We start from the raw sequence: 229,274 nt of genomic DNA, 5'->3' as shown, positions 1-229,274 counted from the left end.
GCGGTCATGCAGCGCGGCGAGATCCTCGCCCGCCGCGGCCGTGACGATCGCGACCGTGTCGAGCTCCTCGCCGTTCGGCCCGGCCCAGGTCTCGAACAATGCGGCAAAGCCGAGCGGCGCACCGTCGGCGCGGTGGATGAAGAAGGGCTGCTTGCGGCCGTCCTCCACCTTCCATTCGTAATAGCCATCGGCCGGGATCAGGCCGCGGCGCCGGCGAATTGCGCGTTTGAAGGCGGGCTTCTCCAGCACCGTCTCGGAGCGGGCATTGATCAGGAGCGTAAAGCCCTTGGGGTCCTTGACCCAGCCCGGCAGCAATCCCCAGCGCATCAGGCGGAAATGGCGCGCGCCATTCTCCATCAACACGACCGGAATCGGTTGTGTCGGGGCGACATTGTACCGGGGCGGGAAGTTGGGCTGCTCGACATAGCCGAACAGTTGCCGCAAAGCCGCGGGGGCCGAAGTTATGACAAAGCGTCCACACATCCCAGGGTGTCTATATAGGGTCCGTTCAGGTCCTTTTAACCCCGAACGTTAACACTGCGGCAGATGAGCTCAACGGCCTCCCAACCCGCGCGGACGCATGCACAGACGGGCCCCGAGGCCGCCGACTGGGCCGAACGGCTGCGCGTGGCCAATATCAACCCGCGGACCGGGCTTGCCACCGACTATCTCAACCATTTCAATGAAGCCGTGATGCTGCTGGAAATGGTTCCGGACATGCCGGAATGCGCGGAAGATTTCTTGACCTGGTCGCCGCTGTCCTATGCCGAGCATTTCACGGCGTCAAACTTCAAGGCGCGGGATCTGGCTATCGAGGCCTATGAGAAAGCCAACCCCAACGTGCGCGCCCAGTTCGACCACATCACCGATACCATGACCTCGATCCTGACCGCGGTCGGCTCGGCCATGCGCGAGGTCGAGAAGGACACGACCCGCGTCCGCCTCGCCGAGCAGGCCACGCTCTGGGTCAAGCCGCTGATCGCCGCCTGCGGCGGCATCATCAATGGCGGGGCGGAAGCCGACGTCGACACCATCATGGCGAACTGAGCCAGGTCCTTTAGAATTAGGCCTTCAAGAACCAGGTCCTTCAAGAAAATGGCTTCGGTCGTCCAGCCCACCCATCCCCAGCTCGCCGTCAGCGCCGCGATTTTCCGCGACGGCAAGGTGCTGCTGACCCGCCGCGCCCGCTCGCCCGCCAAGGGCTTCTATTCGCTCCCGGGCGGCCGGGTCGAATTCGGCGAATCGCTGCATCAGGCCCTGAGCCGCGAGGTCGACGAGGAGACCGGGCTCGACATCGCGATCGTCGGCCTCGCCGGCTGGCGCGAGGTGCTGCCCGCCGCGCCCGGTGCCGGCCATTATCTGATCATGTCGTTTGCCGCCCGCTGGGTGGCGCGGGAGCCGATCCTGAACGACGAGCTCGACGACTACCGCTGGATGGCCCCGGATGCCCTGGCGGGCCTCGGCGACCTCAAGCTGACCGGGGGGCTGGACGAGGTCATCCAGTCCGCCGCGCGGCTGGTAATAACCTGAAGCCAGCTCCGGGCTCCGCTGCACCTCTCCCGCTTGCGGGGGAGGTCGACGCGCTCGCAAGAGCGCGGCGGGTGGGGGCTTTCTCCTCTTGGGGGGTTCTCGCCCGCGGAGACACCCCCTCCCCAGCAAGCGGGAGAGGGAGCGTACCGCCCTCGCGTCGCCTTGCGTCAACAGCCTCGAAGAGGCATACACCCCGCCGATGTCCACGCGATTTCTGGCCATTTTTGCCCTGATTCTCGCCTGCGCCTCCGGACCCGCGAGGGCCCAGGACGGGGCGGCGCCGTTTGACGGCGATTTGCAGCGGCTGGCCGAGATCCTCGGCGGGCTGCACTATCTGCGCGGCATCTGCGGGTCCAACGAAGGCAACAAATGGCGCAACGAGATGCAGGCGCTGATCGATGCCGAAACCCCCTCCGGGGAGCGCCGCACCCGCATGATCGCCGGCTTCAACCGCGGCTATAACGGCTTTCAGCAGACCTATCGGAGCTGCACGCCGGCGGCGACGGTGGCGATCCGCCGCTATATCGAAGAAGGCTCGAAGATCTCGCGCGATCTGACGGCGCGCTACGCAAACTGAGCTCTCACCAACCGCACTCTCAGCCGTAACTCCTCATCCTGAGGAGCGCGGAACGCGCGTCTCGAAGGATGGAAGGCCCAGCTGCGGCAGCGGGACCTTCCATGGTTCGAGACGGCGCTGACGCGCCTCCTCACCATGAGGGTTGGGCAGCCGGTGGAACCCTGTCATCGACTTTGTTCACAGCCGTTAACCGTTCTTAAAGATGTGGCCTAGCGGTCGTTAATGCGCGTGCTACACCTTCTCGCACAGCGCATCGCCGTGGATCGCGCCCCAGCCCCGATCGAGTTTCATGAGCCAGCCGATTTCCTACGCCCCCGACCGCGCGCCGCTGCCCGATCACGAGCAGAAGCAGGCCGCACTGAGCTATCTCAACGAGGCCTGGGCCGAAGCGCGCCATGAGGGCGTCGACGGCGACTGCCTGGCGCAGGCGAGCCTGTTTGCGGCCTTCGCCGAGCTCGTCGGGACCTATGGCGAGGACGCGGTCGCCAAGTTCGTCGAGGGTTTTCCGGGTCGCATCCGCAACGGCGAGTTCTCGGTCACGCTCGCGAGGCAGTGAGCTTTCCGCGAAAATGACCCCGCCACGCGGGCGGGGCCAGTCAACGGATGAATGACTTTGCGAACGGATTTGGCGAAAGCCTTCGCGAAGTCTGCCGCGTTTATCGCACGGAAGCCGCTTGCCGCGGACAAGCATTAGTCTCGCGGCGGCCGGGAGATGTTCCCGCGGCGATCAGGAACCTGCTCCCTCCCCTCACGGCTCGACCTTGAGCGTCGCTTTCATGTTGGGATGATAGCGGCAGTAATAGTCGATCACTCCCGCCTTCTTCAGAACCGATGTCGCCGACTTGTTCGGCGGCAGCGTCACGTCAAAGTCGCCGTTCTTCGCCGTGGCGGTGTGGGCGAAGACGTCCTTGTTGATCCAGGTAATGGTATCGCCGATCTTCGCCGATACCTCGGCCGGAGCAATCACGAGATTGTCCATCGTGATCTCGATCGTCGCGGCGTGTGCCGGGGCGACCGTCGCCGCAAGGACAAGTGCTATGGCGCTCGAAGCCAGTCGCTCCGGCATCATTGCCACTCCCCTATTTCAGCTCTGCCGCGACGTGCTCGGCGTGCTGCTGGTGTCCCTGGAATATCTTCAGGCCCGTCTGTAGCAGGCTCTTCAGCTCGGCATTGTTCGCGGACGGGATCAGCTGGGTCTCCAGCGCGCCGTTGACCGCCTTGTGGTAGGCAACCTCGTTGGCGACGTAGGCCTTGTCGAAGGCGGCACCGTCCAGCTTGTCGAGCTCGGCCAGCTTGTCGCTCGCCTGCTTCGACAGCGCCTTGCTGGTGTCGTTGTCCTCCGGCGTGACGTTCAGCTTCTTGACCAGCGCGAACGCCTGCTTGTTGACGGCCTCGTGGTCGCGCAGCATGTCCTCGGCAAACGCCTTGACGTCCTTGCTCTTCGCCTTCTTCTGCGCCTGCTTGGCGGCGTTGATGTCGATCACGCCCGCGGTGTAGGCGATATGGGCGATCTGGGGATCGGTGGGCTTGTCGGATGCGCCGGCGCTTTGCAGCAGCGCGGGACTCGACAACAGAATGGCCGCGGCGATCGCCGCGCTCCGTCGGGTGAACATGGCTCGATGCTCCTGTGGTGCCGGACGTTGGCCGGCGCGTTGCTTCACAGGGATTGGATGGGTGTTTTACGCGAACGTTCCCGAAAAATCATGAGCCGATGCCAAGGCGCCTGAGCACCGCCTCCGTCAGGCACTCGCAGCGCTGTCCGGCGAACGGAAACGCGTCCATCACGACGGGGCCGATCTTCTTCTCGACGTTCTCGCGCAGCAGGGTGCGCGCACGGTGCAACCGCGTCTTGACGGTCTCGGGCCTGATGCCGAGCAGCTCGGCCGTCTCCTCCATGCTCATGGCCTCCATCACCCGCGCGATGAAGACCATGCGGAAGGCATCGGGCAATTCATCGACCGCGTGTTCGACGACGCGCTGGATCTCGCGTTGGGCCATGGATTTTTCCGGATCGGTTGCGGCGGACGAAAGGGGAAACTGGATGATCTGTGCTTCCAGCGTTGCCTCCGGCACCGATCCCAGCTCGACCTGCGGCTTCCGACTGCGCAAGCGCCCGAGCGCCTCGTTGATCGCAATGCGCGACAACCAGGTCGACAGCGGGGCTTCACCCAAAAAGCCATCGAGATGCGTGAAGGCGCGGACATAGGTTTCCTGCACCACATCCTCGGCCTCGCTGTCGCTGCGCAATATCCCGCGCGCGAGGCGATAGAGCCTGCGATTGTTGGCCTGCATGATCTCGCGGAGCGCAGCCTCGTCGCGGCGCCGCGCGCGCTCGATCAGCTCGACTTCCGACGTCCTGAGGCCGGCGGACAGGCCGGCTGCGGTCCCTGGCATGGCGGGCACCTTATCTCCATTGGTTCCGGACATTGGATGCAAACCAAGGAAAAAGGTTCCTGACTTTCTTACCCTCCCCTGGAGGGGGAGGGTCGATCGCGCGCAGCGCGAGCGGGGTGGGGTGACAGTCTCTCCTCAGAGCCGGTGCACGAGTGGAGAGATCACCCCACCCCGCTTCACCTCTCGCTTCGCTCGACGTGAAGCGACCCTCCCCCTCCAGGGGAGGGTAAGAGCCGCCCACCTAATCCGTCTCGATCGGGAGCGAAGGGTCCCGTGCCCATTCGCCCATCGAGCCGTCGTAGAGCGTCAGCTTGTCGTAGCCGAGCTGCGTCAGCAGCAAGAGGTTGATTGTCGCCGAGATGCCGCCGCCGCAATAACAGATCACGGTCTTGTCGCGCGTGACGCCTTGGGCGACGAACTTTGCTTCCGCATCCGCAAGACTCGTCAGCGTCTTGTCGGCATTGACGAGCGATGGGGCGGGAACGTTGATACTGCTCGGCACGCGACCCGGCCGGCCGTAGCGGCTCGGCTCCAGGCCTTGGTGAAATTGCGGCAAGAGAGCGTTGACGATTACCGTCGAGGGATCACCGATCCGTGCCTTCACGACATTCTTGTCGACGAAGAAGCCCGCGCGCGGCGTGGCCTTGAAGGTCGTGGCCGGATAGCCTTTCGGTGCGCCCGTCTCGACCGGACGTCCCTCCTCTTTCCATTTGTCGAAGCCGCCGTCGAGCACGAGCGCATCGACGCCGAGTGAACGCAGCATCCACCAGAACCGCGTCGACCACATCATCGTGCCGATGCTGTAGAGCACGATGGTCTTGCTCGCATCGAGGCCATGGCGGCCGAAGGCGGCCTCCAACTGGCCGACATCAGGCATCATGAAGAGGGGGCGCGCGGAGGTGTCGGCGAACTCGCCTTGCAGGTCGAGGAAATCGGCGCCCGGAATATGGCCGGCGGCGAAGGACTTGTCGCCGGGGACTGCGCGATACGGTACGTCACTGCCCGGCGGCACCGGCTCGTTGTAGGTCGTGCAATCGTAGAGGCGCAGGTTGGGATCGCCGAGGATGGCGGCAAGTTGTTCGGTGGCGATGAGGGCACTTTGGCTCATTGGATAGTCTCCCATCATACGCATACTATCCCCGTCACCCCGAGGTGCCGGAGCGTAGCGGAGGCCTCGAAGGGCACGGCCACTAGCGGGGCCGCTCATCCTTCGAGGCTTGCCATGCAATGCGAGAGCATTGCATGGCGCGCACCTCAGGATGACGGATCACAACGAGCGCGGCAAGCTACTGCTTCAGCGTCTCCAGAAACCGGACCGGCTCGCCCTGCGCGGGCGTGACCAGCTCGCCCTGCCACATCACGCGGCGGCCGCGGACGAAGGTGCCGACGGGCCAACCGGTGACGCGCAACCCGTCATAGGGGGTCCAGCCAGCTTTCGACGCCACCCATTTGTTGGTGATGGTCTCGCTGCGCTTCAGATCGACGACCGTGAAATCGGCGTCATAGCCCGCCGCAATGCGGCCCTTGCAGGCCATGTTGTAGAGACGCGCGGGACCGGCGCTGGTGAGATCGACGAAGCGCGCCAGAGAAAGCCGGCCCGCATTGACGTGATCCAGCATCAGGGGGACCAGCGTCTGCACGCCGGTCATGCCGGAGGGCGAAGCCGGGTAGGTCTTCTGCTTCTCCTCCAGCGTATGCGGGGCATGGTCGGAGCCGAGCACGTCGATGATGCCCTGCTCGATGCCGCGCCAGATGCCGGCACGGTGGTCGGCGCCGCGCACCGGCGGGTTCATCTGCGCGAGCGTGCCGAGCCGCTCGTAACATTCGGGCGCAGTCAGCGTGAGGTGGTGCGGCGTCGCCTCGCAGGAGGCGACGTCCTTGTGGTCGCGCAAGAACTCGATCTCTTCCTTGGTCGAGATATGCAGCACGTGGATGCGCTTTCCGGTCTCGTGCGCGAGCTTGACGAGGCGCTGCGTTGCCATCAGCGCCGCGGTCTCATCGCGCCACACCGGATGCGAGCGCGGGTCGCCCTCGATGCGCAGCGATTTGCGGTCGTTGAGGCGGTATTCGTCCTCGGCATGGAAGGCCGCGCGGCGGCGGATCACCTGGAAGATGCGGCGCAGGCTTTCGTCGTCCTCCACCAGCAGCGCGCCGGTCGAGGAGCCGATGAACACCTTGACGCCGGCACAGCCAGGCGCACGTTCGAGCACCGGCAGGTCCTGCACGTTCTCACGCGTGCCGCCGATGAAAAAAGCGAAATCGCAATGCATGCGGTGATGGGCGCGCTTCACCTTGTCGGTGAAGGTGGCTTCAGTCACGGTGAGCGGCGAGGTGTTCGGCATCTCGAATACGGCGGTGACGCCGCCCATCACGGCACTGCGCGAACCGGTCTCGAGGTCTTCCTTCTGCTCCAGGCCGGGCTCGCGGAAATGCACCTGCGTGTCCATCACGCCGGGCAGGATGTGCAGGCCCTTGCAGTCGATGACCTCCGCGGCCGAGGCCTGCGACAATGGCCCCAGCTCGGCGATGCGGCCGCCGGTGATGCCGATATCGCGAACATCCTCGCCGTCCTGGTTGACGACGGTGCCGCCTTTGAGGATCACATCGAAACGCTGGGTCATGGCTGAAGGCCCTTCTCATCCCCAAGCGCAGGGCTCGAGGTCTTGTCGTTTATGCCTCGCGGGCTTACGTTCCGGAGCAACATGTCGCAAGAGATTTTCGCATGAAATCAGCGTTTCTTCCCGACCGGGGCGTGGTCAAGGTCGCGGGCGAGGATGCGCGCAACTTCCTCAACGGCCTGGTCACGACCGACCTCGACAGGCTGAAACCGGGGCTGGGGCGATTCGGCGCGCTGCTGACGCCGCAGGGCAAGATCATCGTGGATTTCCTGATCACGGAAGTCCCCGCGGGTCACGGCGGCGGGTTCCTGATCGACTGCCCCAAAGCGCTGGCCGAGAGCTTCGCCACCAAGCTGAAATTCTACAAGCTGCGCGCCAAGGTCACGGTGGAAAACCTTGATCTCGGCGTGCTCGCCGCCTGGGACGGCCAGCCTGCGGCGCAGCCGGACCTCGCCTTCGCTGATCCTCGCAACGAAGCGCTCGGCACCCGCATCCTGATCCCTGAGGATCTCAAACAGAAACTCTCCGACCTCATCGGGGCCGAGCTGGTCGACGCCGCCGAATACGAGGCGCACCGCATCGCGCTCGGCGTGCCGCGCGGCGGGCTTGATTTCATGTACAGCGATGCGTTTCCGCACGAGACCAACATGGACCGTCTTGCCGGCGTCGACTTCGACAAGGGCTGCTATGTCGGCCAGGAGGTCGTCTCGCGCATGCAGCATCGCGGCACCGCGCGTACCCGCAGCGTGAAGGTGCTGCTCGATGGTCCCTCGCCCGAGGCCGGCGCGACCATTCTTGCCGGCGACAAGCCGGTCGGCACCATCGGCTCGACATCCGGCGGCAAGGGCATTGCGCTGGTGCGCATCGACCGTGTCGCAGACGCGCTCGATGCCGGCCAGCCCCTCACCGCAGGCGGCCTCGTCTTGAAGCTTGCGGAACCGGACGTCGTTCGCATTCCAGCCAAGCAACCCATCGCATGAGCCGCGCTCCCCGCCTGCATCCCGACGGAAAGACCCGCTGCCCCTGGCCGGGCGATGACCCGTTCTATGTTGCCTATCACGACACCGAATGGGGCGTGCCGGAGTATGACGACCGCGCACTGTACGAAAAGCTGATCCTCGACGGCTTCCAGGCCGGCCTGTCCTGGATCACGATCCTGCGCAAGCGCGACAATTTCCGCAAGGCCTTCGACGATTTCCAGCCGGAGAAGATCGCGCGCTACAATGCCAAGAAGGTGCACGCGCTGATGAACGATGCCGGCATCGTGCGCAACCGCGCCAAGATCGACGGCACGATCGCGAGCGCGAGATCGTATCTCGACATCATGGAGAAGGGTCCCGGCTTCTCGAAACTGCTGTGGGACTTCATGGACGGACGGCCCAAGGTCAATCATTTCAAGACCACCGCGAGCGTGCCGGCCTCGACGCCGCTGTCGGTGCAAATCTCGAAGGATCTATCCTCGCGCGGCTTCAAATTCGTCGGCCCGACCATCGTCTATGCCTTCATGCAGGCGACCGGCATGGTCAACGACCACCTCGTCGACTGCCACTGTCACGCCAGCTGCAGCAAGACGCAGCGCAAGCCGCGCCTCAAGGTCAAATGACGGCGAAGAAGACTGCACGCGACGTGGCGTCTCGCGCCTGGCAGCGCATGCTGTCGGGACGGCGGCTCGATCTGCTCGATCCCTCCCCGCTCGACGTCGAGATCGCCGACATCGCGCATGGGCTGGCGCGCGTCGCGCGCTGGAACGGGCAGACCGTTGGCACGCACATTTTCTCGGTCGCGCAGCACACGCTGCTGGTGGAGACCGTGATGCGGCACGAGATGCCGCGGGTCGACCAGCGCATGCGGCTCGCAGCGCTGCTGCATGATGCGCCCGAATATGTCATCGGCGACATGATCTCGCCGTTCAAGGCGGTGCTCGACGGCCATTACAAGGCGGTGGAGAAACGCCTGCTCGGCGCCATCCATGTCCGCTTCGGACTGCCGCCGGTGCTGCCCGAGGAGGTCACGCTGGCGATCAAGGCCGCCGATCGCGGGGCGGCCTATCTGGAAGCGACCGAGCTTGCCGGCTTCAGCGAAAGCGAGGCGCGGCGCCTGTTCGGCAAGGATCCCGGCCTCTCCGACAGCGTCCGGCGCGACTATCTGACGCCGTGGACTGCGGCCCGGGCCGAGAAGCAGTTTCTGGAGCGGTTTGGCGCGGTGTTCGCGTAGGTGCCGTAGGGTGGGCAAAGGTGCACTTGCGCCGTGCCCACGTCCTTTCGCTTTTGCGACAAAGGTGGTGGGCACGCTCCGCTTTGCCCACCCTACGGCACCGGCTATACTCGGCGGCAAAAAGGTCCCCCATGATCCACGTCTGTTCCCTCGCCGCGCTTCCCGAAACCGTCCGCCTTACCAGGGCCAGCCACGTGCTGACCGTGATGGCCAATGTCGAGCAGGTGGCACGGCCGGTGTCCGTGCTGCCCGCCAACCATCTCAAGGTCTCGATGGACGACATCACCGAGGAGATGGACGGTTTCGTCGCACCGTCCGAGACCCATATCGATCAGGTGCTGAACTTCGTCCGCGGCTGGGACCGCAGTGCGCCGCTGGTGGTGCATTGCTATGCCGGCATCAGCCGCTCCACCGCGAGCGCGTTTGCGGCGGTGTGCGCGCTCAATCCGAACCGCGACGAGCTCGAGATCGCCAGGAAGATCCGCTCGGCTTCGCCGATCGCCTCGCCGAACCGGCGCATCGTCGGCCTTGCCGATCGTGCGCTGGGACGCGACGGCCGCATGCTGCGCGCGCTCGACGAGATCGGCCCCGGCGCGATGATGGTCGAGGGCCGCCCCTTCGTGATCGAGCTCGAATGACAGCTGCGCGCGACACCGCAGGTGCGCTCCCTCTCCCGCTTGCGGGGGAGGGTTGGGGAGAGGGTATCTCCGCAAGCGAGGACCCCCGTGGGGAGAGAGCCCCCACCCGCCGCGCTCTTCGAGCGCGTCGACCTCCCCCGCAAGCGGGAGAGGTGCAGCGAGTTCGTAGAGAGGCCGGCTCAATCAATCGGCATATTTTTCTCTCACCGCCCGCGATATCAGCCGCATGAGCGAGACGCTGCTGACGCCGATCGAGATCGGCCTGACCGCGGCAATCGTCGCGATCGAGGGGCATGAGCCGCTGATCCTCACCGCGCGCGGCAATGACGGGCTTGCCGGCCTGCCGTTCGGCCCGTTCGACGCGCTCGCGCATCGCACCTTCGACATCGGCCTGCGCGCCTGGGTCGAGGAACAGGCGGGCTTGCGGCTCGGCTATGTCGAGCAGCTCTACACCTTCGGCGATCGCGGCCGCCATGCCGAGGCCGGCGATACCGGCGCGCATATGGTGTCGATCGGCTATCTCGCATTGACGCGCGCGGTGGACGGCGAGCTTGCAGCCAATGCGGCGAGCTTCGCGCCATGGTATCGCTTCTTCCCGTGGGAAGACCGGCGCGAGGAGCCCCCGGCGATCATCGCCCGCGACATCATTCCCGCGCTGACCGAATGGGCCGCGGAGGAGACGCCGGAGACGACGCGCGCGCTGCCGCGCAAGGATCGCGTGCGGTTCTATTTCGGCCTCGACGGGGCGGCCTGGGACGAGGAGCGGGTGCTCGACCGCTACGAGCTCTTGTACGAGGCCGGACTGGTCGAGGAAGCACGGCGCGACGGCCGCCCTGCGGCATTAGCGCGCAAGACGCTTCCCCCGCTCGGGACGTCGATGCAGTTCGATCACCGCCGGATTCTCGCCACGGCGATCGCGCGGCTGCGTGCAAAACTGAAGTATCGTCCTGTCGTCTTTGAACTTTTGCCGCCCGAATTCACACTTACCGAACTGCAGCATACGGTCGAGGCAATCTCAGGCCGGCACCTGCACAAGCAGAATTTCCGCCGCCTGGTCGAAATGGAAGCCCTGGTCGAACCGACCGGGGTGATGTCGACACAGACGGGCGGACGGCCGGCGGCGCTCTATCGCTTCCGGCGCGACGTGCTCCAGGAGCGGCCCGCGCCGGGCTTGCGCGTGCGCTCCCGGCGTTGACCCGACATACTATGTGACCGGCCCCTGCCCGCCGGTCGCCTGGAGGCTTTATGTTCGACGGCCCGTTTGACGTCTTTGCGTGGATCATTGCGATCGCCGCCTTCCTGATCGCGATCAAGGCCTCCAGCCAGGCGGCCGAGCTGCGCCGGCGACTGAATTCGCTCGAAGAGATGTTCTACGCGCAACGGCAGGTGCAGCCGCCGCCGCTCATGCCCGCGCAGGAGCAGGAGCAGGCGCCTGCGCCCGCGACGACGGCCGCCGAGCCGCCGCCGCTTGCGCCCGAAGCCGAACCGGCGCCGCCGCCACTCGTCACCGAAGAGCTTTCACCGCCGCCGCTCGAAGCGAGCTCCGCGGCTGCCGCACCACCTCCAGTGCCGGCTGCTGCGCCCGGCTTCGAGGAGCAGCTCGGCACCCGCTGGGTGGTTTGGATCGGCGGCCTGGCACTGGCGCTCGGCGGCTTCTTCATGGTGCGCTATTCGATCGAGGCCGGTCTGCTCGGCCCCGGCGTGCGCGTGTTCCTGGGCGGCCTGTTCGCAGCTGCGCTGCTCGGGGCCGGCGAGTGGTCGCGGCGCAAGGAGAGCATTTCCAACATCCAGGCGCTGCCGATCGCCAATATCCCGGCGATCCTCACCGCCGCAGGTACCGCGGTGGCGTTTGCGACCATCTATGCCGCCTATGCGCTCTACGGCTTCCTCGTGCCCGCCACCGCCTTCGTGCTGCTCGGCATCGTGGCCATGTGCACGCTTGCCGCGGCGCTGCTGCACGGGCCGGCGCTGGCCGGCCTCGGCGTGGTCGGCGCCTTCGTGACGCCGCTGCTCGTCTCCAGCGGCAAGCCGGATTATTGGGCCCTCTACATCTATCTCGCCATCGTCACCGCCGCGAGCTTCGGCCTCGCGCGCATCCGGCTGTGGCGCTGGCTGGCGGTCACGACGATCGCCTTTGCCGTGCTCTGGATCTTCCCGGGTCTGGATAGCGAAGAGTTGCAGGTCGCGCCGCACGCCTTCCATGTCATCGCAGGCTTCGTGCTCGCCGCGCTGCTCGTGGTCTGCGGCTTCATGTTCGGCCCCAGCATCGAGGATGGCGAGATCGAGCCGGTCTCATCCAGCTCGCTCGGCGCCTACCTGTTCGGCGCCATGCTGATCGTGCTGTCGAGCGCACATGCGGATCTGGCGCTGATCGCGTTCACGCTTCTCGTCGGCGCGACGCTTCTCGTCGCCTGGCGTGCGCCGGCGGCGACCGGCGCGCTCGGTGCGGCCGCAGCGACCATCTTCATCGTGTTCGCCGAATGGGCGGTGCGCGCCAATCCCGACATGCTGGTGCTGCCGGGCGGCCCCATCGCAGGTGTTGGACCGGCCGCGATCGACAGCTCGGTGACGCTGCATCTGGTGATGGCCGCGATCTTCGCCGTCGGCTTCGGCATTGCGGGCTTCCTCGCGCAGGGCCGCTCCAACTCTGCAATCATTCCCGTGGTGTGGTCGGCCGCAGCCGTCGCCACGCCGATCGCGATCCTCATCGCGCTCTACGCCCGCATCGCCCATCTCGACCGCTCGATCCCGTTTGCGATCCTCGCGGTGCTGCTTGCCGCCGCCTTTGGTGCTGCGACCGAAGCGCTTACACGGCGCGAAACCCGGCCGGGCGTCGCCGTCTCCACCGCCCTGTTCGCGACCGGCACGCTCGGCGCGCTGGCGCTGGCGCTGACCTTCGCGCTGGAGAAGGGCTGGCTCACCATCGCGCTGGCGCTGATGTCGCTCGGCACCGCCTGGATCTCGATGCAGCGGCCAATCCCGTTCCTGCGCTGGCTCGCCGCCATCTTCGCCGGCATCGTCACCGCGCGCATCGGCTACGATCCGCGCATCGTCGGCGATGCCGTCGGCACCACGCCGATCTTCAACTGGCTGCTCTGGGGCTATGGCCTGCCGGCGGCCTCGTTCTGGGCCGCGAGCATCTTCCTGCGCCGCCGCGCCGACGATGCGCCGCTGCGCATGGTCGAGACCGCGGCGATCCTGTTCACCGCGCTGCTCGCCTTCATGGAGATCCGGCACTTTGCCACCAATGGCCGGATGACCTCGCCGCCGTCGCTGCTCGAATTCGCGCTACAGGTCTGCGTCACGCTGGCGATGGCGATCGGGCTGGAGCGCTTGCGGCTGCGCAGCCGCAGCATCGTGCACAATGTCGGCGCGGTGGTGCTGACGGCGATCGGCGGGCTCATCAGCGTGTTCGGCCTCCTGATCCTGGAGAACCCGCTGATCTGGCGCATCGACGTCGGCGGCGCCGTGTTCAACCTGCTGCTGCTCGGCTATGCGCTGCCGGCCGTGCTGATGCTGCTGCTGTCCTACGCAGTGGTCGGGATGCGCGGCAAGGTCTACGCCAACACGATTGCGGGCGGCGCGCTGGTGTTCGCGCTCGCCTATGTCACGCTGGAGATCCGCCGCTTCTATCACGGCCCGATCCTCTCCACCGGCGCGACCACGGGCGCCGAACAATACACCTACTCGATCGGCTGGCTCGCCTTCGGCGTGGCGTTGCTGGGGATCGGCATTCTCGTCAACTCGGAGCGCGCACGGCTGGCCTCGGCTGCCGTCATCGCGCTGACGATCCTGAAGGCCTTCGTCATCGACATGTCGACGCTGACAGGCGTCTACCGTGCGCTCTCGTTCATGTGCCTCGGCGTCGTGCTGGTCGCGATCGGCTGGCTCTACCAGCGCATTCTGTTCCGGCGGCAGGTCGCACCGCCGCCGGCTCCGCAGACGAGCGCGTAAAGATCAGGCCGCGCGGACCGATTCCAGGAACTGCGCGACCTCGACCTTCAGGCGGGTGCTGTCGGTCGCCAGCGATTTCGCCGCCGAGAGCACTTCGCCCGAGGCCGAGCCGGTGTCGATCGCGCCGCGCTGCACGTCGGTGATGTTGGACGAGACTTCCTGCGTGCCGAGCGAGGCCTGTTGGACGTTGCGGGAAATCTCCTGCGTCGCAGCGCCCTGCTCCTCGACGGCGGCGGCGATGGCCGAGGACACTTCGGACAATCGCTCGATGGTGCCGCCGATCTCCTGGATGGCGCTGACGGATTCCTGCGTTGCAGACTGAATGCCTGCAACCTGCGCCCCGATCTCGCCGGTCGCTTTCGCGGTCTGCTCGGCCAATGCCTTGACCTCGGAGGCGACGACGGCAAAGCCGCGACCGGCTTCGCCGGCGCGCGCCGCTTCGATGGTCGCATTCAGCGCCAGCAGGTTGGTCTGGCCGGCGATGGTGTTGATGAGCTCGACGACGTCGCCGATGCGGGAGGCTGCCTGCGACAGCGCGTTGACGCGATCGTTGGTCCGCGCCGCCTGCTCGACGGCTTCCGCGGCCATCCGCGCCGAATCCTGCACGCGGCGGCTGATCTCGGTGATCGAGGACGACAGCTCCTCCGAGGCGGACGCCACCGCCTGGACGTTGGTGGAAGCCTCCTCGGACGCTGCCGCAACGACGGTTGCGAGTTGCTGGCCGCGCTGCGCCGTGCCGCTCAGCGTGGCCGCGGAGGCCTCGAGCTCGGTCGAGGCCGAAGACACGGTCTCGACGACCTCGCCGATCATGGCCTCGAAATTGCGCGTGATGGCATCGACGCGGCGACCACGTTCGATCTTGGCTTCGGCGTCGCGTGCGGCCGCCTCATCGGCGGCTTTCTTGGCAACCAGCGCTTCCTTGAAGATCTGGAGCGCATCCGCCATCGAGCCGATCTCGGTCTTCACGCCGCGATGCGGCACTTCGGCCGAGAGGTCTCCTTCGCCGAGCGACTGCATCGGACGAATGATCGAGGCGATGCCGCGAGAGACGTCGCGCACGAGATAATAGGCGGCGCCGATCGCGATCACGACCGACAGCACGATGATGCCGACCAGGACGCGGAAGATGGTGGCGTAGCTGTCGGCCGCCTGCCTGGTCTCCAGCTCGGCGCCCTGGTTATTGAGCTCGATCCCCTTCTGAAGCAGGGGATCGGCGGCCTGGGCCATCTTGGCGACCTTGGTCTGCAACATCTCGTTGGCGTCGGTCGGGAAGCGGCCGACGCTCTTGCGCGACAGCGCCATCGTCTCCTGCACGCCGTTCAGATATTCGCCCCACGCCTTGCTCCATTGCTCATAGAGCGCGCGCTCTTCGGCGACCGTGATCAGCGGCTCGTAGACCTTGCGCGTCTTCTCGATGCGCTCACGCAAGCCGGCCAGCCGCTTCTCGGCGGCTTCCTTGCCTTCGGCGGTGTCCTGCATCAGGTGCAAACGGAGCGCGACGCGCAGCTCGTTGATGTCGGCGCGCATGGACCCGAGCGCTCGCACGCTCGGCAGCCAGCTCTGTGCAATCTCGACCGTGTGAGCGTTGATATTCTGCATGGTGCCGATCGCCGTCACGCCGACACCGGCGAGCGACAGAACGAGGACCGACAGCACGGTCAGAAGCTTGAAAACGATCGACAACTTCGACATCACACAAATCCCGATGATACCCTGGCAGCGCGCACGTCACCCGCGCCACAGGCGTCAGGACGGACGGCCGGGCGAAGGTCAGTTCAACAATGCTGGCTGGTTCTTATCCCGTAAGATTGCGCCCCATAATTGCAAGCAGGCGTTAACAGGAGCCTACGTAAAACTACGGGTCGGTCTCGTCGGGCGTTATTTTCTCCGCAACCGTCTCGTGCTGCTGCACGGACACCTCGTGCTGCGACGCGAAACACGACGCACCACCACATGCACCGGACGACCGCCTCAGGCCGCCCGTACCGAGTCCAGAAAGCGCGCGACCTCGCTCTTGAGCCGGTTGCTCTCCTGCGACAGCGACTGCGCGGCCGAATGCACCTGCGCCGAGGCAGCCCCGGTCTCGCCGGAGCCGCGCTGGACGTCGGCGATGTTCGACGACACTGAGGAAGTGCCTTGCGCGGCGTGCTGGATGTTGCGGGAGATCTCCTGCGTGGCGGCGCCCTGTTCCTCCACCGCAGCGGCAATGGTCGACGAGATCTCCGACATCTTCGCGATGGTGTCACCGATCTCCTTGATCGCGCCGACGGATTCGTCTGTCGCAGTCTGGATCGCACCGATGTGCTGACCGATCTCGCCGGTGGCTTTCGCGGTCTGCTCGGCAAGCGCCTTCACTTCGGTCGCGACCACCGCAAAACCCTTGCCGGCTTCGCCCGCCCGCGCCGCTTCGATCGTCGCGTTGAGTGCCAGGAGGTTGGTCTGCGCGGCGATGGTGTTGATCAGCTCGACCACGTCGCCGATGCGGGAAGCGGCCTTGGTCAGCTCGGCGACGCGCGCATTGGTGCGCTGGGCCTGCCCGACGGCGACGTCGGCGACACGCGCCGATTCCTGCACCTGGCGGCTGATCTCGGAGACCGAGGAGGTCAATTCCTCGCTCGCGGACGACACCGACCGCACGTTGGCGGACGCCTCCTCCGAGGCCGCCGCTACGGCGGTGGCAAGCCCGTTGCCGCGCTCGGCGGCGTGGGTCAGCGTGTTCGACGACGCTTCGAGCTCGGTTGCCGCCGACGACACCGTCTCGATGATCTCTCCGACGGCGCCTTCGAACGTATCGGCGAGCCGTTGCATGTCGAGCTTGCGCTGCTCTCGCCCACGCGCGTCCGCTTCGGCCTGCTCGGCGCGCAGTCGCTCGGCTTCCGCCATGTTGGTCTTGAAGACCGCGACCGCGCCGGCCATCTCGCCGATCTCGTCGTTGCGGCCGACGCCGGGGATCACGACGGAGGTGTCACCGTTTGCCAGACCGGTCATCGACCGCACCATGGCGATCAGCGCGGTCGAGATCGAGCGGCCAGTGAAGAAGGACACGCTCCCCACCAGCAGGATGGAGCATCCGAGTGCGACCCACATCAACAGCTTGATCGAGGACCGCATCGACTCTTCGGAGGCCTTCGCCGCGTCATATCGCTGACTGACGGTCTTTTCGATCTCGTCGAGGACGGGCTCGATGGTGCGGAATTCCTTGGACATCGCCGAGCCGTGCGCGGCCAGATCCTGCGCGCCGGCTACCCACGCCACGAAGTCGTCCTGGTATTTGGAGAGCTTCTTGCCGATATCGGCCTTGACGGCCGGCGGGATCGCCGAAGCCTCGACTTGCCCGGAGAATTCCGTCGCCGTCTTCTTCAAGGCGTCGAGGTATTTCGGGTCGCGGCGCAACATGAAATCTTTCTCGTGACGACGCATCGTCAGCATGCCGCTGGTGAGCCTGGGATCGTCGACGTCCTTGAGCTTGGTCTCGATGTCGTGCACCGCCGTACGCAACGAGCCTGACAACCCCAGGGTTTCGTTCAATCCAAGCTTGACCTCGGCCCGTTCGACGGCCGCGAATTCGCTCACATATCTCTCGAACCCGGTGCGGACCAGTGACGCCTTTTCCCCGACTGCCGCGTACCCTGCCGCACGCGCCGCGATGCCGAGGCGATCAAGGTTGCGGGCAATGTCGGAAGCAAGTTCGGCGTGACGCTTCGCATAGGACTGATCGCGGCGAAGCTGGAAATCCTTCTCGGCCCGGCGCGCTTCGAGCAATTGATGGGTGATCCGCTGGTTCAGATCGGACAGCCTGCGCGCCTCTTCGGCGGCGTTGCGAGACGTGTCCTGGGAGAGGCTGCCAATCTGGTAGATCGTGCCGAAGGCGACGAGCCCGATGAGGCCGAACAGTCCGATCGCCATGACCTTGTGAGTGAGGCGAATGGAAATGCCACTCATGAATGTGCTCCAACGATTGAGACGCAATACGCGAAGGACGACTCAGCATCCGGGAAATTGCGGCAATCATGACTGCGTCGCTTTTCCGGAAAGTTAACCCCGCGCGCCGAGGGTCGCGGCGTCGAATTGCGAACGCGCGCAACCGCCGCGCAGTCACGCGGCGGTTGCAAGCAGATCTGCCGAGGAATGTCGCGGTTCAGGCGGCGCGCACGGTGCCGAGAAACTTGCCGACCTCGAGCTTGAGGCGGTTGCTGTCGCCGGACAGCGATTGCGCCGCCGCCAGTACCTGCGAGGATGCCGAGCCGGTTTCGCTCGCGCCGTGCTGCACGTCGGTGATGTTGGAGGAGACCTGGTGAGTGCCTTCTGCCGCTTGCTGCACGTTGCGGGAGATCTCCTGCGTCGCCGCGCCCTGCTCTTCGACGGCAGCCGCGATGGTCGAGGAAATCTCCGACAGCTTCTCGATGGTGTTGCTGATGTCCCTGATGGCGCCGACCGAATGCTCGGTCGCGGTCTGGATGCTGGCGATCTGCTGGCCGATCTCGCCGGTCGCCTTCGCAGTCTGCTCGGCGAGCGCCTTGACCTCGGAGGCGACGACGGCAAAGCCGCGGCCCGCCTCGCCGGCGCGCGCGGCCTCGATGGTCGCATTGAGCGCCAGGAGATTGGTCTGGCCGGCGATGGTGTTGATCAATTCAACCACGTCGCCGATCCGCGCCGCCGCCTTCGACAATTCGCCGACGCGGTCGGTCGTGGTGCGAGCCTGGCTGACCGCTTCGGTGGCGACGCGCGCAGATTCCTGCACCTGGCGGCTGATCTCCGTGATCGACGACGACAGCTCCTCGGTCGCCGACGCCACCGACTGCACGTTGGCGGACGCCTCTTCGGAGGCGGCAGCAACCATGGTGGTGAGCTCCTGTCCGCGCGCCGCAGTCGACGTGAGCGTCGACGCAGACGCTTCCAGTTCAGTCGCGGCCGATGACACGGTATCGACGATCTCGCCGATCGCCGCCTCGAAGCCATCGGCCAGCCTGGACATCTCGGCCTTGCGTTGCGCGGCTGCAGCCTGATCCTGCCTGATCTTGGCCTCGGCCTCCTCGCGTGCCTTCTGTTCGGACACGATCTTGAACTTCTCGACAGCCGCCGCGACACCGCCGACCTCGTCCTTGCGGCCGAGACCGGGCAGCACCACGGAAAAGTCGCCGCCGGCGAGCTTGTCCATGGCCACCGTGAGCGCGCGGATCGGCCGTGCGATGGTCAGGAACGACGTGAGCCAGGAGCCGAGGAGGACGAGCGCCGTGAAAGCGCCGACGACCATTGCGATATGCTCGCTGGACGCCATCTCCCGCGCGGAGGCCGCAATCTCCTCTTCGCTTCTGTGCCTGGCGACGTCGGCAATCTGATTGGCAGCCTGGTCTATCTCGCCTGCGATCGGCAACGTGACCTCGCGGGCGAGACGCGTCCCCTCATCGACGAGCTTGGCGAGGCGAGTAGCGGCATCCTCGCCCGTGAGAGCCACGGCGGCACCGCGCACGGATGCGAGCTGCTGAGCTCCCTTGAGGTAGTTCGCCGTGAGGACCTTGAGCTTCTCTATCCTCGCGCGGTTTTCCGGCACGTGCGAGAGCGTGAGCATTGCGTCGGCAAGCTTCACCAAATGACCGGCGCGTTCGACCAGCGCGTCGCGCGCCTTCTGCAGTTCATCTGAATTATTGGCGAGGCGGATGTCGCGTGCGGCGAGCTGCATGGCGCGCGCCGCGAGCTTGGATTCGACTGCCTCGCGTGCGAGCTCCTGCTGCTCGGACGCCGTCTGGCTGGACCGGCGCACGTTGCCGTTTCCGATCACCTGACCTGCTATCATCGCGAGGACCAGGAGGATGCCGACCGCCGATGAGATCGCCAGCTTGGTCCCAATCCGCAAATTCTGAACGAGGCTCAACATGGGCTGCTTCCCTAGGGAATGCGCGGCCGAGTCATTGCCAGCCGCCCTCGGCGTTGATCGCCCTTGTCCAAAAAGTATGCGTTCACCATTCCAATTTGGTTAACGCGGCCTCCCGGCAAATACGGGATCGATAGGAAAACCCCTTGAATTTCAGCACGGTATGCGCGCTTAACAGGTTAATCACACGCAGTGATAGGACCCGTTACGCTCTCACCGACGAGACTGATGCGGAAGACCGGCTTCTTGTCCTCGTCGAGCAGCTCCATGCACCATTCGGCGTTCGGCTTCAGGCTGCGCGCGATGCCGCCGAGCAGATTGGCGCAGACCTCGGTCATCTCGGTCCAGGCGGCTGTGCGATCGTCGAACTCGTACGGCTGGTCGGCGGCGCCGGAATAGCGACCGGTGCTGATGCGGAAAAAGTACAGCGACATCGTTGAACCCTTTTATCGGGCCGCGCCCCCCGGCCGTCCGCAAACTGGCGCGCGAACAGCTACCAACGCATGAAAGCCGCCGTCCGTATGACTACGGCGCGGCGGCTTGGCGTTCGATGAACGTCTTCAACGACAAAGTGCGCGGGCTATCCCGTGCAGCCGACTCACTGGGTGGAACGGCGCAGCTCCAGCGGGCCCTCGTTCCTGGCGGGCTCCGACTTCACCGGCTCGAGCCGGCTGCTCTCGACACGCGGCGTCTCGACGCGCGCGGCAACTTCGGTGTTGGACGCGCCGACGGAACCGGTGTGCTCTGTCCTGTGCAGCGAGCGCGGGCGCGCCGCAGCGCGCGCCATCAGCATCTGGTTGCCGCCCTGGTGATGGAAGTCGCAATAGGCGAAGCCCATCCCCGACACCGAGCCGCGGAAGCTGCGATCGTCGGTCTTTTCCAGGTTGAAACAAGGCTCGAATGGAATGCCCTTGATCGAGGCGCAGACATTCTGGCCACGGATCTGGAGCGTATTGCCGGGCAGGCGGAGATGCTTGACCGGGCCCGCGCCGGAGAACTGCACCGCACCGGCGGCGCCGAGATCGTCCAGGATGCGGCCCGCGCCGCGGGTGCCGTCGAAACAGGTGAAGGCAAACACTTTGCCTGCCACGAAGCGACGCGCCTCGTCGGCGTTCATGCTTCCGGCAAGGGCCGGCGCAAACGTTGCTGCCGCCGTGACAGCCCCCAACACAATACGCGCAAGCATGCTCAACTCCGAACTAACCCCCGCGGCGGGCGATGCCTTATCTCTTTACCCGCTGCTTACCATACTAACCATGGCGACATTGAAGCAGCTTGGTTGGTAAAGTCTGAACGCCGTTAGACAATTTTTACCACGATGCGGCCGCGGACTTGGCCGGCCAGGATTTTTGCGCCCCACTCCGAAACCTGATCAAGAGGAATTTCGTGAGTGATTTCAGACAGTTTCGTTCGGTCCAGATCTGACGCCAGGCGCTGCCAGGCGGCTTTCCGCGGCTCGATCGGGCACATCACGGAATCGATGCCGAGAAGGCACACCCCGCGCAAAATGAAAGGCGCGACGGATGACGGCAGGTCCATGCCGGCGGCCAGGCCGCAGGCCGCGATGGCCCCGCCGTATTTCGTCATCGAGAGCAGATTCGCCAGCGTGGTCGAGCCGACGCTGTCGACGCCACCCGCCCAGCGCTCCTTTGCGATCGGCTTAGCCGGCGCCGACAATTCGTTGCGGTCGATGATTTCGGCTGCTCCGAGATGCTTCAGATAGTCGGCCTCCGAGGCGCGGCCGGTCGAGGCGATGACGTGGTAGCCGAGCTTGGAGAGCACGGCGGTGGCGACCGAGCCGACGCCACCGGCAGCACCCGTCACCACCACAGGGCCGCTCTTCGGCGAGAGACCGTGCTTCTCCAGTGCCAGCACCGAGAGCATCGCAGTGAAGCCGGCGGTGCCGATTGCCATGGCATCGCGTGCCGACAGGCCTTGCGGCAAGGCGACCAGCCAGTCGCCCTTCACCCGTGCCATCTCGGCATAGGCGCCGAGATGGGTCTCGCCCATGCCCCAGCCGGTGCAGACGACCTTGTCGCCCGCTTTCCATTGCGGATGCGAGGATTGCTCGACCGTGCCGGCGAAGTCGATGCCGGCGATCATCGGGAAGCGGCGCACCACCGGCGCCTTGCCGGTGAGCGCGAGGCCGTCCTTGTAGTTCAGCGTCGACCATTCCACGCGGACGGTGACGTCGCCGTCCATCAGCTCGGCTTCATCGAACTGCGTCAGCGCGGCAGTGGTGCCCTTGTCCGCCTTGTCGATCCGGATCGCCTTGAATGTGGCCACAGCTGAACTCCCTGACTGGTTTGACCGGGATGTTTAGCCGATCAGGCAGGCTGCGCAACCGCCCGAACGACAGGTTTCTCCACGATCGGAAGATTGATCAGCGCGGAAAGCACGCCGAACAGGATCGAGAGCCACCAGATCGGCGTATAGGAACCGAAGCGTTCGAAGACGATGCCCCCTAACAAGACGCCGAGGAAGCCGCCGACCTGATGGCTGACGAAGGCAAAGCCGTACAGCGTCGCAAGCCAGCGCGTGCCGAACATCAGCGCCACCAGCGCCGAGGTCGGGGGCACCGTGGACAGCCAGGTCAGGCCGGAGACCGCACCGAACGCGATCGCCGAGAACGGCGTGATCGGGAACGAAATGAAGGCGAGGGTTGCGAGCGCACGCGTGAAGTAGATGGCCGAGAGGATGTAGCGCTTGGGCAGCGAGTTCTGAAGATAGCCGACGCTGAGCGAGCCGATGATGTTGAACAGGCCGATCGCCGCGATCACCCAGCCTCCGGTTTGCGTCGAGATGCCGCGATCGACCAGGAAGGCCGGCAGATGCACGGTGATGAAGGCGAGCTGGAATCCGCAGGTGAAGAAGCCGAGCACCAGCAGCACATAGGAGCGGTGACCGAAGGCTTCGGCGAGCGCCCTGGTGATGGTCTGCTCATCCGCCGGCGTCGCACTGGCCGTAGTTGCAGCCGGCGGCGTCGAGAGTGCCAGTGACAGCGGGATGATCAGCAGCATCAGGAAGCCGAACACGGAGAGTGCCTGCTGCCAGCCGAAATTGTCGATCAGCGCGACGCCGATCGGTGCGAACAGGAACTGCCCGAATGATCCCGCGGCCGTGCCGGCACCGAGCGCGAGGCCGCGCTTTTCGGCCGGCAGCAGCTTGGTGAATGCCGACAGCACCAGATTGAACGAGCAGCCGGCGAGTCCGAAGCCGACCATGACGCCGGCGCCGATGTTGAGCGACAGCGGCGTCGAGGAATAGCGCATCAGCAGGAGGCCGCCGGCATAGAGCAGCGCGCCGACGCACATCACTCGGAACAGGCCGAAGCGATCGGCGACCGCGCCGGCGATGGGCTGACCCAGTCCCCACAGCAAATTCTGAAAGGCGATGGCGAGGCCAAACACGTCGCGGCCCCAGGAGAATTCATGGCTCATCGGCTGCACGAAGAAGCCGAGCGCCGAGCGCGGGCCAAAGCCGAGCATGCCGATCGCGCAGCCGCACAAAATGATGACGGCGGGGGTACGCCAGCTGGAGGAACGTGAGGCCGGAGCGAGTTCGCCCACTGATGTCGACATGGTATTCCCCGTCTGTCATTGGCGGATTCGCAAAGAGGCGGCCGCGAATGCGTCATTTAATGCATTTGCATGAAAATCCCAAATCAAAAACGGTTGCATTCCACGAGGGGCTGCCGCGGGAGCATTGCGTTTCAATCTGGCCTCGCCAGACGCGTCGGACGACGACCTGACGAGATTGTGTGCGGCAGGACCTAGCCGTCCTCGGCAGAGCGTGCTATTTCTGATTTACTCATATTGAGCATATATGAGGATCGATGAAACCCGCTCCGGCCCCTCGGCCGGATTACTCAGGCCCTACATATACTCATATTGAGTATAAATGACATGCGAGGGAGGCTTTAATGCCGATCACTGAAATCTACGGTCCAGACGATTTTGCCAACCGGCCGCAGGGCCATCTCGCCTCCTCTCCCCGCCCCGCACCGGCTCCCACAGCGCGCGCGCTGCCGACGCCTTCGCTGGGATGGACGGCGGAGGTCGAACGCGCCACCGCCCCGCTCTATGAGCGCGTGAAGCACGTCATCCCCCCGGTCGAGTGGCCGCTGATGGCGCCGACGATCAAGGCGATCAACGACCTGAAGAAAGCGCGGGGCGCGGTGATCCTCGCCCACAACTACCAGGCGCCGGAGATCTTCCACTGCGTCGCCGACATCGGCGGCGACTCGCTGCAGCTCGCGGTCGAGGCCACCAAGGCGGAGGCCAATGTCATCGTCCAGTGCGGCGTGCACTTCATGGCGGAGACCTCAAAACTGCTCAACCCGGACAAGACGGTGCTGATCTCGGATTCGCGCGCCGGCTGCTCGCTGGCCGCCAGCATCACCGGCGCCGACGTGCGCCTGCTCCGCGAAAAATTTCCGGGCGTGCCTGTCGTCGCCTACGTCAACACCTCGGCGGAGGTGAAAGCCGAGGTCGACATCTGCTGCACCTCCTCGAACGCGGTGCAGGTGGTCGAGAGCCTGAACGCGCCAAGCGTGATCTTCCTGCCCGATCGCTATCTCGCCACTTACGTGGCCTCGAAGACCGACGTGAAGATCATCGCCTGGAAAGGCGCCTGCGAGGTGCACGAGCGCTTCAAGGGCGAAGAGCTGCGCGCCTTTCGCGAGGCCGATCCGTCCGTGCAGATCATCGCACATCCCGAATGTCCGCCGGACGTGCTGGCAGAGGCCGACTTCACCGGCTCGACCGCGCACATGATCAACTGGGTGCGCGAAAAGCGGCCACGGCGGCTGGTGATGATCACGGAATGCTCGATGGCCGACAATGTGCGCGCCGAGCTGCCTGACGTCGAGATGCTGCGCCCCTGCAATCTCTGCCCGCACATGAAGCGCATCACGCTCGCCAACATTTTGGACAGCCTGCTGACGCTCCGCGAAGAGGTGACGATCGATCCCGCGCTAGCGGATCGCGCAAGGCGCTCGGTCGAGCGGATGATCAATCTGAAGAATTAACAACACATGCAGCGTCACACACAGCTGTCGTCCCGGACAAGCGTAGCGCAGATCCGGGATCCCCGCGCGAGCGCTCGCGCTCGTCGCGCTGACCACAGGAAGATGTTTGGCGAAGAAAGGCAACGCGCAGCTTCGCACAACAACTTCCGCCGCGGCGTATGGGTCCCTGCGTTCGCAGGGACGACGGCAGAGTGAATGGAGAGAACAATGACCAACAACATCCACAACCTCACCCGCACCGACGATATCGTCATCGTCGGCGGCGGCCTTGCCGGACTGTTCTGCGCGCTGAAGCTCGCGACGCGGCCGGTGACGTTGATCTCGGCCGCGCCGCTCGGACAGGGCGCATCATCCGCATGGGCGCAAGGCGGCATCGCCGCGGCGGTGGCCGAGGGTGACACGCCCGAAGCCCACGCCGCCGACACCATCGCGGTCGGCGGCGGCCTCGTCGACGAGGCGGTTGCACTTGGGATCGCGCGCGAGGCCGCGCCGCGCATCCACGATCTCCTGACCTATGGCGTCCCCTTCGATCGCGATCTCGAAGGCAGGCTCGCCGTGGGACGCGAAGCGGCACATTCGGCCCGGCGCATCGTGCATGTGCGAGGCGACGGTGCCGGTGCCGCGATCATCGCGGCCTTGAGCGACGCGGTGCGCCGCACGCCGTCGATCCGTGTCATCGAAGGGCTCGTCGCCGAAGCCCTCTTGGCCGAGAACGGTGCCGTCGCCGGCCTTCAACTGCGCGAAGCCGGCAATCCCACGGCTCGACCGTTCCTGCTCGCTGCGCGCGCGGTAGTGCTTGCCACAGGCGGCATCGGACATCTCTACGCCGTCACGACCAATCCAATGGAAGCCCGCGGCTCCGGCCTCGCCATCGCCGCGCGTGCCGGTGCCGTGATCGCCGATCCGGAATTCGTGCAGTTCCACCCGACCGCCATCATGGTCGGCCGCGATCCCGCACCACTCGCGACCGAAGCACTGCGTGGTGAAGGGGCGACGCTGATCAACGGCAATGGCGAGCGCTTCATGGCGGCGCGTCACCCGCTCGCGGAGCTGGCGCCGCGCGACATCGTGGCCCGCGGCGTATTCGCCGAGATCGCGGCCGGTCGCGGCGCCTTCCTCGATGCGCGGCAGGCGCTGGGCGCGCGCTTCGCTGACAAATTTCCAACCGTGCATGCGAGCTGCATTGCCGCCGGTATCGATCCGGCCACGCAAGCCATCCCGATTGCGCCCGCCGCGCACTACCACATGGGCGGCATCGCCGTGGATGCGCGCGGCCGCAGCTCGATCGACGGACTCTGGGCCGGCGGCGAGGTGTCGTCGACCGGCGCGCACGGCGCCAACCGGCTCGCCTCGAACTCGCTGCTGGAGGCGGTGGTCTACGCCGCGCGCATCGCCGACGACATCGCCGGCCGCTCGATCCCCGCGCCCGCCCGCCTCCCCGACGCATTGGTGACACCGCGCGGCGGCACGCCGGATGCTCTGGCCGGGAAGCGGCTGCGCGCGATGATGAGCGCCCATGTCGGCGTGATCCGCGAGGGCGACGGCCTCACCGAGGCCGTGCACCACTTCGCCGCGCTCGAACGCGAGGCAACCAGCATCGCGCTCCGCAACGTGGCGATTTCGGCCCTGCTCGTTGCCGCCTCGGCGTGGAGCCGGCGCGAGAGCCGCGGCGCGCATTTCCGCTCCGACCATCCCGCTGACGTCCCTGCGCAGGCGCGGCGAACGATGACGACCCTCGCCGCGGTGCGCGAGATCGCGGAAAGCTTGAGATCCCTGCCGCGCGTCGCCCAACCCATGATCGCCTGACGGAGTTTTCCATGATTACCCCCACCTCCCTGCTCTATGCCGACGCCTTCCTCTCGCCGCTTGCGATCGGCGAAGCGGTGCAGCGCGCGCTCGACGAGGACCTCGGCCGCGCCGGCGACATCACCTCGCTGACGACGATCCCGGAAGCGACCAGGGCGCAAGCCATTCTGGTCGCGCGCCAGTCGGGCGTGATCGCAGGCCTGCCGCTGGCGCTGGCGACGTTGCAGAAGCTCTCGCCCGACATCGACGTGCGCGCGCACGTCCGTGACGCCGCACGCGTTGTCCGCGGACAGCAGGTGCTGACGATCTCGGGGCCGGCGCGTGCCATTCTTACGGCGGAGCGGACCGCGCTGAATTTCGTCGGCCGCCTGTCGGGCGTCGCGACGCTCACGGCCGACTATGTCGCCCGCACCGAAGGCACGAAAATGCGCATCTGCTGCACGCGCAAGACCACGCCGGGGCTGCGCGCGCTGGAGAAGTACGCGGTGCGCTGCGGCGGCGGCTTCAACCACCGCTTCGGCCTCGACGATGCGATCCTGATCAAGGACAACCACATCGCGGTCGCCGGCGGCATCGGTGCGGTGCTGGAGCGCGCCCGCGCCCACGCCGGCCATCTCGTCAAGATCGAGATCGAGGTCGATACGCTGGCGCAATTGCGCGAGGTGCTCGATACCGGGATGGCCGACGCCGTGCTGCTCGACAACATGGACCTTGCGACGCTGCGCGAGGCCGTGCGGATCAACGAGGGTCGTCTCAAGCTGGAAGCGTCCGGTGGCGTCACGCTGGACTCGATCGCGAGCATCGCGGCGACCGGTGTCGACTACGCTTCGGCAGGCGCTCTGACGCATTCAGCGCCGAACTTTGATTGCGCGCTGGATATTGAGATGTGAGATCACCGCTCTGAGCCCGGGGTTGGCTGCACCTCTCCCGCTTGCGGGGGGGCGGCGCGAAGCGCCGGGTGGGGGCTCTCTCCACACTGGGGTTCTCGCCTGTGGAAACACCCCTCCCCGACCCTCCCCCGCGAGCGGGAGAGGGAGCGCACCTTCACTGCCGCGACGATTGATTGCCTCAGCGCCGCTCGCTCGCACCCATTTCCGCAGAACTCTTCGCTTCCTGCGCGAGCTCGGCCGACAGCGCGGCGGTCTGGGCTGGCGTGCCCCAACTCGGTTCCTCGCTGCCGTCACCCCAGGCGCGCGGGCGATAGAAGGTGTGGACGCCGGTCTTGTACATCTTCTTCATCTCGGCGACCCAGGACGGGCGCACCCAGTAGGCATGATAGTGCGTGGACTTGCCCACCTCGGGCAGCCAGATCTGGCCGTCGAGCATCGCCTTCGCGATCTTCTTGGCGCGCTCCCACATCTCGGGCTCGCGGATCACGTCGGCATTGTTGTCGCAGGCGAAGGTGAATTGGCAGGCGAGATGGCGGTGCTTGTTCTGATAGACTGCTCCGCACACGGTGTCGGGATATTTGCCGGAGAACACGCGGTTCATCACGACTTGCGCGACGGCCATCTGGCCGCGAACGGCCTCGCCGCGCGACTCGAAATAGACCGCTTCCGCAAGGCACTTCTCGGATTTTGCCCGCGACTTGTCGTCGAGCGCGAGACGCTCCGCCGGCGATCTGGCGCGCTGGTTGTCGGCGTTGACCTCGCCTTTCGGCGCGACGCTCTCGCCGCTCTCGATATCCTTGGCGATGTCCACTGTGGGCGGCGATAGCGAGGCCGTCACCTTCATGTCGGGATCGGGCATCACGATCAGCGGCTCGGCGCCGGGTTGCCAGCTCTCGATGCTTTCGAGATTGCCGCCGAGCGAGGAACTGCCAAAGAAGAGATTGGAGGTCTTGACGCTGAAGGGATCCCGCACCGGCGTCGTCGGCGCAGTGGTCCGCTTCAGCGCCTCGAGCGGCTGCACCGCGAAAGCGCGCGCGGCGTCGCTGGCCCGCGGGGCATTAGTATATTGCGGCAGCGGTGGCGCGCGGAGCGCCTCCTGCAGCTCGGGATCGAGCGCGGCCGCGGATTCCGGCGACATCGCCTGCGGCAGCGCGGCAGTCTTGGCGCCGAACACCGAGCTGTTGGACGTCGCGGGATCTTGCTGCGCCGGCGCCGCAGCGGGCGCTTCGGGGGTCTCGGTCGGGGTCACGGTTGCGAGGCGATCACCCTTCATGGAGCGATCGACCTTGGGAAAGTCGGAAGCCTGGTAGCGCGGCGCAGCCTGCAGCGCCGGATTGCGGCCGATCGCGCCGGTGACGTCGCGGCCATCGAGGCTCGCCAGGCGAACCATCGCGCTCTGCGGAACCGAGGTGCCGATGGGGCGGGAAAAGCTGTAGGTGGCGAGCTGGATCGAGGACGCCGCGGAGAACACCTGCTTCTGCCAACGCTCGGCGACGCCGGGTTGGCGCGCCAGCAGAGAGGCAATATCCTGATAGCCGGTCTCTCTCGGCATCAATGCGAAGATGCAGAGACCGATGCCGAAGGACGCGAACCGCGCGCCCTTCGGATGGTTACGCAACACAGACATCGATACGCTCACGCTACGCTTACGCCAGAAAAATCGAAACGCAGTACATCCGTGCAATTCGATCTTTATCGTAAGTATCCAATTTAGGTTGCCGGGGCGTTAATCGGCGTTGCGCGTACAGCACACTCAAGCGATCGCAGGTGTTTTCACGGGGTGATCGCGCACGGTGGTAAATGCGTCGTCACGCGAAGCGGTAAACAAGAGGTCAACGCGAATGGTGAAGGAACTCTTGCTGGCGCGTATCATTACGGGACGCGCGCGTGGTTCCTAGTTGTCCGAGCTTCCACCTCGTCATTGCGAGGAGCTCTTGCGACGAAGCTTCCAGGCTGCCGCCGTGGAGAATTTTTGGGTTGCTTCGCAGCGCTCGCAACGACGGGTTGGCGAGAGCATCGCGAAAACAAAAAAGAGGCGGGGTTTTGGCCCCGCCTCTCTCATTCCAGCATTCTAGTTCTGCTTACGCCTGGCTGGCGATTGCCTTGCCGAGTGCGGCTTGCGCCGCTGCGAGACGGGCGATCGGCACGCGGTAGGGCGAGCAGGAGACGTAGTCGAGACCGATGTTGTGGCAGAAGGCGACGGAGGCGGGATCGCCGCCGTGCTCGCCGCAGATGCCGACCTTGAGCTTCGCCCGCGTCTTGCGGCCGCGCGCGACGCCGATCTTGACGAGCTCGCCGACGCCTTCCTGGTCCAGCGCGACGAAGGGATCGACTGACAGGATGCCCTTTGCGACATAGGGACCGAGGAAGCTCGCCGCGTCGTCGCGGCTGATGCCGTAGGTGGTCTGCGTGAGGTCGTTGGTGCCGAACGAGAAGAACTCGGCCGACTCTGCGATCTCGGCCGCGAGCAGACAGGCGCGCGGCAGCTCGATCATGGTGCCGACCTGATAGGTCAGCTTGGTGTTGGTGTCGCGCATCACCGCCTGCGCGGTCGCATCGATCCGCGCCTTGACGAGGTCGAGCTCCATCTTGGTCGCGATCAGCGGCACCATCACCTCGAGGCCGACGGCCTTGCCGGTGCGCTTCTCGGCTTCGACCGCCGCCTCGAAGATCGCACGCGCCTGCATCTCGGCGATCTCCGGATAGGCGATCGCGATGCGGCAGCCGCGGAAGCCGAGCATCGGATTGAACTCCGAGAGCTCGCGCGCGCGGTCAGCCAGGCGCCGCGGGTCGGTATTCATGGCGCGTGCCACTTCCTCGACCTCGGCGTGGGTGTGCGGCAGGAACTCGTGCAGCGGCGGATCGAGCAGACGGATCGTGACGGGCAGGCCCTTCATGATCTCGAACAGCTCGACGAAGTCGGCGCGCTGCATCGGCAGCAATTTTGCCAGCGCCGCGCGGCGGGACTGCTCGTCCTCGGAGAGGATCATCTCGCGCACCGTGCGGATGCGGGTCTCCTCGAAGAACATGTGCTCGGTGCGGCACAGGCCGATGCCTTCGGCGCCGAACTTGATCGCGGTGCGCGCGTCATCGGGGGTGTCGCCGTTGACGCGGACGCCGATCTTGCGGACCTGGTCGGCCCAGGCCATCAGCGTGCCGAACTCGCCAGACAGCTCCGGCTCGATCATCGGCATGCGGCCGGCCAGCACCTGGCCGAGCGAACCATCGATGGTGATGACGTCCCCGGTCTTGAAGGTGCGCGAGCCGATGCTCATGGTGCCGCGGCCGTAATCGACGCGGATGGTGCCGCACCCGGAGACGCAGGGCTTGCCCATGCCGCGCGCGACCACCGCCGCGTGCGAGGTCATGCCGCCGCGCGTGGTCAAAATGCCTTCGGCGGCGTGCATGCCGTGGATGTCTTCCGGGCTGGTCTCGATGCGGACCAGAATGACCTTGCGCCCGTCGCCCTGAAGCTTGGCCGCTTCGTCCGAGGAGAACACGATCTCGCCGGAGGCCGCACCCGGGGATGCCGGCAGGCCGGTCGCGATCACGTCGCGCTTGGCGTTGGGATCGATGGTCGGATGCAGCAGCTGATCGAGCGAAGCCGGATCGATGCGGGTCACCGCTTCCTTCTTCGAGATCAGGCCTTCATTGGCGAGCTCGACCGCGATGCGCAGCGCTGCCTTGGCGGTGCGCTTGCCGCCGCGGGTCTGCAGCATCCAGAGCTTGCCGCGCTCGACGGTGAACTCCATGTCCTGCATGTCGCGGTAGTGCTTCTCGAGCTGCGTGTAGATCCGCGTCAGCTCCTTGAAGGCCTCCGGCATCGCCGCTTCCATCGACGCCTTGTCGGAGCCCGATTCCTGGCGCGCCTCCTCGGTGATGTCCTGCGGCGTGCGGATGCCCGCCACCACGTCCTCACCTTGCGCGTTGATCAGGAACTCGCCGTAGAGCTTGCTCTCGCCGGTCGAGGGGTTGCGGGTGAACGCAACGCCGGTCGCCGAGGTCTCGCCCATGTTGCCGAACACCATGGCCTGCACGTTGACCGCGGTGCCCCAGGATTCCGGAATGTCGTGCAGCTTGCGGTAGGTCACCGCGCGCGCGTTCATCCAGGATGAGAACACGGCGCCGATCGCGCCCCAGAGCTGATCGTGCGGGTCTTGCGGGAAGTCCTTGCCGGTCTCGCGTGCGACGGCGTCCTTGTACTTGCCGACCAGCTCGACCCAATCCTCGGCGGCGAGGTCGGTGTCGAGCGTATAGCCCTGGCCGTCCTTGAAGGTGTCGAGGATTTCCTCGAAGTGATGGTGCTCGAAGCCGAGCACCACGTCCGAATACATGGTGATGAAGCGACGATAGCTGTCATAGGCGAAGCGGCGGTCGCCCGACAATTCCGACAGCGCTTCCACGGTCTGGTCGTTGAGGCCGAGGTTGAGCACTGTGTCCATCATGCCCGGCATCGAGGCGCGCGCGCCGGAGCGCACGGAGACGAGCAGCGGGTTCTTGGCATCGCCGAAGACCTTGCCGGTCAACTTGCCGACATAGTCGAGCGCCTTCTCAACCTGCGACTGCAACTCCTTCGGATAGGATTTGTCGTGCGCGTAGAAGTAGGTGCAGACCGAGGTCGGGATGGTGAAGCCCGGAGGCACCGGCAGGCCGAGATTGGCCATCTCGGCAAGGTTCGCGCCCTTGCCGCCGAGCAGGTCGCGCATCTCCGTGCGGCCTTCGGCCTTGCCGTCACCGAACGTGTACACCCATTTGCCGGCCTTGCCCGCGGCTGGCGCGGCCTTGGCCGGTACAGTCTTCTTCGGTGCAGGCTTCGCGGCGACCTTCGGCAGAGCCGCCTTGGTCACAGCCTTCGCCGCCGGCTTGACAGCAGCCTTTGCGGCCGTTTTGGCGACCGGCTTTGCGGCAGCTTTGGCGACCGGCTTGGGCGCGCTCTTGGCAAGCGTCTTGCGGGCTGCCGGCGCGGCTTTCGCCTTGGCGGAAGACTTTGATTTCGCTGGAGTTTTATTGGGCTTCGAGGCGGCTTTGGCCATAGCTTGCACACAACCTGCGAGAGGAATGGGAATTCGCGGGCCTTACACCATTTTGGGCGGGCCCGCGCAAGTCGGACAGTTCCGGAAAATGAACGCCTAGAAGCGGAGCCATTTCAGGAGCCCGAGCCCGATCGCACCGTTCACAATGAGGAAGATCGCGACGATCAGGTTGAGGAGTCGCGGCATGATCAGGATGAGCACGCCCGCAATCAACGACAGGATCGGCGAAATGTGGGCGACGGTGATGTGCATGAACTATCTTTCTGTGGAGGTGGGGCGAATCGCGGGCGGATCATAGCCCTCCCGGTTCCGCGAGTAGAGACGCGCAAGACGCGATGCGAGTTCCGGCACCCACGAAAACTGCCTGAAATTGCCGCGAATGCGGCAGGCCTTTTCCCGGAACATTGCGAAGGGTGCATGCATTGGCCAACCGGTCGCGCCAATGACGCGCCCGAAAATAAAATCACGTCGAAGGAGTTGTCCATGCGGAACAGGATTCTCGCTCTTGCAGCGCTCGCGGCCGCGATCGGCTCGCCCGTTGCGGCGCAGGCGCAAAGCGGTGTCACCATCGGACGCGCGCCCGCCGTGGTCGACAGCGCTCCGACCATTGCGGCCGACCAGCGGCCCGCCTTCCGCGACTATGTCGTCGAGCAACGTGTGCCAGCCTTCCGCATTCCGGATCGCATCGTGGTCGGCGCCACCCTACCCGAAAGCGGCGTCACTTATTATGACGTGCCGCAACGCTTCGGTGCCACCACCTATCGCTACACCGTCGTGAACGGCGAAACCGTGCTGGTCGAGCCGCGCTCGCGCCGCATCGTCGAGGTGCTGGACTGACATCGACTGGCTGACATCGACTAGATGTCCGGCGCGTCACATCAGGCTGGCGCGAGCAGTGTTAAATCGGACATCAGGCCCCGCCCGGTCTTCCCCCCGCCGGGCGGGGCTTTTTCTTCTCTGGGGCGGTCCGGAGGACCGAACCCGGAACCTCGAGATTCTCAGGTGCGCAATTGCGCACCATAGCTCGCGCTACGCGCGCCCCGGAATGACAGCGGTGTTTGCCGCGCGACCGCGGCCTCAATCCTGGATCTTCGAGAAATCCGCCACCGCACGCGTGGCGCTGCGGATCTCGTTCAGCAGCTTGAGGCGGTTCTCGCGCACCTTCGCATCGTCGTCGTTGACGCGAACCTTGTCGAAGAACGCATCGACCGGCGGACGCAGCTTTGCCATCGCGCTCATCGCGGCGGCAAAATCCTCCTTGGCAACGGCGGCGCTGGCCTCCGCCTGCACTTCGCCGATCGCCTTTGCCAGCGCCTTCTCCTCGGCCAGACCATAAAGCGCAGCATCGGGCGCACCGTCGAAGCTGCGCTTGTCCTTCTTCTCCTCGATCGAGAGGATGTTGCTGGCGCGCTTGGTGCCGGCGAGCAGGTTCTTGCCGTCGTCGCTCTCCAGGAATTTTCCCAGCGCCTCGACCCGGCGGACGATCATCAGGAGATCGTCCTGACCGCCGAGCGCGAACACGGCGTCGACAAGATCATGCCGCGCGCCCTGCTCGCGGAGCTGGACCTTGAGGCGGTCGGCGAAGAAGGCGAGCAGATCGCTCGGAAGCCTCGTGGCATCGGCAGGCTTCACCAACAAGCCAGCAAGTGCGGAAGCCGCAACCTTCGTGAGCGAGAGCCGCAGGCCGTTTTCGGCGATCAGCCTGATCACGCCCAGCGCTGCACGACGCAGCGCATACGGGTCCTTGCTCCCCGTCGGCTTTTCGTCGATCGCCCAGAAGCCAACGAGCGTATCGATCTTGTCCGCCAAAGCCACCGCGACGCTCACCGGATCGGTCGGCACGCGATCGGTGGGCCCTTGCGGCTTGTAGTGCTCCTCGCACGCCGCGGCGACGGAGGCATCCTCGCCCTGCGCCAGCGCGTAGTACTTGCCCATCAGCCCCTGCACTTCAGGGAATTCGCCGACGACTTCGGTCAGCAGATCCGCCTTGGCCAGATGCGCGGCGCGCGTCGCCTTCGCCACGTCGGCACCGACCAGCGGCGCGATCTCGGCGGCGAGCCTCTCGATGCGACCGATGCGCGCGGCCTGGGTGCCGAGCTTCTCATGGAACACGATCTGCTCGAACTTCGGCAGCCGATCCTCGAGCTTCGTCTTCAGGTCGGTCTCGTAGAAAAACTTCGCATCCGACAGGCGCGGACGGATCACGCGCTCGTTGCCTGATACGATGACCTTGCCGCCATCGGTCGCCTCGATATTGGCGGTGAGGACGAACTTGTTGGTCAGCTTCCCGGTCTTGGGATCCTTGACCACAAAGCACTTCTGGTTGTTGCGGATGGTGGCGCGGATCACCTCGTCCGGGATGGCGAGATATTCCGCTTCGAACGATCCCATCATGACAACGGGCCATTCGACGAGGCCCGAGACCTCGTCGAGCAGCACCTGATCCTCAACCAGCTCGAAGCCTTGTGCGAAGGTCAGCTCCTTGGCGTCGGCGAAGATGATGTCCTTGCGCGCCTGCGGATCGAGGATGACCTTTGCGGCTTTCAACTTCGCTTCGTAGTCTTCAAAACGGCGCACGGAAATCGCATCCGGCGCCATGAAGCGATGGCCGTAGGTGGTCTGGCCGGTCGCGATGCCGTCCACCTCGAACTTCACGACATCAGGCTCTTCCGTCTCAAGCCCGAAGGTTGCAGTGATCGCGTGCAGCGGGCGCACCCAGCTCAGCGATCCCGGCTTGCCCGATCGCGCGCCCCAGCGCATCGATTTCGGCCAGGGGAAGGTGCGGATGATGACGGGCAGGATTTCCGCGAGCACGTCGATCGCGTCGCGGCCGGGCTTCTCGATCAATCCGATGTAGAAATCACCCTTGGGGTCGCGCTGGATTTTTGCTTCATCCAGCGACTTCAATCCCGTCGCCTTCAGAAAACCCTGCACGGCCGCCTCGGGCGCGCCGACTTTGGGCCCGCGGCGTTCGGTCTTGAGGTCAGGCTGGCGCGCGGGGATTCCGTGCACGGTGAGCGCAAGGCGGCGCGGCGTCGCGAACGCTTTCGCGCCCTCGTACACCAAGCCTTCGGCAACGAGCTTGTCGGTGACCAGGCGACGCAGATCGTCGGCCGCCTTAGCCTGCATGCGCGCGGGAATCTCTTCCGAGAACAGTTCAAGCAAAAGTTCGGGCATCAGGCCGCTCCGCCCGCTTCAGTATGGATCCAGGCCTCGCCGCAGGCTTTTGCCAATTCGCGCACGCGCAGAATGTAGCTCTGCCGCTCCGTCACCGAAATCACGCCGCGCGCGTCCAGGAGGTTGAAGACGTGGCTCGCCTTGATGCACTGGTCATAGGCTGGCAGCGCCATCAGATGCGCCTCGCGCTTGTCGTCCTTCCAGCCGGCGTCGAGATATTTCCGGCAGGCCGCTTCCGCCATCTTGAACTGCTCGAACAGCATCGCAGTGTCGGCAACTTCGAAGTTGTGCTTCGAATATTCGCGCTCGGCCTGCAGAAAGACGTCGCCATAGGTAACCTTGGCATCGCCCTCGCGGCCGTTGAAGTTGAGGTCGTAGACGCGGTCGACGCCCTGCACATACATCGCAAGACGCTCGAGCCCGTAGGTGAGCTCGCCCGCGACCGGGGCGCACTCAAAACCTGCGACCTGCTGGAAGTAAGTGAACTGGCTGACTTCCATGCCGTCGCACCAGCACTCCCAGCCAAGGCCCCAGGCGCCCAGCGTCGGGCTCTCCCAATCGTCCTCGACGAAGCGGATGTCGTGCACGGCGGAATCGATGCCGATTGCGGCGAGCGACTTCAGGTACAGCTCCTGAAGGTTCGGCGGCGACGGCTTCATGATCACCTGGAACTGGTAATAGTGCTGCATCCGGTTCGGGTTCTCGCCGTAGCGGCCGTCCTTGGGACGGCGCGAGGGCTGCACATAGGCCGCGTTCCAGGGCTTTGGCCCGAGCGCGCGCAGCGTGGTCGCCGGATGGAAGGTACCCGCGCCCATCTCCATGTCGTAGGGCTGCAGGATCACGCAGCCCTGCTCGGCCCAGAACCGCTGGAGCGCGAGGATGAAGCCCTGGAACGAGCGTTCCGGGCGCATATGGGCGGGCAATGAGGCGTCCATCGTCAGATCAGGCTCTCGCGGGGGGTTTTGAATCGCGCGGGACCGTATCGACGGCGGGGGTGGGAATCAAGGCAAAGGGGGCGGATTCGGGCCAATCAGGCCTCATCCCCGGGAGGTGCCGTAGGGTGGGCAAAGGCGCGCTTGCGCCGTGCCCACCATCTTTCCAGGATTGAGGTGCTGTCGTGGGCACGCTTCGCTTTGCCCACCCTACGGCACCTTACGTGTTGAGAGCGCTACCCCGGCCGGTAAGCTCCGGTCACCGGGTCACGTTTCAGCGTCTGGATGTTCCCCATATGGGCGGCCTCGGCGACACGCGACAGGCGCATCTCCTCCAGCTCCTGATTGATCCGGACAGCGGTCTTGTAGGCCCAGCGGACCACGGCAAGCCCACCCAGGACGCCCGCGAAAGCGACGAACGGCGGCATCTGTCGATCCTCGTCTAGTGCTCAGCCCCCACGCATATTGTTGCGCAGACAGGGCTGCGCCGCAATCGGCACGCCAAGAGGCCAAATGGCGCGGGAGGGCTGCGCCTAGAACCCGAATTTCGCCCAGATCGCCCGCGTCTCAAGCGCCGAGATCAGATCGTCCGGCAGGCCGGCCATTGATTCCATGGCCGAAAGCTGCCCCGCGCCGGGCGATTTGCGGCCCAGAATGCCGGAGAGCAGCCCGGTCGGCTGCGCGATCACGGGGGTGAGAACCTTCTCGCCGTAGCGGGCACGAAGAGTTGAGCGGAGATCGCCGATGCTGTCGGCGAGCCCTAGCGCGATCGAACTCTCGCCGGCCCAGTATTCGCCCGTGAACAGGGCGTCGTCCGCGCCCTTGAGGCGCGCGCCGCGGCTCTCCTTCACCAGGGAAATGAAGATCTGATGGATCTCGCGCTGGAGCGCCTTCAGCTTGGCGACATCGTCGGGGTTCTCGGGGAGGAAAGGATCGAGCATCGCCTTGTGCGCGCCGGCCGTATAGAGGCGCCGCTCGATGCCGAGCCGCTTGATCGCCTCCTGGAAACCGAAGCTGCCGCCGACCACGCCGATCGAGCCGAGGATCGACGAGGGATCGCAGATGATCTCGTCGCCGGCGCAGGCGATCATGTAGCCGCCGGAGGCCGCAACGTCCTCGACGAACACGAGCACCGGCAGCTTCTTCTCCGCCGCGAGCTGCTTGATGCGCAGATAGATCTGGCGCGACTGCACCGGTGAGCCGCCGGGCGAGTTGATCACCAGCGCCACCGCCTTGGCGTGCCGATATGAGAACGCACGCTCCAGCACCCGCGCGACGCCTGCGAGCGTCATGCCCGGGCGCAGCGGCGTCACCGCGCCGATCACGCCGGACAGCCGCACCACCGGCACGACAGCCGTGCCCGGGCGGAAACGCGCCGGCAGACATTGCATGAGCTTGTCGGCCAGGCCGGAACTCTCACGATCTTTCAATTGTTCGGCCATGCCGTTACCTCTGATTAACCATTTCTTATCACGCGACTGTCATTGGAAGTGCCTGGAACGTGTTTTGCAGATTTCCCGTCGGGAGGCTGCAATGGGGCAGCGGAGAACACCATGAAAATCTATCTGCTGATGCTGCTGGTCGGTGCGCTGTTCATGGCGATCCGCTTGACGTCCCCGCAAGAGCAGCAGCCGGAATCGCTTCCGCAGTAAGCCGTCACGGTTCCACCAGCGGCAAGGCCGCTCTCCCCTCCAGAATCTCCGTCACCTCTTTTTTGGACGCGCCCGACTCGTCGTTGAGCATGAGGCCCGGCAGCAATCGCGTCGGAGCCCGGCCGCCTTTGACCGCACGCACCAGCACGCGGATCGCAGGCCGCCCCGCCTCCCCGTGAACCGGCAGGATCGAAAGGCTGCCGAAGCCGCGTGACAGCGCCGCCAGGACATCGGCGATGCCATCTGCGCGCCAGATCAATGTCAGCACACCATTCGATCGGAGGATGCGCCGCGCTGCATGCACCCAGGCATGCAGGGTCTCCTCGGTCGCCACATGCGCGGTGTGACGCGCCTGGTCCGGCGAGCCACGATGCCGGGCCGGATGGTTGAAGGGCGGATTCATCAGCACCGCGTCGACGCTGTCGGGCGACAGCCCGTTTGCCGCAAAGGCCGTGGCGTCGGCGGTGACATCGAGCACGACGGTCTCGGCGGCAAGCGCATTCGCGGCTGCATTGGCGCGCGCGAGCTCGGCCAGCTCCGGATCGATCTCGACCAGGCTCAGCCCGATACCAGCGACGCGCCGGGCCAGCGCCAGCCCGGCCGTGCCGATCCCGGCGCCGAAATCGACCACGCGGTCCCCGGGACGGGCCTCCGTCGCCGCCGCAAGCAGAATGGCGTCGTGCCCGGCTCTGTGGCCGCTCCGCTTCTGCCTCAGGCGCAACTGCCCGCCGAGAAAAGCGTCCTCGGTAATATCTGCGGCCTCACTCATCGCCGCGCAGTTCGTGGCTGAGGCCGGCTTCGGTGAGGAGCTCCCTCGCCTCCTGGGCGTCGTCCTCATGAACCAGGATCCGCCGCGGCAAAATGCCGAGCGAGCCCTCGATGATGCTCATGTTCTGGTCCAGCACCAGATGATGGATGTTGGCGCCGTCGAGCAGCGCGCCGATCGCCGACACCAGCACCATATCGTTGGTCCGAACCAGTTCACGCAAAACGCAAGTTTCCTTGCCTGAAAGGGGGCTAAAGCGGCAAATGTCAATGGTTCCGCGGGCCTTGCCGCATCCGCCGCCAGTTTCTATTGTCTTTCCGTCAGAATAGCCCCTCCGGGGCAAATATTGGAGACCGGCGTGGCCGTCATCGTACCTTTCGAAACTCCCGGCGCGTCGATCGAAGAGCTGGTTGCCCTTGTCGCCCCTGATATGGAGCGCGTCAACGCCACGATCCTGTCGCGGACCGGTTCGGACGTGACCATGATCCCGGAGGTCGCCAACCATCTGATCTCCTCCGGCGGCAAGCGGCTGCGGCCGATGCTGACGCTCGCCATGGCCAACCTCGCCGGCTACACCGGCGACGGCCATATCAAGCTCGCCGCCTCGGTCGAGTTCATGCATACCGCCACGCTGCTGCACGACGACGTCGTCGACGAGAGCGAGATGCGCCGCGGCAAGCTGTCGGCCCGCATGCTCTGGGGCAACGAGGCGAGCGTGCTGGTCGGCGACTTCCTGCTCGGCCAGGCCTTCCGCATGATGGTCGAGGTCGGCTCGCTCCGCGCGCTCGACATCCTCTCTGCGGCCGCCGCCACCATCGCCGAGGGCGAGGTGATGCAGCTGGCCGCCGCCAAGAACACAGCGACTACCGAGGACGAATATCTCGCCGTGATCCGCGGCAAGACCGCCGAGCTGTTCGCGGCGGCCTGCGAGGTCGGCCCCGTCATCGCCAACCGTCCCAAGGCCGAGCAGACCGCCTGCCGCTCGGTCGGCATGAATCTCGGCATCGCCTTCCAGCTCGTCGACGACGTGCTCGACTATGGCGGCAAGAGCGCAAAGCTCGGCAAGAACACCGGCGACGATTTCCGCGAGGGCAAGATCACCCTGCCCGTCGTGCTCGCCTTCCGCCGCGGCAACGACACCGAGCGCGCCTTCTGGATTCGCGCGCTGGAGCGCGGCGAGATTGGCGACAGCGATCTCGATCACGCCATCGGGCTGATGAACAAGCACCGCGCGCTGGAAGATACGCTCAGCCGCGCCCAGCACTACGGCGCCATGGCCGTGGACGCGCTGGCGCTGTTCCCGTCCTCCCCGATGAAGAGCGCGCTGGAGCAGGTGGTGGCGTTCTGTCTGGCGCGGTCGCATTAGGCTTTTTGAGTTTCGGCGCACCGCTAGCGAAACACTCGGTGTCGTCCCGGCGAACGCCGGGACCCACCGCGTGATCTATCGACACAGTGTCGGTGCGAGTACCCATAATAACCAATCTTCGCCAAACCACCCCCTGTGGTTATGGGTCCCGGCGTTCGCCGGGACGACACCGGTGAGATAGGTCCCAGCTGCGCCAACACCGTCATTGCGAGCGCAGCGAAACAATCCAGAAGCCCTCCGCGAAGACAGCCTGGATTGCTTCGCTGCGCTCGCAATGACGGAGTATGGTGCGAAGCCGGCATTCGCCAATTCGCATTTCAAATTACAGTGACAGCTTTTTGCGGATGTGCGGCCCGCCTCCGTCAGCGCTCATGTGGTCCACCCCAGTCACTTGCTTTTTGCAAGTGACTCTCCTACTTTCCCGCCATGCAGCCCAAATCCCCCTCGATCCTGGAATGCCCGGTCGGCCGTGCCGTGGAGACGGTCGGTGAATGGTGGAGCATCCTGATCCTGCGAGATGCGTTTCAGGGTGCGACGAAATTCGACGAGTTCTCGCAAAGCCTCGGCATTGCGCCGAACATCCTGTCGCGGCGGCTTGCCCATCTCACCGCATCAGGCATGTTCGTGCGCCGCCGTTATCAGGAGCGGCCGCCGCGTTACGAATACGTTCTGACTGACAAGGCGCGGGATTTCTTCCCGGTGATCGCTACGCTGCTCGCCTTCGGCAACAAGCATCTCGCGCCCAAAGGCGAATCCATCGTGCTGGCGAACCGAAGCGACGCTCGCCCGTTCAATCCGGTCGTGGTCGACGCTGCCGACATGCAGCCGATCACACTCGCCAATACGATCGTCGTCGCCGGTCCCCGCGCCAGCCGCGGCATGCGCAAGCGGATCGCTTCACTCAAGGCCATGAACCCGGCCGTCGCGCCGGCTGGAGAGTAATATGCGTCGGATCGTCGTGACGGGAATGGGCGCGGTATCGCCGCTCGGCTGCGGTGTCGAAACCTTATGGCGCCGGCTGCTCGCCGGCCACAGCGGACTGCGCCCTCTGCCCGAATGGGCGCAGGCGCTGCCGGCGCGCATTGCCGGACTCGTGCCCGACAAGGCCGACGATGCCGAGGGCGGCTTCGATCCCGCGCAGGCCGCCGCGCCAAAAGACCAGCGCAAGATGGATCGGTTCATCCTGTTCGCGCTGCTCGCGGCCGCCGAGGCGATCGCGCAGGCGAAATGGACGCCGCAGGACGCTGCCGCGCTGGAGCGCACCGCGACGATCATCGCCTCCGGCGTCGGCGGTTTCCCTGCGATGGCGGAGGCGGTGCGCATCACCGAGCAGCGCGGCGTGCGCCGGCTGTCGCCGTTCACGATCCCCTCCTTCCTGGCCAATCTCGCCGCCGGCCACGTCTCGATCAAATACGGCTACAAGGGCGCGCTGGGCACACCGGTCACCGCGTGCGCCGCCGGCGTGCAGGCGATCGGCGATGCCGCGCGCATGATTCGATCAGGCGAAGTCGACATCGCGATCTGCGGCGGCGCGGAGGCCTGCATCGACATCGTCAGCCTCGGCGGCTTTGCGGCAGCCCGCGCGCTGTCGAGCGGGTTCAACGAGGAGCCGGCGCGCGCCTCACGCCCGTTCGATCGCGACCGCGACGGCTTTGTCATGGGCGAAGGCGCCGGCATTCTTGTGATCGAGGATCTGGAACATGCGCTCGCGCGCGGCGCCACGCCGATCGCAGAGTTGATCGGATACGGCACGACGGCGGACGCCTACCACATGACATCAGGCCCGCCCGACGGCGACGGCGCGCGGCGCGCCATGGAGATCGCGCTCCGGCAGGCGAGCCTTGCGCCGGCGGATCTGCAGCACCTCAACGCCCACGCGACATCGACGCCCGCCGGCGATGAGAGCGAGCTTGGCGCGATCGCGGCGCTGTTCGGCCGCAACCGCGGCATCGCCGTCAGCGCGACCAAATCGGCCACCGGCCATCTGCTCGGCGCCGCCGGCGGCCTCGAGGCGATCTTCACCGTGCTCGCTTTGCGCGACCAAATCGCGCCGCCGACGCTCAATCTCGAAAACCCCGATGCGGGCGCTGATGGCATCGACATCGTCGCCGGCAGCGCGCGGCCGATGCCGATGCAACACGCGATCTCCAATGGCTTCGGCTTCGGCGGGGTCAATGCCAGCGTGATCTTCCGCCGCACGGGCTAAACGAGAGCCCCCCGCGCCCAGAAGACTTGCAATCGCGGCCCGCTCCGTTACCAAAACAGGATGATCGAAACGAATTTCTGGCTGTTCCTGGCCGCAGCCTGTCTCATTGCCGCCGTTCCCGGCCCCGGCATCTTCTACGTCGCGGCACGGACCTTGTCGGAGGGACGCGCCAGCGGCTTCGCATCGACCGCAGGCACGGCGCTGGGCGGGCTGGTTCATGTCGTCGCGGGCAGCCTTGGCATCTCCGCAATCATTCTCGCCAGCGCCGAATTGTTCGCCGCCGTCAAATTCGTCGGCGCGCTCTACCTGGTCTGGCTCGGCATCAAGACTTTCCGCAGCGCCGGCCGCACACTGTCGCTCGAGGGAGAAGCCTTCGGCGACAAGCGCGCGTTCCGCGACGGCGTGCTGGTCGAGGCGCTGAACCCGAAGACCGCCGCGTTTTTCCTCGCCTTCATTCCGCAATTCCTCGATCCCGCGGCATCGAGCCCCACGCTGCAATTCATCCTGCTCGGCGCGATCTCGGTGGCGTTGAACACCCTCGCCGACGTCATCGTGGTGCTGATGGCCTCCGCGACACGCAACCAGCTGATTGGACGACCGCATCTGATGCGGCGTCTCACGCAGGGCTCCGGCGTCTTCATTGCAGGCCTCGGCCTGTCGCTGGCATTGGTGCGGCGGCCTGTGAATGGATAGCGCCCCGATGCTCACCCCGCAAAGCCGCTTCTACGAGTCCCATGGCCTGCGGCTGCATTACGCCGATTGGGGCAATGAGGGCGCGCCGCCTCTGATCCTGGTCCATGGCGGCCGCGATCACTGCCGGAGTTGGGACGTCATCGCCCGATCGCTGCAGCCGCATTTTCACGTGGTGGCGCCCGACCTGCGCGGCCATGGCGATTCCGACTGGACCCGCGGCGGCAGCTACGCGCTGACCGAGTATGTCTACGATCTCACCCAGCTCATCCGCACCATCGCAGCGCCTCAGGTGACCCTCGTCGGACATTCGATGGGCGGCATGGTGAGCCTGATCTTTACAGGGTCGTTTCCCGAGCAGGTCTCGAAGCTGGTCGTGCTCGACGGCGTGACCATGCTGCCTGACTCGCCGAAGCCGCCGGCACATGAGCGCATCGGCAAATGGGTGACCCAGCTCGACAGGCTGCATGACCGCACGCCGCGCCGCTATGCGACCCTCGAAGACGCGGCCGCACAGATGGTGCTTCACAACAAGCGCCTGTCCCGTGACCTCGCGCTGCATCTCGCCACCCACGGCGCACGGCAGAACGAGGACGGCACCTATAGCTGGAAGTTCGATCCCCATCAGCGCGCTAGCGCGCCGCACCGGCTCTGGCCGGACGATCACGTCGCGCTGTGGTCGCGCATCGCCTGCCCGACGCTGCTGCTCAATGCCGGCGAAAGTTTTCTTACCGGCGCCAGGGCCGCAGGCCTGGAGCGTTACTTCCCGCAAGCGCGCGTCGAGACCATTGCCGGCGCGGGACACTGGCTGCAGCACGACAAGCCGGACGAGGTGCTGAGCGAGATCCGGTGGTTTCTTGGGCTCGGCGAGAGCAGCGGCTAGCTCGAGTGCCGTAGGGTGGGCAAAGCGAAGCGTGCCCACGCATCCGTCTCCGTATCGGAAAGATGGTGGGCACGGCGCAAAAGCGCCTTTGCCCACCCTACGGCACCGTCCCCGGAGAGAGACTCAGCTCAATGTCCCCGCATGCACCCACCAGCCGGGATGATCGCGCCGGATCTTTTCGGCCGCGGCATGGGTGTCGGTGGGCGAGCCGTAGATCGCAAAGCATGTCGCGCCCGAGCCGGACATGCGGGCGAGCTTGACGCCGGCGGAGCCGCGTAAAGCCTCCAGCACGTTACCGATGACAGGTTCGATCCGCAGCGCAGGCGCTTCGAGATCGTTGGCGACGGTTTCGAGAACGTCGACCCAATCGGCGATCGACCCGCCCTCCTCCGGCCACGCCGGAGCTCCCAGAACCGAGGTGGCGCCGACCAGGAGCTCGCCGTTGCGCAGGCCCAGCTGCTGGAAAACATCCTTGGTGGCCACAGGCACGCGCGGGTTGACCATCACGCAGGGCATGCTCGGCAGTGCGAGCGGCAGCAGCTGCTCGCCGACGCCGGTCATGTCGCAGGCGCGCGAGAGCAGGCACACCGGCACATCCGCGCCGGTCGCGAGCGCGACCTTCTGCAGGCGCGGATCGTCGAGCGACAGATTGTTGAGGCGCGCCAGGAGCCTCAGCGCGGCTGCAGCATCCGCCGAACCGCCGCCGATGCCGGCGGCAACCGGCAGCACCTTGTCGAGCGCGAAGGCGCCGAGCTTCAGGTTCGGCACCGCCTCGGCCAGCAGCTTGGCCGCCTTGAAGACGAGATTGTCCGCGGTATCGCCGCAGGCTGCGGCAAGCGGTCCGGTGGTGGCGAGCTTCAGCTCGCCGCCCGGCTCCAACGTCAGCCGATCGGCGCAGTCGGCAAACGCGACCACACTTTCGAGATCATGATAGCCGTCGGCACGACGGCCCACGACACGAAGGCTGAGATTGACCTTCGCCCGTCCTTCTTCAATCAACGCCGGCATCGGCGACACGCCCCCAACTTCAGTTCCTTGTCGCGCATGATCTTGTCGGAAAACCGCTACACGATTTGCGCTAGCGCGGCCCTTCGGGTCCGGATCATGCGCAAGCCTAGCCGCCCTTGCCGTCGTCCTTCTTCTTTTCCGCCTGCGCGGCCGAAGAGTTCGAATTGTCGTCGGCGAGGCCATTGGCGATCTTGGCCTCGATCTTCGGCAGCTCTTCCGGCTCGGGCTTGAGATCGCGCGCGTGCGACCACTGGAATTTGGCTTCCAGCGTGCGGCCGACCCGCCAATAGGCATCGCCGAGATGGTCGTTGATGGTGGGATCCTCGGGCTTGAGGTCGATCGCGCGCTCGAGGTTCTTCACCGCTTCCTCATAATTGCCGATGCGGTAATAGGCCCAGCCGAGGGAGTCGACGATGTAGCCGTCGTCGGGACGCTGCTCGACGGCGCGCTTGATCATCTTCATGCCTTCGTCGAGGTTCACGCCCTGGTCGATCCAGGAATAGCCGAGATAGTTGAGAACATGCGGCTGGTCGGGCTGGAGCTCGAGCGCCTTCTTCATGTCGGCCTCGGCCTTGGCCCACTGCTTGGAGCGCTCCTCGCAGATACCACGATAATAGTACCAGACGCTGTTGGCCTTGTCGTTGCCGGGCGGCAGCACGTCGACGCCTAGCGAATAGGTCGCGCCGCAGTCGCCGAACCTCTTGCGGCCGCGCTCGATGTTGCCGAGCGCCATGATCGCTTCGAGGTCCTTGGCATCCTCCGATGTAACGCCCTTGAGGATCTTGATCGCCTCGTCGGTGCGGTCGGCGGAATCCAGATCGATGGCAAGCTGGATCTGCGCATTGCGCTTGAGCGGCGAGGTCGACGGCACGCGCTCATAGACCTTGATCGCCATCTGCGGCCGCTTCACGGACTCGTAGAGATCGGCCAGCGAGAGCAGCGCCAGCGGATGGGTCGGCTGGAGGTAGAGCGAGAGCTGGAGATAGACCAGCGCCAGATCCTCGCCGCCGCGGCGGGTCAGCGTGGCGCCGATGCCGTAGAGCGCTTCGGCGGCGCCGGCCTGGGCGGAATCGACCAGCGGCGGCATTTTCTTGCCGGCCTTGGTCTCGCGCAGGCCTTCCTGGATCAGCGGATGGCGCGCGAGCTTCTTGTCGAAGGCCTGGTAAACGGTGGTCGCGGCGGCGGAATCCTTGTTGCGCGACAGCCAGCGCGCATAGGCCTCGGTCACGCGCAGCATGGAATCGTCGAGCTTGTAGGCGCGCTCGAAGCGGGTGCCGGCGTCTTTCTCCTTGCCGGAGAGCTCGAGGATCATGCCGGCGTGAAGGTCCTTGAACAGCGGGTACCATTCGGGACCTGCCAGCTTGTCGATGGTGGCGACACCGCCCTTGGCATCACCCGCGCCATAGGCAGCCCACCCCGACAGCAACGTGGCGACGAGATCGGTGATCGGACCGCGGATCGACTGGTTGATGTTGGTCTGCGCGGCCGCGTACTTCTTCACCTTGAGATCATGCACGCCGACGACGAGACGCGCGACGCGGTTGGTCTTGTCGATGGTGAGGATGCGCTCGGCGAGCTTGACGGCTTCGTCGATGTCGCCGTCGGCGACCGACGAGATGAAGGCGCGGTCGAGCAGCTCGTTGTTCTTGGGATCGGTGCGCAGCGCCGAGCGGTAGAAGGCGGCGGCGGAGGCGGCGTCGCGCTCGACGCTGGCGTGGCGGGCAGCGAGATAGCTGCCGGCGGTGGTGAGCGACTTCAGATCGTTTCGGGTCGGAAACTGTGCCGCCGTGTCGGACGGATGATCCGGCGTCTGCGCCAGGACCCTGCCGGGGACGGTCGCGATCGCTGTGCCCATGAGGGCGATGGCGGCAACAGTCCAGCGGTTGAAACGATTTGAGAACATCAGGGCTCGCCTTGAGTTGGTAGTGCCTGGGTTTGCAGCAGAGGGCCGTATCGCATGCGAACGCGGCCGGTGGCATCGGGACCCGGAACCGTCCGGCGGACAATGCCGCTTTTGGCGCTTCGCCGCAAGGATTCGGGCCGGGCGATCCCCTCCGCACGCCTTAAATCGGCCAAGAGCGGTCCCAAGACGCTGCCAGTATGGCCTTATCGTGGCCGCGACCGGTGGCCGCAGCGGTGTCCTCACGCGAACGTGCGCCGGATCACCCTCGTGATCAGGTCCTTGTGCTCGGCCGGCTCTTACATCGCCTCATAGTTCGGACCGCCGCCGCCCTCGGGGGGAACCCAGGTGATGTTACCGTTGGGGTCCTTCACGTCGCAGGTTTTGCAGTGAACGCAGTTCTGGGCGTTGATCTGGAAGCGCGGGCTCGTGCCTTCCTCGACCCATTCATAGACGCCGGCCGGGCAATAACGATTCGAGGGACCGGCGAACACGTCGTGCTCGGAGGTCTTCTGCAGGTTCATGTCGGTAACCTTGAGATGGACCGGCTGGTCCTCCTCATGGTTGGTGTTGGACAGGAACACCGAGGACAGCTTGTCGAAGGAGATCTTGCCGTCCGGCTTCGGGTAGTTCTTGGGCGCGTGGCTCTTGGCCGGATCGAGCGTGGCGCGATCGGGCTTGGCGTGCGCCTGGGTGCCGAACAGCGAAACGCCGAACAGCGTGTTGCACCACATGTCGAAGCCGCCCAGCGCGACGCCGAGCACGGTGCCGAACTTCGACCACAGCGGCTTGACGTTGCGGACCAGGAACAGATCCTTGCCGACCGACGACGAGCGCCACGCATTCTCGTATTCGACGAGCTCGTCATTGGCGCGATCGGCGGCCAGCGCCGCCGCGACATGCTCGGCCGCGAGCATGCCGGTGCCCATCGCATTGTGCACGCCCTTGATGCGCGGCACGTTGACGAAGCCGGCCGCGCAGCCAATCAGCGCGCCGCCGGGGAAGCTGAGTTTCGGCACCGACTGGTAACCGCCCTCGGTAATGGCGCGCGCGCCATAGGCGAGACGCTTGCCGCCTTCAAAGGTGCCGCGGATCGAAGGATGGGTCTTGAAGCGCTGGAATTCGTCGAACGGCGACAGGTACGGATCGTCGTAGTTGAGATGCACGACGAAGCCGACGGCGACGAGGTTGTCGTCGTAATGATAGAGGAACGAGCCGCCGCCGGTCTTCAGATCGAGCGGCCAGCCGAAGGAATGCTGGATCATGCCCTTCTGGTGCTTGGCGGGATCGATCTGCCAGACTTCCTTGAGGCCGATGCCGAACTTCGCCGGCTCGCTCTTGGCATCGAGCGCGAACTTGGCGATGAGCTGCTTGGTCAGGCTGCCGCGGGCGCCTTCGGCGAACAGCGTGTACTTGCCGAGCAACTCCATGCCACGGGTGAAGGAGTCCTTCGGCTTGCCGTCCCGGCCGATGCCCATGTCGCCGGTGGCAATGCCCTTGACGTTGCCGGCGTCGTCATAGAGCACCTCGGCCGCAGCAAAGCCCGGATAGATCTCGACGCCCAGCGCTTCAGCCTTGCGCGCCAGCCAGCGGCAGACATTGCCGAGCGAGCCGATGTAGCAGTGATGATTGTCCATCAGCGGCGGCATCATGAAGTTCGGCAGCTTGATCGCGCCGCCGCCCGTCATCCAGTAGAAGCGGTCGTCCTTCACCTGGGTCTTCAGCGGGCAGTCGGAATCCTCGCGCCAGTCCGGGATCAGCTTGTCGAGCCCTGCGGGGTCGATCACGGCGCCGGAGAGAATGTGCGCGCCGACCTCGGAGCCCTTCTCCACCACGACGACGTTGAGATCGGCATTGAGCTGCTTCAGCCGGATCGCGGCCGACAGGCCCGAGGGGCCGGCGCCGACGATGACGACGTCGAATTCCATGGATTCGCGCGGGGGAAGTTCTTCGGTGCTCATCTGATCTCAGCCCTTGAGACGGTCCTTGGTCATTTGCGCCCTCTTGTTTCCGATTTTTCCGGGTAGGACAACCTCGGAAATGCGTTTCGCCGGGGTGCAAGGGGGTGCAAGGCGCCCTAAACTGAACTAATAAGTCAGACTTTCCCATGATACCCGAACCCGCACCCACCGTCCGCGAGCTTCTCGCCTTCTATCTGGAGGCCGGTGTCGATTGCGCGCTCGCGGAGGAACCGATCGACCGCCTGGCGGAATTGGATGCGCCGCCGCCGGCCCCGCGCGTGGCGCCTCCGGTCGAGGCACCTCGTCCTGTCGCCGCCCCCGCGGCCATGCGCGGCGAGGCCGCACCGGCGCCGGACATCGCAATTGCCTCCGCACGCGAGGCCGCGCGCACTGCGCCGACGCTGGAAGCGCTGCGCGAGCTGATGCAGAGCTTCGAGGGCTGCGCGCTGAAACACACTGCGACGCGGCTGGTATTTGCCGACGGCAATCCGCAGGCGCGTATCATGTTCGTCGGCGAGGCGCCGGGCCGCGACGAGGACATCGAGGGGCTACCCTTCGTCGGGCGCAGCGGCAAGCTGCTCGATCTCATGATCGGCGCGATCGGGCTCAACCGCAGCACGGCCTACATCGCCAACGTGATTCCGTGGCGGCCGCCCGGCAACCGCACGCCGACGCCGCAGGAGACGCAGATCTGCCTGCCCTTCATCCAGCGCCAGATCGAGCTGGTGAATCCCGACGTGCTGGTGACGCTCGGCAATCCCTCGACGCAGACGCTGCTCGGAACGCGCGAAGGCATCATGCGCACCCGCGGGCGCTGGTTCGACTACGACGCCGGCGGGCGCCCCATCCGCGCGCTGCCGACGTTCCATCCGGCCTATCTGCTCCGCTCGCCGTCCTACAAGCGGCTGGCCTGGCAGGATCTGCGCGCGATCGCCAAGGTGCTGGCGGGCTAGCGAGCTCGCGTGTCCCGGACGCGGTGCGGCACGCAGCTCTCGTAGGGTGGGCAAAGCGAAGCGTGCCCACCGCCTTTAACGTGGGCACGGCGCTTTGCGCCTTTGCCCACCCAACGATTTCAGCGTCCGTAACAACGCGTGCGGCTCACGTCCCCTTCGGCCGCACGATGGCCCAGCCGACGCGCAGGAGCTGCTGACGACCGGTCACCAGCCATTCGAAGGCGCGCGGCACCTCCGGGACGATGCCGGGAAAGCGCTTGAGGATGTCCGGCGGCGGCGTGCCGGCGGTATCGGAGGCGCGCCAGACCACGACGCCGCCGGTCTCGCTGAATTTTGCCTGGTTGATCCACGGTGTGCGCGCAGGGTCGGCATCGATGAATAGATGCGGCCGGCCGGAATGCAGCGTGATCAGGCTCGCAAGCTGCGTCTCGCCGGCCACCGCACGCAGGCGATGGTTGGTGCGGCGGGCAAAGCTCTCGTCGAAGAAGTCCGAGATCGCGCGCGCCGGCATCGAGGTCGCGATCTCGTTCGTGCCGGTCCAGGGCAGCAGCAGGACGGCGAGCACGACGCCGACGGCCGGCGCCACGACGGCGGCGGCCCAGACCGTCCGCAGCATCCGCGCACGGCGCATCGCGATGAGATCGCCGGCTGCGACCACCACGGCAAGCCCGGACACAACCAGCACGACGCCGGCGCCGCCGACGACGGATTCGAGCCCGAGCAGGCCGGAGATCAGCACCGCGCCCAGCGCGGGCGCCAGCGCGAAGAAATAGACGAAGTTGCGCCCCAACGGCTCGACCGGCGGCCGATAGATGATCGGCGGCTCCTCGCCCTTGCCGGCGAACAGGCCGGCGTTGAGGAAGGTCAGCGCCGGGATCGCGGCGGCCCCGAGCACAAGGCCGCCGAACAGCCAGGCCGCATGCAGGGCGCGGGCATTCAGCTCCGCAACTGGCGGCAAGGCCGGCATCACCAGCGTCTCGGCACGCATCAGCCAGACCGCATAGGGCAGCGCCAGCACCGCGACGACAACAAGCGCGAACAGCGGATCGAGCGCGCGCAGCGTCCGGCGGCCGCCGGTGGTCGAGACTGCGAAGACGACAAGCAGCAGCAGCAGGAAGATGGCCGCGGGCGTCGTCAGCAGCAGGAGACCGGCCTCGATCGACCAGGCGAACCAGGCATTGCCGCGGCGCTGGCCGATGATCTGCCAGGAGTGCAGCAGCAGCAGCGCCCACAGCGGCCGGGCCAGGACAAGCGGGCCGAAGTCGAGCGCCGACGAGGAGAAGGCGAGCACCGTCATGGTCAAGAGCACCGCGAGCACTGCCTGCTGCGAGCCGACCACGGCGCGGGAGAGATGATAGAGCGCAATGAACGTCGCGATCTCGCAGAGCTCGGCCAGCACATAGACGCCGAACATGTGGCCGCCGGCGGCGCGATAGGCGATGTCGGCGAGCCAGACCGGCAAGGGCGGACCGAGATCGGTGCCGACCTGGTATTCACGTCCGAAAGCCAGGAGCGTCGCGAGGCTGCCGGGCGGGCTGCGGTAGAACACCAGCGCCACGAACAGCCACATCGCGGCCTGCAGCAGCACGGCGATCCAGACGATCAGCCGCGGCCGGGCGCGAATGAGCTCGATGACCAGGGAGGTAAACCGCATGCAACGTCCGAAAGATGCAGCCAACCCGTCCAGCCGGCCCTATTCGCTCACAAACACTTTGATAAGGGGCGTCACGCGTCGTGGCAACGACGGTGTGCTCCCTCTCCCCGTTCTTACGGGGCGCGACGAGCTTCGCTCGCGCTGGGAGGGTCGGGGTGAGGGGCTGCGTCGGTAATCACTGTGACAGATGGACTCGCGGAGGCTGCCCCTCACCCGCATCCCATCTCGGATGGAAGCGGCCTCTCCCCGCACGCGGGAGAGGCGAAGAGGGCAGCGGAGAGAGCCGTTAGAGACCCGCCGACGCGTCGATCTCCACGCTGGCTTCCACCGGCACCTCGACCTCCGTCACCGTAAACAGATCCTGCACCGGCTCGACGGTCCACGGCATGTGCTTGGCACGCGCCGCCGCAACCGGGGCGAAGAAGCGGCGGTGATGGACCGAGGGGCCGAGACGGTCGAGCGCGTCGAGGTGCTCGGGGACGGCGTAGCCCTTGTGCTGCTCGAAGCCGTAGCCTGGGCAGTCCTGCGCCAGCGCGCACATCAGGCGGTCGCGCGTCACCTTGGCGATGATGGAGGCCGCCGCGATCGACAGCACGATGCCATCGCCGCCGATCACGGCTTCGCAATCGCAAGGAGTGTCGAGCCGGTCGCGGCCGTCGACGAAGACGTGCCTCGGCGCCTCCGGCAGTGCCACCACGGCGCGCTTCAGCGCCCACAATGAGGCGCGCAATATATTGTCGCGGTCGATTCGCGAGGGCGAGGCGACGGCGACCGAGACCTGGGCGGTGGCGCAGATCTTGTCGAACAGTTTTTCGCGTTCCTCGGCGGTCAGGCGCTTGGAATCGTCAATGCCGCGCGGAATCCGGTCGGGGTCGAGAATCACGGCCGCGGCTACCACGGGGCCGGCGAGCGGTCCGCGGCCGGCTTCGTCGCAGCCGGCGACCGGCCAGACGCCGCGCTTGATCAGCGCGCGCTCGCGCCGGAAGCTCGGCGGTGCGACCGCGATGATGCCTTTCTTGCCTGCGGGAACGGTCGTTGTTTTGGTCGCAGGCGCTTTGCCGGCCTTGGCGGGCGCTGCCTTCTTCGCAGCGTCCTTCTTTGGCGCGTCTTTGGCCGGTGTCTTGGCGGACTTGTCCCGAATCATGGCGGGGATCGTGCGCAAGCGGCCCGGCCGGCGCAACCGGGAACCCCGCGCAATTCCCGTTATTCAGGCCGCCCTATTCCGCCAGATGCACCCGCCGGTCCTCGCCGACCTCGATGCCGGGTGCGACCACGACCTCCCAGGGATGGCCGTCGGGATCGGCAAAATAACCGGAATAGCCGCCATAATGGGTCTCGTGCGCGGCCTTCACCAGCTTTGCCCCCCTGCCGAGGGCAAAGGCCAGCACCGCATCGACCTCCTCTCGGGTCCGACAGTTCCAGGCGATGGTGATGCCGCGGAAGGTCGATGGCCTCGGCCGGTCCGGCAACGTCGCGTCGGCCGAGAGCTGATCCCAGGGATACAGCGCGAGCACCGGGCCACCGGTATCGTAGAAAGCGACGGCCTCGCCGGTCGCCTTTAGCCGGCGCGCAAAACCGAGCGCGTCGTAAAAAGCGATGCTGGCACGGATATCGCTGACGCCAAGCGTGATGACAGTGAGCCGCGGCACCGGCGGGTGAAGTTCCTTGACCATGCGACGCCTCTTCCACTTCCCCGATCAGAACAGGCTGAGCTGATCGCCGTTCCGCTTCGGCCGCGCAAAGTGATCGGTCGTCAGCTTGGAGCGCCGTTTGTTGAGGCCGAGCCTGTCGCAGGCGATCTCGAAGCGGCGGCCGATGGTCCAGGCCATTGGTCCGGTGCCCTTCATCCGTTCGCCCCATTTCGCATCGTAGTCGCGGCCGCCGCGCATGTCGCGGATCAGCGTGAAGACGTGGCGATAGCGGTCGGGATAGTTCGCCATTAGCCATTCGCGGAAGAGATCGCGCACCTCCAGCGGCAGCCGCAGCAGCACATAGGAGGCTTCCTTGACGCCGGCATGGGCGGCAGCATCGAGGATGCGCTCGATCTCGGAATCGTTCAGCGCGGGGATCACGGGCGCAACCATCACCGTGGTGGGAATGCCGGCGTCCGAGAGCTGCTTCAGCGCCTCCAGCCGCTTCGGCGGCGTCGAGGCGCGCGGCTCCATGGTGCGCGCGAGCTTCGGATCGAGCGAGGTGACGGAGATCGCGACCTTGGCGAGGTTGCGCTTGGCCATCCGCGCGAGAATATCGATGTCGCGCACCACCAGCGCCGACTTGGTGACGATGCCGACGGGATGGCCGGCACCCTCGAGAACCTCGAGGATGCCGCGCATGATTTTGCGCTCGCGCTCGATCGGCTGATAGGGATCGGTGTTGGTGCCGATCGCGATCATCCGGGGCTCATAGCCAGTCGCGGCGAGCTCTTTCTCCAGCAGCGCCGGCGCCTCGGGCTTGACGAACAGCTTTGACTCGAAGTCGAGCCCGGGCGACAGGCCGAGATAGGCATGGGTCGGCCGCGCGAAGCAGTAGACGCAGCCATGCTCGCAGCCGCGATAGGGATTGATCGAGCGGTCGAAGCCGATATCGGGGGAATCGTTGCGGGTGATCACCTTGCGCGAGGTGTCGACCCCGACAATGGTCTTGAACGGCGGCAGCTCTTCCAGGCTCTGCCAGCCGTCGTCGAAGGCGACGCGCGCCTCGGCCTCATAGCGGCCGCTGGCATTCGACTGTGCCCCCCGCCCTCGCCTGCGTGCGCGGTCGATGGCGACGCCAAGCTCTGGAAAGTCAGAGTCCACACTCGCCGGCTCGGAGGGCGCCTTGACCGGCGGGTGTTTGAGAGCATGACAGGATGCTGCTGGACTCATGAAGCCAAGATAGCACGACAACGGAACAAATCAAGAACACAAACAAAAAATGGGAAAACAACCCCATGCAAAGTAGCCGCCCAAATTTCGGGCGCGGTCCTTTGACCTCACGCAACACACCCGTCGCAACGATTTCGTTTGATGCCGGCCAGGGATCAATCGTCGCGGAACAATGTTGGTGACGATCGCCGGGTGAAGGTCAGCAGGAACATGACAAATCAACAACAATCGGCCGCAGCAAGCAGCAACCTCGACCTCCTCGATCGCTACTGGCGCGCCGCGAACTACCTCTCCGTCGGGCAAATCTACCTGCTCGACAATCCGCTGCTGCGCGAGCCGTTGCGGGCCGAGCACATCAAGCCGCGTCTGCTCGGCCATTGGGGCACGACGCCCGGCCTGAACTTCATCTACGCCCATCTCAACCGCGTCATCCGCGCGCTGGATGTCAGCGTGCTCTATGTCTGCGGTCCCGGCCATGGCGGGCCGGGCATGGTCGCCAACACCTATCTGGAAGGCAGCTACAGCGAGATCTATCCCGACATCGCGCGCGACACGGACGGATTGCGCAAGCTGTTCAGGCAGTTCTCCTTTCCCGGCGGCATTCCGAGCCACGCGGCGCCGGAAACGCCGGGCTCGATCCACGAAGGCGGCGAGCTCGGCTACGCGCTGGTGCACGCCTACGGTGCGGCGCTGGACAATCCGGACTTGATCGTGGCTTGCGTGGTCGGTGACGGCGAAGCGGAAACCGGCCCGCTCGCGGCCTCCTGGCACTCCAACAAGTTCCTGAACCCCGCGCATGACGGCGCGGTGCTGCCGATCCTGCATCTGAACGGCTACAAGATCGCCAACCCGACCGTGCTCGGGCGGATGCGGGACAGCGAGATCCGCGACCTGTTCCGCGGGTTCGGCCACGAGCCGCTGTTCGTCGCGGGCGACGATCCCAAATTGATGCATCAGGCCATGGCGGATGCGCTCGACGTTGCGCTCGCCAGCATCCGCTCGATCCAGCAGCACGCCCGCGACGGCCGCAAGGCAGTCGAGCGGCCGCGCTGGCCGATGATCGTGCTGCGCAGCCCGAAAGGCTGGACCGGCCCAAAAGAGGTCGACGGCAAGAAGGTCGAGGGTTTTTGGCGCGCGCATCAGGTGCCGGTGGCGGGCTGTCGCGACAACCCGGCGCACCTCAAAGTGCTCGAAGACTGGATGCGCAGCTACGAGCCGGAAAAGCTGTTCGACAAGAGCGGCGCGCTCATTCCAGAACTTCAGGCGCTCGCGCCCGAAGGCATTCGCCGCATGGGCGCCAATCCGCATGCCAATGGCGGCCTGCTCAAGAAGGAGCTGAAGCTGCCAGACTTCCGCAGCTTCGCCATCGAGGTGCCGCAGCCCGGCGGCGTGGCAGCCGAAGCGACGCGCGAGCTCGGCAAATTCCTGCGCGATGTCATCCGCCTCAACGCGAAGGAGCGCAATTTCCGCATCATGGGCCCGGACGAGACCGCGTCAAACCGGCTGGATGCGGTGTTCGAGGAGACCGAGCGGGTCTGGATGGAGCCGATCGAGCCTTACGACGTGCACCTCGCGCAGGACGGCCGCGTCATGGAAGTCTTGAGCGAGCATCTCTGCCAAGGCTGGCTCGAGGGCTATCTGCTCACCGGACGCCACGGCTTCTTCTCCTGCTACGAGGCCTTCATCCACATCGTGGATTCCATGTTCAACCAGCACGCCAAATGGCTGAAGGTCACGCGCGATCTGCCATGGCGGCGCCCGATCGCCTCGCTCAATTATCTCCTGACCTCGCATGTCTGGCGGCAGGACCATAACGGCTTCAGCCATCAGGATCCCGGCTTCGTCGATCTCGTCGCCAACAAGAAGGCCGATATCGTTCGCATCTACTTCCCGCCGGATGCCAACACGCTGCTGTGGATCGCCGACCATTGCCTGCGGACCTATAACCGCATCAACGTGATCGTTGCCGGCAAGCAGCCGGCGCCGCAATGGCTGTCGATGCAGGAAGCAGCCACGCATTGCGATGCCGGCATCGGCATCTGGACATGGGCCGGGACGGAGGATGCAGGCCGTGAGCCCGACGTGGTGATGGCCTGCGCCGGCGATGTGCCGACGCTGGAGACGCTCGCCGCCGTCGACCTGTTGCGCAAGGCGCTGCCGGACCTGAAGATCCGCGTCGTCAACGTCGTCGACCTCATGACGCTGCAACCGAGGGATCAGCATCCTCATGGGCTTTCGGACCGCGACTTCGACAGCCTGTTCACGCGCGACAAGCCTGTCATCTTCGCCTATCACGGCTACCCCTATCTGATCCACCGCCTTACCTATAACCGCACCAACCATGCCGGCCTGCATGTGCGCGGCTTTGCCGAGGAAGGCACCACGACGACGCCGTTCGACATGGTCGTGCTCAACGAGCTCGACCGCTACCACCTCGCGATCGAGGCGATCGAACGCGTGCCCGGGCTGGCGGCTAGGGCCGCGCGGGCCAAGCAGCAATTCCGCGACAAGCTGATCGAGCATTCGCGGTATGTGCGCGAGCACGGCGAGGACATGCCTGATGTCCAGGGATGGGTCTGGCCCAACAGCTCCGGCGGCAACACCCCGACTGAGGCCGGCGATTAGCCATGCCGGACACGGTCCTCGTCCTCAACTCGGGATCGTCGAGCATCAAGTTCGGCCTGTTCGAGATCTCGGCTGTTGAACCCAACCTGCTCTGCAAGGGGCTGCTCGACGAGCACGAGGCAAAGCCCCGGCTGGTGGTGAAGAGCCCCGCCGGCGAAGACCTGTTCGAGACGCGGACAGAGGCGCCGGACGCCGATGGCGGCCATCTGTTCGCCGATGTGCTCGCCTTCATCGAGGACCGGTTCGGCGAACGTCATCTGCGCGCCGTCGGCCATCGCATCGTTCATGGCGGGCCGGACTATTCAGGTCCGGTCGCGCTGACCGACGACGTCACCGCGAAGCTGGAGGCATTGACGCCGCTGGCGCCGTTGCACCAGCCGCGGTGCCTCGCGCCAATTCGCGCGCTCGCGGCGATCCGGCCAGCGCTGAGGCAGATCGCGTGCTTCGATACCGCGTTCCACCACGGCCTGACGCCGCCCGCGAGCCGCTTCGCGATTCCGAGGCGCTACGAGGAACGAGGCGTGCGACGCTACGGATTTCACGGCCTCTCCTTCGAATATGTCGCGGGACGCCTCGCCGAGATTGCGCCGGAGCTCGTCGCCAAGCGCACCGTCATCGCGCATCTGGGCAACGGCGCCAGCCTGTGCGCGTTGCGCAACGGCCGCAGCGTCGACACCACCATGGGACTGACGCCGCTTGACGGCCTCGTGATGGGCACGCGCTGCGGCACGATCGATCCCGGCGTGCTGCTCTATCTGCAACAACACGAAAAGATGTCGATCGAGGATGTCCAGCACCTGCTCTATCACCAGTCGGGCCTGCTAGGCGTCTCGGGTATCTCCGCGGACATGCGCACGCTGCTGGCGAGCGGCGAGATTGCCGCACGGGAGGCGGTCGATCTCTTCACCTTCCGCGCGGCGCAGCAGGTCGCGATGATGGCGACCACGCTTGGCGGCCTCGATTGCCTGGTCTTCACCGGCGGCATCGGCGAGCACGCCAAGGAGATCCGCAGCGCGATCGGCGAGCGGCTCGGCTGGCTCGGCGTGCGGATCGATGCGACGGCGAATGACGCGGCGCGCGAGCGGATCAGCGGGGGCGGAAACGCCGTCGACGTGTTCGTCATCTCGACGGATGAGGAGATGACGATCGCACGCCACTGTGCAGCGGTGCTGCAACCTAAAGGGACAATATCGTAGGGTGGGCAAAAGGCGGAAAAGCGCCGTGCCCACGATATTTCTCCCGCAGCGACAGGTGGTGGGCACGGCGCAAGAGCGCCTTTGCCCACCCTACGACACCGGACTCGTGGAGATTGAGGCACAACAGCGCGCGGAAAAAAAGCGCTCAATGCGTCCCCGACCAGATCTGAAAACACCCGATCGCGACCTCGATCACGATCAGCACCACGACCGCGATCTCCAGGCGCAGCGAGCGCTGGGTGTCGATGATGTCGGTCAGCGCGTTGGCGGTCTCCGACACCGCGGTGAGCTTGCGCTCGAGCGTGTCGAGGCGTTCTTTCAGCTCGTACTCGTCCTCGAGGCGGGAATAGAGCCGGTCGAGCTCGGGCTTCTCCCAGAGCACGTCGGGCTTCTCGGCGATCGCGACGCGGCCGGCGACGCGCTGCTGCACCAGCAGTGCATTGCCGATCAATTGCAGGATGCCCTTGCGACGGCGCGGCGTGCGGCCGTGCTCGGCGAGCTCCCGCGCAAACGGCTCGATCACATCGAAGACCGCGGCGACGCGGCGCTCGTCGCGCGCGAGCGACGTGCTTTTGGCGAGCGCGTCCGCAACCAGCAGCAGCCGGTCGTCGGAGAACTTTGCGAGGCAGATCGGTCCGCCCGGCTGGATCGCTTCAGTGCTTTCATCCTTGCAGAGCTGCGCCTGCGCGATCTCTTCCTCATATGGGCTGAGCTCGCCGATCACCCGCGGCTTCAGGCTGTCGATCAGCACTTTCTCCTCGGACGGGAGCAGCCCGATCAGCACCACGACGCCGTAACGGAAGATCACGGCAAGGCCGGCATGGACACGGAAGGCGGCGGGCGTCGACGAGACCAGCGTGCCGATCTCGAGACCGGCGGCATTGATGCGGTCGCCCAGCATCAGCGCGCGGATCCGCAAGGTCGGCGCAGCCTCCGGCTTCGGCGACGTTGACGCCGTGCCAACAGCGAGTTGATCGGCGTTCACAGGAAGCCTCCACCGGCACCAAAGTCACACATTTCCCGTTCGAACCTTTCTTGCAGAGCGCACCCTCCCTGCAGGAGCCGGCTACCCGCGCGCCGCGCAATGTCGCCGTAAAACTCCGGGTTAATACCCCCGGGACGCGCTTGTGCCGAAACATTCGGCAACATCGCCAACCCGCGCGTGACACATTTGGCTGCGAGGACTGGCTGCAGTTTACCATCGCACGCCGAGGCGCGGCCGGAAAGTTGCACTCGGCAACGCCACGTGTTTATGACAACATCATAACAAGCTACGCTTCTCCCGAAGTGCAGACATTGAAGCCTCAATCATGCTGAGCGTCATCATTCCGACCGAAGGCGTCGAGCAGACCGCGGTGGCGACTCTGGCCGCGCTGGTCCCCGGGGCCGCCGCCGGCGTCATCCGCGAGGTGCTTCTGGTCGACGGCACCCGCAACGGCGTCATCGAGCGGGTTGCCGACGTCGCAGGCTGCCGTTTCGTCGGCTTCGAGGGATCTTCGCAAGGCGCCGCGCTCGCGGCCGGCGCGCTCCAGGCCCGCTCGCCGTGGCTGATGTTCCTGCCCGCAGGCGCCGTGCTCGAAACCGGCTGGATCGAGGAAACCACCCAGTTCATCCAGGCCGTCGCGACCAGCGGACGGGACCGTGCTGCCGTGTTCCGCTATGCGCGCTCGCCTTACGTCGATACCGGATTGCGCGACGTCCTCCGGGCCGTGGTGCGCAGGGTGATCGGCCCGCTCGGCGATCAGGGCCTTTTGATTGCGCGTGATCATTACGACCGGATCGGCGGTTACCCGCCGCAGGCCCGCCGTTCCGAGGCACGGCTGCTGCGCCGGCTCGGCCGCTCGTCCCGGACCATGCTGCGCAGCCGGATCGTCATGGTCGGCTGAAGTCAGCACATACTTGCCAAAGTCAAATAATTAATTGACAATGGCAAGTATCGAGGTGCCCCATGCCATCAAGCTCTTCCCCATCAGCCCTTGCGATCGAACAGGTCGCTGACGATCGCATCGCGGCGGTCCGCGCCTTCAACCGCTTCTATACCCGCAAGCTCGGTGTGCTCGACCAGCATCTTGGGAAGAGCCCGTTCTCGCTCAGCGAGGCCCGGGTGCTCTATGAACTCGCGCATCGCGACGAGCTGGCGGCAAAGGAGATCGGGAACGAGCTTGGCCTCGACCCCGGCTATCTCAGCCGCATCGTGCAAAGCTTCGACGAAAAGGGGCTGATCACGCGAAGGCCCCTGCCCGCCGATCGCCGGCAATACCAGCTTAGCCTCACCGCCAAGGGCCGCCAGACCTACGCCAAGCTGAACCTGAGCTCGCAAAACGAGGTCGCCGCAATGCTGGCCCAGCTTTCGGCCAGCGATGCAGCGCGGCTCACGCAGGCCATGGCGACCATCGAGGCCGTGCTGGAGCAACGTCGAACCCAGCCTGCGGCCTTCATGCTGCGCAGCCATCGCATCGGCGACATGGGCTGGGTCATCTCCAAGCAGGCCGCCGCCTATGCCGCGGACTACAACTGGGACATCAGCTACGAGGCGCTGGTCGCCGAGATCTGCGCACAGTTCATCAAGAACTACGATGCCGCGCGCGAGCACTGCTGGATCGCGGAAGTGGCCGGCGAGCCGGTCGGCTCGATCTTCCTGGTCAAGGCCACGAACGAGATCGCCAAGCTGCGCCTGTTGCAGGTGGAGAAGAAAGCGCGCGGGCTCGGTGTCGGCCGCGCGCTGGTCGAGCAATGCATCCAGGGTGCACGCGAGCGCGGCTACAGCAGGATGACGCTGTGGACGCAAAGCATCCTGGTTGCCGCGCGCGGCATCTATCAAAGTGCGGGCTTCAAGCTCGTGAAGGAAGAGAAGCACCATAGCTTCGGTGCCGATCTGGTCGGCGAGACCTGGGAGCGGGATCTCTGATTTTGCGACGAGCGCGATGCGCATGAATGTGCCCTCGCCCCTTGTGGGAGAGGGCAGCGACGCCGGCAGACACAGGCTCACTTGGGTGAGGGGTATGTCTCAGCGTATTCCGTGCGGATAGAGACCCCTCATCCGGCGCTTCGCGCCACCTTCTCTCACAAGGGGAGAAGGGAGAAAGCAATCACACCGTTGCGCCTTGAGCCTTCGGCCGGCGCAGATGCTCGTCCAGCCGCGGCATGATCTCGACGAAATTGCAGGGCCGCGTGCGGTAGTCGAGCTGAGCGGCAAGGATGCCGTCCCAGCCGTCGCGGCAGGCGCCGGGGGAGCCTGGCAGGCAGAAGATGTAGGTCGCACCCGCGACGCCGGCGGTGGCGCGGCTCTGGATCGTCGACGTCCCGATCTTGGCGTGGCTCAGCAGGTGGAACGCGATCGAGAAACCGTCCATGCGCTTTTCGAACAGCGGCTCGATCGCCTCCGGCGTGACGTCGCGCCCGGTGAAGCCGGTGCCGCCGGTGGTGATGACGACGTCGATGCCGGCATCCGCGATCCAGCGGCGAACGACGGCGCGGATCGCCTCGACATCGTCGGTGACGATCTCGCGGGCGGCGAGGCGATGGCCCGCTGCGGCAAGGCGGTCGGCGAGCGTCTGGCCGGACTTGTCATCCGCGAGCGCACGGGTGTCGGACACGGTGAGCACCGCGATGTCGAGCGGGATGAATTGTTTTGCTTCGTCTGTGGAGGCCACGACTTCACTCCTGTTTCCTGCCCACCGCCGTCATCCTGAGGTGCGCGCCGTGCGGTGCAAGGGCACCGCAGGGCGAGCCTCGAAGGATGGGCCGCAGGCTCCGCCATCCTTCGAGGCTCGCCAAGTGGCGAGCACCTCAGGATGACGCCACTAATAGCTTACTACTGCCCGCCGCCGAACGTGTTGCAGGCCTGGACCGTGCCCTGCTGATAGCCGGTCATGAACCACTGCTTGCGCTGCGCGGCCGAGCCGTGGGTGAAGGAATCGGGCACGACGCGTCCCGTGGCCTGGCGCTGCAGCGTGTCGTCGCCGATCGCGCTCGCCGTGGTCAGCGCGGCGTCGATGTCGCCGGGCTCGAGGAAGTTCGGACGCTTCTTCGCCTCGCGATTGACCCAGACGCCGGACAGGCAATCGGCCTGCAATTCGACCTTCACCTGGAGCGCGTTGGCCTCCGCCTTCGAGCCCGCCTGCTGCTGCAGCCGCGTCACGCGCGGAATGATGCCGAGCAGGTTCTGGATGTGATGGCCGGCTTCATGGGCGATGATGTAGGCGGTGGTGAAATTGCAGGCGGACTTGCCGGAGCAGCCGCGGAAGCGCGTCTCGACCTCGCGGAAGAACGAGGTGTCGAGGAAGATGGTGCGATCCGGCGGACAATAGAACGGCCCCATCGCCGACTCTGCCCGGCCGCAGCGGCCACCATTGGTGACGTTGCGGAACAGCACGACCTTCGGACCAGTGTAGGACTGGCCGGAGGCCTGGAAGATTTCGCTCCAGCGATCGTCGATCTCGCCGAGAATGCCGGAGATCATGCTTCCCATCTCGTCCGTCGGCGCCCCGCGCTTGCCTGACGAGGCCTGGCGATCGGTCTGATAGCTCGGCGCCTGGCCGCCGCCGGTGAGAATCTCGGCACCGCCGATCAGGATGCGCGGATCGATGCCGAAGGCATAGCCGACCAGGCCGAGCACGATGATGGTGCCGATGCCGAGCCCGCCGCCGCCCATCGGCAGGCCGAACCCACCGCCTCCACCGCCGCCACCCTCGTCGCGACGATCCTCGATGTCGTCGCTGCGGCGGAAGTCATCGTAACGCATGGCGGCCTTCCCTTTGGAGCCCCCGATTCCCGGGACCCCTGATTCAGTTTCGTCGGCGCGCAGGAGCGCGAAAGCTCAACGCGCCACACACGTAAAATTTCCCTTGCCTTTATCAATATCGTGGCCGGCAAAAATTGCCTAGTGCGGCAACATGGCGATGCCAGCAATTTTTTCCGAGGGTCGAGCAATTTTTTCCGAGAGAAATTTAGGGCTTTTTTGGCGCCGGGGCTGCTCCCGCAACGCGAAGAATTGCGAAATACACTGTAAAACACGACGAATGCGCACGACGACCAGCGCGCCGGACGCGGTGCGGGGACTGCTCACGAAAGCGGCGGGTTAAGTCGATTTTTACTTTGCCGCTTCAATGTAACGGTCAGTCGGTTGTTTGGTCCCGCGTCGCCGACAGCGTCGCCTGAGTCAGAGTTCTTGAGTCATGGTAGAGTCGCGTCGCGGGGCGTCTGCAAGGGCGCCCCGCACAAACTTTGAGTCCGCCTCGCATCGCATCATTCTCGGTGATTGCGTCGCCGAGATGTCGAAGCTTCAGGCTGGTTCGGTCGATCTCGTGTTCGCCGATCCGCCCTACAATCTCCAGCTCAAGGGCGATCTCAAGCGCCCCGACGAATCCCATGTCGACGCCGTCGACGACGACTGGGACAAGTTCGATTCGTTCTCCGCCTATGACGATTTCACCCGCGCCTGGCTGCTTGCCGCGCGCCGCGCGATGAAGCCGTCGGCGACGATCTGGGTGATCGGCTCCTATCACAACATCTTCCGCGTCGGCGCGATCATGCAGGACCTCGGATTCTGGCTCCTGAACGACATCGTCTGGCGCAAGTCGAACCCGATGCCGAATTTCCGCGGTCGCCGCTTCACCAATGCGCACGAGACCATGATCTGGGCCGCGCGCGACGAAAAGGCCAAGGGCTACACGTTCAACTACGAGGTGCTGAAGGCCGCGAACGAGGACGTGCAGGCACGTTCCGACTGGCTGATCCCGCTCTGCACCGGCGAGGAGCGCCTCAAGGGCGCCGACGGGAAGAAAGTGCATCCGACGCAGAAGCCGGAAGGCCTGCTCGCGCGCGTGCTGCTGTCCTCATCCAAGCCCGGCGATCTCGTGATCGATCCCTTCAACGGCACCGGCACCACCGGCGCGGTCGCAAAACGCCTCGGCCGCTCCTATATCGGCTTCGAGCGCGACAAGACCTACGCGAAGGCCGCGGAAGCCCGCATCGCCAAGGTCGAGCCGCTGCCGGAGGAGAGCCTCGCCCCGTTCATGACTGCGCGCGAAGCACCGCGGGTCGCATTCTCCGAGCTGATCGAGCGCGGCATGATCATGCCCGGCACGAAGCTGTTCGACGCCAAGAAGAAGCTCGGCGCATTGGTGCGTGCCGACGGCGCCATCATGTTCGGCGACAAGGTCGGCTCGATCCACCGCATCGGCGCGGTGGCGCAGGGCGCGCAAGCCTGCAACGGCTGGACCTTCTGGCACGTCGAGACCAAGAAGGGTCTCAAGCTGATCGACGAGCTCCGCGCCGAAATCCGCGCCGGCATGGCGTCGGAGTAGCCGCTTCCCACGATCTTGTAGGGTGGGCAAAGCGACTTGTCCGCCATAGCTCGAAGAGCGACGGCGGAAGCGTGCCCACGTCCTGCCCAATTGACGCGAAGACGTGGGCACGGCGCAAACGCGCCCTTGTCCACCCTACGGCGCCTTGAATGGGGCGGCAGTCGGGACTAGATTTGCCCGGTCAGCTCCCGTCCTGACCGGTGGGCCCCATGCGACGACAGTCCGAGACATTGCTGTTGGTGCCGCTGCTGCCGATCTTCCTGCTCGGCATGTTTCCGATGTTCCTGATCGCCCTGCTGGGATTCTTCGGCCTCGCGCTGTTCGGCGTGCTCGTGATCTGCGTCGGGCTCGCCAGCAGCAACGAGGCTCACGACAATTTCAATCACGACGTCATCGTTCACGGCTATGCGCGCGGATCGGAGCGCGCGGCGCGGGCCTCCGACATGCATCTGGCCACGCGGCTCGGGCTGCGGCTGGAAGCGGTCGGCGCCGCGATGGTCATTACGGCGGCAATCGGCCTTTGTTACGCCGGCTGATCTGCGTACTGCGCAGATACCGCCCGGCAAACTCGCCGGTTGCCCTCCCGCAACGGGTTCAGGCAAGACAGGCGGCGCGGCCATGACGCTGCGTTCGCGCCTTGCAACAAACATTGGGGAGATCGATGCTCAAATTCTATTTCAACGGATCGCCGAACCCGACCAAGGTTGCGCTCTATCTCGAAGAGTCCGGCCTGCCCTTCGAGCCGGTGAAGATCGACACCCGCAAGGGCGAGCAGTTCACGCCGGAATTCCTCAAGATCAATCCGAATGCCAAGGTCCCGGCGATCGACGATGGCGGCACCATCGTGTTCGACAGCAACGCCATCCTGCTTTATCTCGCCGAGAAGACCGGCAAGTTCCTGCCCGCCGTGAGCGTGCGCGGCGAGACGCTGTCATGGCTGATGTTCATCGCCACCGGCGTCGGGCCGTATTCGGGGCAGGCCGTGCACTTCAAGCATTTTGCGCCGAAGGACCAGAACCACGACTACGCCCATAACCGCTACCAGTACGAGACCGACCGCCACTACAAGATTCTCGACGCACACCTCAAAGGGCGCAGCTACATGGTCGGCGACAGCTATTCGATCGTCGACATGGCGCTGTGGGGCTGGGCACGGATGCTGCCGTTCAAGCTCGGCGACGACGCCTTTGCGCGCTACCCGAACGTGAAGCGGCTGGTCGACGAGATCTCGGCGCGCCCGGCGGCTGCGCGTGCGATCGCTCTGAAGGACAAGTTCACCTTCAAGGCCGAGATGGACGACGAGGCGCGCGCCAACATGTTCAAGCACATGGCGACCAAGGTCGCCTGAGCGCACCGCGCCGCTCTTCGAGGCCACGCGCATGCGCGTGGCCTTTTGTGTTTGGGATTCAGGCGGCGTGGACCGAGTTCAGGAACTTGGCCACTTCGAGCTTGAGGCGGTTGCTGTCGGCCGACAGCGAGCGCGCTGCCGACAGCACCTGCGATGAGGCCGACCCGGTTTCGGAGGCGCCGCGCTGCACGTCGCCGATGTTGGACGACACCCTCTGCGTGCCATGAGCCGCCTGCTGGACGTTGCGGGAAATCTCCTGCGTCGCCGCGCCCTGCTGCTCCACGGCGGCCGCGACCGTCGACGAAATCTCCGACAGCCGCTCGATGGTGCCGCTGATCTCCCTGATGGAGCCGACCGATTCCTCCGTCGCGGCCTGGATGCCGGACACCTGCTGGGCGATCTCGCCGGTGGCCCTCGCAGTCTGCTCGGCGAGCGCCTTGACCTCGGAGGCGACGACGGCAAAGCCGCGGCCGGCTTCACCTGCGCGCGCCGCCTCGATGGTGGCGTTCAGCGCCAACAGATTGGTCTGGCCGGCGATGGTGCTGATCAGTTCGACCACGTCGCCGATCCGCGCGGCGGCCTTGGAGAGCGCGCCGACCCGGTCATTGGTCCTGCTCGCCTGACCAACGGCCTCGACCGCGATGCGGGCGGATTCCTGCACCTGGCGGGCAATCTCGGACACCGAGGAGGACAGCTCCTCGGTCGCCGATGCAACCGCCTGCACATTGGCCGACGCCTCCTGCGAGGCGCTGGCGACCTCCGTCGACAAATCCTGGGCCCGCGAAGCGGTCGTGGTCAAGGTGCCGGCGGAGGCTTCGAGCTCGTTCGATGCCGACGACACGGTGTTCACGATCTCGCCGACCGCCTGCTCGAACTGATCAGCGAGCCTGACCATGTCTTTCTTGCGGCTTTCGGCCTGCCGCGCCTCGACCTCGGTCTGCTCGGCGCGCAGGCGCTCGGTCTCGACCATGTTGTCCTTGAACACCTGGATCGCCTTGGCCATGTCGCCGATCTCGTCGGCCTTGCCGCGCCCGGGAATCTCGACCTCGAGATTGCCGCCGGCAAGCCGCCCCATTGCGCTCGTCATCGAGGCCAGCGGACCGACGATGCTGCGGGCGATCAGGAAGGCGACGATGCCGCCGAACAGGATGGCGAGGCCGCCGGCGATCTCCTGAACGGTCGTCGTGCCGGCGATTACGGCTTCGGCGGTCGCACGCGAGTCCTGATAGTCCTTCTTCAGGGTCGTTTCCGCGGCCTTGAGCCGGCCGACGCTGTCGACGATGAGAGGCGCGAGGTTCTTGTGGTAGATCTCGTCGGCCTGAAGCATCGCGGCGGACGTCGTCTCGAACGCCGATTTGTAGATGCCGAGCGAGGTCTTCACCGGCGCGAGCGTGGATCGCAATTCCGCTGCCTGCGGGCTCTTTTCGAGAGCCGCGAGCCGTTGCGCCGCCCGGTCTACGCTCGCCCTGAAATTCGCGGGTCCCTGCGCGTCGCGCAAGGCCAGGAAACGCCAGTTTGCGACCCGAACAAGGAGGATCCTGGATTCGAGGTCGGCGACGAGGGCCGCGGTGTCTTCGTCGACGGCTGCGCGCGCCGCATCGACCAGCTTGCCCATCTTGACGGCCAGCTCTTCGCCGCTCGGCAGCAACGTGGCCTTGCCCGTTCTCGCCTCGTTGACGGCGTCGCCGAGGTTGTCACGCAAGCGTCGCATCTTGGCAATGTCGTCGATCAGGCCGTTGTAGAGCGCTCGCCGATCCTCCGAGAGCGTCCCCTTGGCGCCGACCCGCAACAGCTCGATCGCAGCGGTTTCCCGCTCTTGCGCCTCTTTCATCGCGGGCTCGTTGGCGTCGTAGACGTAACGCAGATTGGCCCGCTGGATCGCCTGAAGATGGGTCGATATTTCCAAAACCCGCGCCGTGCTGTCCGAAAGTGCGGATTGTCTCGCGACCTGATCCTGCACCGCCCGCAAATTCCAGACGGCAACCACCGCCATCGCGAGACCGACCGCCACCAAGGCCATGAAGCCTGCGTACAGGCGTCCCCTGATCCGCAAACGAAACTTCGGCATTCCCACTGTCCACCCAGATGCATTTCACTTCGAGTGGCCGAACAAGTCCGGCAAAATCGTCACGACCACCCTGGCAGCCGCGCGTCTTTGCGACCCACGCTGCACCGCGACACAATGGGGGACACTCGTTAATCGAACCTTCCCTTTTTTCGCGCGCACCAAAGCGGCGCGCACAATATCTGCTGATTTTATAGCCAGTTGCGCTACGCCCTTGGCGCAAGGCGTGCGACCCATGCAGATAGATACCTGCATGGGGCGCCCGGATGCATGCCTGCCTACGCGGTGGCCTGCTGCAATTGCCGCCCTGAATCCCTCCGTTCTCTCTATATTTTCAATTCCGCCGGAAGGGCTTCTTCAGTTCGTACTCAATCTCCGAACGAGACATCCCGCAGTCCAGAAGCTCCCGATCGCTCATCATGACGAGCTGACGGCGCGCCGAAGACCGCTCGCGCCTGGTACAGACGATCTCCGCCAGTCTTTGCCAGACCGACGCGATCATCGCCAACGGTGACGGACGGCGCCGGCGGGCGGACCAGATCATGCTCAAGTCCGTCAGCCCGCGGCTCTGACGCCCCCTTGGGGAAAAGAACCGAGCGCCCGCTCGGTCAGGATCGAGTCGCAGTACTCGCGGATCTCCTTGATCTTGCCGTCCTCGAGACGAAACACCAGGCAATAGTCATTGTCGTAACGCACGCCGTCGGGCGTGACGTTGTCGCCCTTGGCCTCCACGACGACCACATCGCCGTCGGAGATGAAGCGGTGCGCGACGGTGCGCGTGCGGTCGCGCAGGCGGGTGCGCACATAGCCGTGCAGATCGTTGAGGATCGACTCCTTGCCCGAGAAGGTGCGCGACCAGGAATACTGGCCGGTCACGACCCATCTGGCATCCTCGGCAAGACTTGCGGCGAACAGGGCGCGATCGCGCGCGGCCGGATCGGGATTGGCGGCGGCGGCGAAAATATCCTGCATCAGTTTCTTGTTGGCGCTCGCGTTCATGGCGGCATCTCCGTTTGGTGGGAATGCGGAGATCATCGCCGCAGCATCAAAATTCTTCAAATCGATAGAGAATATGATATCTATTCGCTTGATGAATTTGAATTCGCTTGACCTCAACCTGCTGACCGCGCTCGACGCCCTGCTGCGCGAGGCCAGTGTCAGCCGCGCCGCGCTTCGAATGGGCCTGTCGCAGCCGGCGGCCAGCCACGCCCTGCAGCGCCTGCGCGACATTCTCGGCGATCCGCTGCTGGTGCGCACCGGCGCGCGGATGGAGCTGACGCCGCGGGCACAGGCCCTGCGCGCGCCGCTGGCGCAGGCGCTCGATCAGGTGCGCGGCCTGTTCGTGCCCGATGACTTCGATGCCGCACGCAGCGAACGGCAATTCCGCCTGATGATGCCGGATCTCGCAGTCGAGCTGCTGATGCCGCCGCTTATGGAGAAGGTGACGCGGGCCGCGCCCAACGTCCGCATCGACATCGTGCCATGGCGGGGATCGGCGATCTTCCACGCCGAGTTCGCCCGCACCATCGACCTCGTGATCTCGATCGGCAACGCCTTCAAGGGCTTTCACCGCCAGCTGCTCTACGTCGACAGCGACGCGCTGGCGGTGCGGCGCGGCCACCCCTTGGCCGCGAAGCTGAAGCGGCGCGAGACGTTCCTGGCCGCGCGCCATGTCGGCGTGATCATCCGAGGCAGCAACGAGGATCTGATCGACACCTGGCTCAGGGCCAAGGGCATCGAGCGGCACATCTCGCTGGTCGTGTCAGGCTATCTCGAAGCGCTGCACGTCGCCGCCCGCACCGATCTCGTCGCCTTCGTGCCACGCCGGCTGATCGCAGCACTGTCGAAGCAGCTCGGCCTCGTCGCGGTGACCCCGCCGCTCGACCCCGGGATCGACGAGCAGTTCATGTTCTACCCGACCCGCGCGCAGATGGACCCCGGCTCGATCTGGCTGCGGCGGCTGATGCTGGAGACGGGGCGGGAATTGGAGAAGCGGAAGGCCGGGTAGCTCCCGTAGGGTGGGCAAAGCGGAGCGTGCCCACCACATGTCGCCGCCGGAAAAAGATCGTGGGCACGGCGCTTTGCGCCTTTGCCCACCCTACAAGAGCCGGGCTCTTACGCCTTCTGCGCGGCCATCACCTTTGCTACGGCGGGGCGGTCAGACATGCGCTTGAAATGATCGGCGATCTTCGGCGTCGCGTTGATGTCGACGCTGTCGCCTTCGAGCCAGGTCGAGAGCGTGTAGAGATAGGGATCGCAGATCGTGAACTGATCGCCCATCACCCAGGGCCCCCGAAACATCTTCTGCTCGATCAGGGCGAAGCAGGCGCCCATGGTCTTCGGGACCATCGCCTTCATGTCGGCGAACGAGCTCTCCTGCGTCGCCCAGCGAGGACCGCGCATCTTGTGGGCATGATTGATGTGCACGGTCGAGCAGAGGTAGGAGTTGAACGACTGCACCTGGGCGAAGTCGAAGGGATCATCGAGCGGCGCGAGCTTCGCCTTCGGGAAGGTCTGCGCGAGATAGGCCAGCATCGCCGGCGTCTCGGTGAGGACGCCGCGATCGGTCACCAGCGCCGGCACGCGGCCCTTCGGGTTGATCTTGAGATAGTCCGGGCTGTTCTGCTGGTTGTCCTTGAAGCTCAGCCGTTCAGCCGTGTAGTCGGCACCCGCCTCCTCCAGGGTGATGTAGGTGGCGAGCGCGCAGGTGCCGGTCGCGTAATAGAGCTTGAGCATGTCGGACCTCATGGGGGAAAACCCGAGGTTAACGGCCCTCCGCGGCCCCGTCCATAGGGACCTCTTCGCAGTTGCCCACGGCCGCCCGGCCGTGCGAAGACGCCGTCAATCGGAGGGGATTTTGTCATGACCGTACTCATCGCCGGTGGCGGCATCGGCGGGCTGACGCTTGCGCTCAGCCTGCACCAGATCGGCGTTCCCGCAAAAGTCTTCGAAAGCGTCGCGGAACTGAAGCCGCTCGGCGTCGGCATCAACGTGCTGCCGCATGCAGTGCGCGAGCTGATCGAGCTCGGGCTGATGGACAGATTGGACGCCAGCGGCGTGCGGACGCGCGAGCTCGCCTATTTCTCCAAGCACGGCAAGCCGATCTGGAGCGAGCCGCGCGGGCTGGAGGCCGGCTACAAATGGCCGCAATTCTCGATCCATCGCGGCACGCTGCAACAGCTCCTGCTCGACACCGCGATCGAGCGGCTCGGCCGCGACAACATCCTCACCAGCCACCATCTGACCGGCTGGACCGAGACGGCAGACGGCGTGCGCGCCGACTTCATCGACCGGACAACCGGCAAGGCCGCCGGGAGTTACGACGGCGCGATCCTGATCGCCGCCGACGGCATCCATTCCGCCGCGCGCGAAAAGCTCTATCCCAATGAAGGCCCGCCGATCTGGAACGGCCGCATCCTCTGGCGCGGCGTCACGCCTTCCAAGGCCTTCCTGACCGGCCGCACCATGATCATGGCCGGCCACGAGATCCTGAAATTCGTCTGCTATCCGATCAGCAAGACGCCGGACGCGGCGGGCAACCATCTGATCAACTGGGTCGCCGAGCGCCACATGCCGCCGACCTATCAGTGGCGGCGCGAGGACTATAATCGCACCGCGCGGCTGGAAGAGTTTCTGCCCTGGTTCGAGAGCTGGCAGTTCGACTGGCTCGACGTGCCCGGCCTGATCAAGAACTGCCCGCACGCCTATGAATATCCGCTGGTGGACCGCGATCCGGTCTCGCAATGGACCTTCGGCAAGGTCACGCTGATGGGCGATGCCGCGCATCCGATGTACCCGATCGGCTCGAACGGCGCCTCGCAGGCCATCCTCGATGCCCGCACCATCACGCGCGAGATTCTCGCGCATGGACCGACGACCGCGGCGCTGCTCGCCTATGAGGCCGAGCGCCGGCCCGCGACCACCGACCTCGTCCTGCTCAACCGCAAGAACGGACCCGAGCAGGTCATGCAACTGGTCGAGGAGCGCGCGCCCGACGGCTTTGAGGTCGTCACCGACGTGCTGTCGCAGCAGGAGCTGGAAGACATCGCCGCCAACTACAAGCGCGTTGCGGGCTTCCAGGTCGAGGCGCTGAACGCGAAGCCGCCGATCGTCAGGGGAGATGCGAAGCGCGAGCGCCTGAAGGCGGGGCGGTAAGAGTTGTCCAACCGCCCCGCGTCCGTCACGGCCCATCAATATCCATACTGTCCGGAACACACCCAATTGCCATAGGCATCGTAGCAACGGTTGTTGTAGTAGCCGTATGCACCTGCCGCCGCCGCTCCGACTCCGACTGCCGCGGCTCCGTATGCGGCTCCCCGGTAGACGCCTCTACGCGCCGCAGTACGTGCTACGGGGTACCCTGCTATCGGCCGGGAGACGTGAGCGCGGCCGTAGCGACCAGCGTGAACGGCACCGCCTCTGTAGTGCGCGCCTCCTCCGTGAAATCCCCCTCCCCGATAGGCGCCACCTCCTCCGCGGCCGCCGCGGGCGAGTGCGTCATCGGGAACAAGGCTTGCGCCGACAAGAGCGGCTGCGGCCAAGCCAACCAGAGCATATCGAAACATGGGCGTCCTCCCGTCATTGGAGTGCCGGTTCTATCCGCAGGGTGATGCCGTCAACGGGACAGGCACTTGCCCCATCATTTGGCGCGCCCTGCATGTCCAATTGACCTAGATCAACGCCCGTCTGTTTCAAAGACCCGAATTGGTCCAGCGCTTTCAGGCCGAGGCTGAAGACCATGAGCGGCCGCAACCGCCCGCTGGTGCGCTTCGATCTAAGCCAATCCTTGGATGCGAGAGAAATTTGTCCATTCGATAGACGCGAATAACCGAGGCTGCGATCATGAAGTTCCGGGCGGGGTTGCTTGCGGCGGCTATCTTGCTGACCGAAATGCACGCAAGTCATGCGGCGATACGGATCGCCGGCGATCGTGGCGGGCTAATCGACGCCTATGTTGACAGATATGAGCGCCTGCGCACTTCCGGAGAGACCGTCATCATCGATGGACTCTGTGCCTCATCGTGCACCATCGTTCTCGGTGCAGTTGCCGCTGACAAAATCTGTGTGACCTCGAAGGCCGCTCTCGGCTTCCACGCTGCTTGGGATTTCGGTCGGAAGGGAAGGACGATTACCGACCATGACGCCACCAATTACCTATACTCCATGTATCCCGGGCCGGTGCAGCGTTGGATCGCGGCACGCGGCGGGTTGAGGCCGCAACTCATCTTGCTGCGCGGCAAAGCACTTCAGGCGCTGTATAAGCCTTGCGCGCAGCACTCCGCGACACGGCCCCGACGGTAACGACTACCGCACCACCCTCGCCGCTTCCAGCAACCGCTCGGTCGCGCTTGCCGTTGCCAGCAAGGCGCCGTCCGCAGCCGTCAGCTTGGCCTCGACGAACGCAATCGTCTTGCCGAGCTGCGTCACCTTCGCCTCCCCGATGATCGGACCGGGCTTGGCGGGGCTGAGGAAATTCACGGTCATGCTGATGGTGGTGGTGTAGAGCCGGCCCTCACTCAATACCAGCACCGCCGGGCCCATGGTGTCGTCGAGCATGGCCGAGAGCATGCCGCCCTGGATGAAGCCCGCCGGATTGCAGAACTCCGGCCTGCCCTCGAACGAGAGCCTGATCCAGCCTTCCTGCGGACGGGCATCGAGCAGGCGCCATCCCAACAGCTCCGCACAGGGTGGCCTTGGAAAATTGTCGAGCGCGGTCTTGACCATTGGCTGCCTCCGTTTCGCACCCGATAGCTTAGCGCTGCTGCCAGCGTGCTGTCAGGAGGACGAGCCCGCTGAAAGGTTGAGCGCGTGCGCGATGACCTTGCGCATGACATTGGGCAGCGCCTCGTCCCTAAGGGTGGCGAGCGGCACCCAGCGCATGCCCTCGGGCGCGCGGGTGCGGGCTGCGGTTTTCGCCGTGTAGACCACCAGCTCCAGCGGAAAATGCGTGAAGACGTGGGTGACGACGCCCATTTTGCGCTGCCAGCGCGACAGCCCCTTCAGCGCCGGCGCCTGCAGCTTCGCCGCCGCATCGTCCTGGCCGGCGAGCCAGTCCGAGCCGGGCACTTCGGTCATGCCGCCGAGCAGGCCCTTTTCGGGCCGGCTGCGGACCAGCAGCTCCTCGCCGCGTGTGACGACGAAGGCCGCTCCGCGCCTGAGCGTTCCGCTCTTCTTCGGCGCCTTGCGCGGAAAGGTCTCCTGCGTGCCTTGCGCGCGCGCGATGCAATCCTCGTTCAGCGGACACAACGAGCAGGCCGGCTTTTTCGGCGTGCAGATCGAGGCGCCCAAATCCATCAACGCCTGCGCGCTGTCGCCGGCGCGGGAGTTTGCAAGCAGCGTCGCCGCCAATTGCTGGATCAGAGGTTTCGCCTGCGGGAGCTCATCTTCGACTGCAAAGAGCCGCGACACCACCCGCTCGATATTGCCGTCGACCGGCATCGTGTGGCGATCGAAGGCGATCGCCGCGATCGCCGCCGCCGTGTACGGCCCGATGCCCGGTAGCGCACGCAGCCCCTCCTCGGTGTCGGGAAAGATGCCGCCATGCTCGCGTGTCACCGCGACCGCGCAGGCGTACAGGTTGCGCGCGCGCGAGTAATAGCCGAGCCCGGCCCACATCCGCAGCACATCATCCTGCGAGGCCCGTCCGAGCGCAGTGACATCCGGCCAGCGCGCGACGAATTTTTCGAAATAGGGCCCGACCGCCTTCACCGTGGTCTGCTGCAGCATGATCTCCGACAGCCAGACGCGGTATGGGTCCGACGTCTCGCCGGGCGCGGCCCGCCACGGCAACCGGCGCCGGTGGCGGTCGTACCAAGCGAGCAACGCCACCGGGCGCGACGAGGTATCCGCCTGACTGGGTTCCGATTTCGCCTTCAGCGCGGATTTAGGGCTCATGCTCCCACTGTAGCGGTGTGACTTCAATCTCTCCACGTCATGCCCGCGCTTGTCGCGGNCATCCACGTCTTTCTTCGCAGAAGAACGTGGATGGCCGGGACATAGGCGGGCGGAAGCGACGCCGTCCTTCGGACGGCTATGCCCGGCCATGACGACGAAGTCTCTGCGGCCGGCGCGTCAGAGTGCTATAAGGACCCATGTCCAAATTCCCTCCCAAACCCGGTCCCCTCAGCGCCAAGCCGCTGGGCATCCTGCTCAACGACGTCTTTGCCGAGGCCTATGCCAAGCAGGGGTTTGCGGCGCGCGAGTTGGTGACGCGGTGGGCGCAGATTGCAGGTCCGGAGATCGCGGCCCATGCCGAGCCGCTGAAGATGCAATGGCCGCGCCCGGTGGAGGGCCAGCCGCAGGAGCCGGCGACCCTGGTGCTGCGGGTGGAGGGGCCGATGGCGCTGGAGATCCAGCATTCCGCCGACGTGATCCTGGAGCGCGTCAACCGCTTCTTCGGCTGGAGCGCGGTCGGCAAGCTCGCCTTCCGGCAGGCTCCGCTGTCGCGCCCCCGACGACCGGTGCGGCCCGGCCCGCCCGATCCCAAATCGGTGGCCAAGGTGGCGGAGAGCCTAGGCGACATCGAAGATGAACAACTGAAGACGGCGCTGGCGCGGCTGGGGGCCGCCATCAAGCGAAATTGAGCCTTATTTCGCGGCCAATCTGGACCCGTCCTTGCCGCTCGCCATTGCCTCAAGCTACGTTTCAAGCTAGCGACAGGCCGCCCGGACGGGAACTTCATGGACCCCTGGGGCGAGATTTTTGCCAATTCGGGAGCCGACCTTGATCATCACCCGCCGCGCCTTCACTACGATGCTGTCGCTGACCGGGCTTGCCGCGCTCGCCGGGCTCTCGCCGCTGCGGCTCATCTCCGACGCCATGGCGCAGTCGGCTGCCGACGTCGCCAAGCCCGTGTCCCTGCCCGACATGGCGCTCGGGCCCAACGATGCCACCGTCACCATCACCGAATACGCCTCGATGACCTGCCCGCACTGTGCCGCCTTCAACGAGCAGGTGTTCCCGAAGATCAAGAAGGAATACATCGACACCGGCAAGGTGCGTTACATCTTCCGCGAGTTCCCGCTCGACATCAAAGCCGCCGCCGGCTCGATGCTGTCCCGCTGCATCGCCAATGGCGACGGGCCGAAATACTTCGCAGTCACCGACATGCTGTTCCGCCAGCAGAACGACTGGGTGGTGAAGAACACCACCGAGACCCTGACGCGGATCGGCAAGCAGGCCGGCCTCACCCAGCAGCAGGTCGAGGCCTGCCTGAAGGATCAGGCGCTGCTCGACAAGATCGCCGCCGACCAGAAATATGCCAGCGACGTCCTGAAGGTGGATTCGACGCCGACCTTCTTCATCAACGGCGAGAAGATCAAGGGCGAGACCTCGTTCGAGGAGTTCGCCAAGAAGATCAATCCGCTGCTGAAGAGCTGATTCGCTCGTCAAGATCCTGATTCGCATCTCGAAAGCCGTATCTTTCCCGGCATAAATCCCTTGGGAAAAGCGGCTTTCGCCGGTTGCCCTCGCGGCGCACCGCGGCCATTGTCCAGCCGCATGAGGCGCCTCGCGCGACTCGCCCGGATAGCGACACTGCCTTCCATGGTATTGTCCCGGCAGGGGATTCGCGCCTGCCAACAGAGATGCGTGCTTATGAAAATCACCCGCCTGCGCCTTCACGGCTTCAAGTCCTTCGTTGAGCCCACGGACTTCGTCATCGAGCCCGGCCTGACCGGCGTGGTCGGACCCAACGGTTGCGGCAAGTCGAACCTCGTCGAAGCGCTGCGCTGGGCGATGGGTGAGACCTCGTATAAGTCGCTGCGCGCCGCCGACATGGACGCGGTGATCTTCGCCGGCTCCGGCAACCGTCCCGCACGCAACCACGCCGAAGTGACGATGACGATCGACAATGCCGATCGCACCGCCCCGGCGGCGATGAACGACAGCCAGCTTCTCGAAATCTCCCGCCGCATCGAGCGCGAAGCCGGCTCGGTCTATCGCATCAACGGCCGCGACGTGCGCGCCCGCGACGTGCAGATCCTGTTTGCAGATGCCGCCACCGGCGCGCGTTCGCCGGCCCTCGTCCACCAGGGCAAGATCGGCGAGATCATCCAGGCCAAGCCCGAACAGCGCCGCCGCGTGCTGGAAGACGCCGCCGGCGTCGCCGGTCTGCATGCCCGCCGCCACGAGGCCGAGCTGCGGCTGAAGGCGGCCGAAACCAACCTGACCCGCGTCGAGGACGTGATCGGCCAGCTCGCCGGCCAGATGGAAGGCCTGAAAAAGCAGGCCCGCCAGGCCGTGCGCTACCGCGAGGTTGCCGCCAAGGTCCGCAAGGCGGAAGCCACACTGTTCCATCTGCGCTGGATCGGCGCCCATGCCGACGTCAACGAATCCGGCCAGACTCATGATCTCGCGGTGCGCGAGATGGCCGAGCGCACCCAGCACCAGGCCGAAGCCGCCCGCATCCAGGCGATCCGCGCCGCCGAAATGCCGGCGCTGCGCGATGCCGAAGCGCGTGCCGCCGCCGGCCTGCAGCGCCTGACCAATGCCCGCGAGCTGCTCGACCGCGAGGAAGAGCGCGCCAAGGAGCGCGTCGCCGAGCTCGAGCGGCGCCTCGCCCAGTTCGAAGGCGATATCTCGCGCGCCCAGCAGCAGACCATGGACGCCGACGTCGCGCTGCAGCGGCTCGACACCGAAGATTCCGAGCTGAAGGAAGAGATCAAGTCGCGCGTCGAGAAGCGCTCCGGCGTCGACGAGCGCGTCGGCGAAGCCGAGGCGGTGCTGACCGAAACCGAGCAGCAGTTCGCCGAGCTCACCACTGCGCTGGCCGACCTCACCGCCAAGCGCAACCAGCTCGAGGCCAACGTCCGCACCCACCGCGACAAGCTGGCCCGTCTCGACCAGGAGATCGCGAACGTCGCCGCCGAAGAGCAGAAGCTTGCCGCCGAGACCGGCGGCTTCGGCGATCTCGACGAGCTGACCGCGTCGGTTGAGACCGCGGAGCAAACACTGGCCGCCTCGGAAGCCGCAGCGCAGGCGAGCGAAGCCGCGCACGTCGCGGCACGCCAGACGCTGGAATCCTCGCGCTCGCCGCTGGTCGAGGCCGACAAGCGCGCGCAGCGGCTCGAAACCGAGGCGCGCACGATCTCCAAGATCCTCAACGGCGAGACCAAGAATCTGTGGCCGCCGATCATCGACGGCATCACCGTCGACAAGGGTTTTGAGAAGGCCATCGGCGCCGCGCTCGGCGACGACCTCGATGCGCCGATCGATCCGTCGGCGCCGATGCGCTGGACCAATGTCGGACAGACCGACGGCGATCCGGAGCTGCCCGAAGGCGCCGTGCCGCTCGCCAATCATGTGCAGGCGCCGGCCGAGCTGACGCGCCGTCTGGCCCAGATCGGCGTGGTGCCGCGTGAGCGCGGCGCCGAGCTGGTCTCCCAGCTCAAGACCGGCCAGCGGCTGGTCTCGCCCGAGGGCGACGTCTGGCGCTGGGACGGTTTTGTCGCGGCCGCTCACGCCCCGACCGGTGCAGCGAGGCGCCTGGCCGAGCGCGCCCGCCTCGTCGACATCGAGAACGAGCTGGAGCAGGCCCGCATCGACGCGCAGATCAAGCGCCAGGCGCTGGAGAACGCCGAGTCCGAATTGCAGATGGCAGCGAGCACCGAAGGTGCCAGCCGCGAAGCCTGGCGCGCCGCGCAGCGCGAGCTCAACGTCGCGCGCGAGCGTCATGCCACCGCCGAGCGCGAGATCAGCCGCCATGCCGCGCGCAAGGCAACACTGTCGGAAGCGCACAGCCGTCTCGCCGCCGACCGCGCCGAGGCCGAAGCTGCGTATGAATATGCCGAAGCCGGCATTTCCGAGCTGCCGTCAAGCGAGGACACCGAGACCCGTCTCGCCGCGGTCCGCAGCGACATCGAAGGCCATCGCCGCATGGCCGCCCAGGTCCGCGCCGAGGCGCAGGCGCTGGCGCGCGAGGCCGAGCTCGCCGACCGCCGCGTGCAGGCGATCCTGGCCGAGCGCACCGAGTGGCAGAACCGCAAGGAGAGCGCGGCCTCCCACATCGACACCATCCAGGCCCGTATTGCCGAGCTCACGATCGAGCGCAGCGAGCTTGAAAACGCGCCGCAAGTGTTCGCGGAAAAGCGCAGCGCACTGATCACCGAGATCGAATACGCCGAGAACGACCGCCGCATGGCCGCCGACGCGCTCGCCACCGCGGAGACCGCGATGGCCGAGACCGATCGCGTCGCCAAGCTGACCTTGGAGGCACTCTCCAGCTCCCGCGAGGCCACCGCCCGCGCCGAGGAGCGCATGGAAGGCGCCCGGCGCCGGCTCGAGGACATCGAGCGCGAGATCCGCGACATGCTGGAAGTCGAGCCGCAAGCCGTCGCCGGCCTCGCCGAGATCGAGCCCGGCGCGGAGCTGCCGCCGCTGCACGACATCGAGGAAGACCTCGAAAAGATGCGCCGCGACCGCGAGCGCCTCGGCGCAGTCAATCTGCGCGCCGAGGAAGAGCTGCGCGAGGTCGAGACCCAGCACACCGGTCTCGTCACCGAGCGCGACGACCTGGTCGAAGCGATCAAGCGTCTGCGCCAGGGTATCCAGAGCCTCAACAAGGAGGCGCGCGAGCGGCTCCTGACCTCATTCGAGGTCGTCAACAACCACTTCAAGCGGCTGTTCGTCGAGCTGTTCGGCGGCGGCGAAGCGGCGCTGCACCTGATCGAGAGCGACGACCCGCTGGAAGCCGGCCTCGAAATTATTGCGAAACCGCCGGGCAAGAAGCCGCAGACGCTGTCGCTGCTGTCGGGCGGCGAGCAGGCGTTGACCGCGATGGCGCTGATCTTCGCGGTGTTCTTGACCAACCCCTCGCCGATCTGCGTGCTGGACGAAGTCGACGCGCCGCTCGACGACCACAACGTCGAACGCTACTGCAACCTGTTGCACGAGATGACCGGCTCGACCGACACGCGCTTCATCATCATCACGCACAATCCGATCACGATGGCGCGGATGAACCGGTTGTTCGGCGTCACCATGGCCGAGCGCGGCGTCTCGCAGCTGGTGTCGGTCAGCCTGTCCGAAGCGGTGGACATCCTCGACCAGAACGTGGCGTGACGCTGCGGTCGTTCCACACCCATTGACGTCATCATCCGCGAAGGCGGATGATCCAGTACGCCGCGGCTTCTCGGTTGACGGCACTGTCTCGGAGTACTGGATGCCCCGCCTTCGCGGGGCATGACTGCGGATGATGATAGCCCCCACCCTCCCCGCCGAACTCAAGGCCGCCCTCGACGGCAAGCTGCAGGGCTTCTCCCGCACCGACGCTGCACAACGGTCGCAGAAAATCTCGACCGCCTATCGCGCCGGCGGCGGCTCCGGCACGATCAAGTCGGACGCCGATGCGCTCGCCTATGCGCTCGCGCGCATGCCGGCGACGTACGCGGCGGTGGCCGCCAGCCTCAATGCACTGACGGAGATTGCGCCCGATCTCGCCCCGGAAACGTTGCTCGATGTCGGCGCAGGTCCGGGCACCGCGAGCTGGGCCGCTGCGGAAGCCTTTCCATCGCTGCAGGATTTTACCCTGCTCGACGCCAACGCCACCTTGAGCCGGCTTGCGCTCGAACTGGCGCGCGACAGCTCACGCCTGGCGGAGTGCCGCTATCTGCCCGGCGATGCCGGCGGCAACCTCACTGAAGTCTCGCCAGCCGATCTCGTCGTCGCCAGCTACATCATCGGCGAGCTGGGCGAAGGCGACCAGCGCAAGCTCGCGGAAGCGATGTGGGCGAAAGCGCGCCACGCGCTGGTCGTGATCGAGCCCGGCACGCCCGCCGGCACCGCGCGCATCCTCGCCCTGCGGCAGCAGCTGATCGCGGCTGGCGCTTACGTCGCCGCCCCCTGCCCGCACGAAAAGCCCTGCCCGCTCACCGCGCCGGACTGGTGCCATTTCAGCCAGCGCCTGCCGCGCTCGCAGGCGCACCGCCAGATCAAGGGCGCCGAGGTGCCGTTCGAGGACGAGCGTCTTATCTACGTCGCGCTGACCCGAACGCCGCCGACTACCCGTGCCGCGCGCGTGCTGGCGCCCCCGGATGTCGGCAAGGCCGAGATCACGGCAAAGCTCTGCACCGAGGACGGCGTCGCCATCACGAGGGTGCCTCGCCGCGACAAGGCCGCCTATGCTGGGGCACGCCGCTGGCGCTGGGGCGACGCTATTCTGTCCGAAAGTTAACCTCGTTCCGGACTTTTGCCTTGAACGCGGGCGGCTCCACATTCGACCAAGTCTTACCTCCCCTCTGCGCCGGGCTCTCATCCTGCGCCAATTTGGTCTAGGCTAACGCCTGCCTTCTTCCCCCTTCAGGAGTTCTCCATGTCGACCGGCTGGATCGTTCTCGGCGTCATCGTCGTCCTCGCGCTGTTCGCCTTCAGCGCCTACAACCGCCTGGTGGCGCTGAGCCAGCGCGTCGGCCAGGCTTTTGCCGATATCGACGTGCAGCTCAAGCAGCGCCACGACCTGATTCCGAACCTGGTCGAAACGGTGAAGGGCTACGCCTCGCATGAGCGCGGCACGCTCGACGACGTCATCAAGGCACGCAATTCGGCGATGTCCGCGCAGGGGCCGGCGCAGGTGTCCGCGGCCGAGAACCAGCTGTCCGGCGCGCTCGGCCGGCTGATCGCGCTGTCGGAGGCCTATCCCGACCTCAAGGCCAACGCCAATTTCCAGCAACTCGCATCCGAGCTTTCCGACCTCGAGAACAAGATCGCGGCGAGCCGCCGCTTCTTCAACAACGCGGTCCAGGAATACAACACCGGCATCCAGCAGCTGCCCGCCGCCTTGTTCGCAGGCATGTTCGGCTTCACCAGGAAGGACTTCTTCGATCTCGGCGCCAGCCGCACCGAGGTCGAGGCCGCGCCGCAGGTGAAGTTCTGATCTTGAGCCGATAGGCCGGCAGGGCACCCGCGTCATGGCCGCGTATGGTCTCTACACGCACATCGCCTCGAACAAGTTTCGTTCGATGCTGCTGCTCGCCGGCCTGTTCATGCTGGTCTACGTGCTGGTCTATGCTGGCGCGCTGGTCGCCGAAGTCGTCATCAACGGCAATGAGACCGTCGTCTATTACCTGAGGCGCGCCCTCCACGATCTGATCGTGGCCGCGCCGGTTGCGACCATCGTAGCGGCGGCCTGGGTCGTGATCGCCTATTTCTTCCACCAGTCGATGATCGACGCGGTGACCGGCGGCCACGACGTCACGAGGCAGGAGGAGCCGCGGCTTTACAATCTGCTGGAAAATCTCTGCATCTCGCGCGGCATCACCATGCCGAGGCTGAAGATCATGGAGAGCCCGGCGCTGAACGCGTTCGCGACCGGCCTCAATCCGCGGCAATATTCGATCACCGTCACCACGGGTCTCCTCGATGCCCTGAACGACAAGGAGATCGAGGCGGTGCTGGGCCACGAGCTGACCCACATCAAGAACGGCGATGTGCAGCTGATGGTGGTCGCCGTCATCATCGCCGGCGTGGTCGGCTTCTTCGGCGAATTGTTCTTCCGCCTGTTCACCAATTTCAACTGGAGCTCCGGCTCCGGCGGCTCATGGTCCTCGGGCTCCTCCTCGTCGTCGCGGTCGTCCTCCTCGTCGAGCGACAACAAGAGTTCCGGCGGCGGCGCGGTAATCGTGATCATCATCGCGATCGTGCTGATCGTGGTGGCCTGGCTGCTGTCCCAGGTGGTCAAGCTCGCCCTGTCACGTTCGCGCGAATATCTCGCCGACGCAGGCTCCGTCGAGCTGACGAAAGACCCCGATGCGATGATCTCGGCGCTGCGCAAGATCGAGAATCGCGGCGAGCTGCCCGGCGCGACCTCGGCCGTGATGGAGCTCTGCGTCGACAATCCCCGCGAGGGCTTTGCCGATCTGTTCGCGACCCACCCATCCGTGCAGTCCCGGGTCGACGCGCTGGTCAAGTTTGCCGGCGGCCACGATCCTGGCCCGCGGCCGCTGGCCGAGGAAACGGAGGAGCCCGAGGCGCAAGCTGACCCGCAGGACGCCCCACCGCCGCTGCGTCATGGCCCGTGGGACGACGCCAGCGGCCCGGCCGCTCCTCCGCCGCCCCTGCCCGCACCCGGCTCCTCGGAGACCGCGAGCAGCAAGCCTACAGGCAATCTCATGGGTCCCTGGGGCCGTCATTAAGCACGCGATGTCCTGCCATGCGCGGCGGGTTTCGCCGCGATTGGGAAAAACTTCGGGAATTGCCGTATCGACATGCCGAGGATTTGAATTCTCCCTTGTTTCTGCCATGTTCGCGCCCAACAGCAGACTTGGGACATCCTTGGGGCATCCTTGGGACATCGATTTGGGGCCCGGCCGATTGCGACCTCGCGATCGGGGGCGCGCGTTAGGGGACAGCAATGGCAAAGCCGGCAGTGGTTGTGGTGGGCGCGGACAAGGGCGGGGTCGGCAAGACCACGGTGTCGCGGACCTTGCTCGATTATTTTTCCGCCAACAACGTGCCGACGCGCGCCTTCGACACGGAATCGCCGCGCGGAACCCTGAAGCGCTTCCACCCCGACATCACCGAGATCGTCGACATGACGACGACATCGGACCAGATGAAGATCTTCGACACGCTCAACGCTGTCAGCCCTTCGGTCACTGTCATCGACGTTCGCGCCGGCCTGCTCTCGCCTGCGCTGGCTTCGCTGCGCGACATCGGCTTCCTCGACGCCGCCAAAGCCGGCCAGATCACCTTCGCGGTGTTCCACATCCTCGGACCCTCGATCGCCTCGCTGGAGGAGATCGCCGAGACCGCCGGCTTCATGACCGGCGCAAAATATTTCCTGGTGAAGAACTTCATCAACGACACCCAGTTCTTCCAATGGGACCAGGCGACCTACAATTCCTACTTCCACCGCATCAAGGACGCGACCGAGCTGACCATCCCCAAGCTCAACGAAATGGCCTATGAGCAGGTCGAAGTGTCCTCCGTCCCGTTCCTGAAATTCGTCGCCAACAAGGGCATCAGCGACGAGGCCGCGAACTATTCGTTCGTGCTGCGCGGCTATGTCCGGCACTGGCTGGCGAATGTCTGGAGCGAGTTCGACCGGATCCGGCTGACTGACATCGTGGGTTCGAAGCCCGTCACCCGAAACAGCGAAAAATAGTTGCGCAAGCAGGGCTGATACGGCTGGATTGGTCGCCAGGTTCGACTGATATAGCTGCCGATGCCCGCAACGCCCGTCTACATCATCTGCTCGCCCCGCCCGCAGGTCGGCAAGACACTGCTGGCGCGGCTGCTTGCCGAATTTCTGCTGCTCAAGAACGGCAATGTCGCGGCCTTCGACGTCAATCTGAAGGAACCGTCGCTGCTCGACTACCTGCCAAAGATCACGGAGACCGCCGACGTGATCGATACCTACGGCAAGATGCAGCTGATGGACCGCGTCATCGTCGATGACGGCATGGCCAAGGTGATCGACCTCGGCTTCCACGCCTTCGACGAGTTCTTCAAGATGACCGACGAGATCGGCCTCTTGAAGGAGGCCGCCCGCCGCCATGTCGCGCCTCAAATCCTGTTCGTCGCCGACACCGACCGCGCCTCGGCCCGCGCCCACGAGATGCTGCGCGGGCAGATCCAGCGGATGAACCTGATCACCGTCGACAATGAATATGTCGTGCGCGGCGAGCTGCCGGCCGCGATGGCCGGCGGCCGCCTGTTCCGCCTGCCGGCCTTGCCCGGCTTCCTCAAGACCTACGTCGACCGGCTGAACTTCTCCTTCACCGGCTATCTGCGCCAGGAGAAGGATGCGTCGACCGAGCTGCACCAATGGACCCGGCGGAATTACTTTGCCTTTCGCGAGCTCGAGCTCAGCCTGATCCTGCAGCGATCCTAAATAATTTCACCCGGATAATATTGACTGCGGGTTGAAGCGGGCTTATTGAAGCGGACATCGGTATCCCCTCAGCAAGGCCTGTCCCCGTGAGCATCGACCGGAAAGCAGCGATCGCGGCCTACAAGGAGCGAAAGACCATCGCGGGCGTCTACGTCGTCCGCTGTGCGGCCTCCGGCGAGGTCTGGGTCGGCCAGGCGCCGAACCTCGAGACGATCCAGAACCGCATCTGGTTCTCGCTACGCCAAGGCAGCCACACCTGCCGCAGCCTCCAGGCTGCCTGGAATGCGCATGGCGAGGCCGGCCTGACCTTTGGCGAATGCGAGCGCCTGGAAGATGAGGAAACCGCCTATGTCAGGAACGCACTCCTGAAGGAGCGCCTGCTGCATTGGCGGGATGAACTGAAGGCCGAGGCGATCTGAAGATCGCGGCGACCTCTCAATGCCCCTCGAACGTCATCAGCGTGCGCACGGGCACGTCCATGGCGCGCAGCTTGGCGGCGCCGCCGAGCTCGGGCAGGTCGATGATGAAGCATGCGGCGACGACGTTGGCGCCGATCTGGCGCAGCAGCTTCACCGCGCCCTCCGCGGTGCCACCGGTGGCGATGAGGTCGTCGACCAGGATGACGCGCTCGCCGGGCTGGATGGCGTCGACATGCATCTCCATCTCGTCGATGCCGTATTCGAGCGAGTAAGCGATGCGCACGGTGGTGTGCGGCAGCTTGCCTTTTTTGCGGATCGGCACGAAGCCGGCAGAGAGCTGGTGCGCCACTGCGCCGCCGATGATGAAGCCACGCGCCTCCATGCCTGCGACCTTGTCGATCTTGTTGCCGGCCCAGGGATTGACGAGCTCGTCCACCGCGCGGCGGAACGCGCGCGCGTCAGCGAGCAGGGTCGTGATGTCGCGGAACATGATCCCCGGCTTGGGATAGTCGGGGATGGTCCGGACGCTCGCCTTGATATCGTGGTCAAAGGTCATTGGTGCCTCTCAATCGACACGCGCATCCAACCGGAACGCGTTTTCAACAATACGCAAGCCCACCTCATTGCTGAGCGACATCAGCGATTCCGGGTGGAATTGCACGCCGGCGACCGGCAGCGTCTTGTGCTCCAGCGCCATGGCGACCCCGTCCTCGGTGCTGGCTGTGACGGACAACACCTCCGGCATGCTGTCGCGCTCGACATAAAGCGAGTGATAGCGGCCGATGACGATCTCGTTCGGCAGATTGCGCATCAATCGCCCGCCGCGCACCTGCACCCGCGAGGGCCGGCCATGGGCGGGATGGGTGAGCTGGCCGAGCTCGCCGCCGAAATATTCGCCGATCGCCTGCACGCCCAAGCAGACGCCGAACACCGGCAGCTTCCTCTCCAGCGCCGCGTCGATCGTTGTCTTGATCCCGAAATCTTCCGGCCTGCCGGGACCGGGCGACAGCACCAGCAAATCCCATGTCTTCCGCTTGAGCATGTCGAGCGCATGCACATGGCGGACCACGGTAACGTCGGCGCCGACCTGGCGGAAATAATCAGCGAGCATATGCACGAAGCTGTCGTCATGGTCGATCAACAGCACCCGCTTGCCCGAGCCGGTCGCATCGGGCGCAAAGGTCGACAACGGCTTCGGCGGATCGCCGCGCAGCGCCTGGAACAGCGCGGCGGCCTTGACCTGGCATTCGCGGTCTTCAGCGGCCGGATCGGAATCGAACAGGCAGGTGGCGCCGACGCGCACTTCGGCGAGACCATCCTTCATGCGGATGGTGCGGATGGTCAGGCCGGTGTTGATGCTGCCGTCGAAGTTCACCGCACCGATCGCGCCGGCATACCAGCGGCGCGGCGAGCGCTCGTGATCCTCGACAAACTGCATCGCCCAGAGCTTGGGTGCGCCGGTCACCGTCACCGCCCAGGCGTGGGTGAGGAAGGCGTCGAGCGCGTCGAAGCCGGGACGCAACATGCCCTCGACATGGTCGACGGTGTGGAACAGCTTCGAGTAGGTCTCGATCTGGCGCCGCGCCAGCACCTTGATCGTGCCCGGCACGCAGACGCGCGCCTTGTCGTTGCGGTCGACGTCGGTGCACATGTTGAGCTCGAACTCGTCCTTCTCCGAGTTCAGGAGCTGGCGGATCTGCTCGGCGTCGCCGATCGCATCGCTGCCGCGCGCGATCGTGCCCGAGATCGGGCAGGTCTCGACCCGACGCCCGTCCGACCGCACGAACATTTCCGGCGAGGCCGACACCAGAAATTCGCCCTCACCCAGATTCATCAGCGCGCCGTAGGGCGACGGGTTGATGACGCAGAGGCGCTGGAAGACTTCGGCCGGCGAACGATCGCAAGGCTCGGCGAACAGCTGCCCAGGCACCGCTTCAAAGAGATCACCGCGGGCGAAGGCCGCACGCGCGGTCTCGACCGTTGCCTGATATTCGCCCGGCGCGTGATCGGCAAAACCCTGCCGCGGCGTCTTCAGATACGGACTCTCGGCGGTCTCGCGCGGCAGGCCCTCGGTGGATTTGCCCTTCCAGGCAAAGTCGTACGAGAGCACCACGCCGCGGCCGGTGGCGCGGTCATAGGCCAGCAGGCGATCGGGGACGTAGAGCACGATGTCGCGCTGGTCCTGCTCGCGCGCGCGCTTCTGCACGAGGTCCTCGATCTGGAACACCAGGTCGTAGGCGAAGGCGCCGAACAGGCCGAGCAGCCCGTCGTCATTGGCCGAGAAGGCGGCGACGAGATCGCGCACCAGCGACATCACGCTGGCGCGCCGCGTACGCTGGTCTTCCTCGACCGGCGCATCGCCGCGGATGATGTGGCCGGCAAGCCGCGTCGCCGTCTTCTCGGAGATGACGACGCAGGGCTCGCGCAGCACATCGACCAGGAAGGCGATCAGCACCTGCCCGCGCTCGTTCAGCGCTTCCAGCTTGAAATTGACGCCTGATGTCTCGAGCTTGAGCGGCGGATCGGAGAAGCCGAGGTCGAAGCTCTCGTAGCGGCCGGGCACGGTCGTGCCTGAGGACAGCACCACGCCGCGGCGGCGGTCGAGCAGGCTGACGAGATCGTCGAGCCTGTTGGCACCGCCGGTGAACTGCTCCGCCACGCGCGTGATCGCGAGACCCGCGCGGGTCGCGTACTCACTTCTGGCCGGGAGGGCAAAGACTGTCCTGTTCATGTGATCCTCTTGGGGTCCTCTTACGAGACTTGCCGAGGAAACGCCACACAGGACAAACGATCAGGCCGCCGCACTGCGTTAGCGACCTCAGACGATTTGGGAAAGGAAAATCGCACCGGCCACCTCGTTAGGAGGTGCGCCACCAAAGACGGGCTGGGCGGACGGCGGTGCTCATGGGGGCGATACTCACCATGGCGCGGGGGCGGCGTCAAGGGTGGCCCGGTGCCGTAGCCCGGATGGAGCGCAGCGCAATCCGGGGTTCGTGCCACAAGGGAAAGTCCCCGGATTACGCTGCGCTCCATCCGGGCTACAGGCTGGGTCAGGCTGCGCTGTTACCGCCGAGATGATTGGCGAAGAACTTGATTGCCCGGCCCCACGCGAGCTCGGCGGCCTCGCGGTCATGCACGGCCTGGCGCTGCTCGTTGACGAAGGCGTGCTCGGCGTCATAGCGGAACAGCTCCAGCGACTTGCCGGCGGCCTTCATGGCCTTCTCGAAGCCGCCCACCAGCTCCGGCGTGCACCAATCGTCCTTGTTGGCGAAATGGGCCTGGAGCGGGATCTTGACGTCGGCGGGCTTGGCCGCCTGCTCCGGCGGGATGCCGTAGAACACGACGCCGGCCGCGAGCTCCGGTACATGCACCGAGCCGATGATGGTGACGGCGCCGCCGAGACAGAAGCCGGTCAGCCCGACCTTGGCGCCATTACGCGACAGATATTGCGCGGCGCCGCGCACGGTCTGCGTGGTGGCGTCCATGAAGTCGAGCGAGTTCATCTCCTTGTTGGCGCTGTCCGTGTCGTGATACGGCACCACCTTGCCCTTGTAGAGATCGGGCGCCAGCGCGTCGAAACCGGCCAGCGCAAAGCGGTCGCACAGGCCCTTGATCTGGTCCGACAGGCCCCACCATTCCTGGATCACGACCACGCCCGGCGCGTTGCCGCGCGCGGCATTGGCGAGATAGCCCGAGGCCTCCTTGCCGTCCGGACGCTTGAAGGTGATGGCGGTTCCCATGGTGTCCTCCGATGAGTTCTTGGGGGAGCGGTTGGCGGCATCTTGGCGGGTGCATGCGAATGACGCAATCACCGCGCAAACAAACTCTCGTGCCCCGGACGCTGCGCAAGGCGTTGCCCCTTGCGGCGTGATGCGCTGCCGATCCGGGGCCCAGCTACGAGCATTCTGGGTCCCGGCTCGCGCTTCGCGCGTCCGGGACACGGACCCAACAAAAAAAGCCCCCTCGCGGGGGCTTCTTCATTTCTCGTCGCATCAAAGCGCTCAGTGCGAGCTGGCCCAGACCTTCTTCTTGGTGAAGTACATCAGGCCCGCGAACAGGATCAGGAACACGAAGACCTGGAATCCGAGGCGCTTGCGCGCTTCCATGTGCGGCTCCGCGGTCCACATCAGGAAGGTGGTGACGTCCTTGGAGTACTGCGCGACCGTGGTCGGAGAGCCGTCGTCATAGGTCACCTGGCCGTCGCTGAGCGGCTTCGGCATCTTGATGGCGTGGCCCGGGAAGTACTTGTTGTAGTACGAGCCCTCCGGAATGGTGACGCCTTCCGGCACCTTGTCCTCGAAGCCCTGCAGCAATGCCGAGACGTAGTCCGGGCCCTGCTCCTGGAACTGGGTGAAGAAGTCGAAGATGAACCAGGGGAAGCCGCGCTTATAGGAGCGCGCCTTGGTGATCAGGGAGAGGTCGGGCGGCGCCGCGCCACCGTTCGCCGCGCGAGCGGCCTGCTCGTTCGGGAATGGCGAGGGGAAATAGTCCGCCGGACGCCCCGCACGCTCGAACATGTCGCCGGCATCGTTCGGACCGTCCTTGACCTTGTAGTCCGACGCGAAGGCCGCCGCCTGCGCCACCGAATAGCCGGGCCCACCGGGCTCGGCGAGGTTGCGGAAGGCCACATAGGACAGGCCGTGGCAGCTGGCGCAGACCTCCTTGTAGACCTTCAGGCCGCGCTGCAGCGCGCCGCGGTCGAACTTACCGAAAGGGCCGGAGAACGACCATTTGTTGCCCGGGGGCGTATCGCTGCCTTCAGACGCCTTCGCGCTGTCGACCGAACCTGCGAACAACGAACCGGCGAGCGCCAGCATGATCGCGGTCGAAACCATCGGCGTCGATCGGCTGCCGGTCTTGGCCAGCACCGCATCCGAGATCGAGTTCGGCACGGGCCGCGGCTTCTCGATGCGCGAGAGCAGTGGCAGCACGATCAGGAAGTAGGCGAAGTAGCAGACCGTCAGGACCCGGCCGGCAATGACGTAGATGCCTTCCGGCGGCTGCGCCCCGAGATAGCCGAGCAGGATGCAGACCACGACGAAGATCCAGAAGAACTGCTTGGCCAGCGGGCGATACTTCGACGACCTCGTCTTCGCTGCGTCCAGCCAGGGCAGGAAGCACAGGATGATGATCGCACCGAACATCCCGATGACGCCGGCAAGCTTGTTCGGGATCGAGCGCAGGATCGCGTAGAACGGCAGGTAATACCATTCCGGCACGATGTGCGGCGGCGTCACGCCCGGGTTCGCCGGAATGTAGTTGTCGGCGTCGCCGAGATAGTTCGGCATGTAGAAGATGAACCAGGCGTAGAGCAGCATGAAGCAGGCGACGCCGAACATGTCCTTGATGGTCGCATGCGGCGTGAACGGCACCGTGTCCTTTTCCGTCTTCGGCTCGACGCCGTCCGGATTGTTCTGGCCGGCGACGTGCAGCGCCCAGACGTGGAGCACGACGACGCCCGCGATCAGGAACGGCAGCAGGTAATGCAGCGAGAAGAAGCGGTTGAGCGTCGGATTGCCGACCGAATAACCGCCCCACAGCAGCGTCACGATGCTCTCGCCGACATAGGGAATGGCGGAGAACAGGTTGGTGATGACCGTGGCGCCCCAGAAACTCATCTGGCCCCAGGGCAGCACGTAGCCCATGAAGCCGGTCGCCATCATCAAGAGGTAGATGATGACGCCGAGGATCCACAGCACCTCGCGCGGCTCCTTGTAGGACCCGTAATAGAGGCCGCGGAACATGTGAACGTAGACGGCGACAAAGAACATCGATGCGCCGACCGCATGCATGTTGCGCAGCAGCCAGCCGTAGTTCACGTCACGGACGATCAGTTCGACCGATTTGAAGGCGAGATCGGCATGCGGCGTATAATGCATCGCCAGGATCACGCCGGTCAGGATCTGCATCCCTAGCATGAAGGAGAGGATGGCGCCGAAGGTCCACCAATAGTTCAGGTTACGCGGGGTGGGATAGGCAACGAACGAGGAGTGCATGAGGCCGAGGATCGGCAGGCGCCGCTCGATCCATTGCAGGGCCGGATTGCTCGGCTGGTAGTCGGATGGTCCGCTCATGATGCGATCCTGAGGAAATAGTACGACGAGACGGCGCGAAGCTTCGGACGAGGATCCGAGGCTCAGCCGATCTGGATTTTGGTGTCGGAAACGAACTGGTACGGCGGCACCGGCAGGTTCGCGGGCGCGGGCCCCTGGCGGATGCGGCCGGACGAATCGTACTGCGAACCATGGCAGGGGCAGAAGAAGCCGTCGTAGCTGCCTTCATGAGCGATCGGGATGCAGCCGAGATGGGTGCAGATGCCGATCACGACCAGCCATTGCTCGTGGCCGGACTTGACCCGGGCCTCGTCGGACTGCGGATCGGGCAGGCTCGCCACGTTGACGGCGCGCGCCTCGTCGATCTGCTTCTTGGTGCGGTGGCTGATGTAGATCGGCTTGCCGCGCCAGAACACCTTGATGTCCTGACCTTCGGCGACCGGACTGAGATCGACCTCGATCGGCGCACCGGCGGCGATGGTCGAGGCGTCAGGATTCATTTGGGAAATGAAGGGCCAGAGCGCAGCTGCGCCCCCTACTGCTGCAGCTGCCCCCGTTGCAACGAATAAGAAATCACGGCGTGTCGGATGGTCCGCCGAAGACGCTGTCGTCACGATTCCAACCCTTTCTTCTTGTGCAACCGGTGGAACCGCTCCAGGGGGCGCCCATGAGGTCCCCGGAAAGGCTGCCGGCGCCCGCGGCCCCCCGCGGCGGCAGAACTTCGCATGTTCACCTCTAAACGGGCAAAACAGCAGTCCAGAATCGTTCTATTGGCACCCTTGCCGGGCGAGCGCAAGCCCGCTATCGGCGCGGGAGCGTGCAATGCACGAATTCCCGGGCAGGCGATGTTTTATTGAGACATTTCCGCCCCGCATCGCCCCCGAGACAGCCCTCGCACAGCCCATGCAGATAGCGCTTTTCCAACCCGACATCGCCCAGAACACCGGCACGATTCTCAGGCTTTGCGCCTGCCTGGGCATCGCCGCCCATATCATCGAACCGGCGGGCTTCCCCGTCTCAGACCGTCTGTTCCGCCGGGCGGGAATGGACTACCTCGATCATGTCAGCCTTATCAGGCACGACTCCTGGGCCAAATTCGAGGACTGGCGCGCCGCCCATGGCTACCGCCTGCTGCTGTTCACCACGAAAGCTGCCACCGACTACCGCGATTTCCGTTACCAGACTTCGGACATCCTGCTATTCGGGCGCGAGAGCGCCGGTGTCACCGACGCGGTGGTCGAGGCCGCGGATGCGCGGCTGGTGATCCCGATCAAAGCGGGGCTGCGGTCGCTCAATGTCGCCATGACCGCGGCCATGGCCGCCGGCGAGGCGCTGCGGCAGATCCGGAACCCGCAAGCCTGACAGATTGAGGAGAGACGATTGAGTTACGCGGTCAAGGAGATCTTCCTGACCTTGCAAGGCGAAGGCGCCCATGCCGGGCGCGCGTCCGTGTTCTGCCGTTTTGCCGGCTGCAACCTCTGGAGCGGCCGCGAGGCGGACCGCCTTGAGGCCACCTGCAAGTTCTGCGACACGGATTTCGTCGGAACCGACGGGACCCTCGGCGGCCGCTACGGCTCGGCCGCGGACCTCGCCGACACCATCGCCGCGCAATGGACTGCGGCCGCAGCCAACCGCTACGTGGTGCTGACCGGCGGCGAGCCGCTGCTCCAGGTCGACGCCGCGCTGATCGAGGCGCTCCACGCCCGCGGCTTCGAGATCGGCGTCGAGACCAACGGCACCATCGCAGCGCCGGACGGGCTCGACTGGATCTGCGTCAGCCCCAAGGGCGGCAGCGAATTGGTGCTGCGCCAGGGCCACGAGCTGAAGCTGGTCTATCCGCAGGCCCTCGCCGCACCCGAGACCTTCGAGCACCTCGCCTTCGAGCGCTTCTCGCTGCAGCCGATGGACGGACCCGAGGTCATCGAGAACACCGCGCGCGCGATCGACTACTGCCTGCGTCATCCGCAATGGCGGCTCAGCGTGCAGACGCATAAGTCGCTCGGCATCCGATAGGGACAGATTTGTAGGGTGGGCAAAGCGGAGCGTGCCCACCATTCAAGATGACGGTAGAAGACGTGGGCACGGCACAAGGGCGCCTTTGCCCACCCGACGGCACACTCCGCGTGGTAAGCGACCGGGAATGAAGATGGACATGTCGACGATCGAAGACCGCAAGGGCCGCGCCCGCGCCTGGTTCGAGGCCTTGCGCGACGACATCTGCGCGAGCTTCGAGCGGCTCGAGGACGACGCCCCGCAAAGCCTCTATCCGGGCGAAGCCGGCCGCTTCAAGCGCACGCCCTGGCAACGCACCGACCATACCGGCGCGGCCGGTGGCGGTGGCGTGATGTCGATGATGCATGGCCGCCTGTTCGAGAAGGTCGGCGTGCACTGCTCGACCGTGCATGGCGAATTCGCGCCCGAGTTTCGCGCGCAGATTCCCGGCGCCGCGGACGATCCAAAATTCTGGGCCTCCGGCATTTCGCTGATCGCGCATATGCGCAATCCGCACGTGCCCGCCGTGCACATGAACACCCGCTTCGTGGTCACCACGAAAGCCTGGTTCGGCGGCGGCGCCGATCTCACGCCGGTGCTCGACCGACGGCGCACCCAGGACGATGCCGACAGCATCGCTTTCCACGCCGCGATGAAGCAAGCCTGCAACCAGCCGAACGGCGTTGCCGACTACGACAAATACAAGAAATGGTGCGACGAATATTTCTACCTGCCGCACCGCAAAGAGGCGCGCGGCATCGGCGGCATCTTCTACGACTGGCACGACAGCGGCGACTGGGACGCCGACCTTGCCTTCACCAAAGACGTCGGCCGCGCTTTCCTGAAGATCTATCCTGACATCGTCAGGCGCAATTTCGCGGCGGGCTGGACCGCCGCGGACCGCGAGGAGCAATTGATCCGGCGCGGCCGCTATGTCGAATTCAACCTGCTCTACGATCGCGGCACCATCTTCGGGCTGAAGACCGGCGGCAATGTGGATTCCATCCTGTCGTCGATGCCGCCGGAGGTGAAGTGGCCATGACTGTCTCGAGGCCGCTGCCGCGCGCCATGCTGATCGACATGGACGACACCATCCTGTCGGCCTATGGCCGGCCCGAGATCGCCTGGAACACGATCGCGAACGAGTTTGCCGAGGAGCTGGCGCCGCTGCCGCCGCCGCAGGTCGCAACCGCAGTGCTCGCCTTTGCGCGGCAGTTCTGGTCGACTGCGGAGCCGATCTGGCGGATGAAGCTCGGCGAGGCGCGGCGGCTCACGGTGCGCGGCGGCCTCGCCGCGCTCGCCGCAAACGGCCATCGCGCCCTGCCCGACGATCTCGCCGATCGCATCGCCGACCGCTTCACCACCTATCGCGAGGAAGCCATCTTCGTCTTCCCCGGCGCGCACGATGCCATCGACGCGTTCAGGGCACGCGGCATCAAGCTCGCGCTGGTCACCAACGGCGCCGCCGACATGCAGCGCGCCAAGGTCGAGCGGTTCGAGCTGACCCATCGCTTCGACCACATCCAGATCGAAGGCGAGCACGGCTTCGGCAAGCCGGAGGAGCGCGCCTATCTGCACGCCATGGAGGCACTCGGCGTCTCCGCCGAGGATACCTGGATGATCGGCGACAATCTGGAATGGGAAGTGGTGACGCCGCAGCGCCTCGGCATCTATTCGATCTGGATCGACGTGCACGGTGACGGCCTGCCCGAAGGCTCGACGGTCAGGCCCGACCGCATCATCCGCTCGTTGACCGAGCTGGTGCCGGGCCAGCCCTGAGCAGGGCACACAACAAAATATCGAAAAACAACCCCATGCACAGTAGCGGCCCCCTGCAAGATCAATGGCTTACGGATTTTTCGAAACGACTTTGATCCGTCGGCCAAAACAGGGGTATGATGTCATCGTCGAAACTTGCGATGGACTGGTTTCCGCGCCCGCGTTTCCGCGTTCGTCGCGAGAAGATCACCGCCCTACGGCAGCTCGGGTGCGGGAAATTTCTTCGCCTGCTGACGTAACGCCCCGTCAAGCCAGCACGTAGATGTCCCCTGCGGGCGCTTTTGCCCCGAGGGAGGGCGCGGCATCGTGAGTGGGGAATTGAGCATCCGTAGAGCTGAGGCGGGCGATTACGCTGCGGTTCGGAGCCTTGCGGAAGCGTTGGCGGCCCATATCGAAGAGCCGCCACCGCCTCTGACGCTCGAGCGCTATCTCGCCTTCTATGTCCGCGAGCATGCGCCCGTGCACCTCTTCGTCGCGCTGCTGGAAGATCGCGTTGCGGGCCTGATCGCCTGGATCCTGACCCACGAGCTCTATAGCGCCCAGGCGGGCATGTACATCAGTGACATCGCGGTGCATGCCGAGGCGCGCAGGAAGGGCGTCGGCAGAGCGCTGATGACGAAGGCCAAGGAATGGGCTGCCGATCACGGCGTCACGAAGCTCGGCTGGGATGTCTGGAAACACAACGCGTCAGCGATGCAGTTCTATGCGCGCCTGGGCGCGACCGTCGACACCGAGGCCCTGCCGCATCTCCTGCTGCTGACGAACCGCTAGCTTCATCATGGCCGATTGGCGACTGCGGGCGTCGCACGCGATCCTCATCCTGAGGGCTCGCCGACGGCGGCGTCTCGAAGGATGGCCACGGAGGAAACCGCTGCCATATGCGATTGCCCAGCGTGTCGACCGGGATTGCCACCCGCCGCTGGAATTTCCCGGCACGGCCGGCCGGCGTGATCGGCCTGTCATGACCGCTTGCTAGGCTCCCGTCCGGATCGATCGCGAGAAAGGACAATCCATGGACTTGAAAGCCGGTGATGTCGTGATGCTGAAATCCGGCGGCCAACCGCTGACGGTCGCGGAAGTGAAGCAGGACGAGGTGCTCTGCCTCTGGATGGGCATGGAAGGCGACCTGTTCCGCGAGACGCTGCCGCTGGCCACGCTCGTGCAGGTGGAAGAGGACGAAGAGGATGATGAAGACGAGGAAGAAGAGTAGGCCCGCCTACACCGCATCCTATCTGGATCGGGTGCGCCTCAGCTCCAGCACGTCGGATCTCCCTCTCAGAACAGAAATGAAGGATCGGGCCGAGGACTCGGCCCCGATCTATCAGGTCGCGTTCGATGGCGACTTGCGCACGATGCGATTTCGTTCGCCCTACTGGATAAAGGCGATTTCGAAATGCATGCCATCGGGCCGGCTTCCAAAGTGCCCGCCCCAATAAAATCCATGTTTGTTGGCGATCGGGACCAACTCCCGGACCGCTCCGCGCGTGCCCACGAGCTTGGGCCGAGCCCCCAACGGATTCTCGTCGGCGTTGACGTCGAACGCGCTTCCGAAAGCGTGGTTGCTCAATTGCGTCGTCGATCCCCTGATGAAGCGAGGCACGAAAGCTCCGTCAAATGACAGGATCCTATCCAGCAGACTCGCGCTCTCCCACTCCTCCCAAAGCGCCTTGAGCTGTGCCGCCGCGAGCTTATGGAATTGCATGGAGGCAGGAGCATGCGGTCCCAAAGCCTTCCGCAGTTGGGGAATGGGAACGCTCACGATGTTGTCCCTGGTCCAAGTCCCGAGGATCCGGATGTTCTCGCGGTTATCCGGACGAGGCTCCGAGACGAAGTTGAACGCGCCAAAAACCGCCCGTCTCGCGGCCGTATTTTCGAGCGGCGGAAAATCCGGCCGTGGCGGGAAGTTTGAACCCGTCATGTCAGCGGCCGGCTCTTCAATGAGCTCAAATCCGAGCTGCATGGCTTTCATCATCGTTTCGCGACCTGCCACGCCGTCGCTCGTCAGTCCGTTTGCCGCCTGAAACGCACTCGTCGCCGCCTGGGTCTTGTCGCCGAACTCTCCGTCAAGGCCACCCGGATCGAAATGCTGTCCCTGCAGGAAGCTTTGCCAAGCTTTCACGAGTGGTCCCTGCGAACCGAGCCGAAGCGCACGCAAAGCAACGGGCCTCGTCGACTCACTCGTCAATGGAGCGGATATCTCTGCGATTGGCGCGATCTCCGCAGAAGCCTCCGCAACGCCACTCGACAGCATTGCATTGGTCGCGGCCCGTGATGCGCTGAAGCCGCGAGATTGAGGCTGAATCCTGGGGCTTTCGATCTGTGTATCGGTCAATGCAACCTCCTCTGAGCTGGTGATAAAACTCTTTGCGACGTTCAATGCGTTATTCCACCGGTTGACCAGGCCCTTCCAAAACTTGCTCGTCTCACTGCGTTTCGCGACATCCCGCTCGTACTGTTCGCGCGCAGCGCGCAGGTCTTGCAGGAGCTCCAACGTGTCGTCCTCGCGGGCGGCTACGAGCGCTCGTCCGGCGTCATCGATCACGCCACTGTCAGGAACATGCAATGCTCTTTGGAGTATTCGCGCAGCACCGCGAGGACCGCGGTTGAAGCAGCAATCTCGCAAGTAACATTCGATCGCCGGCTTTCTCGACCAACTCGACACACCATCAGTGTAAGTGGCTATGATTTCGCAGGCCGCCCGTTCCGCCTCTTGAAAGTGGCCCCCCTCGATCAAATCGGCCAGCATCCGTGCTTCTTCGGGATGGAAACGTTCGTTGATGCCCGCGACTTCATATGCTCCTCCACCGTCGTCAGCCGGCAGCCTGTAGATCGTCAGGCGTCCCTGTTTATCGCGCCGGGCTTCGAAGCTGAGAATGGAGGCTGCCATCCGGTGACGATCCGCCGACGTGCTCATGCAAGGCCTCTGCAATATGTAATGTTAGGCGGCGCAGCTTCTGGCGGCTTTCATAGCTCGGGCATGGTCGTGAACCGGCCAGCGCCGACCACGCCGAGGAGCCCGCCGCATCCGCAACACGCCTCAATGACGCTGAGTTTACGCCACGCGCTGAAGCTGTGTTGTGAAGTGCTTCACAACCCGGTTGCGATTCGATGACGCATTGCCGCGCGAACTGCGGGGATCGGAATCCTTCCCGCGTTCGTTTGCCGGTATGGATTAAACGTCAGGGTCAGGGCCGTCTGCGCTTCAGCTCGGAAGCGGGCGCGCGATCAATTCGGCCTTCGCGATTGCCAGCCGATCTATGCAATCCCGATCTGTGCGCTGCCCCTCTGGGTGCTGCTGTTTGCGTTGCTGATGCTGCTCACGCCGATCTACCCGACGAGTTGCCTCGCCGCCGCCGAGATCATCACCAGCCCGCCGGTGATCACCGCGACATCAAGGATCGCGGTGTGGATGTGCACCGGCATCCGCTCGACGAAGGCCTTTGCGAGGAACGCGCCGGGGATCGCGATCGCTCCGATCAGCAGCGCGAAGGCGAGCACCTGCGCGGTCACGGCGCCGGCGAGGCCGAACACCGAGATCTTGATGAGGCCGGTGCCGAGCGAGATCATCGCGTCTGTTGCGATCACGGCGGCGCCTTCGAGGCCGGCGGCCATCAGCAGCGATAGCAGGATCACGCCGGAGCCCGAGGTGCCGCCGACCAGCACGCCGTAGCCGACCGAGCCGGCGGCAAGGCCGCTGTCGCCGATCTTGACCTTTCGGCGGCGGAGCACGCGGCGCAGCGGCACGCTCAGGATCAGCATGCTGCCGATCACGAGCGCCGCGCCCGCATTGGTGAGACGCGTGTAGCCGTAGGCGCCGAGTGCGGTCGTCAGCGCGGCGCAGGCGAGCACGATCAGCGTGCGGCGGCGGTCGGCGTAGCGCAAGTAAGCAATCGCGCGGCTGGAATTGGTGAAGATGGCGGAGATCGCGATGATCGGCACCACGGGCTCGGCGCCGACCAGCGGCACCAGCACCAGCGGCATCAGGGCGCCGGTGCCGTAGCCGGCGAGACCACCGATGATCGAAGCAAACAACGCCATCAACGCGACCAGCAGGAGCTGAAAGATCGAGATGTCGGCGAAGCCTGAGACGATGGTCACGTTCTCTCGTCGCGGCTGATGCGTGCCGCAGCTTGATCGGCGATGGAAGCGAGTGCGGCTTCCTCTAGGGGAAAATCCGCCGCAAGCCAAGCGTCCTCGGCGAGCGTCAACACATGTCCGAGCGCGGGTCCTTCGGCCAGACCGCGGGCGATGAAGTCGGCGGCCTTCAGCGGAAATTTCGGCGCAGTCCAGCGCTGCGGCAGTTCGGCGAGAGCGCGCCAGCGCATCGAGGTGACGTCGCCGCCGGCCCGCGCCCAGCCGAGCAACACACGATCGTGATAACGCTCGGGGCCGAGCCGATAGAGCAGACGCCGCGCATTGGCCTCGTCCTTGGTCGTGAAGCGCCACCAGCGATGACCCATCGAATCCAGTGCCTTGGTCTCGGCATTGGAGAGCCGCAAGCGCGCGGCGACGCGCTTGGCATCTTCGGTCACCGCGACGGTCAGCGCCGCGAGGCGCCGCGTGCTGCTTGCAGCAAGGCCAAGCTCGCGCTCGATCGCGATCATCGCCGACAGCGGCCCGGTATAGGCGACGCCGCCGATCAGCGCTTGCAGCAATCCGCCCTCGGCCATGGCCAGCACGGCGGCGGATGCGCGAGCTGCCACCAGCAGCTTCAACATCTCCATGCGCACGCGCTCGGCCGAGAGGCTGGCAAGACCCTCACGCCCCCGGATGCAGGCGAGATAGCCGTCGCGGTCGGGATCGCCGGCACCAAAGGCGGCGTGGATGCGGAAGAAGCGCAGGATGCGCAAATAATCCTCGGCAATGCGCTGGTCGGGATCGCCGATGAAGCGCACGCGACGCGCCTTGGCATCCGCGATGCCGCCGACATGGTCGTAGACCACGCCTGCCGCATCGACCGACAGGCCGTTCATCGTGAAGTCGCGCCGCTCGGCGTCCTTGACCCAGTCGCGGCCGAACGCGACCTTGGCCTTGCGGCCGAAGGTCTCGGTGTCCTCGCGCAGGGTCGTGACTTCATAGGGGTGGCTGTCGATCACCAGCGTGACGGTGCCGTGGTCGATGCCGGTCGGTACGCTCTTGATGCCGGCAGCCTTGGCGCGCCGGATCACCTCCTCCGGCCGCGCGGTGGTCGCGATGTCGATGTCGCCGGGCTGAAGACCGAGCAGAGCGTTGCGTACGGCGCCGCCGACCACGCGCGCTTCCTCGCCGCCAGAGTTGAGCAATTGCAGGACGCACGCGGTCCCGCCTGCGGTCAGCCAGGGCGCATCGGCGAGAATTGGCGCAAGTATCGGCTCCGCGCTCATCGTGCGGCCCCTATTTTTCCACGCCCGGCACCAGCCGGCCATTCTCGATATGGGCGGGAACGTAGGTCGAATCCGGGGCGGCGCCGGAGAAATGCGCAAGTCCGATCAGGCCCGCGATCACCAGCACGATCGCCGCCAGCGCAAGGCGCGCGACGACCGCAACCGGCCAGGAGGAACGCGCGAACAGGCCGGACCGCGTCGCGGCCAGGAACAACGCGTAGACGGCAAAGGGAATGAGGAAGATTCCGATCTCGGTCAGAACCGTCCGGATCATGATGAATAGATCCGCTCATACAGCACACGCAGCATGCCCGCCGTCGCACCCCAGATGTAGCGTTCCGCGAACGGCATCGCGTAGTAGAACCGCTCCATGCCGCGGAATTCCTTGCTGTGCACCTGATGGTTCACCGGGTTCATCAGGAAGGATAGCGGCACCTCGAACGCGTCATCAACCTCGGAATGGTTGATGGTGAGCTCGAAGCCGGGCCTGACCCTGGCGACCGTCGGCAGGATGCGGAAGCCGAAGGCGGTGCCGTAGAGATCGAGATAGCCGATCGGCTCGACGAAATCTCTGGACAGCCCGACCTCCTCCTCGGCCTCGCGCAGCGCCGCATCCAGCGGCGAGGCGTCGGTGGCGTCGATCTTGCCGCCGGGGAAAGCGATCTGGCCGGCATGGTCGTTGAGATGCGCCGAGCGCTGCGTCAGCAAGATGGTCGGCTCGGGATGATCGACCACCGCGATCAGGACCGCCGCGGGGCGCACCGGCTGCTCGCGCGCGACGATCTCGAGCATCTTGTCGGTGCCGGGATCGCCCGAGGCGGGAATGATGTTCGGATCGTAGAGGCCGAGCGGAACGTCGAAGCCGAGCTTCGCCCTGGAGCGGGCGAAGAAATCCGCCGCGCCGAGCGGGACCGGATCGGTCGTTAGAATAGGCTTGTTCAAAGCGCGGCCCTCACCTGCTCCGCATCGGCCATGGGGAAGAATTCGCCTGATGATTCGACGCCGAACATCGGCTGGCCATCGACCATCCGCTCCTCACCGATGTCAACCAGATCGTAATAGAGCGCCCTTGTGACCTTCGCCCAGAGATCGGCGCGGACGTGCAGATATGGCGTCAGCCCGCCGTCCCTGGCCTGCTCGAAACGCAGCCGGTGCGCGGCATCGCAGGTGACCCAGTCATCGACATTGGTGCGGAAGCGCAGCACGCGATGGTTGCTCTCGCCGTCCTTCTGCATCTCGACCGCCATGAAGGGCGCGTCGTCGACGCGGATGCCGACCTTCTCCACCGGCGTGACCAGGAAATGCTTGTCGCCCTCGCGCTTGAGGATGGTCGAGAACAGCCGCACCAGCGCGGGGCGCCCGATTGGCGTCCCCAAGTAGAACCAAGTACCATCGGAGGCGATTCGGATGTCGAGATCGCCGCAAAACGGCGGATTCCACAGATGCACCGGAGGCAGGCCTTTCTTGGCGCCTTCGGCATTGGCAGCACTTTTGGCGGCGGCAGTCAGTCCCTCGAGACCGCGATCCGCGCTCTGCCCTTGGTTCGCCATGGTTTGCCCTGACTTTGTCCTTGGCACGATTGGTGCAGGTCTACGTTGTTCTCGGGTGCACGGTTCCACCCCGGATTAGTCCGGTGGGGGAGGTCGCCACTTCGTGATGCCGTACATAACCCGAAGTCGATAAGGTGGGGATAGGTTAATTCAACGAATACATGGCCTTCCTGCAAGTCTAGCATAGGGCCCATGATCTAGCGTGATGGACCTGGTTTGACGAACTGGCGTGATGCGATGACATCGCGACGCAAGCCGCATGGCGGGCTGAAGGAGCGAACGGATGGCGGAGAGTGTCGAGAAACTCGAGGACGGGATCGTTCGTTCGGCCGAGCAGGTGTCGAGCCAGATTCGCGCGGCGAAGGATGCGATCGCGTCCGTCATCTTCGGCCAGGATCGCGTGATCGAGAACACGCTGGTCACCATCCTCTCCGGCGGCCACGCACTGCTGATCGGCGTGCCCGGTCTTGCCAAGACCAAGCTGGTCGAGACGCTCGGCGTGACGCTCGGCCTCGATGCCAAGCGCATCCAGTTCACGCCGGACCTGATGCCGTCGGACATTCTCGGCGCCGAGGTGCTGGATGAGAGCACCGCGGGGAGGCGCGCCTTCCGCTTCATCGCAGGTCCGGTGTTCGCGCAACTGTTGATGGCCGACGAGATCAACCGCGCCAGCCCGCGCACGCAATCGGCGCTGCTGCAGGCGATGCAGGAGCAGCACATCACCGTGGCCGGCGCGCGCCACGATCTGCCGAAGCCGTTCCACGTGCTCGCGACGCAGAACCCGCTGGAGCAGGAAGGCACCTATCCGCTGCCCGAAGCGCAGCTCGACCGCTTCCTGATGGAGATCGACGTCGACTATCCCGATCGCGACGCCGAACGCCGTATCCTGTTCGAAACCACCGGCGCCGAGGAAACGCTGGCGAGGGGTTCGATGACCGCCGACGCGCTGATCACGGCGCAGCGGCTGATCCGGCGCCTGCCTGTCGGCGATTCCGTGGTGGAGGCGATCCTGTCGCTGGTGCGCTCGGCCCGTCCAGGTCCCGACGCCGGCGAAGCCGGCAAGTTCATCGCCTGGGGCCCCGGCCCGCGCGCCAGCCAATCGCTGATGCTGGCGGTGCGTGCCCGTGCGCTGATCGACGGACGGCTGGCGCCCTCGGTGGACGACGTGCTCGACCTAGCCGAGCCCGTGCTGAAGCACCGCATGGCGCTGACGTTCCAGGCGCGCGCCGAAGGCCGCACGATTCCGGACGTGATCCGGCAATTGAAGACACGGATCGGTTGATGGCAGCGGAGAACGGGCACACAGCGAAGGAGATCATTGCGATCCGACGTGCCGATGGCGAAAGCCGCACGCTCGCTGCTTCCTTGCCGCGCCTGGTGCTCGAAGCCCGCCGCATCGCCGCCAACGTCATCCACGGCCTTCACGGCCGCCGCCGCGCCGGCTCCGGCGAGAATTTCTGGCAATACCGCCGCTTCGTTTCCGGCGAGCCGGCGCAGAACGTCGACTGGCGCCGCTCGGCGCGCGACGACCATCTCTATGTCCGCGAGCTCGAATGGGAAGCCTCGCATACGGTGTGGATCTGGCCCGACCGCTCGCCGTCGATGGCGTTCGCCTCGAAGACCGCGCGGGAGTCCAAGCTCGAGCGCACGCTGATCGTCGCCTTCGCGCTGGCCGAGCTGCTGGTGTCCGGCGGCGAGCGCGTCGGCATTCCCGGCCTGATGGCGCCGACCGCGAGCCGCAGCGTGATCGACAAGATGGCGCAGGCGATGCTGCATGACGATGCCGACCGCCTCAGCCTGCCGCCGTCCTTCGTGCCGGCAGCGCTGGCCGAGATCATCGTGCTGTCCGATTTCTGGTCGCCGATCACGGAGATCAAGACGACGCTCGCAGGCCTCTCAGGCTCGGGCGCGCATGGCACCCTGGTGCAGGTCGTCGATCCCGCCGAGGAGTCGTTCCCCTATTCCGGCCGCGTCGAGTTCGTCGAGCCCGAGGGCTTCGGCATGATCACCGCCGGCCGTGCCGAGAGCTGGGCGCAGGATTACACCACGCGGCTCGCGCTGCACCGCGACCAGATCCGCGCCGAAACCAACAAGCTGGACTGGCTGTTCACTACGCATGCCACCGACCGTTCCGCCGCCGAGCTGTTGCTGTTCCTGCATGCCGGCATGCAGGTGAGCAAATCAGGCGCCCGCACCACGACGATCAAGGCGGGGCCGGCCGCATGATGGGATTGCCGCTCGCCTTCACCGAACCGCTGCTTCTGATCGGCCTCGTCAGCCTGCCCGTGCTGTGGTGGCTCTTGCGCGTGATGCCGCCGCGGCCGCGCCGCATCGAGTTTCCGCCGACGCGCCTGCTGTTCGACATCGCCCCGCGGGAGGAGACGCCCTCGCGGACGCCTTGGTGGCTGACCGCGTTGCGTCTCCTCGCTGCGGCTCTCGTCATTTTCGCGGCCGCCGGCCCGATCTGGAATCCGCAAACAGGCGCAGCCGACAGCAAGGCGCCGCTGATGATCATGCTCGACGACGGCTGGAGCGCGGCGTCGCACTGGGACATCAGGATCAGGGCCGCCGACGAGCTGATCGCCAATGCCGACAACGACCGTCGCGCCATCGCGCTCGTGCCGCTGTCCGAGCCGAACCGCGACATCACCCTGATGCCGGCGGGCGCCGCGCGCGTCGCGCTGCGGCAGCTCGCGCCAAAGCCCTATTCGATCGACCGCGTCGAGACGCTGACTGCGGTCGACCGCTTCCTGAAGGCCACCGGCGACTGCGAGATCGCCTGGCTGTCCGACGGCGTCGATACCGGCCGCGGCGAGGACTTCGTGGCTGGCCTCGGCAAGACCATCGGAGATAGCAGCCTGACCGTGTTCGAAGGCGGTACCTCCTCGCCGCTGGCGCTGGTCGCGGCCGAGAACGCCGCGGCGAAAATGACGGTGAAGGTGCTGCGCACCGACAGCGGCATCGCCATGGGCACCGTGCGCGCGCTGGACCACAAGGCCTCGCCGATCGGAGAGGCCCGCTATGCGTTCGGTCCGCAGGACAAGGAGACCGACGCCGCGTTCGATCTGCCGGTCGAGCTGCGCAACGACATCACGCGGCTCGAGATATCGGGCGAGCGCTCCGCCGGCGCGGTGCAGCTGCTCGACAAGCGCTGGCGCCGCCGTGCCATCGGCATCGTCTCGGGTGCGACCAGCGAGACCGCGCAGCCGCTGCTGGCGCCGACCTTCTATCTCACCCGCGCGCTGGCGCCGTTCGCCGACGTCAGGCTCGCCGACAAGGGCTCGCCGCAGCAGGGCATCACACAATTCCTGGACCAGAAGCTGCCGATGATCATCCTCGCCGATGTCGGCACCATCGCGCCGGAGCTGCGCGAGCGCCTCAATGCCTGGGTCGACCAGGGCGGCGTGCTGGTGCGCTTCGCCGGTCCCCGGCTGGCGCAGGCTGAGGACGATCTCGTGCCGGTCAAGCTGCGTAAGGGCGGCCGCACGCTCGGCGGCAGCCTGACCTGGGAGAAGCCGCAGCATCTTGCGACCTTCGCGGCCGACGGCCCGTTTGCCGGCGCCGCCGTCCCCAAGGACGTCACCGTGAGCCGCCAGGTGCTGGCCGAGCCCGATGCGGTGCTCGCCACCAAGAGCTGGGCCTCGCTGGAAGACGGCACGCCGCTGGTCACCGGCGAGCATCGCGGCAAGGGCCTCGTCAGTCTGTTCCACGTCAGCGCCGACATGCGCTGGTCTGATCTGCCGATGTCGGGCACCTTCGTCGAAATGCTGCGGCGGGTGGTCGACATGTCCGGCTACACGTCCAAGCCCGGCGCAGGCGTTGCCGGCGAAGCCACCACCGAGACGGTGGCCCCGCTGCACATCCTCGACGGCTTCGGCGCCTTCGGGCCGCCGCCGGCCACCGCAAAGCCGTTGCCCGCGGATTACCGCGACCGCGCCACATCCGATCATCCGCCGGGCTTCTATGGTCCGGCCGAAGGACCGCTCGCCGTGAACACGCTTGCCAGCGCCGACCGCATCGCCGCGCTGAACACCGCGAGCCTGCGCGCCCGGCATGCCACCTACACCAATGCCGAGCCGCGGGACCTGCGCGGCTGGCTGCTGTCGACCGCGCTCGCGCTGTTCCTGGTCGATGCCATCATCGTCGCGGTGCTCGGCGGCGGGATCGCCGCGCTGCTGCGCCGCCGCGCCGCGCCCGCGATGATCGTGCTTGGCCTGCTGTTCGCCTCGCTCTCGCCAACGCCGTCACGCGCCGACAGCGCGACGGACGACTTCGCGATGAAGGCGACGTCGCAGACCCGCCTCGCCTATGTCGTCACAGGCAATGCCGACGTCGATTCCATCGTAAAGGCAGGGATGAACGGGCTGACGCTGTTCCTGGCGCAGCGCACCGCGCTCGAGGCCGGCGATCCCGTCGGCATCGACCCCGCGCGCGACGAGCTCGCCTTCTTCCCGCTGATCTACTGGCCGATCGTGCCGGGCGCGCCGAAGCCGCCGCAGGACGCCATCAACAAGATCGACGCCTACATGAAGCAGGGCGGCACCGTGCTGTTCGACACCCGCGACGCGATCGAAGCCCCGCCCGGCGCCAACGGCGCCGCGCAGACCCCGGGCATGCGGACGCTGCGCGAGATCCTGTCCTCGCTCGACGTGCCCGAGCTCGAGCCGGTGCCGCGCGAGCACGTGCTGACCAAGACCTTCTACCTGTTGCGCGACTTCCCCGGCCGCTTCGTCACCGGCCAGACCTGGGTCGAGACCCTGCCGCGCGACGAGGACGAGGACAGCGCGCAGCGGCCGGCGCGCGGCGGTGACGGCGTATCGCCGATCATCATCACCTCGAACGATCTTGCCGGCGCCTGGGCGGTGCGGCCCGACGGCCAGGCCATGCTGCCGGTGACCGGCGGCGACACCCGCCAGCGCGAATTCGCCTACCGCGCCGGCGCCAACATCGTGATGTACACGCTGACCGGCAATTACAAGGCCGACCAGGTGCACGCACCGGCCCTGATCGAACGGCTGGGGCAATAGGACCGATATGAATTACGGCATCGCATTCACGCCGCTTGTTCCCGCGATCGTGTTGTGGCTCGCGCTCGCCGCGATCGTCGTCATCGCGCTTCTGCTGCTGGTTGCGCGCGCGCGCGGCGCCGCCGTGCGCGTGGCCGCGCTGGCGCTGTTCCTGCTCGCGCTCGCCAATCCCTCCTTCACCCGCGAGGACCGCGATCCCCTCACCTCGGTTGCCGCCGTCGTCGTCGACAAGAGCCCGAGCCAGAATTTCGGCAACCGCAATCGCGAGGCTGCGCAAGCGCAGGAGGCGCTGGTCGACGGCCTGAAGAAGGTCAAGGGGCTGGAGGTCCGTGTCGTCGAAGCCGGACAGGCCGACGGCGAGACCGACGGCACCAAGCTGTTCGGCGCCCTCGCCTCGGCCTTGTCGGACGTGCCGGTCGACCGTGTCGCCGGCGCGTTCCTGATCACCGACGGCCGCGTCCACGACATTCCGGCCAGCGCCACGGCGCTCGGCTTCCAGGCGCCGGTGCATGCGCTGATCACCGGCCAGAAGGACGAGCGCGACCGCCGCATCGCGATCACGGCGGCGCCGCGCTTCGGCATCGTCGGCCAGACCCAGACCATCAGCTATCGCCTCGACGACCAGGGCGTCTCCGGCGAGCGCGCCAAGGTCACGATCCGCAGGGACGGCGAGGTCATCAACGAGCGCACGCTCTCGAGCGGCCAGGCCGCGAGCGTCGACGTCGACATCAAGCATGCCGGCCCGAACATCGTCGAGATCGAGGCCTCGCCGCTCGAGAGAGAGCTGACGCCGGTGAACAACCGCGCCGTCGTCGCCATTGACGGGGTGCGTGACAAGCTGCGCGTGCTGCTGGTCTCGGGCGAGCCGCATTCGGGCGAGCGCACCTGGCGCAATCTGCTCAAGTCCGACGCCAGCGTCGATCTCGTCCATTTCACCATTCTGCGCCCGCCGGAGAAGCAGGACGGCACGCCGATCAACGAATTGTCGCTGATCGCGTTTCCGACCCGCGAGCTGTTCCAGCAGAAGATCAACGAATTCCAGTTGATCATCTTCGATCGCTACGCCCGCCAGGGCGTGCTGCCGATCGCCTATTTCGACAACATCGCGCGCTATGTCCGCGGCGGCGGCGCGGTGCTGGTCTCGGCCGGCCCCGACTACGCCTCCAACACCAGCATCTGGCGCACGCCGCTGGATTCGGTGCTGCCGGCAGAGCCCGTGGGCGTGACGGAAAAGCCGTTCTATGCGCATCTGTCCGACATCGGCAAGCGCCACCCCGTCACGCGCGCCCTGGAGGGCTCCGCCAGCGAGCCGCCGCGCTGGAGCCGTTTCTTCAGGACCGTCGACACCCGCAATTCCGTCAACCCGCCGGTGATGACGGGAGCCGACGGCAAGCCGCTTCTGTTCCTGTCGCGCTTCGGCGAGGGCCGCGTCGCGCTTCTGCTCTCCGACCACATCTGGCTGTGGGCGCGCGGTTATGAGGGCGGCGGCCCGCATCTGGACCTGCTCAGGCGAATGTCGCACTGGCTGATGAAGCAGCCGGACCTCGACGAGGAGGCGCTGCGTCTGCAGGTGCAGGGCAAGAACCTCGTCGTGGTGCGTCAGACCATGGCCGACAGCGTCCAGCCGGTGAGCGTGACCTCGCCGTCCGGCGCGTCGCAGGATCTGACGCTGAGCCCCGGCGATCCCGGCGAATGGCGCGCCAGCCTTCCCGCGAGCGAGCTCGGCCTGTGGCAGGCCACCGACGGCACGCTGAAGGCGCTGATCAATGTCGGCCCGACCAATCCGAAGGAGTTTTCGGAGGTCACCTCCACCGTCGAGACATTGAAGCCGCTGACGCAGGCGACCGGCGGCAACGCCGTGCGCGTGGCCAGCGGCGCCGACGTCGAGCTGCCGCGCATCCTGCCGGTGCGCTCGGCCAGCGTCTTCGCCGGCGACGGCTGGATGGGCGTGCGGATGCGCGACGCCAGCGTCGTCAAGGGTGTCGGCGTGCTGCCGATCTTTGCCGGGTTGATTGGCCTGCTGCTGCTGCTCGGCGCGTTTGCCGCGACCTGGGTCCGCGAGGGGCGGTAGTTGCCCGAAGCTTGATTGGACGAGACTCGCGTAGCGCCGCGACGGCGGTGCGTTCCCTCCTCCCTTGTGGGGGAGGGCTAGCGAGGGGGGTAGCCCAGGAAAAGGGGCCGGTAGTTGACGATGCATCGGGCCTGTGCGCGACGGTGAGAGTCCCCGTGTGGCACCCCCCTCCCTGCCCCTCCCCCACAAGGGGGGAAGGCACGGAGAGAGCAACGCTCCCCGCTGAACTGGACTTGAATCCATCGTGTCTAGTTGCCCGAACGACACATCGGGCCGGCTGCCTGCACAGACAGGCCTGAGGCGCCGTTGACATCCGCCGACCTCTCGCGCGATGTTATATTGTAACGTCGCGACGTCAGGGAATTGATGTGCCGCGACGTGGGGTGGCTTTTCCAGATGAAGTGGTTCCGGTCGAATATCAGGCACGGCGCCCGGCTCGCGTTGTTCGCGATGCTGGTGCAGTTCGCGCTGACGTTCGGGCACAGCCACTGGTTCGCGCAGGCCGCGCCGCTTGCCCAGGCCTCGCTCCAGCAGACCGACAGCCCCAAAGGTGCCGCGATCGACCGCGCCGCGGTCCAGAAGCAATCGCCCGCCGCTCCCGACCGCGAGCATCAGGGCGAGGACAATTGCGCGATCTGCGCCGTCGTCGCGATGGCGGGCACCGTCATATCGGCAACGCCGCCCGTGCTGCTGCTGCCGCAGGCGATCGAGCTGCTCCACCGCACCACTGATGCCGAATTTCTCCATCTGAAATCGGCCGGCACGGCGTTCCAGCCGCGCGCCCCTCCCGCGTCCTGACTCTCAACATCGCTTGATCACGCCCGGGCGCCGCGCATCGGCAAATACCCGGGAGAAGTTGAAGTCGAATTCCGTCGCGCCGCGACGGCAGGCCGCCTCCCGATCAAAAGACCATCACGCGGACGGCGCCTGAATGGAATCAGGACCATGTCATTCAAATTGCGACGCGCGCAGCGTCTTGGCGGAGCAAGCCTGCTCCTGCTCGGCGCTGCCGCCACGCCTGCTTTCGCCCAAACGCCTGCGCAAGACAAATCGTCGACCGAGATCCCCGCCGTCACCGTGACGGCGCCTAGCCCCATCGTGCGCAGAGCGGTGGTGCCGTCGCGCAATCCGGGCCGCGGCACGCGGACCGCGCGAGTGCGCAGCCGCCAACAAGCGGCGGAAGCAGAGCCGGCGGCCGCTGTGCCCGCCGCGCCTCAGCAGGGCGTGCTGCCTATCGTGACCAACCAGTTCGCGACGGTCACGGTGGTGCCGAACGAGGAGATCCGCCGCGAGGGCGGCGGCCAGCTCGGCGATCTCCTGTTCTCCAAGCCCGGAATCACCGGCTCGAGCTTCGCGCCCGGCGCCTCCAGCCGTCCGATCATCAGGGGTCTCGACGTCAACCGCGTCGGCATCGTCGAGAACGGCACCAATTCGAGCGGCGCGTCCGATCTCGGCGAGGATCATTTCGTCCCGATCGATCCGCTCGCGACCAACCAGATCGAAGTGGTGCGCGGGCCCGCCGCGCTGCGCTACGGCTCGACCTCGATCGGCGGCGTCGTCAGTGCCACCAACAACCGGATTCCGGATGCGGTGCCGAACTGCGCGCCGTCATTCCAGGCTTACGGCCTGCCGACCAAGGCGCCGCTCGCGACCGCCGCGACCTCGCCTTGCGTCACTGCCGAGACCCGCACCGCGTTCTCTTCGGTCGATCGCGGCGTCGAAAGCGGCGTGCTGCTCGACACCGGCGGCGGCAATTTCGCGTTCCACGCCGATGCCTATGGCCGCACGACCTCGGACTATTCCATCCCGAGCTATCCCTATCTGCACGATCAGTCGCGCCCCGTGAACGGCCGCCAGCCGAACTCGGCGACGCGCTCGGACGGCGCCTCGATCGGCGGGTCCTATTTCTTCCAGGGCGGCTATATCGGCGCATCGATCACGCAGAACGACTCGCTCTACCACATCCCCGGCATCGACGGCGCCGACCACCGCACGCGGATCGACGGCCATCAGACCAAGATCAACGTCAAGGGCGAGTATCATCCCGACGCCGCCACGATCGACGCCGTCCGCTTCTGGGCCGGCGCGACCGATTACCGCCACAACGAGATCGGCCTTGCCGATCCCGCCGACCTCAACAGCGACGGCATCAGGCAGACCTTCACCAACAAGGAGCAGGAAATCCGCACCGAGGTGCAGCTGATGCCGTTCAACGCGCGCTTTGCCGAGGTGACGACCGCGCTGGGCTTCCAGGTCGGGCACCAGGAATTGAGCGCGCCGAGCCCGGACAATCCCGGCACGCTGTTCAACGGGCTGTGGGATCCCAACAACAGCACGCGCGTTGCCGGTTACGCCTTCAACGAGTTCAAGTTCACGGAGGCGACGCGGGCGCAGATCGCCGGCCGCATCGAGCATGTCGAGCTGCACGGCACGACGCCGGACTTCCCGGCCGACTATTTGCCCGACGGCACGCCGCAGGCGGCGATCGCGCGCAATCCGTCCTTCACGCCCAAGAGCGGCAGCATCGGCCTGCTGCAGGATCTGCCGGGCGGCATGGTCGGCAGCATCACCGCGCAATATGTCGAGCGCGCGCCGAAGGCGGCCGAGCTGTTTTCACGCGGCGGCCATGACGCGACTGCGACCTTCGACATCGGCAATCCCAACCTCACCATCGAGACCGCCAAATCGGTCGAGCTCGGCGTGCGCAAGGCGACGGGGCCGTTCCGCTTCGAAGCGACCGTCTACTACACGCATTTCGACAATTTCATCTATCGCCGCCTCACCGGCGTGTCCTGCGATGACGACTTTGCCTCCTGCGGCACGCCGGGTGCCGAGCTGAACCAGGCGGTGTATTCGCAGCGCAATGCCAATTTCCGCGGCGGCGAATTCCAGTCGCAGCTCGACGTCGGCGCGTTCCAGGGCGGCATCTGGGGCATCGAGAACCAACTCGACGTGGTCCGCGCCACCTTCAGCGATGGCACCAACGTGCCGCGCATTCCGCCGGTGCGGATGGGCGGCGGCGTGTTCTGGCGCGACGACAACTGGCTGATGCGCGTCAACCTGCTGCACGCCTTCGCGCAGAACAACATCGCCGTGATCGCCGAGACGCCGACGGCGGGCTACAATCTGTTGAAGGCCGAGGTCAGCTACAAGACCAAGCTCGACCGCAACTGGTTCGGCGCGCGCGAGATGATGGCCGGCATCGTCGGCAACAATCTCCTCAACGAGAACATCCGCAACTCCGTATCCTACACCAAGGACGAGGTGTTGATGCCCGGCATCGGCGTGCGGGCGTTCGCGAACTTCAAGTTCTGACGGTGATCAAGCCGGGGCCCGCGGGCCCCGGCAACGACGGGGTGTCAGGCGCGGCCGCGCGCGTCATTGACAGCATCGTAGCCCGGATGGAGCGCAGCGAAATCCGAGGCGGTGCATCTGTAGCGAGAGGTTTCCCGGATTGCGCTTCGCTCCATCCGGGCTACGGACTACGCGTCAGCCGTTTCTCGAAGCGCCACTGATCCACAGGGAAAGGCCCCTTCGAGGTTTCTGACATCATCACAAAGGTGCCGGCGTTGCGCCAGCCGCTCTTCTCGTAGAACCGGGCGGCACGCATGTTGCCGACCGCGCAGGCGAGCCACGCCAGCTCCACGCCACGCGCGGCGAGCCGTGCTTCCGCATCGGCGATCAGCGCCGCAGCCACGCCCGTCCCGTGGGCGGTTGGCGACACGAAGAGCTGATACAGTTCATCGCCCTTGAGGGCGCAGAAGCCAAGCGGCGTACCGGAGGGGCCGACGGCGCAGATGTCGGCAAGCATGACTGCGAGGCGATCGCGAAAGCTCGCCAGCGTGCGGAGGCGGACCAGTTCGGGCGGCGCAAGATGCGCATGCGACCCGTGCCAGGCATCGTGCCACAGCTGCGCGAGGTGGTCGATCTCAGTGGAATCGGCTGGACGCACCCGCATTGGCGATACTCCGTATGAGCCTCGTAGCCCGGATGAACGAAGCGACATCCGGGGGCGGTGCATCTGCATCGACAGGTTTCCCGGATATCGCTTCGTTCATCCGGGCTACAGGCTACGAGCCTGACGCCCTATCCTGCCCGCGCCTTGCTCCAGTCCGGGCCGACCGGGCCCGACACGCCTTCGAAGGCGCCATCGACGAGCTCGAACACCAGGATGCGGGCGGCGTCGACGGGACCCGGCATGGTAACGCGGCCCTTCGGGACCGGCTTGAAGCCGACACGGCTGTAATAGGGCTCGTCGCCGACCAGCAGCACCAGGCGGTGACCTTTCGCCTTCGCGTCCTTTAGCGCGCGCTCCATCAGCAGACGGCCGACACCGCGGCCGCGGAACGGCGGCTCGACCGTCAGCGGGCCGAGCAACAGCGCCGGCGTCTCGCCGACCAGCACCGGCAATTGCCTGACCGAGCCGACCAGCAGCGTGCCGATGCGCGCGGTGAAGGACAATTCGAGCAGATGGTCGACGTGCTCGCGGATCCGGTAGGCGCTGAGCACGAAGCGGCCGGGACCGAAGGTACGTTCGTGCAGCCGCTCGATCGACTGGGCATCGCCGGCGGCTTCAGGGAGGATGGTCAGTGAGAGATCGGTCATGTCAATTCGCGGGATAGCACCTGAACGCAGCGCGGTCCATCGGGCAGCGGCCGCGCTCAGCTCCTTTTCGAGGTCGAGGGGAGAGGTGTTCCGAAACCCTCGGCTTGCATTCGTTCAACGACATCTCCTGATGCATCAGCACAGGCCGACCTCAGCGCCACGTCGCAATCATTGGCCGGCCGTCCAGCACTTCCGCGATCCGCAGCCGCGTCCCTCGGGTGGTGCCCTCGGGCAGCGCCGTGAGCGCGAAGAACCCGCATTCGACGATCTCGCGATTGGGCTCCGGCGGGCGATCCTGCCTGAACTGCCTGACGACGTAGACCGCGACGTGGTCGCGGCGGGAAATATGGCTGTTGAGGAAGATGCCGTGCAGCACGGCCTCGCCGGTGAGGTCGATATCGCCCTCCTCCTTGAGCTCGCGCCGCATCGCCTGCTCCATGCTCTCGCCGTGATCGACGCCGCCGCCGGGCAGGTACCAGCCGCTGACATAGCTGTGCCTGACCAGAAACACCCGATTCTCGGCATCCAGCACCACGGCGCGGACGCCGAGCGTCATGCCGCGGACGATGAGGAAATAGGCGTGGAAGACTCGCCGCAGCAGCGGCTCGAATTTTCGTCGAATGCGGTCCAGACGATCTCCCATCAGGCTTCCTTGAGGCCGCTGTCCCGGCGCCGCTTGCACAGTCCCCGCGACCTTGCCATTACAACGGAGCAATAGCGAGGCAATCGCACGCCATGACTCCCAACACGCTGGCCCCCTTCACGCTCGCCCATCTGTCCGATCCGCATCTAGCGCCGTTGCCGAAACCGCGGCTGATCGAGCTCGCCGGCAAGCGCGTGCTCGGCTACGTCAACTGGACGCGTAACCGCCACAAGTACCAGCGCCGCGAGGTGCTCGATGCGCTGGTCGCCGACATGAAGGCGCAGGCGCCCGACCACATCGCGGTGACGGGCGATCTCGTCAACCTCGCGCTGGAAGCCGAGTTCGCTCCTGCCCGCGCATGGCTCGAAGGCGTCGGCCCGCCCGACCGCGTCACCACGATTCCCGGCAATCACGACGCCTATGTCCGCGCCACCTCGCATCGCTTCGGCGAGACGTTTGCGCCCTATCTCGCCGGTGACGACGGCGGCATCGGCTTTCCATCCGTGCGCCGGCGCGGACCGCTCGCGCTGATCAGCCTGTCCACGGCGGTGCCGACCCTGCCCCTGATGGCGACGGGCACGCTCGGCCGCGATCAGCTCGACTCGCTTGCAGCAATGCTCGAACGGCTCGCGGCCGAGGACGTCTTCCGCGTGCTGCTGGTGCATCATCCCCTGAAGTCCGATGCGCGGCAGAAGCGGATGACCGATTCGGCCGCGCTGCTGACGCTGCTCAAGCGCCACGGCGTCGAGCTGATCCTGCACGGGCACGACCACATTCATTCGACGATGTGGTTCGAGGGTCCCAACGGCAACATTCCCGCGCTCGGCGTGCCCTCCGCCTCCGCGCTCGCGCACGGGCGCTACCCGGCGGCGGCCTACAACCTTTTCAGAATCGAGAAGGACAATGCCGGCTGGCGCTGCGAGCAGACGGTGCGGAGCCTCGGGGCGGGATTTCAGATTGGGCAGATCAAGCATGTGAGGCTGATCTAGTTCGATGTCATTGCGGGGCGCGCGATGCGCGAGCCCGGAATCCATCGGGCCGCAGAATTGGTGGATGAATGGATTCCGGGCTCGCGCCTTTGGCGCGCCCTGGAATGACGGCGGAGAATACCTCACCAGCTCCGCAGGGCCGCCAACAGGGCGAGGCCGAACAAGGCGGCGGCGCCGAGCACGAAGCCGAACACGAACGGCCACAGGCGCGAGCGGCGCGGCGGCGGCGCCACTGCGGGCTTCGGTTCGGGCGGGACCACCATCGCGTGCTCGCGCTCGACCATGCGGCGCGCGACATAATCGGTGACGGCCTCCACGATCACAGCGGTGTCGTGCGATTCGGCGAGCACGATGCGGCCGAAGCGGGTGTCCTGGACGAAGCGGTACATCCGCTTGTCGCGCCCCATCACGATGTGGGCGACGACATCGATCCAGAGTCTGGGCGTATCGCCCTGGCTGATGCCGCGGTCAAACAGATCGATCCTGTCGGGCACCTGCGCGAACAGGGGATCGAGCGCGTCGTTGAGGATCTCGAGCCGCGCCACCTCGGCGTCCCTGAGATCGACGACGACGCCGGTCCGATCGGCCGCCTCGATCCGCGCGCGCAGCAGCGCATCGCGCAGCCGCACCGGGCGTGGCTGGCCGGGATGGGTCCCGCTGGTTTCGGGCTCTGACATTGTCGGCCTCGTCCTCGACTTTCCTCCATTAACCTATCAGCAACCTTGAGGCCCGCAAAGGGTCCATAATTCCAGATACTTACGGCACCCACAGGCGATTGACCTGTGCCAAAAACAGACGATCCCACCCAGGCAGAGCCTGGATGGGACCATCCGTCCTTGGACGTCTTCTTAATTCAGGTCGGCACCAGGCCCTTTAGGCCGAGACGCGCGACGGCTCTTCCACGATGGAGAAGCGGACGCCGGCCTTGTGGCGGTTCTCTTCCGAGACCGTGCGCCAGGCGTCCTCGGCCTCCTTGCGGGTCTTGAACGGACCCTGCACCTGGGCCGAGCCTTCCACGAGCTTGTGGAAGTTCATCGAACCGAACTCGCCGCCGATCACCCAGAAATTGCTGCCTTTGGTCATTGTCAGTCTCCTGTCCAATAGCGTGCTGCGTTAGCCGAACTGGTTCATCGTGTTGTGGACGCCGCCCGCCTTCAGGGCAGCCTCGCCGGCGAAGTATTCCTTGTGGTCGTCGCCGATGTCGGAGCCGGCCATGTTCTGGTGCTTGGCGCAGGCGATGCCCTGACGGATCTCGGCGCGCTGGACGTTCTTGACGTAGCCGAGCATGCCCTGGTCGCCGAAATATTCCTTCGCCAGATTGTCGGTCGAGAGCGCCGCCGTGTGATAGGTCGGCAACGTGATCAGGTGATGGAAGATGCCGGCACGCTTGGCCGAATCCGCCTGGAAGGTGCGGATGCGCTCGTCGGCTTCCTGCGCCAGCGGCGTATCATCGTATTCCGGCTTCATCAGCTCGGCACGGTTGTACTTGCTGACGTCCTTGCCGGCTTCCTTCATCGCGTCGTAGACCTGCCAACGGAAGTTCAGCGTCCAGTTGAAGGACGGCGAGTTGTTGTAGGCGAGCTTCGCGTTCGGGACCACCTTGCGGATGCGATCGACCATCTTGGCGATCTGCTCGATATGCGGCTTCTCGGTCTCGATCCAGAGCAGGTCCGCGCCGTTCTGCAGCGAAGTGATGCTGTCGAGCACGCAGCGGTCTTCGCCGGTACCCGGGCGGAACTGGTAGAGGTTCGAGGGCAGCCGCTTCGGACGCATCATCTTGCCGTTGCGGTTGATGATGACGTCGCCGTTGCGGGCGTTCTCCGCGGTGATTTCCTCGCAATCCAGGAAGCTGTTGTACTGGTCGCCGATGTCACCGGGCTTGTGGCTGACGGCGATCTGCTGCGTCAGGCCGGCGCCGAGCGAGTCGGTGCGGGTCACGATGACGCCGTCTTCGACGCCGAGCTCGAGGAAGGCGTGGCGGCAGGCGCGGATCTTCGCGATGAACACTTCGTGCGGCACGGTGACCTTGCCGTCCTGGTGACCGCACTGCTTCTCGTCCGAGACCTGGTTCTCGATCTGCAGCGCGCAGGCGCCCGCTTCGATCATCTTCTTGGCGAGCAGATAGGTCGCCTCGGCGTTACCGAAGCCGGCGTCGATGTCGGCGATGACGGGGACGACATGGGTCTGGAAGTTGTCGATCTTCTCGATCAGCTCCTTCTCGCGGGTCTTGTCGCCTTCCTTGCGCGCCTTGTCGAGCAGACGGAAGATGTCGTTGAGCTCGCGCGAGTCGGCCTGGCGCAGGAAGGTGTAGAGCTCCTCGATCAGCGCCGGCACCGAAGTCTTCTCGTGCATCGACTGGTCGGGCAGCGGGCCGAACTCGGAGCGCAGCGCCGCGATCATCCAACCCGAGAGATAGAGGTAGGTGCGATCGGTCTTGCCGCCGAAGTGCTTCTTGACCGAGATCAGCTTCTGCTGGGCGATGAAGCCGTGCCAGCAGCCGAGCGACTGGGTGTACTTGGTGGGGTCGTTGTCATAGGCGGCCATGTCGGCCCGCATCAAGGCGGCGGTGTAGCGGGCGACGTCGAGACCGGTCCTGAAGCGGTTCTGCAGGCGCATGCGTGCGACGGCCTCGGCCGTCACCCCGTTCCAGGTCGGCTGGGTCTTGAGGAGCGCCTGGGCCGCCTCGACCTCGTTCTGATACGAACCCGGGCCCTGAAGGGTGCTGATGCCGCGCGGCTGGTAGTTCATGTGCCTGATCCTTTCGCTGACGATGGCGATGCTAGCCATCGACATTCTTGACAGTGCATTGCGAGATGCGTGTCAGGAGCTAAACGCGAAAACAGAAACTTCGGATAGATGGCTTGTTTTTTATTGGTGATGTCGTGTAACATCGGAACATGTAATAGATGTTATTTTGTAAATCTTGTAAAAATTATAGGTCAGTTATTCTGTCCTTAATGTGCACGGAGTCCTGAGAAATGCCCGCCAATTCCGGCAAGAAACTCTTCGTCGGCCCGCGGTTCCGCAGGATCCGGCAGCAACTGGGGCTTTCGCAGACCCAGATTGCCGAGGGGCTCGGGATCTCGCCGAGCTATGTCAACCTGATCGAGCGCAACCAGCGCCCGGTGACGGCGCAGATCCTGCTCCGGCTGGCCGAGACCTATGACCTCGATTTGCGCGACCTCGCCACCGCCGACGAGGACCGTTTCTTCGCCGAACTCAACGAGATCTTCTCCGATCCGCTGTTCCGCCAGATCGACGTTCCCAAGCAGGAGCTGCGCGACCTCGCCGAGCTCTGCCCCGGCGTCACCCATGCGCTGCAACGGCTCTACGCCGCCTATACCGAGGCGCGCCAGGGCGAGACGCTGGCGGCGGCGCAGATGGCCGACCGCGACGTCGGCACGCGCTTTGAGGCCAATCCGGTCGAGCGCGTCCGCGAGCTGATCGAGGCCAACCGCAACTATTTTCCGGAGCTCGAGCAGGCCGCGGAGGCCCTTCGCGATGAGCTGAACGTGCCGGCCGAGGGACTCTATGCAGCGCTCGCGGCGCGGCTGCGTGAGAAGCATTCGATCCAGACCCGCGTCATGCCGGTCGACGTGATGCGCGAGACGCTGCGGCGTTTCGATCGCCATCGCCGCCAGCTGCTGATCTCCGAGTTGGTCGATCCGCCCGGCCGCGCCTTCCAGCTCGCCTTCCAGCTTGGCCTCGGCGAATGCGCGCAAGCCCTGGAGAGCATCATCGGCCGTGCCGGACCGCTCGACGACGCGCCGCGCCGGCTGTTCCGCATCACGCTCGGCAACTACTTTGCAGCGGCCGTGATGATGCCCTACCCCGCGTTCCTCGCCGCGGCCGAAGCCCTGAATTACGACATCCACGTGCTGGCGCAGCGCTTCAATTCCGGCTTCGAGCAGGTCTGCCACCGGCTCACCACCCTGCAGCGGCCGAACGCGCGCGGCATTCCGTTCTTCCTCTTGCGCGTCGACAATGCCGGCAACGTCTCCAAGCGCTTCTCGTCCGGCACTTTCCCGTTCTCGAAATTCGGCGGTACCTGTCCGCTGTGGAACGTGCACTCGACCTTCGACACGCCCGATCGCCTGCTCAAGCAGGTGATCGAGCTGTCCGACGGCACGCGCTATTTCTCGATCGCGCAAATGGTCCGCCGCCCCGTCGCGCCGCACCCGCTGCCGCAACCGCGCTTCGCCATCGGCCTCGGCTGCGAAATCCGTCACGCCGCGCGCCTGACCTACGCCGCCGGCATCGACCTGGAGAAGACCGAGGGCACTCCGATCGGCGTCAACTGCCGCCTCTGCGAGCGCGAAAACTGCGCCCAGCGCGCCGAGCCGCCGATCACGCGCACGCTGATTTTGGACGAGACGACGCGGCGGGTATCGAGCTTCGCGTTCTCGAATGCGCGGGAGTTGTGACGGGCATTCTCTCCTTCGTCATGGCCGGGCTTGACCCGGCCATCCACGCGCTACAGCGTGCGAGGAAAGACGTGGATGCCCGGGACAAGCCCGGGCATGACGACCGAACATGCGGCCGCTGCTCGCCACTATCGCAAACAAGGCCCTACGCCAGCGTATGCACGATCACCGGCCCCGCAGCCGCGCTCGCATGGCCGGCAAGCAACGGCCCGAGATCCTTCTCGATCCAGGCGATCGCCCGCCGGTTCGCCTCCTCCGCCTGCTCGAACTTGTCGAAGATCGAGATCGCGGTCACGGTATCGTCGCCGGCATAGACGACGTAATAGGCACGGAAACCGTCGACGTCGCTGATGATCGGAACGGCGCCGTCCTTGATGCGGCGCGCCAGCTCTTCCGCGCTCCCGCTTTTCGCCTTGGCCTGACGGATGGCGGCATACATGGCATCCTCCCCTTCCGGCTGTCTGGACTTTTGGGCTTTGTGCCCGGAGCCGATGTTACGCCGAAGCCCGCCGCCAATCCACGCTTGGTTAACCCCGCACTAATCTGCCGCAGCGATCTGCAACCAACGGTTAAGCACGCCTCAACATCGCTGCCTTAGTCTTGCCCCACTCACCTTTCGCAAACAACGGTGGCCTATTCTGCCGGGCGAAGTGACATCAGGGGGTTCATCATGCGCATTGCGTTGCTGCTGACCGCAACCATTGTCGGCGCGCTCTTCGCCAATCCATCCCAAGCCGGATCGCTCGACGCCGATGCAGCGCAGTCGCTGCCGCCGGGCTTCCAGAGCTATCGCGGCTACATGTTCGACCTGTCGGAGAATTCCGACCGCAAGGATGTCGACAAGCTCACCGACAATCTGAAGAGCCAGATCGACGCGGTCGAGGCGGCCGGCCTGTCGCCGCGCGTGCTGCGCTTCTTCCGCACCGTGCCGATCATCGCCAGCGAGCTCGCCTGCCTCGACGAAGGTGCCGCCACCGCCTGCTACGGCCGCGTCGCTCCCAACGTCGAACGCCGCGTGCCGCGGACGCTGACGGTCTGGGACCACGACAAGCAGCGCTGGACCAATCCGAACGCCGTCGACCTCGCGGTCGATTCGGGCCTCGGCGTGATCATGCTGCGGCCGGACATGATGCGCTACGAAAAGGAAGCGGTGCTGCTGCACGAGCTGCTGCACGCCTACCACGCGCGGCTGTTGCCGGACGGCTACGCCAACAAGGGCGTGATCGCCTATTTCGCCCTTGCCAAGTCCAAGGACTTGCTGCCCAAGGAGTCCTATGCGTTGAAGAACCCCATGGAGTTCTTTGCCGTGACCGCCAGCATCTTCCTGGCCGGAAAGAGCGAATTCCACGATCCGAAGTCGCGCGAGACGCTCAAGGAGAAGATGCCGGACTATTACAAATATCTGGTCGGCGTGTTCGGCTTCGACCCGGAGCCGGCGGCGGCAAACGGCCCGGTCGCCTCGCTGAAGTGAGGCGAACGTCGAGCTGCCTCAGCCAGATCAACCAAAGAGCCGCGCGAAATGCGCGGCTTTTTTGTTTTGCAGGCCGGAAGCTGCGGATGACGCCCAGGCGGGAATTGCCAAGGCGGGGCCCGATCTGCATAGTCCCGCCCGCATCGAGACCCATTTTCGAAGAGGATAGAACAACATGGCGGACGCCGACCTGGATGTCGTGATCCGGCAACTGGCCAGACAGCTGCATACGGGCCTGATGACCCGCGCCAAGGAGCGGCGGGATCGCTTCAACGGCCTGGCGGCCAAGGCCAAGGGCAAGGAGACCGGCGACCGCTTCAAGATGATGGCCAAGGCCACCATGGAGCAGGCCACCGCCGCCGCCAAGCGCCTGCAAATGTCCGCCGACAACGTCGCCGACAGCTACGCGCGGTCAATGCGGCTTGCCGCCAGTACCCCGGTGGCGGCGAAGGTCGAGAAGAAGGCGAAGGAAGAGAAGCCGGCGAAGAAGGCCGCGAAGGCGAAGAAGGCCAAAGCCAAGAAGGCGAAGTAGGCGGACGAGAAGTATCTCTCCGCACAATCAGCGCCGTAGGGTAGGCAAGCCCACGCGTCTGTTGCCGTATTGTAGAGATCGTGGGCACGGCGCAAGGGCGCCTTTGCCCACCCTGCGATTCCAGGATTCGGTGGATAGAGCCCCCTCACTGCCTCGGCACTGACACCTGCGTCGGCTCGGCGCTGGCGAGTTCGGCGAGCCTGGCGCGCGCGGCTTCGCGGGTGCGACCGTCCTTGCCGGCGGGCAGCGCCAGCGCCGCCTCGAAATCGGCGCGCGCATCGTCGGCCTGGCCGCGGGCGAGGAACGCCAGGCCACGGTCGAGGCGGGCCTGCGCATCCGAGGGGTCGAGGCGAACCGCCGTGTTGTAGCTCAGAATCGCGCGGTCGAGATCGCCGGTGGCGGCGAGCGCGAGACCGCGCTGGTGATAGGGCGCGGCGCGCTTGGGATCATGCGCGATCGCCTCGTCATAGTCGGCGATGGCGAGCTCGAGGTCGCCGTTCTGACGGCGCGCGAGCGCGCGGTCGCGATAGAGCGAGGCGCGGTTGGGATTGAGGTGAATGGCCTCGTCGAAATCGGCGACCGCCCGCCTGAAGTCGCCGTGGCGCAGCGCGATCCGTCCGCGCCCCTCATAGGCAAAGGCGATCAGCGATCCGCGCAGCGGCGAGAAGCCGATCACGGCGGAGCAGATGTCGGGATCGTCCTCGTCGCCGCAATTGACGACCATGTGCGTGGACAGGCCGACGAGCACGCACAGGACGATCAGCAATGGTACGGCAGCTCTGGTCATCTTCGACGGTGGCCGGCAGCGGGCCGGTCACGCATCCCCTTTCGAAGGAAGTGTCTCGCCGGGGTCTTAACACCGGCTCGGACCATCCTGTGTGCGCCAGGTCACAAAGCCGACCGTAAATTGCCGCAGGTTCCATCTCAGCCCCAGGGACCACGCGAGGACGAGCGCCCCCATGGGCTGCGTGGCGGATAGTTCTCATTGGCGCCGACCGACGGCGCCGGCCGCGTGCCGAGCTCGGCCGCGAGCTGCTGAAGCGCCGCAATGCGGTTCTGCGTCGAGGGATGGGTGGCGAACAGATTGTCCACGCCATGGCCCGACAGCGGATTGATGATGAACATGTGCGCGGTCGCGGGGTTTCGCTCGGCCTCATAGTTCGGCCCCTGATGCGCGGCGCCCTCGATCTTCACCAGCGCGGAGGCCAGCCACATCGGCTGCCCCGCGATGCGCGCACCGAGATTGTCCGCGGCATATTCGCGAGTGCGGCTGACCGCCATCTGCACCAGCATGGCGCCGAGCGGGGCGAGGATCATCATCAGGATCGAGCCGACGATGCCGAGACCATTGTTGTTCTCGCGGTTGCCGCCGAAGAACATGCCGAACTGCGCCAGCATGGAGATCGCGCCGGCGATGGTCGCAGTGATCGTCATCAGCAGCGTGTCGTGATTCTTGATATGGGCGAGCTCGTGCGCGATCACGCCGGCGAGCTCCTCGCGGCTGAGCTGACGCATCAGGCCGGTGGTGACGGCGACCGCGGCGTTCTCCGGATTGCGCCCGGTCGCGAAGGCGTTGGGCTGCACCTCATCCATCAGGAACACGCGCGGCATCGGCAAGCCTGCCCGGCCCGCAAGTTCCGCGACCAGCCCGACCAGCTCCGGTGCGGTCGAACGATCGACCTCATGGGCGCCGTACATCGAGAGCACCATGCGGTCGGAGTTCCAGTAGGTGAAGAGATTGGTCGCGGCGGCAATAACGAGCGCGATCATGGCGCCAGAGGCGCCGCCGATCAGATAGCCGACGCCCATGAACAGGGCGGTGAGGCCTGCGAGTAGCATTGCGGTACGAAAATAGTTCATGGCCGTCTCCCAAGGCGGCCGCGGGCGAACCTCTGGCCGGCACCCCGGAGGTATGAATGCTGCCTGCGACCGCAAGGTTCGTGCGTCGCCCGGCCGCACATTCCATCGCGGCGTCAGTCTTTCCCGCGCCGCTAAAGCTTGAGCGGGATTTGCGCAAAAACACGCGCGGACGTTTAGCAACCTGGAAAGCGCAATCGCGGCTTAATTCGCGGTAACCGGGCACGCCGCGCGGTCGCAGCGCATTGACCGGTTCCGTTGGCACCCCGTCAGCAAGGTGACCCGTCATGATGGACCGCTCGAGCGCCGCCTCCCTCGATCCCGCATCTGCTCCCTCCCCTCACGACGCCAAGATCGACGCCAAGATCGACGCGAGGACTGACGCGAAGGGATTGCAGGAGGCGCTGTACGAGCAGATGTTCGTCAATGACGAGCCCGGCCCCGCGCCCGATGCGAAGACAGAGCCGGAATCGCAGCGGCGCTGGCCACGTCTGAGGCGCGGCGCGAAGATCGCGATCGGACTTGCGCTCATCGCCATTTTCGGCTGGCTGCCGCTGCGCGCGGTCTGGGAGTATTCAAGCGTCGAGGCCGTATTGAATTCCCGCCTCGTTACCCTGCGCACGCCGATCGGCGGCCGTGTGGCAGCCGCGCAGCGCTTGACCGACCAGGCCAGGCTCGACGCCGGGACCGTGGTCCTGCGCGTGGTCAACCCGCGTGGCGATCGCACCCGGCTCGACGATCTCCGGCGGCAGAAATCGCGCCTGGAGAACGAGCGGCCGAGCCTTGCCGCCAAGCTTGCCTCGGCCCAGGCCGCGCAAAAGGACCTGGCGCGGCAGGCGACGCAATTCCGCGACGGGCGCGTGCTCCAGCTCGAGGCCCGGATCGCCGAGATCCAGACCTCGATCGAGGCCGCGGCAGCGCGGCGGGAGGAAGCCAGTGCCGCGGTCGACCGGGCTTCCTCGCTGGCGAAATCCGGCAACGTCTCGACCGTCGAGCTGGCACGGCTGACGCGCGAGCTCTCCGTGTCGCAGCAGATCGAGCTCGGTGCGCGCAAGCGGCTGGACGCGGCCATGGTCGAGCTTGCCGCGGCACGGAACGGCTCCTTCCTCGGCGACAGCTACAACGACCGGCCAAGCTCGGTGCAGCGCGAGGAAGAGATGCGCCAGCGTGCCGGCGACCTCGACGCCGACCTCGCACGCATCGACACCGAGATCGCCTGGCTCGCCAGCGAGATCATCACCGAAGAGGTTCGCTTCGCCGATCTGTCCGAAGCCAACATCACGACGCCCGTCGCAGGGCGCGTCTGGGAGATGATGACCTCGCCGGGCGAGGACGTGCAAGCCGGCCAACCGCTGCTCAAGGTGCTCGATTGCAGCAGCGCCGTCATCACCGCGAACGTCACCGAGAACGTCTACAACCGTTTGCAGCTCGGCGACCACGCGACCTTCGAGCCGAACGACGGTGGTGCGCCGATCTCCGGCACCGTGGTCAACCTGACCGGCGCCGCCGGCGCGCCCGCCAATCTCGCCATCAATCCCGACGCGCTGAGCAAGGAGCCCTATCGCGTGACCGTTGCGCTCGGTGATGGCGCTGCCCACGCCTGCACGGTGGGACGCACCGGCCGCGTGGTGTTTGCAAGGCAAGAGACCGCGCCGTGACGACGGCGCTGACGCCCGGCCTGATTGCGCTCGGCGCCTTCATGGCGATCGTGCCGCTGCTCAGGCGCGACAGCACGATGGCACGCTCGTTCCTGGCCATCGTGTCACTCGTTTTCCTGCTCCGCTATCTCCATTGGCGCGTCACAGCGACTCTCCCGCCGCCGCATCTGACCGCGGATGCCGCGGTCGGCTATCCTTTCATGCTGCTGGAAGCGGCCTCGCTCGTGGCGGTCAGTTTGTCTCTGCTGTTCCTGAGCCGAACAATCGATCGTTCCAGATCAGCCAGGATCGACAGCCGCGCCTTCGATCCCGGCGCACCGCTGATCGACGTCTTCATCTGCACCTATAACGAGGAACGATCGATCCTCGAGCGCACGATCATCGGCGCGACCGGCATGGCGTACGGCAACTACCGCGTCTGGGTGCTCGACGACGGCCGACGGCCCTGGCTGCGGCGCCTTTCGGGTGAACTCGGCTGCCATTATCTCACGCGGCCCGACAACCATCACGCCAAGGCCGGCAATATCAATCATGCGCTCCGGCATGTCGGTGCGATGCCGAAGCCGCCGCACTTCGTGGCCATCCTCGATGCGGACTTCGTGCCGCGGCCCGACTTCCTGGCGCGGACCATCTCGCTCATGGACGATGCTTCGGTCGGGGTGGTTCAGACGCCGCAGCACTTCATCAATCCCGACCCGATCCAGAGCAACCTTGCTGCAACCGACGTTTGGCCGGACGAGCAACGCTTCTTCTTCGACATCCTGCTGCCGGCCAAGGACGCCTGGGGCGTCGCATTCTGCTGCGGCACCTCATCGCTCATTCGCTACGACGGACTGGTGCGGGTCGGCGGGTTTCCAACCGATTCCGTCACGGAAGACTACCTCGTCACGCTTCGCCTGAAGGAGCACGGTCTCAAAACGATCTATCTCAACGAGCGGCTGACGATCGGGCTCGCGCCGGAAGGGTTGAAGGAATACATCACCCAGCGCGCCCGCTGGTGCCTCGGCTTGATGCAAATCGTGCGCGGCCGCAGCGGACCGCTCTCGCGCGAGTCGAAGCTTTCCTTCATCGACCGGCTCTCGCTGGTCGATGCTTTCATGAGCTGGTCCGCGGTCTACACGTCGAAGGTGGCGGGCCTCGTGGTGCCCTGGCTGTTCCTGCTGTTCGGCATCAAGGCGGTCCGGGCCCACCTGAGCGAGCTGCTCCGGTTCTTTCTGCCGTTCTATGTCTGGCACAGCCTCAGCATGGCCTGGCTGTCGCACGGCCGTTCGCTGGCCATGATGACGGACGTGTCGCAACTCATCGCCGCGCCCGCAGTGCTGAAGGCGGTGGCAACTGGTCTGCTGAAGCCGAAAGGACACAAGTTCAAGGTCACGGCGAAAGGCGGGGACCGGGACAGGAGATTTGTCGAATGGCCGCTGCTGCGGCTCTATGGCACCGCGCTTCTCGTCACGCTCGCGGCCATCGCCTATGCCTTCATCCTGCACCTGCGCGGCGAGAACATCGCCTACGGCGGGCTGGCCCTGGCCTGGAGCCTCTACAACGCGTTCATCCTCACCGTGGTCTGCTTCGTCTGCATCGAGCAACCGCGCAAGCGCAAGGCGGAGCGTTTTGATCGCAACGAGACGGTGCTGCTGCGCCAGCACGGCAAGTCGCATCTCGCGCGGCTCGCCGACATCTCGATCACCGGCGCCCGCCTGATCGATCCCGATCCGCCGCACCCCGGCAGCGGGATCGAATGCCGGATCTATGGCCGCCCGATCGCCGCGGTCGTGGTGCGGCAGACCGCGGATGGATTCGCGGTGCGTTTTGAGGAAGGCATGGATACACGCGTGCATGCGATCAGGGCGTTCTATGCCGGCGAGTATGTTCGCGCCTATCAGGGCGTCAGGGCGCTCCCGGTCGGGAAAGCGCTGCTGATGCGGCTGTTCGGCTAGACCGGCATCCACTCGCATCCCATATGCTGGCATGGCACGGAAGGGATGGCCTGAGGCCATCACTTCACCTAAACTTCGGGCGAATCCACGCCTGCCCCTTCCCCGCCGGAACCCCTATGGTCCAGACCCGATTTCTGATCGCGGCCGTCGCGCTCCTCGCATGCTCCGCCACCGCCTCCGCCCAGTTCGCGCCGCCGCCCGCCAAGCCCGTGGCGCCCAGGACCACCGCAGCCTCGCCGCGTGCGGCGTCCTGCCATAACGGTGCGAGCTTCGATCGCTTCCTCGCCGACGTGAAGCAACAGGCTGTGGCCGCCGGCGTATCGCAGCGGACGATCGCGGAGGCTTCGCCCTACCTCGTTTACGACCAGGGCATCGTCAACCGCGACCGCGGCCAGCGCGTGTTCGGCCAGCTCTTCACCGAATTCGCCGGACGCATGGCGGCGCCCTATCGCATGCAGAACGGCCAGCAGCACATCAAGCAATACGCTGCCGCGTTCGCACGAGCCGAAAAGGAATATGGCGTGCCGCCGGCGGTGATCGCCGCGTTCTGGGGGCTGGAGAGCGACTTCGGCGCCAACATGGGAAATCTGCCGACGCTGAAATCGCTGGTGTCGCTGGCCTATGACTGCCGTCGCTCGGAGATGTTCGTGGGCGAGACCATCGCCGCGCTGAAGATCATCGACCGCGGCGATCTGCATCCCGACGAGATGATCGGCTCCTGGGCCGGCGAGCTTGGCCAGACCCAGTTCCTGCCCGTGCATTACGTCAGCTACGCCGTCGACTATGACGGCGACGGACGGCGCGACCTGTTGCGGTCGCCAGCCGACGTGATCGGCTCGACCGCGAACTACATTGCCAACGGCCTGAAGTGGCGGCGCGGCGAGCCGTGGCTGGAAGAGATCAAGGTGCCGCAAAACCTGCCATGGGATAAGACCGATCTCACGGTGCGAGAGCCGCGCTCGACATGGGCGCAGCTTGGCGTCACCTATCCCGACGGCCGGCCGCTGCCGAATGACAATCTCGCGGCCTCGGTGCTGCTGCCGATGGGACGCAATGGTCCGGCCTTCATGGCGTATCCGAATTTCGCGGCCTACACCGAGTGGAACAACTCGTTGATCTATTCGACCACCGCGGGCTATCTCGCCTCGCGCATTGCAGGTGCCGCACCGATGCGCAAGCCGACGGCGCCGGTGGCGCAGCTGCCGTTCAACGAGCTCAAGGAATTGCAGCAACTGCTCGTGCGTGCCGGCTTCAATGTCGGCAAGGTCGACGGCGTGCTGGGCCAGCAGAGCCGCGCGGCCGTCAAGGCGATGCAGATCAAGCACGGCCTGCCGGCCGATTCCTGGCCGACCGCCGAGCTGCTGGCGCGCATGCGCGGCGCCACGGCGCAGGCCCAGCCGGCGGGGACGGTGCGTTAACTGATCTATCCGTAGTCATTCCCCGCGAAGGCGGGGAATCCAGTACGCCGCAGCTTCTCGGTTCAATCACCGCCGTCTCGGAGTACTGGATCGCCCGGTCAAGCCCGGCGATGACAACCGAGGATTGGCTATGAGAGCGGAGGTTGTAGCAACGATCGCGGGGGAGTGGCGCGGTAGAATTTTCGCACTGCACAAGCAGCTTCCCGCGATTGTATTTTTCCGTGAGCCTCCCATGTGAGTAGCTCAGGTTTTCTCCTGAGATTTCCCATTCACAAGCGAGCATCACATGTCCTTCTACGACGCCGTCGTCCCCGCCTATTTGCAAATGCTGAACAGCGTGACCGGCCTGCTCACCAAAGCCGAGGCGCATTGCGCGGCCAAGAAGATCGACCCGAGCGTGCTGCTCGGCTCCCGCCTCTTCCCGGACATGCTGCCGCTGTCGAAGCAGGTCCAGCTCGTCAGCGATTTCGCCGCCAAGGGCTGTGCTCGGCTGACTCATAGCGAGGTGCCCTCCACGCCTGACACCGAGACGACCTTCGCAGAGCTGAAGCAGCGGCTGGCCAAGACCATCGACTATGTGAAGTCGTTCAAGCCCGAGCAGTTCGAAGGTGCCGAGACCAAGGACGTCACCTTCCCCGCGGGCCCCGACAAATCCATCACCATGAAGGGCCAGCAATTCCTGAGCGCGTTCTCACTGCCGAACTTCTATTTCCACGCCACGACCGCCCACGGCATTTTGCGCCACAATGGCGTCGAGATCGGCAAGCGGGATTTTATGGGCGCGAACTGATTTGCGAAATCGCACGGCCGTGGCAGTCGTAATCCACTGTCACGGCCAAAATCGCACATGAATTATGCTACGCGGGCCCCGTTGCGTAGCTCGCCTGCACTTTCCGTATGGCTTCTCCCTTGCGCCCGATGTCGCGATGCACAAGTGTTCGGGACCTCACACCCCTGGAAGCATTCCCCATGAGCCGTTCGACCAACCTGTTTGAGACCTACAAGCTCGGCCCGATCACGCTGGCCAACCGCCTGGTCATGGCGCCGTTGACGCGCAACCGGGCCGTGCCCGGCACATTTGTGCCCGGTGCGCTCGCCGCCGATTATTATGGCCAGCGCGCCTCCGCAGGGCTCCTGATCACCGAAGCGAGCCAGGTCTCGCAGCAGGGCCAAGGCTACCAGGACACGCCCGGCATCTACAGCAAGGACCAGGTCGCCGGCTGGCGCAAGGTCACCGACAAGGTGCATGAGCGCGGCGGCAAGATCTTCATCCAGCTCTGGCATGTCGGCCGCATCTCGCATGTCGACCTGCAAGCGAGTGGCGCAGCCCCGGTGGCGCCGAGCGCGATCCGCGCCAAGGGCAAAACCTTCGTGAACGGCGGCTTCGCCGACGTCTCCGAGCCCCGCGCGCTCCAGCTCTCCGAAATCCCCGGGATTATCGACGATTTCAAGCGCGCCACGAAGAACGCGCTGGAGGCCGGCTTCGACGGCGTCGAGATTCACGGCGCCAACGGCTATTTGCTTGAGCAGTTCGCCAAGGACGGCGCCAACACGCGCACCGATGCCTATGGTGGCTCGATCGAGAACCGCGCGCGGCTGATGCTGGAGGTGTCCAGGGCCGTCGTGGCCGAGGCCGGCGCCGACCGTACCGGCATCCGCATCTCGCCGGTGACGCCGGCCAACGATATCTCGGATTCCAACCCGCAAGCCCTGTACGACCATATCGTCGACGGCCTCAGCGCGCTGAAGCTGGTCTATCTCCACGTCGTTGAAGGCGCCACCGGCGGCCCGCGCGACATCGCGCCGTTTGATTATGCATCCTTGCGCAAGCGCTTTGCCGGCGCCTATGTCGCCAATAACGGCTACGATTTCGATCTCGCCACCAAGGTGCTGGACACCAACGCGGCCGACCTCATCGCCTTCGGCAAGCCGTTCATCTCCAACCCCGACCTCGTCGAGCGGCTGAAGCAGGGCGCAGCGCTGAACGACTGGGACAAGACCACTTTCTACGGCGGCGGCGCGAAGGGGTATACGGACTATCCGACACTCGCAGCCGAGCCGGCGGAGTAACGACCAACCACACGGCAGCTGTCATGCCCCGCGAAAGCGGGGCATCCAGTACGCCGCGGCCTCTCGGTTCAATCGCGACCGTCTCGGAATACTGGATTGCCCGCCTTCGCGGGCGATGACACCCAGTGTGTAAGACGCGCTGGTGCCCCAAGCGCAAAACAAAAAGGCCGGGATTGCTCCCGGCCTTTCGTCCTTGTGAGACCTTGCCTTACTTCGCTTCCGCGCGCTTGGGCGGGGTTGCCGGCCACGACTTGATCAGGGTGTCGTAGTCGACGGTCTCGCCCTTCGGCTTCTCGTTGGCGAGCTTGCGCTGCGGAGCAATCGTGCCGTCCTTCTGGGCCTTGGCGAACCAGTATTCGGCCGTCTCCTTCTTGTGCAGCTTGGGACCGCAGGCGCCCTGCACGCCGGACTTCTCCAGGCGCTCCATGACGGAGTCCTGAGCGGCGGCCAGCGCGTCCATCGCCTGCTGCGGGGTCTTCGCACCGGACGACGCATCGCCGATGTTCTGCCACCACAGCTGCGCGAGCTTCGGATAGTCGGGCACGTTGTTGCCGGTCGGGGTCCACTGCACGCGCGCGGGCGAGCGGTAGAACTCGATCAGGCCGCCGAGCTTCGGCGCACGCTCGGTGAACGACTTGTCCCAGATGTCGGATTCACGGATGAAGGTGAGACCGACATGGCTCTTCTTCAAGCTCACCGACTTCGAGATGATGAACTGGAGATAGAGCCAGGCCGCCTTACGGCGGTCCGCCGGGGTCGACTTCAGCAGCGTCACGGAGCCGGCGTCCTGGTAGCCGAGCTTCATGCCTTCCTTCCAGTACGAACCGTGCGGCGAGGGAGCCATACGCCATTTCGGCGTACCGTCCGCGTTCATCACGGCGATGCCCGGCTTCACCATGTCGGCGGTGAAAGCGGTGTACCAGAACATCTGCTGGGCGATGTTACCCTGCGCCGGCACCGGGCCTGCTTCGGAGAACGTCATGCCCTGCGCCTGCGGGGGTGCGTACTTCTTCAGCCACTCGAGATACTTGGTGATCGAGTAGACCGCGGCCGGACCGTTGGTGTCGCCACCACGCTCCACCGATGAGCCGACCGGACGGCAGCCTTCCATCCGGATGCCCCATTCGTCGACCGGCAGGCCGTTCGGAATGCCCTTGTCACCGTTGCCGGCCATCGACAGCCAGGCGTCGGTGAAACGCCATCCGAGCGAGGGGTCCTTCTTGCCATAGTCCATATGGCCGTAGACCTTGACGCCGTTGATCTCCTTGATGTCGTTGGTGAAGAACTCGGCGATGTCCTCATAGGCGGACCAGTTCACGGGCACGCCGAGCTCGTAGCCATACTTGGCCTTGAACTTGGCCTTGTAGTCCGCGTTGGTGAACCAGTCGTAGCGGAACCAATAGAGGTTGGCGAACTGCTGGTCGGGCAGCTGATAAAGCTTGCCGTCCGGCCCCGTGGTGAATGACTTGCCGATGAAGTCGTTGACGTCGAGCATGGGATCGGTGACGTCCTTGCCCTCGCCGGTCATGTAGTCCGACAGCACGACGGTCTGGCCGTAGCGGAAATGCGTGCCGATCAGGTCGGAATCGTTGATCCAGCCGTCATAGACGTTCTTGCCAGACTGCATCTGGGTCTGCAGCTTCTCGACGACGTCACCTTCCTGGATGAGGTCGTGCTTCAGCTTGATGCCGGTGAGCTCGGAGAACGCCTTGGCCAGCGTCTGCGACTCATACTCGTGGGTCGTGATGGTCTCGGAGACGACGTTGATCTCCATGCCCTTGAAGGGCTCGGCGGCCTTGGCGAACCACTCCAGCTCCTTCTTCTGGTCTTCCTTCGACAGCGTCGAGGGCGTGAATTCCGCGATCCACTTCTGGATCACGGCGTCGTCGGCGGCGCGGACCGGCGCCGAGACGGCGAACGACACCGCAATGATGGCGGCGGCGCTGGACATGGTCAGAAAACTATTCTTGGCCAATGGACCTTTCCTTCTCCTAAACTGTCGCATGTTGTTCCTCCGTTGCAGCGACAAACTTTTATACAGACCCGGATTGCCCCCGGATCTGGCCGTCCCTTCGCGAGCTTCAGACCGTGCGAAAAATGAGCACGGCCGTGACCAGCGAAATTCCACTTGCGAGCCACAGGCGCGAGATTTCAACGCCCTCCTCGCCGATCGGCAGCGTTGCGATCGCATCGGTGCCGAAGAAGCCGATCCAGAGAAGGTGGATGACCGCCGCTGATATCAGCGAGATGAACAGGCGATCGCCGCGCGTGGTCGGAATTCGGAGCACACCGACCCGCTCGGCTTCGGGATAGACCGCCGCAAGCCACGTCATCACGGCGAGCGTGCAGGCGAGCGCGGCGAAGAAGATCGCCGTCGGCAGCGTCCAGGCCATCCATGCGATGGATTCCATGCTCTTACTCCTTGCGCATGATCTGGTCCGAAAACCGGTTTCCACTTTTCGGGATCATGCGCGCTCTCCTTACACGCGACCGAGCGCAAAACCGCTCGCGATGTAGTTGCGGACGAACCAGATCACGAGCGCGCCCGGGATGATGGTGAGCACGCCGGCGGCTGCCAAGAGGCCCCAATCCATGCCCGACGCCGACACCGTGCGCGTCATGATCGCCGCGATCGGCTTGGCCGACACCGAGGTCAGCGTGCGCGCGAGCAGGAGCTCGACCCAGGAGAACATGAAGCAGAAGAAGGCGGCGACGCCGATGCCGCTCGCGATCAACGGCACCAGGATCTTGATGAAGAAGCGCGGGAAGGAATAGCCGTCGAGGAAGGCAGTCTCGTCGATCTCGCGCGGCACGCCGGAAACGAAGCCTTCGAGGATCCACACCGCCAGCGGAACGTTGAAGATGCAGTGCGCGAGCGCGACCGCCCAGGGCGTATCGAACAGGCCGATCGCCGAATAGAGATTGAAGAAGGGCAGCGCGTAGACCGCGGCCGGCGCCATGCGGTTCGACAACAGCCAGAAGAACAGATGCTTGTCGCCGAGGAAACGGTAGCGCGAGAACGCATAGGCCGCCGGCAGCGCCACCGAGATCGAGATGATGGTGTTGAGAACGACATATTCCAGCGAGTTGATGTAACCGGAATACCAGCTCTCGTCGGTGAAGATGCGCTTGTAGTGCTGCAGCGTCGGGGTATGCGGCCATAGCGTCATCGTCGAGACGATCTCGCTGTTGGTCTTGAAGCTCATGTTGACGAGCCAGTAGATCGGCAGCAGCAGGAAGATCAGGAACAGCCCCATGATGAGGCGGCGGCCGGGAATCGAATGCATCACGCCACTCCTTCCTTTGGCTTGAGCACCGGCACGGGCTTGAGCGCCGCCGAAGGCTTCGGTTCGGCCGCCGGCTCGCTCTCCGCCTGGACTTTGCGCTCGACACCGGCATTGGTCATGACGGTGTAGAAGATCCAGCAGACGATCAGGATGATGAGGTTGTAGACCAGCGACAGCGCCGCGGCCTTGCCGAGGTCGAACTGACCCAGCGCGATCTTGACGAGCTCGATCGACACGAAGGTGGTGGAGTTGCCGGGTCCGCCGCCGGTGACGACGAACGGCTCGGTGTAGATCATGAAGCTATCCATGAAGCGCAGCAGCACCGCGATCAGCAAGACGCGGTTCATTTTCGGCAGCTGGATTGCCTTGAACACGGCCCAGCGCGAGGCACCGTCGATCTGGGCGGCCTGATAATAGGCTTCGGGAATCGACTTCAGGCCGGCATAGCAGAGCAGCGCGACGAGGCTCGTCCAGTGCCAGACGTCCATCACGATGACGGTGACCCAGGCGTCGATGTCGTTGGAGACGTAATTGTAGTCGATGCCCGCGGCGTTGAGGACGTAGCCGAGCAGCCCGATGTCGGGACGCCCGAAGATCTGCCAGATCGTGCCGACCACGTTCCACGGAATTAGCAGCGGCAGCGCGAGGATCACGAGGCAGGCCGCCACCGTCCAGCCCTCGCGCGGCATCGACAACGCGACGACGATGCCGAGCGGCACCTCGATCGCGAGGATCACTAGCGAGAAGAACAGATTGCGGCCCAGCGAGGCAAGGAAGCGGCCGCCGAGATCGGTCGAGGGATCGAGCAATTCCTTGAACCAGCCGACGCCGTTCCAGAAGAACTGGTTGTTGCCGAAGGTGTCCTGCATCGAATAGTTCACCACCGTCATCAGCGGCAGCACCGCCGAGAAGGCGACGACCAGGAACACCGGCAGCACCAGGAACCAGGCTTTTTGATTGACGGTCTTGTCCATCAGGCGGCTCCTTCCACCAGAAGGCTGTCGGCATAGACGTGGACGTGGGACGGATCGAATTTCAGTCCGGCCATGCCATCCAAGCTGGTGAATCCCGCGGGCGCGCGCGCCGCGAGCTTTGCATCACCCAAGCGGGCGCGCGCAAAACGAATGCGGCCGAGATCGTCGAGGCGCTCGATCTTCGCGGTGAGCAGGCCGGGCGCGGGGGCCACGACCTCCACGAATTCTGGACGGACGCCGATCTCGATCTTCGCGCCGACAGGCAGATTGTCGTAAGCACGGTTCAGCGCGATGACGTGACCGCCAATGCGCGCCTCGCGCCCCCTCACCTCGGCCGGCAGGATGTTCATGCCGGGCGAGCCGATGAAATAGCCGACGAAGGTATGCGCCGGCTTGTCAAACAGCTCGGCAGGCGTACCGCTCTGCACCACGCGGCCGTCATGCATGACGACGACGGTGTCGGCGAAGGTCAGCGCCTCGGTCTGGTCGTGGGTGACGTAGATCATCGTGAGGTCGAGCTCGCGATGCAGCGCCTTCAGCTTGGAGCGGAGCTGCCATTTCAGCTCGGGATCGATCACCGTCAGCGGTTCGTCGAACAGCACGGCGGCGACGTCGGAACGGACGAGACCGCGGCCGAGCGAGATCTTCTGCTTGGCATCGGCCGTGAGCCGCGTCGCCTTGCGGTTCAGATAGGGTTCGAGATCGAGCAGGCGGCCGATCTCGGCGACGCGCTTGTCGATTTCGGCCTTCGGCACGCCGCGGTTTTTCAGCGGAAACGCCAAATTCTGTCCGACCGTCATGGTGTCGTAGATCACCGGAAACTGGAACACCTGCGCGATATTGCGCTTCTGGGTTGACAGAGGTGTGATGTCCTTGCCGTCGAACAGGATTTGCCCCCGCGACGGCGTGATGATGCCGGAGATGACGTTGAGCAGCGTGGTCTTGCCGCAGCCGGACGGACCAAGCAGCGCATACGCGCCGCCCTGCCGCCAGGTCATGGTCACCGGCTTCAGTGCAAAGCTGTCCTGCGGCGCATCATTGCCGCCGTAGGAATGGGCGAGATCGACGAGGTCAATGCGGGCCATGGCGCATCCCCTCCTACGATCCAGGTGCTGCGACCAGCCGGTCGGCAGCATCGAACACAAAAACGTCGTTGGGATCGAGCACGGCGTCGAGCGTCTGGCCGGGCTCGAACTCGTGCACGCCGTGCAGCACCGCCACCCAGTTCGATCCTTCGCGGGTCAGATGCACGAAACTCTCCGAACCGGTGATCTCGGTCACCGTGACAGTGGCATGGAAGGCATGGCGATCAGCCTCGCCATTGGCGAGCGCGAGCTGATGCGCGCGAAAACCGACGCGATAGGCGCCGTCGGCCAGCGACGAATAGAGGCCAGAGGCCGGCGAGGCGGTGCCGCCGGCATATTGAACGGAGCCGTTCTTCTTCTCGATACCGACGAGGTTGAGCGGAGGATCGGAGAAGACCTGCGCGACACGCAGGGTCTGCGGCCGGCGGTAGACATTGGCAGTCTCGCCGATCTGGAGCGCCTGGCCTTCCCACATGCATACAGTGTTGCCGCCGAGCAGCAACGCCTCGGTCGGCTCGGTCGTGGCATAGACGAAGATCGCGCCCGAGGCCTCGAAGATGCGCGGCAGCTCGGCGCGCAGCTCCTCGCGCAGCTTGTAATCGAGATTGGCGAGCGGCTCGTCGAGCAGCACGAGATCGGCGCCCTTGACCAGCGCGCGCGCGATCGCGGTGCGCTGCTGCTGGCCGCCAGAGAGCTGGAGCGGCGTGCGCTTCAGAAACCGCTCGAGCCGCAGCAGTTTTGCGGCCTCCGCCACCCGCGTCTCGATCTCGTCGCGCGGCTTGCCCTGCACGCGCAGGGGCGAGGCGATGTTCTCGTAGACCGTCAGCGAGGGGTAGTTGATGAACTGCTGGTAGACCATCGCAACCGAGCGCTGGCGCACGTCGGCGCCGGTAACGTCCTTGCCGTTGACCAGCACCTTGCCCGAGGTCGGCTTGTCGAGGCCGGCGAGCAGCCGCATGATCGAGGTCTTGCCCGACAGCGTCGGCCCGAGCAGCACGTTCAGCGTGCCACTCTCGAGCGTCAGCGAGACGTCGCGGATATGCTGGACCCCCTCGACGATTCGGGTCACGTGATCGAGCGTCACGGTCATGAGCGTCCTCCCGCTTCCAGCAGAGGACTTTGCGGCACGGCGTGGGTCCTGATCCAGTCGTCAAGCGCAGCAATCTCATCGGCAGATAGTCGCAGGCCGAGCTTGGAACGGCGCCAGACGACGTCCTCGGCGGTCACGGCCCATTCATTGGCCATGAGGTAGCGGACCTCGCGCTCGGTCAGCGTCGCGCCAAAGGCCTGGCCGAGATCGGCCGATGATTTGGCGTCGCCGAGCAGCTTGATGGCCTTGGTGCCATAGGCGCGCGCGAGCCGCCTGGCGTGCTCGTGGCTGAGGAAGGGATAGCCGCGCTGCAGTTCGGCGATCAGGCCGTCGATGTCGGACACATTCATGTCGCCGCCGGGCAGCGGCCATTTGCCGGTCCACCCCTCCCGCGCTTTTGCGCTGCGAAGATAGGGTGCCAGCCGCTCCAGCGCCTCCTCGGCGAGGCGGCGATAGGTGGTGATCTTGCCGCCATAGATCGACAGCAGCGGCACGCCGCCGGGCGTGTCGAGCTCGAACACGTAGTCGCGCGTCGCGGCCTTGGCTTCGCTGGCGCCATCGTCATAGAGCGGGCGCACGCCGGAATAGGTCCAGACCACGTCGTCCGGCGTCACGGGCTTCGCCAGATATTCGCTCGCCGCGGTGCAGAGATACTGGATCTCCTCCGCCGTCGCCTTCACCTTGGCGGGATCGCCGTCATAATCGCGGTCGGTGGTGCCGATCAGCGTGAAATCGTCCTGGTACGGGATCACGAAGATGATGCGGCCGTCGGCGTTCTGGAACATGTAGGCGCGGTCGTGGTCGTAGAGCTTCCTGACCACGATGTGCGAGCCCTGCACCAGGCGCACCTTGGCTTTCGCGTTGACGCCGGCGCCGCGGCCGAGCACGTCCTCGACCCAGGGGCCGCCGGCATTGATGAGCGCGCGCGCCTGGACCTGCGAGCGCTCGCCGGTCAGCGTGTTGACCATGCTCACGGTCCAGAGGCCGTCGGACTGCTTGATATCCGTTGCGCGGGTGCGGGTGCGGATCTCGGCGCCCTTGTCGGCGGCATCGCGTGCATTGAGCACGACGAGGCGGGCGTCATCGACGAAACAGTCGGAATATTCAAAGGCGCGACTGTAACGATTCGGGATCAGTGGCTTGCCGACCTCGTCACGGCGCAGATCGACCGAGCGCGTCGCCGGCAACAGATGACGGCCGCCGATGTGATCATAAAGGAAGAGGCCGAGTCGCAGCAGCCAGGCGGGGCGCAGACCGGCGTGATGCGGCAATACGAAACGCAACGGGCGGATGATGTGGGGCCCGATGCCCCAGAGGATCTCGCGCTCGATCAGCGCCTCGCGAACGAGGCGAAACTCGTAATATTCGAGATAGCGCAGGCCGCCATGCACCAGCTTGGTCGACCAGGACGACGTCCCGCTCGCCAAATCGTTCATTTCGCACAGGAAAACCGTGTTGCCGCGGCCCACCGCGTCGCGCGCGATGCCGCAGCCATTAACACCGCCTCCAATGATGGCGAGGTCGAAAATACGCTCCAACAGACGCATCCCCCGGGCGGCCGCTCGTTCCGTCGAGCGGCTACTTTCGTTTTTGATTAGATCACACCGAAAAACGAAAGCAAGACGAAAGAGAGGAGGAAAGAAGTGAAAGCGAAACTTTTTCAACGCCAATAGGGCGGAGAAATCAGCAGGAGAACGGACAGTTTGAGGCAGACGGCTCGACTGATCGGCTCAGGGGGGCGCACCCCACCGCTTCAGCTGACTTGAATGTAGCAACATGCCTACATATAATTTGCCCCAACGCAGGCGAGGAGGCGCGAACCGATGGTCACCACCCTGACCAGCCGAGAGTTCAATCAGGATACGAGCGGCGCCAAGAAGGCAGCATCAAAGGGGCCCGTCTTCATCACCGACCGCGGCCGTCCGGCCCATGTCCTGCTGAGCATCGAAGATTATCTGCGCCTGAGCGGTGGACACATGAGCCTTGCCGAAGCTTTGGCACACGCGAACGCGGACTTCGATTTCGATCCGCCTCGCATCACCGGCGGAATCTCCAGGCCAGCCGATCTCGACTGATGTTTCTGCTGGACACCAACGTCATTTCCGAACTGAGGCGGCCGGATAAGGCTGATCGCAACGTGCTTGCTTGGGCCAATATAGCGCCCGCGGCGAATTTCTTCATGTCTGCCATCTCGATTCTCGAAATTGAACTTGGCGCGCGCCTGATCGAGCGCAAAGACGCGGTGCAAGGTGCTGTCCTGCGCGCCTGGATCGACGATCACATTCTGGCTCGCTTCGAAGGGCGGATCCTGGCTATCGATACGGCCGTGGCGCAGCGTTGTGCCCAACTTCACGTTCCCAATGCGCGGGCCGAACGCGACGCCCTCATTGCAGCCACCGCGCTTGTCCACGGCCTGACCGTCGTTACGCGCAATGTGGGGGATTTTGAACCTACGGGCGTGCCACTGCTCAATCCGTGGAGCAGTACATAAGTCTCTATCTCAGCCGCACCACCGGCGCGGCTTCCGGTGCCGCATCCTGGCTATCTGCCGGCGCATCGTCGATGTCCGTGCCCTTCGGCAGCGCTTCCACCACTTCGATGCCCTTGCTGTGGCAGATGGTGGCGAGGCGCTCCGGAAGCTCCTGGTCGGTGACGAAGGTCTGGATCTGGGTCATGTGGGCGATGCGCACCGGCGCGCTGCGGCGGAGCTTTGTGGAATCGGCAACCAGCATCACGCTGCGGGCATTGGCGATGATGGCCTGCGCCACCTGCACCTCGCGATAGTCGAAGTCGAGCAGCGCGCCCTCCTCGTCGATCGCGGACGCACCAATGATGGCGTAGTCGACCTTGAACTGACCGATCAGCTGCGTCGCGGTGGAGCCGACCACGGCGCCGTCGGCACGCCGGACCGTGCCGCCGGCGACCACCACCTCGATGCGGGGATGACGGTAGAGCAGCATCGCGACGTTGAGATTGTTGGTGATGACGAGGAGATCCTCGTGCGAAGTCAGCGCGCTCGCGACCTCCTCGGTCGTGGTGCCGATGTTGATGAAGAGCGAGCAGCCGTTCGGGATCAGCGAGGCGGCCGCAGCTCCGATCGCCTTCTTTTCGTCGGCGGCGACGAAGCGCCTTGCCTCGTAGGCGAGGTTTTCGACGCCGGAAGCGATGATGGCGCCGCCATGGATGCGGGTCAGCGATCTCCGCTCGCAGAGGTCGTTGAGATCCTTGCGGATGGTCTGCGCCGAGACTTCGAAGCGGCGCGCGAGCTCCTCGACCATGACACGGCCCGAGGCCCGCGCGATGTTGAGGATTTCGGCTTGGCGATGGGTCAGTCCGGTCACGGCAAAGGCCTCAAATCAGGAAGAATGCATGGTGCGGCGGTTCGCGCCTCCGGTCAATGCGCGTGCCGATCACGGTTAACTTATGCGGCCCGTCACCACGCCATGGTGCTCGCGAGACGCGCGAGCAGCTGCGGATCGTCGAAGGCACTGGCGGACGCGACTGCGCCGGCTGCAACCAGGTCAGCATGGCTGAGGCTGGTCCGGACGCCGATGGTCGGAATGCCGGCCGCCGTGGCCGATTGCACGCCGGTACGGGAGTCCTCGAATGCGATCGAAGCCTCTGCGCTCGCACCGACGAAACGCAGCCCTTCCTGATAGGGCAGCGGATGCGGCTTGCCGTGCGGCAGCTCGGCGCCGATCACGAGCGCCTTGAAACGATGCGAGATGCCGAGGCCGGAGAGCAGCAGCTCGGCATTGAGACGCGGCGCATTGGTCACGGCCACCATGGGAACGCCGGCTGCGTCCGCCCGGTCGAGCAGCGCCATCAGGCCCGGCAGCGGCTCGATCTGCCCGGCCACGAGCGCGCGGAAGACCTCCTCCTTCTCATCGAGGATCAAGGCGCGCCGCGCCGGCGCCTCGTCGGGCAGAAAGCGCTCGCCGATCGCGACATTGGCGAAACCTTGCAGCTCTCTAGAGAACCGCGCGTGATCGAAGACGTGGCCGCGAGGGCCGAGCACCTGGTTGAACGCCTTCAAGTGCAGCGGGTCGGTGTCGGCCAGCGTGCCGTCGATGTCGAACAGCAAAGCCCTGCCCATCGCTTCCGTTTTGGCCTCGATCATTTCCGTACTTTCCCAAATCCACGGCGTATTGATGCGCGAGACGTATCAATATGGCTTCGACCGCGCAATGACGCATGCTGATGACGACGACGTGACACTCGACAAAGTCGCGCGCGGCTGCAACACTCGCCACAAGATCAAAAAGGAGGAAACGATGACGATCAACCGACGCGATCTGGCTCTCTCGACTCTTGCCGTCTCCGCGCTTGCGCTCACGACACCGGCGCTCGCCGCTTCGGCGGACGAGGACGCCGTGGCGAAGAAGGTCGAGGCCTTCCGCCTCGCCCAGATCGCGGCCGATCCGAAGGCGCTCGGCGCACTGTGCTGGGACGACCTCAGCTACAGCCATTCCAGCGGCAAGGTCGAGGACAAGGCGACGTTCATCGCCAACGCCACCGACGGCAAGTCGAAATTCCTGTCGATCGACTACAAGGACCCCACCATCAAGGTCGTCGGTCCTGCAGCGATCGTGCGCTTCCACTGGCTGGGCGAACAGGAGATGGCAGCCGACGGGAAGAAAGTATCGACCAACCTTCACATCCTGATGAACTGGCAGAAGCAGGGCGACGAGTGGAAGCTCCTGTCGCGGGCAGCAACGAAGTTGTGACGACTCTTACCCTCTCCCCCTGTGGGAGAGGGTGGCTCGTCGCGTAGCGACGAGACAGGTGAGGGGTTGCCTCAGCGAACCCCTCTCTCTGAATCTCGAGAACGCCGAAATATACCCCTCATCCGGCGCTTCGCGCCACCTTCTCCCACAAGGGGAGAAGGAAGAAAACAGCGGTATCAAGGGCGGCAAAAAATTCCGACCTCGCTCCGCGAGCCCGGAATCACCAGCAGGCGCTTACGCCGCTTCCTTCACATCACCGTTCACCAGCTTGCGCGCGGCGCGTTCGGCTTCGCGGGCGTTGCGGAAGAGCTGGCCTTCGAGACGGTTGAATCGGTGGGACGAGGCAAAGAAGCAATAGCCTCCCGAAGAACGAACGACGATACCTGCGGTCTGCGAATTGACTTCGATGATGTAGCTGTCCGGCATGGTCCGTGGATTCCTCAGTGCGGGCAAATAACGGCACTCATGCCCAAAGGTTCCCAGGCATTTTGAGGCCGTTTCCACCCCGAATCGACACGCAATTGAGTACGCCGAGACCTCATCCGTTTTATGACTGGTTCTTGGCGAAGCAGCGACGAAGATGACTCACTGGTGCCGCGTTTGACGGCGCTTGCCGCGCATTTGTGAGATGAGGCAGAGCGTCGCGCGCGATTACGTCGCGATGACAGTGTCGGTCGAGCGAACCGCTTGCGGGCGACCATGTTCGTCGATCGAGACGTAGGTGAAGTTGCCGTCGGTGACGAGGAACGGATGCTCCTCCCCGCGGCGCAGCGCCCACGCTTCCAGATGCACGGTGAGCGAGGCGCGGCCTACGCGCACGAGATTGGCGTAGACCGACACGAGATCGCCGACATAGACCGCCTTGCGAAAGTTCATCGCCTCGATCGCAACCGTCACGGTCCGCGATTTCGCGACCTTCGAGGCAAACACGCCGCCGCCGACGTCCATCTGGCTCAGCAGCCAGCCGCCGAAGATGTCGCCATTCGCGTTGGTATCGGCGGGCATCGCCAGCGTGCGGATGCAGAGATCGCCGTTAGGCCCGGGGGCGGAGCTGATAGGGGCGTGGACATGCGTATCGGTCATATGGTTGGTCTCCCGCGGCTCTGGGCTCTGGATACAAAGCCGCGGCGCCTTGCGCAACATCGACACGAGGCAAGCTTGCGCTATCCAATCGGCCGCGGCGACCCGACGAGGATTCCGGTATCGTTCAGTTTGCGTTACCACTCCGCATCGTCGGCCCGCGGCGCGCGTCCGGTCGTCGCCGTTACCAACCGTTCCAGCCTGCTCCATAGCCGGAGACGGTCGCACGGATAATTGGCCCATCCATTGATGACACAATATCGGATGGTGTGGTCACGGTGATGACATCAATGATGCTCGGGTGAGCAGACCAGATGCAGCCGTTGCGCCATTCGCAGGAGCAGCGGGCGGACCGGCCGGTGCGCGAGATTGTGAAAGCTCATGCCAAACAGCATGCAGGTCGCGATCACGAACCAGACGATCATCAGCGCATAGGTGAGCGCGGAAACCGGAAACGACGCCGTGACGGTGGCCGCGACTCCGACCACCGCCGCGCTCGGCGCCGCACCGAGAGACGCCTGGTCGAGGAATCCGTAGAGCAAAACGTGGCCGGGGTGGGTGTGATGCTCCCGCGTGATCGCGATGCCGCGGCCGAGCATCCCCTCGTCGAGCCAGGTGTCGACCACCCAATGCACCAGCCCTGAAAACAGGTCAGCGAGGAAATATCCGGCCAGGAGCGCCACGATCAACCACGGCCAGCGCAATTCCACCGCTGGATAACGCCCGACGAGATAGCCTGCGCAACAGAGGATCACGACGACATCGGCCCCGCAGCACAGCCGCGTGATGAGGATCTCGCGCAGGGTCGCTTGCTTGAAGAACGGGATCGTCGGCACCGGCGATACTCCCCACGGGCTCTACCACCCATGATAGCATCTTTTTACCGACGGCCCCCTATTGCAAACTGTCCCAGCCCGCATCCGGCGCGAAACGTCCGCCGAATCGCTCGGCGAGCCCACGCAACGTGGACACGACATTCTCCACGCCGCGCGTGCGCGCATAGTTCAGCGGGCCGCCGCGGAACGGTGCATAGCCGGTCCCGAAGATCATGGCGCCGTCGACCGCATCAGGATCGTCGACGATGCCCTCGCGAAGGGCAGCAACGCAGACATTGGACATCGGCAGCATCAGGCGGTCGATCATCTGGTCGGTGACGCGCGGACCGGTCTCGGGGAGCGGTGCCTTCTCGGCCTTGCCGTCCTTCCAGGTATAGAAGCCCTTGCCGGTCTTGCGGCCGAGCTCGCCCTTGGCGACCTTGTCGCGCAGCCAGGCCGGCGTCGGCGGCAGGAGATCGCCGAACTTGGTGCGCAGCATGTCGCCGACGTCGAGGCAGATGTCGAGCCCGACCTGATCGGCCAGCTCGATCGGCCCCATCGGCATGCCGAACTGCTCGGCCGCGGCGTCGATCAGACGCTGGTCGATCTTCTCGTCCAGCATCACCATGGCTTCGAGCATGTAGGGCGTCAGCGCGCGGTTGACGAGAAAGCCCGGCGAGCTCTTCACAGGCAATGGCAAGCGATCGATCGCACCGACGAAAGCGAGCGCGTCTTTCAGCACCCGCGGGTCGTTGCCGTCATGGCTGACGACTTCGACCAGCTGCAGTCGCGACACCGGATTGAAGAAATGCAGGCCGACCAACCGCTCCGGCCGCGCCAACGTGGTGCGCAGATCCTGAAGCGTAATGCTCGAGGTGTTGGTGGCGAGAATCGCGCCCGGCTTCATGCGCGGCTCGAGCCCGGCATAGACCTTCTGCTTGAGCTCGAGCTTTTCCGGCACCGCCTCGATGATCAGATCGGCGTTGCGGACGCCCTCGCCGTCCATGTCAGGGATGAGACGATCGAGCGCGTCGCGCACTTCGGTCGGCTTGCGGATGATCTTGCCGTAGAGTTCGGCGGCGCGCTTCACCGCGCCCGCAATCGGCGCCGCCTTCATGTCGGCGAGCGAGACGCGCAGTCCCTGCCCGGCTACCCAAGCCGCGATGTCGCCGCCCATGGCGCCGGCGCCGATGACGTGGACGTGCTTGATGGTGTTGCCGCTGCCGGCCGCCTTCTTCATCTGCTCGCGCAGGAAGAAGACGCGGATCAGGTTCTGGGCGGTCGGCGTCACCATCAGCTTGGCGAACGAAGCCTGCTCCGCCTTCAGCATCGCGGCCTTGTTGCCGCCGTGGGTCTCCCAGAGGGAGATCAGCGCGTAAGGCGCGGGATAGTGCTCGCGGGACGCGGCCTTCGCCGCCTCCGAGCGCATGCGCCTGGCCAGGAGACCGCGCACGAAACCAAAATTGGCTGCACGCCCGAGCAGGCCGGGCTTGGCCCGCTTCAGGCGGCCGAACAGCGCGTCCTTCACCGCGCCCCGGACATGGCGCTCTTGAGTCACGGTATCGACGAGGCCGAGCGATCTGGCGCGGCGCGCGTCGATGGTGCGGCCGGTCAGCATCAGCGCCATCGACTGGGCGGGATTGACCAGCGCGGTGAACCGCGCGGTGCCGCCGAGGCCGGGATGCAGGCCCAGCATCACCTCCGGAAAGCCGAAGCGTGCGCCGTCGATGGCGATGCGCGACTGGCAGGCCAGCGCAACCTCGAGCCCGCCGCCGAGGCAGAAGCCGTGGATGACCGCGACCGTTGGTAGCTTCAAGGCTTCCAGATGATCGACCACCGCGTGCGCGGCGCGGATTCGCGTCTCCACCATCTCGGGATCATCAGCGCCGCGGAATTCGTTGACGTCGGCGCCGGCGATAAAGCCGGACGGTTTTGCCGAGCGGATCACTAGGCCGGCCGGGCGTTCGGTCTCGATCGCCGCGAGCACGGCGTCGAACTCCTCCATCACCTCCGAGGACAGCGTATTGGCGCTTGCATCAGCGCGGTCGAACAGCAGCCAGGCGACGCCGTCTTCATCGCGCGTCAGCTTGAAGTGCCTGTACGGACTGTCCGTCGCGGGCTTGGGCCCGAGTTCGAGCACGCGGTCGCCGAGCGCGGTCATGATCTTGGAATCCATGGTCACACCGCCTCGATCAGCATGGCGCCGCCGAGCCCGCCGCCGATGCATTCGGTCGCAATTCCGCGCCGCGTGCCGAGCCGCTTCATCGCGTTGACCAGATGCAGCACGATGCGGTTGCCGGAGGTGCCGACGGGATGGCCGAGCGAGATGGCGCCGCCATCGACGTTGAGCTTGTCACGGTCGATCTCACCGGCCGCGCCGTCGAGCCTGAGAATCTCCCGGCAGAACTTGTCGTCATTCCAGGCAGCCAAGCAGCCGAGCACCTGGGTCGCGAAGGCTTCGTTGAGCTCCCAGGTCTCGACGTCCTTGATGGTGAGGCCGTTGCGTTGGAGCAGCGGCGTCGCTGACATCACGGGACCGAGGCCCATGATGCTGGGATCGAGCGCGGCCCAGTGGCTGTCGACGATCGCGGCTTTCGGCGTGAGCCTGTGCTTTGCGACCGCGGCGTCGGAGGCGAGGATCACCCAGGAGGCGCCGTCGGTGATCTGCGAGGAATTGCCGGCGGTGACCTGGCCCCAGGGGCGCTCGAATACCGGCCGGAGCTTTGCCAGCGTCTCCGCCGTGGAGTCCGGCCGCACGCCGTCGTCATGGTCGAAGAATTTTCCGTCGCGGGAGAACGCGGTCTCAACCTCACCCTTGAGAAAGCCCGCACTTTGCGCCTGGGCGAGCCGGCGGTGGCTCTCGGCGGCATAGGCATCGGATTGCGCGCGCGTAATGCCGAAGAGATGGCCGACGACCTCGGCGGTCTGGCCCATGTTCAGATCGGTGACGGGATCGGTCAGCCCGCGCTCGAGCCCGATGATCGGCTTCAGATCGCGCGGGCGCAACTTGAAGGCAGCCGCGAGCTTGGCGGCGACACCCTTGGCGGTGGCAAGGCCGGCGAACCAGCGCACGCCGGAGTTAGGCCAAACCAGCGGCGCGTGGCTCAGCGCCTCGGTACCTCCCGCCAAAATCATGTCGGCATGACCTTCGCGGATATAGCGGTAGGCGGTGTCGATCGACTGCATGCCGGAGCCGCAATTGATCTGCACGGTGAAGGCGACCATGTCCTCGCCCATGCCGAGCCGGAGCGCGGCAACGCGGGCCGGGTTCATCTCGTCCGCAATCACGTTGACGCAGCCGAGGATGACCTGGTCGAAGCTATCGGGCGAAAACGGCTGGCGCGCCAAGAGCGGCCGTCCGCATTGCACGGCGAGATCGACCGGCGTGAAGGGCCCCGGCCCCGAGCGCGCCTTCAGGAACGGCGTTCGGCTGCCGTCGACGATGAAAACCGGTCGTGCCATCAGCTCGCCGCCCTCTGTTCACCGAGTTCCTGGAAGAACTGATGCACATTGACGGTTTTCTTGTAAATCGGCGACAGCGCCTCCGGCGCAAAATCGTCGACCTCGATTACTTTTGTGACGGCTTCATGAGCCGCGGCCAGTTGCTCGCCCTCGGCCTGCGTGATCACGCCCTTGGCGACGGCATCCTTCCAGTCGCGGATATGCGCGGCGCGCATGCGCTTGGCGATGGCATCGGTACTTGCGACCAGCACGAACGCGCGCTCCAGCCGGGCAAAGCCGCCGTCGTCATCGACATTGGCGAGATCCGGCGTGAGGCGCTCGCGCGCCGCCGACGGCTCCAGCACGATGGCCGCGCATTGGTGCACGACGCGGTCGGAGGGGCCGAGCACGCGGGCGCCGAACGGCTGGACGACGAGCTTGAGGAAGCCGGCAACAAAGCGGTTGGGCAGATTGGCGAGGATTTCGGCCAGCCGGTTCTCGATCGTCTTGAAACCGGTCGCCATGCACCATTCCAGCGCGGCAAAGTCCTCCTTCTGCCGGCCCTCGTCCTGCCAGCGTTTTAACGCGGCCGACAGCAGATAAAGCTCGGAGAGAATGTCGCCGAAACGCGCCGACAGCATCTCCTTGCGCTTGAGCGCGCCGCCCAGCGTCAGCAATGCCATGTCGGCGCAGAGCGCGAACGCAGCGGAGTAGCGCGAGAGCTGGCGATAGAACGGTGTGGCATCGCCCGCATCCGGCGCCATCGCAAAGGCGCCGAAGGTCCAGCTGCGGCCGAAGGCACGGAACAAGGTGCGGAGGCTATGGCCGACATGTTTCCAGAACGCCTTGTCGAACGCGGTCAGCCCGCGCTCGCGATCGGTATCGGCCAGCGCGTTCATCTCGTCGAGCAGGTAGGGATGCGCGCGGATCGCGCCCTGCCCGAACACGATGAGATTGCGGGTCAGGATGTTGGCGCCCTCGACCGTGATCCCGACCGGCACGGCGCGGTGCAGATTGCCGAGATAGTTCTGCGGACCGTCGATCACGGCCTTGCCGCCATGGATGTCCATGGCGTCGTCGATCGCGGTGCGCATTCGCTCGGTGGCGTGCAACTTCATGATGCCGGAGATGACGGCGGGATGAACGCCGGCATTCAGTGCCGCGCAGGTCAGCCGCCGCGCCGCATCCAGCTGGTAGGCGGTCGCGACGATGCGCGCGAGCGGCTCCTCGACGCCCTCGAATTTCGAGATGGAGATGCCGAACTGCTCGCGGATGCGGGCATAGGCGCCGGTGGTGCGTGCAGCATAGGCGGTCCCCGCAGCAGAGAGTGACGGCAGCGAGATGCCGCGGCCGGCGGCAAGCGCGGTCATCAGCATCTTCCAGCCTTGCCCCAGCCGCTCCTTGCCGCCGATGACGTAGTCGAGTGGAATGAAGACGTCGCGGCCCCGGTTCGGGCCGTTCTGAAACACCTGCATCGAGGGCAGATGGCGATGGCCGATCTCGACGCCGGGCAGATGGGTCGGGATCAGTGCCACGGTGATGCCGAGCTCCTCCCGGTCGCCCACGAGGTGGTCGGGATCATAGGCCTTGAAGGCGAGGCCGAGCAGCGTCGCGACAGGGCCTAGCGTGATGTAGCGCTTGTGCCAGTTGAGCCTGAGGCCGACGACCTCGCGGTCCTCGAAGGTGCCCTTGCAGATGATGCCGGTGTCGACCATCGAAGCTGCGTCGGAGCCGGCTTCCGGGCTGGTGAGGCCGAAGCAGGGAATATCGCGTCCGTCGGCGAGGCGCGGCAGCCAGCGCGCCTGCTGTTCCGGAGTGCCGAAGCGCATCAGGAGTTCGCCCGGCCCGAGCGAGTTCGGCACCATGACTGTGACGGCAGCAGCGATCGAGCGGGTCGAGATCTTGCGCACCACTTCCGAATGGGCATAGGGCGAGAAGCCGAGGCCGCCAAACTCCTTCGGAATGATCATGCCGAAGAATTTTTCGTGCTTGACGAAGTGCCAGACATCCGGCGGCAGGTCGCGCCATTCCCAGAAGATCTTCCACTCATCGAGCATGGCGCAGAGCTCGTCGACGGGTCCGTTGAGGAACGCCCGCTCCTCCTCGGTCAGCCTGGCCTGCGGGACCTTCAGCAGCTTCGACCAATCCGGGTTGCCGGTGAAGAGATCGGCATCCCACCAGACATCGCCCGCCTCCAGCGCCTCGCGTTCGGTATCGGACATCGCCGGCAGCACGCCGCGGGCCCAGGAGAAGATCGGCTTTGTGATTCTGTCGCGGCGGAAGCTCATGGCTGACCTCATGCATCGGCGCGGTGTCGGGCATTTTAGCGGAAAGCGGCCGGCGGCGGTGAAGACTTCGCCTGCGACATTGACGCGGCCAAGCGCCCCCGGACCATAACGGCCAGGGTGCGACGGCGGTTCCGGGAGGGGAAAAATGGCGATGGATCGTAGCCCGGATGGAGCGAAGCGCAATCCGGGTAGGCCTATCCGCGCGGGGAGAATCCCGGATTACGCTGCGCTCCATCCGGGCTACGGGCGCGACCGATCAATCCGGCCGCACCATCTCGAACATGTTTTCCGGCTTGATCTCGAAATAATCGCCGCGGCGGCCGGCGCGGACTATCGGGCGGGCGGCGGCGGTTTGGTAAACCCCGTCCTTGATCATGGCCTTGTCGATGTGGACGGCGACGACCTCGCCCAGCGTCAGCCAGGCGTCGGCCTCCTTGCCGTCGGCCCTTGAGGCGGACGATGTCGGACACCTTGCACTCGAAGGCGACGGGACTCTCAGCCACGCGCGGCACGTTGACGAGCTTGCCGGGCACGGCGGTGAGGCCCGCGATCTCGAACTCGTCGACCTCAGGGGCGACATGCGCGGCGGTCGCGTTCATGTGTTTGGCGAGGTCCATGGTGGCGAGATTCCAGACGAACTCGCCGGTCTGCTGGATGTTCTCGACCGTGTCCTTCCAGTTGGTGGAGGAGAAGCCGATGATCGGCGGCACGTAACAGAACGCATTGAAGAAGCTGTAGGGCGCGAGATTGACGTGGCCCTTGGTGTCGCGCGAGGAGATCCAGCCGATCGGCCGCGGCGCGATGATGGCGTTGAAGGGATCATGCTTGAGGCCGTGGCCCTTGGAGGGCTCGTAGAAGTACAGGTCTTTGTCGGTCACGCGCTTGCTTCTCCGTTTTCCGTCATTCCGGGGCGGTCCGGACGGGACCGCGCAAGCGCGGCCCGGAGGACCGAACCCGGAATCTCGAGATTCTCAGGTGCGCACCATAGTTCGCCTCTTCGAGGCGCCCCGGAATGAGAGAGGCAGCTTATAGGAGGAAACCCGCCGCCCCGTCAGTGGCGCGGAGACAGACCCGCGATGACGAAATCGATCATCTGGTCGATGGTCGGGCCCGGCTTGGTGGCGCACTGGGCGATCATCTGGGGGTGGAAGAAGCGTATCATCGCGGTGCAGGCGCACAGCGAGGCCAGCTGCAGGTCCGGCGCCTCGAACTCGCCGGAGGCAACGCCTTGCGCGATCATCTGGCCGATCACCCCGGCAATGCACTCCATATGGGCGACGCAGACGTCCCAGTCCTCCTCCATCGCGATCGCGACCATCTCGTGCAGCTTGTTGTCGCCGACATAGCGCTCGGTGTTCATGCGATGGATGGTGGTGAGCAGTTCCCGGAATCGCTCCTTGACTGGACCGGGCCTCGCCACGATCCGCTGCGCTTCGAGCTCGACCTCGCCCATCAGGCCCTGCGCCACCGCCTGATGGATCGCCTTCTTCGATTCGAAGAAGCGATAGACATTGGCGGGGCTCATCCTGAGCTCCTTGGCGATGTCCCCGACCGTCGTCTTCTGGTAGCCGATCTGGCGGAACAGCCGCTCGGCCACCTCGAGGATACGATCCCGGGTGTCGACTTCGATATGTTCCGAAATAAGGGCCATCAGTCAGGACTCGTTGGTCAGCAGTCTTCTCATCTATTCAGCCGCTTCGGCAAGCGGAATTGCGCGCTGGTCATCGCTCCCATGCTGCGGCGCGGCAGGTTGCTCGGGGGTACCCGCCTCGTCCAGGCTCTTCCTGAACCACAGCGCGTAGAGGCCCGGCAGGTACAGCAGCGTCAGGAAGGTCGCGACGAACAGACCGCCCATGATCGTGATCGCCATCGGGCCCCAGAAGGCCGAGCGCGACAGCGGGATCATGGCGAGGATGGCCGCAAGCGCCGTCAGCACCACCGGACGGGCGCGGCGGACGGTGGCCTCCACGATCGCCTCGCGCCGGGTCAGGCCATGCGAGACGTCGGTCTCGATCTGGTCGACCAGGATGACCGTGTTGCGCATGATCATGCCGGCGAGCGCGATCAGGCCGAGCAGCGCCACGAAGCCGAACGGGGCGTTGGCGACGTTGAGCCCGAAGGAGGCGCCGACGATGCCGAGCGGCGCGGTCAGGAACACAAGGATCAGGCGCGAGAAGCTCTGCAGCTGGATCATCAGCAGCGTCAGCATCACCATGACCATCAGCGGGAAGAGGACGAAGATCGAGGCGTTGCCCTTGGCGGATTCCTCGAACGCGCCGCCCGGCTCGATGCGGTAGGCCGGCTCGAGGTGGTCCTTGATCGCCTTCAGCTTCGGCGTGATCTGGCTCGTGACGTCGGGCGCCTGCACGCCGTCGACGACGTCGGAGCGCACGGTGATGGCCATGTCGCGGTTGCGCCGCCACATGATCGGCTCCTCATGGGCATACTCGATCTTGGCAATCTGCTGCAGCGGCACGGCAACGCCGTTGCGCGAGGTGATGGTGAGATCACCGACGCCGCCGAGGTCGAGACGCTCGGACGGGATCGCACGGGCGACCACGCCGACCTTCTCGATGCCGTCGCGCACAGTCGTGACCTGCGAGCCCGAGATCAGCATCGCGAGCGCCTGCGACACGTCCTGCGGGGTCAGGCCCATGGCGCGGGCGCGGTCCTGGTCGACGACGAGCTTGAGGTAGGGCGATTGCTCGTTCCAGTCGAGCTGGACGTCCTTGACGCTCTTGTTCTGCCGCATGACGTCGCGGACCTGGTAGGCGATCTCGCGCACCTTGTTGGCGTCGGGGCCGATCACGCGGAACTGCACGGGGAAGCCGACCGGCGGGCCGAAGTTGAAGCGGTCAACGCGGACGCGCGCTTCGGACAGCATGCCGTCCGCAACTGCGTTCTCGATCTTGGCCTTGACGCGCTCGCGCCCCTCAACGCCCTTGGCAACGATGACGATCTCGGCAAAGGCCTCGTTGGGCAGCTGCGGATTGAGGCCGAGCCAGAAGCGCGGCGAGCCCTGGCCGACATAGGACGTATAGGTCTCGATGTCCTTGTCGTCCTTGAGCAGCGTCTCGGCCTTCTTCACCGCCTTTTCGGTGACGTTGAAGGCGGTGCCCTCAGGCAGGCGCAGCTGGAAGAACAGCTCGGGCCGCTCCGACAGCGGGAAGAACTGCTGCTGGACATGGCCGAACCCGACGACCGAGGCGATGAAGACGCCGACAGTCGCGACCACCACGGTGATGCGGTGATTGACGCACCATTGCACGATGGCGCGCAAGCCCCGGTACATGCGGGTCTCGTAGACCGCGTGCGGATCGTGGTTGTGATGCGCCTTCATCTCCGGCAGCAGCTTGACGCCGATATAGGGCGTGAAGATCACCGCCACGAACCAGGAGGCGACGAGCGCGATCGCCACGATCCAGAAGATGCTGCCGGCATATTCGCCGACGGCGGAATTGGCAAAGCCGATGGGGAGGAAGCCAGCGGCCGTGACCAGCGTTCCCGTGAGCATCGGAAACGCGGTAGATTCCCAGGCAAAAGACGCCGCGCGCATGCGGTCCCAGCCCTGCTCCATCTTCACCACCATCATCTCGACCGCGATGATGGCGTCGTCGACGAGCAGGCCGAGCGCGATGATCAGCGCACCCAGCGTGATGCGGTGCAGGTCGAGCGACATCATGTTCATGACGACGAAGACGATGCCGAGCACCAGCGGCACCGACAGCGCGACCACGATGCCCGTGCGCCAGCCGAGCGCCAGGAACGAGACGAACAGCACGATGACGAGGGCTTCCATGAAGGAGTGCACGAACTCGCCGACGGCGTGCTCGACCACCTTGGGCTGGTCGGCAATCAGCTTGACGTCGACGCCCTGCGGCACCGCCTTCATGAACTCGGCCGTCGCCTTCTCGACCTCCTTGCCGAGCTCGAGGATGTTGGCACCCTTGGCGGTGACGACACCGATGCCGATCGCGGCCTTGCCTTCCTGACGCACGACGAAGCTGGGCGGATCGACATAGCCATGGGTGACGGTGGCGATGTCACCGAGGCGGAACACGCGGCCGTTGCTCTCGACCGGCGTCTCGGCGACAGCCTTGGCACCGTCGAGCGCACCGGTGACGCGCAGCGGCACGCGCTGCGAGGAGGTTTCGACCGTGCCGGCCGGCGTCACGTTGTTCTGCTTGGCGAGCGAATCGAACAGCGCCTGCGGGGTGATGCCGAGGGTGGCGAGCTTGGCGTGGGAAAACTCGACGAAGATGCGCTCATCCTGGTTGCCGTAGACGTCGACCTTGGTCACGCCGGGCACCTTGAGGAGGCGCTGGCGGAATCCCTCCGAAACCTTCTTGAGCTGGGCATAGTCGGCGCCGTCGCCGGTCATCATGTAGAGGATGGAATCGACGTCGGAGAACTCGTCATTGACGACGGGACCGAGGATGCCGGAGGGCAGCTGGCCCTGCACGTCGACCAGCTTCTTGCGCAGAAGATAGAAGAGGTAAGGCACGTCCTTCGGCGGCGTGGAGTCGCGGAAGGTGACCTGGAGCGCGGTGAAGGCGGGCTTGGAATAAGTCTGCACCTTCTCGAAATAGGGCAGCTCCTGGATCTTCTTCTCGATGGGATCGGCGACCTGGGTCTGCATCTCCTGCGCGGTCGCGCCGGGCCAGATCACGGAGACGTTGACCACCTTCACCGTGAAGAACGGATCCTCGGCGCGGCCGAGCTTCTCATAGGAGAAGAAGCCGGCGACGCCGAGCACGATCATCAGGAAGAGAACCAGCGTCGGATGGCTGACGGCCCAGGCCGAAAGGTTGAAGCGCTTCATCGCTCTCTCCGAAAAGACGATCCAATTGCCAAAAACGACAGCCACTCTGTTCAGGCCGTCGTCGCGAGGCAGCGAAGCAATCCAGGGGGCTGGGCAGATTCTGGATCGCTTCGCCGCTTCAGCCTCTGCTTAGGGACAAAGGCCGAAACTCACCTCACACGACGTAACTCGACTTCTTCTGTCATTCCGGGGCGCCCGCAGGGCGAACCCGGAATGACAGGAACTAGAAAGACAGCGACGAGACAACCCGCACCCGCTGGGCCGGATCGAGCTTCTGCACACCGAGCGCGACGATCTTGGCGCCCTCTTCCACACCGCCGGTGATGACGACGTCGTTGCTCTCGTAGGACTTCACTGCCACCGGCTTCAGCGTGAGCGCACCGTTGTCGTCGACGACGTAGAAGGACGGCTTGCCGCCTTCATTGAACAGCGCCGACAGCGGCAGCCGCGCAACGCGCTCGGTCGCGGCGTCCGACAGCGTCAGCGTCGCGGTCATGCCGAGCGCGACCTTGTCGTCGGCCTCCGGCAGCGAGAACTTTGCAAGATAAGTACGCGTGGCCGGATCGGCCGTCGGCGCGATCTCGCGCAGCTTGGCCGTATACTTCTTGTCCGGCTCGGACCAAAGGGTGACGCTGGCGACGCCCGACTTGGCGCGTCCGACCAGCGTCTCAGGGATCGCGACGACCGCTTCCTTTTCGGCAAAGCGGGCGACACGGATCGAAGCCTGGCCCGCGGAGACCACCTGGCCGGGCTCGATCAGCGTTGCAGTGACGACGCCTCGGGCGTCGGCAACGAGCGTCGCGTAGGAAAGGGAATTCTTGGTCAGCTCGACCGAGCGGACCGCACGATCGAGGCGCGCACGGGCCTCATCGGCAGATGCCCGGCTCGAATCCAGCTGGGCGTCGGTGGTCCAGCCCTTGGCCTTCAGATCCTTGGCACGCTGCTCGGCCGCGGCGGCCTGGGCCAGCACGCCGGTCGCGGCGGTCTGCTCGGCGACGGATTGCTCGGCCTGGAGCTTCAGGTCGACCTCATCAAGCGTGGCGAGCGGCTGGCCGATTTCAACGGTCTGGCCGACCTCCACGAGGCGCTTGGCGACCTTGCCGGCAACGCGGAAGCCGAGGTCGCTCTCGATCCGGGGCCGGATGGTGCCGACGAAGCTGCGCTCCGGCGTCTCGGCATCATAATGGGCGGTTGCGACCAGAACCGGCCGCGGCGGCTCGGCTTTCTCGGCGACGGTGTCATTGCACCCGGCAAGGCTAGCCGCCATCAGCGCTAACGACACACCTGCCAACAGCCTGGAATAGCTCGACAAAACCGACCGGACGAACATCGAAGGACACTCCTGCATCTCGAATGAGAGGAATGTCGACTAATCACTGATAAAAGTCAATAATCGTCAGTCATCAGGAATGCGTGATCGTTAAGAGGTGGTGAGGAACCGGGAAACTGCTGTTCGGCGTGCCAATCGTAGGGTTAGACGGCAGACTTGAGCCCGATGGAGCGGAGCGGTCCTCAGCCCAGATGCTGTAGGGTGGGCAACGGCGCGCTAGCGCCGTGCCCACGAATTATCCGTGGGGCACGCTTCGCTTTGCCCACCCTACGGGACCGGTGGCTCGGCTCTACCGCTGTTCGGCGAACTCATGCTTGCTGTCGTGGCCGCCGACGAACACCAGGATGCCGGCGATCAGGGGCAACACGGCGAGCACGAGCAGGCCGGTTGAGGTCTGGCCCGTGGCTTCCTTGACCCAGCCGATCAAATAGGGCCCGCCGAAGCCGGCGAGATTGCCGATCGAGTTGATCAGGGCGATGGCGCCGGCGGCCGCGGTGCCGGAGAGCCAGGCGGTCGGCAGCGTCCAGAACACACCGAAGCAGCAGAACACGCCGATCGCGGCCACCGTCAGCACCACCATCGTCATGGTGGGATCGGTGAGGTAGCTGGAGACGGCGAGCGCGACGGCAGTGAGCAGCAACGGCGCGCCGACATGCTTCACGCGCTCACGCGTGGCATCCGAATGCCGCGCCCACAGGATCATGGCGATGGTGCCGAACAGATACGGGATCGCGGTGACGAAGCCGGTCTGCGCGTTGGTCAGCCCGAACGCCTTGACGATCTGCGGCAGCCAGAACTGCATGCCGTAGAGCGCGCCGACGAAGCCGAAATAGATCAGGCTGAGCGCGATCACCTTGGGCGAGGACAGCGCCTCGCCGAGCGAGAAATGCTTCACCGCCTGCTTGGCGGCGATTTCCGAATCGAGCTTCGCCTTCAGCCACGCCTTCTGCTCGGTCGACAGCCAATCCGCCTTCTCCGGCTTGTCGGTGAGATAGAACCAGGTGACGATGCCGAGCAGCACCGAGGGGATGCCCTCGATGATGAAGAGCCACTGCCAGCCCTTGAGGCCCATCGCACCGTCGAGCCCGAGCAACAGGCCCGAAATCGGCGCACCGATCACGGTCGACACCGGCACCGCGATGGCGAAGGCCGCAAGGAAACGGGCGCGATATTCGGCCGGATACCAATAGGTGAGATACAGGATGATGCCGGGGAAGAAGCCGGCCTCGGCGACGCCGAGCAGGAAGCGCAGGACATAGAAGCTCGTGACGCCGCTGACGAGCGCCATCAGGGCGGAGATGATGCCCCAGGTCACCATGATGCGGGCGATCCAGCGACTGGCGCCGAACTTCTCCAGCGCGAGATTGCTCGGGACCTCGAAGATGAAATAGCCGAAGAAGAAGATGCCGGCACCCCAGGAAAAGATCAGCGGCGTGAACTTCAGCTCCGCATTCATGGTCAGCGCAGCGAAGCCGAGATTGACGCGGTCGAGATAGGAGAAGAAGTAGGCCAGCACCAGGAACGGAATCAGGCGCCAGGAGATAGCGCGGATCGTCGAGGTCTCGATTTCCGACTTGTTGAAATCCTTGGCGCCGCCGGCGGAACCGGCATAGGTCGTGGTCTGGCTCATGGCTTCCCCCAGGGTTGTTGCTTTTATGGGCTGGTTGCGGTTTTCAGCATCGCGGCCAAAGAGTCAATGGAGCGAGCAATGCACGGGACGCAGCCGGATAAACCTGTTGCGCTGTTACGGACATCGCTGATCCGCGCCGCCCTCGCGCTCGCGGTGATCGTCTGCGGGCTGTCGCTGCGCTGGTACGGCTTTCCGCTCGGCCTGCCCGCCTTCGTCGTGAAGTATGGCGGCTCGCTGTTGTGGGCGACGATGGTGTTTCTGCTGGTCGGGGTTTTGCTGCCCCGGCTCACCCGGACTCAGATTGCGGCGACCGCCGTGATCATCGCGGTCGTCGTGGAATTTTCCCGACTGGTGCATACGCCATGGCTCGATGCATTCCGGCTGACCACGGCCGGCGCACTGCTGCTCGGGCGCATCTTCTCGCTGTGGAATCTGGTGGCGTATGCGGCGGGGATTGCGTTCGGCGTCTGGATCGATCGGCTCGCCACGACGCACGCTCTCGTAGGGTGGGCAAAGGCGCCCTAGCGCCGTGCCCACGTCTTCTCATCAAATAGGCAGAGGTGGGCACGCTACGCTTTGCCCACCCTACGAGACCGACGCCGTGGCAATCAGCCTTCACTCCGCCAATTGAAACCGCTCGAAGCGATCAAGCTCCTCCTCGATCACGCGCTTGAGCTCCTTGCGCCCCACCGTCTTCTTGCCCTGCCCGACCCAGGTCCATTTCTGCATCAGCAGCTTCTTCGCCTGCCGGTCGGTCTTCAGATCAAGCGCGGCGACGATCTCATCGCCGACCAGTACGGGTAGCGCAAAATAGCCGAGCTTGCGTTTGGCCTTCGGCACATAGGCCTCGAACAGGTGGTTGTAGCCGAAGATGAGACTGGTGCGTTTGCGCTGGATGATCAGGGGATCAAACGGCGAGAGGATGTGGACGAGATCAGGCGGGACCGCCTCGCCGTTCACCTCCAGCGCGGCGGGCGCTGCCCAATGCTCCTGCTTGCCGGCGCCGTCGATCGCAACAGGCACGAGCTCGCCGCGGCGGACGCGGGAGGCGATCAGGCCGGCCACCGCCTTCTTGCGCGGCGCGTCGAGGTGGCAGATCGAATCCAGGCTCACCACGCCCTGCGACCGCAGCGCGCGATCGAGCAGATAGGTCGTAATCTCCCTGGCTGAGGCTGGCCTCGGCAGTGTGTCCCAGCCGAAATGCCGCGTCATCAGCTCATAAGTCTTGAGCATGCCCTGCCGCTCGCTGATGGTCACGGCGCCGGTATAGAAGGCGAGCTGCAAGGCCCGCTTCGAGGGCTTGCGGCTCTGCCACAGATGCTCCTTCTCGGTGAGCACGTCGTCCTCGATATCGCGGATCGTCAGCGGCCCGGCGCGCACCAGCCGCATCACCTTGCGCGTGTCGGCGGGCTTCACCGAAGCGAACCATTTGTGCCCTTCGCGGCGGTGCTCGCGCATCGCCGGCAGGAAGAAGCGGAAGTCGCCGGCGGGTACGTAGGAAAGCGCGTGCGTCCAATACTCGAACACGCTTCTGTCGACGCTCTGGGCGTGGCGCAGATCGGCGCGGCGATAGGACGGGATACGGCTGAACAGGATGTGGTGATGGCAGCGCTCGATCACGTTGATGGTGTCGATCTGCACATAGCCGAGATGAGCGACCGCGTCCGCGACGGCCTGCGCTCCCTCGCCGAACGGAGCGCGCTCATCCAGCCGCTGGGCATGCAGCCAGATCTGCCGGGCCTGTGTCGTGGTGAGGTGGAGCGGTTTGGGCGCGCGTGACATTGCGGGGAGGAATGTAGCGGGATTCGCGCCAAGAAAAAGAAGAAGAAAAAGAAGACCTCGAGGCAGCAGTCAAAAAAACCGCGCTGCCATCTGCTGACAGCGCGGCCGGATGCGGGGCGCCTCGCGCCTACTTCATCGTCATAGCCTTCTGCGACTTCATGTAGTGCATGCAGGCGCTCTTCATCTTGCCGTTGCTCATGTCCGTGTTGGCCATGGCCATTTCCTTGTTCGCCGCCATCTTGGCCGGCGTGTCAGGCGTACCGCCCATCATGGCTGCTGACTTCATCATGTTGTCCTTGGTGCACGCCATCATCGCGGCGGACGCGGGGGACAGCGAAAGGGTGAACGCGACAAAGGCCGCAAACGTGAGCAAGATCTTCATCGAAAAGTCTCCTCCGTAAAACAAAACCGGCGTCATGCCGGCCTTCGCAATTACGTATTCTCTCGCGCTGACGTTTCGCGGAGAAGACAATTTTCTTGCTGCGGTGCGAAGGCGGAGGGCCTAGCGGCCATCCTTCGGGGTCTTGGGCCGGTCCCCGAGGCTTCCGGTGGCGACATCCGGCTCGCACAGGGCCTTGCCGCGCCCCTCCGCCTGGCAGCGATAGACGTTGCCGGTGAGGCGGTCGACCAGCCACACGTTCTCCTCGGTCGGCGCTTCGAGCCCGACATAGCGGGAGGTCAGCCCCGTGATCAGGGTCGACAGCAGGATCGCCACCGCGATCATGGCCGCACCGATATAGATGGGCATTGAGCTCAGGGACACTGTTCGATCCGGCGGGCCGCTGCGATTGAAGTAGTCACGCTGATAGTCACTTGGCCTCGGCACTGGACGGAACTCGGCTCCTTCATTCGGCAATTGGCGGGGGCAAATCCTGCTAGGCGCGCATCTGGCCGATTTCTTGTTCGCGGCCGGGCCGTGCGGCGACGGCTTTGCGACGATCGGTGTGCAAAGGTTTCCCGCACGCCTGCCGGCCCTCGCCGGCGCCGGAACCTTTGGCCAGCCACCTCCCCACCGGCACGGAGGGAATGAGGCTGCTCGTGATTTCAATCACACGGGGATTGCCGCCGTTTGAACCCACGCGGCGGAGGATGCGACCACTGCTATTGGGACCATCGGCCCCACCCGCGGAGCAGCCGCGAGACGCGCCGGTTCACCGCCCGGGACGCGGAGAAACACCCGAAAATGAGCCTGAGAGCGCTGTCGCCACAGTGACCAAGATCACATCAGGGCGTTTGAACCCGCCCTATGCTCGCAGCATCAAATCGCTATCAGGCGTAACAACGAGGATACGACAATGACCCATTTTGATAAGTTCTTTGGACTGAAGGCGATAACTCTCTCCGCCGCGCTGTCGATGACGGCGGGCCTGGCTTTGGCCGGTGACAACAATGTCTCCACAGGCCAGATCCTGGATGCACTGAAGCCGAAGCCGGCGACCCGCGGCCTGTCCGCCGGTCCGCAGACCGATCCGGCGGTGCAGGCCAAGGAATCGACATTCCTGAATACGGTACGCAACCGCTCGACCCGGTCGCTCTCGACGGGCGAGCGCGAGCAGATCGCCGAACTCGCCGCGACCAAGCCGAAGATCGACCTGGAGATTCAGTTCGACTACAACTCGGCCGATATCGCCAAGACCTCGATGACCTCGGTGCAGGCGCTCGGCAAAGCCCTGTCCGATCCGGCGCTCAAGGGCTCGACCTTCGTGGTCGCCGGCCACACCGATGCGACCGGCGGCGAAGAGTACAATCAAGGGCTCTCCGAACGGCGCGCCGACACCATCAAGAAGTACCTGGTGCAGAACTACGGCCTCAACGCCACCGATCTGGTCACCGTCGGCTACGGCGAGACCAAGCTGAAGGACACTGCAAACGGTGCCGACCCGGTCAACCGCCGCGTCCAGGTCGTGAACATGGACACCAAGACCGCATCGAAGTGATCTCTCACTGATCCATACGCCGCCTGCCGCCCCGGCAGGCGGCGATGTCATATCCAGCTCTGGAACAGCATCAGCCGGCCGAAGCTCCGCATCGACGTGCCGATGAAGGCCGCAGAGATCGGCAGCATGACCGCAAAGCCGATCGCGGCGACACCGACATAGGCCCACAGCAGCCAGCGCGGCAGGCCGTCCCGGCGCAGCACATAGACCAGCGCGAGCGACGCCGCGGTGGCGGCCGGCATATAGTAGTAGATGAACCCGAGCGTACGCGGCAGCAATGCCCATGCAAGCCAGGGACCGAAATAGAACGCCGCGATCAGGAACGCATCCCACCGGCGCAGCACGATGAAATCGCGCAGCACGAGCGCGAGTGCGAGCAGAGCCGGCCACAACACCAGCGGATTGCCGAGGAAGACGATTGCGGAGACGTTGTCCTCCCCCGTCTTGTCGAACAGGAACCACACCGGGCGCGCGAGCAGCGGCCAGGATGGCCATGCGCTCATATAGGTGTGTCCGGCGATCGCGGTCGTGGTGTTGTCGGCGAAAATCCGGCGCTGCGCCTCGATCAGATCCGGCAACGACACGCCGTAGAGCGGAACGAAACCCGCCAGATAGGCTATGCCTGGCAAGACGGCGAAGCAGAGCGCGACGTGGTGCAGCCTCAAGCCGGGCCAGAGGTCCGGCCGATACCAGTCGTCCGGCTTCGCGTCGGCGAACAGCGTGCGCCAGCCCTGCATCAGGCGGATCACCGCGACGATGAGGATGCAGACGCCGAGCGGAAACAGGCCGCTCCATTTGCAGGCTGCGGCAAGACCGAACAGAGCGCCCGCGAATGCGAACAGTGCATGCGGTCGCTCCCTGCGAAAGCCATGCATGAAGGCGGCGGTCGCGAGCAGACCGAAGCCGAGCGCAAAGATGTCGAGCATGGCGATGCGCGCCTGCACGTAGAGCATCTGATTGAAGGCCGCGATCAGCGCGGCGGCGATCGCCGGCCCTTGCGCTGCGAACAGCGCGAGGCCGCACAGATAGATTGCGACGATGGCGAGTGCGCCGAACAATGTCGCAGGATAGCGCCAGCCGAGCGCGTTGTCGCCGAAGGTCGCGATCGACGCCGCGATCAGCTCCTTGGCCAGCGGCGGATGCATCGGATTGAGCATCGGCTGCGACATCGCCGGTGCCAGCATCTGCCGCGCCGCCGGCACGTAGTGCACCTCGTCGAAGACGAACTTCTCCGGCGTCGTCAGTCCGATCAGCAGCGCGAGATGGGCAGCTAGGAAAATAGCGACAGCAATCACTGCGCTTCGCGACAATCTCGGAACTGCAGACCGATCAAGCGGCTGCTGTGGGGATGTTTTGCGTGGCAAATTTGCGTCACCGCGGACAAAAATAAGGATCGCGGTTTTCATTGAACGCATTCCGCCGCGACTGTCACTAAGCATAACGCACGTCCCGCGCCACTTGTGATAATTTCGCCACATCAGAAGCGCGCGCGATCCGGTACGATCAGGGGCACATCGATCGGTTGTGAAATGAATTTGCGTTTCTGGCTTTTTCCCGCCCTGTTGTCGACCGCATTGTGCGCGGCGCCTGCTGCGCTGGCGCAGACGCGTGTCGGTGAAGCCGTCGTGATCCAGAACGAAGTGGTGCGCGTGGCCGCGGCCACCACGCCAATCAGCGTCGGCGACAGCATGCTGCGCGACGAGACCGTGCGCACCGGGGCCGACAGTGCCGCGCGCTTCGTGATGGCCGACAGCACCAATCTGTCGCTCGGCCCCAGCGCCACGCTCAAGCTCGACCGCACCGTCTTCAACGACGAGCACAGCTATCGCGACGTCGCGATCCGCATGACAACAGGCGCATTCCGTTTCGTCACCGGACATTCCGAGAAGACCGCCTACAAGATCACGACGCCGCTTGCGACCATCGGCGTGCGGGGCACCACGCTCGACATCCTCTCGCAGCGGGGACGCTCCGTCGTCGTGCTTCAGGACGGCGCGGCGAGCGTTTGCACGACGAGCTCACAATGCGTGCAGCTCACCCAGCCGGGCGACACCGCAATCATTACATCGACCGGCGGCAAGGTCAGCATCACCAAGACCAACACGCCGCCCTGGACCTTCGCCGCCAACTGCGCCGCAAGTGCCGGGCTATGCGCGGTGAACCAGTATGCCGGCGCCTCGCCGACCATCACGCCCGCCGTCCAGGACGACGGCATGCTGTGCGGGCGCTGACGATGGCGCCGCTCAATTTTCGGCTCTTCGCCCTCACCGGCCTGCTGACCGTGGCCGCTGCACTTGCGTTTGTCGCGCTCGACATTCGTCCCGCCGCAGCTCAAGCGACCTGCGAAATCGGATGCGGCGAGCCGACGCCCTACCCGACCTATTCACCGTCTCCGACGCCGACATATTCTCCGTCGCCCTCACCCTCCCCTTCGCCGAGCCCCTATCCTTCGCCGTCGCCGAGTCCATATCCGTCGCCGAGCCCGACACCGACCGGCGCCGATTCCGGCGGCAATTCGATCGGCGGCCTCGCGGGCCAGCGCTTCAACCAGATGATCACCAACCGGGTGCTCGGCACGGTCCTGCTCGGCGTCAACGAGCAGATCAATTGCAGCGACTGCATCAGCGCGTTCGGCTCGGCCGGCTCGTTCTCGGCCGGCATCCACGGCCGCAAGGAGCTCACCAACAATCTGTCGCTGCTCGCCGGCATCGCCTACACGCACTACAACGAGGGCGGCTACAAGATCACGAGCGCGCCGATCGGCGCCTTTGCGCTCCGCTACGACTTCACCGACTGGGGATCGTCACGTCCGTTCTTCGACGTCGGAACGATCCTGACGCCCTGGGAGAAGGCGCGCTACACTCGCAGCTACAACACCAGCCTCGGCCCGGTGAGCGTGACGAGCTCGACCAACGCTTCGAACTACGCGGTCTACGGCCGCGCCGGCTGGATAAGCCGCCTCTCGCCGCGCGACGAGGTCGCGGCTTCGATCGAAGTCTGGCAGCTCTGGCAGCGCGTGTCCGGCTATAGCGACAATGCCGTGGCCTTCAACCCGTTCGACGCCACCATCGCGACCGGCACCGACCGCACCAGCCTGGTCAAGATCGGCGGCCAGTGGACGCATCTGTTCGGCAGCAACGTCGAGACCAACATCAATGGCGGCTGGGTGCAGTCGTTTGCGAGCCACAGCGGAATCGTCGCCACCGTGACGGGCGACGGCGTGGTGGTGCCGACCATGGGCAACCAGGGCTGGTTCGAATATGGCGGCCGGCTCGGCTTCCGCGTGCAGAAGGGCTGGGTCGTAGACCTCTTCGCCAACGGCACTCTGGGTCCGCAGCCGGTCGGCAATACCATCCACGGCGGCGTGGGGCTGCGGATCAATTACTGAGGCAGCTTCGTAGGGTGGGCAAAGCGAAGCGTGCCCACCACCTCTCTCAACTGGAGACGGATCGTGGGCACGGCGCAAGAGCGCCTTTGCCCACCCTACGGCACCTGTGTCGTCGTCACGCCGCCGACTTGCCCTCGAACGCGCGGCGCAGCGCGTCGACATCCAGCTTCACCATCTTCATCATCGCCTGCATCGCGCGCGCGGCCGCTGCCCTGTCCGGGCTCGACAGGAATTCGAATATCACCTTCGGCACGACCTGCCAGGCCACGCCCCAACGATCCCGGAGCCAGCCGCATTGCTCTTCCTTGCCGCCATCGGCGAGGAACGCATTCCAGACGCTGTCGACCTGGGCCTGGTCGTCGCAATGGATCATCAGCGAGATGGCGTGGGTATATTCCATCTTCATCCCGCCATTGAGCGCGACCAGCGGCTGACCGGCGACCGTGAACTCGACGACAAGCACGGAGCCTTCCTTGCCGGAGGGGCCGTCCGAAACATTGCGCTGAACGTGCGTGATCGCCGAATTCGGCACGAGCGAAACGTAGAACTTTGCGGCTTCCTCTGCATCGCCGTTGAACCACATGCAGGGTACGACCTTGGACATCGTGAATGCTCCTCGTTGGTTTAGCGTTCGACGGACTGCGATCAGGCATTCGCCATGGCGGGCTGCGGAGGGACAGCCGCCATGTCCAGCCAGTTCACACCCCACATGTGGCCATCCGGATCCTCGAAGCTGCGGCCGTACATGAAGCTGTATTCGTCCTTCGGGCTGGGATCGGCCACCCCGCCCGCCGCCTCTGCCTTGCCGACAATCGCGTCGACCTCGTCGCGGGTGTCGGCGGACAGGCAGAACAGCGCCTGGTTCGAGGTCTTGGCATCTGCGATCGGCTTCGGCGTGAACTGGCGGAATTTGTCGTGGGTCGCCAGCATCACGTAGATGGCCTCGGAAAAGACCATGCAGCTCGCCGTGTCATCGCTGAATTGCGGGTTCCGGGTCGCGCCGACCGCCTCATAGAAGGCGGTCGCACGTTTGAGGTCGGTCACGGGAAGATTGAGGAAGATCATCCTGGGCATCAGAAGCTCCTTGGGCGGGTTCTGCCCAAGGACGGACTGCCGGGGGGCCCACCCGACAGGGCTTCCGAATATTTTTTCACCCCCCGGAGACGATCGCGCCTCCCACGGCAGGGCGGTCTTACTTCTTCTCGTTCGGATCCCGGTGGATGGGGTCAACCCACAGCACGGTCTCGGGCTTCTCGACCGGCTCGATGTCGAGGTTGATCGCCACCGCCTCGCCGTCACTGCGCACCAGCACGCATTCCAGCACCTCGTCCGGGCTGGCGTTGATCTCCTGATGCGGCACGTAAGGCGGCACGAAGATGAAATCGCCGGGGCCGGCCTCGGCGGTGAATTGCAGGCTCTCGCCCCAGCGCATCCGCGCCTTGCCCTTCACGACATAGATGACGCTTTCGAGATGGCCGTGGTGGTGTGCACCGGTCTTGGCATCCGGCTTGATGCTGACGGTGCCGGCCCACAATTTCTGGGCGCCGACGCGCGCGAAATTGATCGCGGCCGCGCGGTCCATGCCTGCCGTCGACGGCACGTTGGTATCGAGCTGGTTGCCGGGAATGACGCGCACGCCGTCATGTTTCCAGCGATCGTCGTGATCGTGGTCATGGTGGGAATGCGAATGGTCATGGCCGGTCATGGGACTTGCTTTCTGTTGGTTCCGTGCGCGGCAACCTAACCCGAAGCCGCACTCGCGAGCCATGCCAAAATCGGAACCCTCGTAGCTGCGGGACGTTGTCTTTGCGAGCAAAATGGATGGAGAGTTTCATGGGTAGCACGACCGACAAGATCAAGGGTAACGCCAACGAAGCGATCGGCAAGGCCAAGCAGGGCATCGGTGAAGCCACCGGTTCCGAACGCATGAAGGGCGAAGGCGTGGTCCAGGAAGTGAAGGGCAAGGGCCAGCAGGCCATGGGCGATGCCAAGGACGCCGCAAAGGACGCGATCGATCGCGCGGCGGCCGGGGCAAAGCGCGCGACGGAATAGCGCGCGCAGGACTGAAAGCGAAAGACCGGCCGAAAGGCCGGTCTTTTATTTGGTAGCTCTCTCGTGACGGCGCTACGCGTCACTTCACCGCTAGCAATTCGACGTCGAACATCAGCGTCGCATTCGGCGGGATCACGCCGCCGGCGCCGCGGGCGCCGTAGCCGAGCTGCGGCGGGATGATCAGCGTGCGCTTGCCGCCGACCTTCATCGAGGCCACGCCCTCGTCCCAGCCGGCGATGACACGGCCCTTGCCGATCGGGAATTCGAACGGCTCCTTGCGATCGACGGAGCTATCGAATTTCTTGCCCTTCTGACCGTTCTCATAGAGCCAGCCGGTATAGTGCATCACGCAGATCTGGCCGGGCTGCGGCGAGGCACCGGTGCCGACGGTGGAATCGATGATCTGCAAGCCTGAAGCTGTGGTCATGGTCTTTCCTGCGGTCTGGGCCGAGGCCGTGGTGGAAACGAAATGCGACACGCCCGCGATCACCGTGATCGCGAGTGCCGACATCAGGGTGAGGAGCGCGCGCTGGAAACGCTGCATAAGGCACCTTCCGTTTGAGGCGGAAGGTGTCTAGCGCAACGCGGGTGCGGTTTCCACCCCTCACACCTCGATATTTTCCAGCCGAACCGGGAGCTTGCGGATGCGCTGGCCGGTGGCATGGTGGATCGCGTTGCAGATCGCGGCATTGGTGCCGACATTGGCGAGCTCGCCGAGGCCCTTCACGCCGACCGGATTGATGCGGTCATCCTGCTCGGAGAGCAAAACGACCTCGACGCCGGCGACGTCCGCATTCACGGGCACGAGGTAGTCGGCAAGATTGTCGTTGACGTAGCGCGCATTGCGCTCGTCGATTTCGGTGGCCTCGAGCAGTGCCGAGGACATGCCCCAGATCAGTCCGCCCATCAGCTGGCTGCGCGCCGTGCGCGGATTCATGATCCTGCCAGCCGCAAACGCACCGACGAGGCGAGGACAGCGGATTTCGTGGGTGAAGCGATTGACACGGACCTCGACGAACTCGGCGCCGAATGCATAGGCGATCTGGTCTTTCATGGCGTGTCCACCAACGAGCCGAACCTGCCCGTTGTGCATGGCGCGGAAGGAATCCAGCGGCGCGCCTTCCGGCTTCCACTCGCCATATTCCTCGACGACGCCGACACCGAGCGCATCGAAGGCCTTCTCGATGTCGAGCGGACGATCGCCCTTCGCCGCTTGCGTGGCGGGTGTCTGGCCGAGACCCACGGTCTCCTTGGCCCGGTCGGTCAGGCTTTGAGCCGGCATCGCGGCCTTGAACAGGCGCTGGCGAATCTGATCGCACACCATCATCACCGCCGAGCAGGTGCTCGCGGTCGAGTTCGAGCCGCCGGCAACCGGCGCCGGCGGCAGATCGCTGTCGCCCATGAAGACCGCGACCTTCTCGAGGGGCACGCCGAGGCGCTCGGCCGCGGTCTGGGCGATGACCGTATAGGCGCCGGTGCCGATCTCGTGGCCGGCGATCTCGACCCGGGTCCGGCCGTCGCGCTGAAGGCGCACGCGCGCGGCCGACGGTCCCATCTGCGTCGGATAGCAGGTTGCCGCACAGCCATAGCCGATCAGCCAGTCGCCTTCCGACATCGATTTCGGCTGCGGCGAGCGCTGCGCCCAGCCGAAGGCCTTGGCGGCCTCGTCGAAGCACGCCATCAGCGAGCGCGAGGTGTAGGGCTTGCCGCCGATCGGCTCGTTGGTGGTGTCGTTGATGCGCCGAAGCTCGACCGGATCCATGTTCAGCTTGACCGCGAGCTCGTCGATCGCGCTCTCCAGCGCAAACAGATACGGCACCTCCGGCGGCGAGCGCATGAAGCCCGGCGTGTTGCGGTCGGCACGCACGATCGACACCAGGCTGTCGACGTTCGGGCAGGCATAGAGCCGCGTCGTCGTCTTGGTGCCGCCGACGCAATAGGCGTCGGCGCGCGAGGAGACCTCGGCGCCCTCATGCCTCAAAGCCAGCAGCTTGCCATCCCGGTTTGCGCCAAGCTTGATCTCCTGGCGCGTCTCGGCACGGTGGGTCGTAATGGTGAAACCCTGATCGCGGGTCGGGACCAGCTTGATCGGGCGGCCCAGGCGCTTGGCGATGCCGGCGATGATGGCGGTCCGCGGCGTCATCGAACCGCGCGAACCAAAGCCGCCGCCGACATAGGGATTGACCACGCGCACCTTGTCGGCGTCGATGCCGAGCTGCTCGGCGACGCCGTTCTTCAAGCCATAGACGAATTGGCTGCCTTCGTAGATGACGAGATTGTCGCCCATCCAGGCGCAGCTCGTCGAAAACAGCTCCATCGGATTGTGGTGCTGCGTCGGCGTGTCGTAGGCGGCGGTCAGCTTGACCTCGGCCGCATCGAATGCCTTGGCGAAATCGCCGACCGCGGGGTCTTCCTTGAACTGCGCGTTCTGGCCCTTGGCGGCGGCCGTGGTCGTTCCCGGCGAGTCGAAGCTCGCGCTGGGCGCGGTGGCGGTGTAGCTGACCTTGACACGATTGGCGGCTTCGCGCGCGGCCTCGTAACTCTCCGCGACAATGACAGCGATGATCTGGCCGTCATGGGCGATGTCGGCCGACTTCAGCGGCTGGATCGTGGTCCCGGCATAGCCGCCATTGCTGAACAGCTTCGACTCCTTCAGCTTCGGGGCGTTCTCGTGGGTGACGATCTCGATCACGCCGCGGACGCGCTTGGCGTCATCGAGATCGAAACGGTCGATGCGGCCCTTGGCAATCGCACTGGTGACCAGGAATGCGTAGGCCGGATTGTCCAGCGGCATGTCGGAGGCGTAGGTCGCCCGCCCCGTGACCTTTGCAGCCGCATCATAGCGCGGCACGGGCTGGCCCATATTCGCCTTGGGCGAAGGAGCTGCAGCGGTCATGATCAGATCTCCATCGTTACGGCCTGCTGGAGCGCGCGCGCCACCACGCGCTTGCCGAGCGCGATCTTGAAGCTGTTGTGCCGGCGGCCGCGGGCGTCTGCAAAAGCGGCATCAGCGACGCGTTGCGCCAGAGCTTCGTCGAACTTTTGTCCCTTCAGCAGCGCCTCCGCCTCGCGCGCCCGCCAGGGCATGGTGGCGACGCCGCCGAGCCCGACGCGCGCATCCCGGATCGTGCCGTCCTGCACGTCGAGCGCGATCGCAGCCGAGGACAGTGCGAACTCATAGGATTGCCGGTCGCGCGCCTTGAGATACACCGAACGAGGCCAGCGGCCCTGGATCGAGAAGGCCGAAATCAGCTCGCCGGGCCGAAGCGTGGTCTCGATGTCGGGGGAGTTCCCCGGCGCCTTGTGCAGCTCCGCGAACGGTATGCTGCGCGTACCGGCCCTGCCCGTGATCTCGACCACGGCATCGAGGGCGATCAACGCCTGCGCGAAATCGCCGGGATAGGTCGCAATGCACTGATCGGACGTGCCGAGCACGGCATGCATGCGGTTGACGCCGTCCATGGCGGCGCAGCCGGAGCCGGGATTGCGCTTGTTGCAATTCTCGTAGGAGACGTCGCGAAAATAACTGCAACGCGTCCGCTGCATCACGTTGCCGCCGAGCGTTGCCATGTTGCGGAGCTGGGCGCTGGCGGCGAGCTTCAGGGAATTGGCGATCACCGGATAATTGCGCTGGATCTCGGCATGGGCCGCCACGTCGGACATCTTTGCGAGCGCACCGAGACGTAATCCGTCGTCCCGAGGCTCGATTGCCGACCAGGCCTGCGCGAGCGGATTGATATCGACGATCGCGGCGGGCCGCATCACGTCCAGCTTCATCAGATCGATCAGCGTGGTGCCGCCCGCAAGCGGCTGGGCTATCGCCTGCGACAACGGATGGTTGGCTGCTGCGGCGGCGCTCAGCGCCTGCACGGCCATGTCAGGGTCTGTTGCCCGCTGATACGAGAAGGGTCGCATGCGCCTAGCCTTTCATGATCTCGGGCGCGGCTTGCTTCACCGCCGCGACGATGTTGGGATAGGCCGCACAACGGCAGATATTGCCGCTCATGTATTCGCGGATGTCGGCCTCGCTCCCGGCATGCCCCTCCTTGACGCAGGCCACGGCGGACATGATCTGGCCGGGCGTGCAATAGCCGCACTGGAACGCATCGTTGTCGACGAAGGCCTGTTGCATCGGGTGCAGGCGATCGTCGGTCGCCAGCCCCTCGATCGTCGTGATCTCCTGCCCTTCCGCCGCGAGCGCCAGCGTCAGGCATGACACCACCCGCCGATCGTCGATCAGCACTGTGCAGGCGCCGCACTGGCCGTGGTCGCAGCCTTTCTTGCTGCCGGTGAGCTTGAGGTGATCGCGCAGCGCATCGAGCACCGTGGTGCGCGCGTCGATGCGCAGGCGCTTGTCCTTGCCGTTGACGTGCAGCGTGACCTCGACAGGAAGTGAGGGGTCCTGTGCAGCTGGGGCTTTGGCTTCCTCTGTGGCCGCGCGCGCTGTGATCGGGACGAGCGCACTGCCAGCCGCGCCGGCCATGAAGGCGCGCCGATCGAATGCTGATCGTTTGGAACTTGATGTGTCGGACATCGAGGCCTCCGCCGCTTATCTGCAAAGCAGCGCACGCCCTGCACCGCTCATCGCCCCTTAACCGGAAGCGATGAACTCTGTTCCGAACGAGAAAGGGCGACGCAGCAAATGCCGCGCCGCCCTTCGTCAACTTTTCCTGATCTTGCGCGCGGAACCCCGCGCGGCAGCGCTCAATAGCCGAGCGCGCAGCCGTCCTTGCGCGGATCGGAGCCGCCGGTGAGCGTGCCCTTGTCCCAGTCGATCCAGATCGCCTGCGCGCCGCCGAGCGGGCCGACCACGCTGGTGGTCTTGTGGCCGAGCTTCTTCAGGCCCTCGACGATCGCAGCCGGCACGCTGTCCTCGAGCTGATACTGGCCCTCGTAGTGCAGGCCGCGCGGCATGTCGATCGCCTCCTGCACGTCGCAGCCATAGTCGAGGATGTTGGTCACGACGCGGGTCTGGCCGACCGGCTGGTACTGCCCGCCCATCACCGCGAACGGCATCACGGAGCGGCCGCCCCTGGTGAGCAGGCTCGGCATGATCGTGTGCAGCGGCCGCTTGCCGCCGGCGATGCAGTTGGGATGGCCCGGCTGGATGCGGAAGCCGCCGGCGCGGTTCTGGAACAGGACGCCGGTCTTGTTCGAGACGATCGCCGAGCCGAAGGAATGCGCGATCGAATTGATGAACGAGCAGACGTTGCGATCCTTGTCCACGACGGTGATGTAGATCGTCGACGGATTCATCGGCGGTGCGACGTTCGGCAGGTCGAGCATGCCGTCCATGCGGATCTTGGCGATGTGCTCGTCGCAGAATTCCTTGGCAAGGATCCTGGCGACCTCGACCTGCATGTGGTCGGGATCGGCGACATGCAGCTCGCGGTGCATGTAGGCGATGCGCGCGGCTTCCGCTTCGAGATGGAAACGCTCGATGCTGAGCGGCGCGTATTTCGTCAGGTCGAACCGCGACAGGATATTCAGCATCAGCAGCATGGTGAGGCCGGGTCCGTTCGGCGGGCACTGCCAGACGTCGTAGCCCTTGTACATGGTGCCGATCGGCGTCGTCGTCTCGGTGGTGTGCGCGGCGAAATCGTCGAGCGTGTGCAGGCCGCCGATGCCCCTGAGGGTCTCGACCATGTCTTCGGCAATCGGGCCCTTGTAGAAGGCGTCGCGGCCGTCCTTGGCGATCGCGCGCAGCGTCTTGCCGAGTTCGGCCTGACGGATGACGTCGCCGGCCACCGGCGGCTTGCCGCCCGGCAACAGGTAACACACGGTGTTGGTACCGCCCTTCAGCTTCTCGAACTGGTTCTTCCAGTCGAAGGCGATGCGGGGGGCGACGACGTAGCCTTCCTCGGCCGCCTTGATCGCGGGCTGGAGCAGCCGGTCGAAGCCGAACTTGCCATGGTCGCGCAAGACGGTCGCGAACGCATCGACCACGCCGGGAATCGAGACCGCATGCGCCGAGGTCAGCGGCACCGAGTTGATCTTGCGCTCCAGGTACCAGTCGGCGTTCGCCGCCTTCGGGGCACGGCCGGAGCCGTTATAGGCGATGATCTTGCCCTCGCCGCGCGGCTGGATCAGCGCAAAGCAGTCGCCGCCGATGCCGGTCGATTGCGGCTCGATCACGCCAAGCAGGGCCGAGCCCGCAACCGCCGCGTCCACCGCGGTGCCCCCTTCGCGCAACACCTCGATCGCGGCGAGCGAGGCCTGCGGATGCGAGGTCGCCACCATCGCGTTGGTGGCGTGGACCGTGGACCTGCCTGGGAAATGAAAGTTTCTCATCGAATTCTTGCTCTCTTGGGCCCGTGGCGCGGATGGCGCGCCATCTCGGAAAAACCGGGGTTACATGACACATTCCGGCAGCTTTCGGCAATGCTGGCATACCAGGGAAATGGCTGCCATCCGCTGGGCGAATAGACCTTTCGAGGCCGGCGGCCATGCGGGTTTTCCGGGCCGCACGCGCCTGCTAAACGAACCGTCATGTCTGATCCGGATTCGATCAAGGTCGCCGCCTTCTACCAATTCGCCGCCCTCCCGGATTACCGCGAGCTGCGCGAGCCGCTGCGCGCGTTCTGTGCCGGCCTCAAGCTGAAGGGCAGCGTGCTGCTGGCGCAGGAGGGCATCAACGGCACGCTCGCCGGTGCGCCGGCGGCGATCGACGCCCTTACCCATGAGCTGGCGAACGGCGACATGTTCGGCGGCAGGCTGAACAATCTCGAATTGAAATTCTCGGCCGCCGAAGCGATGCCGTTCGGGCGGCTCAAGGTGCGGCTGAAGAAGGAGATCGTCACGCTTGGCGATACGGCTGCCGATCCGACCCGCCAGGTCGGCACCTATGTCGATGCGAGCGAATGGAACGCGCTGATCTCCGCGCCCGACATGCTGCTGCTCGACACCCGCAACGCCTTCGAGGTGGCGATGGGAACGTTCGAAGGCGCCGTCGATCCCGGCATCAGGAGCTTTGGCCAGTTCAAGGATTTTGCCGCCGTCGAGCTTGATCCGGCAAAGCACCGCAGGATCGCGATGTTCTGCACCGGCGGCATCCGCTGCGAGAAGGCGAGCGCGCACCTGCTCGCGCGCGGCTTTACCGAGGTCTATCACCTCAAGGGCGGCATTCTCAAATATCTGGAAGAGGTGCCGGAGGCGCAGAGCCGCTGGCGTGGGGAGTGCTTCGTGTTCGACGAGCGCGTCGCGCTCGGCCATGGTCTGCAAGAATCTCGCTTGCAAGAATCCGGTTTGCGCGAACGAAACAAGGATGCGACGCGTGACGAATGAGATCAAGACGCTGAGCGAGCGCATCGACACGCTTGAAACGCGCCTCGCCTACCAGGACGACACGATCGAGACGTTGAACCAGACCATCACCGCGCAGTGGAAGCAGATCGATCTGCTGACCCGGAAGATCGCAGAGCTCGGCGAGCGGCTGCACGAGGCCGAGGCCAATGCGCCTGGGCCCACCAACGAGCCTCCGCCGCATTATTGAGCCATCTTACTGGCCGGAGGCCTTGGGCAGCAGGTTCATGAGCTCGCCGGACATCACCAGGCGATCGCGGCCTGCATCCTTGGCGGCGTAGAGCGCCCGGTCGGCGGCCTCAACCAGCGAGGCCACGCCCGCCGTGCGCTCCAGCGCCGGCCGACAGGTCGCACCGCCGACCGAGGCGGTGACACATCCGGACTCCGGATTGGTCGCATGGACGAGGCCGGCCTCGTGGATGGCGCTGCGGATCCGTTCGCCGAAAAGGGCGCAGCCGGCGGCATCGGTGTTGGGCAGCAGCATGGCGAATTCCTCGCCGCCATAGCGCGCCGCCAGATCGCCGGCGCGTTGGGTCTCGGCCGCGATGATCTTTGCGACCAGACGCAGGCAGGCATCGCCCGCGGGATGGCCGTATTCGTCGTTATAGGCCTTGAAGTGATCCACATCGATCATCAGCAAAGCAAGGCTGGAGCGGTCGCGATAGGCGCGCGCCCATTCCTCTTTCAGCCGCTCGTCGAAGCGGCGGCGATTGGCAAGGCCGGTGAGGCTGTCCTCGATCGCGAGCGTCTCGAGCCTGGTTTCCAGCTTCTTGTGCTCGGTGATGTCGCGGGAGATCGCGACCACGCCGTCGACGCGGCCATTGTCCTTGCGCGTCACCCGCATGGTCGATTCCAGCCAGACTTCGCCGTTCTGCCGGTGCGAGTTGCGGTAGGTGAGACGCGCCTCCTCCCGCTCGCCACGCTTCATGGCGTCGACGATCGCCTGGACCTCCGGCAGATCCTCCGGATTGATGCCCGCGAGCGCCGGCGTGCCGATCAGTTGATTGGCGCGCCAGCCGACGACACGCGCAGACGAGGGCGAGACATAACGCAGCCGCTCGTCGAGCCCGATGCGGGTCACCATGTCGCTGGAGCCTTCGGCGAGCAGGCGGAAATGCGCCTCTTTCTCGACCAGGGCCGCGGCCATGCGCTGGCCCCGCTGCAACTGCCGCACCAGGACGGCGCCGATGATCGCAATCAGCATCACCAGCGCGGTGACGTAGAGCATGCGGGAGATTGCCGCGGCGCGCCAGGGCGCGAGCAGCTCGTCCTTGTCGACTGTGGCAAGCAGAAGGAGCGGGAAACGGCCGCTGCGCTTGAAGAAGCTGACGCGCTCGGCGCCGTCCAGGGGAGACTTGAAATAATAGGCCCCGCTCGGCCGTTGCAGGCTGGCGTCGCGGAATAATGGCTTGTCGGAAACGCTGCGTCCGACAAATGTCTCGTTGCTGGGGTTGCGCGCGATGATCAGGCCATCGCCATGCGTGAGCGACACCGAGCTGTTGCGGCCGATCTCGAACTGCTCGTAGAAATGCGAAAGATATTTTGAGCTGATGGTCGCGAGCACCACCCCGCCGAAGCTGCCGTCGGGCTTGTTGAAGCGACGCGACAGGGTGACGACCCATTCGCCGTCCAGGAGGCTCTTTACGGGACGGCCGACATAGGGCTCTCGTTTCGGGGAGAGCTGATGATAACGGAAAAACGCATCGTCGCTGAGCGTTGAGCCGATCGTGCCGGGCGAGGTCAGCCAGTTGCCCTGGTCGTCGATGATGGCGAGGCTGTGAACGCGCTCGATGGCCTTTTTGCGTACTTCCAGCAGGGTGCGCAGTTTGGCGATCGTGGCCGGTGCAGTGCCGTCCATCTCGAGTCGGCTGACGACGCCGACGACGCCGGAATCCAGCAGATCGAGGCTGTCCTCGGCATGCTGGGTCAGCGAGCGGGCGACGTTCGCCATCTCGGTCTCGGCACCCCTGAGCACCGCGTCGCGCGCAGCCCATTCGCGCCAGCCGCTGACGCCGAGGATGGTCGCGCAGGTCAGCACGACGAACGCCGCCGCGCGCAGCGGCAGGCGGCTCCATCCGGCTCTTTGGGTCGCAAGGCTCATGCGGCAGAATTCTCCGATCGTCGGAAACTCTGCTGCTTCTATTATTGAACTCTGAAATCACTACTGGAATACGCGGCCATCTCCCCGGTTTCCAGTAGTCCTACGGACACCGCGATCAGCACATCGCTAACAAGGTATTAGCAAGCCGATCGGAATCCCGGCGTCGCCTTCCGCTAGCTGAAGATCGCCTTGACCTTGTCCCAGAGCGAGGGAGCGTCAGCTTCCGCATCGGCCTTCGAGGGCGTCGGCTGGGCGGCGCTGACGGGATCAGATGCCGGGAAGGTATCTTTCAGCCCGGCATCGAGCTTGGCGTTGCGGTCGGCGGCGAGCGCTTCACGCAGATCGTCGGCGTGCTTGTCATGCGGCGCGGGATTGAATGTCTCAGCCATGATGTCCTCCATCGGCTGGTCAACGCGGCCCGATTGCGCTGGTTCCCCTGTTCCGCTGAGGGCCGGAGCGGTGTATCAGAGGCCATAACCTTGCTCAGGACCATTCGTGCCCCAATCTGCGACGAAACCTTTCATCGACGTGCTCTCCGGCCAGCGCCAGAGCATCCCGCCCATGTGGATGATGCGGCAGGCCGGCCGCTATCTGCCGGAATATCGCGATGTCCGCGCCAAGGCCGGCGGCTTCCTCGACCTGTGCTTCAACCCGGAGCTTGCGGCCGAGGTGACGCTGCAACCGATCCGCAGGTTCGGCTTCGATGCGGCGATCATCTTCTCGGACATTCTCGTGATCCCCTACGCGCTCGGACGCTCGGTGCGGTTCGAGGTCGGCGAGGGCCCGCGGCTGGATCCGCTGGATGATCCGGCGAAGGTCGCAACGCTCGCCGCGCGCGCCGACTTCGGCAAGCTCGAGCCGGTGTTCGAGGCGCTCAGGATCGTGCGCGGCACGCTCGATCAAAAGGTCGCGCTGATCGGCTTCTGCGGCGCGCCGTGGACGGTGGCGACCTACATGGTCGCGGGCCAGGGCACGCCCGACCAGGCGCCGGCGCGGATGATGGCCTACCGGCACCCGGAGGCGTTCGCTGAAATCATCGACGTGCTGGTCGAGAACTCGATTCAATATCTGCTGGCGCAGCTCGCCGCCGGCGCCAATGCCTTGCAGATCTTCGACACCTGGGCCGGCGTGCTGCCGCCGGCCGAGTTCGCGCGCTGGTCGGTCGAGCCGACGCGCCGCATCGTGGAGGGCGTGCGGGCCAAGGTGCCGGATGCGAAGATCATCGGCTTCCCCCGCGGCGCCGGTGCGCAATTGCCGGGCTATGTCGAGGCGACCGGCGTCAATGCGGTCAGCATCGACTGGACCGCGGAGCCCGGCTTCATTCGCGAACGCGTGCAAAGCAAGGTCGCCGTGCAGGGCAATCTCGATCCGCTGGTGCTGATCACGGGCGGCGCCGCGCTCGACCGCGCGGTCGACAACACGCTGGCGAATTTTGCCCAAGGGCGGCTGATCTTCAATCTCGGCCACGGCATCCAGCCGGAAACGCCGATCGCCCATGTCGAGCAGATGATCAAGCGCGTGCGGGGCTAATTCGCCCGCCCCCAACGGGGCGGAAACAAAAAACGCGAAAACAACCCCATGCACAGTAGACAAGTCATTGAAAAAGCTGGGCCGGCAAGACCCGACTCACGAGCCGCGTTTGACACGTCGGGCAAAACAGGCGCACGCCCGCATGATCTCGTGATCGCGGCAGCCTAGCGCGGCCGGCTGCGCTCGATGATCTCGGCGGCGCCCTTCGTCAGCAGATCCAGACCCACGGCACGGCCGAGCTCGCGCGGGCGATTGGCGGGGCCTGCGCGCGAAGCCTCGATAATGACGTTGCCGGAAAGATCGAGCACGGATGCGGTGAGCGACATCTGATCGCCCGCGATGGTCGAGAAGCCCGCCACCGGCGAATTGCAGTGGCCGTTCAGCACCCACAGCACCTCGCGCTCGGCGTCCGCGCTGGCATGCGCGGCGGGATCGTCGATCGACGACAGGATCTGCCGCGTTTGCCAGTCCTGCGCGGCGCATTCGACCGCGACGATGCCCTGCCCCGCCGCCGGCAGCATCTCGGCCGCGGTGAACTCATAGGCGATGCGGCCGGCGAGGCCGACACGGTCGAGCCCCGAACGCGCCATGATCAGCGCATCGGCCGGTCCCACCGTGCCGCCATCCGGCAGGCGCTGCTTCTCGCCATTGTCGAGCTTTCGCACGCGCGTGTCGGCGGCGCCGCGGAAGTGGATCACGTCTACATCCGGAAACAGGCGTCGCGCGTAAGCGGCGCGACGGACCGCATTGGTGCCGATTTTGAAACCCTTGCCGCGGGACTGGCGCAGCGCCTCCAGCGTCACGCCGTCGCGCAGCACCAGCGCGTCGCTCGGCGGATCGCGGGACAGCGTGGCGCCGATGACGAGGCCGGGCGTATCCTCATTGCCCGGCATGTCCTTCAGCGAGTGCATCGCCGCCTGCAATTCGCCCGACAGCACGGCGGCGCGGATCTGCGCCACAAAGGCGCCGCCCTTGCCGCCATGCGGCAGGAGCTTGCTGGTCTGATCGAGATCGCCCGTGGTGTCGAACTTGACGATCTCGACGTCGAGACCGGGCACGGCGGCGGTCAGGCGGCGCGCGATCTCTTCCGTCTGTGCCAGCGCCATTGTGCTCTTGCGTGTGCCGATCCGAAATCGAGTAGCCAAGTCCAAACCCTCTCAAGACGCGAATTTACCGCGCATCCTCCAATATCATGTCGGAGGCCTTTTCGGCGATCATGATGATCGGCGCGTTGGTGTTCCCCGAGACGAGGTCCGGCATGACCGAGCCGTCGACGACGCGAAGGCCTTCGAGCCCCCTCACCTTCAGCCGCTGGTCGACCACCGCGAGCGCATCATTGCCCATACGACAGGTCGAGGTCGGATGGTAGATGGTGCTGCCGCGCTCGCGGCAATATTCCAGCAGCTCGGCGTCCGTGGATACCTTCGCCCCGGGATCGTACTCATTGACAACGAATGGCTTCAGCGCCGGCGCATTCAAGATCTTGCGCAGGATCTTCAGACCTTCGACGTTGGTGGTGCGGTCGGTCTCGGTCGACATGTAGTTGATGCGGATCTCCGGCGGCACCGTCGGATCGGCGCTTCGGATGCGCAAGGTCCCGCGGCTTTCAGGACGGAGCTGGCACACAGAGGCGGTGAAGCCGGAGAAATCGTGCAGCTTCTCGCCCATCTTGTCGGTCGAGAACGGCAGGAAGTGCACCTGGATGTCGGGCGAAGCCAGTCGCGGGCTGGTCTTGAAGAACGCGCCCGCCGTGCCGGCCGCAATGGTCAGCCACCCCTTGCGAAACAGCGCATAGCGCGCGCCGGCCATGGTGCGGCGGAGCGGATGATTGACGGTGTCGTTGAGCGTGATCTTCTGCGAGCAGCGCATCACGATGCGGACCTGCATGTGGTCCTGGAGGTCGTGACCGACGCCCGGCGCGTCCAGCACGACATCGATGCCGTGCTTGCGCAGGAGATCGCCAGGGCCGACGCCGGAGAGCTGCAGCAGTTGCGGCGAGTTGTAGGCGCCGCTCGACAGCACGATCTCTCTGCGCGCGCGGGCCCGGCGCACATCTGCGCCTTGCCGATATTCGACGCCGACGGCGCGGCGGCCCTCGAACAGCACGCGCTGGCCGAGCGCGCCAGTTTCCACCTTGAGATTGCCGCGGGTTCTTGCCGGGCCGAGATAGGCCACCGACGTCGAGGCGCGCCGGCCGTTGCGCGTCGTGGTCTGGAACAGGCCGACGCCTTCCTGCGTGGCGCCGTTGAAATCGGGGTTGTAGGGCAGACCGGTCTCGACCGCTGCGTCGATGAAGGCCTTTGACAACGGATCGGTCACGACCATGTTGGAGACAGGCAGGGGCCCGCCGCTGCCATGATACTGGTCGGCCCCCCGCGACTGATTTTCGGCCTTCTTGAAATAGGGCAGCACGTCGTCATAGCCCCAGCCGGTGTTGCCGAGCTGGCGCCAGCGGTCGTAGTCTTCGTGCTGACCGCGGACATAGAGCAGGCCGTTGATCGAGCTCGATCCGCCCAGCGTCTTGCCGCGCGGCTGGAACACCTGGCGTCCCTTCAGCTCGGGCTCCGGCTCGGTCTGGTACATCCAGTTGACGGACTTCTCCTTGAACAGCTTGCCGTAGCCGAGCGGCACGTGGATCCAGATGTTGGAATCCTTCGGGCCGGCCTCGAGCAGCAGCACGCTGTGCTTGCCGTTCGCCGAGAGCCTGTTGGCGAGCACGCAGCCGGCGGAGCCGGCGCCGACGATGATGTAGTCGAATTCGGGATCGGACGGCGCGAGGGAGGAGTTTATGGTCATGTCTTGTCAGTCTTCTTGTTGGTTGGGGCGTTTCCGTCCGCGTGGCTTAGCACAATCATTCCCGCAGGCGCAGCGCCTCGACCAGCGACTTGAACGCACGGGCATATTCCGCGCCTGCCCTTGCGATATCAGCGCGTCCGGCGCAGGCGACCGCGGCCTCCGTCACCGCGCCGAGCAGCAGGCGGGCGAGCGGCTCGACCGGCTGCTTTGCGATGAGGCCAGCCTCCATCGCCACCGAGAGCGCACGTGGCAGCTTGCCGCCGAAATGCTGCGCGTCGATCTCGCGCCAGCGCTCCCAGCCGAGCACGGCCGGGCCGTCGCGCAGGATGATCTGGCCGGTCGGGCCCTTGGCGGTCGCCGCGAAATAATGCTGCGTGCCGGCGACCATCGCGGCGAGCACGTCCTTCTCGGCGCGAGCCGTGCCATCGATCTCGACGACGAGGTCGCGCGAAACCTGGTCGAACACGGCTTCGAACACCGCCTCCTTGGTCTTGAAGTGATGATAGACCGCGCCCTTGGCGACGTGGGCTGCTTCCGCGATCTCGTCCATGGTGGTGGCTGTAAAGCCTTGCGTCCCGAACAGGCGGCGCGCCGCCGACAGGATCGCTTCCGATGTCGCCGCCCGCCGCTCCGCCTGTTTCGCCATGGCTCTCGTCTAGTCGAATTCGGCAGGGGCGGCCAGTTGACTTTTTGACCCTCGGTCGGTATTTTACCGACTGTCAGTCGGTTTTAATCGCGAGGTTTGCCATGCCGAGCCGTGACGTCGTCGAAGCTTTTGCGCAGCGGCTGGAGGCCGGGGATTTCATCGGCGCGATCGAGCAGTTCTGCACGCCCGACGCCGCGACCTATGAGAACAACGGCGCCCCGACGATCGGCCGTGACAAGCTCGTCGCCAAGGAGCGTGCCGTGCTGGCGGCCTCGAAAGAGGTCAGGGCCGTCCGCATCGGACCGAGCCTGATCGACGGCGACCACGTGGCGACGCGCTGGACGTTCAGCTTCACCAACGCAGAGGGTGTCTCACGAACGCTGGACGAGATCGCGTGGCAAACCTGGCGCGGCGACAAGCTGATCGAAGAGCGGTTCTATTACGATCCGAAGCAGCTGGGGCGGTGACGACGTCTCTCCACACAGGTGTCATCGCCCGGCTTGACCGGGCGATCGAGTATTCCAGAGACGGTTGTGATTCCTCGATAGGCCGCGGCGTACTGGATGCCCCGGTCAAGCCGGGGCATGACGGCGAGCTAGTGGGGAGCGCCCTGCTCTCGTTACAGCCGTAATCCGAAGTCTGCATTTGTATCGATTTGTTATCGATATCACGTCACGAACACGCGGAAGTGGTCGCGGCGAGCGCCGCAGTCAGGGATAATTCATAGTTCGTCAAAGGTTTGCGGCGAATTTCCCTGAAGGAGCCGACCAACGGCCCGTCCTGCTAGGCTCTGAAATGCGGACTCAAACGACCAGCTATGTCGCGCGGCTGTTCGCGGGCGATTTATCGGCCTTTGGCGGTCCCGCAACCGACGAAGCCGTGGCCGGCCATATCCGCGCCGAGCAGATGTCGCTGGTGCTCGGCTATTCGGTCGGCATCATGCTCGCCAATGCCTGCAACGCCATCGTGCTCGCCATCGCATTGTGGCAGTCGCCGGACAGGATATCCGCCCTGATCTGGGCCGCCGCCGTCGCCAGCGCCGCGATCGCATTCGGCCTGCAATCCCGCGCGGCGCGCCGCATCACCAAGCCGCAATTCGTCTCGCGCCGCGCCATGCACCGGCTGGTGCGAAACGCCTTCGTCCTCGGCACCGCCTGGGGCATCGTCCCGGTCGCCTTCTTCGACAGTGCTTCGACCGGCGGCCAGCTCGTCATCACCTGCCTGTGCTCGGGCATGCTGGCCGGCGGTGCGCTCGCCTTCGCCACCATCCCGATCGCAGCGATCGCCTTCACCGCCCCGATCTTCGTCGGGATCGCGATCTGCCTCGGCAGGAACGGCGATCTGGCCTTTCTGCTGATCGCCTTCCTCGTCGTGGTCTATGGCAGCGTGCTGATCCGCGGCGTGTTCGTCAATTCCTTCTCGTTCGCGCGGCGCGTGATGCGGCAGATCGAGGCGGAGCGCACGGTGCGGCTGGACCCTCTGACCCACCTGCCCAACCGCGTCGCCTTCAACGAGACGCTCGAGGCCGCGCTCAAGCGACTGGCATTGTCCGGCGAGGAGTTTGCGGTGCTGCTGCTCGATCTCGATCGCTTCAAGGAGGTCAACGACAAGTTCGGCCATCCCGCCGGCGACGAATTCCTGGTCCAGGTCGCAAGCCGCCTGCGACGCTGCACGCGCGCCGCCGAGCATGTCGCGCGCATCGGCGGCGACGAGTTCGCGCTGGTGATGGCCAATCTGGCGCGTCCCGAGGATGCCCTCGAAATCGCCGAACGCTTCGTCGCGGCCTTCACTGAGCCGTTCCGCATCGAGGGCCGCCAGATCGGGGGCGCGACCAGCGTCGGCATCGTGCTGGCGCCGCGCGACGGCACCACACCGCTTGACGTCATGAAGAATGCCGATGCCGCGCTCTACCGCGCCAAGAAGGCGGGACCTGGCACGATCCGCTTCTTTGAGGCCAGCGACGACAGGGTGTCACGCGATCGCAAGGCGCTGCAATCCGACCTCGAGGGCGCGATCGCGCGAGACGAGCTGTTCCTCGTGTTCCAGCCGTTCCTCGATCTCGACCAAAGCCGGATCACCGGTTTCGAGGCGCTGCTGCGCTGGCAACATCCTGAGCGCGGACTGGTGCCGCCGAGCGAATTCATCCCGATTGCGGAAGAGACCGGACTAATCCACGAGATCGGCGAATGGGTCGTCCGCCGCGCCTGCGCGACGGTTGCCGAGTGGCCGGACGAGATCAGGGTCGCCGTCAACTTCTCGGCCGCGCAGTTTCATAACGCCGGCATCCTCCAGATCATCGTGCAGGCGCTGGCGGACGCGAAGATCTCGCCGCACCGGCTCGAGATCGAGATCACGGAATCGATGCTGCTGTCGAAATACGGCTCGGCCGAGCCGGTTCTGAACGCGCTGCTGCAGCTCGGCGTCACGGTCGCGCTGGACGATTTCGGGACGGGTTTCTCCTCCCTCACCTATTTGCGCAAGCTGCCGTTCAGCCGCATCAAGATCGACCAGTCCTTCATCCGCGACATGCTGGTGCAGCCGGACTGTGCCGCCATCGTCAAGTCAGTGATCTCGCTCGCGCGCGACCTGCGCATCGCCGTCGTCGCAGAAGGCGTCGAGACCGCCGACCAGCTCGACTATCTCAGGCAGATCAGTTGCGACGAGGTCCAGGGCTATCTGATCAGCCGGCCGGTGTCGGTGGATGGCGTGCTGGCGCTGCTGGACAGGAAGAAGCTTCGGGCGACGTTTGCGGCGTAGGTCACTTGCGGCTGACGCTTCGTAGCCCGGATGGAGCGAAGCGCAATCCGGGACGAGTGCGCGCCGGAGCAAGACCGCCCCGGATTTCGCTCCGCTCCATCCGGGCTACAATCCTTCAGACCCTGCCGGGTCTCGAGAGGCTGCCTCAGATCGCATCCGCCCGCAGCAGCGTGTCCACCGTGATGGTGCCCCGCGCGCGGGAGACGCAGGCGCAGATCTTCTGGTTGCTTTGCTTCTGATGGTCGCTGAAGAAGACGTCGCGATGGTCGATCTCGCCGTCGACCTCGACCACGTCGATGGCGCACAGGCCGCATTCGCCGCGCTTGCAGTCGTACATCACGTCGTGACCGCTGGCGTTGAGCACGTCCAGCATCGAGCGCTCGCGCGGGATTTCGAGCTCGACATCGGAGCCCTTCAGGCGCACGCGAAACGTCTCGGTCGGCAGCGTGCCGCTGGAGCCGAAGGTCTCGTAGCGGAGATCGGGCAGCGGATGGCCCGCGCCGATCCAGGCGTGGCGTGCGGCATCGAGCATGCGCATCGGGCCGCAGAACAGCGACAGCGTGCCTTGCGGCAATGACGCGAACACCGCATCGAGGTCGAGCCGTTTGCCTTCATCGCTGGCATGAACGACCAGGCGATCGCCGAGAATTCCGGCGAGATCGTCGAGATAGGCAGCCTCGCCGCGCGAGCGCACCGCATAATGCAGCGTGACGTCAGCCCCGCGCCGCGCCAGCGCCTGCGCGGCGCCGAGGATCGGCGTGATGCCGATGCCGCCGGCGATCAGGCAATAATTTTCACGGGACCAGTCCACCGCAAGCAGCGAAGCGGGCTGCGTGATGTCGAGCCGCGCGCCCGGCGCGAGCTGCCACATGTAGCGCGAGCCGCCGCGGGAATCATCGGCACGGCGCACCGCGATCTTGAAGCCGGTCGAGATGGCTTCGCCGACCAGCGAATAGGACCGCGTCTCCGGCAGGCCGTCGATGGTCACGCTGACATTGATGTGGCTGCCGACCGGATAGGCGGCGGCGTCGAACTGATCCGGCCGGATCAGGAATTCGCGGATGCCGGGGGCAAGATCGCGCGTCGAAACGAGCGTTGCCGGAATCCAGGTTTCGATGAAGCGCATGATGACTGCCCTCAATCGGTTGTGGTCTTGATCAGTGCGAGCGCCGGCAAGAGGTCGAGATGGGTGCGGTTGCGCAGCGCGAGGCGCAGATTGCGCACCGCCAGCCGCGCATGCTCGCGCATGACGGCTTCGGCACGCGCGCCTTCGCGGTTCTCGATGGCGTCGATCACGACACGGTGGTGCTCCTGCCCGATGATCAGGATCTGCTGCGCCTCGGGCAGCGCCGATTGCGCCATCACGAAGCCGCTCGGGGATGCGAACGGCAGCGCCGAGGCGCGGTCGATCTGGCGGATCAAGGGTGGGCTGCGCGACAATTCCGTGAGCAGGGCGTGAAAGCGCGCGTTCAGCGTGACATAGGACGAGAACGCCTCGATCGAGATCGGCACCTGCCGCAGCAGTTCGTCGATCGCGGCAAGGCACTCCTTGAGCGGCTCCAGCTCGCGCGCGGAGACGCCGCTCTCGGCGGCGAAGCGCGCAGCGAGCCCTTCCAGCGTGCCGCGCAGCTCGATGGAATCGGAGATGTCGCGCTCCGAAAACGCCTTCACCATGAAGCCGCCGGACGGGATCGCCTCCAGCAGGCCTTCCTCCTCCAGTCGCACCAGCGCCATGCGCACGGGGGTGCGCGAGGCTCCGGTGGTCTCTACCGCCTGGAGCTCGGAGATGCGCTCGCCCGGACGTAGGGAGCCGGACAGGATCTGGTCGCGCAGCGCAAGCTGCGCCTTCACAGTCTGCGAGACGGAGCGGTCGACCTCACGTTCGGCCATGATCTACTCCGCCGCCTGAAGGTGCTGCGGCCCGTTTTCCTTGGCCACCATCCTGTCGATCAGCTTGCGCGTCCACATCGCGCCGGCGTCGATGTTGAGGTTATAGAAGATGCGATCGGGGTTCTCATCCATGGCGCGCTGCTGCGCCTCGAGGATCAGCTCGTCCTCGTGGAAGATGCCGGAAACGCCCTCGCGGATCTCGGAGGTGATGCGCTGCTCACCGATCTGATAGTTGCGCACGAAGGCCCAGAAATAGTGGCAGGTCTTCTCGGTCTCCGGCGTGATGGTGTTGAGCACGAAGCCGTTGACGCCCTGCGAGCGGTCGCCTTCCGGCGCGCCGGTGCCTGTGGGCGCCACGCCGACGTCGATCGCGATGGTGCAGGGAGCCTCGAAACGGATGATCTGCCAGCGATCGACGGGGCCGGACTTGCCGAGTTGTTTCGCCCAGAACGGCGGCGGCTCGATGTTCCGCATCCAGCGCGTCACCGTGACCGTCTTCTCACCATGGGTGACGTCGAACGGCGCCTCCGCCACCGCCTCGTTGCCGATGGAGGAGCCGTGCACGAAGGTCTCGTGGGTGAGATCCATGAGATTGTCGAGCACGAGGCGATAGTCGCATTTGACGTGGATGGTCTTGCCGTCGCCGGCCCAGGCCGGATCGTGATTCCAGTGCATGTCGGGGACCAGCGCGGGATCGGCCAGCGCGGGATCGCCCATCCAGAGCCAGATGTAGCGGTGGCGCTCGACCACGGGATAGGCGCGGACGCAGGCCGACGGATTGATGGTCTCCTGCGAGGGCATGAAGGTGCAGCGTCCCTGTGCATTGTATTTGAGGCCGTGGTAGCCGCAGACGACGGTGTCGCCTTCGAGCCGGCCCTTGGACAGCGGCACCAAGCGGTGCCAGCAGGCATCCTCAAGCGCCGCGACCGAGCCGTCGGCCTTCCGGTACATCACGACATGCTTGCCGCAGATCGTTCGCGGCAGCAGCGCAGCTTTCACGTCCGCGTCCCAGGCCGCGGCGTACCAGGCGTTCATCGGGAAGGGCTTTGTCATTGTCTCACTCCCACCGCTTGTGAATACGTTATGTATACAATAGCGGAGGCAAAGAAAGGTTCAAGTGGCAATTTTGCTGTATTATAATACCTTTACGTATTTTGATGTATACACACAAGGTAGCGGGTCATTCCCCGCGAAAGCGGGGAATCCAGTACTCCGCAGCGGGCATGAGACTCACACAACTGGAGCCGCGGCGTACTGGATCACCCGCTTTCGCGGGTGATGACAGCGGTGGATGCGGCAAGCGGTCCGCTTCGGAGCGGCAGAGGTATCCCTGCGGGCAGCAGCGAGAGCCGTAAGCGTTCGGCCCCTTAAGCGCCGAACACCTTCGCCAGGCCTGCCTTGGCCTCTTCCTGAATCCGCGTCAGGTGCTCGGGGCTGCGGAAACTCTCGGCGTAGATCTTGTAGACATCCTCGGTCCCTGACGGCCGCGCGGCGAACCAGCCGTAGTCAGTCTCGACCTTGATGCCGCCAAACGGCTGGCCGTTGCCGGGCGCCTTGCTCAGCGTTGAGCGGACGGGGTCGCCGGCGAGATCCTTCAGGCCGAGCTGCTCGGGCGTGACGGATTTGAGGATGTTCTTTTGCGGCCCGGTCGCGGCGACGTCGATACGCGCGTAATGCGGCACGCCGAACTCGGCGGTGAGATCATTGAAGAGCTGGCTGGGATCGCGGCCGGTCTTGGCCATGATCTCCGCTGCGAGCAGGCCAAGGATGACGCCGTCCTTGTCGGTGGTCCACACCCCGCCATCGCGGCGCAGGAACGAGGCCCCTGCACTCTCCTCGCCGCCGAAGCCGAAGCCGCCGGTGAGGAGGCCGTCGACGAACCATTTGAAGCCGACCGGCGTCTCGACCAGCTTGCGGCCGAGCTTCTTGGCGACGCGGTCGATGATCGAGCTCGACACCACGGTCTTGCCGATCGCGGCATCCCGGCTCCAGTTCGGGCGGTGCGCGAACAGATAGGAGATCGCGGTCGCGAGATAATGGTTCGGATTCATCAGGCCGCCGGTGCGCGTCACGATGCCGTGGCGATCGGCGTCGGTGTCGTTGGCAAAGGCGACGTCGAAGCGGTCGCGCATCCCGATCAGGCTCGCCATCGCATAAGGCGATGAGCAGTCCATGCGGATCTTGCCATCCCAGTCCACCGTCATGAAGCGGAAGGTCGGGTCGATCGCCTCGTTCACCACGGTTGCCTTCAGGCCGTAACGCTCGATGATCGGATGCCAGTAATGCACGGCGGCGCCGCCGAGCGGATCGATGCCGATCTTGATGCCGGCGGATTTGACGAGGTCGAGATCGACGACATTGCCGAGATCGGCGACGTAGGGCGTGACGAAGTCATAGGCATGGACGTTCGAAGACTTCAGCGCCTTGGCATAGTCGATGCGCTTCACGCCCTTGAGGCCGTCGGCGAGATAGGCATTGGCGCGCTTCTCGACGACACCAGTCACATCGGTGTCGGCCGGGCCGCCATGCGGCGGATTGTATTTGTAGCCGCCATCCTCCGGCGGATTGTGCGAGGGCGTGATGACGACGCCGTCGGCGAGACCGCTGGTACGGCCCTTGTTGTAGGTGAGGATCGCGTGCGAGATCACCGGCGTCGGCGTGTAGCCGCCGTCCTTGTCGATCATGATGTCGACGCCGTTGGCGGCGAACACCTCGACGGCGCTGACCAGTGCCGGCTCGGCCAGCGCGTGGGTGTCGATGCCGATGAACAGCGGTCCGGTCAGGCCCTTTTCCCGCCTGTAGTCGCAAATGGCCTGCGTGGTCGCGAGGATGTGGCCTTCGTTGAAAGTGTTCTTGAACGAGGTGCCGCGATGGCCGGAGGTGCCGAACGCCACGCGCTGCGCGGGATCTGTGACATCGGGCTTGCCGGCAAAATAGGCCGTCACCAGCCGCGGAATATTGGTGAGCGCGTCCGGCGAAGCCTGCTTGCCCGCCGCGGGATGAACATCAGCCACTGAACTATCCTCGTCGTTGTCAAATTGAGGCCCTGCCGCACCATAGCATTGGGCTTGCACACGCCAACTCAAAAGCCATCGGCCGACGCCGGCAACAAATGGCCGCATTTGGGTCCATGAATGGGGACATGACCATTCTCGCAACGGCCCTGCTGCTCGCCAGTTCCTTGGTGCTATCGTCTCCCGGATACGTCGAGCAAACCGGCGTCGAACGCAACCCGATGCTGCGCAACGCAGCCGTGGATCATGACCTCGCCAAGGTGAGGCGCCGGTTCGAGCGGGAGCTCCGTAGCGACACCACGGACACCTCTGGCGCATCCACCGGGCGCTAGCGCCGCGCGTCGTGGACGTAGGCACCGCAATGCAAATTGCGGGATCGTGCTATGGTCGAGGCCTTCCGGCTGTTCGAATCGCCTCATGGCTGTCCTGCGCAAGCTGCTCCCTCTGCTGATCGCCTGGCTGATCCCGGCGGACGGGCCGTCGTCTGCGGTGGCCGCGGAATTCTATACCGAGGATCTCCGCATCCCCATGGCGGAGGCCGGGCCGCAGGGGCTCGAGGCCTTCCTGGTCCGCCCGGCCGGGACGAAGCGCTATCCGCTGGCGCTGCTCAGCCACGGCTCGCCGCGCAGCTTCGACGACCGCGCGACGATGTCCGCGCACAAATATTACGGCATTGCGCTGGAATATGCCCGGCGCGGCTTTGCCGCGCTGATCGTGATGCGGCGCGGCTACGGCAGCTCGCCCGGCGGACGCGTCGACAGCGTCGGCGGCTGCGCGAAAGCCGCTTACCTGCCCGCAGTCGCGGTCGCGGTTGCCGACTTACGGGCCGCGATCGATGCGATGGCGCGCCGCCCTGACGTCACAACAACGGGCATGATCGCGGCCGGCCATTCCGCCGGCGGGCTCGCCACGATCGCGCTCACTGCGCAGGCGCCGTCCGGTCTCGTCGCCGCGATCAACTTCGCCGGCGGCCGCGGCTCGCGCGACGACGACGACGTCTGCAATCCCGATGGGCTGGTGCAGGCCTTCGCCACCTTCGGCAAGACCTCGCGCGTACCGACGCTGTGGGTCTATGCGATCAACGATTCCTATTTCGGCCCCGACCTCGCGCGCCGCCTCCATGACGGATTTCGCACCAGTGGCGGCAATGCAAAATTCATCGCGGCGCCGCCGTTCGGTGACGACGGCCACTACCTCTATGCGGTGGCGAGCCGTGCGCAATGGACGCCCTATGTCGACGCTTTCCTGCGCGAGCGCGGCCTCGTCAGCCGCGACATCCTAAGCCCGCCCGATCCGCTGCCGCCGCCGCGCCAGCTCAATGAGGCCGCGCGGGCCGAGTTCGCGCGCTATCTCGCCAGCATGCTGCCGCACAAGGCGTTCGCGGTGTCGCCGAATGGCGGCTACGGCTGGCGCTCGGGGCACATCACGGCCGACGACGCCCGGCGCGAGTCGCTGGCGGCCTGCATGAAATGGTCGCCGACCTGCACGCTCTATGCGATCGACGACCGGCTGGCCGAACCTGCGCAAGCGACGTCCACCGATCAGAGCGCCCGCGCGCGCTAGTTGCCGCAGCGGAGGCCGGTTTATTAACTCCGGAGCTCTATGACGGACCGATGCTGTGGGATCGGGCAGGCTTCAATCTCGGCGCGACGTGGAGACACGTGGCGGTCGTCCTGCTGATGTCGGCCCCGATCTGCGCGCACGCCGGAGACGGCACGGAGCTCGGCGCCGGCGAAACGCCGTCATCCCGGGCCATGATCCGGAAGATCATCGAGCGAGAAACCGCAAACACCAATTTGCCGGCCGATGTCGCCGAAGCGGTCGTGTTCGTCGAAAGCGGCTACAATTCGGCCGTCATCGGCAGCGTCGGCGAGATCGGCCTGATGCAGGTGCGGCCCGAGACGGCGGCGATGCTGGGCTTCCGGGGCAGCGATGCGGAACTCGCCGAACCCGACATCAACATCCATTACGGGGTGCTTTATCTCAGCCGGGCCTGGCGCCTCGCCGGCGGGGATCTCTGCCGGGCCCTCATGAAGTATCGGGCAGGCCATGGCGAAGAAGATATGACCGCGCGGTCGCAGGTCTATTGCAATCGGGCCCGCAACCGTCTTGCCGCCATGAATTCGAAGGCTCTTGAGACCGAGGTTGCGGCCGCTCCGAATCCGGCGCCCCGGCCCACTCCCGCAGCACCTACGGCAGCTCCGGCAAAACCGGCGAGCCGCCCGAAGATGGCTGCGCAACCCAAAGCCGTCTATGCCCGCTATCGTCAAGGCACCCCGGCCGCCAGCCGCGCCTATTGGGCCGCGCACGAGGCCAGGGTCAGCCAGATCAAGGCTCGCGTCGCAGCGCGATGGAAGCGCGTCGCATCGCGCTGACGACAAGTGCCCTATAGCCGCTCGCTGAGCGCGAGCTTGTAGCCGACGCCGGTGACCGTCGCGATCACGGGCGTACCGCTGCCGACGAGCTTGCGGCGCAGCCGCGCCACCAGCGCATCGACCGTGCGGATGTCGACCTCGGCCTGGCGGTTGCTGACGACCTCGATCAGATAGTCGCGGCTGAGCGGCCGTCCGTCGGCACCGACCAGCGCCGCGAGCAGGTCGAATTCGGCGCGCGTCAGCGCCACCGGCTTGCCGTCGCTGCCGAGCAATTCACGCCGGGTGAGGTCGATGATCCAGTCGCCGAACGCGATCGAATTGTGGTTGCGCGCCGCCTTGCGATCGAGCGAGCGTCGCCGCAGCACGCTGCGTGCGCGCGCGAGCAGGTCGCGCAGATTGATCGGCTTGGTGACGTAGTGGTCACCGGCGATCTCAAGGCCGAGGATGCGATCGACGTCGGTGTCGCGGCGCGTCACGAAGATGATGCCCGCGTTGCTGGTCGCCTGGATCTCCTTGGCGAGCTCGAAGCCGTCACCATCGGGCAGTTGCACGTCGAGGAAGATGAGATCGGTTCGAGCGCGCAACGCCTGGCGGCACTCCGCACAGGAACTGGCGCCGACCACGTCGAAATTGTTCTCGCTGAAATAGCCGACCAGCATGGTCCGCGTCACCGGATCGTCCTCGACGACGATCAGCCGCTCGCGGCCGGCGGGACGCAACTCCTTGAGTGCGGGATCAACCACTGTCTTGGATGTCCTGTGTGCCTGGGACCCGACCTGGAAATTCAAGTCACCGCGCAATGCGCTGTCATGTGAACGGACATTCACGACTTGTTCGAGCCCCCGAAATTGCCTGCTGGAATATTAGGCGCGTTGCGACGCGCAAACAATATTGCTCATGGTCTCCAAGGATTAAGTATGAATTGGCCCACAATTCTCATTCCGCGCATCGTACGCAGGATGCCTTGAGGGCCTTACGCCGGCCCCGGGGCCGCCGATCCCACACATTCAGCTTTGGACTCAACCGGCGGTTAACGTAAAGACAGCCTTCGGCTTCGGAAAGCCCACCAGCACCTCTATTGTCCCGCCTGCACAATACGAAACCACGGAGCAGGCGTGATGCAGGGGCAGGTCCGGTTGGCTGCCGGTCGAATCGAGCAAGGCATAGCGCCGTTCGGCCGTTCGCACACGCTCGATGTCCTGCGCGGCCTCGCTATCGCCGGCGTGATGGCCATCCACGTCTCGCAGTCGTTTCCATCCAATATCCACGCCGTCGATTACGCCTTCATGTGCGGATGGACCGGCGTCAACGTGTTCTACTTCGTCAGCGCCATGACGATGTGCCTGATGTGGACGCGGCGTGTCGAAACCAGTCCGACGCGCAAGTTCTACATCCGCCGCTTCCTGCGCATCGCGCCGCTGTTCTGGCTCGCGATCCCGATCTACCTCGTCATCAACGGCACCGGCCCGAGCGCTAACGCGCCGGGCGGCATCGGGCCAGTTCAAGTGATCCTGACCGCGACGTTCCTGCACGGCTTCTGGCCGGACAGCGTCAACAGTGTTGTGCCCGGCGACTGGTCGATCGCGGCCGAGATGACCTTCTATCTCGTCTTCCCGCTTCTGATCACCGCGTTCGGCTCGCGCCGCCATCTCTATCTCGCGCTGGCGATCGTGCTGCATCTCGTCAATGTCTGCCTGTTCAAGCCGTGGGCTTTCGCGCTGTTCTCCGCCTATTACGGCCCCGGCCACGAGGCATTCGTCTGGACCACGCTGCATATCAGCTTCCTGAACCAGCTGCCGGTCTTCCTAGTGGGATGCGCGCTGTTCTTCGCGCTGCGCGACGGATTTGCCAAGTCGGACGCTGCGATCTACGCGGTCTTCATTGCGGTGTCCTTCGTCGCCGACCGCGTCACCGGCTCGCACGAATTCAACTATCTCATGATTAACCTCGTGCTCGGCGCGCTGGTTGCCGGTTGCATCAAGCTTGCGATCCGCTTCCAGCCGCTCGAGGCGCTCGGCCGCAATTCCTATTCGATGTACCTGTCGCACTTCGCGGTGATCTACGGCCTGCATCAGCTCTGGCCGCTCGCCGATGGACTGGTCTCGCTGCTCATTGCCTACGTCGTCACTGCCGTGCTGAGCTATCTCGTCGCGCGCGCGACCTGGCATCTGGTCGAACGGCGCGCGCAGGATCTCGCGCACCGCCTGACCTCGGCGGGATCGGACCGATCAATCCTCCCGCCGACCATCGCCGCCACCGCGGCCAGCATCCCCTAAGCCCCCCGCTGCATGCTCCGGGCCTGATGCGGCTTGCCTCGCTGCCGCCTCCGAATCTACTGTGGAGACTCTTCACGCTGGAGAAGGCGCCATGGAGGTCATACTGCTCGGCACCGGCGGCCCGCGCCCGGACCCGCGCCGCATGGCGACGACCACCCTGATCAGGCTCGGCGACGAGAACATCCTGTTCGACGCCGGCCGCGGCGTTGTGGTGCAGCTCAGCAAGGCCGGCGTTCCGCTCGACGCGATCAACACGGTCTTCCTCACCCATCACCATTTCGACCACATCGGCGATCTCTACGATGTGATGCTGAATTCATGGATGCATGGTCGCAAGGACGAGCTGCGCATCTATGGACCGCCGGACACCGAACGGCTTGTCAACACGCTGGTCACGCAGGTCTACGACAAGGACATCGCCTGGCGCGATCAGGGCGAGCCGACCTTCGGCGGCTGGAAACCCGTGGTCGCGACGGACATCATGCCCGGGCCCGTGCTCGACACCGCCCGCTGGAAGATCAGCGCCGAGCTCGTCTCGCACGGTGACGGCCTCGACATGTCGCCGGCGTTCCTGGCGCGCTGGATGTGTCTCGGCTACCGCTTCGAGGCGGAGGGGAAGGTCATCGCAATTTCGGGGGATACGGTCCCCTGCCCCGGGCTCGAGCGGCTGGCTGAGGGAGCCGATTTGCTTGTCCAGGTCTGCTTTCTCGCAACGCCCGAGATCAACAACGAGCATCTCCGCCGCCTTGCGAAATTCACGATCGCCTGCGGCGACACCGTCGGCAAGGTTGCGGCCAAGGCCGGCGTCAAGAAGCTCGCGCTGACCCATCACCGGCCGCGCACGGATGACGCCATGCTGAACGCGCTGCTTGCGGATGTCAGGCAGGATTATGCGGGGCCGGTCGTGCTCGGCGAGGATCTCACGCGCATCGAGATCTGAGGGCCGACGCTCAGCTCGCCCTTCGGCTTCAGGACGATCCGACCTCGATCCGGAACGACAAGCGCTCTTCCGCTCCCGGCGCGATATGCATCAGGCCCGGCTTGTCCGTGAACTCACCGTCAAAGCCGGCGGGACTGGCATAGCCGCGCCAGGGCTCGATACAGAGGAACGGCGCGCCCGACGGTTTCGACCAGACGCCGAGTTCGCGAAAGCCGCGCCAGGACATTTTGAGCCAGGGGCCGCTGGACGCGGTGTAGCGGACCGCGTCGCTTTCGATCCGGTCGAAGATGACGGCGTCATCGACGAACAGGGATTCCGACAGGGGGAGCGCGGCACCTTTGACTGGGCTCGGCTCCGTTGCCGGGCGCAGCAGCCCGCCATCGAGTCGGCGGACGGGAGAGGATTCCACCTTCGCAAAGGCCAGCGCGTAGTCCTCTTTCGCGCTTCCGAGCCGGAGCGGCCAGTTGAAGGCGGGATGACCGCCGATCGAGGCTGGCAATGTCTCCTTGCCGGTGTTGGCGATCGTGAGCGTCAGGTCGAGGCCGGCCTCATCGAGGACATACGCGGCCGTCAGACGGAACGCGAACGGATAGAGCGCGCGGGTCGTCTCGCTGTCTTCGAGCACCAGCGTGCAGCGGCTCTCGCCGCGCTCCGCCCATGCAAAGCGGCTGTCGCGCGCAAAGCCGTGCTGGGTCATCCGGTATGTCTTGCCCCGGTGCCGCAATTCGTCCCCGGCGAGGCGCCCCACGATCGGAAACAGCAGCGGCGCATGGCGCGGCCATTCCGGCCCGGCCTGCCAGACGAATTCGGTGACATTGTCCTTCAACGAGCACAGCTCGGCGCCGTGCGCCTTGATGGTCGCGGTGAGCCCCCCGCTGCGGAGGGAGTGGGTGTCGTCACTCATGGCGGACATCTACACCGCGACCTCACACGCAGCAAGGCAACGTCAGCCATGCAGGCGGAACGTCTCCACCGTGCAGGGCCGCGTCATATTTCTGTACCTAACGGTTGCTCCTTTGCGGTTCGTCCCCCGCCTGCTTGCTGCAGGGCGGCCCGGACTCCGATCAACCATTATGGTAGCCAATTGAAATTCTTCATCAACGGTCGTTTTCTGTCGCAAAAGCTCACCGGCGTTCAGCGTTATGCCGCCGAGATCGTCAAGGCGATCGACGTGCTTTTGGCGTCGGAGCAAACTCCCGCCTCGCTGCGGAACGCAGACTGGCAGTTGCTGACGCCCGTGGATGCAAGCGAGCAGCTCCAGCTGGAGCGAATCAAGATTCGCGCCGTCGGCCGCTTGCGCGGGCACGCCTGGGATCAAATCGACCTGGCGCGCGCAGCTGCGGGTGGCCGCTTGATCAGTCTCGCCAATTCCGGCCCCGTGTTCCATCGCGACCACATTGTGGTGATCCACGACGCACAGGTCTTTCGCAGGCCCGACTTCTTCAACTGGCGCTATCTGGCAGTTCACCGAACCATGGGCCGGCTGCTCGCCCGGCACGCAAGCATCGCAACCGTATCGGCCTTTTCGCGCAAAGAGCTTGCCGAGGTGCTGAATCTGTCAGCAACGGCGATCCCGGTTTTCCCCAATAGCGCCGAACACTTCGCCAGGACGAAGCCGGATCCCGACATCATTGCCCGGCTCGGCGTTCAGCCGCGAAAGTTCTTCCTCTTCGTGGGCTCGAAGACCAAGAACAAGAATCTCTCCATCGCGATCCGCGCTGTCCAGCTGCTCGATCGAGCCGACGTTCCCCTGGTCATCGTCGGAGGGGATAACAGCAAGGTCTTTCAAGACAATTCGGGCGACGGGGTTTCCGGCCTGCTGCTCGCCGGGCGTCTGACGGACGGCGAGATCGCCGCTCTCTACGCGCATGCATCGGCATTCGTGTTTCCCTCGCTGTACGAGGGCTTCGGCGTGCCGCCACTCGAAGCCATGATCTTCGGTTGCCCAGTCATTGCCTCGACGGCCGATGCGGTCGTGGAGACGTGTGCCGACGCCGCTGCGTATTTTGACGCCAATGATGCCGAATCGTTGAAGCAGCTGATGCTCGAAAGATTGGCAATCGGCGCCATCTCCGATCAGGAACGGCGGCGGCAGCAAGAACGCGTTGCGTTCTTTTCGTGGCAAAAGTCGGCGAAGTCGTTGCTCGATCATCTCGCACCATCGGCAAACGTTGCCAGCGCTGCTTGAAGTTCGATGCACTTCGCTTATTCCGCGCATCGGTTTTCGCACAAACAATTTGCAACTGGCTGCAACTCGCACACCTGCGCATGGTTCCACGAAAAGTTTTCGTTCTTCCCATGACAATCATGCGCACAAAGAGCTTGGCGCAACATCACCACATCGCTGCCCCAATATCGCTACGTATTCGAGGAACTGTCTCTCGCACTAGCGAACACTAGCGGACTCAGAACAGGGATACAGGATGTCCGGCTCTCCAACGCGGCCCTACGGAAGGCAAACGATGAAAGTGCTGCACATCGCCGAGACGATCCGGGGCGGGATTGCCAGCTACCTGAACGAGTTGCACCCACAGCAACAGGCGAGCTTCGGCACCGGGAACGTGCACTACGTCGTGCCGTCGGATCATCGCCGCGATCTTCCGGCGATCGATGACAACCAGATTACGACGTTCGAACGATCCGGTCGCGGCATCGCCGGGCTATTCCAGATGCTGCGCGCAAGCATGCAAGCGCTGGATGCCTTTCGCCCTGATGTCGTCCACCTGCATTCCTCGTTTGCGGGCCTGGTGCTGCGCCCGGCGCTGGCGGCCCGCTCGGACGGACCGCGCGTCGTCTATTGCCCGCACGGCTGGGCGTTTTCACGCGAGACCGGCCGCCTAAGTCATCTCGTGACGAAAGCGGCGGAGAACCTCCTTGCCCGCACGTCGGACCGAATCATCTGCATCTCGAGCGACGAGTTCAACGAAGCCGTCCGCGCCGGAATTCCCGCCGAGCGCCTCACCCTCGTCCATAACGGCATCTCGAAGAGCCGCACGCCGCAGCCTGTCGCGGCCGACTGGACGTCTGAAAAGGTCAAGGTCCTGTTCATCGGACGGCTGGACCGCCAGAAGGGCTTTGATCTCCTGATCGAAGCGGCACGCTCGCTCGAGGACGTGCTGGAGATCCGCATGATCGGCGCCTCCGTCGTCAACAAGTACGAAGGCCCGAGCGTCCCGTCCAACGTGTCCCTGCTGGGCTGGCTCGATCGCCCGACCATTGAGACCCAACTCGAGGCCGCCGACCTCGTCGTGATCCCGTCACGATGGGAAGCCTTCGGCCTCGTTGCCCTGGAAGCGATGCGCGCGGCCAAACCCATCCTGGCGTTCCGCAGCGGAGCATTGCCCGAGATCGTCGTCGATGGCGTGACCGGCGTGCTTTGCGAGCCCGTCGCGGTCCAGCCACTCGTCGACGGTTTCCGGCGAGCACTCGATCTCGACCTCAAGGTGCTGGGACAGCGCGGTTACGACCGGTTCAAGCAGTTTTATGACGTTCAGAAGACGCATGGGCAATTGCAGCAGGTCTATGCCGAGCTGCTCCATGACGACCGGACACCGATCGACGCGAAGGCGGGGCTGCAGTCGGACCTCTCCAAGAATTTCTGATGGCTCGACGTTCACACTTGCCCTCGCAGATGCAGGAGATCGCGATGGCGATGTCATGGACCGGACTGGGTGTCACCGCGAACGCAGCACGCGCGAGCATGAACTAGCCGATGATATTCTCACGCACCTTGGTTCGCGGCAGCTTCCGCCTCGCGGGCATCATGGCATCGATTTTTCTGCCGGTCTCCGTCTGCGCACAGCAGGCGCAACCGCTCGATGCCCGATTCCTGCTGGGCGTCGGCACCCATCAGGGGCTGGGTGGCCCGGTGAGCGCGCGCGGATACGTTCCTTCGGAAAACGTCGCGCAGATCAAGCAGCTCGGCCTCAACGCCTTCCGCGATGACTTTCCCTGGTCCGATTTCGAGGTCGGGGGACGCCGGATGGGCTTCACGCCCAGGCTCGGCCGGCTCGAAGCGCAAGTCAAATCCGGCGTCGCGCGCCCCCTCCTGATCCTCGCCTTCGGCCATCATCTGGTTCCGAATTCCTCACCGCCGACCACCGATGAGGCCCGGCAGCGGTTCGCCGATTATGCCGCGGCGGCGGCGCAATCGGTCGTGGCGCAGCATCCGGTCTTCGAACTCTGGAACGAATGGAATCTGGCGGCGAAGAAGGATCCGGCGTTCTCACCGGAGAACTATCTGGCGCTCGCGCAAGTCGCGCGGCCGGCGGTCAAGCGCGTTGCACCGCATGCGCCTTTCCTGGTCGGAGCTCTCGGCGACGATCCGGGCTGGACATGGACGGAGAAGATGCTGCGAACCGGCATTCTTCAGCATGCGGACGGTGCTTCGATCCATCTCTACAATTTCTGCATGGGCCCGAGCAAACGCACGTCGGCCGAGATCATCGACCGGCTCACGGCGTTTCACCGTCTCGTCGGCCAGGCCAGCGGAAATCCTGACTTCCCGATCTACGTCACCGAGACGGGCTGGACCACGGCCACCAACAAGTGCGGCGTCAGCGAGCAGGCCCAGGCCGACAATACGGCTCAGCTCATCCTGTGGGCGTCGACCGCGACACGCTGGCTCAAGGGCATGTGGCTCTACGAGCTCAAGGACAGCGGAAAGAACCCGTCAGAGCTGGAAGATAATTTCGGGCTCTATCGTTTCGATAATTCGCCAAAGCCGGTTGCCTGCGCGGCCCAGGGGGCCTGGGCCTTCATTCGCCCCAGCCAGAGTGCCGAGCGCCGCGAGCTCGCCAGCGGCGTCGTGTCGATCAATGCATCGACGGCTTCCGGCGGCAGAGTTGCAGTCTGGTCCGAGGCCCCGGACCGACGTTACGAGATCCGGCTCAAGGGCGATCAACAAGGCGCAAGCTTTGCGATGCCGTGCGACCAGGCGGCAAGGCCTGCGTCCGGGGTCTGGATCCCCGTTTCGAGCACACCGGTTTTGATTGCAGCCAATGACAGTGCCGTTCCCGTCCTGGAGATAAGGCCGGCGCGGTAGACGCGATTTTGCAGATATGAGGTTGATGCGATGAAAGTTCTTTTGACGTCCACGCTTTATCCGACGCCTCAGGCCCCAAAGATCGTCGGCGGCGCGGAGATTTTCGCCCGTCGTTTCGCCGAAGGTCTGGTGCAGCGCGGTGATGAGGTGGAAGTGATCCGGGCCGCATCCACGCCTCATCAGGCACCGGAAACCTGCGACGGCATCAACGTCTACTCCGCTCCGGTGCGGAACGTGTATCTGCCCTTCACGGAGCAGAAGAACGTCGCGCTCCGCAGCATCTGGCACGCGGTCGACGACTGGCAGATGCAGGCCCCCCTGATCGCGGAGCGCATCCGGGCCTTCAAGCCGGACGTGCTGCACTCCAACAATCTGTCGGGCCTTACCACCGCGATCTGGCGCGTTGCCGCGCAGCTCGGCGTTCCCGTGCTCCATACGCTTCACGACTATTATCTGACTTGCCCGCGCTGCTCCCGCTTCAACAATGGGCGATCCTGCGAGCACACCTGCACGAGCTGCGGAATTCTGAGCTTTCATCGCAAGCGCGCCACGCATTGGCTCAGCGCCGTGGTCGGCGTGAGCGAGCGCGTCCTGTCCATTCATACCGACATGGGCATGTTCTCGGAGACGCCGATCCGCACCGTGATCCGCAACGCCTCGACCGAGCCGCCGCGCGAGCCCTACCCTCGGCCGGTCTGCACCACGGAAGTGACGTTCGGGTTCATCGGCCGCCTCACGGAGGAAAAGGGCATCGACAATTTGATGCAGGCCCTTGCTCAGCTGCCCCGTGATCGGATTCGAATGATGATCGCCGGACGGGTCAGCGAGGAGGAGCAACGGCGCCTCAGGGCGCTCGCGCCCGATGCGCGAATCGAGTTCATGGGCTTCGTGGTGCCGGACGATTTCTACAAGCAGGTCGACGTCGTGATCGCGCCCTCCATCTGGCACGACCCCGGTCCGCTCGTCGTCGCAGATGCCAAGGCTGCGGGCAGGCCGCTGCTCGGCACGCGCTTTGGCGGCATGCCCGAGGTCATCGAGCACGGCGTGACCGGCTGGCTGACCGAAGCCGATCCGCAATCCCTGGCCAGGAGCATGCTCGCGGTCGCAGCCGATCCGCACAAGATCGACGAGATCAGCCGGCGCCTGATCGCGGATACCAACAAATGGATATTCTCCGACGTGCTGTCTTCATACAAGAACCTGTATGAACAATTGCGCGAGCAGCGGATGTCGCACGTGCGCGCAGCAACGGCCGAAGCGTCGCAGGGGCCGTCGATCGTCGGCAAGGAGCGCCTCATTCCGCGATGACACGCCTCCTCGCGATGGCGGGCTACGTCTATCAGAGTGCCGCGGCGATCATCCTGATCTTCGCGATCAGCCATCTGTTGCCCGCCGCCGACTACACCAACTTTTCCCTCGCGCTGGCCTCGAGCCAATTGCTCTGCGTCCTGATGTTCGAGTGGCTGCAGCTGGCCGGACTGCGGTTTCTGGCGGCAGCCAAGGAAAACGAGGCGGCGCGGCTGAGGTGGTCGCTGTTTGCCGCCGGCCTGTCGAGCGCAGCCGCGCTCGTCGTGGTCGGGAGCTGCGCGTCTGTGGCCAGCGTGCTCCCGACCGGGATCGTGGCGTTGGGTCTCAGCATATCCGTGCTCCAGGGCTTGACGGATCTTTACTTCCTGTCGGTGCGCCTGTCCGACCGGCTGGGCATCGCATCCTTTCTGCTCGCGCTGCGTGCCACCGCCCTTCTGATTGGAGCCGCCGCGGGCGCGATGATCTCGGGGACGGCCGAAGCGGCGCTGCTCGGCATTGCCTCGGGTCACGCCCTCGGCCTCCTCGCCGGCCTTGTCGCCTATCGCACGCCGATGGAGCGCGTCTCGCTGCAGACGATGCTGGCCGACTGGAAGGAGTTCTCCCGCTACGGCATGCTCGCGGCAGGCGCGTCCGTCATCCATCTGTCGGTGCCGGTGCTGCTCCGTGTCATCGTCGTCGGCCAGCTGGGTGCGACCGGGGCCGGGGCTGGATTTTCGATTGCGCTCGACCTCCTGCAACGTCCCTTCTGGGTTCTCAATGCGGCGATCCACACCGTGAGCTATCCGGAAGTGGTCAACGACTTCGAGCACGGAGGCAGCGCAAAATCGGTGCAGTCGGCGCGGCGGATGTTCGAATTCATGATCTGCACGACCCTCGTGCTGCTCGGTGGTCTGATTGGATTCATTCCAGATGCCGCCCGTATCCTGGTGCCGCAGGCGAGCCTGAATGGCTTTCTCGAGACGGCACCAACGGTCGCCGCCTTCTATTTCCTGCACACCCATCTGCAGGCGACGATCGCGGTCGTTCCCCACCTCGAGAAGCTGGCGACCAGGCTCGTCGTCGTTGCGGCCTGCCAGCTCGCCATCGTTGTGTCCCTCTCCCTGGTCGCGGTATCGGCCGGCCTGTCGCCGCGGGGGGCGGTCGGCTGCGCTGCGGTCGCCACGCTCGCGACGATCCTGGTCGCACTCGGTCCCACGCTGCGGTTCGAGGCGTTCCCGCGCTGGCCGTTGGTCATGCAGGCGGTCGTGGCCGCAATCCTGATCGGATCGCTCGGTTCGATACCGACGGAGCCCGCGGCATGGCTGGCCGGCAAGATCGCGATCGCCGCGATGGCAACGGCGGTCATCGGATGGCGCGGAGATTTTCTGATGCCGGCTCGCCGCAGCTGATTGGCTGCATCAGCGGGGCGAAGCGGATCTGGTTCCGATACGGAACCGGGTCTTCATCAACGGTTTCCGCGGCGAACGCTGCACCATCCCTGAGCAACCACAACCATTACGAGTAAATCAATTGGTTTAACCGCCCATGGAAGCGGCATCTGCGAACTTCCCGTGCAGGAAAGCGCGAGCTGCGCGAAGGAATGGACGAAGATCCTTTGATCGACGGCCAGCGAGAAAATGTCTTGCTGCTCCTTGCCGACCTCGCGCGCCGCGCGCGCCAACCGCTCTTTCAAAATCTGTCATATAAAATCCAATTCGCGCGGTCTGCGCATACATTCAGCAGTGCAAATCACGAAAATCTTGAAAGCGCCTTCCTCACGCCATGCTGCCCGGGCATCGCATGAATATTCTGCTGCAACACAGAGCAAGTCTGTTCCTGCACAAGGAACCTCGTTTCGCTCGCGATTTGTAGCTTCCATTTTTATCTGAAATTCACACTCGACAGAGAAGCTTGAACGCAATCCCTGCGAGCAATTTCGTTCGCGCTGAAACTCGAGTGTGAAATGTCCGATCAAACCATCCTATCCGCCAGCGGCTTCATCGACTCTATCGGCGTCAACACGCACGCCGGCTTCGGCTGGACCGGCTACAACAATCTCGCGCTGATGGTCGATGACCTCGAGTATCTCGGCGTCACCCATCTCCGCGACGCCATGGGGACCAGCCCGGCCGCGCAACCCGTCGTCGACGGTCTGGCCGCTGCCGGCTACAAGTTCGACTTCCTGGTGTCATCCGCGCTGCCCCAGACCGGCACAACCGGGCTGCAGAACTACATCGCCTCGCTCCAGAAGTTCGTGACGAGCCACCCGGGCAGCATTAGCGCCATCGAAGGGCTCAACGAGGCCAATCACCAGCCCTTCAGCTACAACGGCAGCTCGAGCCTTACCGCCGCAGCTCAGTTCCAGAGCGCGCTCTATCAGGCCGTGAACGCCAACGCCGCGCTCGGCAGCATCCCCGTCTACAATCTGTCACTGGCCTACAACGATCCGCAAGGCTACAGCCAGCTCGGCGACATGTCGGGCTCGGTCGACTACGCCAACGCCCACGCCTATGTCAGCACCAGCCTGACGACCGGCAGCTCGATTTCGGCAACGCTGAGCGCCGTCATGGCCGCGGCACCGGGCAAGCCTGTCGTCATCACCGAGACCGGGTACACCACGCAAGCCAACACCCAATATCTCGGCGTCAACGAGACGGTGCAGGCCAAATCGATCCTGAACACCCTGGTCGATGCCTACAAGGCCGGCGTGAGCGCGACTTATCTCTACGAGCTGTTCGACCGCGATTCTTCCGCCGGCAATACCAATCCCGAGGCCAATTTCGGACTGTTCAATTCCGACGGGACGCCGAAGCTCGCCGCCACCGCCATTCACAATTTGACGACCATTCTGGCCGACGACGGCAAGGGCGGCCTGCAGCCGACTGATCCGTTGAACTACACCCTGAGCAACATGCCAGCCACAGGCAACAGCATGGTGCTCGGCAAGAGCAACGGCGCTTACGAGCTCGTCGTTTGGGCGGAGCCGAAGCTCTGGAAGGACTCGAACGACACCGAGATTTCCAATCCGACCGAGACCGTCACGGTGAACCTCGGCGGCGTGCATCATTCGGTGAAGGTGTACGACACGCTGACAGGGACCACGGCGATCGCCAGCTACACCGACGTCAGCACGATCACGATTCCGGTCAGCGATCACCCGCTGATCATCGAGATCGACGCGCCTCCGACCACCACGACGCCGCCGGACACAAGAACCACTGTCAGCGGCACCGCCGCCGAGATCGTCCCGCAACTGTCCGACCTCAGCGACTCCACGGCCCTGCAGACCATCACGCTGACCGATTCGCACGTCCTGCCGGTCGCCTCGAAGGCGACCATGGACTACATGATCGCCCACTACGGCAGCGCCCTCTCCAAGATCCAGGGCGGTTACTCGTTCTCGGTGACGAACTCGGCTGCGACCTGGAGCAGCACCAAGACCTACAATTCCAGCGGAACGCTTGTGTCGAAGTCGGACACCGGCCTGAATGCAAGCGGACAGCCGACCTCGACCACCGTCGCCTACACCGACGGTTCCAAGGACCTGATCAGCTACACCGGCGGCGTGAAGACGAAGTTCGTTCATGTCGGCACCGACGCAACCAGGACTACCGACACCTACAACACGGCCGGAACCCTTCTGAGCGAAGTGGTCCAGAAGTCGGACGGCTATTACTCCACCACGCTCTACACGAGCGGCGTGAAGACGGCCGCCTACGTCAAGAATGCCGACGGCTCGCAGGACAATTACACCTACGGCATCACGGGCAAGAGCTTCACGACCCAGGTCCAGCATCTCGATGCCTCCGGAAAGGTCACCTCGGTGACCCGCAGCCATGCCGACGGCTCGCTGGACTCGACGCAGGTCTACAACGCCGACGGCAGCAGCGTGATCACCACCTACAGCGCCACCGGCGTCAAGCTGGTCGAGACCGCCTATCATGCCGATCACAGCAAGGATGTCTGGACCTACAACATCACAGGCCAGAACTACACGACCGAGCACGACGTCTACAATTCGACCGGCTTCCTCACCAGCCTGACGCGGCTGCACAGCGACGGCAGCCTCGCCTTCAAGCTTACTCAGACGACCGACGGCACCAAGACGACCGATTGGTACAATGCCGCCGGCAGCCTCACCAGCGAAGTGGTCCAGAAGGCCGACGGCTTCTCCTCAACCACGCTCTACAGCAACGGGGTCAAGACCAACGCCTATGTGAAGAATGCCGACGGCAGCCAGGATAATTATGCCTACGGCATCACCGGCCAGAGCTACACCACGCTGATCCAGCACGTTGATCCCACGGGCAAGGTCACCGCCGTGACCCGCAAGCATGCCGACGGCACGCTCGACTATACCCAGGTGATCAACAGCGACGGCAGCAGCGTCGTCACCAATTATGATGCCGCGGGAACACGAACCAAGGAAACCGACTATCACGCCGACGGCAGCAAGGACGTTTTCCTCTTCAACATCACCGGCCAGACCTACACGACCGAACACGACATCTACGACGCGACCGGCTTCCTCACCACGCTGATTCGCAAGCATGCCGACGGCAGCATGGCGTTCAAGCTGGTGCAGAGCGCCGATGGGGCCAAGACCACGGACTGGTACGACGCCAGCGGCGTGCTGACCAGCGAGGTGGTCCAGAAGCCGAGCGGTTACAGCTCGACCACGGTGTATACCAATGGCGTGAAGACCGCGGCGTACATCACGAACGCGGACATGAGTCACGACAACTACAGCTACAACATCACCGGGCAGAGCTATACCACGCAGTACCAGCACCTCGATCCATCCGGTCAGACCACCGAGGTGACCCGCTGGCATGCCGACAACTCGCTCGACTACACCCAGATCGTCAACAGCGACGGCAGCAGCGTGGTGACCAACTACGATGCATCAGGTGTCAAGAAGACCGAAACCGACTACCACGCCGACGGGTCGAAGGACGTCTTCCAGTTCAACGTCGTCGGCCAGAACTACACGAATGAGCACGACAGCTACGATTCGACCGGCTTCCTCACCAACATCGTGCGCACTCATGCCGACGACAGCCTGGCCTTCACGCTGGTGCAGAGCGCCGACGGCACCAAGACCTCCGACTGGTACGATGCCAACGGCGTCATCACCAGCGAAGTGACGACCAAGAGCGATGGTTACAGCTCCACGACCGTCTATAGCGGCGGCGTGAAGAGCGCTGCCTACATCAAGAACGCCGACGGCACATCCGACAACTGGAATTACAACATCACCGGACAGTCCTACACCACCCAGCATCAGCACCTCGATGCTTCGGGCAAGTTGGTCGAGCTCACCCGGACCCACGCCGACGGCACCCTGGACTATACCCAGGTCATCCATGACGACGGCAGCAAGCTGACCGACATCTACAACAGCTCCGGGACCAAGACCCAGGAGATCGCCAACAACGTTGACGGCTCGAAGGACGTCTTCCTGTTCAACTTCAACGGACAGACCGGTACGACGCAGCACGAGAACTACAATTCGGCCAGCGCGCTGCAATTCTTCGATCAAACCAAGGCCGACGGCACCCACAATGTCACAGCCGTCGCCGGCGGCGTGACGATCCAGGGCGGGGCCGGCAATGACGTGTTCTCGGCCGCGCCAAACTCGACCACGGTTGCCTACGATCACGGCCAGGACCAGATCCTCAACTTCCAGGCTGGTGACGGCACAACCCACGACGTCGTCCAGATCTCGAAGCTCCTGGCCGCTGACTACAGTCACCTGCAGATCACGCAATCCGGGACGAATGCGCTCATCACGTTCTCGGCCAATGATTCGATCCTGCTGAAGAACGTGTATGTCAGCAGCCTGACGAGCCACGATTTCTTGTTCGTCTGAGCAAGGCGAGCTGACGACAAGGCCGCATCAACGTTGACACGGGCCGGGACCAGCCAAGGTCCCGGCCCGCTCGTTAGGCGTCTGCCTCATCAAGAGGCAGCGTTGAGGCGATGAAGACGTTCACTTCCCCGGCAAGATGGTTTCGAGGAACTCGAGGCCGACCGATCCGCGATCACGCCACCTTCCCCGCTCCATCCAGCGAACTTGCGTCACAATTGGTCTCTAGAAGCGAGACGAACCGCGCAAGGACTCCGAGGCCCGATGGAAGCCAGTGAAGCAAGACGTTTTGTCGTTCTCGACTTCTACCGCTTCGTCGCTGCGCTCGGGGTCTTCATCTTCCACCTGAAGCTGATCGACACGGGCATTTCGCCGGCCTGGAACGGGTCCTACGGCCTGTTCGTGGACATGTTCTTCATCCTGTCCGGCTTCGTGATCTCCTATTCCTACCCGTCCGACGCACGTGGCGTGGCGGCCTATTCCCGGTTCATGATCCGTCGCATCGCGCGGATCTATCCGCTACATCTGTTGAGCTTGCTCATCTTCGTGGTTCTCATCGGCGTCGGCCTGGAGCGCACGGCCCGCTCGACCTCGCTGGACTTCCTGTACAATCTTCTGCTGCTCCAGGCCTGGGGCGTCACCGACCATCTCAGCTTCAACTCGCCGTCCTGGTCGATCAGCGCGGAGTTCTTCTGCTATCTGATCTTTCCGCTGCTGATGCTGCTTGCACGCAAGGTGCAACCGTTCGTGCTCGGCGCGATCGTCGCCGCGCTCTATCTGGTGCTTGCCCACGGCCATTTGCCGATCTGGCAGGAACGGTCGCAGATGTATGGCGCCAATTTCGACTACGGGATGCTCCGCGCGCTGCCGAGCTTTTTGAACGGTATCCTGCTCGCCATTCTATTCCGGATGTCGCATCCCTACCGGCACAAGCGGATGATCTTCGCCGGCATCGGCATGTTCGGCCTCTCCGTGCTCGTCCTCAACGTCTTCGCCAAGCCGGACCTCGCCATCCTGCTGTTCTCATGCGCCATCCTGCTCACAGCGGTCGGCGAGAGCGCCTTCAAGGAGTTTCCGGGCGCCCGCCTGCTCGGACGGCTCGGCAACACCTCATATGCGATCTACATGCTGCACGATGCCATTCTCATTGCCGTGTTCAAGCCGCTGTGGATTTGGCTCGGACTGCGTCCTGATCAGTTCGGCCTGTTCGCTCTGGCGTGCTGCGCGGTCCTGACCATCGCCGCGGACCGCACCTACGCCTACTTCGAAAATCCGGCGCGGCGCTTCATCAACCGCTGGGCCGACATTGGTGCCACGTCCTCGCGCAAGCCGGCCGCAGCCGACACCTCCGTGCGCTTTGACAACACCGAGCGGGCGGTCAACTGACGCCTGCCGGCGACGTGAGGGCGTTCAGGCGACCTTGCCGCCGGCCTGCTGCACCGTCCGCATCGCGCTGTCGCCCAGCAACGGTGCGATGTTGGCGCGGGACAGCTCCATGACATCCGGCAGCATCTGTCGTACCTTCTCACCGACGGCTTCGTGGGCGCCAAGGAACTGCAGCACAAACTTCTCAAAGCTGTCGTCGACCAGGAACTGGGCCGGCGACAGCAACAACGATTCGCTGACGCCAAAGTGTGCGAACAGACCCTGGAACTTGTCCTGATAGGTAATCGCCGCGACGGGCGTTCCCTGCCCCAGCGCCGCGATCGCGAGATGCATGCGGCCGGTGATCGCACCGTCGACCAGACCGACAACGGCCTTGATCTCGCCCGCCGACAGCGCCTGATCGACATGATGCACGTGATCGACGAGCGTGGGCTTCAGGCGGTCGGCCAGCGGCCGAAGGCAATTGTCGTCGGCGATCTCTGGGCGGTAGTCATGAGCGAGCAACAACCAGCTTGCATTGTGCTCGCGAGACAGCCGCTCCATGGCGCCCGCGGCGAGCTCTATCATTTGCCGCAGCTTGGCCGGCTCCGGCTTCCTGAACAACATCGGATGAATATTGAAGACGAAGACCTTGCGACCCTGCTCGCGTTGTCGCGCGATCGTGGCCGCGATCTGCTTCACTGCGGCCGTATCCGCCCGCGGGGTCAGCATGAACGCCGCGTCGGCGACCAAATGGGCACGTTTCCGCGCGAAATCGTCGAAACGCTGAAGAGATATTGCATCACGCAGATTCAGCACCACGCCCGGGTCCAGCAGCCGGAACACCTCGCGCAGCGCTTTCGCCGGGCGGGAGTTGAAACTGAAGCCGAGCACGCTGACCTTGGCGCCGAACGCAGCCATCAGATCGGCCACGAGCAGCATGCGCGCGGCATCCACCGGCGAATAGTAGCCATCGAGCACGTCGGCCCCCAGAACCAGCCCGAAATCCGGCTTGGTGAGCGACAGCTCCTGCGCGACCGTCTCGTATGAGAACGGCTGTCTCCAGAGTTCGAGCGGCTTGAAGCCCATCGCGCGCACGTCCGCGCTGGCCGTTGGCGTCGCGGTGACAATGTAGACCTCAAGGTTCGGATAGGTCTTCTTCACCTCCCCAGTGGCCGCTTCGATCATCGCCTCATCGCCGCGCGATTGACGAACGCTCCAGGGATCGGAGGGGAGCACGACGAGCCGGCGCGGAGTGTTGCGCGGCGCGGCGTTGACGCCGACGTCCCTCCTGGCGATCTGCCATCTGCGCAGCTCGAGCAGGTCGAGCGCCAACGGCGTATTCTTCGCGCTGTTGAGCCAGCCTCGGAGCTGCCTGCGTACGGGCACCGGGATCAGTTGCTTCACGACATCCTCCTCGTCTTCATCAAGCGGTCGCACCGCGCTTCACGACGAAATCAATCAGGGAAAGGAGCTGCTTCCGCCAGAACAGCAGAATGCCCGTCAGATAAGTCGCGCCAAAACAGGACGACAGCAGTCCAATCCGCAAATAGGGATTCATGCCCGGCGTCGCCTCCCGGCACAGCACGACTGCGCCGTAGGCCAGAGCGATGGCGCAAAGGCATCCCGCAATGGGGCGCAGAAACTGGCTCCAGCTCAAGCCGAGCAGCCGGAGCGCCAGCGTAAACGTGACGGGGGTCACCACGAGCTGCGAGAACGCGAAGATCGTGGCCAGTTGACCAATGTCGCGCGAGGGAAGCAGGAACATCGCCGGCACGACCGTACAGAATTTGAGGATGTTGAGCAGAAAGACGTAGTTCGGCTTGCCCAGAGCACCAAAATAGGCGCTGTTGACGAACTGCACCGTCTGGACCGCGCCAATCAGCATCAGCGGCCGCATCACCGCCTCGCTGCCACCCCACTTCGCACCGAACAGCAGCAGCGAGAACTCCGGCGCGATCGCCGCGAGGAGCACGAAGACCGGAGATCCGATCAGTGCGCCGAGACTGACGCTGCGCAAATATGCACCTGCGATGCGGTCCCGCTCGTGCGCGATTTTGGACAAGGCGCTCAGCGCCACGTCCATGACCGCCTGCGTGAGCAACTGCATCAGGATGATATAGACCCTCGCCCCGACCGTATAAATGCCAAGCGCGGCGACGCCATAGAGCGACAGGATGATCATGTCGATCGTCCGAACGATGGCGAAGTCCAGCAGCCTGTTCAGCATGACGTGGATGCTGTAGCCGGAGAGCTCGCGAAAGCTCTTCAGATCGTAGCCGCGCATCGGCAACCATCGCGGCTGGCTCCAGAGCCACAAGCCGCTGATCGCGCTCTGAACGACCACCTGGATCACCAGGCTGAGGGCGCCGAACCCTGCATAGGCACAGGCGATCCCCACGACGCCGGAGATGGCTGTCGCCACCATGGTCCTGACCGCGAGCACCCGAAAATCCATCTGCCGCTTGTAGAGCGCCTCCTGGAACAGCGTCGCGGTGCCGATCGGAAGCGAGAGACTGGCGGCCGTCAGCAGCGGCGCCAGCCCCTTCACGTCGAACCAATGCTCGATATGCGTCGCGAGCAATGCGATCAGAACGGCCAGGAGCGCTGAGGCTGCAAACGAGCAGAAGAACGGCAGCGTCACATCGGCGGGCTCGAGCGTCCGCCGCTGGATCAACGCATCACCGAAGCCGAATTCCGCGATGGAGCTCAAAAGCAGCAGGATAAAGGCGACCAGCGCCGCAAGACCGAAATCGGCGGGATCGAGCAGCCGTGCCAGCACCAGGAACAGCACGAACGACAATGCGCGGCCGCCCCAATTCTGCGCGAGCGACCAGAACAGCGCCACCACGACCTGATGTTGCCTGCCTCGAGTGACGTTCATCAACAATTCGACCCAATTCCGATCCAGACGACGCGACAATGATGATGACACGCCACCGCTTGTCGCCGCTCTCAACGGCGACTGATTGCTCGCTACAATACGACGGAGTGATGGCAATCAGATGAGCGCCATCACGATTCCGATTTAGAGTGGAAGTGAGTTCAAATCGTGGACTACACTCCAATCGCTCTCTGCGATGTGATGCAAAATGGATGCCTTGATGAAATCGCCGGCCCCGCGTTCTTTTCCCAATTCCAGGCGCTTGCGTGTGGCGATCTACGCCCCGCATTTTGCGGAATATTCCTACCGGCTCGCTTCGGGATTGGCTCACCATTGCGACGTCAGGCTCGTGCTCAACCGCAAGGACGCCAACCAGCAATGGGAACTTGCCGACATCGCCGTGGCGGCTCCCTTCGAGACCCGGATTCGCGATCTGAGCCTGCGCCGCGGCGGCGTGATCGGTATCCCGGCTTCTTTTCTCGACATAATTTCGTTTCGTCCGGACGTCGTTCATTGTCACGAAGTTCCCGAGATCTATACGTCCAAGCTGATCCAGTTCCTTCGTCCACTCGGCATTCCCCTGGTGCTGACCGTTCACGATGCTATCCCGCATTCGGAAGGCGGCTCCGGCACCTCGCCACGTGAAGACGGTTGGCGCGGGCACATGCGTGCCGCCGCGTCGATCGTCACGACGCATGGCGAGAGCTGTATTGCCGATTTTCGTCGCGCCTCGCCCGACTTCAAGGGCGGAACGGTCTCCAGCATGCACGGCGTGCTCATGGTCCCACCGGCCCGAGATGCGGTCACCGCGCCCGAAGCCGCACGCATCCTGTTTTTTGGACGAATGTGGGCCTACAAGGGCCTCGACGTCTTCATCGACGCGATCGACATGTTGGCCCGGCGCGGTGTGGCGCATGAGGCGATCGTCGCCGGGCGCGGTCCCGAGATGACACGGCTCGGCGCGCGGATGGAAGCGATGCCGACGGTCAAGACCATCAACGCTTACATTTCGCCTGCGGACACCGGACAGCTGTTTCAATCCGCCACCGTGGTCGCCTTGCCCTACAAGGATGCAACACAGAGCGGCGTGCTTGCCTCCGCTTACGGCAATGCTCGTCCCGTCGTTGCCAGCGCCACCGGCGGCATTCCCGATGTCGTCACCGACGGAGTTAACGGGCTGCTGGTTCCTCCAGGGGATGCCACTGCACTGGCCGATGCACTCGAACGCGTGCTGACCTCGAAGCCACTCGCCGCGACATTGACGGATGGCGCGCGGCAGACCGCGGCCGGCATTTTGAACTGGGACCACATCGCCGAACAGTTGCTGGGGTCCTATCACAAGCTCGCCGGCCGTACCGTGAGCTGACCGCGACGGGCACGCGGCCGCTCAAACCGATTGCCCGACCTTCAGCGGTCGAAAGAACATGCCGCGGATCGCGCCGTCCAGCAGGCGCCTCAGCCTGACCTCGATCAGCTCATAGCTGATCGCGCTTGCGACCAATGACATCACCAGCCCGAGCACGATGAAGGCGGCCCACAGCAGCCAGCGGTCGACGCCGGCGGCGACCAGCTTCAGGCCGATCACCTGCAACGGAAAGAGCACAAAGGGATGCACGAGATAGAGGCTGTAGCTGATTTTGCCGACATATTGCAGGGCCGGGGCACTCAGAGCCCTGCCAAGGCCCGATTCCGGGGCAAGCACCATGCCGAACAGCAGGAATCCGGGAAGGAGCCCCACGAACGGGTGAAACAGCACGAGGCTCGCATACAGCGCGGCTCCGCAGGCGAGGCCCGCGAGCAGGCCGACCCGTCCGGGAATGGAGATGCGAAACCCGGTGGCGCTGAACAGCATGCCGATGCAGAAGAACGCCGTGATCGGCCAGTGCATCAGGCAGGCCAGACCCAGCAGGATCAGGGGCGCCGCCAGCAGCTTGCCCCCGCCGCGCCACATCGAGAATGTCAGCGCAAACCAGATGTAGAACGCCCACTCATAGGTCAGTGTCCAGGCATTCTGCTGGGCAATGGGCAAGCCAAGCGCGTCCTGCACGAAGAACAGATTGGCCGCGAAAATCCCGAGATAGCTCGTCAGATCGATCCCACGGAAGAACTTGTAGCCGACGATCGGACCTATCGCGAACAGCGCAAGATGCAGCACGACGAACACCGGCATGATGCGCAGGACGCGATCGAAGAAGAACCGCGGCAGCGAGCCGTGCCGCACCAGGCTCGCCGGAATCAGGAAGCCGCTGATCATGAAGAACAGCTCGACGCCATGCCCGCCGACATTGATCACCGATTGCAGCCAGAGCCAGAGCGGCGGCAGGAAGCCGGGATCCGGGATGTCGTACATGCCTCCCTTTGGCATGTCGTAGAAATGATCCATCAGCACGCTCAGCGCCGCAATTCCCCGAAGCCCCTGGACCGAGGGAACGAACGATCCGTCGTAGGCGGCGCCCGGCTGGTGCAGCGCGCCACTCACTCTGCAGCACCCTGAGTACTGAGGGCGGGCTCGAGAACGACCTTCTTTCTCCGTGCCGAACGGAACCTTTGTCCGAAGGCGATGCTGGGCTTCTCGACGAATGTAAACGTCATCCAGCTGACGAGAATCGACAACGCCAGGATCAGGGTCATGAAGATCGACCATCCGAGCGGCCCGTCGCCGAACCAGACGAGGCGATGGATGAAGACGAGCACGAACGGCGACATCAGGTAGACCGAATAGCTGATCACGCCGACGAACGCCATCGGGCGCCACGCCATTCTCTCGCCGAACACGGCAAAGCCAATGAAGACGATCGCCGCGCAGACATAGGCCGATGCGATCGAATAGCTGTAGAAGAAGTTCTCGTGGTAAACGCCTCCGAACCGCCGGTCGGCCAAGGTGATGGCGAAGATCGCATACAGGAGCGTGCAGACCGCCACGTGAGACCATCGCAGCTTTCCGCCGATGACGGTGTCGCGGATGATCTTGCCCAGGAACATCGCCGACAGGTTCAGCCCGACCTCCATCACCGAGGAAACCGCCCTGTTCTCCACCAGGAGCGCGGCGGTGGTACCGACCAGCGCGGCCGCAACGACGATCGTCACCGCCGTGAAGCGCCGATTCAGCAGCCCCATCGCAAAGAGAATGGTGCATCCGACATAGAACAACAGCTCGATCGCCAGCGTCCAATAGAACACCCAGAGGTTCGGGACGTTCACGAAGGTCTGCAACATCGTCACGTTCGCGGCGATCTGCCCGAGCGGATAGATCTTCGAATCCAGCAGCTGCATCGTCACGAGCCCGACCACGAGCGAGGTCCAGTAGGCCGGGTAGAGCCGGAAGAAGCGGCTGATCGAAAAATCCCGCACGGGCGTGGCGCTGTCCGGGAAGCTGAACGGAATGACGAAGCCGCTGACGAAGAAGAACAGCACCACGCCGAACCGGCCAAAGTTCATGTAGTAGCCGAACAAATCGTGGATGGGCCAGTAATAGGCGCCCGTCGGGTGCTTCTCGACGATCACCTCGAACACATGCTGGACCAGGACCGACAACACGGCAATGCCGCGCAGCGTGTCGATGAATGCGAGCCGTTTATGCATTATTCGTTCTCACCTGCTTCCGCTCGCCGCCGGCATGTCCGGGCGGAAGCCTTCCAATGACGGCATCGGCGGCCGCATGACAATCGGCACGGCGTCGCCCGCCCGTGCGGAGGCCGCGCGGCGCGAAAACACGTCGCTGAAGCTCAAGGCGATGATCAGGAGGCCGGACGCCGGGCCGTAGTTCAACACCGTGATCGTGAACAGGTTGACGACGAAGATCAGCGTCAGCTTGTACACGTCGGTCGCGCCGAATGTCGCCCTGAATACCATCACCATGAACGCGACGAACGGCAGACCGAACATCAGGTAGGTCCCGATGTAGAAATTGTCGACGGGCACCCAGAAGTGCGCGAGCGGCGAGAACAGCTTCTGCGGATAGTTGAAGCAGCCCGCGCCGCAGCCCGTCACCAGACCGATCGGCATGAGCTGGTTCATGTAGACGAACGGCAACTGCCAGCTGTTGTTGATGCGATCGACGATGCTGAACAGGGTCGAGTGCGGGACGGCGGCGGTGCCGGAAGCGATCACGATCATGAAGAACGGAACGAAGATCGCGGCAAAGGACCATTGCGCAATGCCCCTGATTGCGGGAAAGCGCGACTTCTCCGGCAGCATGCGCACGAACACGAGCAGGAGCAGATAGAGCACGAGGACGATCATCGTCGTCTTGCTCGTGGTCAGCTTGATGACATAGACCGCGAGCGAGCCGAACAGAAGGCACCACGTCGTGCTCTTGCGAATCGAGGTGATCGCGAACGACACGAGAATGAAGAAGGCGGCCATGGTGTTGTCGGCCGCAAAACCCATGAGGCGCTGGTCGTCGCCGCCATAGGCCCACCACAGCCGGCCCGCCTCTCGAACTGCGCCGAAGGACTCGTATTTATACCCGACCCAGGGCATGAGATAGAATTTGGTCAGCAGCACCCCGATGACCGAGAGGTAGAAGGTCACGGCGATGACCGACAGCAGCTTCTTGTACGAGCCGAGACTCGAATCACAGAAGCAGAAGCCGACGAACACCGGCAGCATCATCTTGAAGGACGAGATCGCTGCGTTTGCCGTTCCCATCATGAAATAGCCAAGCACAAGCGACAGCATGATCTGGACCAACACCAACAGGGCCAGGGTGCTGCGATTGCGCAAGATGCAATGCACGATGAACTGGATCAGACATGCAAGCGCGACCGCATCGGGCAGATACCAGAGCGCATCCATGTGATAGATGCTGGTATAATAGCGGATTACGCCGCCAAAGGCGTCGCGGACCAGATAGACCCCGAGCGCGATCGCCTCGATGCTGAGGCTGATCAGGATCAGACGTGGCCGTTGCATTGCGAGGATGCTCATGCCCGACTCAGTTCGTCAGCCGCGCCGACGGCGCGGGGGATGGCGCGAAATCCCGACGGCTTCCCAGCACATTTCGCATGAACTTGCCGCCGGGAATTTCGATGTAGAGATAAGTGAAGTGCGAGACCGCTAGCACGGCGGCCAGCGAGACGACGAGATTCAGCGTCGCCGGCAGGCCCGCCCAGACCGAATCCAGGGCGGCGATCCGCCCCGCCCCCACTGCCCGCACGAAATATTCAGCGAGCAGCACCACGAGCGCGTGCACCATGTAGATGGAGTAGGAACGTTTCCCGAGCCAGACCAGCGGCCCCGCCACCAGCATCCGCGGCACCAGCAGAGCATCTGGAAAGGCCAGCAAGCTGCCGAGGAAGATCGCGAACGTCACTGGCGCGAGGAAGGTTGCCGCGGGATTGGTCTCCGCCAGGGACACCAAAACGATGCTGGCGATCATGGCGGCGAACTGCAGCACGCCCTGCGCGGCAGGGCCCGGCTTGGCCGGCAGGCGATCGACGATCCTGACCGTCAGCACGCCGAGAAAGAAGCTCACGAAGCAGCGCAGGATGCCGAAGTCGGTCTGAAGTCCGAGGCTCCTCTTGTCGAGCACGAAAATGATGACGACCAGACTCCCCACCGCGAGCAGCCCGCAGAGAACGTAGAACCACAACAGGGAACGCATGCGCTGGGCCAGCAGCACGATCAGGCCAAATACCAGATATGTGTAGAACTCGACGCTGATACTCCAGCTCGGCGCATTCCAGCTGAGATAGTCGATGAATCCCATCGAATGCAGCAGCAGGACGTTGAGACCGAAGGAATAGGCATTGTTCACTTCGAACGCCGCCGGCGCGGCCACCACGACACCGGCCATGACCAGACCGATCCGCAGGAGGCGAAACAGAAGATTTGCCATCAGCATGACGATGTGCAGCGGATAGACCCGCGCCAGGCGCCGCACCATGAACTCGCGCAGCGAGAAGCGCCCGAACTCGCTCTCGACGTAGCTGAGCGACATGACGATCCCGCTGAGAACGAAGAACAAGTCGACCAGCAGCCAGGAGCTTCTGAAGAACGAGCAATTGATCCACGCATTGTGCGGGAACGCCGCGAGGAAGGTCGGCATCAGCAGGAGATGGTGAATCACCACCGACGTCGCGGCGATCCCCCGAATGCTATCGAGCGGCAGGACATGCGCCTTCTCACGATGAACCATCTCCGTCACATCAACATTCCGTAGCTATTGCACCGCAGCAGTGTGTATCAGGTCTTGCGCGTGTTCAATCTCTGCGATCGCGGACTCGCATTCGACGCATGAGGGTCGACGATAATTTCAACGCTCGCAGATCATTCGGACATGCGAGCGCCAAGATCACGCCACTTTTTGCCTGGGATCGACATGCGTCGGCGCGCAAATCAATTCGGCCGTGATGATTGCGAGTATTTGCGCGCAAAGTGTGCGCGAAATTCGGCGCTGTTGCGATCAAGCCGACCGCGAAGACGTCGATCTCTTCGCATGCAGGATGCCGCACATATCGCACTGATAATTTTTCGCAAGCGGGGAACAATGAGTCGCGTGACGACTTGTGTCGGTTTTGCGACGCATGCTCGCGATACTTCGACGTTCAACGCCTCTTATGTTTTCAGTTTGCAACATTCCTAGGCGCCAGCGTGCCGATCTCGCAGGCATTGCATATCTTCATTTTGCAACCGACCGGGAAACAGACAATGCACGCGTTGTCTCGCGAGAGCACGCAGCTTTTGCATCGCACAAAAATTGACACAGTTGCATGCCAGGTTTCGCGTGTTCTCCTATTGCAACAGGGAGCAAGGGACACGGATGGGTTGCGGATTAACACGTCGTTTTGCGAGATCGCGATGGCTACCGATCATCTTGGCAGGTTCTGTCTTGATGGTGTCGAGCATCGATGCTTGCCGCGCCCAGTGCGTCGAATTTACGGATCGTGCCTCGCAGCTCCAACTCGACACGTTCGTAAAATCGCCCTCCTCGCTTCTGGAGCAGCTGCGCAATGACAAGGAGAAGCTGAGATATCGGCTCGCCACATTTATCGCCACGAACCCGTCGGTGTTGCCGTCCGTGCAGACCCTCATCTCGGCGTCGACTTCAACCGACCGTTCAGCCATTGGCGCCGCGTTGAGGATCGCCGAAGGGCGGTGCACGTCGACGAAGCCAGACGCTGCGCGCAAGATCAGGGATTTCACGCAGCGGATCGGCGATCTCAACGTGCAAGCAGGTTATTCCGCCGCCGGAGAGGACGCCTCCGGCGCCCAGGCCCAATCGCAAGACAAGGGCCGTGCGCAACCGCCCCGAGGCGGGGCACTGCTCGACGGCGAGTGGAAAACCAAGCTGGCCAACCCGTTCAAACCTGTCCCCCTTCCGAATTGATCAGCGATCGTCAAAAGGCAGCGAATTAACAGATGTATCAGCCTAGAGAACATTTCCCGTCGGGCCACAGATTCGGCATCGAATTCGGCGGAGCGGTCCTCAGCTTCGAACGCGTAGCCGATGTCCTGCGCCGGCAATGGCCGATCATCGCGGTGTGCACCGGCGCTTCGCTGGCGCTGGTGATCGTCTATCTGATCATGGCGCAACCCATGTACACGGCGAATGCCCGCATCATGATGGATACCCGCCAGGCGCAGGTGCTGGACAAGGACAGCAACGCCAACAGCGCCCTCATCGATACCGGATACGTCGATAGCCAGGTCGAGGTCATCAACTCGGACGACCTGATCCTCTCGGTCGTCCGCCGCCTGAAGCTGACGGACGATCCGGAGTTCAATGGCTCCAATCCGGGTTTGCTCTCCATCGTCCTCGGCAAGTTCATGGCGTTGTTCAGCTCCGGAGAACCGGCGTCGCAGGAACGACTCGAGCACGCCGTGGTCGAGCAGGTTCAGAAGAACCTGAGGACGGAACGCGTCCTGACGACCTATGTCTTGTCGCTGAACTATCGCTCGCGAAGCCCTGACAAGGCCGCCAAGATCGTCAACGCCATCGCCAGCGCCTACCTTGTCGGCGCCCTGGAAGCCAAATATCAGTCCACCAAGCGGGCGACCGAATGGCTTCAGCAGCGCAGCATCGAGCTGAGCGAGCAGGCAACGGCCAGCGACCGCGCCGTGCAGACCTTCAAGGCCGAAAACAACATCGTCGGAACCAGCCGCGGCCTGATGTCCGAACAGCAATTGTCGGACCTCAACACCCAGCTGGTTCAAGCGCGGGCGTCGACGGCCGAAGCCAAGGCCCGGCTCGACCGGATCACCGCGATTTCGGACCAGGACGTCGCACAATCGACGGTGACCGATGCTCTCAACAACTCGGTCATCACCCGCCTGCGCGCGCAATATCTGGACCTCCAGGCCCAGTATGCCGACTGGTCGAGGCGCTATGGCAAGCAACATCTTGCTGCGGTCAATCTGGCCAACAAGATGGAGGAGCTGCGCAAGAACATCGCCGATGAGTTGCATCGGATCGGCGACGCCTATCGCAGCGACTATGAAATCGCAAAGAGCCGAGAAGCCTCGCTCGAGAAGAACGTAAAGGAACTCGTCGCCCAGGCCGGCGATACCGGCCAGGCTGCGGTCAAGCTGCGCGATCTCGAAAGCGCCGCCGACACCTACCGCAACCTCTACAACAACTTCCTCGAGAAGCTGCAGAGCGCGACGCAAAATCAGAGCTTTCCGCTCAGCGAGGCGCGCCTCATCAGCACCGCCACCAAGCCGGATCGCAAGAGCTCGCCGCGCACGGTCCTGGCGCTGGTGGGAGGCCTGGTGGGCGGCCTGTGCCTCGGCTTCGGCGCCGCCTTCGCCCGCGAGCTGCTCAGCGACGTGTTGCGGACCCCCGGCGAGGTCGAGGACGAGCTCGGCGTGAAGTGCCTCGGGGTCCTGCCGGACATTCGTCCGCCGACGAAGACCGGCGCGTTGCTTTCGACGTCCGCGAAGACAGGTCCACCCGATCTGTCCCGCTACGTCGTCGATCATCCATTCTCGCGCTTTGCCGAGACGTTGCGCAACATCAAGGTATCGATCGACGTTGCGCGCCTGACCCGCGAGATCAAGGTGATTGGCATCGTGTCGTCCCTTCCCAAGGAAGGAAAGACGACGGTGGCGGCCAACTTCGCCCAGTTGATCGCCCTCACCGGGCATCGCACGGTCCTGATCGACGGCGATCTGCACACGCGCTCGCTCACGCGAGAGCTCGCGCCGAACGCCAAGAGCGGACTGGTAGAGGCGCTCAACGATCCGGCCAGCCTCGGCTACCATGTGCAGCGAAGCAAGGAGACAGGGCTGGATTTCCTGCCGTCCGTCGTGGCCTCCCGCATGGTCAATTCGGCCGATGTCATTGGATCGAAGGCGATGGCCGATCTGCTCAAGGTGCTGAAGGAGCACTATGAGTACATCGTGATCGATCTTGCCCCGGTGATGCCGGTGGCGGATTCAAAGGCCGTCAGCTTCCTGATCGATGCCATGGTCTATGTAATCGAGTGGGGGCAGACGACGCGAAGCGCTCTTCAGGAGTCGGTTTCCGGGTCGGAAGTCCTGCAGAAGAAATTGCTCGGCGCCGTGCTCAACCGCGCCAATCCGAAGATGCTCAAGCGCATCGAGGCGTACAAGGGCAAGCACCACAACAGCTATTACGTCGAGCATGCCTAAAAGGCAGAGGCGCGGCGCCGCGCCCAGCCGAATTGTAAAGACGTTGGGCCCGCTGCCATTTGGCAGCGGGCCTTTTTTCGCGTCTTGCGCAACTGTCGCCTGAAGAGGAACGAGCGCGCCTTCGCACCACGAGACGGAAGATTGCGCCGAGCCCACCTCGGACTTGCTGAGGCCTCCGTATTCGTCCGGAATCCACAACTTGCAGTTATTGCTCTAGCCAAAAGCAAGGATTGACGAAGGCGACGATGGCGAGGACAGTGCGCCAATTGGCAATCATTCATCGGTAATACGAGACAATCCGGTCCTCGATGCTTCAAACTGCTGAAACTTTGGGCATCTTTCTTTCTGGGTTCCCTGAGGCTAACCTCGGCTGATATTTGTCGTTCATTTCCGGCGGGCTCGGAATGCTGATCGTCCTGACGATTTTGACTATTTGGGTTCTGCTCAACATCCTGTTCGTGTTGATCGTGGTTCCCCCCCGTAAACCGCGTCCCCAGCCGATGGCGACGACACTCTCACCCGCGCCCATCGACCCGAGTCAAAGGGAAATCGAGCAGGACGAATCCTTCTCGATCCGCCATGTCATCGTTTCCGTCGCGATGGGAGCTTTCTTCGTGCTGGTGCCGCCGTTGCTTGCCTTGCGCGACGCGATCATGCGGCTCTTCAGCAGGTCGTCGAGAGACGGAACCTGATCCCTCGAGGATCCGGTTCCGGACAGTGAAGAAATTGAATGACTAATATGCTTCCTGGAACATTACTGCGGACGCCGTCCGGGCCATAATCTTCAGGTCGAGCCAGATACTCCAGTTGCTGACGTACCAGACGTCATATTCGACCCGCTTCTCCATCAGATCGATCGTCGGCGTTTCCCCCCTGAACCCGTTCACCTGGGCCCAGCCGGTCAGGCCCGGCTTCATGTGATGCCGGTAGACGTACTTGCTGATGATCTCGTCATAGTAATTGTCATGGGCCAGCGCGTGGGGGCGCGGCCCAACCAGCGACATATCCCCGCGCAGCACGTTCCAGAGCTGCGGCAGTTCGTCGATGCTCGTCATACGAAGGAAGCGCCCGATCTTGGTGACCCGAGCATCCCTCTTGGTCGCCTGGGCAATCGTTTCGCCGTTCTCGCAGACGGTCATGCTCCGGAACTTCCAGATCTCGAACGGCCTGCCATTGAAGCCGCGGCGCGACTGGCGGAATATGACGGCTCCCGGGGAATCCAGCTTGATCAGCACGGCAACGGTGAGCAGCAGCGGCGTCAAGACTACGAGCGCGAACAGGGCCACGCCGACGTCGAGACAGCGCTTTTGCAGCCGCTCGAGAATGGTGAGAGGCGGCCGCTGGATTTCGACCGCTACGGTTCCACTGACCGGCAGGAAAGGACGAGCCACCAGATCCGCGACCGGATCGTCCGGCAGCAGGCGTATCGGCTGCGGGACCGCGCGCAGATATGGCCCGAGCTTGCGGAGCATCGGCAATTCGTTCCAGTCGATCGCAAGCAGATATTCATCGACGTCGGCCGAGCGCGACTGACGGATCACGTCGCGAATCTGCCGCTCCCAATGGCCGTCATCCCGGTCGTCGCCAAGCACGAAATGGCGCATGACGTCGAAGCCATTTCTCCGCAGGTCCTTGAAGCGGCTGGAGGTGAAGTCGAGCGGCTTGAGGCTGAGCAGGATCACCTTGCGATCGACCAATCGGCTTCGCGCAAAGCTCGTGCCAAACACCGCCTGCCAGACGAAGCGGAGGCTGACCAAACCAAGTCCGCCGATCACGGCAAATACGATGACGGTGCCGCGGGAGAGGTTGTCGGTTGATTTCAGCAGGAAGGCCGCAACGGCAAGGATCGTCAGCGACGTCAGCCAGATAAACACCGCCTTTCGAAGCTGCCAGACGATGTTGAGCAAGCGGTGGGTGGCGTAGACATCCCGGAAATAGGCGACCGCGACGAACACCACGCCGACAAACAACCCCGCTCCCACCGAAGCGCCGTCGGCGGGTGAAGCGACGGCCGCGCCGTACAGCGAAGCCCCGGCGGCATAGCTCAACAAGATCAGCAAAAAGTCAGCCGCCATGACGACGATCTGAAATGGCCTCTGAAGAGCGCTGCCGCGCATCGACGACAGCGTGTGAGTGTTTTCAGAACCATAAGTTGCAACAGCCATTCGTACCTCTGTCTATCGAGAGAGTGTCTGACGCTCATCGTGATGCTGAAGACTCGTCACTTCCCCGCACGGAAAGTGTTGAGTGATCGCAGCGACATTGTGGCGCTGCACGCAAAACTTTTGCGGCGCACGGATCATGCGTCGTGTTGAAATGCGCAGCGAAATTCGACGCGCTGAAAATGTCGTCACAGTGATGACATATGAGCGAACGCGTTGCCCTATTTTGAATCAAGTTCCACGTCCACCGCGATGCTTTGCCGTCGTGTGAGCGACTCCTCGCTCATCTTTCAGGCGATGGAATCCCTCGGCGAAGCACAATGAGTCATTTGCGAGAATTTCGATGATTTTCTATCTGGGCGTGCGATGCAAAATTGCGCCAAGGCATGCATCTTTGCTGCACTCTCGCCTTGAGCGATGCAATCCTGCGGACCGACCATTCGCACCGCCGGTCGCATACCCAGGTGGGCAAAAAATGCCGCGCCCTTCTTTTGGCGTGATCGAGCCGGAGAACAAGGACGCTCCCTCGCCAATTTCACGTCGTTCGTGTTGGATGGAAGCTCTCCGGTGCCGGCGACTTGGGGAAATTTTTTCGACCACCCGATCGATTGAGCGCCATGATATCTCTCGCCCGACCACGCCCGCCTGTGCCCAAACCGCAATTGCCGGAGGGAGTCCGCATCTATGCGATCTCGGACATTCATGGATGCGCACATCTGCTCCAGCCGATGTTGCGGGTGATCGACGCCGACATCGCCTGCAGCCGGCCGCGCTACGCGATCGAGGTCTTCATGGGCGATTACATCGATCGCGGCCCGGATACGCGCTCCACCCTCGACGTCCTCGTCGAACGGAGCCGCCGGGGCAACGCGGTCTTCCTCAAAGGGAATCACGAGGCATTTCTGGTGAGGGTGTTCGAAGACCCTTCACTGTTCGAGGATTGGATTGCCGTCGGCGGGACCCAGACGCTGATGTCCTACGGGCTCGCGCCGCCGGACCTGAAGCGCGACGAGCCGGCATCGATCATGCGCGATCTGATTCGGGCGATGCCCACCGAGCATCTGGAATTCCTGGACAATCTGCGGCTGAGCTTCAGTTGCGGAGACTTCTTCTTCGTTCACGCCGGCGTTCGCCCCGGCGTTCCATTGGCCGAGCAGACGGAGCGCGATCTACTCTGGATTCGCGAAGAATTCCTGCGCAGCGAGGAGCAGTTCGGCAAGTACATCGTGCATGGCCATACGCCGGTCCGCAGCGCCGAATTCATGGCGAACCGCGTCAACATCGACACCGGCGCCTATGCGACCGGCAACCTCACCCTGATGAGCATCCAGGGCAGCCGCATGCTCGCGGTATGACGCGGAGCCTTGGTTCGCGACGGCTAGCCCATCGGACCATGGCATCGACCTCGACCGGATCTAGTTGAGCAAGCGGGGCTTTTCCAGCCGCGCGCGTGTTTCAGCCATCCAATCGTTCCAGGCTCGCTCGTGCTTGACGTAAAGCTCCAGCCAGCGCTCCCCATGTCCGTCCTGTCGGACACGGCGTGCCTCGACAAGCAAATCGGCGCCGGGGCGGGAGCTCGGATTATCCAGCGCTTCGAACTCGACCGTCTCCGAGATCGTCAGCCCGACAAGCACGCGTTGTCCGGCGCCATCGACGATGTAACGCCGCGGCGCATCCTTCTTGGGTTCGCTCATCTCGTCATGCCCCATCGTACCAGTGAGATCCCGCCAGCGAATCGGACGTTGCCTAAAAGGCTCGTCGAGCGTGGCCGAACGTCGAGGTGGGAGTCGGTCCGGTCATTCGGCGCGAGGCGCCGCGGGACGGGTTCGCAGGGCTTCGTTGCACGCGCCAAGCGCGTAGCGCGTATCCCAAGGTGAGGCCAGCGCCGAAAATGAAAGCGGAAAGGAATGTAGAAGTCATGGGAGTCGCCCTAGATAGTCCGGGACTCATCAAGAGCGAGCAGTGTGTCGACATCATGGTTCTTGCCGACCTCGGGCGCCGAAAGATTGTTCATGCCTGACCTCTTACGTGCATGCAGCACAACTCCCGTGCATTGACCGCTGCGATCAAGATCACTCATTAGAGTCACTCTATATAAAGAGATGTCCTCGCGATCCCGATCTGTCCGAAGGCTGCTGCCGTCGAACGGACCTGGCACGCCCTCCCACGAACAGGAAATTTCGGGCCGACCGGCCAATCCATGCCCTTGCAACCAGTCGGGACCCGTCGCATTATTTCGCATCTCATATTACGAGGGATTCAATCCAATGAACGTCCGCGCCCTTATTCCATCCATTGCCCTGTCCGCTCTCGGTCTCGCTTTGACAGCATCCGTAGCACCGGCCGCCGAGTTGGCGGTTGCTACAGCACATCAGCGCGCGGCCTACGCGCAAACCGGGGTCGTGCTGTGGGATGACGTTTACCCGCCCGCGATCTACGGCCCGCAGCTTCGCTCCGTCGAAGAAGTCGCAGCCATGAAGGCGCAGGCGCGTCCGGTGTCCCAGCGCTGGTGGGGCTATTGGTACGTCCGGTGAGCGCGGGAGCGCTTAGCTAAGAGCGCCCTGAGAGGCCAGCCACCTTCGCCCAGCCACCTTCGACCACAGACCGCCGATCCACCGGATAGCCGGTGGCGGCGGTTTTTGCTTGGGCTCGCGCGCCGATTGCCGGGACGGCGGCTCCGGAGACAGGCCGGCAGGCGGCCAACGCCTTCTCCGAAGCCGGTTCCCTCTCAGCTCAACAGGAAGTTGCCGTTGTGCAGCGTGCCGCTCGCATTCTGCAGGCTCACATCCATATCACTCGTTCCGTCGCCATCGATATCGATCTGAAGATAGTCGTTACCCGGCCCGAAGTTCTGCAGATGAGCCGAGGCCTGGTTGCCGCCGAGCAACGCCGCATTCTCCACGTACTCGATGTGACCGCCGGCGACGCTGATGCCTGAGAACGTAAAGCTGTCATTGTCGGCATCGAAACTGTGGATGGTATCCGCGGCACCGGCGGCGGAATCCGCGGTGCTGACGAAGCGGAAGTTGTCATGGCCCGCACTGGCGAAGATCTCATCCGCACCCGCGCCGGCAGAGATCGTGGTGTTACCCGACGCATTGCCGATCGTGATCCTGTCGAAATTCGCGGCTGCATTGACGGTTTCGACATTGGTCACCGTGATGTCATAGACATTCGCGTTGAAGTTCAGAGTGTCGTCGCCGCCGCCGAGATCGATCGCGTTCGCCGGGCTGCCCTGCAACGTCAGAATGTCGTTCGACGAGCTCCCGTTGAGCAGATTCACGTTCCACAGATTGTCGAACGAATTGCTGCCTGCGGCGAGATTCAGGACGTTGGCCGTCCCTTCGCCGAGATTGACCGACACTCCGGACACGGTGTTCAGAAGCGTGACCATATCGTCCGACGGGTTGAGATTGCCGGTAAAATCACTGCCGTTGAGGTTTTCGACACCATTGATGCTGACCGAATTCACCCCATTGGCGAGCGACACCAGATCGTTTCCACCGCCCATGTCGATGAAGATGCCGTCGACGGTATTCGTCAAGCTGACTGAATTATCGCCGGAATTGCCGTTGATGTGCTCGACGCTGAGCGCGGCGAATGCCGCGAAGTTTCCGTTGAGAACGATCGTATCCTCGCCATCGCCGAGGTCGACCGCGACGCCGTTGGCCGCGGCGATCGCACCGGTCACGGTCAAGGTGTCGTCGCTCGCGGTTCCGTGCACGTGGTTGACGTCGTAGATGTTCACGAACGAGTTCGCGCCGGCTGCGAGATTCATCGTATTGTCGCCGTTGCCGAGGCTGATGTTCAGGCCTGTGACAATCGTCGACAGGGTGAGCACGTCGTTGACGCCGGGCGCCACACCGAAATCGGACCCGCCGACTCCCTCGACACCGACCAGGCTGAGCGTGTTGGCGCCGCCCGCGAGATTGAGCTGATCATTGCCGCCGCCGAGATCGACGACCAGTCCGTTGGCGGTCGTCGTGAGGTTGACGAATTCGTCATTGCCGCTGCCGACAAGGTTTTCGACACCTGAGAGATTGAGCGTGTAGCCGTTACCGAAGGTGCCGTTGAGCAGGACGGTATCGCCCGTCCCGGCTCCCAGATTGATCCCGTGTCCGAAGATATTGGCTCCGACTCGAAGATAATCATCTCCAGCCGTTCCGATCACGGGTGCCGTGTTAGAGAACTGTTGCGTCGAGAGGTCGATCGGACTGCCCGAAGCTCCCGACGACAACAGCACGATGGCGTCGCTGAACTGCAGCGCTTCGACATTGGTCAGACTGTCGGTGCCGTCGCGATTCACGACATTGTCTTGAACCTGGACCGTTCCAGCCGTCGTGACGGTGTATTGCGATTGCGTACCCGAGAAGATCACCATGTCAGTGCCGGCCTCGCCGTCGATCGTATCGTTGCCGCCCTGGCCGGTGATGCCGTCATTGCCGCCGCCTGCGTTGATCGTGTCGCCACTGCCGCCGCCGAAGAAGAACTCGTTATTCGAGCCGCCGACGAGCGTGTCGGCCTGGTTCGACCCCTGGACGCTGTTGACGCCTCCCGTGATGAAGTCTGCGCCGGCCGCACCGCTCACAATTCCCGTCGAAAGATCGACGGAAACTCCGCCCCCGCTCGCCTGAGAATACGAGACCCGCGTATTGCCGTTGCCGGTGATGGTGTCGTTACCGAGCAGGCCTTCGAACAGGTTGAAGGTGCCGAACGATCCGGCCGAAGTCACGCCGGTGAATCCGGTGGCATTATAGGTGTCGTTCAGGTTGCTGCCGGTCGCACTGTTGACGCCCACATAGGTATCGGTGCCGACAGAACTGCCGCCGGTCGCAGTCCCCGCCTGCAGGTTGATCGTCACAGCATCGGTCGCGCTGGAATAGATGATGCGGGTGTTGCCGTTGCCGGTGATCCCATCGTTGCCGGCCAGGCCCTCGAACTGGTTGAAGTTGCCGTTGTTGCCGACATTGTTGGTTGCGCCGTTCTGGAAACCGACTGCGCCGAAATTCGTGGCCGTGAAGACATCGTTGAACGTGGTGCCCTGGGCACCCTCGATTCGGCGGAACGTATCATTGCCAATCGAACCGTCACCGGTCGCGGTGCCTGCCGTGAAGTTGATGGTGACCGGGCCGGTGGAGAAGTAGATGTTGTTGTAGCTGATGACATCGAAGCCACCTCGGCCGTCGATGAAGTCGTCACCGGCAAGTCCGGTGAAGGTCTCCGTGGCCGTGGTGATATCGCTGCCGCTGATGGCGTCGTTGAACATCGAGGCCATCACGGCGTTGACGCCGCTGAACGTATCGTTGCCCGTGGATAAGTCACCGCTTGCAGTACCTGCCAGCAGATCGACCGTCACCGCGCCGGTGGCGTTGGTGAATGCAACGCGCGTGTTGCCGTTACCGGTGATGCTGTCGTTACCTCCCATGCCGATGAATTCGTTGAAGGTGAGGTTGGAACCGGCATTTTGACTGCCCCCGCTGAAGCCAACGGCGTTGAAGACGTCCGCAGCGTTCGAGCCGCGCACTGACTCGACCGATCGCAGCGTGTCGGTGCCGACCGTCGCGGCGTCGCCTGTCACGGTTCCCGAGGCCAGTTGAACGTTGATCCCGCCCACTGCGGCCGGGTCGAGCGCGTAGTCCGCCCGATCGAAGCCAGCCCGGCCGTCGATGAAGTCATCGCCGGCGCGGCCTTCGAAGATTTCCACGGTTCCGGCGCCGTTGGTGCTGCCGAGCAGTTGGTCGCCAAACCCAGAGCCGACAACTCCCCCGAAGCCCGAGCCCACCAGGGTATCGGTACCGACCGAAGCATCTCCCGTCGCCGAATGGGCCGCCAAATCGACGGTCACGCCGCCCGTTGCGTTGGCATACGAGATGCGCGTCAGGAGCGCACCCAGGCTGTTCATCGCGCCCGTGATGCTGTCGTTCCCGCCGCGGCCTTCGAACTCGTTGAAGCCCACATTGGTCCCGGCAATACCGGTATCGCCCGCAAAACCGGTCGCGTTGAACGTGTCGGCATAGTCGCTGCCCACGATCCCCTCAACGTTCACCAGCGTGTCAGTGCCGACCCCTGGACCCGTCACGGACCCTGCCGCGAGATTTGCGGTAACGCCGCCCGTTGCAGCGACATAGTCGGCGCGGTCGAAGCCGAGGCCGCCATCGAGCAGATCATTACCATCGAGGCCCTTCAGCCGGTCGTTGCCGCCGAGGCCGCTCAGGCTGTCGGCATAGGCGGTACCGACCAGTGTATTTGCACCGGCGTCACCGATGAGATGCACGCCCTGCCCCAGGATGAAGTCGGCAGCCGTGAGGTTCGACAGCGTCACGTTCAGCAGCGTGAGGGTGTCGCCATTGCCGAAGTTGATGACCGTGTTCGGCCCCTGTTGGGTGGCAAGCGCCTGAACGTCGGCAAGGGTCGAGACACTAGGGATCCCCGTGAGGTCGATCTTGTCGGCGTCCGTCTGCAGGAAGTCGCCGATGGTGTCGGCGCCGCCGCCGGCAGCGTAGACAAAGGTGTCTGCACCGATGCCGCCGTTCAGGCCGTCGTTGCCGGCACCGCCGCTGAGCAGATCGTTGCCGCCGTTGCCGAACAGCTGGTCGTTGCCGCCAGAACCGGTGATTGTGTCGTTGAAGTTCGAGCCCGCAGCGCTGGTCACCCCTCCGATGATGGTGTCATGACCCACCGAACTATCGCCGTCCACAGTACCGCTTGCGAGGTTGACGATCACGCCGCCGGTCGCGTTGGCGAACAGCAGCTGCGTGCTGCCGTTGCCGGTGATGAGGTCGTTGCCGGCGAGGCCCTGGAAGGAATTGAAGCCGATGAAGCCGGTCGCGTCGTAAGTGTCGGCGAAATTGCTGCCATAGACGCTGTTGACGCCCGTGAAGGTGTCGTGCCCGACCGACACGTCGCCCGCGACCGAGCC

General features: G+C 64.8%; 200 protein-coding genes and 2 pseudogenes (1 of these 202 running past the window's edge). 92 read left to right on the top strand and 110 right to left on the bottom strand.

Annotated elements, in window-relative coordinates; all coding sequences use genetic code 11:
• On the bottom strand, positions 1-483 hold the 5' portion of the coding sequence (locus tag A3AS_RS0141900; RefSeq protein ID WP_018323386.1) for an SOS response-associated peptidase. The gene continues 282 nt to the left of window position 1, outside the view; only the first 483 of its 765 coding nucleotides appear in the window; it begins with the start codon at positions 481-483; the stop codon falls past the left edge of the window.
• Between the two features lie 63 nt (positions 484-546).
• On the opposite strand from A3AS_RS0141900, the gene A3AS_RS0141895 reads away from it, so the two are divergent.
• The 4 genes from A3AS_RS0141895 to A3AS_RS0141880 all read left to right on the top strand — a co-directional run bounded on the left by A3AS_RS0141895 (position 547) and on the right by A3AS_RS0141880 (position 2,663).
• A complete protein-coding gene (locus A3AS_RS0141895; RefSeq protein ID WP_018323385.1) occupies positions 547-1,047 on the top strand; it encodes a hypothetical protein in 501 nt (166 codons plus the stop codon).
• A 48-nt stretch (positions 1,048-1,095) separates the two neighbouring features.
• On the top strand, positions 1,096-1,530 hold the full coding sequence (locus tag A3AS_RS0141890; RefSeq protein WP_018323384.1) for an NUDIX hydrolase: 435 nt from the start codon (positions 1,096-1,098) through the stop codon (positions 1,528-1,530).
• Positions 1,531-1,729: 199 nt separating this feature from the next.
• Complete coding sequence (locus tag A3AS_RS0141885; RefSeq protein ID WP_018323383.1) at positions 1,730-2,107, top strand: TIGR02301 family protein; 378 nt, start codon at positions 1,730-1,732, stop codon at positions 2,105-2,107.
• Positions 2,108-2,396: 289 nt separating this feature from the next.
• A complete protein-coding gene (locus A3AS_RS0141880; RefSeq protein ID WP_018323382.1) occupies positions 2,397-2,663 on the top strand; it encodes a hypothetical protein in 267 nt (88 codons plus the stop codon).
• Between the two features lie 192 nt (positions 2,664-2,855).
• Here the strand turns inward: A3AS_RS0141880 and A3AS_RS0141875 are convergent, their stop codons facing one another.
• The 5 genes from A3AS_RS0141875 to A3AS_RS0141855 all read right to left on the bottom strand — a co-directional run bounded on the left by A3AS_RS0141875 (position 2,856) and on the right by A3AS_RS0141855 (position 7,122).
• Positions 2,856-3,176 (bottom strand): cupredoxin family copper-binding protein, encoded by a 321-nt coding sequence (locus A3AS_RS0141875; protein WP_018323381.1) that lies wholly within the window; start codon positions 3,174-3,176, stop codon positions 2,856-2,858.
• 10 nt (positions 3,177-3,186) lie between these two features.
• Positions 3,187-3,720 carry a DUF4142 domain-containing protein gene (locus A3AS_RS0141870; protein ID WP_026202922.1) on the bottom strand — a complete coding sequence of 178 codons (534 nt, stop codon included), beginning with the start codon at positions 3,718-3,720 and terminating at the stop codon, positions 3,187-3,189.
• Between the two features lie 88 nt (positions 3,721-3,808).
• The gene (locus tag A3AS_RS0141865) at positions 3,809-4,501 is read right to left on the bottom strand and encodes an RNA polymerase sigma factor (RefSeq protein WP_026202921.1); all 693 of its coding nucleotides are present in this window, start codon (positions 4,499-4,501) and stop codon (positions 3,809-3,811) included.
• Positions 4,502-4,742: 241 nt separating this feature from the next.
• Positions 4,743-5,609 carry a sulfurtransferase gene (locus A3AS_RS0141860; RefSeq protein ID WP_018323378.1) on the bottom strand — a complete coding sequence of 289 codons (867 nt, stop codon included), beginning with the start codon at positions 5,607-5,609 and terminating at the stop codon, positions 4,743-4,745.
• A gap of 178 nt (positions 5,610-5,787) precedes the next feature.
• Positions 5,788-7,122, bottom strand: a complete 1,335-nt coding sequence (locus A3AS_RS0141855) for a dihydroorotase (protein ID WP_018323377.1) — start codon at positions 7,120-7,122, stop codon at positions 5,788-5,790.
• Positions 7,123-7,223: 101 nt separating this feature from the next.
• On the opposite strand from A3AS_RS0141855, the gene A3AS_RS0141850 reads away from it, so the two are divergent.
• The 6 genes from A3AS_RS0141850 to A3AS_RS0141825 all read left to right on the top strand — a co-directional run bounded on the left by A3AS_RS0141850 (position 7,224) and on the right by A3AS_RS0141825 (position 13,925).
• Positions 7,224-8,099 carry a folate-binding protein YgfZ gene (locus A3AS_RS0141850; protein ID WP_018323376.1) on the top strand — a complete coding sequence of 292 codons (876 nt, stop codon included), beginning with the start codon at positions 7,224-7,226 and terminating at the stop codon, positions 8,097-8,099.
• Entirely contained in the window at positions 8,096-8,722 is a 627-nt protein-coding gene (locus A3AS_RS0141845; protein ID WP_018323375.1) for a DNA-3-methyladenine glycosylase I, read from the top strand. Before A3AS_RS0141850 ends, A3AS_RS0141845 begins: the two co-directional genes overlap by 4 nt.
• Positions 8,719-9,333 carry a YfbR-like 5'-deoxynucleotidase gene (locus tag A3AS_RS0141840; protein WP_018323374.1) on the top strand — a complete coding sequence of 205 codons (615 nt, stop codon included), beginning with the start codon at positions 8,719-8,721 and terminating at the stop codon, positions 9,331-9,333. Before A3AS_RS0141845 ends, A3AS_RS0141840 begins: the two co-directional genes overlap by 4 nt.
• Positions 9,334-9,464: 131 nt before the next feature.
• Positions 9,465-9,971 (top strand): tyrosine phosphatase family protein, encoded by a 507-nt coding sequence (locus tag A3AS_RS0141835; protein ID WP_018323373.1) that lies wholly within the window; start codon positions 9,465-9,467, stop codon positions 9,969-9,971.
• 226 nt (positions 9,972-10,197) lie between these two features.
• The gene (locus A3AS_RS0141830) at positions 10,198-11,166 is read left to right on the top strand and encodes an NAD regulator (protein WP_018323372.1); all 969 of its coding nucleotides are present in this window, start codon (positions 10,198-10,200) and stop codon (positions 11,164-11,166) included.
• Between the two features lie 50 nt (positions 11,167-11,216).
• Positions 11,217-13,925: a DUF2339 domain-containing protein gene (locus tag A3AS_RS0141825; protein WP_018323371.1), complete on the top strand. Its 2,709-nt coding sequence runs from the start codon at positions 11,217-11,219 to the stop codon at positions 13,923-13,925.
• A gap of 3 nt (positions 13,926-13,928) precedes the next feature.
• Here the strand turns inward: A3AS_RS0141825 and A3AS_RS0141820 are convergent, their stop codons facing one another.
• From A3AS_RS0141820 to A3AS_RS0141790, 7 genes are all read right to left on the bottom strand, one after another.
• Complete coding sequence (locus tag A3AS_RS0141820) at positions 13,929-15,617, bottom strand: methyl-accepting chemotaxis protein (RefSeq protein WP_018323370.1); 1,689 nt, start codon at positions 15,615-15,617, stop codon at positions 13,929-13,931.
• 279 nt (positions 15,618-15,896) lie between these two features.
• Positions 15,897-17,867: a methyl-accepting chemotaxis protein gene (locus A3AS_RS0141815; RefSeq protein WP_018323369.1), complete on the bottom strand. Its 1,971-nt coding sequence runs from the start codon at positions 17,865-17,867 to the stop codon at positions 15,897-15,899.
• A 196-nt stretch (positions 17,868-18,063) separates the two neighbouring features.
• Entirely contained in the window at positions 18,064-19,800 is a 1,737-nt protein-coding gene (locus A3AS_RS0141810; protein WP_018323368.1) for a methyl-accepting chemotaxis protein, read from the bottom strand.
• Between the two features lie 176 nt (positions 19,801-19,976).
• The gene (locus A3AS_RS0141805; RefSeq protein ID WP_018323367.1) at positions 19,977-20,231 is read right to left on the bottom strand and encodes a hypothetical protein; all 255 of its coding nucleotides are present in this window, start codon (positions 20,229-20,231) and stop codon (positions 19,977-19,979) included.
• Positions 20,232-20,395: 164 nt separating this feature from the next.
• Positions 20,396-20,983: a hypothetical protein gene (locus A3AS_RS0141800; protein ID WP_018323366.1), complete on the bottom strand. Its 588-nt coding sequence runs from the start codon at positions 20,981-20,983 to the stop codon at positions 20,396-20,398.
• A gap of 113 nt (positions 20,984-21,096) precedes the next feature.
• Complete coding sequence (locus A3AS_RS0141795) at positions 21,097-22,083, bottom strand: MDR family oxidoreductase (RefSeq protein WP_018323365.1); 987 nt, start codon at positions 22,081-22,083, stop codon at positions 21,097-21,099.
• Between the two features lie 41 nt (positions 22,084-22,124).
• Positions 22,125-23,378, bottom strand: a complete 1,254-nt coding sequence (locus tag A3AS_RS0141790; RefSeq protein WP_018323364.1) for an MFS transporter — start codon at positions 23,376-23,378, stop codon at positions 22,125-22,127.
• 341 nt (positions 23,379-23,719) lie between these two features.
• On the opposite strand from A3AS_RS0141790, the gene nadA reads away from it, so the two are divergent.
• The 3 genes from nadA to nadC all read left to right on the top strand — a co-directional run bounded on the left by nadA (position 23,720) and on the right by nadC (position 27,522).
• Positions 23,720-24,826: a quinolinate synthase NadA gene (nadA, locus tag A3AS_RS0141785; RefSeq protein ID WP_018323363.1), complete on the top strand. Its 1,107-nt coding sequence runs from the start codon at positions 23,720-23,722 to the stop codon at positions 24,824-24,826.
• 207 nt (positions 24,827-25,033) lie between these two features.
• Entirely contained in the window at positions 25,034-26,632 is a 1,599-nt protein-coding gene (locus tag A3AS_RS0141780) for an L-aspartate oxidase (RefSeq protein WP_018323362.1), read from the top strand.
• 11 nt (positions 26,633-26,643) lie between these two features.
• The gene (nadC, locus tag A3AS_RS0141775) at positions 26,644-27,522 is read left to right on the top strand and encodes a carboxylating nicotinate-nucleotide diphosphorylase (protein WP_018323361.1); all 879 of its coding nucleotides are present in this window, start codon (positions 26,644-26,646) and stop codon (positions 27,520-27,522) included.
• A gap of 178 nt (positions 27,523-27,700) precedes the next feature.
• Here the strand turns inward: nadC and A3AS_RS0141770 are convergent, their stop codons facing one another.
• The 3 genes from A3AS_RS0141770 to A3AS_RS46355 all read right to left on the bottom strand — a co-directional run bounded on the left by A3AS_RS0141770 (position 27,701) and on the right by A3AS_RS46355 (position 32,807).
• Positions 27,701-29,149 (bottom strand): cell wall hydrolase, encoded by a 1,449-nt coding sequence (locus tag A3AS_RS0141770; protein WP_026202920.1) that lies wholly within the window; start codon positions 29,147-29,149, stop codon positions 27,701-27,703.
• Positions 29,150-29,603: 454 nt separating this feature from the next.
• Positions 29,604-32,555 (bottom strand): pyruvate, phosphate dikinase, encoded by a 2,952-nt coding sequence (gene ppdK, locus A3AS_RS0141765; RefSeq protein WP_026202919.1) that lies wholly within the window; start codon positions 32,553-32,555, stop codon positions 29,604-29,606.
• Between the two features lie 96 nt (positions 32,556-32,651).
• The gene (locus A3AS_RS46355; protein WP_008562090.1) at positions 32,652-32,807 is read right to left on the bottom strand and encodes a DUF3096 domain-containing protein; all 156 of its coding nucleotides are present in this window, start codon (positions 32,805-32,807) and stop codon (positions 32,652-32,654) included.
• A 231-nt stretch (positions 32,808-33,038) separates the two neighbouring features.
• Here A3AS_RS46355 and A3AS_RS0141755 point away from each other — a divergent pair, with 231 nt between their 5' ends.
• Positions 33,039-33,392, top strand: coding sequence for a DUF1236 domain-containing protein (locus tag A3AS_RS0141755; protein ID WP_026202918.1), 354 nt, complete (start codon positions 33,039-33,041; stop codon positions 33,390-33,392).
• 240 nt (positions 33,393-33,632) lie between these two features.
• Here the strand turns inward: A3AS_RS0141755 and glyS are convergent, their stop codons facing one another.
• The 6 genes from glyS to A3AS_RS0141720 form a co-directional block, all read right to left on the bottom strand.
• Positions 33,633-35,732 carry a glycine--tRNA ligase subunit beta gene (gene glyS / locus A3AS_RS0141750; RefSeq protein ID WP_018323357.1) on the bottom strand — a complete coding sequence of 700 codons (2,100 nt, stop codon included), beginning with the start codon at positions 35,730-35,732 and terminating at the stop codon, positions 33,633-33,635.
• Positions 35,732-36,667, bottom strand: a complete 936-nt coding sequence (locus A3AS_RS0141745) for a glycine--tRNA ligase subunit alpha (protein ID WP_018323356.1) — start codon at positions 36,665-36,667, stop codon at positions 35,732-35,734. Before A3AS_RS0141745 ends, glyS begins: the two co-directional genes overlap by 1 nt.
• A gap of 233 nt (positions 36,668-36,900) precedes the next feature.
• Entirely contained in the window at positions 36,901-37,092 is a 192-nt protein-coding gene (locus A3AS_RS0141740) for a hypothetical protein (RefSeq protein WP_008131462.1), read from the bottom strand.
• 105 nt (positions 37,093-37,197) lie between these two features.
• Positions 37,198-38,106, bottom strand: a complete 909-nt coding sequence (locus A3AS_RS0141735) for a S49 family peptidase (protein WP_018323355.1) — start codon at positions 38,104-38,106, stop codon at positions 37,198-37,200.
• A 214-nt stretch (positions 38,107-38,320) separates the two neighbouring features.
• Positions 38,321-39,085: a tRNA1(Val) (adenine(37)-N6)-methyltransferase gene (locus A3AS_RS0141725; RefSeq protein WP_026202917.1), complete on the bottom strand. Its 765-nt coding sequence runs from the start codon at positions 39,083-39,085 to the stop codon at positions 38,321-38,323.
• The gene (locus tag A3AS_RS0141720) at positions 39,078-39,305 is read right to left on the bottom strand and encodes a DUF2007 domain-containing protein (protein ID WP_018323354.1); all 228 of its coding nucleotides are present in this window, start codon (positions 39,303-39,305) and stop codon (positions 39,078-39,080) included. Before A3AS_RS0141720 ends, A3AS_RS0141725 begins: the two co-directional genes overlap by 8 nt.
• A 135-nt stretch (positions 39,306-39,440) precedes the next feature.
• On the opposite strand from A3AS_RS0141720, the gene A3AS_RS0141715 reads away from it, so the two are divergent.
• The 5 genes from A3AS_RS0141715 to A3AS_RS0141695 all read left to right on the top strand — a co-directional run bounded on the left by A3AS_RS0141715 (position 39,441) and on the right by A3AS_RS0141695 (position 44,227).
• Positions 39,441-40,448, top strand: coding sequence for a polyprenyl synthetase family protein (locus A3AS_RS0141715; RefSeq protein WP_026202916.1), 1,008 nt, complete (start codon positions 39,441-39,443; stop codon positions 40,446-40,448).
• A gap of 426 nt (positions 40,449-40,874) precedes the next feature.
• Complete coding sequence (locus tag A3AS_RS0141710) at positions 40,875-41,390, top strand: helix-turn-helix domain-containing protein (protein WP_018323352.1); 516 nt, start codon at positions 40,875-40,877, stop codon at positions 41,388-41,390.
• Between the two features lies 1 nt (position 41,391).
• Positions 41,392-42,654: a beta-ketoacyl-ACP synthase II gene (gene fabF, locus A3AS_RS0141705; protein WP_018323351.1), complete on the top strand. Its 1,263-nt coding sequence runs from the start codon at positions 41,392-41,394 to the stop codon at positions 42,652-42,654.
• A 60-nt stretch (positions 42,655-42,714) separates the two neighbouring features.
• Positions 42,715-43,347 carry a LysE family translocator gene (locus A3AS_RS0141700; protein WP_018323350.1) on the top strand — a complete coding sequence of 211 codons (633 nt, stop codon included), beginning with the start codon at positions 42,715-42,717 and terminating at the stop codon, positions 43,345-43,347.
• A gap of 7 nt (positions 43,348-43,354) precedes the next feature.
• The gene (locus A3AS_RS0141695; RefSeq protein WP_018323349.1) at positions 43,355-44,227 is read left to right on the top strand and encodes an alpha/beta fold hydrolase; all 873 of its coding nucleotides are present in this window, start codon (positions 43,355-43,357) and stop codon (positions 44,225-44,227) included.
• A 123-nt stretch (positions 44,228-44,350) separates the two neighbouring features.
• On the opposite strand, the gene A3AS_RS0141690 is transcribed toward A3AS_RS0141695, so the two are convergent.
• The 3 genes from A3AS_RS0141690 to A3AS_RS0141680 form a co-directional block, all read right to left on the bottom strand.
• Positions 44,351-45,235: a 4-(cytidine 5'-diphospho)-2-C-methyl-D-erythritol kinase gene (locus tag A3AS_RS0141690; protein ID WP_026202914.1), complete on the bottom strand. Its 885-nt coding sequence runs from the start codon at positions 45,233-45,235 to the stop codon at positions 44,351-44,353.
• 106 nt (positions 45,236-45,341) lie between these two features.
• On the bottom strand, positions 45,342-47,138 hold the full coding sequence (locus tag A3AS_RS0141685) for a tetratricopeptide repeat protein (RefSeq protein WP_018323347.1): 1,797 nt from the start codon (positions 47,136-47,138) through the stop codon (positions 45,342-45,344).
• A gap of 296 nt (positions 47,139-47,434) precedes the next feature.
• A complete protein-coding gene (locus tag A3AS_RS0141680) occupies positions 47,435-49,096 on the bottom strand; it encodes an electron transfer flavoprotein-ubiquinone oxidoreductase (RefSeq protein WP_018323346.1) in 1,662 nt (553 codons plus the stop codon).
• A gap of 146 nt (positions 49,097-49,242) precedes the next feature.
• Between A3AS_RS0141680 and A3AS_RS0141675 the strand changes: the two genes are divergently transcribed.
• A complete protein-coding gene (locus tag A3AS_RS0141675) occupies positions 49,243-50,049 on the top strand; it encodes a uracil-DNA glycosylase family protein (protein WP_018323345.1) in 807 nt (268 codons plus the stop codon).
• A 145-nt stretch (positions 50,050-50,194) separates the two neighbouring features.
• On the opposite strand, the gene A3AS_RS0141670 is transcribed toward A3AS_RS0141675, so the two are convergent.
• From A3AS_RS0141670 to A3AS_RS0141655, 4 genes are all read right to left on the bottom strand, one after another.
• On the bottom strand, positions 50,195-51,703 hold the full coding sequence (locus tag A3AS_RS0141670) for a glycosyltransferase family 39 protein (RefSeq protein WP_018323344.1): 1,509 nt from the start codon (positions 51,701-51,703) through the stop codon (positions 50,195-50,197).
• A gap of 286 nt (positions 51,704-51,989) precedes the next feature.
• A complete protein-coding gene (locus A3AS_RS0141665; protein WP_026202913.1) occupies positions 51,990-52,847 on the bottom strand; it encodes a ribonuclease HII in 858 nt (285 codons plus the stop codon).
• A gap of 73 nt (positions 52,848-52,920) precedes the next feature.
• Entirely contained in the window at positions 52,921-53,376 is a 456-nt protein-coding gene (locus A3AS_RS0141660; RefSeq protein WP_018323342.1) for a VOC family protein, read from the bottom strand.
• A 24-nt stretch (positions 53,377-53,400) separates the two neighbouring features.
• The gene (locus A3AS_RS0141655) at positions 53,401-54,567 is read right to left on the bottom strand and encodes a PA0069 family radical SAM protein (protein ID WP_018323341.1); all 1,167 of its coding nucleotides are present in this window, start codon (positions 54,565-54,567) and stop codon (positions 53,401-53,403) included.
• 210 nt (positions 54,568-54,777) lie between these two features.
• Here A3AS_RS0141655 and A3AS_RS0141650 point away from each other — a divergent pair, with 210 nt between their 5' ends.
• Positions 54,778-57,192: a phosphoketolase gene (locus A3AS_RS0141650; RefSeq protein WP_026202912.1), complete on the top strand. Its 2,415-nt coding sequence runs from the start codon at positions 54,778-54,780 to the stop codon at positions 57,190-57,192.
• A 2-nt stretch (positions 57,193-57,194) separates the two neighbouring features.
• A complete protein-coding gene (locus A3AS_RS0141645) occupies positions 57,195-58,388 on the top strand; it encodes an acetate/propionate family kinase (protein WP_018323339.1) in 1,194 nt (397 codons plus the stop codon).
• A gap of 145 nt (positions 58,389-58,533) precedes the next feature.
• On the opposite strand, the gene A3AS_RS0141640 is transcribed toward A3AS_RS0141645, so the two are convergent.
• Positions 58,534-59,373, bottom strand: coding sequence for an RMD1 family protein (locus A3AS_RS0141640; protein ID WP_018323338.1), 840 nt, complete (start codon positions 59,371-59,373; stop codon positions 58,534-58,536).
• Positions 59,374-59,698: 325 nt separating this feature from the next.
• Here A3AS_RS0141640 and A3AS_RS0141635 point away from each other — a divergent pair, with 325 nt between their 5' ends.
• Positions 59,699-60,274, top strand: coding sequence for a glycosyl transferase (locus tag A3AS_RS0141635; RefSeq protein WP_018323337.1), 576 nt, complete (start codon positions 59,699-59,701; stop codon positions 60,272-60,274).
• A 62-nt stretch (positions 60,275-60,336) separates the two neighbouring features.
• Complete coding sequence (locus A3AS_RS0141630) at positions 60,337-61,296, top strand: helix-turn-helix domain-containing GNAT family N-acetyltransferase (RefSeq protein ID WP_018323336.1); 960 nt, start codon at positions 60,337-60,339, stop codon at positions 61,294-61,296.
• A gap of 181 nt (positions 61,297-61,477) precedes the next feature.
• Here the strand turns inward: A3AS_RS0141630 and moaB are convergent, their stop codons facing one another.
• Both moaB and A3AS_RS0141620 read right to left on the bottom strand, forming a co-directional pair.
• Positions 61,478-62,041 carry a molybdenum cofactor biosynthesis protein B gene (gene moaB, locus A3AS_RS0141625; RefSeq protein WP_018323335.1) on the bottom strand — a complete coding sequence of 188 codons (564 nt, stop codon included), beginning with the start codon at positions 62,039-62,041 and terminating at the stop codon, positions 61,478-61,480.
• A 161-nt stretch (positions 62,042-62,202) separates the two neighbouring features.
• Positions 62,203-63,132 (bottom strand): neutral zinc metallopeptidase, encoded by a 930-nt coding sequence (locus A3AS_RS0141620; protein WP_018323334.1) that lies wholly within the window; start codon positions 63,130-63,132, stop codon positions 62,203-62,205.
• 433 nt (positions 63,133-63,565) lie between these two features.
• Here A3AS_RS0141620 and A3AS_RS0141615 point away from each other — a divergent pair, with 433 nt between their 5' ends.
• The 3 genes from A3AS_RS0141615 to A3AS_RS0141605 all read left to right on the top strand — a co-directional run bounded on the left by A3AS_RS0141615 (position 63,566) and on the right by A3AS_RS0141605 (position 66,044).
• A complete protein-coding gene (locus A3AS_RS0141615) occupies positions 63,566-64,696 on the top strand; it encodes a site-specific DNA-methyltransferase (protein WP_018323333.1) in 1,131 nt (376 codons plus the stop codon).
• A 209-nt stretch (positions 64,697-64,905) separates the two neighbouring features.
• Positions 64,906-65,232: a hypothetical protein gene (locus tag A3AS_RS0141610; RefSeq protein ID WP_018323332.1), complete on the top strand. Its 327-nt coding sequence runs from the start codon at positions 64,906-64,908 to the stop codon at positions 65,230-65,232.
• A 125-nt stretch (positions 65,233-65,357) separates the two neighbouring features.
• Entirely contained in the window at positions 65,358-66,044 is a 687-nt protein-coding gene (locus tag A3AS_RS0141605; protein WP_018323331.1) for a glutathione S-transferase family protein, read from the top strand.
• 58 nt (positions 66,045-66,102) lie between these two features.
• Here the strand turns inward: A3AS_RS0141605 and A3AS_RS0141600 are convergent, their stop codons facing one another.
• The 3 genes from A3AS_RS0141600 to A3AS_RS0141590 form a co-directional block, all read right to left on the bottom strand.
• The gene (locus A3AS_RS0141600; protein WP_026202910.1) at positions 66,103-68,112 is read right to left on the bottom strand and encodes a methyl-accepting chemotaxis protein; all 2,010 of its coding nucleotides are present in this window, start codon (positions 68,110-68,112) and stop codon (positions 66,103-66,105) included.
• A gap of 331 nt (positions 68,113-68,443) precedes the next feature.
• A complete protein-coding gene (locus tag A3AS_RS46350; protein WP_245283411.1) occupies positions 68,444-68,653 on the bottom strand; it encodes a DUF1127 domain-containing protein in 210 nt (69 codons plus the stop codon).
• Positions 68,654-68,664: 11 nt separating this feature from the next.
• Positions 68,665-69,108: a nuclear transport factor 2 family protein gene (locus tag A3AS_RS0141590; RefSeq protein ID WP_026202909.1), complete on the bottom strand. Its 444-nt coding sequence runs from the start codon at positions 69,106-69,108 to the stop codon at positions 68,665-68,667.
• A 91-nt stretch (positions 69,109-69,199) separates the two neighbouring features.
• Here A3AS_RS0141590 and A3AS_RS0141585 point away from each other — a divergent pair, with 91 nt between their 5' ends.
• Positions 69,200-70,117 carry a LysR family transcriptional regulator gene (locus A3AS_RS0141585; protein WP_018323327.1) on the top strand — a complete coding sequence of 306 codons (918 nt, stop codon included), beginning with the start codon at positions 69,200-69,202 and terminating at the stop codon, positions 70,115-70,117.
• Positions 70,118-70,224: 107 nt separating this feature from the next.
• Here A3AS_RS0141585 and A3AS_RS0141580 read toward each other — a convergent pair whose 3' ends face one another.
• Complete coding sequence (locus A3AS_RS0141580) at positions 70,225-70,845, bottom strand: glutathione S-transferase family protein (protein ID WP_018323326.1); 621 nt, start codon at positions 70,843-70,845, stop codon at positions 70,225-70,227.
• A gap of 126 nt (positions 70,846-70,971) precedes the next feature.
• Between A3AS_RS0141580 and A3AS_RS0141575 the strand changes: the two genes are divergently transcribed.
• Positions 70,972-72,264, top strand: a complete 1,293-nt coding sequence (locus A3AS_RS0141575) for a flavin-dependent oxidoreductase (RefSeq protein ID WP_018323325.1) — start codon at positions 70,972-70,974, stop codon at positions 72,262-72,264.
• A gap of 687 nt (positions 72,265-72,951) precedes the next feature.
• Positions 72,952-73,410 (top strand): hypothetical protein, encoded by a 459-nt coding sequence (locus A3AS_RS0141560; protein WP_018323322.1) that lies wholly within the window; start codon positions 72,952-72,954, stop codon positions 73,408-73,410.
• A 3-nt stretch (positions 73,411-73,413) separates the two neighbouring features.
• On the opposite strand, the gene A3AS_RS0141555 is transcribed toward A3AS_RS0141560, so the two are convergent.
• Both A3AS_RS0141555 and mutY read right to left on the bottom strand, forming a co-directional pair.
• A complete protein-coding gene (locus tag A3AS_RS0141555) occupies positions 73,414-73,833 on the bottom strand; it encodes a PaaI family thioesterase (RefSeq protein WP_018323321.1) in 420 nt (139 codons plus the stop codon).
• Between the two features lie 51 nt (positions 73,834-73,884).
• Positions 73,885-75,003, bottom strand: a complete 1,119-nt coding sequence (gene mutY, locus A3AS_RS0141550; RefSeq protein ID WP_026202908.1) for an A/G-specific adenine glycosylase — start codon at positions 75,001-75,003, stop codon at positions 73,885-73,887.
• Positions 75,004-75,200: 197 nt separating this feature from the next.
• On the opposite strand from mutY, the gene A3AS_RS0141545 reads away from it, so the two are divergent.
• From A3AS_RS0141545 to A3AS_RS0141505, 9 genes are all read left to right on the top strand, one after another.
• Positions 75,201-75,692: a DUF721 domain-containing protein gene (locus A3AS_RS0141545; RefSeq protein WP_018323319.1), complete on the top strand. Its 492-nt coding sequence runs from the start codon at positions 75,201-75,203 to the stop codon at positions 75,690-75,692.
• A 139-nt stretch (positions 75,693-75,831) separates the two neighbouring features.
• Positions 75,832-76,488, top strand: coding sequence for a DsbA family protein (locus A3AS_RS0141540; RefSeq protein ID WP_018323318.1), 657 nt, complete (start codon positions 75,832-75,834; stop codon positions 76,486-76,488).
• Between the two features lie 216 nt (positions 76,489-76,704).
• Entirely contained in the window at positions 76,705-80,169 is a 3,465-nt protein-coding gene (gene smc / locus A3AS_RS0141535; protein WP_018323317.1) for a chromosome segregation protein SMC, read from the top strand.
• Between the two features lie 130 nt (positions 80,170-80,299).
• On the top strand, positions 80,300-81,280 hold the full coding sequence (locus A3AS_RS0141530; RefSeq protein ID WP_018323316.1) for a small ribosomal subunit Rsm22 family protein: 981 nt from the start codon (positions 80,300-80,302) through the stop codon (positions 81,278-81,280).
• A gap of 138 nt (positions 81,281-81,418) precedes the next feature.
• Entirely contained in the window at positions 81,419-81,979 is a 561-nt protein-coding gene (locus A3AS_RS0141525) for a LemA family protein (RefSeq protein WP_018323315.1), read from the top strand.
• Positions 81,980-82,013: 34 nt separating this feature from the next.
• The gene (locus tag A3AS_RS0141520) at positions 82,014-83,237 is read left to right on the top strand and encodes a M48 family metallopeptidase (protein ID WP_018323314.1); all 1,224 of its coding nucleotides are present in this window, start codon (positions 82,014-82,016) and stop codon (positions 83,235-83,237) included.
• A gap of 218 nt (positions 83,238-83,455) precedes the next feature.
• Positions 83,456-84,208, top strand: a complete 753-nt coding sequence (locus A3AS_RS0141515; protein WP_018323313.1) for a hypothetical protein — start codon at positions 83,456-83,458, stop codon at positions 84,206-84,208.
• 60 nt (positions 84,209-84,268) lie between these two features.
• Positions 84,269-84,937: a hypothetical protein gene (locus A3AS_RS0141510; RefSeq protein ID WP_018323312.1), complete on the top strand. Its 669-nt coding sequence runs from the start codon at positions 84,269-84,271 to the stop codon at positions 84,935-84,937.
• Positions 84,938-85,023: 86 nt separating this feature from the next.
• Positions 85,024-85,356, top strand: coding sequence for a GIY-YIG nuclease family protein (locus A3AS_RS0141505; protein ID WP_018323311.1), 333 nt, complete (start codon positions 85,024-85,026; stop codon positions 85,354-85,356).
• Positions 85,357-85,372: 16 nt separating this feature from the next.
• Here A3AS_RS0141505 and A3AS_RS0141500 read toward each other — a convergent pair whose 3' ends face one another.
• The 5 genes from A3AS_RS0141500 to petA all read right to left on the bottom strand — a co-directional run bounded on the left by A3AS_RS0141500 (position 85,373) and on the right by petA (position 92,023).
• On the bottom strand, positions 85,373-85,912 hold the full coding sequence (locus A3AS_RS0141500; RefSeq protein WP_018323310.1) for an adenine phosphoribosyltransferase: 540 nt from the start codon (positions 85,910-85,912) through the stop codon (positions 85,373-85,375).
• A 9-nt stretch (positions 85,913-85,921) separates the two neighbouring features.
• Positions 85,922-88,087 (bottom strand): anthranilate synthase component I, encoded by a 2,166-nt coding sequence (locus tag A3AS_RS0141495; protein ID WP_018323309.1) that lies wholly within the window; start codon positions 88,085-88,087, stop codon positions 85,922-85,924.
• A gap of 319 nt (positions 88,088-88,406) precedes the next feature.
• Positions 88,407-89,096, bottom strand: a complete 690-nt coding sequence (locus A3AS_RS0141490) for a dienelactone hydrolase family protein (RefSeq protein ID WP_018323308.1) — start codon at positions 89,094-89,096, stop codon at positions 88,407-88,409.
• Between the two features lie 261 nt (positions 89,097-89,357).
• Positions 89,358-91,430 carry a cytochrome b/c1 gene (fbcH, locus tag A3AS_RS0141485; protein WP_018323307.1) on the bottom strand — a complete coding sequence of 691 codons (2,073 nt, stop codon included), beginning with the start codon at positions 91,428-91,430 and terminating at the stop codon, positions 89,358-89,360.
• Positions 91,431-91,492: 62 nt separating this feature from the next.
• Entirely contained in the window at positions 91,493-92,023 is a 531-nt protein-coding gene (gene petA / locus A3AS_RS0141480; protein WP_018323306.1) for a ubiquinol-cytochrome c reductase iron-sulfur subunit, read from the bottom strand.
• Positions 92,024-92,312: 289 nt separating this feature from the next.
• Here petA and A3AS_RS0141475 point away from each other — a divergent pair, with 289 nt between their 5' ends.
• The 6 genes from A3AS_RS0141475 (at position 92,313) to A3AS_RS0141450 (ending at position 96,390) form a co-directional block, all read left to right on the top strand.
• Positions 92,313-92,771 carry a tRNA (cytidine(34)-2'-O)-methyltransferase gene (locus tag A3AS_RS0141475; RefSeq protein WP_018323305.1) on the top strand — a complete coding sequence of 153 codons (459 nt, stop codon included), beginning with the start codon at positions 92,313-92,315 and terminating at the stop codon, positions 92,769-92,771.
• 18 nt (positions 92,772-92,789) lie between these two features.
• Entirely contained in the window at positions 92,790-93,422 is a 633-nt protein-coding gene (gene queE, locus A3AS_RS0141470; protein ID WP_018323304.1) for a 7-carboxy-7-deazaguanine synthase, read from the top strand.
• Between the two features lie 133 nt (positions 93,423-93,555).
• A complete protein-coding gene (hemF, locus tag A3AS_RS0141465; protein ID WP_026202907.1) occupies positions 93,556-94,443 on the top strand; it encodes an oxygen-dependent coproporphyrinogen oxidase in 888 nt (295 codons plus the stop codon).
• Positions 94,440-95,180 carry an HAD family hydrolase gene (locus A3AS_RS0141460; protein WP_049815142.1) on the top strand — a complete coding sequence of 247 codons (741 nt, stop codon included), beginning with the start codon at positions 94,440-94,442 and terminating at the stop codon, positions 95,178-95,180. The genes hemF and A3AS_RS0141460 overlap by 4 nt, the downstream gene beginning before the upstream one ends.
• Positions 95,181-95,498: 318 nt before the next feature.
• On the top strand, positions 95,499-95,951 hold the full coding sequence (locus tag A3AS_RS44555) for a GNAT family N-acetyltransferase (RefSeq protein WP_157644527.1): 453 nt from the start codon (positions 95,499-95,501) through the stop codon (positions 95,949-95,951).
• A gap of 241 nt (positions 95,952-96,192) precedes the next feature.
• Positions 96,193-96,390 carry a DUF2158 domain-containing protein gene (locus A3AS_RS0141450; protein ID WP_018323300.1) on the top strand — a complete coding sequence of 66 codons (198 nt, stop codon included), beginning with the start codon at positions 96,193-96,195 and terminating at the stop codon, positions 96,388-96,390.
• A gap of 159 nt (positions 96,391-96,549) precedes the next feature.
• On the opposite strand, the gene A3AS_RS44550 is transcribed toward A3AS_RS0141450, so the two are convergent.
• From A3AS_RS44550 to A3AS_RS0141420, 6 genes are all read right to left on the bottom strand, one after another.
• Complete coding sequence (locus tag A3AS_RS44550) at positions 96,550-98,067, bottom strand: M15 family metallopeptidase (protein WP_018323299.1); 1,518 nt, start codon at positions 98,065-98,067, stop codon at positions 96,550-96,552.
• A gap of 440 nt (positions 98,068-98,507) precedes the next feature.
• Positions 98,508-99,278 carry a sulfite exporter TauE/SafE family protein gene (locus A3AS_RS0141440; protein ID WP_018323298.1) on the bottom strand — a complete coding sequence of 257 codons (771 nt, stop codon included), beginning with the start codon at positions 99,276-99,278 and terminating at the stop codon, positions 98,508-98,510.
• Positions 99,275-100,543: a CCA tRNA nucleotidyltransferase gene (locus A3AS_RS0141435; RefSeq protein ID WP_018323297.1), complete on the bottom strand. Its 1,269-nt coding sequence runs from the start codon at positions 100,541-100,543 to the stop codon at positions 99,275-99,277. The genes A3AS_RS0141440 and A3AS_RS0141435 overlap by 4 nt, the downstream gene beginning before the upstream one ends.
• 10 nt (positions 100,544-100,553) lie before the next feature.
• Positions 100,554-100,817, bottom strand: coding sequence for a DUF6111 family protein (locus tag A3AS_RS0141430; protein WP_018323296.1), 264 nt, complete (start codon positions 100,815-100,817; stop codon positions 100,554-100,556).
• Complete coding sequence (locus A3AS_RS0141425; RefSeq protein ID WP_018323295.1) at positions 100,814-101,485, bottom strand: CoA pyrophosphatase; 672 nt, start codon at positions 101,483-101,485, stop codon at positions 100,814-100,816. The genes A3AS_RS0141430 and A3AS_RS0141425 overlap by 4 nt, the downstream gene beginning before the upstream one ends.
• Positions 101,482-102,093 (bottom strand): DUF1285 domain-containing protein, encoded by a 612-nt coding sequence (locus A3AS_RS0141420; RefSeq protein ID WP_018323294.1) that lies wholly within the window; start codon positions 102,091-102,093, stop codon positions 101,482-101,484. The genes A3AS_RS0141425 and A3AS_RS0141420 overlap by 4 nt, the downstream gene beginning before the upstream one ends.
• Positions 102,094-102,376: 283 nt before the next feature.
• Between A3AS_RS0141420 and A3AS_RS0141415 the strand changes: the two genes are divergently transcribed.
• The 6 genes from A3AS_RS0141415 (at position 102,377) to A3AS_RS0141390 (ending at position 112,506) form a co-directional block, all read left to right on the top strand.
• Positions 102,377-103,375, top strand: coding sequence for a MoxR family ATPase (locus tag A3AS_RS0141415; RefSeq protein ID WP_018323293.1), 999 nt, complete (start codon positions 102,377-102,379; stop codon positions 103,373-103,375).
• Positions 103,375-104,319: a DUF58 domain-containing protein gene (locus A3AS_RS0141410; RefSeq protein WP_018323292.1), complete on the top strand. Its 945-nt coding sequence runs from the start codon at positions 103,375-103,377 to the stop codon at positions 104,317-104,319. The genes A3AS_RS0141415 and A3AS_RS0141410 overlap by 1 nt, the downstream gene beginning before the upstream one ends.
• Positions 104,316-107,120, top strand: coding sequence for a DUF4159 domain-containing protein (locus tag A3AS_RS0141405; protein ID WP_018323291.1), 2,805 nt, complete (start codon positions 104,316-104,318; stop codon positions 107,118-107,120). The genes A3AS_RS0141410 and A3AS_RS0141405 overlap by 4 nt, the downstream gene beginning before the upstream one ends.
• A 7-nt stretch (positions 107,121-107,127) precedes the next feature.
• The gene (locus A3AS_RS0141400) at positions 107,128-109,191 is read left to right on the top strand and encodes a membrane protein (protein ID WP_018323290.1); all 2,064 of its coding nucleotides are present in this window, start codon (positions 107,128-107,130) and stop codon (positions 109,189-109,191) included.
• 396 nt (positions 109,192-109,587) lie between these two features.
• A complete protein-coding gene (locus tag A3AS_RS0141395; protein WP_018323289.1) occupies positions 109,588-109,989 on the top strand; it encodes a DUF2946 family protein in 402 nt (133 codons plus the stop codon).
• A 147-nt stretch (positions 109,990-110,136) separates the two neighbouring features.
• Complete coding sequence (locus A3AS_RS0141390) at positions 110,137-112,506, top strand: TonB-dependent receptor (RefSeq protein WP_018323288.1); 2,370 nt, start codon at positions 110,137-110,139, stop codon at positions 112,504-112,506.
• 160 nt (positions 112,507-112,666) lie between these two features.
• Here A3AS_RS0141390 and A3AS_RS0141385 read toward each other — a convergent pair whose 3' ends face one another.
• The 3 genes from A3AS_RS0141385 to A3AS_RS0141375 form a co-directional block, all read right to left on the bottom strand.
• On the bottom strand, positions 112,667-113,149 hold the full coding sequence (locus tag A3AS_RS0141385; RefSeq protein ID WP_018323287.1) for a GNAT family N-acetyltransferase: 483 nt from the start codon (positions 113,147-113,149) through the stop codon (positions 112,667-112,669).
• A gap of 128 nt (positions 113,150-113,277) precedes the next feature.
• Entirely contained in the window at positions 113,278-113,796 is a 519-nt protein-coding gene (locus A3AS_RS0141380) for a GNAT family N-acetyltransferase (protein ID WP_018323286.1), read from the bottom strand.
• A gap of 151 nt (positions 113,797-113,947) precedes the next feature.
• Positions 113,948-114,439 (bottom strand): NUDIX domain-containing protein, encoded by a 492-nt coding sequence (locus A3AS_RS0141375; RefSeq protein ID WP_018323285.1) that lies wholly within the window; start codon positions 114,437-114,439, stop codon positions 113,948-113,950.
• Between the two features lie 107 nt (positions 114,440-114,546).
• Between A3AS_RS0141375 and A3AS_RS0141370 the strand changes: the two genes are divergently transcribed.
• Entirely contained in the window at positions 114,547-115,428 is an 882-nt protein-coding gene (locus tag A3AS_RS0141370; protein ID WP_026202906.1) for a metallophosphoesterase, read from the top strand.
• Between the two features lie 122 nt (positions 115,429-115,550).
• Here the strand turns inward: A3AS_RS0141370 and A3AS_RS0141365 are convergent, their stop codons facing one another.
• The 3 genes from A3AS_RS0141365 to A3AS_RS0141355 form a co-directional block, all read right to left on the bottom strand.
• Positions 115,551-116,105, bottom strand: a complete 555-nt coding sequence (locus A3AS_RS0141365) for a hypothetical protein (protein WP_018323283.1) — start codon at positions 116,103-116,105, stop codon at positions 115,551-115,553.
• 196 nt (positions 116,106-116,301) lie between these two features.
• The gene (locus tag A3AS_RS0141360) at positions 116,302-116,511 is read right to left on the bottom strand and encodes a hypothetical protein (protein WP_018323282.1); all 210 of its coding nucleotides are present in this window, start codon (positions 116,509-116,511) and stop codon (positions 116,302-116,304) included.
• 30 nt (positions 116,512-116,541) lie between these two features.
• Complete coding sequence (locus A3AS_RS0141355) at positions 116,542-118,176, bottom strand: isocitrate lyase (protein WP_026202905.1); 1,635 nt, start codon at positions 118,174-118,176, stop codon at positions 116,542-116,544.
• A 230-nt stretch (positions 118,177-118,406) separates the two neighbouring features.
• Here A3AS_RS0141355 and A3AS_RS0141350 point away from each other — a divergent pair, with 230 nt between their 5' ends.
• Positions 118,407-119,852, top strand: coding sequence for a short-chain fatty acyl-CoA regulator family protein (locus A3AS_RS0141350; RefSeq protein ID WP_018323280.1), 1,446 nt, complete (start codon positions 118,407-118,409; stop codon positions 119,850-119,852).
• Positions 119,853-119,997: 145 nt separating this feature from the next.
• On the opposite strand, the gene A3AS_RS48760 is transcribed toward A3AS_RS0141350, so the two are convergent.
• Positions 119,998-120,291, bottom strand: a complete 294-nt coding sequence (locus A3AS_RS48760) for an antibiotic biosynthesis monooxygenase (protein WP_014497428.1) — start codon at positions 120,289-120,291, stop codon at positions 119,998-120,000.
• A gap of 231 nt (positions 120,292-120,522) precedes the next feature.
• Between A3AS_RS48760 and A3AS_RS0141340 the strand changes: the two genes are divergently transcribed.
• Positions 120,523-121,323 carry a hypothetical protein gene (locus A3AS_RS0141340; RefSeq protein WP_026202904.1) on the top strand — a complete coding sequence of 267 codons (801 nt, stop codon included), beginning with the start codon at positions 120,523-120,525 and terminating at the stop codon, positions 121,321-121,323.
• 175 nt (positions 121,324-121,498) lie between these two features.
• The gene (locus tag A3AS_RS0141335) at positions 121,499-121,855 is read left to right on the top strand and encodes a hypothetical protein (protein ID WP_018323278.1); all 357 of its coding nucleotides are present in this window, start codon (positions 121,499-121,501) and stop codon (positions 121,853-121,855) included.
• 145 nt (positions 121,856-122,000) lie between these two features.
• On the opposite strand, the gene A3AS_RS0141330 is transcribed toward A3AS_RS0141335, so the two are convergent.
• Entirely contained in the window at positions 122,001-122,642 is a 642-nt protein-coding gene (locus A3AS_RS0141330; RefSeq protein WP_018323277.1) for a tetratricopeptide repeat protein, read from the bottom strand.
• Between the two features lie 137 nt (positions 122,643-122,779).
• Positions 122,780-123,715 (bottom strand): zinc metalloprotease HtpX, encoded by a 936-nt coding sequence (htpX, locus tag A3AS_RS0141325; RefSeq protein WP_018323276.1) that lies wholly within the window; start codon positions 123,713-123,715, stop codon positions 122,780-122,782.
• A 284-nt stretch (positions 123,716-123,999) separates the two neighbouring features.
• Here htpX and A3AS_RS0141320 point away from each other — a divergent pair, with 284 nt between their 5' ends.
• The 5 genes from A3AS_RS0141320 to A3AS_RS0141300 all read left to right on the top strand — a co-directional run bounded on the left by A3AS_RS0141320 (position 124,000) and on the right by A3AS_RS0141300 (position 130,795).
• Positions 124,000-125,370, top strand: coding sequence for an HlyD family secretion protein (locus A3AS_RS0141320; protein ID WP_018323275.1), 1,371 nt, complete (start codon positions 124,000-124,002; stop codon positions 125,368-125,370).
• Positions 125,367-127,307, top strand: coding sequence for a glycosyltransferase (locus A3AS_RS0141315; RefSeq protein ID WP_018323274.1), 1,941 nt, complete (start codon positions 125,367-125,369; stop codon positions 127,305-127,307). Before A3AS_RS0141320 ends, A3AS_RS0141315 begins: the two co-directional genes overlap by 4 nt.
• Before the next feature lie 116 nt (positions 127,308-127,423).
• A complete protein-coding gene (locus tag A3AS_RS0141310; protein WP_018323273.1) occupies positions 127,424-128,725 on the top strand; it encodes a lytic murein transglycosylase in 1,302 nt (433 codons plus the stop codon).
• Positions 128,726-129,011: 286 nt separating this feature from the next.
• Positions 129,012-129,515 (top strand): DUF1993 family protein, encoded by a 504-nt coding sequence (locus A3AS_RS0141305; protein ID WP_018323272.1) that lies wholly within the window; start codon positions 129,012-129,014, stop codon positions 129,513-129,515.
• Positions 129,516-129,694: 179 nt separating this feature from the next.
• Positions 129,695-130,795 carry an alkene reductase gene (locus A3AS_RS0141300; RefSeq protein ID WP_018323271.1) on the top strand — a complete coding sequence of 367 codons (1,101 nt, stop codon included), beginning with the start codon at positions 129,695-129,697 and terminating at the stop codon, positions 130,793-130,795.
• Positions 130,796-131,003: 208 nt separating this feature from the next.
• On the opposite strand, the gene A3AS_RS0141295 is transcribed toward A3AS_RS0141300, so the two are convergent.
• From A3AS_RS0141295 to glpD, 7 genes are all read right to left on the bottom strand, one after another.
• Positions 131,004-132,746 carry an ABC transporter substrate-binding protein gene (locus tag A3AS_RS0141295; RefSeq protein ID WP_026202903.1) on the bottom strand — a complete coding sequence of 581 codons (1,743 nt, stop codon included), beginning with the start codon at positions 132,744-132,746 and terminating at the stop codon, positions 131,004-131,006.
• A 130-nt stretch (positions 132,747-132,876) separates the two neighbouring features.
• Positions 132,877-133,206 (bottom strand): DUF2160 domain-containing protein, encoded by a 330-nt coding sequence (locus A3AS_RS0141290; protein WP_018323269.1) that lies wholly within the window; start codon positions 133,204-133,206, stop codon positions 132,877-132,879.
• 69 nt (positions 133,207-133,275) lie between these two features.
• Entirely contained in the window at positions 133,276-134,082 is an 807-nt protein-coding gene (locus tag A3AS_RS0141285) for a carbohydrate ABC transporter permease (protein WP_018323268.1), read from the bottom strand.
• The gene (locus tag A3AS_RS0141280) at positions 134,082-135,056 is read right to left on the bottom strand and encodes a carbohydrate ABC transporter permease (RefSeq protein ID WP_018323267.1); all 975 of its coding nucleotides are present in this window, start codon (positions 135,054-135,056) and stop codon (positions 134,082-134,084) included. The genes A3AS_RS0141285 and A3AS_RS0141280 overlap by 1 nt, the downstream gene beginning before the upstream one ends.
• Entirely contained in the window at positions 135,056-136,141 is a 1,086-nt protein-coding gene (locus A3AS_RS0141275; RefSeq protein WP_018323266.1) for an ABC transporter ATP-binding protein, read from the bottom strand. Before A3AS_RS0141275 ends, A3AS_RS0141280 begins: the two co-directional genes overlap by 1 nt.
• Positions 136,142-136,154: 13 nt before the next feature.
• A complete protein-coding gene (locus A3AS_RS0141270) occupies positions 136,155-137,231 on the bottom strand; it encodes an ABC transporter ATP-binding protein (protein WP_018323265.1) in 1,077 nt (358 codons plus the stop codon).
• Entirely contained in the window at positions 137,228-138,778 is a 1,551-nt protein-coding gene (gene glpD / locus A3AS_RS0141265; protein ID WP_018323264.1) for a glycerol-3-phosphate dehydrogenase, read from the bottom strand. The genes A3AS_RS0141270 and glpD overlap by 4 nt, the downstream gene beginning before the upstream one ends.
• 276 nt (positions 138,779-139,054) lie before the next feature.
• Here glpD and A3AS_RS0141260 point away from each other — a divergent pair, with 276 nt between their 5' ends.
• Together A3AS_RS0141260 and A3AS_RS0141255 are read left to right on the top strand one after the other, a co-directional pair.
• A complete protein-coding gene (locus A3AS_RS0141260; protein WP_018323263.1) occupies positions 139,055-139,306 on the top strand; it encodes a type II toxin-antitoxin system Phd/YefM family antitoxin in 252 nt (83 codons plus the stop codon).
• Positions 139,306-139,722 carry a type II toxin-antitoxin system VapC family toxin gene (locus A3AS_RS0141255; protein WP_018323262.1) on the top strand — a complete coding sequence of 139 codons (417 nt, stop codon included), beginning with the start codon at positions 139,306-139,308 and terminating at the stop codon, positions 139,720-139,722. The genes A3AS_RS0141260 and A3AS_RS0141255 overlap by 1 nt, the downstream gene beginning before the upstream one ends.
• A gap of 4 nt (positions 139,723-139,726) precedes the next feature.
• Here the strand turns inward: A3AS_RS0141255 and A3AS_RS0141250 are convergent, their stop codons facing one another.
• Positions 139,727-140,572 carry a DeoR/GlpR family DNA-binding transcription regulator gene (locus tag A3AS_RS0141250; protein ID WP_018323261.1) on the bottom strand — a complete coding sequence of 282 codons (846 nt, stop codon included), beginning with the start codon at positions 140,570-140,572 and terminating at the stop codon, positions 139,727-139,729.
• Between the two features lie 92 nt (positions 140,573-140,664).
• Complete coding sequence (locus A3AS_RS0141245; protein ID WP_018323260.1) at positions 140,665-141,351, bottom strand: HAD family phosphatase; 687 nt, start codon at positions 141,349-141,351, stop codon at positions 140,665-140,667.
• A gap of 154 nt (positions 141,352-141,505) precedes the next feature.
• On the opposite strand from A3AS_RS0141245, the gene A3AS_RS0141240 reads away from it, so the two are divergent.
• A complete protein-coding gene (locus tag A3AS_RS0141240) occupies positions 141,506-141,958 on the top strand; it encodes a nuclear transport factor 2 family protein (protein WP_026202902.1) in 453 nt (150 codons plus the stop codon).
• Positions 141,959-142,192: 234 nt separating this feature from the next.
• Here A3AS_RS0141240 and A3AS_RS0141235 read toward each other — a convergent pair whose 3' ends face one another.
• The 11 genes and pseudogenes from A3AS_RS0141235 to A3AS_RS0141185 all read right to left on the bottom strand — a co-directional run bounded on the left by A3AS_RS0141235 (position 142,193) and on the right by A3AS_RS0141185 (position 157,364).
• Entirely contained in the window at positions 142,193-142,384 is a 192-nt protein-coding gene (locus A3AS_RS0141235; protein ID WP_018323258.1) for a hypothetical protein, read from the bottom strand.
• Between the two features lie 225 nt (positions 142,385-142,609).
• Positions 142,610-143,041, bottom strand: coding sequence for an acyl-CoA thioesterase (locus tag A3AS_RS0141230; protein WP_049815137.1), 432 nt, complete (start codon positions 143,039-143,041; stop codon positions 142,610-142,612).
• Between the two features lie 209 nt (positions 143,042-143,250).
• Positions 143,251-143,673: pseudogene (locus tag A3AS_RS0141225) on the bottom strand (fatty acid desaturase CarF family protein); the annotation flags it as partial.
• Between the two features lie 259 nt (positions 143,674-143,932).
• Complete coding sequence (locus tag A3AS_RS0141220) at positions 143,933-146,029, bottom strand: 3-hydroxyacyl-CoA dehydrogenase NAD-binding domain-containing protein (protein ID WP_026202900.1); 2,097 nt, start codon at positions 146,027-146,029, stop codon at positions 143,933-143,935.
• 2 nt (positions 146,030-146,031) lie between these two features.
• Positions 146,032-147,315, bottom strand: a complete 1,284-nt coding sequence (locus tag A3AS_RS0141215; RefSeq protein ID WP_018323255.1) for an acetyl-CoA C-acetyltransferase — start codon at positions 147,313-147,315, stop codon at positions 146,032-146,034.
• Positions 147,315-149,582 (bottom strand): acyl-CoA dehydrogenase, encoded by a 2,268-nt coding sequence (locus tag A3AS_RS0141210; RefSeq protein ID WP_026202899.1) that lies wholly within the window; start codon positions 149,580-149,582, stop codon positions 147,315-147,317. Before A3AS_RS0141210 ends, A3AS_RS0141215 begins: the two co-directional genes overlap by 1 nt.
• Positions 149,583-149,838: 256 nt before the next feature.
• Positions 149,839-150,460: pseudogene (locus tag A3AS_RS0141205) on the bottom strand (flavin reductase family protein).
• A 173-nt stretch (positions 150,461-150,633) separates the two neighbouring features.
• On the bottom strand, positions 150,634-151,233 hold the full coding sequence (locus A3AS_RS0141200) for a TetR/AcrR family transcriptional regulator (protein WP_018323253.1): 600 nt from the start codon (positions 151,231-151,233) through the stop codon (positions 150,634-150,636).
• A gap of 33 nt (positions 151,234-151,266) precedes the next feature.
• Positions 151,267-154,404 (bottom strand): efflux RND transporter permease subunit, encoded by a 3,138-nt coding sequence (locus A3AS_RS0141195; RefSeq protein ID WP_026202898.1) that lies wholly within the window; start codon positions 154,402-154,404, stop codon positions 151,267-151,269.
• 223 nt (positions 154,405-154,627) lie between these two features.
• Entirely contained in the window at positions 154,628-155,734 is a 1,107-nt protein-coding gene (locus A3AS_RS0141190) for an efflux RND transporter periplasmic adaptor subunit (RefSeq protein WP_018323251.1), read from the bottom strand.
• A gap of 289 nt (positions 155,735-156,023) precedes the next feature.
• Positions 156,024-157,364, bottom strand: a complete 1,341-nt coding sequence (locus tag A3AS_RS0141185; RefSeq protein WP_018323250.1) for an MFS transporter — start codon at positions 157,362-157,364, stop codon at positions 156,024-156,026.
• Positions 157,365-157,442: 78 nt separating this feature from the next.
• On the opposite strand from A3AS_RS0141185, the gene A3AS_RS0141180 reads away from it, so the two are divergent.
• Positions 157,443-157,889 carry a DUF2809 domain-containing protein gene (locus A3AS_RS0141180; protein WP_018323249.1) on the top strand — a complete coding sequence of 149 codons (447 nt, stop codon included), beginning with the start codon at positions 157,443-157,445 and terminating at the stop codon, positions 157,887-157,889.
• Positions 157,890-157,979: 90 nt separating this feature from the next.
• Here the strand turns inward: A3AS_RS0141180 and A3AS_RS0141175 are convergent, their stop codons facing one another.
• The 3 genes from A3AS_RS0141175 to A3AS_RS0141165 all read right to left on the bottom strand — a co-directional run bounded on the left by A3AS_RS0141175 (position 157,980) and on the right by A3AS_RS0141165 (position 159,894).
• Positions 157,980-159,146, bottom strand: a complete 1,167-nt coding sequence (locus tag A3AS_RS0141175; RefSeq protein WP_018323248.1) for a winged helix-turn-helix domain-containing protein — start codon at positions 159,144-159,146, stop codon at positions 157,980-157,982.
• 127 nt (positions 159,147-159,273) lie between these two features.
• Complete coding sequence (locus A3AS_RS0141170) at positions 159,274-159,528, bottom strand: hypothetical protein (RefSeq protein WP_026202897.1); 255 nt, start codon at positions 159,526-159,528, stop codon at positions 159,274-159,276.
• Between the two features lie 120 nt (positions 159,529-159,648).
• Complete coding sequence (locus tag A3AS_RS0141165; RefSeq protein ID WP_018323246.1) at positions 159,649-159,894, bottom strand: hypothetical protein; 246 nt, start codon at positions 159,892-159,894, stop codon at positions 159,649-159,651.
• Positions 159,895-160,441: 547 nt separating this feature from the next.
• Here A3AS_RS0141165 and A3AS_RS0141160 point away from each other — a divergent pair.
• A complete protein-coding gene (locus A3AS_RS0141160) occupies positions 160,442-161,083 on the top strand; it encodes an OmpA family protein (RefSeq protein ID WP_018323245.1) in 642 nt (213 codons plus the stop codon).
• Between the two features lie 47 nt (positions 161,084-161,130).
• Here the strand turns inward: A3AS_RS0141160 and A3AS_RS0141155 are convergent, their stop codons facing one another.
• Positions 161,131-162,561, bottom strand: a complete 1,431-nt coding sequence (locus A3AS_RS0141155; RefSeq protein ID WP_026202896.1) for a phospholipid carrier-dependent glycosyltransferase — start codon at positions 162,559-162,561, stop codon at positions 161,131-161,133.
• A gap of 51 nt (positions 162,562-162,612) precedes the next feature.
• On the opposite strand from A3AS_RS0141155, the gene A3AS_RS0141150 reads away from it, so the two are divergent.
• Both A3AS_RS0141150 and A3AS_RS0141145 read left to right on the top strand, forming a co-directional pair.
• Positions 162,613-163,314 carry a FecR domain-containing protein gene (locus tag A3AS_RS0141150; RefSeq protein WP_026202895.1) on the top strand — a complete coding sequence of 234 codons (702 nt, stop codon included), beginning with the start codon at positions 162,613-162,615 and terminating at the stop codon, positions 163,312-163,314.
• Between the two features lie 2 nt (positions 163,315-163,316).
• Positions 163,317-164,471: a hypothetical protein gene (locus A3AS_RS0141145; RefSeq protein WP_049815140.1), complete on the top strand. Its 1,155-nt coding sequence runs from the start codon at positions 163,317-163,319 to the stop codon at positions 164,469-164,471.
• 115 nt (positions 164,472-164,586) lie between these two features.
• On the opposite strand, the gene A3AS_RS0141140 is transcribed toward A3AS_RS0141145, so the two are convergent.
• From A3AS_RS0141140 to A3AS_RS0141130, 3 genes are all read right to left on the bottom strand, one after another.
• The gene (locus A3AS_RS0141140; protein ID WP_018323241.1) at positions 164,587-165,075 is read right to left on the bottom strand and encodes a VOC family protein; all 489 of its coding nucleotides are present in this window, start codon (positions 165,073-165,075) and stop codon (positions 164,587-164,589) included.
• Positions 165,076-165,116: 41 nt separating this feature from the next.
• On the bottom strand, positions 165,117-165,545 hold the full coding sequence (locus A3AS_RS0141135) for a VOC family protein (protein WP_018323240.1): 429 nt from the start codon (positions 165,543-165,545) through the stop codon (positions 165,117-165,119).
• A gap of 118 nt (positions 165,546-165,663) precedes the next feature.
• Positions 165,664-166,176, bottom strand: coding sequence for a cupin domain-containing protein (locus A3AS_RS0141130; protein ID WP_007606929.1), 513 nt, complete (start codon positions 166,174-166,176; stop codon positions 165,664-165,666).
• 128 nt (positions 166,177-166,304) lie between these two features.
• On the opposite strand from A3AS_RS0141130, the gene A3AS_RS0141125 reads away from it, so the two are divergent.
• Entirely contained in the window at positions 166,305-166,523 is a 219-nt protein-coding gene (locus tag A3AS_RS0141125; RefSeq protein WP_026202894.1) for a CsbD family protein, read from the top strand.
• A gap of 79 nt (positions 166,524-166,602) precedes the next feature.
• On the opposite strand, the gene A3AS_RS0141120 is transcribed toward A3AS_RS0141125, so the two are convergent.
• The 5 genes from A3AS_RS0141120 to ggt form a co-directional block, all read right to left on the bottom strand.
• The gene (locus A3AS_RS0141120) at positions 166,603-167,067 is read right to left on the bottom strand and encodes an FKBP-type peptidyl-prolyl cis-trans isomerase (protein WP_018323238.1); all 465 of its coding nucleotides are present in this window, start codon (positions 167,065-167,067) and stop codon (positions 166,603-166,605) included.
• A gap of 60 nt (positions 167,068-167,127) precedes the next feature.
• Positions 167,128-169,419: a xanthine dehydrogenase family protein molybdopterin-binding subunit gene (locus tag A3AS_RS0141115; RefSeq protein ID WP_020508831.1), complete on the bottom strand. Its 2,292-nt coding sequence runs from the start codon at positions 169,417-169,419 to the stop codon at positions 167,128-167,130.
• A 2-nt stretch (positions 169,420-169,421) separates the two neighbouring features.
• Complete coding sequence (locus A3AS_RS0141110) at positions 169,422-170,438, bottom strand: xanthine dehydrogenase family protein subunit M (RefSeq protein WP_026202893.1); 1,017 nt, start codon at positions 170,436-170,438, stop codon at positions 169,422-169,424.
• A 4-nt stretch (positions 170,439-170,442) separates the two neighbouring features.
• On the bottom strand, positions 170,443-171,057 hold the full coding sequence (locus tag A3AS_RS0141105) for a (2Fe-2S)-binding protein (RefSeq protein ID WP_026202892.1): 615 nt from the start codon (positions 171,055-171,057) through the stop codon (positions 170,443-170,445).
• A 170-nt stretch (positions 171,058-171,227) separates the two neighbouring features.
• Positions 171,228-172,814: a gamma-glutamyltransferase gene (gene ggt / locus A3AS_RS0141100; RefSeq protein ID WP_018323233.1), complete on the bottom strand. Its 1,587-nt coding sequence runs from the start codon at positions 172,812-172,814 to the stop codon at positions 171,228-171,230.
• 198 nt (positions 172,815-173,012) lie between these two features.
• Between ggt and A3AS_RS0141095 the strand changes: the two genes are divergently transcribed.
• Together A3AS_RS0141095 and A3AS_RS0141090 are read left to right on the top strand one after the other, a co-directional pair.
• A complete protein-coding gene (locus A3AS_RS0141095) occupies positions 173,013-173,807 on the top strand; it encodes a rhodanese-related sulfurtransferase (RefSeq protein ID WP_018323232.1) in 795 nt (264 codons plus the stop codon).
• On the top strand, positions 173,797-174,015 hold the full coding sequence (locus tag A3AS_RS0141090; protein WP_026202891.1) for a SlyX family protein: 219 nt from the start codon (positions 173,797-173,799) through the stop codon (positions 174,013-174,015). The genes A3AS_RS0141095 and A3AS_RS0141090 overlap by 11 nt, the downstream gene beginning before the upstream one ends.
• A 6-nt stretch (positions 174,016-174,021) precedes the next feature.
• On the opposite strand, the gene A3AS_RS0141085 is transcribed toward A3AS_RS0141090, so the two are convergent.
• Together A3AS_RS0141085 and A3AS_RS0141080 are read right to left on the bottom strand one after the other, a co-directional pair.
• Positions 174,022-175,926: a diguanylate cyclase gene (locus tag A3AS_RS0141085; protein ID WP_018323230.1), complete on the bottom strand. Its 1,905-nt coding sequence runs from the start codon at positions 175,924-175,926 to the stop codon at positions 174,022-174,024.
• 173 nt (positions 175,927-176,099) lie between these two features.
• Positions 176,100-176,315: a hypothetical protein gene (locus A3AS_RS0141080; RefSeq protein ID WP_026202890.1), complete on the bottom strand. Its 216-nt coding sequence runs from the start codon at positions 176,313-176,315 to the stop codon at positions 176,100-176,102.
• A gap of 106 nt (positions 176,316-176,421) precedes the next feature.
• Here A3AS_RS0141080 and hemE point away from each other — a divergent pair, with 106 nt between their 5' ends.
• Complete coding sequence (gene hemE, locus A3AS_RS0141075; RefSeq protein ID WP_018323228.1) at positions 176,422-177,456, top strand: uroporphyrinogen decarboxylase; 1,035 nt, start codon at positions 176,422-176,424, stop codon at positions 177,454-177,456.
• 164 nt (positions 177,457-177,620) lie between these two features.
• Here hemE and hemC read toward each other — a convergent pair whose 3' ends face one another.
• The 3 genes from hemC to A3AS_RS0141060 are packed head-to-tail and all read right to left on the bottom strand — an operon-like array spanning position 177,621 to position 180,898.
• Positions 177,621-178,601, bottom strand: a complete 981-nt coding sequence (gene hemC, locus A3AS_RS0141070; RefSeq protein WP_018323227.1) for a hydroxymethylbilane synthase — start codon at positions 178,599-178,601, stop codon at positions 177,621-177,623.
• Positions 178,602-178,626: 25 nt separating this feature from the next.
• Positions 178,627-180,252: a GMC family oxidoreductase gene (locus A3AS_RS0141065; RefSeq protein WP_018323226.1), complete on the bottom strand. Its 1,626-nt coding sequence runs from the start codon at positions 180,250-180,252 to the stop codon at positions 178,627-178,629.
• 55 nt (positions 180,253-180,307) lie between these two features.
• Positions 180,308-180,898 (bottom strand): TetR/AcrR family transcriptional regulator, encoded by a 591-nt coding sequence (locus A3AS_RS0141060; protein WP_018323225.1) that lies wholly within the window; start codon positions 180,896-180,898, stop codon positions 180,308-180,310.
• Between the two features lie 101 nt (positions 180,899-180,999).
• Here A3AS_RS0141060 and A3AS_RS0141055 point away from each other — a divergent pair, with 101 nt between their 5' ends.
• Together A3AS_RS0141055 and A3AS_RS0141050 are read left to right on the top strand one after the other, a co-directional pair.
• Positions 181,000-181,365 (top strand): nuclear transport factor 2 family protein, encoded by a 366-nt coding sequence (locus tag A3AS_RS0141055; protein WP_018323224.1) that lies wholly within the window; start codon positions 181,000-181,002, stop codon positions 181,363-181,365.
• Between the two features lie 328 nt (positions 181,366-181,693).
• Complete coding sequence (locus A3AS_RS0141050; RefSeq protein WP_018323223.1) at positions 181,694-183,655, top strand: bifunctional diguanylate cyclase/phosphodiesterase; 1,962 nt, start codon at positions 181,694-181,696, stop codon at positions 183,653-183,655.
• Between the two features lie 145 nt (positions 183,656-183,800).
• Here A3AS_RS0141050 and A3AS_RS0141045 read toward each other — a convergent pair whose 3' ends face one another.
• From A3AS_RS0141045 to pgm, 4 genes are all read right to left on the bottom strand, one after another.
• Positions 183,801-184,781, bottom strand: a complete 981-nt coding sequence (locus A3AS_RS0141045; protein ID WP_018323222.1) for a PDR/VanB family oxidoreductase — start codon at positions 184,779-184,781, stop codon at positions 183,801-183,803.
• Positions 184,782-184,792: 11 nt separating this feature from the next.
• Positions 184,793-185,545 (bottom strand): GntR family transcriptional regulator, encoded by a 753-nt coding sequence (locus A3AS_RS0141040; protein ID WP_018323221.1) that lies wholly within the window; start codon positions 185,543-185,545, stop codon positions 184,793-184,795.
• Between the two features lie 3 nt (positions 185,546-185,548).
• On the bottom strand, positions 185,549-186,598 hold the full coding sequence (locus tag A3AS_RS0141035; RefSeq protein WP_018323220.1) for an aromatic ring-hydroxylating dioxygenase subunit alpha: 1,050 nt from the start codon (positions 186,596-186,598) through the stop codon (positions 185,549-185,551).
• Between the two features lie 314 nt (positions 186,599-186,912).
• On the bottom strand, positions 186,913-188,559 hold the full coding sequence (pgm, locus tag A3AS_RS0141030) for a phosphoglucomutase (alpha-D-glucose-1,6-bisphosphate-dependent) (RefSeq protein WP_018323219.1): 1,647 nt from the start codon (positions 188,557-188,559) through the stop codon (positions 186,913-186,915).
• Between the two features lie 128 nt (positions 188,560-188,687).
• Between pgm and A3AS_RS0141025 the strand changes: the two genes are divergently transcribed.
• The 3 genes from A3AS_RS0141025 (at position 188,688) to A3AS_RS0141015 (ending at position 190,934) form a co-directional block, all read left to right on the top strand.
• On the top strand, positions 188,688-188,891 hold the full coding sequence (locus A3AS_RS0141025; protein ID WP_143109112.1) for a hypothetical protein: 204 nt from the start codon (positions 188,688-188,690) through the stop codon (positions 188,889-188,891).
• A gap of 85 nt (positions 188,892-188,976) precedes the next feature.
• Positions 188,977-190,122 (top strand): S9 family peptidase, encoded by a 1,146-nt coding sequence (locus A3AS_RS0141020; protein WP_018323217.1) that lies wholly within the window; start codon positions 188,977-188,979, stop codon positions 190,120-190,122.
• Between the two features lie 50 nt (positions 190,123-190,172).
• Entirely contained in the window at positions 190,173-190,934 is a 762-nt protein-coding gene (locus tag A3AS_RS0141015; protein ID WP_026202889.1) for a transglycosylase SLT domain-containing protein, read from the top strand.
• 11 nt (positions 190,935-190,945) lie between these two features.
• Here A3AS_RS0141015 and A3AS_RS0141010 read toward each other — a convergent pair whose 3' ends face one another.
• Complete coding sequence (locus A3AS_RS0141010) at positions 190,946-191,761, bottom strand: response regulator transcription factor (protein ID WP_018323215.1); 816 nt, start codon at positions 191,759-191,761, stop codon at positions 190,946-190,948.
• Positions 191,762-192,052: 291 nt separating this feature from the next.
• On the opposite strand from A3AS_RS0141010, the gene A3AS_RS0141005 reads away from it, so the two are divergent.
• Together A3AS_RS0141005 and A3AS_RS0141000 are read left to right on the top strand one after the other, a co-directional pair.
• Positions 192,053-193,210, top strand: a complete 1,158-nt coding sequence (locus A3AS_RS0141005; RefSeq protein ID WP_026202888.1) for an acyltransferase — start codon at positions 192,053-192,055, stop codon at positions 193,208-193,210.
• A 91-nt stretch (positions 193,211-193,301) separates the two neighbouring features.
• Positions 193,302-194,150, top strand: a complete 849-nt coding sequence (locus tag A3AS_RS0141000; protein ID WP_018323213.1) for an MBL fold metallo-hydrolase — start codon at positions 193,302-193,304, stop codon at positions 194,148-194,150.
• A 28-nt stretch (positions 194,151-194,178) separates the two neighbouring features.
• On the opposite strand, the gene A3AS_RS0140995 is transcribed toward A3AS_RS0141000, so the two are convergent.
• The gene (locus tag A3AS_RS0140995) at positions 194,179-195,054 is read right to left on the bottom strand and encodes an aldose 1-epimerase family protein (protein ID WP_020508830.1); all 876 of its coding nucleotides are present in this window, start codon (positions 195,052-195,054) and stop codon (positions 194,179-194,181) included.
• Between the two features lie 180 nt (positions 195,055-195,234).
• Here A3AS_RS0140995 and A3AS_RS0140990 point away from each other — a divergent pair, with 180 nt between their 5' ends.
• The 8 genes from A3AS_RS0140990 to A3AS_RS0140950 all read left to right on the top strand — a co-directional run bounded on the left by A3AS_RS0140990 (position 195,235) and on the right by A3AS_RS0140950 (position 207,736).
• Positions 195,235-196,338 (top strand): glycosyltransferase family 1 protein, encoded by a 1,104-nt coding sequence (locus A3AS_RS0140990; RefSeq protein WP_018323211.1) that lies wholly within the window; start codon positions 195,235-195,237, stop codon positions 196,336-196,338.
• A 274-nt stretch (positions 196,339-196,612) separates the two neighbouring features.
• Positions 196,613-197,752, top strand: a complete 1,140-nt coding sequence (locus A3AS_RS0140985) for a glycosyltransferase (protein WP_018323210.1) — start codon at positions 196,613-196,615, stop codon at positions 197,750-197,752.
• 161 nt (positions 197,753-197,913) lie between these two features.
• Positions 197,914-199,194: a hypothetical protein gene (locus A3AS_RS0140975; protein ID WP_198293769.1), complete on the top strand. Its 1,281-nt coding sequence runs from the start codon at positions 197,914-197,916 to the stop codon at positions 199,192-199,194.
• Positions 199,195-199,224: 30 nt separating this feature from the next.
• Positions 199,225-200,502, top strand: coding sequence for a glycosyltransferase family 4 protein (locus A3AS_RS0140970; RefSeq protein WP_018323207.1), 1,278 nt, complete (start codon positions 199,225-199,227; stop codon positions 200,500-200,502).
• Positions 200,499-201,890 (top strand): hypothetical protein, encoded by a 1,392-nt coding sequence (locus A3AS_RS0140965; RefSeq protein WP_018323206.1) that lies wholly within the window; start codon positions 200,499-200,501, stop codon positions 201,888-201,890. Before A3AS_RS0140970 ends, A3AS_RS0140965 begins: the two co-directional genes overlap by 4 nt.
• Before the next feature lie 191 nt (positions 201,891-202,081).
• Positions 202,082-202,285, top strand: coding sequence for a hypothetical protein (locus tag A3AS_RS48830; RefSeq protein ID WP_018323205.1), 204 nt, complete (start codon positions 202,082-202,084; stop codon positions 202,283-202,285).
• Positions 202,286-202,444: 159 nt separating this feature from the next.
• Positions 202,445-206,353, top strand: a complete 3,909-nt coding sequence (locus tag A3AS_RS0140955; protein WP_018323204.1) for an RHS repeat protein — start codon at positions 202,445-202,447, stop codon at positions 206,351-206,353.
• A 261-nt stretch (positions 206,354-206,614) separates the two neighbouring features.
• A complete protein-coding gene (locus tag A3AS_RS0140950) occupies positions 206,615-207,736 on the top strand; it encodes an acyltransferase (RefSeq protein WP_018323203.1) in 1,122 nt (373 codons plus the stop codon).
• A gap of 24 nt (positions 207,737-207,760) precedes the next feature.
• On the opposite strand, the gene A3AS_RS0140945 is transcribed toward A3AS_RS0140950, so the two are convergent.
• Together A3AS_RS0140945 and A3AS_RS0140940 are read right to left on the bottom strand one after the other, a co-directional pair.
• On the bottom strand, positions 207,761-209,050 hold the full coding sequence (locus tag A3AS_RS0140945) for a polysaccharide pyruvyl transferase family protein (RefSeq protein WP_245283410.1): 1,290 nt from the start codon (positions 209,048-209,050) through the stop codon (positions 207,761-207,763).
• A 91-nt stretch (positions 209,051-209,141) separates the two neighbouring features.
• On the bottom strand, positions 209,142-210,599 hold the full coding sequence (locus A3AS_RS0140940) for a lipopolysaccharide biosynthesis protein (RefSeq protein WP_018323201.1): 1,458 nt from the start codon (positions 210,597-210,599) through the stop codon (positions 209,142-209,144).
• Between the two features lie 268 nt (positions 210,600-210,867).
• On the opposite strand from A3AS_RS0140940, the gene A3AS_RS0140935 reads away from it, so the two are divergent.
• On the top strand, positions 210,868-211,965 hold the full coding sequence (locus tag A3AS_RS0140935) for a glycosyltransferase family 4 protein (protein WP_245283409.1): 1,098 nt from the start codon (positions 210,868-210,870) through the stop codon (positions 211,963-211,965).
• A 21-nt stretch (positions 211,966-211,986) separates the two neighbouring features.
• Here the strand turns inward: A3AS_RS0140935 and A3AS_RS0140930 are convergent, their stop codons facing one another.
• From A3AS_RS0140930 to A3AS_RS0140915, 4 genes are read right to left on the bottom strand one after another with little or no spacing between them, the layout of a single operon-like run.
• A complete protein-coding gene (locus A3AS_RS0140930) occupies positions 211,987-213,078 on the bottom strand; it encodes an acyltransferase (RefSeq protein ID WP_018323199.1) in 1,092 nt (363 codons plus the stop codon).
• A complete protein-coding gene (locus A3AS_RS0140925) occupies positions 213,075-214,181 on the bottom strand; it encodes an acyltransferase (protein WP_018323198.1) in 1,107 nt (368 codons plus the stop codon). The genes A3AS_RS0140930 and A3AS_RS0140925 overlap by 4 nt, the downstream gene beginning before the upstream one ends.
• A gap of 9 nt (positions 214,182-214,190) precedes the next feature.
• A complete protein-coding gene (locus A3AS_RS0140920; protein WP_020508829.1) occupies positions 214,191-215,528 on the bottom strand; it encodes a hypothetical protein in 1,338 nt (445 codons plus the stop codon).
• 7 nt (positions 215,529-215,535) lie between these two features.
• On the bottom strand, positions 215,536-216,738 hold the full coding sequence (locus tag A3AS_RS0140915; RefSeq protein WP_018323196.1) for an acyltransferase: 1,203 nt from the start codon (positions 216,736-216,738) through the stop codon (positions 215,536-215,538).
• Between the two features lie 696 nt (positions 216,739-217,434).
• Here A3AS_RS0140915 and A3AS_RS0140910 point away from each other — a divergent pair.
• The 3 genes from A3AS_RS0140910 to A3AS_RS0140900 all read left to right on the top strand — a co-directional run bounded on the left by A3AS_RS0140910 (position 217,435) and on the right by A3AS_RS0140900 (position 220,885).
• A complete protein-coding gene (locus A3AS_RS0140910) occupies positions 217,435-217,929 on the top strand; it encodes a hypothetical protein (protein WP_018323195.1) in 495 nt (164 codons plus the stop codon).
• A gap of 32 nt (positions 217,930-217,961) precedes the next feature.
• Positions 217,962-220,193, top strand: coding sequence for a Wzz/FepE/Etk N-terminal domain-containing protein (locus A3AS_RS0140905; RefSeq protein WP_018323194.1), 2,232 nt, complete (start codon positions 217,962-217,964; stop codon positions 220,191-220,193).
• A 404-nt stretch (positions 220,194-220,597) separates the two neighbouring features.
• Positions 220,598-220,885: a hypothetical protein gene (locus A3AS_RS0140900; protein ID WP_018323193.1), complete on the top strand. Its 288-nt coding sequence runs from the start codon at positions 220,598-220,600 to the stop codon at positions 220,883-220,885.
• 42 nt (positions 220,886-220,927) lie between these two features.
• On the opposite strand, the gene A3AS_RS0140895 is transcribed toward A3AS_RS0140900, so the two are convergent.
• Positions 220,928-222,358, bottom strand: coding sequence for an undecaprenyl-phosphate glucose phosphotransferase (locus A3AS_RS0140895; RefSeq protein ID WP_018323192.1), 1,431 nt, complete (start codon positions 222,356-222,358; stop codon positions 220,928-220,930).
• Positions 222,359-222,972: 614 nt separating this feature from the next.
• Here A3AS_RS0140895 and A3AS_RS0140890 point away from each other — a divergent pair.
• Positions 222,973-223,710: a metallophosphoesterase family protein gene (locus A3AS_RS0140890; RefSeq protein WP_049815135.1), complete on the top strand. Its 738-nt coding sequence runs from the start codon at positions 222,973-222,975 to the stop codon at positions 223,708-223,710.
• Positions 223,711-223,770: 60 nt separating this feature from the next.
• Here the strand turns inward: A3AS_RS0140890 and A3AS_RS0140885 are convergent, their stop codons facing one another.
• On the bottom strand, positions 223,771-224,049 hold the full coding sequence (locus A3AS_RS0140885; protein ID WP_026202887.1) for a hypothetical protein: 279 nt from the start codon (positions 224,047-224,049) through the stop codon (positions 223,771-223,773).
• A 573-nt stretch (positions 224,050-224,622) separates the two neighbouring features.
• Here A3AS_RS0140885 and A3AS_RS0140880 point away from each other — a divergent pair.
• On the top strand, positions 224,623-224,889 hold the full coding sequence (locus A3AS_RS0140880) for a hypothetical protein (protein ID WP_018323189.1): 267 nt from the start codon (positions 224,623-224,625) through the stop codon (positions 224,887-224,889).
• A gap of 194 nt (positions 224,890-225,083) precedes the next feature.
• Here the strand turns inward: A3AS_RS0140880 and A3AS_RS0140875 are convergent.
• The coding region (locus A3AS_RS0140875; protein WP_020508828.1) for a M10 family metallopeptidase C-terminal domain-containing protein at positions 225,084-229,274 on the bottom strand (4,191 nt) is incomplete at its 5' end.

This window comes from Bradyrhizobium sp. WSM2793, assembly GCF_000379585.1.
In the GTDB taxonomy this organism is placed as follows: Bacteria; Pseudomonadota; Alphaproteobacteria; order Rhizobiales; family Xanthobacteraceae; genus Bradyrhizobium.
The sequence above is the reverse complement of the archived record's forward strand: the minus strand, read 5'-3'. Positions and strand labels throughout refer to the sequence as shown.

Coding starts and splice junctions, on each gene's coding strand:
- A3AS_RS0141235 (WP_018323258.1), bottom strand. CDS start 142,384: ATGCCGGACAGCTACATCATCGAAGTCAATTCGCAGACCGCAGGTATC.
- A3AS_RS0141875 (WP_018323381.1), bottom strand. CDS start 3,176: ATGATGCCGGAGCGACTGGCTTCGAGCGCCATAGCACTTGTCCTTGCG.
- A3AS_RS0141495 (WP_018323309.1), bottom strand. CDS start 88,087: ATGAACAGGACAGTCTTTGCCCTCCCGGCCAGAAGTGAGTACGCGACC.
- A3AS_RS0141275 (WP_018323266.1), bottom strand. CDS start 136,141: ATGGCCCGCATTGACCTCGTCGATCTCGCCCATTCCTACGGCGGCAAT.
- A3AS_RS0141770 (WP_026202920.1), bottom strand. CDS start 29,149: ATGTCTGTGTTGCGTAACCATCCGAAGGGCGCGCGGTTCGCGTCCTTC.
- A3AS_RS0141260 (WP_018323263.1), top strand. CDS start 139,055: ATGGTCACCACCCTGACCAGCCGAGAGTTCAATCAGGATACGAGCGGC.
- A3AS_RS0141420 (WP_018323294.1), bottom strand. CDS start 102,093: ATGGCGAACCAAGGGCAGAGCGCGGATCGCGGTCTCGAGGGACTGACT.
- A3AS_RS0140885 (WP_026202887.1), bottom strand. CDS start 224,049: ATGAGCGAACCCAAGAAGGATGCGCCGCGGCGTTACATCGTCGATGGC.
- A3AS_RS0141560 (WP_018323322.1), top strand. CDS start 72,952: ATGAAGTTCCGGGCGGGGTTGCTTGCGGCGGCTATCTTGCTGACCGAA.
- A3AS_RS0141850 (WP_018323376.1), top strand. CDS start 7,224: ATGAAATCAGCGTTTCTTCCCGACCGGGGCGTGGTCAAGGTCGCGGGC.
- A3AS_RS0141335 (WP_018323278.1), top strand. CDS start 121,499: ATGGCGGACGCCGACCTGGATGTCGTGATCCGGCAACTGGCCAGACAG.
- A3AS_RS0141460 (WP_049815142.1), top strand. CDS start 94,440: ATGACTGTCTCGAGGCCGCTGCCGCGCGCCATGCTGATCGACATGGAC.
- A3AS_RS0141050 (WP_018323223.1), top strand. CDS start 181,694: ATGCGGACTCAAACGACCAGCTATGTCGCGCGGCTGTTCGCGGGCGAT.
- A3AS_RS0141615 (WP_018323333.1), top strand. CDS start 63,566: ATGGTAGAGTCGCGTCGCGGGGCGTCTGCAAGGGCGCCCCGCACAAAC.
- A3AS_RS0141530 (WP_018323316.1), top strand. CDS start 80,300: ATGATGATAGCCCCCACCCTCCCCGCCGAACTCAAGGCCGCCCTCGAC.
- A3AS_RS0141855 (WP_018323377.1), bottom strand. CDS start 7,122: ATGACCCAGCGTTTCGATGTGATCCTCAAAGGCGGCACCGTCGTCAAC.
- A3AS_RS48760 (WP_014497428.1), bottom strand. CDS start 120,291: ATGTATGCCGCCATCCGTCAGGCCAAGGCGAAAAGCGGGAGCGCGGAA.
- A3AS_RS0141220 (WP_026202900.1), bottom strand. CDS start 146,029: ATGGATTCCAAGATCATGACCGCGCTCGGCGACCGCGTGCTCGAACTC.
- A3AS_RS0141150 (WP_026202895.1), top strand. CDS start 162,613: ATGAATTTGCGTTTCTGGCTTTTTCCCGCCCTGTTGTCGACCGCATTG.
- A3AS_RS0141620 (WP_018323334.1), bottom strand. CDS start 63,132: ATGCGTTACGATGACTTCCGCCGCAGCGACGACATCGAGGATCGTCGC.
- A3AS_RS0141120 (WP_018323238.1), bottom strand. CDS start 167,067: ATGCAGCGTTTCCAGCGCGCGCTCCTCACCCTGATGTCGGCACTCGCG.
- A3AS_RS0141400 (WP_018323290.1), top strand. CDS start 107,128: ATGAATTACGGCATCGCATTCACGCCGCTTGTTCCCGCGATCGTGTTG.
- A3AS_RS0141655 (WP_018323341.1), bottom strand. CDS start 54,567: ATGAGTCCAGCAGCATCCTGTCATGCTCTCAAACACCCGCCGGTCAAG.
- A3AS_RS0141890 (WP_018323384.1), top strand. CDS start 1,096: ATGGCTTCGGTCGTCCAGCCCACCCATCCCCAGCTCGCCGTCAGCGCC.
- htpX (WP_018323276.1), bottom strand. CDS start 123,715: ATGAACTATTTTCGTACCGCAATGCTACTCGCAGGCCTCACCGCCCTG.
- nadA (WP_018323363.1), top strand. CDS start 23,720: ATGCCGATCACTGAAATCTACGGTCCAGACGATTTTGCCAACCGGCCG.
- A3AS_RS0141415 (WP_018323293.1), top strand. CDS start 102,377: ATGGCGGAGAGTGTCGAGAAACTCGAGGACGGGATCGTTCGTTCGGCC.
- A3AS_RS0141025 (WP_143109112.1), top strand. CDS start 188,688: ATGACCATTCTCGCAACGGCCCTGCTGCTCGCCAGTTCCTTGGTGCTA.
- A3AS_RS0141895 (WP_018323385.1), top strand. CDS start 547: ATGAGCTCAACGGCCTCCCAACCCGCGCGGACGCATGCACAGACGGGC.
- A3AS_RS0141245 (WP_018323260.1), bottom strand. CDS start 141,351: ATGATCGAGGCCAAAACGGAAGCGATGGGCAGGGCTTTGCTGTTCGAC.
- A3AS_RS0141650 (WP_026202912.1), top strand. CDS start 54,778: ATGACAAATCAACAACAATCGGCCGCAGCAAGCAGCAACCTCGACCTC.
- ppdK (WP_026202919.1), bottom strand. CDS start 32,555: ATGGCCAAAGCCGCCTCGAAGCCCAATAAAACTCCAGCGAAATCAAAG.
- A3AS_RS44550 (WP_018323299.1), bottom strand. CDS start 98,067: ATGGCAGCCTCCATTCTCAGCTTCGAAGCCCGGCGCGATAAACAGGGA.
- A3AS_RS0140895 (WP_018323192.1), bottom strand. CDS start 222,358: ATGGCTGTTGCAACTTATGGTTCTGAAAACACTCACACGCTGTCGTCG.
- A3AS_RS0141490 (WP_018323308.1), bottom strand. CDS start 89,096: ATGGGAACCGCCATCACCTTCAAGCGTCCGGACGGCAAGGAGGCCTCG.
- A3AS_RS0140975 (WP_198293769.1), top strand. CDS start 197,914: ATGGCATCGATTTTTCTGCCGGTCTCCGTCTGCGCACAGCAGGCGCAA.
- A3AS_RS0141685 (WP_018323347.1), bottom strand. CDS start 47,138: ATGTTCTCAAATCGTTTCAACCGCTGGACTGTTGCCGCCATCGCCCTC.
- A3AS_RS0141690 (WP_026202914.1), bottom strand. CDS start 45,235: ATGCCGGCGTTGATTGAAGAAGGACGGGCGAAGGTCAATCTCAGCCTT.
- A3AS_RS0140940 (WP_018323201.1), bottom strand. CDS start 210,599: ATGAACGTCACTCGAGGCAGGCAACATCAGGTCGTGGTGGCGCTGTTC.
- A3AS_RS0141195 (WP_026202898.1), bottom strand. CDS start 154,404: ATGAAGCGCTTCAACCTTTCGGCCTGGGCCGTCAGCCATCCGACGCTG.
- A3AS_RS0141430 (WP_018323296.1), bottom strand. CDS start 100,817: ATGATCCGGACGGTTCTGACCGAGATCGGAATCTTCCTCATTCCCTTT.
- A3AS_RS0141405 (WP_018323291.1), top strand. CDS start 104,316: ATGATGGGATTGCCGCTCGCCTTCACCGAACCGCTGCTTCTGATCGGC.
- A3AS_RS0141330 (WP_018323277.1), bottom strand. CDS start 122,642: ATGACCAGAGCTGCCGTACCATTGCTGATCGTCCTGTGCGTGCTCGTC.
- A3AS_RS0141240 (WP_026202902.1), top strand. CDS start 141,506: ATGACGATCAACCGACGCGATCTGGCTCTCTCGACTCTTGCCGTCTCC.
- A3AS_RS0141000 (WP_018323213.1), top strand. CDS start 193,302: ATGGAGGTCATACTGCTCGGCACCGGCGGCCCGCGCCCGGACCCGCGC.
- A3AS_RS0141080 (WP_026202890.1), bottom strand. CDS start 176,315: ATGGCTGAGACATTCAATCCCGCGCCGCATGACAAGCACGCCGACGAT.
- A3AS_RS0141735 (WP_018323355.1), bottom strand. CDS start 38,106: ATGGCCGAACAATTGAAAGATCGTGAGAGTTCCGGCCTGGCCGACAAG.
- A3AS_RS0141665 (WP_026202913.1), bottom strand. CDS start 52,847: ATGATTCGGGACAAGTCCGCCAAGACACCGGCCAAAGACGCGCCAAAG.
- A3AS_RS0141820 (WP_018323370.1), bottom strand. CDS start 15,617: ATGTCGAAGTTGTCGATCGTTTTCAAGCTTCTGACCGTGCTGTCGGTC.
- A3AS_RS0141210 (WP_026202899.1), bottom strand. CDS start 149,582: ATGAGCTTCCGCCGCGACAGAATCACAAAGCCGATCTTCTCCTGGGCC.
- A3AS_RS0141710 (WP_018323352.1), top strand. CDS start 40,875: ATGCAGCCCAAATCCCCCTCGATCCTGGAATGCCCGGTCGGCCGTGCC.
- A3AS_RS0141510 (WP_018323312.1), top strand. CDS start 84,269: ATGCCCGCAACGCCCGTCTACATCATCTGCTCGCCCCGCCCGCAGGTC.
- A3AS_RS0141390 (WP_018323288.1), top strand. CDS start 110,137: ATGTCATTCAAATTGCGACGCGCGCAGCGTCTTGGCGGAGCAAGCCTG.
- A3AS_RS0141545 (WP_018323319.1), top strand. CDS start 75,201: ATGTCCAAATTCCCTCCCAAACCCGGTCCCCTCAGCGCCAAGCCGCTG.
- A3AS_RS0141005 (WP_026202888.1), top strand. CDS start 192,053: ATGCAGGGGCAGGTCCGGTTGGCTGCCGGTCGAATCGAGCAAGGCATA.
- A3AS_RS0141515 (WP_018323313.1), top strand. CDS start 83,456: ATGGCAAAGCCGGCAGTGGTTGTGGTGGGCGCGGACAAGGGCGGGGTC.
- A3AS_RS0141815 (WP_018323369.1), bottom strand. CDS start 17,867: ATGAGTGGCATTTCCATTCGCCTCACTCACAAGGTCATGGCGATCGGA.
- A3AS_RS0141170 (WP_026202897.1), bottom strand. CDS start 159,528: ATGAAGATCTTGCTCACGTTTGCGGCCTTTGTCGCGTTCACCCTTTCG.
- A3AS_RS0141660 (WP_018323342.1), bottom strand. CDS start 53,376: ATGGTCAAGGAACTTCACCCGCCGGTGCCGCGGCTCACTGTCATCACG.
- A3AS_RS0141610 (WP_018323332.1), top strand. CDS start 64,906: ATGCGACGACAGTCCGAGACATTGCTGTTGGTGCCGCTGCTGCCGATC.
- A3AS_RS0141475 (WP_018323305.1), top strand. CDS start 92,313: ATGCAGATAGCGCTTTTCCAACCCGACATCGCCCAGAACACCGGCACG.
- hemF (WP_026202907.1), top strand. CDS start 93,556: ATGGACATGTCGACGATCGAAGACCGCAAGGGCCGCGCCCGCGCCTGG.
- A3AS_RS0141105 (WP_026202892.1), bottom strand. CDS start 171,057: ATGTCCGACACATCAAGTTCCAAACGATCAGCATTCGATCGGCGCGCC.
- A3AS_RS48830 (WP_018323205.1), top strand. CDS start 202,082: ATGGACGAAGATCCTTTGATCGACGGCCAGCGAGAAAATGTCTTGCTG.
- A3AS_RS0141780 (WP_018323362.1), top strand. CDS start 25,034: ATGACCAACAACATCCACAACCTCACCCGCACCGACGATATCGTCATC.
- A3AS_RS0141215 (WP_018323255.1), bottom strand. CDS start 147,315: ATGGCACGACCGGTTTTCATCGTCGACGGCAGCCGAACGCCGTTCCTG.
- A3AS_RS0140905 (WP_018323194.1), top strand. CDS start 217,962: ATGTATCAGCCTAGAGAACATTTCCCGTCGGGCCACAGATTCGGCATC.
- A3AS_RS0141160 (WP_018323245.1), top strand. CDS start 160,442: ATGACCCATTTTGATAAGTTCTTTGGACTGAAGGCGATAACTCTCTCC.
- glyS (WP_018323357.1), bottom strand. CDS start 35,732: ATGCCCGAACTTTTGCTTGAACTGTTCTCGGAAGAGATTCCCGCGCGC.
- A3AS_RS0141630 (WP_018323336.1), top strand. CDS start 60,337: ATGCCATCAAGCTCTTCCCCATCAGCCCTTGCGATCGAACAGGTCGCT.
- A3AS_RS0141800 (WP_018323366.1), bottom strand. CDS start 20,983: ATGCTTGCGCGTATTGTGTTGGGGGCTGTCACGGCGGCAGCAACGTTT.
- fabF (WP_018323351.1), top strand. CDS start 41,392: ATGCGTCGGATCGTCGTGACGGGAATGGGCGCGGTATCGCCGCTCGGC.
- A3AS_RS0141320 (WP_018323275.1), top strand. CDS start 124,000: ATGATGGACCGCTCGAGCGCCGCCTCCCTCGATCCCGCATCTGCTCCC.
- A3AS_RS0141790 (WP_018323364.1), bottom strand. CDS start 23,378: ATGTCGACATCAGTGGGCGAACTCGCTCCGGCCTCACGTTCCTCCAGC.
- A3AS_RS0141280 (WP_018323267.1), bottom strand. CDS start 135,056: ATGGACAAGACCGTCAATCAAAAAGCCTGGTTCCTGGTGCTGCCGGTG.
- mutY (WP_026202908.1), bottom strand. CDS start 75,003: ATGAGCCCTAAATCCGCGCTGAAGGCGAAATCGGAACCCAGTCAGGCG.
- A3AS_RS0140915 (WP_018323196.1), bottom strand. CDS start 216,738: ATGGTTCATCGTGAGAAGGCGCATGTCCTGCCGCTCGATAGCATTCGG.
- A3AS_RS0141680 (WP_018323346.1), bottom strand. CDS start 49,096: ATGAGCACCGAAGAACTTCCCCCGCGCGAATCCATGGAATTCGACGTC.
- A3AS_RS0141885 (WP_018323383.1), top strand. CDS start 1,730: ATGTCCACGCGATTTCTGGCCATTTTTGCCCTGATTCTCGCCTGCGCC.
- A3AS_RS0141295 (WP_026202903.1), bottom strand. CDS start 132,746: ATGTCCAGCGCCGCCGCCATCATTGCGGTGTCGTTCGCCGTCTCGGCG.
- A3AS_RS46350 (WP_245283411.1), bottom strand. CDS start 68,653: ATGATCTGGTCCGCCCGCCGGCGCCGTCCGTCACCGTTGGCGATGATC.
- A3AS_RS0141180 (WP_018323249.1), top strand. CDS start 157,443: ATGCACGGGACGCAGCCGGATAAACCTGTTGCGCTGTTACGGACATCG.
- A3AS_RS0141355 (WP_026202905.1), bottom strand. CDS start 118,176: ATGAACTACCAGCCGCGCGGCATCAGCACCCTTCAGGGCCCGGGTTCG.
- A3AS_RS0141385 (WP_018323287.1), bottom strand. CDS start 113,149: ATGCGGGTGCGTCCAGCCGATTCCACTGAGATCGACCACCTCGCGCAG.
- A3AS_RS0141395 (WP_018323289.1), top strand. CDS start 109,588: ATGAAGTGGTTCCGGTCGAATATCAGGCACGGCGCCCGGCTCGCGTTG.
- A3AS_RS0141060 (WP_018323225.1), bottom strand. CDS start 180,898: ATGGCGAAACAGGCGGAGCGGCGGGCGGCGACATCGGAAGCGATCCTG.
- A3AS_RS0141145 (WP_049815140.1), top strand. CDS start 163,317: ATGGCGCCGCTCAATTTTCGGCTCTTCGCCCTCACCGGCCTGCTGACC.
- A3AS_RS0141580 (WP_018323326.1), bottom strand. CDS start 70,845: ATGCTCAAGCTCTATTACGCGACCGGCACCTGCGCGCTCGCCACCTAC.
- A3AS_RS0140950 (WP_018323203.1), top strand. CDS start 206,615: ATGGAAGCCAGTGAAGCAAGACGTTTTGTCGTTCTCGACTTCTACCGC.
- A3AS_RS0141700 (WP_018323350.1), top strand. CDS start 42,715: ATGATCGAAACGAATTTCTGGCTGTTCCTGGCCGCAGCCTGTCTCATT.
- A3AS_RS0141600 (WP_026202910.1), bottom strand. CDS start 68,112: ATGCCGAAGTTTCGTTTGCGGATCAGGGGACGCCTGTACGCAGGCTTC.
- A3AS_RS0140970 (WP_018323207.1), top strand. CDS start 199,225: ATGAAAGTTCTTTTGACGTCCACGCTTTATCCGACGCCTCAGGCCCCA.
- A3AS_RS0141155 (WP_026202896.1), bottom strand. CDS start 162,561: ATGTGGCGAAATTATCACAAGTGGCGCGGGACGTGCGTTATGCTTAGT.
- A3AS_RS0141285 (WP_018323268.1), bottom strand. CDS start 134,082: ATGCATTCGATTCCCGGCCGCCGCCTCATCATGGGGCTGTTCCTGATC.
- A3AS_RS0141585 (WP_018323327.1), top strand. CDS start 69,200: ATGAATTTGAATTCGCTTGACCTCAACCTGCTGACCGCGCTCGACGCC.
- A3AS_RS0141045 (WP_018323222.1), bottom strand. CDS start 184,781: ATGCGCTTCATCGAAACCTGGATTCCGGCAACGCTCGTTTCGACGCGC.
- A3AS_RS0141270 (WP_018323265.1), bottom strand. CDS start 137,231: ATGACCGTGACGCTCGATCACGTGACCCGAATCGTCGAGGGGGTCCAG.
- A3AS_RS0141675 (WP_018323345.1), top strand. CDS start 49,243: ATGATACCCGAACCCGCACCCACCGTCCGCGAGCTTCTCGCCTTCTAT.
- A3AS_RS0141035 (WP_018323220.1), bottom strand. CDS start 186,598: ATGACAAAGCCCTTCCCGATGAACGCCTGGTACGCCGCGGCCTGGGAC.
- A3AS_RS0141410 (WP_018323292.1), top strand. CDS start 103,375: ATGGCAGCGGAGAACGGGCACACAGCGAAGGAGATCATTGCGATCCGA.
- A3AS_RS0141375 (WP_018323285.1), bottom strand. CDS start 114,439: ATGGGAGATCGTCTGGACCGCATTCGACGAAAATTCGAGCCGCTGCTG.
- A3AS_RS0141040 (WP_018323221.1), bottom strand. CDS start 185,545: ATGGCCGAACGTGAGGTCGACCGCTCCGTCTCGCAGACTGTGAAGGCG.
- A3AS_RS0141340 (WP_026202904.1), top strand. CDS start 120,523: ATGCGCATTGCGTTGCTGCTGACCGCAACCATTGTCGGCGCGCTCTTC.
- A3AS_RS0141670 (WP_018323344.1), bottom strand. CDS start 51,703: ATGCGGTTTACCTCCCTGGTCATCGAGCTCATTCGCGCCCGGCCGCGG.
- A3AS_RS0141835 (WP_018323373.1), top strand. CDS start 9,465: ATGATCCACGTCTGTTCCCTCGCCGCGCTTCCCGAAACCGTCCGCCTT.
- A3AS_RS0141635 (WP_018323337.1), top strand. CDS start 59,699: ATGCTGAGCGTCATCATTCCGACCGAAGGCGTCGAGCAGACCGCGGTG.
- A3AS_RS0141365 (WP_018323283.1), bottom strand. CDS start 116,105: ATGTCAGAGCCCGAAACCAGCGGGACCCATCCCGGCCAGCCACGCCCG.
- A3AS_RS0141870 (WP_026202922.1), bottom strand. CDS start 3,720: ATGTTCACCCGACGGAGCGCGGCGATCGCCGCGGCCATTCTGTTGTCG.
- A3AS_RS0141645 (WP_018323339.1), top strand. CDS start 57,195: ATGCCGGACACGGTCCTCGTCCTCAACTCGGGATCGTCGAGCATCAAG.
- A3AS_RS0141135 (WP_018323240.1), bottom strand. CDS start 165,545: ATGCCCAGGATGATCTTCCTCAATCTTCCCGTGACCGACCTCAAACGT.
- A3AS_RS0141740 (WP_008131462.1), bottom strand. CDS start 37,092: ATGCCGCCGTTCGTCGCTTTCGCGGGCGTCCTGGGTGGGCTTGCCGTG.
- A3AS_RS0141175 (WP_018323248.1), bottom strand. CDS start 159,146: ATGTCACGCGCGCCCAAACCGCTCCACCTCACCACGACACAGGCCCGG.
- A3AS_RS0141860 (WP_018323378.1), bottom strand. CDS start 5,609: ATGAGCCAAAGTGCCCTCATCGCCACCGAACAACTTGCCGCCATCCTC.
- A3AS_RS0141810 (WP_018323368.1), bottom strand. CDS start 19,800: ATGTTGAGCCTCGTTCAGAATTTGCGGATTGGGACCAAGCTGGCGATC.
- A3AS_RS0140995 (WP_020508830.1), bottom strand. CDS start 195,054: ATGAGTGACGACACCCACTCCCTCCGCAGCGGGGGGCTCACCGCGACC.
- A3AS_RS0141290 (WP_018323269.1), bottom strand. CDS start 133,206: ATGGAATCCATCGCATGGATGGCCTGGACGCTGCCGACGGCGATCTTC.
- fbcH (WP_018323307.1), bottom strand. CDS start 91,430: ATGAGCGGACCATCCGACTACCAGCCGAGCAATCCGGCCCTGCAATGG.
- A3AS_RS0140900 (WP_018323193.1), top strand. CDS start 220,598: ATGCTGATCGTCCTGACGATTTTGACTATTTGGGTTCTGCTCAACATC.
- A3AS_RS0140955 (WP_018323204.1), top strand. CDS start 202,445: ATGTCCGATCAAACCATCCTATCCGCCAGCGGCTTCATCGACTCTATC.
- A3AS_RS0140965 (WP_018323206.1), top strand. CDS start 200,499: ATGACACGCCTCCTCGCGATGGCGGGCTACGTCTATCAGAGTGCCGCG.
- A3AS_RS0141230 (WP_049815137.1), bottom strand. CDS start 143,041: ATGACCGATACGCATGTCCACGCCCCTATCAGCTCCGCCCCCGGGCCT.
- A3AS_RS0141310 (WP_018323273.1), top strand. CDS start 127,424: ATGGTCCAGACCCGATTTCTGATCGCGGCCGTCGCGCTCCTCGCATGC.
- A3AS_RS0141605 (WP_018323331.1), top strand. CDS start 65,358: ATGCTCAAATTCTATTTCAACGGATCGCCGAACCCGACCAAGGTTGCG.
- A3AS_RS0140910 (WP_018323195.1), top strand. CDS start 217,435: ATGGTGTCGAGCATCGATGCTTGCCGCGCCCAGTGCGTCGAATTTACG.
- A3AS_RS0141520 (WP_018323314.1), top strand. CDS start 82,014: ATGGCCGCGTATGGTCTCTACACGCACATCGCCTCGAACAAGTTTCGT.
- A3AS_RS0141185 (WP_018323250.1), bottom strand. CDS start 157,364: ATGAGCCAGACCACGACCTATGCCGGTTCCGCCGGCGGCGCCAAGGAT.
- A3AS_RS0141830 (WP_018323372.1), top strand. CDS start 10,198: ATGAGCGAGACGCTGCTGACGCCGATCGAGATCGGCCTGACCGCGGCA.
- A3AS_RS0141300 (WP_018323271.1), top strand. CDS start 129,695: ATGAGCCGTTCGACCAACCTGTTTGAGACCTACAAGCTCGGCCCGATC.
- A3AS_RS0141200 (WP_018323253.1), bottom strand. CDS start 151,233: ATGGCCCTTATTTCGGAACATATCGAAGTCGACACCCGGGATCGTATC.
- A3AS_RS0140920 (WP_020508829.1), bottom strand. CDS start 215,528: ATGAGCATCCTCGCAATGCAACGGCCACGTCTGATCCTGATCAGCCTC.
- A3AS_RS0141500 (WP_018323310.1), bottom strand. CDS start 85,912: ATGACCTTTGACCACGATATCAAGGCGAGCGTCCGGACCATCCCCGAC.
- smc (WP_018323317.1), top strand. CDS start 76,705: ATGAAAATCACCCGCCTGCGCCTTCACGGCTTCAAGTCCTTCGTTGAG.
- A3AS_RS0140880 (WP_018323189.1), top strand. CDS start 224,623: ATGAACGTCCGCGCCCTTATTCCATCCATTGCCCTGTCCGCTCTCGGT.
- A3AS_RS0141020 (WP_018323217.1), top strand. CDS start 188,977: ATGGCTGTCCTGCGCAAGCTGCTCCCTCTGCTGATCGCCTGGCTGATC.
- A3AS_RS0141450 (WP_018323300.1), top strand. CDS start 96,193: ATGGACTTGAAAGCCGGTGATGTCGTGATGCTGAAATCCGGCGGCCAA.
- A3AS_RS0141125 (WP_026202894.1), top strand. CDS start 166,305: ATGGGTAGCACGACCGACAAGATCAAGGGTAACGCCAACGAAGCGATC.
- A3AS_RS0140925 (WP_018323198.1), bottom strand. CDS start 214,181: ATGCATAAACGGCTCGCATTCATCGACACGCTGCGCGGCATTGCCGTG.
- A3AS_RS0141115 (WP_020508831.1), bottom strand. CDS start 169,419: ATGACCGCTGCAGCTCCTTCGCCCAAGGCGAATATGGGCCAGCCCGTG.
- A3AS_RS0141255 (WP_018323262.1), top strand. CDS start 139,306: ATGTTTCTGCTGGACACCAACGTCATTTCCGAACTGAGGCGGCCGGAT.
- glpD (WP_018323264.1), bottom strand. CDS start 138,778: ATGCGTCTGTTGGAGCGTATTTTCGACCTCGCCATCATTGGAGGCGGT.
- A3AS_RS0141575 (WP_018323325.1), top strand. CDS start 70,972: ATGACCGTACTCATCGCCGGTGGCGGCATCGGCGGGCTGACGCTTGCG.
- A3AS_RS0141130 (WP_007606929.1), bottom strand. CDS start 166,176: ATGACCGGCCATGACCATTCGCATTCCCACCATGACCACGATCACGAC.
- A3AS_RS0141110 (WP_026202893.1), bottom strand. CDS start 170,438: ATGCGACCCTTCTCGTATCAGCGGGCAACAGACCCTGACATGGCCGTG.
- ggt (WP_018323233.1), bottom strand. CDS start 172,814: ATGAGAAACTTTCATTTCCCAGGCAGGTCCACGGTCCACGCCACCAAC.
- A3AS_RS0140890 (WP_049815135.1), top strand. CDS start 222,973: ATGATATCTCTCGCCCGACCACGCCCGCCTGTGCCCAAACCGCAATTG.
- nadC (WP_018323361.1), top strand. CDS start 26,644: ATGATTACCCCCACCTCCCTGCTCTATGCCGACGCCTTCCTCTCGCCG.
- A3AS_RS0140985 (WP_018323210.1), top strand. CDS start 196,613: ATGAAAGTGCTGCACATCGCCGAGACGATCCGGGGCGGGATTGCCAGC.
- A3AS_RS0141865 (WP_026202921.1), bottom strand. CDS start 4,501: ATGCCAGGGACCGCAGCCGGCCTGTCCGCCGGCCTCAGGACGTCGGAA.
- A3AS_RS0141165 (WP_018323246.1), bottom strand. CDS start 159,894: ATGCCCATCTATATCGGTGCGGCCATGATCGCGGTGGCGATCCTGCTG.
- A3AS_RS46355 (WP_008562090.1), bottom strand. CDS start 32,807: ATGCACATCACCGTCGCCCACATTTCGCCGATCCTGTCGTTGATTGCG.
- A3AS_RS0141065 (WP_018323226.1), bottom strand. CDS start 180,252: ATGACCATAAACTCCTCCCTCGCGCCGTCCGATCCCGAATTCGACTAC.
- A3AS_RS0141840 (WP_018323374.1), top strand. CDS start 8,719: ATGACGGCGAAGAAGACTGCACGCGACGTGGCGTCTCGCGCCTGGCAG.
- A3AS_RS0141380 (WP_018323286.1), bottom strand. CDS start 113,796: ATGACCGATCTCTCACTGACCATCCTCCCTGAAGCCGCCGGCGATGCC.
- A3AS_RS0141880 (WP_018323382.1), top strand. CDS start 2,397: ATGAGCCAGCCGATTTCCTACGCCCCCGACCGCGCGCCGCTGCCCGAT.
- A3AS_RS0141725 (WP_026202917.1), bottom strand. CDS start 39,085: ATGAGTGAGGCCGCAGATATTACCGAGGACGCTTTTCTCGGCGGGCAG.
- A3AS_RS0141805 (WP_018323367.1), bottom strand. CDS start 20,231: ATGTCGCTGTACTTTTTCCGCATCAGCACCGGTCGCTATTCCGGCGCC.
- A3AS_RS0141055 (WP_018323224.1), top strand. CDS start 181,000: ATGCCGAGCCGTGACGTCGTCGAAGCTTTTGCGCAGCGGCTGGAGGCC.
- A3AS_RS0141745 (WP_018323356.1), bottom strand. CDS start 36,667: ATGGACGCCTCATTGCCCGCCCATATGCGCCCGGAACGCTCGTTCCAG.
- A3AS_RS0141140 (WP_018323241.1), bottom strand. CDS start 165,075: ATGTCCAAGGTCGTACCCTGCATGTGGTTCAACGGCGATGCAGAGGAA.
- A3AS_RS0141350 (WP_018323280.1), top strand. CDS start 118,407: ATGCCCGCCAATTCCGGCAAGAAACTCTTCGTCGGCCCGCGGTTCCGC.
- A3AS_RS0141525 (WP_018323315.1), top strand. CDS start 81,419: ATGTCGACCGGCTGGATCGTTCTCGGCGTCATCGTCGTCCTCGCGCTG.
- A3AS_RS0141825 (WP_018323371.1), top strand. CDS start 11,217: ATGTTCGACGGCCCGTTTGACGTCTTTGCGTGGATCATTGCGATCGCC.
- A3AS_RS0141590 (WP_026202909.1), bottom strand. CDS start 69,108: ATGAACGCGAGCGCCAACAAGAAACTGATGCAGGATATTTTCGCCGCC.
- A3AS_RS0141360 (WP_018323282.1), bottom strand. CDS start 116,511: ATGACCAAAGGCAGCAATTTCTGGGTGATCGGCGGCGAGTTCGGTTCG.
- A3AS_RS0141845 (WP_018323375.1), top strand. CDS start 8,096: ATGAGCCGCGCTCCCCGCCTGCATCCCGACGGAAAGACCCGCTGCCCC.
- A3AS_RS0141015 (WP_026202889.1), top strand. CDS start 190,173: ATGCTGTGGGATCGGGCAGGCTTCAATCTCGGCGCGACGTGGAGACAC.
- A3AS_RS0141695 (WP_018323349.1), top strand. CDS start 43,355: ATGCTCACCCCGCAAAGCCGCTTCTACGAGTCCCATGGCCTGCGGCTG.
- A3AS_RS0141095 (WP_018323232.1), top strand. CDS start 173,013: ATGTCTGATCCGGATTCGATCAAGGTCGCCGCCTTCTACCAATTCGCC.
- A3AS_RS0141305 (WP_018323272.1), top strand. CDS start 129,012: ATGTCCTTCTACGACGCCGTCGTCCCCGCCTATTTGCAAATGCTGAAC.
- A3AS_RS0141755 (WP_026202918.1), top strand. CDS start 33,039: ATGCGGAACAGGATTCTCGCTCTTGCAGCGCTCGCGGCCGCGATCGGC.
- A3AS_RS0141555 (WP_018323321.1), bottom strand. CDS start 73,833: ATGGTCAAGACCGCGCTCGACAATTTTCCAAGGCCACCCTGTGCGGAG.
- A3AS_RS0141435 (WP_018323297.1), bottom strand. CDS start 100,543: ATGAGCGCGGAGCCGATACTTGCGCCAATTCTCGCCGATGCGCCCTGG.
- A3AS_RS0141190 (WP_018323251.1), bottom strand. CDS start 155,734: ATGTTCGTCCGGTCGGTTTTGTCGAGCTATTCCAGGCTGTTGGCAGGT.
- A3AS_RS0141085 (WP_018323230.1), bottom strand. CDS start 175,926: ATGAGCCTTGCGACCCAAAGAGCCGGATGGAGCCGCCTGCCGCTGCGC.